Annotated in this window: 211 protein-coding genes, 3 tRNA genes, 1 other RNA gene, 3 pseudogenes and 1 riboswitch; of the genes and pseudogenes, 110 read left to right on the plus strand and 108 right to left on the minus strand. The window is 56.5% G+C overall.

The features are described from left to right. Window positions 1–28: 28 nt before the first annotated feature. Window positions 29–427 (plus strand): hypothetical protein, encoded by a 399-nt coding sequence (locus tag HV355_RS06985; RefSeq protein ID WP_182401408.1) that lies wholly within the window; start codon window positions 29–31, stop codon window positions 425–427. 61 nt (window positions 428–488) lie between these two features. Here HV355_RS06985 and HV355_RS06990 read toward each other — a convergent pair whose 3' ends face one another. The 3 genes from HV355_RS06990 to HV355_RS07000 form a co-directional block, all read right to left on the minus strand. Continuing rightward, a complete protein-coding gene (locus HV355_RS06990; RefSeq protein ID WP_148400619.1) occupies window positions 489–1103 on the minus strand; it encodes an outer membrane beta-barrel protein in 615 nt (204 codons plus the stop codon). Between the two features lie 100 nt (window positions 1104–1203). Continuing rightward, complete coding sequence (locus HV355_RS06995; RefSeq protein WP_089600329.1) at window positions 1204–1833, minus strand: winged helix-turn-helix transcriptional regulator; 630 nt, start codon at window positions 1831–1833, stop codon at window positions 1204–1206. Between the two features lie 63 nt (window positions 1834–1896). Beyond that, entirely contained in the window at window positions 1897–3072 is a 1176-nt protein-coding gene (locus HV355_RS07000) for an outer membrane protein transport protein (RefSeq protein WP_182401410.1), read from the minus strand. A 550-nt stretch (window positions 3073–3622) separates the two neighbouring features. Between HV355_RS07000 and HV355_RS07005 the strand changes: the two genes are divergently transcribed. The 8 genes from HV355_RS07005 (at window position 3623) to HV355_RS07040 (ending at window position 11915) form a co-directional block, all read left to right on the plus strand. Then, complete coding sequence (locus HV355_RS07005; RefSeq protein WP_042714551.1) at window positions 3623–4183, plus strand: fimbrial protein; 561 nt, start codon at window positions 3623–3625, stop codon at window positions 4181–4183. 38 nt (window positions 4184–4221) lie between these two features. Further along, window positions 4222–4929: a fimbria/pilus periplasmic chaperone gene (locus HV355_RS07010; protein ID WP_249420843.1), complete on the plus strand. Its 708-nt coding sequence runs from the start codon at window positions 4222–4224 to the stop codon at window positions 4927–4929. 32 nt (window positions 4930–4961) lie between these two features. After that, entirely contained in the window at window positions 4962–7466 is a 2505-nt protein-coding gene (locus HV355_RS07015) for a fimbria/pilus outer membrane usher protein (RefSeq protein ID WP_249420844.1), read from the plus strand. Window positions 7467–7490: 24 nt separating this feature from the next. Then, complete coding sequence (locus tag HV355_RS07020) at window positions 7491–8663, plus strand: fimbrial protein (protein WP_235028111.1); 1173 nt, start codon at window positions 7491–7493, stop codon at window positions 8661–8663. A 54-nt stretch (window positions 8664–8717) separates the two neighbouring features. Continuing rightward, the gene (locus HV355_RS07025) at window positions 8718–9905 is read left to right on the plus strand and encodes an HD domain-containing phosphohydrolase (protein ID WP_182401416.1); all 1188 of its coding nucleotides are present in this window, start codon (window positions 8718–8720) and stop codon (window positions 9903–9905) included. Between the two features lie 17 nt (window positions 9906–9922). Next, a complete protein-coding gene (locus tag HV355_RS07030; protein WP_182401418.1) occupies window positions 9923–10702 on the plus strand; it encodes a winged helix-turn-helix domain-containing protein in 780 nt (259 codons plus the stop codon). Next, window positions 10699–11178 (plus strand): hypothetical protein, encoded by a 480-nt coding sequence (locus HV355_RS07035; RefSeq protein WP_126815922.1) that lies wholly within the window; start codon window positions 10699–10701, stop codon window positions 11176–11178. Before HV355_RS07030 ends, HV355_RS07035 begins: the two co-directional genes overlap by 4 nt. A gap of 107 nt (window positions 11179–11285) precedes the next feature. After that, window positions 11286–11915 carry a Crp/Fnr family transcriptional regulator gene (locus HV355_RS07040; RefSeq protein ID WP_120158693.1) on the plus strand — a complete coding sequence of 210 codons (630 nt, stop codon included), beginning with the start codon at window positions 11286–11288 and terminating at the stop codon, window positions 11913–11915. On the opposite strand, the gene HV355_RS07045 is transcribed toward HV355_RS07040, so the two are convergent. Together HV355_RS07045 and actS are read right to left on the minus strand one after the other, a co-directional pair. Then, window positions 11882–11955 (minus strand) — tRNA-Gly (locus HV355_RS07045). The two genes, HV355_RS07040 and HV355_RS07045, sit on opposite strands and share 34 nt — an antisense overlap. An 80-nt stretch (window positions 11956–12035) precedes the next feature. Beyond that, a complete protein-coding gene (gene actS, locus HV355_RS07050; protein ID WP_182401420.1) occupies window positions 12036–12761 on the minus strand; it encodes an amidase activator ActS in 726 nt (241 codons plus the stop codon). A 160-nt stretch (window positions 12762–12921) separates the two neighbouring features. Here actS and idi point away from each other — a divergent pair, with 160 nt between their 5' ends. Beyond that, the gene (gene idi / locus HV355_RS07055; protein ID WP_182401422.1) at window positions 12922–13464 is read left to right on the plus strand and encodes an isopentenyl-diphosphate Delta-isomerase; all 543 of its coding nucleotides are present in this window, start codon (window positions 12922–12924) and stop codon (window positions 13462–13464) included. A gap of 38 nt (window positions 13465–13502) precedes the next feature. On the opposite strand, the gene lysS is transcribed toward idi, so the two are convergent. The 5 genes from lysS to xerD form a co-directional block, all read right to left on the minus strand. Beyond that, a complete protein-coding gene (gene lysS, locus HV355_RS07060; RefSeq protein ID WP_010435299.1) occupies window positions 13503–15020 on the minus strand; it encodes a lysine--tRNA ligase in 1518 nt (505 codons plus the stop codon). Window positions 15021–15029: 9 nt separating this feature from the next. Then, window positions 15030–16128, minus strand: a protein-coding gene (prfB, locus tag HV355_RS07065; protein ID WP_108416304.1) for a peptide chain release factor 2 whose coding sequence is annotated in 2 segments (ribosomal slippage) — window positions 15030–16052 and window positions 16054–16128 — 1098 coding nt in all. Because the reading frame shifts where the segments join, the coding sequence is not laid out codon by codon here. An 89-nt stretch (window positions 16129–16217) separates the two neighbouring features. Beyond that, window positions 16218–17951, minus strand: a complete 1734-nt coding sequence (gene recJ / locus HV355_RS07070) for a single-stranded-DNA-specific exonuclease RecJ (protein WP_148400611.1) — start codon at window positions 17949–17951, stop codon at window positions 16218–16220. Between the two features lie 5 nt (window positions 17952–17956). Further along, complete coding sequence (gene dsbC / locus HV355_RS07075; protein ID WP_010435313.1) at window positions 17957–18670, minus strand: bifunctional protein-disulfide isomerase/oxidoreductase DsbC; 714 nt, start codon at window positions 18668–18670, stop codon at window positions 17957–17959. 28 nt (window positions 18671–18698) lie between these two features. Next, window positions 18699–19595 carry a site-specific tyrosine recombinase XerD gene (gene xerD, locus HV355_RS07080; protein ID WP_182401424.1) on the minus strand — a complete coding sequence of 299 codons (897 nt, stop codon included), beginning with the start codon at window positions 19593–19595 and terminating at the stop codon, window positions 18699–18701. A gap of 101 nt (window positions 19596–19696) precedes the next feature. Between xerD and fldB the strand changes: the two genes are divergently transcribed. After that, on the plus strand, window positions 19697–20218 hold the full coding sequence (gene fldB, locus HV355_RS07085; protein ID WP_182401426.1) for a flavodoxin FldB: 522 nt from the start codon (window positions 19697–19699) through the stop codon (window positions 20216–20218). Window positions 20219–20225: 7 nt separating this feature from the next. On the opposite strand, the gene HV355_RS07090 is transcribed toward fldB, so the two are convergent. After that, window positions 20226–20636, minus strand: a complete 411-nt coding sequence (locus tag HV355_RS07090) for a protein YgfX (RefSeq protein ID WP_120158689.1) — start codon at window positions 20634–20636, stop codon at window positions 20226–20228. Further along, window positions 20617–20883 carry an FAD assembly factor SdhE gene (gene sdhE / locus HV355_RS07095; RefSeq protein WP_010435322.1) on the minus strand — a complete coding sequence of 89 codons (267 nt, stop codon included), beginning with the start codon at window positions 20881–20883 and terminating at the stop codon, window positions 20617–20619. The genes HV355_RS07090 and sdhE overlap by 20 nt, the downstream gene beginning before the upstream one ends. Before the next feature lie 294 nt (window positions 20884–21177). On the opposite strand from sdhE, the gene ygfZ reads away from it, so the two are divergent. Further along, window positions 21178–22158 carry a tRNA-modifying protein YgfZ gene (ygfZ, locus tag HV355_RS07100; protein WP_182401428.1) on the plus strand — a complete coding sequence of 327 codons (981 nt, stop codon included), beginning with the start codon at window positions 21178–21180 and terminating at the stop codon, window positions 22156–22158. Between the two features lie 84 nt (window positions 22159–22242). On the opposite strand, the gene HV355_RS07105 is transcribed toward ygfZ, so the two are convergent. Further along, the gene (locus HV355_RS07105) at window positions 22243–22902 is read right to left on the minus strand and encodes a hemolysin III family protein (RefSeq protein ID WP_182401430.1); all 660 of its coding nucleotides are present in this window, start codon (window positions 22900–22902) and stop codon (window positions 22243–22245) included. A gap of 265 nt (window positions 22903–23167) precedes the next feature. Between HV355_RS07105 and HV355_RS07110 the strand changes: the two genes are divergently transcribed. The 6 genes from HV355_RS07110 to HV355_RS07135 all read left to right on the plus strand — a co-directional run bounded on the left by HV355_RS07110 (window position 23168) and on the right by HV355_RS07135 (window position 29087). Continuing rightward, on the plus strand, window positions 23168–23899 hold the full coding sequence (locus HV355_RS07110) for a MurR/RpiR family transcriptional regulator (RefSeq protein ID WP_182401432.1): 732 nt from the start codon (window positions 23168–23170) through the stop codon (window positions 23897–23899). 117 nt (window positions 23900–24016) lie between these two features. Beyond that, complete coding sequence (gene bglA / locus HV355_RS07115) at window positions 24017–25450, plus strand: 6-phospho-beta-glucosidase BglA (protein ID WP_089600032.1); 1434 nt, start codon at window positions 24017–24019, stop codon at window positions 25448–25450. 125 nt (window positions 25451–25575) lie between these two features. After that, window positions 25576–25935, plus strand: coding sequence for a hypothetical protein (locus HV355_RS07120; protein ID WP_010435334.1), 360 nt, complete (start codon window positions 25576–25578; stop codon window positions 25933–25935). Between the two features lie 48 nt (window positions 25936–25983). Beyond that, a complete protein-coding gene (locus HV355_RS07125; protein WP_182401434.1) occupies window positions 25984–27993 on the plus strand; it encodes a protein-disulfide reductase DsbD domain-containing protein in 2010 nt (669 codons plus the stop codon). Between the two features lies 1 nt (window position 27994). Then, window positions 27995–28597, plus strand: a complete 603-nt coding sequence (locus HV355_RS07130; RefSeq protein ID WP_148400608.1) for a DsbA family protein — start codon at window positions 27995–27997, stop codon at window positions 28595–28597. Continuing rightward, the gene (locus HV355_RS07135; protein WP_182401436.1) at window positions 28587–29087 is read left to right on the plus strand and encodes a protein disulfide oxidoreductase; all 501 of its coding nucleotides are present in this window, start codon (window positions 28587–28589) and stop codon (window positions 29085–29087) included. The genes HV355_RS07130 and HV355_RS07135 overlap by 11 nt, the downstream gene beginning before the upstream one ends. 3 nt (window positions 29088–29090) lie before the next feature. Here the strand turns inward: HV355_RS07135 and HV355_RS07140 are convergent, their stop codons facing one another. The 8 genes from HV355_RS07140 to HV355_RS07175 form a co-directional block, all read right to left on the minus strand. Then, window positions 29091–29834 (minus strand): SDR family oxidoreductase, encoded by a 744-nt coding sequence (locus tag HV355_RS07140; RefSeq protein ID WP_182401438.1) that lies wholly within the window; start codon window positions 29832–29834, stop codon window positions 29091–29093. 70 nt (window positions 29835–29904) lie between these two features. After that, window positions 29905–32778: an aminomethyl-transferring glycine dehydrogenase gene (gene gcvP / locus HV355_RS07145; protein WP_126815914.1), complete on the minus strand. Its 2874-nt coding sequence runs from the start codon at window positions 32776–32778 to the stop codon at window positions 29905–29907. Window positions 32779–32902: 124 nt separating this feature from the next. Continuing rightward, window positions 32903–33292 (minus strand): glycine cleavage system protein GcvH, encoded by a 390-nt coding sequence (gene gcvH, locus HV355_RS07150; protein ID WP_008499718.1) that lies wholly within the window; start codon window positions 33290–33292, stop codon window positions 32903–32905. A 23-nt stretch (window positions 33293–33315) separates the two neighbouring features. Continuing rightward, complete coding sequence (gcvT, locus tag HV355_RS07155) at window positions 33316–34410, minus strand: glycine cleavage system aminomethyltransferase GcvT (RefSeq protein ID WP_182401440.1); 1095 nt, start codon at window positions 34408–34410, stop codon at window positions 33316–33318. A 397-nt stretch (window positions 34411–34807) separates the two neighbouring features. After that, entirely contained in the window at window positions 34808–36010 is a 1203-nt protein-coding gene (gene ubiI / locus HV355_RS07160) for an FAD-dependent 2-octaprenylphenol hydroxylase (RefSeq protein ID WP_174340153.1), read from the minus strand. A 12-nt stretch (window positions 36011–36022) separates the two neighbouring features. Continuing rightward, complete coding sequence (gene ubiH, locus HV355_RS07165; RefSeq protein WP_174340152.1) at window positions 36023–37201, minus strand: 2-octaprenyl-6-methoxyphenyl hydroxylase; 1179 nt, start codon at window positions 37199–37201, stop codon at window positions 36023–36025. Further along, window positions 37198–38511 carry a Xaa-Pro aminopeptidase gene (gene pepP, locus HV355_RS07170; protein ID WP_182401782.1) on the minus strand — a complete coding sequence of 438 codons (1314 nt, stop codon included), beginning with the start codon at window positions 38509–38511 and terminating at the stop codon, window positions 37198–37200. The genes ubiH and pepP overlap by 4 nt, the downstream gene beginning before the upstream one ends. Before the next feature lie 31 nt (window positions 38512–38542). Then, window positions 38543–39121 (minus strand): YecA family protein, encoded by a 579-nt coding sequence (locus tag HV355_RS07175; protein ID WP_010435353.1) that lies wholly within the window; start codon window positions 39119–39121, stop codon window positions 38543–38545. Between the two features lie 166 nt (window positions 39122–39287). On the opposite strand from HV355_RS07175, the gene zapA reads away from it, so the two are divergent. From zapA to HV355_RS07190, 3 genes are all read left to right on the plus strand, one after another. After that, the gene (zapA, locus tag HV355_RS07180; RefSeq protein WP_006811891.1) at window positions 39288–39617 is read left to right on the plus strand and encodes a cell division protein ZapA; all 330 of its coding nucleotides are present in this window, start codon (window positions 39288–39290) and stop codon (window positions 39615–39617) included. A 41-nt stretch (window positions 39618–39658) separates the two neighbouring features. After that, window positions 39659–39842: non-coding RNA, 6S RNA (gene ssrS / locus HV355_RS07185), on the plus strand. Window positions 39843–39866: 24 nt separating this feature from the next. Further along, on the plus strand, window positions 39867–40463 hold the full coding sequence (locus tag HV355_RS07190; RefSeq protein ID WP_182401442.1) for a 5-formyltetrahydrofolate cyclo-ligase: 597 nt from the start codon (window positions 39867–39869) through the stop codon (window positions 40461–40463). A gap of 96 nt (window positions 40464–40559) precedes the next feature. Here HV355_RS07190 and serA read toward each other — a convergent pair whose 3' ends face one another. Both serA and rpiA read right to left on the minus strand, forming a co-directional pair. Next, the gene (gene serA, locus HV355_RS07195) at window positions 40560–41792 is read right to left on the minus strand and encodes a phosphoglycerate dehydrogenase (RefSeq protein WP_010435363.1); all 1233 of its coding nucleotides are present in this window, start codon (window positions 41790–41792) and stop codon (window positions 40560–40562) included. A gap of 266 nt (window positions 41793–42058) precedes the next feature. Beyond that, window positions 42059–42718 (minus strand): ribose-5-phosphate isomerase RpiA, encoded by a 660-nt coding sequence (gene rpiA / locus HV355_RS07200; RefSeq protein WP_010435366.1) that lies wholly within the window; start codon window positions 42716–42718, stop codon window positions 42059–42061. A gap of 127 nt (window positions 42719–42845) precedes the next feature. Here rpiA and argP point away from each other — a divergent pair, with 127 nt between their 5' ends. Next, window positions 42846–43739: a DNA-binding transcriptional regulator ArgP gene (gene argP / locus HV355_RS07205; protein ID WP_006178395.1), complete on the plus strand. Its 894-nt coding sequence runs from the start codon at window positions 42846–42848 to the stop codon at window positions 43737–43739. Between the two features lie 41 nt (window positions 43740–43780). Here argP and HV355_RS07210 read toward each other — a convergent pair whose 3' ends face one another. The 7 genes from HV355_RS07210 to tkt form a co-directional block, all read right to left on the minus strand. Beyond that, window positions 43781–44512, minus strand: coding sequence for an oxidative stress defense protein (locus HV355_RS07210; protein WP_108416288.1), 732 nt, complete (start codon window positions 44510–44512; stop codon window positions 43781–43783). Window positions 44513–44605: 93 nt separating this feature from the next. Beyond that, window positions 44606–45241: an arginine exporter ArgO gene (gene argO, locus HV355_RS07215; protein WP_003860085.1), complete on the minus strand. Its 636-nt coding sequence runs from the start codon at window positions 45239–45241 to the stop codon at window positions 44606–44608. 145 nt (window positions 45242–45386) lie between these two features. Beyond that, window positions 45387–46241 carry a small-conductance mechanosensitive channel MscS gene (locus HV355_RS07220; protein ID WP_010435377.1) on the minus strand — a complete coding sequence of 285 codons (855 nt, stop codon included), beginning with the start codon at window positions 46239–46241 and terminating at the stop codon, window positions 45387–45389. 186 nt (window positions 46242–46427) lie between these two features. After that, window positions 46428–47507 carry a class II fructose-bisphosphate aldolase gene (gene fbaA, locus HV355_RS07225; protein WP_010435379.1) on the minus strand — a complete coding sequence of 360 codons (1080 nt, stop codon included), beginning with the start codon at window positions 47505–47507 and terminating at the stop codon, window positions 46428–46430. 92 nt (window positions 47508–47599) lie between these two features. After that, window positions 47600–48763 (minus strand): phosphoglycerate kinase, encoded by a 1164-nt coding sequence (gene pgk, locus HV355_RS07230; protein WP_010435381.1) that lies wholly within the window; start codon window positions 48761–48763, stop codon window positions 47600–47602. 49 nt (window positions 48764–48812) lie between these two features. After that, window positions 48813–49832 carry an erythrose-4-phosphate dehydrogenase gene (gene epd / locus HV355_RS07235; protein ID WP_010435383.1) on the minus strand — a complete coding sequence of 340 codons (1020 nt, stop codon included), beginning with the start codon at window positions 49830–49832 and terminating at the stop codon, window positions 48813–48815. Window positions 49833–50157: 325 nt separating this feature from the next. After that, entirely contained in the window at window positions 50158–52149 is a 1992-nt protein-coding gene (gene tkt / locus HV355_RS07240; RefSeq protein WP_010435385.1) for a transketolase, read from the minus strand. Between the two features lie 272 nt (window positions 52150–52421). On the opposite strand from tkt, the gene HV355_RS07245 reads away from it, so the two are divergent. Both HV355_RS07245 and HV355_RS07250 read left to right on the plus strand, forming a co-directional pair. After that, window positions 52422–53180 (plus strand): M48 family metallopeptidase, encoded by a 759-nt coding sequence (locus HV355_RS07245; protein WP_120158676.1) that lies wholly within the window; start codon window positions 52422–52424, stop codon window positions 53178–53180. A 210-nt stretch (window positions 53181–53390) separates the two neighbouring features. Next, on the plus strand, window positions 53391–54659 hold the full coding sequence (locus tag HV355_RS07250) for an OprD family outer membrane porin (RefSeq protein ID WP_126815908.1): 1269 nt from the start codon (window positions 53391–53393) through the stop codon (window positions 54657–54659). Between the two features lie 100 nt (window positions 54660–54759). Here HV355_RS07250 and HV355_RS07255 read toward each other — a convergent pair whose 3' ends face one another. From HV355_RS07255 to HV355_RS07320, 14 genes are all read right to left on the minus strand, one after another. Then, the gene (locus HV355_RS07255) at window positions 54760–56400 is read right to left on the minus strand and encodes a thiamine pyrophosphate-binding protein (RefSeq protein ID WP_182401444.1); all 1641 of its coding nucleotides are present in this window, start codon (window positions 56398–56400) and stop codon (window positions 54760–54762) included. Window positions 56401–56413: 13 nt separating this feature from the next. After that, window positions 56414–57883, minus strand: coding sequence for an aldehyde dehydrogenase (locus HV355_RS07260; RefSeq protein ID WP_182401446.1), 1470 nt, complete (start codon window positions 57881–57883; stop codon window positions 56414–56416). A 9-nt stretch (window positions 57884–57892) separates the two neighbouring features. Beyond that, entirely contained in the window at window positions 57893–58663 is a 771-nt protein-coding gene (locus tag HV355_RS07265) for an aspartate dehydrogenase (RefSeq protein ID WP_126815905.1), read from the minus strand. Between the two features lie 9 nt (window positions 58664–58672). Then, window positions 58673–59467 (minus strand): SDR family oxidoreductase, encoded by a 795-nt coding sequence (locus HV355_RS07270; protein WP_182401448.1) that lies wholly within the window; start codon window positions 59465–59467, stop codon window positions 58673–58675. Next, a complete protein-coding gene (locus HV355_RS07275) occupies window positions 59451–60221 on the minus strand; it encodes an alpha/beta hydrolase (protein ID WP_126815967.1) in 771 nt (256 codons plus the stop codon). Before HV355_RS07275 ends, HV355_RS07270 begins: the two co-directional genes overlap by 17 nt. Before the next feature lie 9 nt (window positions 60222–60230). After that, window positions 60231–60761 carry a cupin domain-containing protein gene (locus HV355_RS07280; protein WP_010435408.1) on the minus strand — a complete coding sequence of 177 codons (531 nt, stop codon included), beginning with the start codon at window positions 60759–60761 and terminating at the stop codon, window positions 60231–60233. 10 nt (window positions 60762–60771) lie between these two features. After that, on the minus strand, window positions 60772–62028 hold the full coding sequence (locus HV355_RS07285; protein WP_182401450.1) for an MFS transporter: 1257 nt from the start codon (window positions 62026–62028) through the stop codon (window positions 60772–60774). Between the two features lie 25 nt (window positions 62029–62053). Further along, window positions 62054–63241, minus strand: a complete 1188-nt coding sequence (locus HV355_RS07290; RefSeq protein WP_182401452.1) for an FAD-dependent oxidoreductase — start codon at window positions 63239–63241, stop codon at window positions 62054–62056. Then, a complete protein-coding gene (locus tag HV355_RS07295; RefSeq protein ID WP_182401454.1) occupies window positions 63238–64164 on the minus strand; it encodes a VOC family protein in 927 nt (308 codons plus the stop codon). The genes HV355_RS07290 and HV355_RS07295 overlap by 4 nt, the downstream gene beginning before the upstream one ends. A 78-nt stretch (window positions 64165–64242) precedes the next feature. Beyond that, the gene (locus HV355_RS07300) at window positions 64243–65031 is read right to left on the minus strand and encodes an IclR family transcriptional regulator (protein WP_010435418.1); all 789 of its coding nucleotides are present in this window, start codon (window positions 65029–65031) and stop codon (window positions 64243–64245) included. Between the two features lie 12 nt (window positions 65032–65043). Further along, the gene (locus HV355_RS07305) at window positions 65044–65793 is read right to left on the minus strand and encodes an SDR family oxidoreductase (RefSeq protein WP_182401456.1); all 750 of its coding nucleotides are present in this window, start codon (window positions 65791–65793) and stop codon (window positions 65044–65046) included. After that, the gene (locus HV355_RS07310; protein ID WP_182401458.1) at window positions 65793–66815 is read right to left on the minus strand and encodes an aromatic ring-hydroxylating dioxygenase subunit alpha; all 1023 of its coding nucleotides are present in this window, start codon (window positions 66813–66815) and stop codon (window positions 65793–65795) included. The genes HV355_RS07305 and HV355_RS07310 overlap by 1 nt, the downstream gene beginning before the upstream one ends. Before the next feature lie 10 nt (window positions 66816–66825). Continuing rightward, a complete protein-coding gene (locus tag HV355_RS07315) occupies window positions 66826–67134 on the minus strand; it encodes a recombinase-like helix-turn-helix domain-containing protein (protein WP_148400595.1) in 309 nt (102 codons plus the stop codon). Continuing rightward, entirely contained in the window at window positions 67131–67454 is a 324-nt protein-coding gene (locus HV355_RS07320; RefSeq protein WP_003860044.1) for a non-heme iron oxygenase ferredoxin subunit, read from the minus strand. The genes HV355_RS07315 and HV355_RS07320 overlap by 4 nt, the downstream gene beginning before the upstream one ends. A gap of 414 nt (window positions 67455–67868) precedes the next feature. On the opposite strand from HV355_RS07320, the gene HV355_RS07325 reads away from it, so the two are divergent. Beyond that, window positions 67869–69080, plus strand: coding sequence for an MFS transporter (locus HV355_RS07325; RefSeq protein ID WP_182401784.1), 1212 nt, complete (start codon window positions 67869–67871; stop codon window positions 69078–69080). 3 nt (window positions 69081–69083) lie between these two features. Here HV355_RS07325 and speB read toward each other — a convergent pair whose 3' ends face one another. The 4 genes and pseudogenes from speB to HV355_RS24375 form a co-directional block, all read right to left on the minus strand. Beyond that, window positions 69084–70004 (minus strand): agmatinase, encoded by a 921-nt coding sequence (gene speB / locus HV355_RS07330; RefSeq protein WP_008499737.1) that lies wholly within the window; start codon window positions 70002–70004, stop codon window positions 69084–69086. Window positions 70005–70290: 286 nt separating this feature from the next. Then, window positions 70291–72267: a biosynthetic arginine decarboxylase gene (gene speA / locus HV355_RS07335; RefSeq protein WP_120158664.1), complete on the minus strand. Its 1977-nt coding sequence runs from the start codon at window positions 72265–72267 to the stop codon at window positions 70291–70293. 8 nt (window positions 72268–72275) lie between these two features. After that, window positions 72276–72407 carry an acid stress response protein YqgB gene (gene yqgB, locus HV355_RS07340; protein ID WP_127312443.1) on the minus strand — a complete coding sequence of 44 codons (132 nt, stop codon included), beginning with the start codon at window positions 72405–72407 and terminating at the stop codon, window positions 72276–72278. A 94-nt stretch (window positions 72408–72501) separates the two neighbouring features. Further along, window positions 72502–72591, minus strand: a pseudogene (locus HV355_RS24375) (hypothetical protein); the annotation flags it as partial. Window positions 72592–73069: 478 nt separating this feature from the next. On the opposite strand from HV355_RS24375, the gene metK reads away from it, so the two are divergent. The 8 genes from metK (at window position 73070) to ruvX (ending at window position 80138) form a co-directional block, all read left to right on the plus strand. Next, window positions 73070–74224, plus strand: coding sequence for a methionine adenosyltransferase (gene metK, locus HV355_RS07355; protein WP_010435443.1), 1155 nt, complete (start codon window positions 73070–73072; stop codon window positions 74222–74224). Between the two features lie 357 nt (window positions 74225–74581). After that, the gene (gene galP / locus HV355_RS07360; protein WP_182401460.1) at window positions 74582–75979 is read left to right on the plus strand and encodes a galactose/proton symporter; all 1398 of its coding nucleotides are present in this window, start codon (window positions 74582–74584) and stop codon (window positions 75977–75979) included. A gap of 58 nt (window positions 75980–76037) precedes the next feature. Beyond that, window positions 76038–76535, plus strand: a complete 498-nt coding sequence (locus HV355_RS07365) for a SprT family zinc-dependent metalloprotease (protein WP_010435446.1) — start codon at window positions 76038–76040, stop codon at window positions 76533–76535. A gap of 94 nt (window positions 76536–76629) precedes the next feature. Continuing rightward, window positions 76630–77337 carry a deoxyribonuclease I gene (endA, locus tag HV355_RS07370; RefSeq protein WP_182401462.1) on the plus strand — a complete coding sequence of 236 codons (708 nt, stop codon included), beginning with the start codon at window positions 76630–76632 and terminating at the stop codon, window positions 77335–77337. A 51-nt stretch (window positions 77338–77388) separates the two neighbouring features. Beyond that, complete coding sequence (rsmE, locus tag HV355_RS07375; protein ID WP_010435451.1) at window positions 77389–78120, plus strand: 16S rRNA (uracil(1498)-N(3))-methyltransferase; 732 nt, start codon at window positions 77389–77391, stop codon at window positions 78118–78120. A gap of 19 nt (window positions 78121–78139) precedes the next feature. Further along, window positions 78140–79087, plus strand: coding sequence for a glutathione synthase (gene gshB, locus HV355_RS07380; protein WP_182401464.1), 948 nt, complete (start codon window positions 78140–78142; stop codon window positions 79085–79087). A gap of 74 nt (window positions 79088–79161) precedes the next feature. Then, window positions 79162–79722 (plus strand): YqgE/AlgH family protein, encoded by a 561-nt coding sequence (locus tag HV355_RS07385; protein WP_010435456.1) that lies wholly within the window; start codon window positions 79162–79164, stop codon window positions 79720–79722. Continuing rightward, on the plus strand, window positions 79722–80138 hold the full coding sequence (gene ruvX / locus HV355_RS07390; RefSeq protein ID WP_006811925.1) for a Holliday junction resolvase RuvX: 417 nt from the start codon (window positions 79722–79724) through the stop codon (window positions 80136–80138). The genes HV355_RS07385 and ruvX overlap by 1 nt, the downstream gene beginning before the upstream one ends. A 10-nt stretch (window positions 80139–80148) precedes the next feature. Here the strand turns inward: ruvX and HV355_RS07395 are convergent, their stop codons facing one another. After that, window positions 80149–81129 carry a type IV pilus twitching motility protein PilT gene (locus HV355_RS07395; RefSeq protein ID WP_182401474.1) on the minus strand — a complete coding sequence of 327 codons (981 nt, stop codon included), beginning with the start codon at window positions 81127–81129 and terminating at the stop codon, window positions 80149–80151. A gap of 17 nt (window positions 81130–81146) precedes the next feature. Here HV355_RS07395 and HV355_RS07400 point away from each other — a divergent pair, with 17 nt between their 5' ends. The 6 genes from HV355_RS07400 (at window position 81147) to HV355_RS07425 (ending at window position 84887) form a co-directional block, all read left to right on the plus strand. Beyond that, window positions 81147–81848 (plus strand): YggS family pyridoxal phosphate-dependent enzyme, encoded by a 702-nt coding sequence (locus HV355_RS07400; RefSeq protein WP_182401476.1) that lies wholly within the window; start codon window positions 81147–81149, stop codon window positions 81846–81848. 21 nt (window positions 81849–81869) lie between these two features. Beyond that, on the plus strand, window positions 81870–82436 hold the full coding sequence (locus HV355_RS07405; protein WP_010435467.1) for a YggT family protein: 567 nt from the start codon (window positions 81870–81872) through the stop codon (window positions 82434–82436). Beyond that, a complete protein-coding gene (yggU, locus tag HV355_RS07410; RefSeq protein WP_010435470.1) occupies window positions 82433–82729 on the plus strand; it encodes a DUF167 family protein YggU in 297 nt (98 codons plus the stop codon). The genes HV355_RS07405 and yggU overlap by 4 nt, the downstream gene beginning before the upstream one ends. Before the next feature lie 3 nt (window positions 82730–82732). Continuing rightward, entirely contained in the window at window positions 82733–83326 is a 594-nt protein-coding gene (locus HV355_RS07415; RefSeq protein WP_182401478.1) for an XTP/dITP diphosphatase, read from the plus strand. Then, complete coding sequence (gene hemW, locus HV355_RS07420) at window positions 83319–84461, plus strand: radical SAM family heme chaperone HemW (protein ID WP_182401480.1); 1143 nt, start codon at window positions 83319–83321, stop codon at window positions 84459–84461. The genes HV355_RS07415 and hemW overlap by 8 nt, the downstream gene beginning before the upstream one ends. Before the next feature lie 63 nt (window positions 84462–84524). Continuing rightward, window positions 84525–84887, plus strand: a complete 363-nt coding sequence (locus HV355_RS07425; RefSeq protein WP_182401482.1) for an endonuclease domain-containing protein — start codon at window positions 84525–84527, stop codon at window positions 84885–84887. A 65-nt stretch (window positions 84888–84952) separates the two neighbouring features. Here HV355_RS07425 and HV355_RS07430 read toward each other — a convergent pair whose 3' ends face one another. The 3 genes from HV355_RS07430 to trmB are packed head-to-tail and all read right to left on the minus strand — an operon-like array spanning window position 84953 to window position 86772. Further along, entirely contained in the window at window positions 84953–85669 is a 717-nt protein-coding gene (locus HV355_RS07430; RefSeq protein ID WP_126815894.1) for a DUF2884 domain-containing protein, read from the minus strand. 57 nt (window positions 85670–85726) lie between these two features. Next, window positions 85727–86053: a YggL family protein gene (locus HV355_RS07435; protein WP_010435485.1), complete on the minus strand. Its 327-nt coding sequence runs from the start codon at window positions 86051–86053 to the stop codon at window positions 85727–85729. Further along, the gene (trmB, locus tag HV355_RS07440; RefSeq protein WP_089599965.1) at window positions 86053–86772 is read right to left on the minus strand and encodes a tRNA (guanosine(46)-N7)-methyltransferase TrmB; all 720 of its coding nucleotides are present in this window, start codon (window positions 86770–86772) and stop codon (window positions 86053–86055) included. Before trmB ends, HV355_RS07435 begins: the two co-directional genes overlap by 1 nt. A 144-nt stretch (window positions 86773–86916) precedes the next feature. Between trmB and mutY the strand changes: the two genes are divergently transcribed. From mutY to HV355_RS07460, 4 genes are all read left to right on the plus strand, one after another. After that, complete coding sequence (mutY, locus tag HV355_RS07445; RefSeq protein ID WP_174340132.1) at window positions 86917–87969, plus strand: A/G-specific adenine glycosylase; 1053 nt, start codon at window positions 86917–86919, stop codon at window positions 87967–87969. Window positions 87970–87995: 26 nt separating this feature from the next. Continuing rightward, window positions 87996–88268, plus strand: coding sequence for an oxidative damage protection protein (locus HV355_RS07450; protein WP_023309138.1), 273 nt, complete (start codon window positions 87996–87998; stop codon window positions 88266–88268). A gap of 124 nt (window positions 88269–88392) precedes the next feature. Continuing rightward, entirely contained in the window at window positions 88393–89469 is a 1077-nt protein-coding gene (mltC, locus tag HV355_RS07455) for a membrane-bound lytic murein transglycosylase MltC (protein WP_108416264.1), read from the plus strand. Window positions 89470–89694: 225 nt separating this feature from the next. Further along, window positions 89695–90951: a nucleoside permease gene (locus HV355_RS07460; protein WP_120158656.1), complete on the plus strand. Its 1257-nt coding sequence runs from the start codon at window positions 89695–89697 to the stop codon at window positions 90949–90951. A gap of 79 nt (window positions 90952–91030) precedes the next feature. On the opposite strand, the gene citG is transcribed toward HV355_RS07460, so the two are convergent. Genes citG through HV355_RS07500 form a run of 8 tightly spaced genes read right to left on the minus strand, consistent with a single transcriptional unit; the run spans window position 91031 to window position 98339 of the window. After that, window positions 91031–91834: a triphosphoribosyl-dephospho-CoA synthase CitG gene (citG, locus tag HV355_RS07465; protein ID WP_182401484.1), complete on the minus strand. Its 804-nt coding sequence runs from the start codon at window positions 91832–91834 to the stop codon at window positions 91031–91033. Next, complete coding sequence (gene citX, locus HV355_RS07470; protein WP_182401486.1) at window positions 91812–92351, minus strand: citrate lyase holo-[acyl-carrier protein] synthase; 540 nt, start codon at window positions 92349–92351, stop codon at window positions 91812–91814. The genes citG and citX overlap by 23 nt, the downstream gene beginning before the upstream one ends. Before the next feature lie 2 nt (window positions 92352–92353). After that, the gene (citF, locus tag HV355_RS07475; protein WP_182401786.1) at window positions 92354–93871 is read right to left on the minus strand and encodes a citrate lyase subunit alpha; all 1518 of its coding nucleotides are present in this window, start codon (window positions 93869–93871) and stop codon (window positions 92354–92356) included. A 10-nt stretch (window positions 93872–93881) separates the two neighbouring features. Further along, window positions 93882–94757, minus strand: coding sequence for a citrate (pro-3S)-lyase subunit beta (citE, locus tag HV355_RS07480; RefSeq protein WP_032640621.1), 876 nt, complete (start codon window positions 94755–94757; stop codon window positions 93882–93884). Next, complete coding sequence (gene citD, locus HV355_RS07485) at window positions 94754–95047, minus strand: citrate lyase acyl carrier protein (protein ID WP_008499773.1); 294 nt, start codon at window positions 95045–95047, stop codon at window positions 94754–94756. Before citD ends, citE begins: the two co-directional genes overlap by 4 nt. Before the next feature lie 16 nt (window positions 95048–95063). After that, window positions 95064–96086 carry a [citrate (pro-3S)-lyase] ligase gene (citC, locus tag HV355_RS07490; protein ID WP_182401488.1) on the minus strand — a complete coding sequence of 341 codons (1023 nt, stop codon included), beginning with the start codon at window positions 96084–96086 and terminating at the stop codon, window positions 95064–95066. Between the two features lie 10 nt (window positions 96087–96096). Next, window positions 96097–96960 carry a fumarylacetoacetate hydrolase family protein gene (locus HV355_RS07495; RefSeq protein WP_182401490.1) on the minus strand — a complete coding sequence of 288 codons (864 nt, stop codon included), beginning with the start codon at window positions 96958–96960 and terminating at the stop codon, window positions 96097–96099. A gap of 17 nt (window positions 96961–96977) precedes the next feature. Next, complete coding sequence (locus tag HV355_RS07500) at window positions 96978–98339, minus strand: 2-hydroxycarboxylate transporter family protein (protein ID WP_108416257.1); 1362 nt, start codon at window positions 98337–98339, stop codon at window positions 96978–96980. 345 nt (window positions 98340–98684) lie between these two features. Here HV355_RS07500 and HV355_RS07505 point away from each other — a divergent pair, with 345 nt between their 5' ends. Both HV355_RS07505 and HV355_RS07510 read left to right on the plus strand, forming a co-directional pair. Continuing rightward, complete coding sequence (locus HV355_RS07505; protein WP_182401492.1) at window positions 98685–100322, plus strand: sensor histidine kinase; 1638 nt, start codon at window positions 98685–98687, stop codon at window positions 100320–100322. Continuing rightward, a complete protein-coding gene (locus HV355_RS07510; RefSeq protein WP_108416530.1) occupies window positions 100312–101004 on the plus strand; it encodes a response regulator in 693 nt (230 codons plus the stop codon). Before HV355_RS07505 ends, HV355_RS07510 begins: the two co-directional genes overlap by 11 nt. 56 nt (window positions 101005–101060) lie before the next feature. Here HV355_RS07510 and HV355_RS07515 read toward each other — a convergent pair whose 3' ends face one another. Next, window positions 101061–103196: an ornithine decarboxylase gene (locus tag HV355_RS07515; protein ID WP_182401494.1), complete on the minus strand. Its 2136-nt coding sequence runs from the start codon at window positions 103194–103196 to the stop codon at window positions 101061–101063. 181 nt (window positions 103197–103377) lie between these two features. On the opposite strand from HV355_RS07515, the gene HV355_RS07520 reads away from it, so the two are divergent. Together HV355_RS07520 and HV355_RS07525 are read left to right on the plus strand one after the other, a co-directional pair. Next, entirely contained in the window at window positions 103378–104091 is a 714-nt protein-coding gene (locus tag HV355_RS07520) for a DUF554 domain-containing protein (RefSeq protein WP_108416254.1), read from the plus strand. A gap of 95 nt (window positions 104092–104186) precedes the next feature. Further along, a tRNA-Phe gene (locus HV355_RS07525) sits at window positions 104187–104262 on the plus strand. A gap of 155 nt (window positions 104263–104417) precedes the next feature. Here the strand turns inward: HV355_RS07525 and HV355_RS07530 are convergent. From HV355_RS07530 to HV355_RS07545, 4 genes are all read right to left on the minus strand, one after another. Beyond that, window positions 104418–104909 (minus strand): GNAT family N-acetyltransferase, encoded by a 492-nt coding sequence (locus HV355_RS07530; RefSeq protein ID WP_182401496.1) that lies wholly within the window; start codon window positions 104907–104909, stop codon window positions 104418–104420. Beyond that, the gene (locus HV355_RS07535; protein ID WP_042713858.1) at window positions 104906–105199 is read right to left on the minus strand and encodes a DUF1778 domain-containing protein; all 294 of its coding nucleotides are present in this window, start codon (window positions 105197–105199) and stop codon (window positions 104906–104908) included. The genes HV355_RS07530 and HV355_RS07535 overlap by 4 nt, the downstream gene beginning before the upstream one ends. Window positions 105200–105300: 101 nt before the next feature. Continuing rightward, window positions 105301–107094 (minus strand): hybrid sensor histidine kinase/response regulator, encoded by a 1794-nt coding sequence (locus HV355_RS07540; RefSeq protein WP_182401498.1) that lies wholly within the window; start codon window positions 107092–107094, stop codon window positions 105301–105303. Continuing rightward, on the minus strand, window positions 107091–107723 hold the full coding sequence (locus HV355_RS07545) for a response regulator transcription factor (protein ID WP_120158645.1): 633 nt from the start codon (window positions 107721–107723) through the stop codon (window positions 107091–107093). Before HV355_RS07545 ends, HV355_RS07540 begins: the two co-directional genes overlap by 4 nt. Window positions 107724–107898: 175 nt before the next feature. Between HV355_RS07545 and HV355_RS07550 the strand changes: the two genes are divergently transcribed. Together HV355_RS07550 and HV355_RS07555 are read left to right on the plus strand one after the other, a co-directional pair. Beyond that, window positions 107899–108213, plus strand: coding sequence for a lipoprotein (locus HV355_RS07550; protein WP_010435531.1), 315 nt, complete (start codon window positions 107899–107901; stop codon window positions 108211–108213). 114 nt (window positions 108214–108327) lie between these two features. Next, on the plus strand, window positions 108328–111315 hold the full coding sequence (locus HV355_RS07555; RefSeq protein WP_182401500.1) for an autotransporter domain-containing protein: 2988 nt from the start codon (window positions 108328–108330) through the stop codon (window positions 111313–111315). A gap of 61 nt (window positions 111316–111376) precedes the next feature. On the opposite strand, the gene HV355_RS07560 is transcribed toward HV355_RS07555, so the two are convergent. Further along, window positions 111377–111904 (minus strand): helix-turn-helix domain-containing protein, encoded by a 528-nt coding sequence (locus tag HV355_RS07560; protein ID WP_010435537.1) that lies wholly within the window; start codon window positions 111902–111904, stop codon window positions 111377–111379. Between the two features lie 672 nt (window positions 111905–112576). Here HV355_RS07560 and pgaA point away from each other — a divergent pair. From pgaA to pgaD, 4 genes are read left to right on the plus strand one after another with little or no spacing between them, the layout of a single operon-like run. After that, entirely contained in the window at window positions 112577–115015 is a 2439-nt protein-coding gene (gene pgaA / locus HV355_RS07565) for a poly-beta-1,6 N-acetyl-D-glucosamine export porin PgaA (protein ID WP_182401502.1), read from the plus strand. An 8-nt stretch (window positions 115016–115023) separates the two neighbouring features. Next, window positions 115024–116961 (plus strand): poly-beta-1,6-N-acetyl-D-glucosamine N-deacetylase PgaB, encoded by a 1938-nt coding sequence (gene pgaB / locus HV355_RS07570; RefSeq protein ID WP_182401504.1) that lies wholly within the window; start codon window positions 115024–115026, stop codon window positions 116959–116961. Continuing rightward, window positions 116954–118285, plus strand: coding sequence for a poly-beta-1,6-N-acetyl-D-glucosamine synthase (gene pgaC, locus HV355_RS07575; protein WP_182401506.1), 1332 nt, complete (start codon window positions 116954–116956; stop codon window positions 118283–118285). The genes pgaB and pgaC overlap by 8 nt, the downstream gene beginning before the upstream one ends. Then, a complete protein-coding gene (pgaD, locus tag HV355_RS07580; protein WP_182401508.1) occupies window positions 118282–118713 on the plus strand; it encodes a poly-beta-1,6-N-acetyl-D-glucosamine biosynthesis protein PgaD in 432 nt (143 codons plus the stop codon). The genes pgaC and pgaD overlap by 4 nt, the downstream gene beginning before the upstream one ends. Before the next feature lie 52 nt (window positions 118714–118765). On the opposite strand, the gene gss is transcribed toward pgaD, so the two are convergent. Further along, window positions 118766–120628: a bifunctional glutathionylspermidine amidase/synthase gene (gss, locus tag HV355_RS07585; RefSeq protein ID WP_120158640.1), complete on the minus strand. Its 1863-nt coding sequence runs from the start codon at window positions 120626–120628 to the stop codon at window positions 118766–118768. Window positions 120629–120811: 183 nt separating this feature from the next. On the opposite strand from gss, the gene yghU reads away from it, so the two are divergent. From yghU to fucR, 3 genes are all read left to right on the plus strand, one after another. Further along, the gene (gene yghU, locus HV355_RS07590) at window positions 120812–121678 is read left to right on the plus strand and encodes a glutathione-dependent disulfide-bond oxidoreductase (RefSeq protein ID WP_010435563.1); all 867 of its coding nucleotides are present in this window, start codon (window positions 120812–120814) and stop codon (window positions 121676–121678) included. 160 nt (window positions 121679–121838) lie between these two features. Further along, window positions 121839–122171 carry a glycine zipper domain-containing protein gene (locus HV355_RS07595; protein WP_042717804.1) on the plus strand — a complete coding sequence of 111 codons (333 nt, stop codon included), beginning with the start codon at window positions 121839–121841 and terminating at the stop codon, window positions 122169–122171. Between the two features lie 133 nt (window positions 122172–122304). Next, window positions 122305–123021, plus strand: a complete 717-nt coding sequence (gene fucR, locus HV355_RS07600) for an L-fucose operon activator (protein ID WP_182401510.1) — start codon at window positions 122305–122307, stop codon at window positions 123019–123021. A 37-nt stretch (window positions 123022–123058) separates the two neighbouring features. On the opposite strand, the gene HV355_RS07605 is transcribed toward fucR, so the two are convergent. Then, window positions 123059–124603 (minus strand): methyl-accepting chemotaxis protein, encoded by a 1545-nt coding sequence (locus HV355_RS07605; RefSeq protein WP_182401512.1) that lies wholly within the window; start codon window positions 124601–124603, stop codon window positions 123059–123061. A gap of 230 nt (window positions 124604–124833) precedes the next feature. Here HV355_RS07605 and HV355_RS07610 point away from each other — a divergent pair, with 230 nt between their 5' ends. Beyond that, window positions 124834–125874, plus strand: a complete 1041-nt coding sequence (locus HV355_RS07610; protein ID WP_182401514.1) for an aldo/keto reductase — start codon at window positions 124834–124836, stop codon at window positions 125872–125874. A gap of 50 nt (window positions 125875–125924) precedes the next feature. On the opposite strand, the gene HV355_RS07615 is transcribed toward HV355_RS07610, so the two are convergent. Further along, a complete protein-coding gene (locus tag HV355_RS07615) occupies window positions 125925–126413 on the minus strand; it encodes a TIGR00645 family protein (RefSeq protein WP_010435582.1) in 489 nt (162 codons plus the stop codon). A gap of 81 nt (window positions 126414–126494) precedes the next feature. After that, on the minus strand, window positions 126495–126998 hold the full coding sequence (locus HV355_RS07620; protein WP_182401516.1) for an RNA helicase: 504 nt from the start codon (window positions 126996–126998) through the stop codon (window positions 126495–126497). A 104-nt stretch (window positions 126999–127102) separates the two neighbouring features. On the opposite strand from HV355_RS07620, the gene HV355_RS07625 reads away from it, so the two are divergent. Next, entirely contained in the window at window positions 127103–127507 is a 405-nt protein-coding gene (locus tag HV355_RS07625; protein ID WP_010435585.1) for a hypothetical protein, read from the plus strand. Beyond that, window positions 127488–127937: a cytoplasmic protein gene (locus HV355_RS07630; RefSeq protein ID WP_182401788.1), complete on the plus strand. Its 450-nt coding sequence runs from the start codon at window positions 127488–127490 to the stop codon at window positions 127935–127937. Before HV355_RS07625 ends, HV355_RS07630 begins: the two co-directional genes overlap by 20 nt. Window positions 127938–127990: 53 nt before the next feature. Here HV355_RS07630 and exbD read toward each other — a convergent pair whose 3' ends face one another. After that, entirely contained in the window at window positions 127991–128416 is a 426-nt protein-coding gene (gene exbD / locus HV355_RS07635) for a TonB system transport protein ExbD (protein ID WP_047062705.1), read from the minus strand. Between the two features lie 4 nt (window positions 128417–128420). Further along, on the minus strand, window positions 128421–129152 hold the full coding sequence (gene exbB, locus HV355_RS07640) for a tol-pal system-associated acyl-CoA thioesterase (RefSeq protein ID WP_100166417.1): 732 nt from the start codon (window positions 129150–129152) through the stop codon (window positions 128421–128423). Between the two features lie 252 nt (window positions 129153–129404). On the opposite strand from exbB, the gene metC reads away from it, so the two are divergent. Both metC and yghB read left to right on the plus strand, forming a co-directional pair. Next, the gene (gene metC / locus HV355_RS07645) at window positions 129405–130592 is read left to right on the plus strand and encodes a cystathionine beta-lyase (RefSeq protein WP_108416239.1); all 1188 of its coding nucleotides are present in this window, start codon (window positions 129405–129407) and stop codon (window positions 130590–130592) included. Between the two features lie 142 nt (window positions 130593–130734). Next, window positions 130735–131394: a DedA family general envelope maintenance protein YghB gene (gene yghB, locus HV355_RS07650; protein WP_089599576.1), complete on the plus strand. Its 660-nt coding sequence runs from the start codon at window positions 130735–130737 to the stop codon at window positions 131392–131394. A 48-nt stretch (window positions 131395–131442) separates the two neighbouring features. Here yghB and HV355_RS07655 read toward each other — a convergent pair whose 3' ends face one another. Then, complete coding sequence (locus HV355_RS07655; RefSeq protein ID WP_108416238.1) at window positions 131443–132342, minus strand: AraC family transcriptional regulator; 900 nt, start codon at window positions 132340–132342, stop codon at window positions 131443–131445. Window positions 132343–132537: 195 nt separating this feature from the next. Here HV355_RS07655 and yqhD point away from each other — a divergent pair, with 195 nt between their 5' ends. After that, complete coding sequence (yqhD, locus tag HV355_RS07660; protein ID WP_089599579.1) at window positions 132538–133701, plus strand: alcohol dehydrogenase; 1164 nt, start codon at window positions 132538–132540, stop codon at window positions 133699–133701. 105 nt (window positions 133702–133806) lie between these two features. After that, the gene (dkgA, locus tag HV355_RS07665; protein ID WP_010435600.1) at window positions 133807–134634 is read left to right on the plus strand and encodes a 2,5-didehydrogluconate reductase DkgA; all 828 of its coding nucleotides are present in this window, start codon (window positions 133807–133809) and stop codon (window positions 134632–134634) included. Between the two features lie 83 nt (window positions 134635–134717). Here the strand turns inward: dkgA and HV355_RS07670 are convergent, their stop codons facing one another. Then, the gene (locus HV355_RS07670) at window positions 134718–136889 is read right to left on the minus strand and encodes a YgiQ family radical SAM protein (RefSeq protein ID WP_182401518.1); all 2172 of its coding nucleotides are present in this window, start codon (window positions 136887–136889) and stop codon (window positions 134718–134720) included. A gap of 199 nt (window positions 136890–137088) precedes the next feature. Between HV355_RS07670 and HV355_RS07675 the strand changes: the two genes are divergently transcribed. Beyond that, on the plus strand, window positions 137089–138564 hold the full coding sequence (locus HV355_RS07675) for a TrkH family potassium uptake protein (RefSeq protein WP_174341529.1): 1476 nt from the start codon (window positions 137089–137091) through the stop codon (window positions 138562–138564). Window positions 138565–138594: 30 nt separating this feature from the next. On the opposite strand, the gene ftsP is transcribed toward HV355_RS07675, so the two are convergent. From ftsP to HV355_RS07695, 4 genes are all read right to left on the minus strand, one after another. After that, window positions 138595–140007: a cell division protein FtsP gene (ftsP, locus tag HV355_RS07680; RefSeq protein ID WP_182401520.1), complete on the minus strand. Its 1413-nt coding sequence runs from the start codon at window positions 140005–140007 to the stop codon at window positions 138595–138597. Window positions 140008–140066: 59 nt separating this feature from the next. Beyond that, the gene (gene plsC, locus HV355_RS07685) at window positions 140067–140804 is read right to left on the minus strand and encodes a 1-acylglycerol-3-phosphate O-acyltransferase (protein ID WP_010435607.1); all 738 of its coding nucleotides are present in this window, start codon (window positions 140802–140804) and stop codon (window positions 140067–140069) included. A gap of 164 nt (window positions 140805–140968) precedes the next feature. Next, entirely contained in the window at window positions 140969–143227 is a 2259-nt protein-coding gene (gene parC / locus HV355_RS07690) for a DNA topoisomerase IV subunit A (RefSeq protein WP_089599583.1), read from the minus strand. Window positions 143228–143345: 118 nt separating this feature from the next. Further along, window positions 143346–143747 (minus strand): NirD/YgiW/YdeI family stress tolerance protein, encoded by a 402-nt coding sequence (locus HV355_RS07695; protein ID WP_029485199.1) that lies wholly within the window; start codon window positions 143745–143747, stop codon window positions 143346–143348. Between the two features lie 139 nt (window positions 143748–143886). Here HV355_RS07695 and qseB point away from each other — a divergent pair, with 139 nt between their 5' ends. From qseB to lysM, 5 genes are all read left to right on the plus strand, one after another. Beyond that, on the plus strand, window positions 143887–144546 hold the full coding sequence (gene qseB / locus HV355_RS07700) for a quorum sensing response regulator transcription factor QseB (RefSeq protein WP_182401522.1): 660 nt from the start codon (window positions 143887–143889) through the stop codon (window positions 144544–144546). Next, window positions 144543–145880, plus strand: coding sequence for a quorum sensing histidine kinase QseC (qseC, locus tag HV355_RS07705; RefSeq protein WP_182401524.1), 1338 nt, complete (start codon window positions 144543–144545; stop codon window positions 145878–145880). The genes qseB and qseC overlap by 4 nt, the downstream gene beginning before the upstream one ends. A 104-nt stretch (window positions 145881–145984) precedes the next feature. Beyond that, on the plus strand, window positions 145985–146566 hold the full coding sequence (locus tag HV355_RS07710; protein WP_108416232.1) for an NAD(P)H-dependent oxidoreductase: 582 nt from the start codon (window positions 145985–145987) through the stop codon (window positions 146564–146566). Window positions 146567–146596: 30 nt separating this feature from the next. Beyond that, a complete protein-coding gene (locus tag HV355_RS07715; protein WP_108416231.1) occupies window positions 146597–146911 on the plus strand; it encodes a putative quinol monooxygenase in 315 nt (104 codons plus the stop codon). 99 nt (window positions 146912–147010) lie between these two features. After that, window positions 147011–147454: a peptidoglycan-binding protein LysM gene (gene lysM, locus HV355_RS07720; protein ID WP_108416230.1), complete on the plus strand. Its 444-nt coding sequence runs from the start codon at window positions 147011–147013 to the stop codon at window positions 147452–147454. A 32-nt stretch (window positions 147455–147486) separates the two neighbouring features. Here lysM and HV355_RS07725 read toward each other — a convergent pair whose 3' ends face one another. The 3 genes from HV355_RS07725 to HV355_RS07735 are packed head-to-tail and all read right to left on the minus strand — an operon-like array spanning window position 147487 to window position 151814. Continuing rightward, window positions 147487–148674 (minus strand): glycoside hydrolase family 88 protein, encoded by a 1188-nt coding sequence (locus HV355_RS07725; protein ID WP_182401525.1) that lies wholly within the window; start codon window positions 148672–148674, stop codon window positions 147487–147489. 27 nt (window positions 148675–148701) lie between these two features. Then, window positions 148702–149967 (minus strand): oligosaccharide MFS transporter, encoded by a 1266-nt coding sequence (locus tag HV355_RS07730; RefSeq protein ID WP_182401527.1) that lies wholly within the window; start codon window positions 149965–149967, stop codon window positions 148702–148704. A 32-nt stretch (window positions 149968–149999) separates the two neighbouring features. Then, window positions 150000–151814, minus strand: a complete 1815-nt coding sequence (locus HV355_RS07735; protein WP_182401529.1) for a DUF2264 domain-containing protein — start codon at window positions 151812–151814, stop codon at window positions 150000–150002. A 166-nt stretch (window positions 151815–151980) separates the two neighbouring features. On the opposite strand from HV355_RS07735, the gene HV355_RS07740 reads away from it, so the two are divergent. After that, window positions 151981–152820, plus strand: coding sequence for an AraC family transcriptional regulator (locus HV355_RS07740; RefSeq protein ID WP_182401531.1), 840 nt, complete (start codon window positions 151981–151983; stop codon window positions 152818–152820). Window positions 152821–152849: 29 nt separating this feature from the next. Here HV355_RS07740 and HV355_RS07745 read toward each other — a convergent pair whose 3' ends face one another. From HV355_RS07745 to HV355_RS07765, 5 genes are read right to left on the minus strand one after another with little or no spacing between them, the layout of a single operon-like run. After that, window positions 152850–153725, minus strand: coding sequence for a MurR/RpiR family transcriptional regulator (locus HV355_RS07745; RefSeq protein ID WP_182401533.1), 876 nt, complete (start codon window positions 153723–153725; stop codon window positions 152850–152852). Further along, window positions 153722–154672: an iron-siderophore ABC transporter substrate-binding protein gene (locus tag HV355_RS07750; protein WP_120158620.1), complete on the minus strand. Its 951-nt coding sequence runs from the start codon at window positions 154670–154672 to the stop codon at window positions 153722–153724. The genes HV355_RS07745 and HV355_RS07750 overlap by 4 nt, the downstream gene beginning before the upstream one ends. A gap of 10 nt (window positions 154673–154682) precedes the next feature. Next, window positions 154683–155723: an iron ABC transporter permease gene (locus HV355_RS07755; protein WP_120158619.1), complete on the minus strand. Its 1041-nt coding sequence runs from the start codon at window positions 155721–155723 to the stop codon at window positions 154683–154685. Next, entirely contained in the window at window positions 155720–156703 is a 984-nt protein-coding gene (locus HV355_RS07760; protein WP_120158618.1) for an iron ABC transporter permease, read from the minus strand. The genes HV355_RS07755 and HV355_RS07760 overlap by 4 nt, the downstream gene beginning before the upstream one ends. Next, on the minus strand, window positions 156700–157512 hold the full coding sequence (locus HV355_RS07765) for an ABC transporter ATP-binding protein (RefSeq protein ID WP_182401535.1): 813 nt from the start codon (window positions 157510–157512) through the stop codon (window positions 156700–156702). The genes HV355_RS07760 and HV355_RS07765 overlap by 4 nt, the downstream gene beginning before the upstream one ends. Before the next feature lie 383 nt (window positions 157513–157895). Between HV355_RS07765 and HV355_RS07770 the strand changes: the two genes are divergently transcribed. Then, a complete protein-coding gene (locus HV355_RS07770) occupies window positions 157896–160025 on the plus strand; it encodes a TonB-dependent siderophore receptor (RefSeq protein WP_182401537.1) in 2130 nt (709 codons plus the stop codon). A gap of 126 nt (window positions 160026–160151) precedes the next feature. Here the strand turns inward: HV355_RS07770 and parE are convergent, their stop codons facing one another. Genes parE through nudF form a run of 5 tightly spaced genes read right to left on the minus strand, consistent with a single transcriptional unit; the run spans window position 160152 to window position 164560 of the window. Further along, the gene (parE, locus tag HV355_RS07775) at window positions 160152–162044 is read right to left on the minus strand and encodes a DNA topoisomerase IV subunit B (RefSeq protein WP_029740698.1); all 1893 of its coding nucleotides are present in this window, start codon (window positions 162042–162044) and stop codon (window positions 160152–160154) included. A 28-nt stretch (window positions 162045–162072) separates the two neighbouring features. Continuing rightward, entirely contained in the window at window positions 162073–162654 is a 582-nt protein-coding gene (yqiA, locus tag HV355_RS07780) for an esterase YqiA (RefSeq protein ID WP_042714984.1), read from the minus strand. Next, window positions 162654–163481, minus strand: a complete 828-nt coding sequence (gene cpdA / locus HV355_RS07785) for a 3',5'-cyclic-AMP phosphodiesterase (RefSeq protein WP_042714985.1) — start codon at window positions 163479–163481, stop codon at window positions 162654–162656. The genes yqiA and cpdA overlap by 1 nt, the downstream gene beginning before the upstream one ends. Window positions 163482–163508: 27 nt before the next feature. Then, window positions 163509–163931, minus strand: a complete 423-nt coding sequence (locus HV355_RS07790) for a DUF1249 family protein (protein WP_003862516.1) — start codon at window positions 163929–163931, stop codon at window positions 163509–163511. Next, window positions 163928–164560, minus strand: a complete 633-nt coding sequence (gene nudF, locus HV355_RS07795; protein WP_126815540.1) for an ADP-ribose diphosphatase — start codon at window positions 164558–164560, stop codon at window positions 163928–163930. The genes HV355_RS07790 and nudF overlap by 4 nt, the downstream gene beginning before the upstream one ends. Before the next feature lie 203 nt (window positions 164561–164763). Here nudF and tolC point away from each other — a divergent pair, with 203 nt between their 5' ends. The 3 genes from tolC to HV355_RS07810 all read left to right on the plus strand — a co-directional run bounded on the left by tolC (window position 164764) and on the right by HV355_RS07810 (window position 168249). Beyond that, window positions 164764–166230, plus strand: coding sequence for an outer membrane channel protein TolC (gene tolC / locus HV355_RS07800; protein WP_182401539.1), 1467 nt, complete (start codon window positions 164764–164766; stop codon window positions 166228–166230). 190 nt (window positions 166231–166420) lie between these two features. Continuing rightward, complete coding sequence (locus HV355_RS07805) at window positions 166421–167086, plus strand: DUF1190 family protein (protein WP_108416218.1); 666 nt, start codon at window positions 166421–166423, stop codon at window positions 167084–167086. Window positions 167087–167088: 2 nt separating this feature from the next. Next, window positions 167089–168249: a glutathionylspermidine synthase family protein gene (locus HV355_RS07810; protein ID WP_182401541.1), complete on the plus strand. Its 1161-nt coding sequence runs from the start codon at window positions 167089–167091 to the stop codon at window positions 168247–168249. Window positions 168250–168331: 82 nt separating this feature from the next. Here HV355_RS07810 and ygiD read toward each other — a convergent pair whose 3' ends face one another. Beyond that, window positions 168332–169120: a 4,5-DOPA dioxygenase extradiol gene (gene ygiD, locus HV355_RS07815; RefSeq protein ID WP_148400556.1), complete on the minus strand. Its 789-nt coding sequence runs from the start codon at window positions 169118–169120 to the stop codon at window positions 168332–168334. A 131-nt stretch (window positions 169121–169251) separates the two neighbouring features. On the opposite strand from ygiD, the gene zupT reads away from it, so the two are divergent. The 5 genes from zupT (at window position 169252) to HV355_RS07840 (ending at window position 175191) form a co-directional block, all read left to right on the plus strand. Beyond that, a complete protein-coding gene (zupT, locus tag HV355_RS07820) occupies window positions 169252–170025 on the plus strand; it encodes a zinc transporter ZupT (protein WP_182401543.1) in 774 nt (257 codons plus the stop codon). Window positions 170026–170298: 273 nt separating this feature from the next. After that, the gene (locus HV355_RS07825) at window positions 170299–170859 is read left to right on the plus strand and encodes a fimbrial protein (protein ID WP_108416214.1); all 561 of its coding nucleotides are present in this window, start codon (window positions 170299–170301) and stop codon (window positions 170857–170859) included. A 119-nt stretch (window positions 170860–170978) separates the two neighbouring features. Further along, entirely contained in the window at window positions 170979–173372 is a 2394-nt protein-coding gene (locus HV355_RS07830; protein WP_182401545.1) for a fimbria/pilus outer membrane usher protein, read from the plus strand. 9 nt (window positions 173373–173381) lie between these two features. Next, window positions 173382–174143 (plus strand): molecular chaperone, encoded by a 762-nt coding sequence (locus HV355_RS07835; protein WP_182401790.1) that lies wholly within the window; start codon window positions 173382–173384, stop codon window positions 174141–174143. Continuing rightward, window positions 174127–175191, plus strand: a complete 1065-nt coding sequence (locus HV355_RS07840) for a type 1 fimbrial protein (protein WP_182401547.1) — start codon at window positions 174127–174129, stop codon at window positions 175189–175191. Before HV355_RS07835 ends, HV355_RS07840 begins: the two co-directional genes overlap by 17 nt. 44 nt (window positions 175192–175235) lie before the next feature. Here the strand turns inward: HV355_RS07840 and ribB are convergent, their stop codons facing one another. Then, window positions 175236–175889, minus strand: a complete 654-nt coding sequence (ribB, locus tag HV355_RS07845) for a 3,4-dihydroxy-2-butanone-4-phosphate synthase (protein WP_010435670.1) — start codon at window positions 175887–175889, stop codon at window positions 175236–175238. Between the two features lie 106 nt (window positions 175890–175995). Further along, window positions 175996–176146: riboswitch (FMN riboswitch) on the minus strand. Between the two features lie 121 nt (window positions 176147–176267). Here ribB and ubiK point away from each other — a divergent pair. Beyond that, a complete protein-coding gene (gene ubiK, locus HV355_RS07850) occupies window positions 176268–176564 on the plus strand; it encodes a ubiquinone biosynthesis accessory factor UbiK (protein ID WP_013098757.1) in 297 nt (98 codons plus the stop codon). 115 nt (window positions 176565–176679) lie between these two features. Here the strand turns inward: ubiK and hldE are convergent, their stop codons facing one another. Genes hldE through HV355_RS07865 form a run of 3 tightly spaced genes read right to left on the minus strand, consistent with a single transcriptional unit; the run spans window position 176680 to window position 182329 of the window. After that, window positions 176680–178110: a bifunctional D-glycero-beta-D-manno-heptose-7-phosphate kinase/D-glycero-beta-D-manno-heptose 1-phosphate adenylyltransferase HldE gene (gene hldE / locus HV355_RS07855; protein WP_182401549.1), complete on the minus strand. Its 1431-nt coding sequence runs from the start codon at window positions 178108–178110 to the stop codon at window positions 176680–176682. A 40-nt stretch (window positions 178111–178150) separates the two neighbouring features. Beyond that, a complete protein-coding gene (gene glnE, locus HV355_RS07860) occupies window positions 178151–181006 on the minus strand; it encodes a bifunctional [glutamate--ammonia ligase]-adenylyl-L-tyrosine phosphorylase/[glutamate--ammonia-ligase] adenylyltransferase (protein WP_182401551.1) in 2856 nt (951 codons plus the stop codon). A gap of 21 nt (window positions 181007–181027) precedes the next feature. Next, the gene (locus HV355_RS07865; RefSeq protein ID WP_182401553.1) at window positions 181028–182329 is read right to left on the minus strand and encodes an inorganic triphosphatase; all 1302 of its coding nucleotides are present in this window, start codon (window positions 182327–182329) and stop codon (window positions 181028–181030) included. Window positions 182330–182566: 237 nt separating this feature from the next. On the opposite strand from HV355_RS07865, the gene HV355_RS07870 reads away from it, so the two are divergent. Next, entirely contained in the window at window positions 182567–183187 is a 621-nt protein-coding gene (locus tag HV355_RS07870) for a TIGR04211 family SH3 domain-containing protein (protein ID WP_010435686.1), read from the plus strand. 60 nt (window positions 183188–183247) lie between these two features. Then, window positions 183248–184489, plus strand: a complete 1242-nt coding sequence (locus HV355_RS07875) for a multifunctional CCA addition/repair protein (protein ID WP_182401555.1) — start codon at window positions 183248–183250, stop codon at window positions 184487–184489. Window positions 184490–184502: 13 nt separating this feature from the next. On the opposite strand, the gene bacA is transcribed toward HV355_RS07875, so the two are convergent. Continuing rightward, the gene (gene bacA / locus HV355_RS07880) at window positions 184503–185324 is read right to left on the minus strand and encodes an undecaprenyl-diphosphate phosphatase (RefSeq protein WP_010435693.1); all 822 of its coding nucleotides are present in this window, start codon (window positions 185322–185324) and stop codon (window positions 184503–184505) included. Between the two features lie 106 nt (window positions 185325–185430). Further along, on the minus strand, window positions 185431–185799 hold the full coding sequence (folB, locus tag HV355_RS07885; protein WP_182401557.1) for a bifunctional dihydroneopterin aldolase/7,8-dihydroneopterin epimerase: 369 nt from the start codon (window positions 185797–185799) through the stop codon (window positions 185431–185433). Between the two features lie 107 nt (window positions 185800–185906). Here folB and plsY point away from each other — a divergent pair, with 107 nt between their 5' ends. The 10 genes from plsY to ureG all read left to right on the plus strand — a co-directional run bounded on the left by plsY (window position 185907) and on the right by ureG (window position 193750). Then, the gene (gene plsY / locus HV355_RS07890) at window positions 185907–186521 is read left to right on the plus strand and encodes a glycerol-3-phosphate 1-O-acyltransferase PlsY (protein WP_010435699.1); all 615 of its coding nucleotides are present in this window, start codon (window positions 185907–185909) and stop codon (window positions 186519–186521) included. 93 nt (window positions 186522–186614) lie between these two features. Next, the gene (locus HV355_RS07895; RefSeq protein WP_089599625.1) at window positions 186615–188081 is read left to right on the plus strand and encodes an MFS transporter; all 1467 of its coding nucleotides are present in this window, start codon (window positions 186615–186617) and stop codon (window positions 188079–188081) included. A gap of 189 nt (window positions 188082–188270) precedes the next feature. Next, entirely contained in the window at window positions 188271–189098 is an 828-nt protein-coding gene (locus tag HV355_RS07900) for an urease accessory protein UreD (RefSeq protein ID WP_182401559.1), read from the plus strand. Between the two features lie 10 nt (window positions 189099–189108). Beyond that, a complete protein-coding gene (locus tag HV355_RS07905; protein WP_006811999.1) occupies window positions 189109–189411 on the plus strand; it encodes an urease subunit gamma in 303 nt (100 codons plus the stop codon). A 10-nt stretch (window positions 189412–189421) separates the two neighbouring features. After that, window positions 189422–189736 (plus strand): urease subunit beta, encoded by a 315-nt coding sequence (locus tag HV355_RS07910; RefSeq protein ID WP_182401561.1) that lies wholly within the window; start codon window positions 189422–189424, stop codon window positions 189734–189736. Continuing rightward, window positions 189729–191432 carry an urease subunit alpha gene (gene ureC / locus HV355_RS07915; RefSeq protein ID WP_182401563.1) on the plus strand — a complete coding sequence of 568 codons (1704 nt, stop codon included), beginning with the start codon at window positions 189729–189731 and terminating at the stop codon, window positions 191430–191432. The genes HV355_RS07910 and ureC overlap by 8 nt, the downstream gene beginning before the upstream one ends. Before the next feature lie 9 nt (window positions 191433–191441). Beyond that, window positions 191442–191900: an urease accessory protein UreE gene (ureE, locus tag HV355_RS07920; protein WP_182401792.1), complete on the plus strand. Its 459-nt coding sequence runs from the start codon at window positions 191442–191444 to the stop codon at window positions 191898–191900. Window positions 191901–191909: 9 nt separating this feature from the next. Beyond that, the gene (locus HV355_RS07925) at window positions 191910–192449 is read left to right on the plus strand and encodes a HupE/UreJ family protein (RefSeq protein WP_063144822.1); all 540 of its coding nucleotides are present in this window, start codon (window positions 191910–191912) and stop codon (window positions 192447–192449) included. Further along, the gene (locus HV355_RS07930; RefSeq protein ID WP_182401565.1) at window positions 192449–193123 is read left to right on the plus strand and encodes an urease accessory protein UreF; all 675 of its coding nucleotides are present in this window, start codon (window positions 192449–192451) and stop codon (window positions 193121–193123) included. Before HV355_RS07925 ends, HV355_RS07930 begins: the two co-directional genes overlap by 1 nt. Before the next feature lie 9 nt (window positions 193124–193132). Continuing rightward, window positions 193133–193750 carry an urease accessory protein UreG gene (gene ureG / locus HV355_RS07935; RefSeq protein WP_014071813.1) on the plus strand — a complete coding sequence of 206 codons (618 nt, stop codon included), beginning with the start codon at window positions 193133–193135 and terminating at the stop codon, window positions 193748–193750. Window positions 193751–193822: 72 nt separating this feature from the next. Here the strand turns inward: ureG and tsaD are convergent, their stop codons facing one another. Beyond that, entirely contained in the window at window positions 193823–194836 is a 1014-nt protein-coding gene (tsaD, locus tag HV355_RS07940; RefSeq protein WP_032650276.1) for a tRNA (adenosine(37)-N6)-threonylcarbamoyltransferase complex transferase subunit TsaD, read from the minus strand. A gap of 236 nt (window positions 194837–195072) precedes the next feature. On the opposite strand from tsaD, the gene rpsU reads away from it, so the two are divergent. The 5 genes from rpsU (at window position 195073) to HV355_RS07965 (ending at window position 202484) form a co-directional block, all read left to right on the plus strand. Then, window positions 195073–195288 carry a 30S ribosomal protein S21 gene (gene rpsU / locus HV355_RS07945; protein WP_001144069.1) on the plus strand — a complete coding sequence of 72 codons (216 nt, stop codon included), beginning with the start codon at window positions 195073–195075 and terminating at the stop codon, window positions 195286–195288. A 115-nt stretch (window positions 195289–195403) separates the two neighbouring features. Continuing rightward, window positions 195404–197149 (plus strand): DNA primase, encoded by a 1746-nt coding sequence (gene dnaG / locus HV355_RS07950; protein WP_089599648.1) that lies wholly within the window; start codon window positions 195404–195406, stop codon window positions 197147–197149. 244 nt (window positions 197150–197393) lie between these two features. Further along, window positions 197394–199265, plus strand: a complete 1872-nt coding sequence (rpoD, locus tag HV355_RS07955; protein WP_260662717.1) for an RNA polymerase sigma factor RpoD — start codon at window positions 197394–197396, stop codon at window positions 199263–199265. 161 nt (window positions 199266–199426) lie between these two features. Beyond that, complete coding sequence (locus tag HV355_RS07960) at window positions 199427–200476, plus strand: YncE family protein (RefSeq protein ID WP_182401569.1); 1050 nt, start codon at window positions 199427–199429, stop codon at window positions 200474–200476. A gap of 10 nt (window positions 200477–200486) precedes the next feature. Continuing rightward, the gene (locus HV355_RS07965; RefSeq protein ID WP_182401571.1) at window positions 200487–202484 is read left to right on the plus strand and encodes a TonB-dependent receptor; all 1998 of its coding nucleotides are present in this window, start codon (window positions 200487–200489) and stop codon (window positions 202482–202484) included. Between the two features lie 30 nt (window positions 202485–202514). Here the strand turns inward: HV355_RS07965 and mug are convergent, their stop codons facing one another. Continuing rightward, window positions 202515–203021, minus strand: a complete 507-nt coding sequence (mug, locus tag HV355_RS07970) for a G/U mismatch-specific DNA glycosylase (protein WP_100166453.1) — start codon at window positions 203019–203021, stop codon at window positions 202515–202517. Window positions 203022–203145: 124 nt separating this feature from the next. On the opposite strand from mug, the gene HV355_RS07975 reads away from it, so the two are divergent. After that, a tRNA-Ile gene (locus tag HV355_RS07975) sits at window positions 203146–203221 on the plus strand. A gap of 171 nt (window positions 203222–203392) precedes the next feature. Here the strand turns inward: HV355_RS07975 and HV355_RS07980 are convergent. Continuing rightward, window positions 203393–204076 (minus strand): outer membrane beta-barrel protein, encoded by a 684-nt coding sequence (locus HV355_RS07980; RefSeq protein ID WP_182401573.1) that lies wholly within the window; start codon window positions 204074–204076, stop codon window positions 203393–203395. A 484-nt stretch (window positions 204077–204560) separates the two neighbouring features. On the opposite strand from HV355_RS07980, the pseudogene HV355_RS24460 reads away from it, so the two are divergent. Then, a pseudogene (locus tag HV355_RS24460) lies at window positions 204561–204659 on the plus strand (SymE family type I addiction module toxin); the annotation flags it as partial. A gap of 48 nt (window positions 204660–204707) precedes the next feature. After that, complete coding sequence (locus tag HV355_RS07985; protein ID WP_120158730.1) at window positions 204708–205154, plus strand: SymE family type I addiction module toxin; 447 nt, start codon at window positions 204708–204710, stop codon at window positions 205152–205154. A 40-nt stretch (window positions 205155–205194) separates the two neighbouring features. Here the strand turns inward: HV355_RS07985 and HV355_RS07990 are convergent, their stop codons facing one another. Genes HV355_RS07990 through HV355_RS08000 form a run of 3 tightly spaced genes read right to left on the minus strand, consistent with a single transcriptional unit; the run spans window position 205195 to window position 217274 of the window. After that, a complete protein-coding gene (locus tag HV355_RS07990; RefSeq protein WP_120158589.1) occupies window positions 205195–205467 on the minus strand; it encodes a colicin immunity domain-containing protein in 273 nt (90 codons plus the stop codon). After that, window positions 205464–215588: a hemagglutinin repeat-containing protein gene (locus HV355_RS07995; RefSeq protein WP_182401575.1), complete on the minus strand. Its 10125-nt coding sequence runs from the start codon at window positions 215586–215588 to the stop codon at window positions 205464–205466. The genes HV355_RS07990 and HV355_RS07995 overlap by 4 nt, the downstream gene beginning before the upstream one ends. A gap of 9 nt (window positions 215589–215597) precedes the next feature. Then, the gene (locus tag HV355_RS08000) at window positions 215598–217274 is read right to left on the minus strand and encodes a ShlB/FhaC/HecB family hemolysin secretion/activation protein (protein ID WP_182401577.1); all 1677 of its coding nucleotides are present in this window, start codon (window positions 217272–217274) and stop codon (window positions 215598–215600) included. Between the two features lie 260 nt (window positions 217275–217534). On the opposite strand from HV355_RS08000, the gene HV355_RS08005 reads away from it, so the two are divergent. Further along, complete coding sequence (locus HV355_RS08005) at window positions 217535–218704, plus strand: DNA repair ATPase (protein WP_010435825.1); 1170 nt, start codon at window positions 217535–217537, stop codon at window positions 218702–218704. Here the strand turns inward: HV355_RS08005 and HV355_RS08010 are convergent, their stop codons facing one another. Continuing rightward, complete coding sequence (locus HV355_RS08010) at window positions 218705–219469, minus strand: siderophore-interacting protein (protein ID WP_182401579.1); 765 nt, start codon at window positions 219467–219469, stop codon at window positions 218705–218707. It lies immediately after the preceding gene. Window positions 219470–219615: 146 nt separating this feature from the next. On the opposite strand from HV355_RS08010, the gene HV355_RS08015 reads away from it, so the two are divergent. Continuing rightward, entirely contained in the window at window positions 219616–220110 is a 495-nt protein-coding gene (locus HV355_RS08015) for a PadR family transcriptional regulator (RefSeq protein ID WP_010435828.1), read from the plus strand. Here HV355_RS08015 and HV355_RS08020 read toward each other — a convergent pair. Beyond that, window positions 220107–221666 (minus strand): methyl-accepting chemotaxis protein, encoded by a 1560-nt coding sequence (locus HV355_RS08020; protein WP_182401581.1) that lies wholly within the window; start codon window positions 221664–221666, stop codon window positions 220107–220109. The two genes, HV355_RS08015 and HV355_RS08020, sit on opposite strands and share 4 nt — an antisense overlap. Window positions 221667–221994: 328 nt before the next feature. Beyond that, the gene (locus tag HV355_RS08025; RefSeq protein WP_182401582.1) at window positions 221995–223515 is read right to left on the minus strand and encodes a PAS domain-containing methyl-accepting chemotaxis protein; all 1521 of its coding nucleotides are present in this window, start codon (window positions 223513–223515) and stop codon (window positions 221995–221997) included. 425 nt (window positions 223516–223940) lie between these two features. Between HV355_RS08025 and ygjG the strand changes: the two genes are divergently transcribed. Further along, entirely contained in the window at window positions 223941–225320 is a 1380-nt protein-coding gene (ygjG, locus tag HV355_RS08030; protein ID WP_042715413.1) for a putrescine aminotransferase, read from the plus strand. Between the two features lie 139 nt (window positions 225321–225459). On the opposite strand, the gene HV355_RS08035 is transcribed toward ygjG, so the two are convergent. After that, the gene (locus HV355_RS08035; protein WP_182401584.1) at window positions 225460–225765 is read right to left on the minus strand and encodes a tRNA-binding protein; all 306 of its coding nucleotides are present in this window, start codon (window positions 225763–225765) and stop codon (window positions 225460–225462) included. Window positions 225766–225972: 207 nt separating this feature from the next. Between HV355_RS08035 and ebgR the strand changes: the two are divergent. The 7 genes and pseudogenes from ebgR (at window position 225973) to HV355_RS24405 (ending at window position 228878) form a co-directional block, all read left to right on the plus strand. After that, a pseudogene (gene ebgR, locus HV355_RS08040) lies at window positions 225973–226949 on the plus strand (transcriptional regulator EbgR). 866 nt (window positions 226950–227815) lie between these two features. Then, the gene (locus tag HV355_RS24380; RefSeq protein ID WP_275943568.1) at window positions 227816–227944 is read left to right on the plus strand and encodes a hypothetical protein; all 129 of its coding nucleotides are present in this window, start codon (window positions 227816–227818) and stop codon (window positions 227942–227944) included. Continuing rightward, on the plus strand, window positions 227928–228161 hold the full coding sequence (locus HV355_RS24385) for a hypothetical protein (RefSeq protein ID WP_275943574.1): 234 nt from the start codon (window positions 227928–227930) through the stop codon (window positions 228159–228161). The genes HV355_RS24380 and HV355_RS24385 overlap by 17 nt, the downstream gene beginning before the upstream one ends. Next, window positions 228161–228316 (plus strand): glycoside hydrolase family 2 TIM barrel-domain containing protein, encoded by a 156-nt coding sequence (locus HV355_RS24390; protein WP_275943571.1) that lies wholly within the window; start codon window positions 228161–228163, stop codon window positions 228314–228316. Before HV355_RS24385 ends, HV355_RS24390 begins: the two co-directional genes overlap by 1 nt. Next, the gene (locus HV355_RS24395) at window positions 228276–228440 is read left to right on the plus strand and encodes a glycoside hydrolase family 2 TIM barrel-domain containing protein (protein ID WP_346010233.1); all 165 of its coding nucleotides are present in this window, start codon (window positions 228276–228278) and stop codon (window positions 228438–228440) included. The genes HV355_RS24390 and HV355_RS24395 overlap by 41 nt, the downstream gene beginning before the upstream one ends. 7 nt (window positions 228441–228447) lie before the next feature. After that, window positions 228448–228528: a glycoside hydrolase family 2 TIM barrel-domain containing protein gene (locus HV355_RS24400; protein ID WP_346010236.1), complete on the plus strand. Its 81-nt coding sequence runs from the start codon at window positions 228448–228450 to the stop codon at window positions 228526–228528. Between the two features lie 233 nt (window positions 228529–228761). Next, window positions 228762–228878, plus strand: coding sequence for a glycoside hydrolase family 2 TIM barrel-domain containing protein (locus tag HV355_RS24405; protein ID WP_346010237.1), 117 nt, complete (start codon window positions 228762–228764; stop codon window positions 228876–228878). Window positions 228879–229387 lie beyond the last annotated feature (509 nt).

The following is a 229387-nucleotide window of genomic DNA, read 5'->3' on the forward strand; positions in this document are numbered from 1 at the left end:
ACTCCATTTATTCACTCCAGGATAACCAATGAAGATAACGCCATTTTTTATCGTTATATTTAGCCTGAGCACCTTAACCGCCAGTTGCTCTGCTCCACCCGATAAAGTCGAACAGATTAACCATTTGCAGGTTCCTTTAATTTTACCTGGTGAGAAACCACCCGCTGTACCGACGTCACATATTGCGTCGCTCTACCAGGAGAATAAACACCAAATTGATTCATTAACACGCAACCTTAAATCACAGTATCTTCAGGATGCCTCGGCAAAAGATATTTTTAAAGAGGACAGTCCAGTCCAGCGCGTTTACGCCTCCCTCACGAAACTGGAGCAGTTAGATATGGTGAACCAGCAATACCTGAAGGATAAAAATGAAGCTGGTCTGAGAAATATCAATCTTGCCCTTAAACCCTTAATAACGGGTTAAACAATGAAAAGCCCGACTACAAGGTAGCCGGGCTTTTTTATCATCGAGAAGAACATAGAGGTTAATCGTGTTGACCAAAGCGATAGGTCAACCCCGCCGTAACGGAGCTAATATCGCTGCTAACGCCAATCTGGTTGGCATTACCCACGTTGCTGACCCACTGGTACTCCATACGGCCAGCCCAGTTTTTATTGAATGCGTATTCCGTACCGACTGCCGCAAGCGGGCGAACACCGGTCTCAAAACGATTGTGACCACTTACATCAGATTCAGCACGGTAGCCCATCGCACCCGCACGGCCATAGATATCCCAGTTGTTCGTCAGGGCATAGCTGGCTTTTAAAGACATCTGCAGGCCCTGGGCTTTCATTTGTCCACCCGCACTATGCTGGCCTTTTATCTGCATATTACCCAGATAATCATAACCGCCTTCAACCGCAAGCCATGGCGTAATTTGGTAACCCGTATAGATACCGCCACCAACATTATCGTGGTCAATATCGAAATGGTTAGAGCTGTTATTACTCTCGAGTGCTTTAGAGCCTGTATTGGTGTCAAAATAATGTGACCAGCCAAATTTCGCCCCGCTATACCAGGTGCCTGCATCTGCGGCGGCAAAAGCGGTAGTGGCGGTACATGCATTTACAAGAATTAAAGCTACCAATGTCTTTTTCATACGTATCCTGTTTGCTTCGTCAAAATTCATTTCGGTGAGCAAACAATAAACAAAAACGAGAATATCGTTAATTCGTTTTTAGTTTAATTTTAAACTGATATTAAAATGACTCTGGTAAATTTCTGATTTCAAGGAGATACCCACCTCTTTTGAACGAGATATATTCACCTTGCTTAAGGGCCGATAATACGTTGAGAATACTGCTGCGCGACAACAGCGTGCGGTCCTGAATATATTCGAGGATCGTCGTGCGCATTCGTGCTTCCTCAGGTAATAAGATCATCTCCTGAAGATGGTTGCGAATGACGGAATAAGTCCGTTGCTGCAGGACCTGGGCATCCCGATAAATTAAATAGGCTGTATGATAGGAGAGAAGTGCGGCCACCTCTTCCCATACCCCCTGCTCGCGGAACAGTTCCGCCGCACGTTCGGCATCCACCCGTAAAAGCGTCGACTCGGTTTCCACTCGCAGAATATGCCCCTGCGTCGGCTGGATCATTTCTGCAATACCGAAGAGATGGGGTTCGTATACCGTGACCAGCAGCAGGCCGTCGGACGCGCGCAGCAGGGACAATCCGCCCTCTAAAAAGAGATACATTTGCTGCCGACCTTTATGCTTCCACGTCACGCGCTTGCGCGGCACAACTTTCATTTTCTCCGCTATCGGCTCAAGGATCGCGGTCAGTCGTTCAATCGATTGTTCAGGACGAACAGGCGGTAAAATATGCATGGCACAACCTTATTACATCGGGTAACTGCCAGTATAGACCCTATAATTTAAGCAGTTACCAAATTAAAACTGATAGCTATAGTTTACGCTGGCAAACCAAAGATGGGGGGTATCATAGCTTCCCGCAAAGACAGCGGGTGATTTCACATGCGATGACTGCATGTGAAGATACTCGACGGCAACACCAATATTGCTGGCTGGCGTGATCTGATACTGCGCGCCTGTACCGAACCGCCATTCGTCGCCGGTCGGTAAGGTTATCGCCACATCACTCTGGCTCTGGTACGGCGAGCTATCAAAAGCGACACCGGCATTCAACCGCCACTGTTCCGTTGGGCGGTACTGCACGCCGAGCGCACCATGCCAGGTATCTTTCATGCGGCTGACGTTGTTAAGCGTCTGCCCGCTCACCGTGATTTGCGGCGCGCCGAACTGGCTCCAGTCCTGCCAGCCGAGATCGCCCATCACCGACCATTGCTGGTTAACATCATGCACAACGCTGAGCATAATTTGCTGCGGCGCACTCACCTGTGCCGTCACCGGCAGATCGTATTCGCCACTCGGCAAACGTGCTTTGCCGTCGATACTGTAGTGATAGTCCGTCCTGCTGTTCCATGTGATACCGGCTCGCGTCTGTTCGGTCAGCTGCATCAACAGCCCCAGGCGATAGCTCATCGCCCAGTCATGGTCATGCTGCCGGCGGTCATCGTCATTCACATTGCGGGTCAATGAAAAATAGCCGTAGTTAGCGTTGGCGGAAGCCCCGATTGAGAGGCGATCGTTAAGTTTGTACGCCACGGACGGGCTGAGCGTCATCGCCACCATGGTGCTCTTTTTGAACAGCCGGTCGCCCGTCCAGTTACCGTAATCGATCCCCAGACCATAATTGCCGTAAAGCCCAATACCGGCATAGAGATCGTCGGTCATTTCCTGGCTATAAAAGGCGCTGGCATTGGGAACGGTTTTCATCACATCGCCGGGGCTTCTCTGCGCATCGTTATTCAGCTGGTAGTCGATGGAGCCGTCCATCACCTGTAGCCCACCGGTGATCATACGATCGGGTAATCGCGTCATGCCTGCCGGGTTGGTCATTATTGTGGAGGCATCCTGCGCGCGGGCTGCCTGCCCTGCGCCAGCAAGTGCGGTATCTTCGGTGCCTGCTTCATAAAAATAGAGGGCGCTGGCGTGGGCGCAGGATGTTGCCAACAAGCCCGTGCACAGAAGGAGTCGTGTTTTCATCTGTCAGCCTGGTGAATAACGAATTTGCCGACAGGTATATCAACAGAAACAACAAGGGTAAAAAGAAAGGATGTTTAATTTTAAATATTCCCGCACGTCTGTAGCAGAAAGTGAGCATGTGAATTTAGATGCCATGTCCGCAATTCGCGTTTTTTTCTACCCACCTTACCCACGCGCGCACGGCAATAAATGTATATCCAATGTTAAATATATTAATATTAAGCACTAAATTATTTAACAGCATGTTCAATTATCCCTCCATCGCACGCGTAAATTCCGTCAAATGACGATTTTGACGATAATTTTAAATAGCCATTCCTCTCTCCCTGCCACTGCGCCAACGCAACCAAGCAGCATATAAATCTATACATAAACTTAAATCTGGATATTTAAGTTTAAAAAATTCATTTAAACGATATTTACGTTTACCAAAACAACCAGCGATGGTCTTATATTCCAACCAAAGGCAAGGGGTGCGGTACGTTGTTCTGCAACACATCGCTCAACCGCCTGGGAGACAAAAATGATGATGAAAACGGGAAATAAAAGCATGTTCAATAAAACAGTTATCGCAGTCGCTATGATGTTTTCGGGCGCGGCAATGGCAGCGGAAAGCACCGGCGTTGCGGGTGGCACAATCACCTTCAATGGTTCTGTATCCGATACAACCTGTGACGTGACCACCAACAATGGTTCCGATTTTACGGTGAACCTGGCGCCTATATCACTGACGGATATGGGTACCACTACTGGCGTTGTCAGTGCCAACAATAAAGACTTCACCATGAGTCTGAAAAATTGCACTGCCGCCGACACCGCAACCAAAACGCTGAAAATCACCTTCTCAAGCAGCAACCTGTCTGATGACGGTAAATACCTGAAGAACTACAGCGAAAGCGGCGCTGAAGGGGTCGGTATTACCCTGACCAAGGATGGCACCACCGCCGTTCCATTCGACACCGCGTTCAACACCGGTCTGACTTCTGATGATGTTTCCGGTACCGACGGCGTTACGCTGACCATGCACGCGAATTACTACAACTTCGGCGGTTCTGCCGTGACGACCGGTAAAGTCGTTACCGACGCAACTTACTCCTTTAGCTACGATTAATAGCCCAACCGGGGAGCAATCCCCGGTTTTTAATGACCATGAAAAAACATATTTTCTTTCTCTTCGTTGCGTTCGCTTCACACGTGGCTCAGGCCAGCGTGGTAATTAACCAGACGCGCGTGATTTATTCCAGCGAAGCAAAATTCGTTACCGTGCAATTAGTGAATGAGAGCGATAAAACTCACCTGGTACAGTCCTGGCTTGATCAAGGTGATGCTTCAGCCGCCCCGGAAAAGATTAAAGTTCCCTTTTCCGTCATGCCGCCGGTTGTCAAAATGGATGGCCACAGTGGTCAAACGCTGAAAATCGCCGCGACCAATACTTCCTCTCTGCCCTCAGACAGAGAAAGCGTATTTTGGTTAAACGTGCTGGATGTTCCGCCAACGCCGGAAGGCAGCAACGATAATTATCTCCAGGTGGCGATCCGCAATCGCATTAAGCTGTTTTATCGCCCCGCCTCGTTGCAGGAACTGGACAGTAAAATTGTCGAAAAGGTCACTATTTCCACCTCAGGAAGTCAAACCTGTCTCAAAAACAGTTCCCCTTACTATTTAACCATTCCACAGGTTGTGACCTGGCAGGGCGGAAAATTGAAGCAGAATCGAGACGATAATTTACTGAGCGATACCGTTTTTATTCCGCCTTACGGTTGCGCGCTGGTTTCCAACAAAATCCAGGCCGGTTCTCAGTATCGTATTACATGGCTTGATGATTACGGCGCCAAAAGATTCAGCACCCTTCACTGATTATTTTTATGGCTATGCCTGGTTCAATTCTGATGAAGAACAGATCCCTGTTTCGTAAAAGCCTGTTGGTTCACTCCGTCAGCCTCGCCTTATGTTCCTTTGGGGCGAGCGGTGAGACATTTAATAGCAGCCTGCTGGTCGGTAATTCAGCCGATATGGACTGGAGTAATTCAAAACTGGTCATGACACCGGGCGCATACGATCTCGACGTATATGTGAATAACGCCTGGCGCGGGAAATTCGACATGACGATTGCCAATGACGGTAAAGGGACGGTGCTTGTTCCGAAAGATGATGTGCCACTACTGGGTATTCGCGATCTCGACGATCTCGTCGCGAATAAATCAGACGGGCAAATCGACATCAGTACCCTGCTACACGGCGGAAAAAGCACGCTGGCGCCAGGAGAATTGCGTCTGGATTTAGAAGTACCCCAGGCCTTTGTGGTGACCGAAAAACAGAACTGGGTGGCCCCACAAAAATGGGACCAGGGGATTAATGGGGTATTTACCAACTACAACCTCAATTATTACAACTTTTATGGCCTGCGTGAAGGGTATACCAACAGCGATAATATCTATTTATCGCTAAACAGCGGTTTGAATATGTCTGGCTGGCATCTCCTCGATAACTCGACGTGGATGCGCTACAGCAATATGGGTAAAGGGTATTGGATTAACACCACACGCTATCTTGAAAAACCGATTGTCGGTATTGAGGCATTAATGCGCGTGGGGCGTACCTACAGCACGTCCGATTATTTTGACACGATTCGTTTTCGCGGCCTGACGCTGAATAAAAGCCGTCAAATGCTGCCGGACAGCGAACGCGTGTATATGCCGGTCATCAGCGGAATTGCCACCAGTTCGGCCGTGGTCAGCGTTTACCAGGATGGACACATTATCCATCAGATTACTGTCCCCGCCGGGCCCTTTGCGATCCGCGATTTAATGCCCACCGGCTCGCGTGGGGATCTCTCTGTTGAGGTAAAGAACAGCGGCGGAACGATAGAGCGCTTTGCGGTTCCCTTTTCGTCTATCCCGGACATGCTGCGTCCCGGCACCAGCGACTACCAGTTTAACGTCGGTGAGGTGGACATGCGCGGCATCAATGACCATAGCCAGTTTGCGCAGTTCAGCTACTCTCGCGGAATGAATAACTACGTAACCGCCACAGCCGGGAGTATCTGGAGCGCGGACTATTTCTCCTTTCTGCTCGGCGGTGCTCTTTCTGTTCCCTATGCAGGATCGCTATCAGCGTCGCTTGAACAAGCGCAGTATCGCTTGCCGGGCGATAATCGACGCAGGGGAGAAAAATACGCGCTCTCATGGAGTAAATCCTTCCCGACGCAAACTAACCTGACGCTGGCGTCGTATTACTATCGCACGCAGGATTACGCATCGTTTAACGATTATGTGTTGACGAAGTCCAATATTCAGGATTATGGCGGCACCGGCACGTCAACCATTAACAGCAAGCAGGCGTTTAGCGCCAACCTCAACCAGCCGCTGGGCGATGGGTTTGGTCGACTTTCCCTGACGGCGTACTGGCGCGATTACTGGCGCGGCCAAAAGACCAGCCGCCAGTATAATCTGACCTGGAGCAACGCGTTTAACAGCGTGAATTATGCGGTATCACTGCGCCGCTCTGAAGTCACTCAGTCGTACTACAACTATGAAACAGATTACGAAGGTGATGTTGTTACGTCGCTGCGCACCCGTGGGAAGACGGAAAATAATCTTTATTTCTCCGTCAATGTTCCGATGTCACTCTTCGGCAGTCCGGGAAGCGTTGCTTCGCATGCGACGGTTCAGCAGGGGAAATACGCTTCATCAGATATAAGCATGAGCGGCAGCGCCCAGGATGTCGATTACAGCCTTATGCTGGCGCATGACAGTGAGGGTAATTCCCGCTCCGCCGATCTCTATACCAACTGGAAAAACAGCGTCACCAGCCTGAACAGCGGGCTGACGCTTTCGCGCGAGTATCGTCAGGCCAGCCTCGGCGCAAGCGGCAATATTCTCGCGTGGCGTGGTGGCGTCATCACCTCACCGAATAATGGGCGAAACTTTGTCATTCTTGAGGCCCCTGGCATCGAAAACGCCGTGGTCAATGGGGATACCTCTACGCGCACGAATCGCAACGGTATTGCCCTTATCGCCAGCGCAACGCCTTACCGGCTGAATAACTTCCATCTGGAACAGGATGGTTCAAAAAGCAGCGACGTCGATTTACAGGGGAATTTACTTAATATTGCCCCTTACGAAGGCAGCATAACGTATCTGAAGTACAAGACCGATACGCGCAAAGTTTATACCTTCGACGTGCTTGACAGCGAGGGCAATCAACTCCCCTTCGGCGCATTGGTTTCAGATAGCCATCATCAGGAACTGGGTTACGTCGCCCAGGGGAGCCAAATCTTTGTGAAGTCTGACGCACAGCCAGAGGCAATTCGCATTAATACCAGTAAAGCCAAAATCAAAAAATCCTGTGTTATTACGCAGCCGACAGAGCATGCCGTCAATATCTGCCGGTAACCGACCACGAGTATGAAATCGATCATGAGCAAATCTTTATTTTTCATCTTTGCCGTATTCAGCCTGATAACGATCCCTGGATTTTCAGCCCAGGCGGCACCACAGGCCCGAGGCGTGACGGGGGATACCTGCCGTAATAGTGGCATTATATTTAAAAGCGTGGCGGAAGCGGATAAATCGCTTAATTTATCGTCTGCATTTATCACCTCGACGGTGGTTGAAAAGACATATACCACCAGCTGGTCGGGGAGTATGACCTGTACCTATGGCAACGTGGGTATTGGGGGAGTATTTCAGGATCACCTCTACTATTTCACTGGGTTTAATAACAACCCGGTGTATTTGAATTTTAACAGTGCTGATGGTGAAAGCAGTTACTGGATTAAGGTGACCTCTGAAATAACCGGCAGCAGTAAAGTCACGGTGAGCGGTATTGTGGGGATACACTCTCTCTCCTACCAAACGCAATATACCTTGCGAGCAGAGTTACTTTCCTCGGCGCCTGTTGGGGTGTCGACCTATACCAAAACCACCACCAGCGGTGCGCTGAGCGTCATTCCTGCCGTGATGAGTGGTACCGGCTCGGGATCCGACTCGCCCCTGCTCTCCTCTAAAACGTATGCGACCAGAGCATGGAATAACATGATGTCAGATACCGCGCGCAAAAGCTGGGATACCGATTATTTCCTCGCGTACGAGAAAATGACCATTCAATTCGAGCCGAAAGAAACCACCTGCAATATGACGCGTGACATGACCGTAAAACTTCCGCCTGCGCCGCTGAAAGAACTTAAAACGTACGGCAGAACCAATGGGGCGGATTTCACCATACCCATCAAATGCGGAAACCTTGCCGGCGTAAAAACATCTACGCGGAATATTAAGGCCTGGCTTTCCAGCAATGATGTGATCACTACGGACGGCAGTTCGCAAACGATGGTAAATGATGAAACAACCGCGGGCGGGGTCGGTATTGCTATTCGTAGTCGATCTTTTATGGGGGATTTCGAAGAGGTCAAACTCTCCAGCAGCACAAGCATGGGAAATGCCACTCAGATCCTTGATATTGTTAAGGACGATGACATTCAGGATACGCAATATATTCTTCTGCATGCTTACTACAGAGTGTATGACGCCTCCGCCTTATCGACCGGCACGGTGGTCGCGACCGCACAAATCATGTTCGGCTATGACTAATTCTCTCACATAAACAATGACATTCTTTTTTCAGACCTCTGCCAATTAAACGCCATGAAAATATCTGTTCAAACCGTGCTTAACTTATTACATAACATTATTCATCCGGTCTCTGCCGATCTGGTTAATCATTTACAACGCACGGCCATCATCACCTGGTATTTAAGCCAGCGCATTGGGCTGGATAAAACCGGGATCGGCAACGCTTTTCTGGCTGGCATGCTGCACGACATTGGTACGCTGAGTAAAGACCGCGAACACCTTTCTCCCGGCAGCGAGGGGTTTCTTGATGGGCATGAACAACTGGCGGGCTCAATGACGGCGGGGATCCGTTTCCTGCAACCCGTCACGCCGATCCTTGAAAACCATCATACCGCATGGTCTTCCTCGGGCTCGGACGATCTTCCTGTGGTACATCATTTGGTTAATATGGCGGATACCTTTGAGCTCTATTTACGCGGGATTGAAGGGGATTTTATTACCCAACGCGAAAGGGTCATTTCGGATTTCTTTGCCCAACCCATTCAGTGGCCCGCCCCTCTGGAGCAGGCGCTGCGCGAATCTGCACGTCAGGATGGCTTTTGGTTTCGCCTCGGCAATCCTTCGCTCCCTCAGGTCCTCAATGCCATAAGTCCGTTACATGACCACATGCTCGACCATCATGATTTTCTCGAGGTGTGTCAGCTCATCTCAAAAATCGTCGATAAGTACAGCAGCTTTACGCGCACCCACAGTGCCAGCGTAGCGCATGTTGCGGCCCGCCTGGCTGAACTCTACGGTTATGATGTCGATATGCAAGAAAAGATCTGTATTGCAGGCTATCTGCATGATATCGGCAAGCTTTTTACGCCGCTCCATATCCTGGAAAAGCATGGCAAGCTCGAATCCTTTGAATACGCCACGATGAAGCAGCACAGCTACAAAACGCTGGTGATGCTGCATCCTATCTCTGAACTGGGGGATATTATCCGTTGGGCCGCCAACCATCACGAGCGGCTGGATGGCAGTGGATATCCGTTCAGGTTAGGCGCCGCCTCACTTGATATTCCGTCTCGCATCCTTGCGGTGGCGGATGTGTTTACTGCCATGACGGAAAACCGTCCCTACAGACAAGGGATGGAGAGCGCTAAGGCTATGGCTATACTCCACGAAGAAGCAAGAAATTACAGACTGGACAGGGACATCGTAACATTGCTGGACCATAATATTGGCAGTGTAAAAGCGCTTGTCGCGATGTGTTAACGTCCAAAGAACAGCTAATGAAATATTTGATTGCCAGCAAAGTTATTTACGATACAGAGAGCGGGGAATTCACTCTTCCCGGGGCAGAACGCCTTGAGGCTCAAAAACTGACGAATACGGCCAACCGTATTCTGTCGCTGCTTATTGCTTCCCCGGGCACAGTGCTTGAGCGTCAATATCTGCTGGAACACGTTTGGGAATCCGCCGGGCATACCGGGTCTAGCTCTTCGCTCAACCAATATATTAGTATTTTACGCAAGACGTTAACCTCACTGACCGATATTGAAGAGTCGATCATCGTTGTCCCAAAAGTAGGGTTTTACTTTTCCGCCGATATTGACGTACAGCTTCTGGATGAGCCTTGTGCTGCAGCGCCCGGGGATGATAACGTTGCGGCCAAGAAGGAAATACCGTCTTTGCCGCTTAAATATAGCATCCCGGCGCTTCTTATTTTGGCGCTGATTGCGGCCAATTTATGGGTCTGGAGTCAGCCCAAAGCCAATGAACGCTATTCCAGAGTCAATGAGATAGGCAAGCTCGAAAAATGTACCCTCACCACCTATGAACATCTTTCTGCCGATGAACGGCAGCGGTTACATGAGGTATTGCTGTCGGCACAGCCGCAGCTTGCAGAAAAATGTGCAAACCATTTAGCACTGTTAACGGTAAACGTTCAGCCCAGCGTGTTTTATGGCAGCAGCGGACGCATTTTTTACTCTTTTTGTCCTTTAGATTCTGAAAACGAAACGCTAGCGTACTGTGAAAATCACTACGCCTTTAACTGGAAAATGAAATGAAGATTGCGCTAACGCTTTCTGCGACTGTCCTGATCCTGACAGGTGCGCTGATCTGGGGAATGGTTAACCGCACCTCAGCGTATATCGACGATCGGTGCTTTGCCAATTTTACCTATACCGATAACACAAATGAAAAGGCATTCAATTTCAAAGGAAACATATTCTTTGAATTTTCAAAGAACAAAACCGGACAATTTAATTTATCCGGTGACGTTTCCTATCAGGGACAAAACTACACGTTCTCGCGCTATGTAAAGTTTAACTATGTCAATATTAAAAATAATGCCTACAGAATAAAAGTCATTTCGCACGAAACCATGGCGCATGACAATGTCCCAGCAGCCATCTCGCCTCTTGCCATTAAGATATTATTTCTTACCGGCGAATATTCTATGTACCTGCACAAGCATGATAATAACTTTATTACGATTGGAAATTCACTTTCACCGTTGATGAATTGCGTTATACAGTCCTGACGTTTTGGTAAGAACCCGATTTTATGAAGAAGAATAATTGTGTCAGCTGTGCAAAATGTGGGTTTGCTGAGGTATGCCAGTCGTATCTTTTCGACCATCAGGAACCCATGTTTATTAAAGATTTCGCGCGTAAAAAACGTATTGCTAAAAATGAATTTATCTACCGGCACGGAACGACAGTAAAAGCATTGTATGCGCTCAGGCGTGGGGTGGCGAAGATTTATGATGCTCAGCAAACGCTTCAGGGAATTGTCTTCCCCGGTCAGGTTATCGGGGCAGAGGAGCTCTTTAGCGAGCATTATCAGTACAGCGTGCAGGCGGCCACCGAGGCAGAAATTTGTGAGTTACAAAATACCCATTTCTATCACCTGAGCCAGATAACCAGCAGCTTCACCCATTTTATCATTGCTATCCTCTCCCGATCCGCGAGGGAAAAACAGCAGTTTATCAGCGTCCTGGTGAATCATGACGGCGTGCAAAAAGTGCGTGGATTTATTCAACTTATGGTGGATATCAACAGGGAGTATGGCTTCGAGCATAACATTCTTGAACTGCCGCTCAGCAAAAAAGAGCTGGCGCAGCTGCTCGGCATTTCTCAATCAACCCTGTCTCGCGCATTCGATACGCTGGCGGCGCAGCGTAAACTGTCGATCAATAAAAAAGAGATTGTCGTGCTTGATGGACCGGATGATGAAGCAGGGACTGGAGCGGGCGAAGGGAATCGAACCCTCGTATAGAGCTTGGGAAGCTCTCGTTCTACCATTGAACTACGCCCGCTTTGAGGTGCGTAAGGCATTATAGACCTTACGCTTTTTCATACAAGTGTCAGTATCACCAAGTGGCGATTAAATAACCACTTAGCACTTCGGTTTGCTGCCCTGCGCCGGGAGATAGCGCTGCGGATCGATGGCCGTCGCCTTATAGCGGATCTGGAAATGCAGCTTCACCGAGTCCGTCCCGGTATTGCCCATGGTGGCTATCTTCTGCCCCGCCTTCACGTTTTGTCCGTTATTGACCAGCATCGTGTCGTTATGCGCATAAGCGGTGATGTAATCTTCGCCGTGCTTAATCATGATCAGATTCCCGTATCCACGCAGCTGGTTGCCGACGTAGACCACCTTCCCGGCGCCGGAGGCATAGACCGGCGTGCCGCGCGCAGCAGCAATATCAATGCCTTTGTTACCGCCCTCAGAAAGTGAATAAGGCACCACAACTTTACCGCTGGCGGGCCAAACCCAGCAGCGCTGCCCGACCGGTGGCCAGGAAGACTTCGGCACCTGGTACGACGGCGTCACTTTGGCCGTTTTACCTTTTGAAGAGGATTTTTTGGCTGAAGAGGAGCCGCCATTGACCTTCAGTTTCTGCCCCACCTCAATGGTATAGGGGGGAGAGATGTTATTCAGACGCGCGAGATCCTTTACGCTGGTTCCCGTTACACGTGAAATGCGATACAGGGTATCCCCGCGCTTAACGGTATAGACCGCACCGGAATAGCTGCCCATATCCGACGATTTGCTTCCCGAGCATCCCGCCAGAAGTAGCGTCAGCGTCAGGCAAAAAATGGCAGTGATGGGGTTTCTCATCAGGCTTCCTGCAAACAAAACAGATCCTCGGTCAGCGTAAATGGCGCACTATGATAGCAGCCAAAACGAACAGGGGTCATGCCCTTTTCCGCTCCTGGTGCCAAACCGTTCGTATAAGAATGCCGTATAATGATCCGGCTGATCTGGTACCGGAGCATCAATGAGTATTCAAGAACACGTTATTTTGGTAAATGACCAGGGAAAGGTGATTGGCACTCAGGAAAAATATGCCGCGCACACCTCGCATACCCCGTTGCATCTGGCCTTCTCTTCCTGGCTTTTTAATGCCCGCGGCGAATGTCTGATTACCCGACGCGCCTTAAGCAAAAAAGCCTGGCCCGGCGTCTGGACCAACTCGGTCTGCGGCCACCCTCAGTCAGGTGAAGAGATGGAACAGGCAATAATCCGCCGCTGCCACTTTGAAGTGGGCGCAGAACTGGCCGATATCACCGCCGTCGCCCCTGAGTTTCGCTATCGGGAAGCCGACCCGTCCGGGATCGTGGAAAATGAAATTTGCCCGGTATTCGCTGCCCGCATCACCAATGACGTGACGATAAACGAAAATGAAGTGATGGACTATCAGTGGGTTGAGCTGGACACATTATTCCGCGCGCTGGACGCGACGCCCTGGGCCTTTAGCCCGTGGATGATCATGGAAGCGACAACCGCCCGCGATAAACTCAAAGCCTTCGCGGCGCAATAAAAAAGCCCCTTTCGGGGCTTTTTTTACATCTTAACGCCTTATTTCACCGGGCGCATCGCCGGGAACAGGATCACGTCACGGATGGTATGGCTGTTGGTGAACAGCATCACCATACGGTCGATACCAATCCCCAGACCCGCCGTTGGTGGCAGGCCGTGCTCCAGCGCGGTCACGTAGTCTTCGTCGAAGAACATCGCTTCGTCGTCGCCTGCCGCTTTCGCATCTACCTGGTCCTGGAAACGCTGCGCCTGATCTTCTGCATCGTTCAACTCGCTGAAGCCGTTGCCGATTTCGCGGCCACCGATGAAGAATTCGAAGCGATCGGTGATTTCCGGGTTCACGTCATTACGACGCGCCAGCGGAGAGACTTCTGCCGGGTATTCGGTGATAAAGGTCGGCTGAATCAGGTGCGCTTCGGCCACTTCTTCGAAGATCTCGGTCACGATACGGCCCAGACCCCAGCTCTTCTCAACCTTGATACCGATGCTTTCCGCGATGGCTTTCGCTGAGTCGAAGTTATCCAGATCGGCCATCTCGGTTTCCGGACGGTATTTCTTGATCGCTTCGCGCATGGTCAGCTTGACGAACGGTTTGCCGAAGTCGAAGACTTCTTCACCGTAAGGTACTTCGGTGGTGCCCAGAATGTCCTGCGCCAGGGTACGGAACAGGGATTCGGTCAGCTCGATCAGATCTTTGTAATCTGCATACGCCATATAGAGTTCCATCATGGTGAACTCTGGGTTATGGCGCACGGAGATGCCTTCGTTACGGAAGTTACGGTTGATTTCGAACACGCGGTCGAAGCCACCGACCACCAGACGTTTCAGGTACAGTTCCGGCGCGATACGCAGGTACATGTCCAGATCCAGGGCGTTGTGATGGGTGATGAACGGACGCGCAGACGCACCGCCAGGGATCACCTGCATCATTGGGGTTTCTACTTCCATAAAATCGCGGTTGACCATGAACTGGCGGATACCGGCCATGATCTGAGAGCGAATTTTGAAGGTCTTGCGGGATTCATCGTTAGAGATGAGGTCCAGATAACGCTGACGGTAGCGCGCTTCCTGATCCTGCAGGCCGTGGAATTTGTCCGGCAGCGGGCGCAGGGCTTTGGTCAGCAGACGCAGCTCGGTGCAGTGGATAGAGAGTTCACCGGTCTTGGTTTTGAACAGCTTACCTTTCGCGCCCAGGATATCGCCCAGGTCCCACTTCTTGAACTGCTCGTTGTAGATGCCTTCCGGCAGGTCGTCACGGGAAACGTACAGCTGAATACGGCCGCCAACGTCCTGCAGCGTCACGAAGGACGCTTTACCCATGATACGACGGGTCATCATACGGCCAGCCACAGACACTTCGATGTTCAGCGCTTCCAGCTCTTCGTTCTCTTTACCGTCGAAGTCTGCGTGCAGTTGGTCTGAGGTGTGGTCACGACGAAAATCGTTCGGGAACGGCACGCCCTGCTCGCGCAGCGCTGCCAGCTTCTCGCGGCGGGTTTTCAGTTCGTTGTTAAGATCGACTACCGCGTCAGCGCCCTGTGCTTGTTGTTCAGACATGTTGGTTCCTCATAACCCTGCTTTCAAACTTGCTTCGATAAATTGATCCAGGCTGCCGTCCAGCACCGCCTGCGTGTTGCGGGTTTCAACCCCGGTACGCAGGTCTTTGATGCGGGAGTCATCAAGGACGTAAGAACGGATCTGGCTGCCCCAGCCGATGTCGGACTTGTTGTCTTCCATCGCCTGTTTCTCAGCATTTTTCTTCTGCATTTCCAGTTCATAAAGCTTCGCTTTCATCTGCTTCATGGCCTGGTCTTTGTTCTTATGCTGGGAACGGTCATTCTGGCACTGCGTTACCGTGTTGGTTGGAATGTGGGTAATACGCACCGCCGATTCCGTACGGTTAACGTGCTGACCACCCGCGCCGGATGCGCGGTAAACGTCGATTCGCAGATCGGCCGGGTTGATTTCGATATCGATATCGTCTTTCACTTCCGGGTAAACAAACGCGGAGCTGAAGGAGGTATGACGGCGTCCGCCAGAATCGAACGGGCTCTTACGTACCAGGCGATGAACGCCGGTTTCAGTACGCAGCCAGCCGTAGGCGTAATCACCAATAATCTTAATAGTGATGGATTTCAGACCCGCGACTTCACCTTCAGATTCTTCGATAATTTCGGTTTTGAAACCGCGCGCTTCTGCCCAACGCAAATACATACGCGCCAGCATGCTCGCCCAGTCCTGCGCTTCTGTACCGCCAGAACCGGCCTGAATATCGAGATAGCAGTCGGCGCTGTCGTATTCGCCGGAGAACATACGACGGAATTCGAGCTGTGCCAGCTTCTCTTCCAGAACGTCGAGTTCTGCCACGGCTTCGTTAAAGGTTTCTTCGTCGTCGGCTTCTACAGCCAGTTCCAACAGACCAGAGACATCTTCCAGCCCCTGAGACATTTGGTCCAGGGTATCGACAATCGCTTCGAGAGAGGAACGCTCTTTACCCAGCGCCTGCGCGCGTTCAGGTTCGTTCCAGACGTCCGGCTGTTCCAGCTCGGCGTTTACTTCTTCAAGACGCTCTTTCTTGGCATCATAGTCAAAGATACCCCCTAAGAACGTCAGAGCGCTCCGTGAGGTCCTGAATGCGGTTTTTTACCGGATTAATTTCAAACATGGTCTGTTTTCTTTTATGGGCTTGTCAAAATGCGGTGATAAGAGCGGGATTGTACCGAATCCACGCCCTTTTTTGTAGCTTTACTGACGCTAAATTGGCCAGATATTGTCGATGATGATCTGAAGGGAGCGGTTACCGCGAAACTCGTTGATATCAAGCTTATAGGCCAGCTCAACCTCCCGCACGCCGTTGTCCGGCCAAATGGAGGTGTCAACGTTGAAGGCGATGCCGTCCAGCAGCGGGCCGCCACCGGCTGGCTCGACCATCACTTTGAGGTGACGTTCGCCAACAATTCGCTGTTGCAGCAGACGGAAACGGCCATCGAACAGCGGTTCCGGGAACATCTGCCCCCACGGCCCCGCGTCACGCAGCATCTGGGCCACCTCCATGGTCATTTCAGCCGGTGAAAGTTCGCCGTCGGAGACCACTTCGCCCTGTAACAGTGCAGGGTCAATCCAGTCTGTCACCAGCTCGCCAAACAGCCGCTGAAACTCGTCGAACTTCGCCTCTTCCAGCGACAGGCCTGCCGCCATCGCGTGACCGCCAAACTTGATCATCAGACCCGGGTAAAGCGTATCCAGGCGCTCCAGCGCATCGCGCATGTGCAGCCCCTGAATTGAACGACCGGAGCCTTTCAGCGTGCCGTCGCCCGCAGGGGCAAACGCAATCACCGGACGGTGGAAGCGCTCTTTGATGCGCGACGCCAGGATACCGACCACGCCCTGATGCCACTCGGGATGGTACATCGCCAGGCCGCCCGGCAGCGTTTCGCCGCTGCGTTCCAGCTTTTCACACAGGGTCAGCGCTTCGGCCTGCATCCCCTGCTCGATCTCTTTACGGGTCTGGTTCAGGGCGTCCAGCTCGTTCGCCAGCACGCGCGCCTCGCCGATGTTGTCGCACAGCAGCAGCGCGACGCCGACGGACATATCGTCCAGCCTTCCGGCGGCGTTAAGACGCGGCCCGAGGGCAAAGCCGAGATCGCTTGCCGCCAGCTTGAGCGGATCGCGGTTTGAAATTTCCAGCAGCGCCTTAATCCCCGGACGGCACTTGCCCGCCCGGATGCGGCTTAAGCCCTGCCAGGTCAAAATACGGTTGTTGGTATCGAGAGGCACCACGTCCGCCACGGTACCCAGCGCCACCAGGTCGAGATATTCGGCCAGGTTCGGCACGGCAATCCCGCGCGACTCAAACCAGCCCTTATCACGCAGCAGCGTTCGCAGCGCCAGCATCAGATAAAACGCCACGCCGACACCGGCCAGGGATTTCGACGGGAAATCGCAGTCGCGCAGATTGGGGTTAATGATGGCTTCGGCGGCAGGCAGGGTTTCGCCCGGCAGGTGGTGATCGGTAACCAGCACCGGGATCCCCAGCGCATGCGCATGATCGACACCCGCATGGGAGGAGATCCCGTTATCCACGGTCAGGATCATCTGCGCACCGCGCGCGTGAGCCTGATCGACCACTTCCGGGCTAAGACCGTAACCGTCTTCAAAGCGGTTTGGCACCAGATAGGTGACGTTATCGCAGCCCAGCGCGCGCAGGCTGAGCACGCTCAGTGCGGTACTGGTTGCGCCGTCGGCATCGAAATCGCCCACCACCACAATCCGCGTCCCTTCCCGGAACGCGTTGTAGAGCATTTCAGTGGCCTTTTCGACGCCGCTTAGCTGCTGCCAGGGCAGCATACCTTTGACGCTACGCTCAAGATCGTCCGCCGTTCGCACACCGCGGCTGGCATAGAGCCGCTTCAGCAGCGGCGAAAGATCGTCAGGTAAATCAGCCGTGTCAGCCGCTTCGCGGCGGCGCAGTTTTATCGGAGCTTTCACGCGGATTATTTACCCGCAGTCTGTTTCTGGTGCGCGTCGAGGAACTCTTTCATCTCTTTTGGTCCCTGATAGCCCGGCACCACGTAGCCGTTGCTCAGCACGATGGCTGGGGTACCGGTCACGCCAAACTGCACGCCCAGCGCATAGTGATTTGCGATATCAATGTCGCAGGAAGCAGGCTTAACGCCTTTGCCGTTCATGGCATCATCAAAGGCCTTGTTGCGGTCTTTCGCACACCAGATAGCCTTCATGTCCTGCTCTGGCTGGCTCTGCACGCCGGCGCGCGGGAAGGCCAGGTAACGCACGGTAATACCCAGCGCGTTGTAGTCTTTCATCTCTTCATGCAGCTTGTGGCAGTAGCCGCAGGTGATATCGGTGAAGACGGTAATCACGTGTTTTTCCTGCGCCGCTTTATAAACGATCATCTCTTTTTCAAGCGCATTCAGGTTTTTCATCAGCAGCTGGTTGGTCACGTTGACCGGCTGCGCGCCGCTCACGTCATACATCGGCCCCTGAATGATGTGCTTTCCGTCTTCGGTCACGTACAGCACACCACTGTTGGTTAAGACGGTTTTCATTCCCGCAACGGGCGCGGGCTGAATGTCGCTGCTGGTGACGCCCAGTTTTGTCAGAGACTGTTTGATGGCGGCGTCGTCAGCATGAGCAAAACCGGTAAATGAGGCTGCCAGCAGGGTGAACAGCGCAAAAGACTTTTTCATATTTAATCCTGTAACAATTCGTCGGCACTCACGCGCGTGGGTGGTGCTGTTGGTGTAGCTGCCGCAGGCGTTCCGTCGCGACATGGGTATAAATCTGCGTCGTTGAGAGATCGCTGTGTCCCAACAGCATCTGCACTACGCGCAAATCAGCGCCGTGGTTTAGCAGATGCGTCGCAAAGGCATGACGCAAAACGTGCGGCGACAGCTTTTCACTGTCAATGCCTGCCAGTGTGGCGTAATGCTTGATGCGATGCCAGAAGGTTTGTCGCGTCATCTGCTGCGCACGCTGGCTGGGGAACAGCACATCGATAGAAACACCATTCAGAAGCCACGGTCTGCCGTGCTCCAGATACGTCTCCAGCCAGTACACCGCCTCTTCACCCAGCGGGACGAGCCGTTCTTTGTTCCCTTTACCTATCACGCGAACCACGCCCTGACGCAGGCTGATATCGCTCATCGTCAGGCCAACCAGTTCCGAAACGCGCAAACCGGTAGCATACAATAGTTCAAGCATCGCTTTATCGCGTAACTCCAGCGGCAGGTCAACAGCGGGTGATTGTAATAATCTCTCAACTTGCGCTTCGCTGAGATCTTTCGGCAGCCGCTGCGGAAGTTTAGGCGATGCCAGCAGCGCACTGGGATCGTCCGCCCGGATCTTCTCACGGTAGAGGTGCTGGAACAGACGACGCATTGCGCTAAGCAGGCGTGCGGAGCTGGTGGCCTTGTAGCCGCCGTCCATCCGCTCACCCAGCAGCGCCTGCAGGTCATCGCGTTGGACACTCTCAAGCGTCAGTTCCCGGTGTGCCAGCCATTCCACCAGCATGGTGAGATCGCGCCGATAGGCACTGAGCGTGTTTTCGGCCAGGTTTTTCTCCAGCCACAGCGCGTCGAGAAACTGTTCGATGAGTGCGAGAGCCTTTTCCACATCAACCTCTTTGATTCTGCAATCCGGGCATTATGCCTGATTGCCATCGGTTTCTGGTACACTACGCGCAAAGTCAGAGTAAGAATTGAGAACGTTACGCGATGAATATTGGTCTTTTCTATGGTTCCAGCACCTGCTATACCGAAATGGCAGCGGAAAAAATTCGCGACATCATCGGCCCGGAGCTGGTGACGTTGCATAACCTGAAAGATGACGCCGTCGCGCTGATGGAACAGTACGACGTGCTGATCCTCGGCATCCCGACCTGGGACTTTGGCGAGATACAGGAAGACTGGGAAGCCATCTGGGATCAGCTCGATTCGCTCAACCTCGAAGGCAAAATCATTGCGATGTACGGCATGGGCGACCAGCTTGGCTACGGCGAGTGGTTCCTGGATGCGCTCGGCATGCTGCACGATAAACTGGCACCGAAAGGCGCGACGTTTATCGGCTACTGGCCAACAGAAGGCTATGAGTTCACCAGCAAGAAACCGATTATCGCGGATGGCCAGCTGTTTGTCGGGCTTGCCCTGGATGAAACCAACCAGTACGACCTCAGCGACGAACGCCTGGAAAACTGGTGCGAACAGATACTGGGTGAAATGGCCGAGAAGTTCAGCTAACGCGAACTTAGCCCTGCGTCGGTTGTTGCAACATCATCCGGCGCAGATCTCGCCACTCCGCAGCATCCATACTGTCGGCAGCCAGCCACAGGTGCTGGCGACGACCACCTTCAGGCTGACGCAGTCTCAGCATCATGCCAACGCTAAGCATCCATGGTGTACCGACGATCTCCCACTCTTTCCCCTGCCAGCGCAGACGAGAATCCATCAGCAGTTTGATTTCACCCTGACGGGCGTTGATCCGGCGCTGGCTGCGCACGCTATCAAAAACCACAAACGACAGCAGCAATAACCACAGAGGCGTATAGCTTAGCGGCCACGGCATCAGTAAAACAAAGGCCGCAACCAGGCCGTGGAGCAGTAATGACATCCACTGCGAGCGCCATGAGACGCGAAGATCAGATTGCCACAGGACCACGTTCCCGATTCCGTGTTTGAATTAATTGCACCATCCGTTGCAACTCGGTGTCGGCGGGTTTGCCGTGATTCATCAGCCAGTTGAATAAATCCGGATCGTCAGACTCAAGAAGGCGAACAAACAGGCGCTTATCGTCATCGCTTAAGCTGTCATACTCATATTCAAAGAACGGCATGATGGAGATATCAAGTTCGCGCATGCCGCGACGGCACGCCCAGTGAATACGGGCCTTGTTGTTAATATCCATGTTCTGTTTCCTGCATTACGTTTGGCACAGTTGGTATCCCGTTAGGTATTCATTATTTCTTTCCGGGAACAGTTGCTAGTGTAACGTGTTTTTGGCCGTTTCTTTACTGGAATATTGCAATCGCCGAGCCGGATTCCAGAATAACCACTCTAAAGACAGTGAATTACATTATTTTGCGTGACGCTACGCATAACCGCACGATGGCACGAATGGCGTGCTGAAAGCGCTTGCAATGGCTGTAGTCTCTTTTACCATTAGGCATTATCAAAGCGTTAAGCAATTCAGGATATCACTATGGCATTTACTCCATTTACTCCTCGCCAGCCCGCCGCCTCTGCGCGTCTGCCGCTGACGCTGATGACTCTTGATGACTGGGCGCTGGCGACGCTTACCGGTGCCGACGCCGAAAAATACCTGCAGGGGCAGGTGACGGCAGACGTTGCGCAGCTGACTGAACACCAGCACCTGCTGGCAGCGCACTGCGATCCAAAAGGAAAAATGTGGAGCAATCTGCGCCTGTTCCGCCGCCAGGATGGGTTTGCCTTAATTGAACGCCGCAGCCTGCGTGATGCCCAACTGACCGAACTGAAAAAATATGCGGTGTTTTCCAAAGTCACCATCGCGCCGGACGACGAGCATGTATTGCTTGGTGTGGCAGGTTTCCAGGCGCGTGCAGCGCTCAAAAATCTCTTCAGCGAACTGCCGGATGCGGAAAAACAGGTGGTCAGCGAAGTTGAAACCTCTATTTTGTGGTTTGAGCATCCTGCCGAGCGTTTCCTGCTGGTGACGGATGTTGCCACCGCTGAGCGCGTGACCGACGCCCTGCGCGGTGAAGCGCAGTTGAATAACAGCCAACAGTGGCTGGCGCTGAACATTGAAGCGGGTTTGCCCGTCATTGACGCGGTAAACAGCGCACAGTTTATTCCGCAGGCGACAAACATCCAGGCGTTGGGTGGCATCAGCTTTAAGAAAGGCTGTTACACCGGTCAGGAGATGGTGGCACGTGCAAAATTCCGCGGTGCCAACAAACGCGCCCTGTGGACCCTGGCGGGCCGCGCCAGCCGGGTTCCGGAAGCAGGTGAAGATCTCGAATTGAAAATGGGTGAAAACTGGCGCCGTACCGGCACGGTACTCGCCGCCGTTCAGCTGGATGATGGTCGTCTGCTGGTGCAGGTCGTCATGAATAACGATATGGAAGCCGACAGCGTATTCCGCGTGCGCGACGATGCCAATACGTTGAGCATTGAACCGCTGCCGTATTCACTGGAAGAGTGATGCTGTATCGCCCGGTGGCGCTGCGCTTACCGGGCCTACTGATCCCGTAGGTCGGGTAAGGCGAAGCCGTCACCCGACAACAAACTACACCTGCCCCACATACAAATAAATCGCCAGGAAATGGCACACGCTGCCGCCCAGCACAAAGCCGTGCCAGATGGCGTGGTTATACGGAATGCGCTTGCAGACGTAGAAAATCACGCCCAGCGAGTAGACCACACCGCCCACCGCCAGAAGCGTTACGCCCCCAACCGCCAGCTTAATCGCCAGTTGATATACCACAATCAGCGACAGCCAGCCCATCGTCAGATAGGTCACCAGCGACAGCACCTTAAAACGGTGTGCAATGGTCAGCTTAAACAGGATCCCCAGCAGCGCCAGGCTCCAGATTACAATCATCAGGCCACGCGACAGCGGCGAGTTTAATCCCACCAGCAAAAACGGCGTGTAGGTGCCTGCAATAAGAAGATAGATAGCGCAGTGGTCAAATTTTTTGAGCCAGATCTTAGCCCGTTGATGGGGAATAGCGTGATACAGCGTTGAGGCCAGGAAGAGCAGGATCATACTCCCGCCATACAAGCTGTAGCTGGTAATAGCCATCGCGCTGGCGTTGGTGTCCACCGCCTGCACCAGCAGTAATACTAAACCGACAACCCCAAAAACCAGGCCTATGCCGTGGCTTATGCTGTTGGCTACTTCCTCAGCCAGCGAATATCCCTGTGCGATTAATGGTCTGCTTACCATACTTAACTCCGGGAAAACAAAAGATGATTATTCATCGCCTGACTATGCTAACTGAGAATGATTCCAGTGAACACCTGTTAGCTAAAATAAATCCACATTCAAGATTTATCCTTACAAATCAAAATAATGTAAAAATAATTCGCCGCACAAATGTAAATGATTTCATTAACACCTGAGTAATCAAGGAGATAAAACCGTCTCTCGCCCTTCATCGACATGGTATGATTATGAATAGTGTCCGACAGCGAGTTTAGCCATTGTGAGTATGTTCACCCATTCCGCTATTGCCAGTCTCAACAATCTTGAGATGATGGTCTACAACTACGTCATTAAGAACCGTGACAAAGTGATGTACATGACCATCCGCGAGCTGGCGGACGCGGCTGGCGTCTCCACCACCACTATCCTGCGCTTTTGCCGCAAGCTAAACTGCGACGGCTACTCTGAATTTCGCGTGCGCTTTAAGCTCTATTTAGAGCAAAATGAACCGCAGCAGGCCAATTTTGGTGCCAGTGAAATTATCAGCTTCTTTAAAAGCGTCAACAATGAAGAGTTTGATGCGTTATTAGATGACGCTGTAGATATTATTTTATCTTCAGAACGTATTATATTTGTCGGAGCGGGCACGTCCGGTTCACTGGCAAAATATGGCGCACGTTTTTTTTCAAATATCGGAAAATTCAGCAACCATATCGACGATCCTTATTTTCCCGTCACCAATGATATGGCAAAAAATGCGTTGGCTATCGTGCTCTCCGTCTCGGGTGAAACCGAGGAGATCCTGCGCTTTGCCAGCCAGTTTAGCCTGCACCATTGCAAGGTGCTCTCTATCACCAGTCACGAACACTCACGCCTGGCAAAGCTGGCGGACTTTAACCTCTCCTGGCATGTGCCTCAAACGCGTATTGCAGGCGTGTACGATATTACCACCCAAATTCCCGTCATCTATATTCTGGAATCGCTTGGGCGTAAGCTGGCGAAGAAATTAGCAGAATAAAACACCCTGTTTTTTTGATGTAACAAATCACATTGCGCACAAATTGTTATATCGTGACATTTAATTTCGCTTTGTTAGACTCGATTTCAATGAGTCCTGAATTGAGAAATAGCAAAGATGAAAAAACTGACCTTACCGAAAGATTTTTTATGGGGCGGCGCGGTTGCGGCTCACCAGGTTGAAGGCGGCTGGAATAAAGGCGGCAAAGGGCCAAGCATTTGCGACGTCCTGACCGGCGGTGCGCACGGCGTACCGCGTGAAATCACCCAAGAGGTGGTGCCGGGTAAATACTACCCAAACCACGACGCGGTAGATTTCCACGGCCACTACAAAGAAGACATCAAGCTGTTTGCCGAGATGGGCTTCAAGTGCTTCCGCACCTCCATCGCCTGGACGCGCATCTTCCCGAAAGGTGATGAAACGCAGCCAAACGAAGAAGGGCTAAAGTTCTACGACGACATGTTCGACGAGCTGCTGAAGTACAACATCGAGCCGGTCATCACCCTCTCCCACTTCGAAATGCCGCTGCACCTGGTGCAGGCGTACGGCGGCTGGACCAACCGCAAAGTGGTCGATTTCTTTGTGCGCTTCTCCGAAGTCGTGTTTGAGCGCTACAAAAATAAGGTCAAATACTGGATGACCTTCAACGAAATTAACAACCAGCGTAACTGGCGTGCGCCGCTGTTCGGCTACTGCTGCTCCGGCGTGGTCTATACCGAACACGACAATCCGGAAGAGACCATGTACCAGGTGCTGCACCACCAGTTCGTGGCCAGCGCGCTGGCGGTGAAAGCTGCCCGTCGCATCAACCCGGAGATGAAAGTCGGCTGCATGCTGGCGATGGTGGCCCTCTATCCGTTCTCCTGTAAACCAGAAGACGTGATGTTCGCCCAGGAATCCATGCGCGAGCGCTACGTCTTTACCGACGTCCAGCTGCGCGGCTATTACCCGTCCTACGTGCTGAACGAGTGGGAGCGCCGCGGTTTCTCCATCAAAATGGAGGCGGGGGACGAGCAGATCCTGCGTGATGGGACGTGCGACTACCTGGGCTTCAGCTATTACATGACCAACGCGGTCAAAGCGGAAGGCGGCACCGGCGATGCGATTTCCGGCTTCGAAGGCAGCGTGCCGAATCCGCACGTCAAAGCCTCCGACTGGGGCTGGCAGATTGACCCGGTGGGCCTGCGCTATGCGCTGTGCGAACTGTACGAGCGCTATCAGAAGCCGCTGTTTATCGTGGAGAACGGTTTCGGCGCCTACGACAAAGTGGAAGAAGACGGCAGCATCAACGATGACTACCGCATCGACTACCTGCGCGCCCACGTGGAAGAGATGATGAAGGCCGTGACGTACGACGGCGTGGATCTGATGGGCTACACCCCGTGGGGCTGCATCGACTGCGTCTCCTTCACCACCGGTCAGTACAGCAAGCGCTATGGCTTTATCTACGTGAACAAGCACGACGACGGCACCGGTGACATGTCCCGTTCCCGTAAGAAGAGCTTCGACTGGTATAAAACCGTAATTGCCAGCAACGGCGAAACGCTGTAATTCATCGCCCTCTCCTCGCACAGGAGAGGGCAAACCTATTATCTCCCAGACACTTCTTTACAGCTTAAGCGTTGCCAAAAAACCTGCGCCCTATAAGATAAGCCTCGTGAATATTTGAGGCAAAGATGATCAAACGACAACGCAACGCTATCCTGCTTGTTGCCCTGGCCTGTCTGGTGGTGCTGATATGCACCGCCCAGCGGATGGCCGGGATGCACGCGCTTGTCATGAACGTCACCGCCGTAAGCCAGCCTGTCCAGCAGGGGCAGGAGAGCATCGACGCACCGGTGACGCCCTGTGAACTCAGCGCGAAATCGCTGATGGCCGTTCCGCCAATACTGTTTGAAGGTGCTCTCTTTGCCGTCACCCTGCTTCTTGCGCTGCTGGCCGCTAATCCGCCACGCCGCGAGCGGCTGTGGCCTCCCCGCGTTATCTCCCCGCCCCGATTACGGGTACATCTAAGACTCTGCGTCTTCCGTGAATGAGCATTCGCCTGACACATCAGGTTAATTCATCATTTACGGAGAAAATTTATGTTTACTGTATTCAGGCGACTGCTGGTCTGCCTGCTTTGGCTATGGCTGCCCCTCAGCCAGGCCGCCGACAGCGGCTGGCTGCGTGCCGCCGATAATCAGCACGCCAGCGTCAGGCTGCGCGCGCAGCCTGACAATAATGGCGATACCCGCCTGCTGCTGGATGTCGCCCTTGAAAAAGGGTGGAAAACCTACTGGCGCTCGCCGGGAGAAGGGGGCGTTGCCCCTGCTATTCTCTGGCATCAACCGGTTGATGCCACCTGGCGCTGGCCTACGCCCGAGCGTTTCGACGTTGCTGGCATCACCACGCAGGGTTATCACGGCGACGTGAGTTTTCCCATTACGGTGCGTGGCGAGTCGCCAAAAACCCTGAGCGGCGTGCTGACGCTGTCTACCTGCAGCAACGTCTGTATTCTCACCGACTACCCGTTCTCACTGGATCTGACGACCAGCGCGGGCGGCGACTTTGATTACGATTACCGTCGGGCGATGGGCACGCTACCGCTCAGTAGCGGATTGACGTCAGCGATTAGCGCCAGCTACACCTCCGGCAAGCTGACCGTAACGGCACAACGTGACGCAGGCTGGCAGCAGCCCTCGCTGTTTATCGACAGCATGGACGATGTTGATTTCGGCAAGCCAACCTTTTCCGTGCGCAGCGGGTCGCTTGTCGCCACCATCCCGGTGACGGACAGCTGGGGCGACGCGGCTCCTGACATCAGCGGCAAAACGCTGTCAGTCGTTCTCGCGGATAACGGCCAGGCGCAGGCGTCCAGTCTGAATATCGGGAAAGGCACCCTCACGCCAGCGTTCTCGTTAGGCTGGGTCCTGCTGATGGCGCTGGCTGGCGGCCTGATCCTCAACGTCATGCCCTGCGTGCTGCCCGTTCTGGCCATGAAGCTCGGCACGCTGATGCAAACCGAACGTCAGGCGCGCGGCCAGATACGCAGGCAGTTTCTTGCCTCGGTAGGCGGGATCGTCATTTCGTTCCTTGCGCTGGCGCTCATGATGACGGTCCTGCGTTTAGGTAATCAGGCGCTCGGCTGGGGGATCCAGTTCCAGAACCCGTGGTTTATCGCTGCGATGGCGCTGGTGATGGTGCTGTTCAGTGCCAGCCTGCTGGGATTGTTTGAGATCCGCCTCCCCTCCTCTGCCAGCACCTTCCTCGCCACGCGCGGTGGCAACGGGCTCGCGGGCCATTTCTGGCAAGGCGCGTTTGCCACCCTACTGGCAACGCCCTGCACCGCGCCGTTCCTGGGTACTGCCGTGTCGGTTGCGCTGGCGGCACCGCTCCCGCTGCTGTGGGGCATCTTCTTTGCGATGGGTGTCGGCATGAGCCTTCCCTGGCTGCTGGTGGCGGCCTGGCCGGGGCTGGCACAGAGGCTGCCGCGTCCGGGGCGCTGGATGAACGTGGTGCGAGTGGTATTGGGAGTGATGATGCTCGGCTCGTCCCTGTGGCTGCTGAGCCTGCTGGTGGTGCATATCGGCACGCTGCCCGTCATCACGCTGGGTGTGACGCTGATCCTTATCCTGCTGCTGGTGACTGCCTGGCGCTACCGCTGGCAAACCGCGCTGCGTGCCGGTGCCTTTGCCCTGGTCGTTGCCGCCGCAGCGGCGTTCATTACCGCCCCCGGCGGGGAGAACGGCCGTCGCGATCGGGTGAACTGGCAGCCGCTGAGTGAAGAGGCGATTGCCCGCGCGCTGGCTGACAACAAGCGGGTGTTTGTTGACGTGACCGCCGACTGGTGCGTGACCTGTAAAGCCAATAAATACAACGTTCTGCTGCGCGACGACGTGCAGGATGCGCTTTCCGCACCGGATATTGTCACCCTGCGCGGAGACTGGAGCCGCCCTTCCGCCACCATTAGTCAGTTCTTAACCACGCGCGGCAGCGCCGCCGTGCCGTTTAACCAGATTTACGGACCGGGATTACCGCAGGGCCACGTGCTACCTGCGTTATTAAGCCGCGACGCGGTGCTTACCACCCTGTCCGATGCGAAAGGAAAATAACATGAGAGCCTTTATTGCTTTGCTTATGCTGTCTTTATCCACGTTCAGCGTCGCCGCGCCGTCGGATGACGCGTCCAGTGACCAACTGGCTAAACTGCTGTTCAACGACCCCAATAGCCCGCGTACCGGCGCGAAAGCGCCAAAGCTGATTATTGTCTCTTTCACTGACTACAACTGCCCTTACTGCAAGCAGTTCGACCCTATGCTGGAGAAAATCGTGCATGACAACCCGGACGTGCAGCTCATCGTTAAGCTGTTACCGTTCAAGGGCCAAAGCTCGGTGAATGCGGCAAAAGCGGCGCTTTCGGTTTGGCAGCAACAGCCTGATAAATTCTGGGCGCTGCACCAGCGGTTGATGATGAAAAAAGGGTATCACGACGATGCCAGCATCGCGGCGGCTCAGACAAAGACCGGGACGGACAGCATTAAGACGGAGGATAAAACCATGGACTCTCTGAAAATGAACCTCATCCTGTCGCAGGTGCTGAATATTCAGGGTACCCCGGCGACCATCATTGGCGACCAGATGGTCGCGGGAGCCATTCCTTATGAGGATCTGGAGGCGCTGGTGAAAGAACAGCTGACGCAAGCCCGTGGCCAGTAAGCTCCCGCGCCTGGTGCGCGAACTCGCAATGTGGCTGCTGATCGGCGTTGCCGTGAGCCTGGCGGTAGATTATTTCCGCCAGCCCGCGCTGCCGCAGAATTTCGCCTCAGCCGCGCTGCAAACGCTCGACGGTAAGCCCGTCGACCTTATCGCCATGAGTGAGGAACGTCCGCTGCTGGTGTACGTCTGGGCTACCTGGTGTGGCGTATGCCGCTACACCACGCCATCCGTATCGGCACTTACCGCAGAGGGCGGCAACGTGATGTCGGTTGCACTGCGCTCCGGTGATAACGCCACGCTGGAAAGATGGCTGGCGAAGAAGAAAATGACGCTGCCGACGGTCAACGACGCCAGCGGAAGCCTGTCTCGCCAGTGGGACGTGCAGGTTACGCCCACGCTGGTGGTGATCTCTCACGGAGAGGTGAAGTCGATCACCACCGGCTGGACCAGCAGCTGGGGCATGCGGCTGCGGCTGTGGCTGGCGTCGTAGTTGTTACTTTCCGCCCGCCAGCTCCAGGAAGCTGCCGGTCACGTAGGAGGCTTTGTCGCTCAGCAGCCAGGTAATGGCCTGAGCGACTTCCTCCGGCTGGCCGCCGCGCTGCATGGGCAGCATGGATTTCACCCGATCCACGCGCCCCGGCTCGCCGCCGGAGGCGTGGATATCGGTATAGATCAGCCCGGGGCGTACGCAGTTAACGCGAATGCCCTGTGCTGCCACCTCCAGCGATAATCCCGTCGTCAGCGAGTCCACCGCCCCTTTGGAGGCGGCGTAATCCACATATTCCCCCGGTGCGCCCAGACGGGAGGCTGCGGAAGAGACGTTCACTATCGCGCCACCTTTACCACCATGTTTGTGCGACATACGCTTTACCGCCTCGCGACAGCAGAGAAAATAACCAGTGACGTTGGTGGCCAGCACGCGGTTAATGCGCTCGGCTGAGAGGCTTTCGATGGTCGACTGCTCGAATAGAATACCCGCGTTGTTCACCAGCGCCGTCAGCGGCTCACCTTCACGATCGATACTGTCAAACATCGCCATAACCTGCGCTTCATCACTGATATCCGCGCGCACGGCAAACGCTTTACCGCCTGCCTCAACAATCTGATTAATGACCTCCGTCGCGGCCTTGATGTTATGGTGAAAATTCACCGCCACGGTGTAGCCTTCGTTTGCCAACTGCAGCGCAGTCGCTTTACCAATGCCCCGGCTCGCGCCGGTGACGAGTGCAATTGCCATTCACTTCTCCCAATAAAAAAGCCGGGTGGCGGCTTCGCCTTACCCGGCCTACGTTACTACATCAGCACGATTACTGGTATTCGCTCATCGGCACGCAGGAGCAGAACAGGTTACGGTCGCCGTACACGTCATCAAGACGCTTCACAGTCGGCCAGTATTTGTTTGCCACACCTGCCGGGAAGACCGCCAGCTCGCGGGAATAACCGTGGTTCCACTCTGCGACCATCTCGTGCTGGGTGTGCGGTGCGTTGACCAGCGGGTTATCTTCCAGCGTCCACTCACCGTCCTGCACGCGGTCGATCTCCATGCGGATCGCCAGCATCGCGTCGATAAAGCGGTCCAGCTCGGCTTTGCTTTCTGACTCCGTTGGCTCCACCATCAGCGTACCCGCCACCGGGAACGACATGGTTGGCGCATGGAAGCCGTAGTCGATCAGACGCTTGGCGATATCCAGTTCGCTAATGCCGGTCTGCTCTTTCAGCGGACGAATATCAAGGATGCACTCGTGCGCCACGCGACCGTCGCGGCCGGTATAGAGCACCGGGAAGGCAGACTTCAGGCGAGTCGCAATATAGTTGGCATTGAGGATCGCCACCTGGCTCGCCTGCTTCAGCCCTTCCGCGCCCATCATGCGGATATACATCCAGCTGATTGGCAGGATAGAGGCGCTGCCAAACGGTGCCGCTGAGACCGCGCCCTGACGGGTCAGCATGCCTTCAATCTGCACCACGCTGTGGCCCGGCACAAACGGCGCCAGGTGCGCTTTCACGCCGATTGGGCCCATGCCCGGGCCGCCACCGCCGTGCGGGATGCAGAAGGTTTTGTGCAGGTTCAGGTGCGACACGTCCGCGCCGATAAAGCCCGGAGAGGTAATGCCCACCTGAGCGTTCATGTTCGCGCCGTCGAGGTAAACCTGACCGCCGAACTGGTGCACCACTTCACACACTTCACGGATGGTCTCTTCGTACACGCCGTGGGTTGACGGGTAGGTCACCATGATGCAGGAGAGCTTGTTGCCTGCCTGCTCGGCTTTCGCACGCAGGTCGGCCAGATCGATGTTGCCGTTCTTATCGCACGCTACAACCACCACCTCCATGCCCGCCATCTGGGCAGAGGCCGGGTTGGTACCGTGCGCGGAGCTTGGGATAAGGCAGATATCGCGGTGACCTTCGTTGCGGCTTTCGTGATAGTGACGGATCGCCAGCAGGCCCGCGTACTCGCCCTGCGCGCCGGAGTTCGGCTGCATGCAGAGCGCGTCATAACCGGTCAGCTTCACCAGCCAGTCGGAAAGCTGGTTGATCATCATGTGATAACCTTCCGCCTGCTCTGGCGGGCAGAACGGGTGCAGCTCGGAGAATTCAGGCCAGGTGATAGGGATCATCTCTGCCGCGGCGTTCAGCTTCATGGTGCAAGATCCCAGCGGGATCATCGCCTGGTTCAGCGCCAGATCCTTGCGCTCCAGAGAGTGCATATAGCGCATCATCTCGGTTTCGCTGTGGTAGCGATTAAAGACCGGGTGCGTCAGGATCGCATCGTTACGCAGCATGCTTTCCTGAATGGAGCGGCTGTCGAGCGCCACGTCTTTGTCCAGCGTATCAACGTCCAGACCGTGCGCGTCACCCAGCAACACGCTGAACAGGTTCAGGATATCGTCACGGGTGGTGCTTTCATCCAGCGTAATGCCGACGGCGTTGTGAATGTCGCTGCGCAGGTTGATCTCTGCTGCATCCGCGCGCGCCAGCACGGCCGCTTTGTCCGCCACGTCCACGCACAGGGTGTCGAAGTAGTGAGCGTGGCGCAGCTTAAGGCCTTTCTGCTGCAGACCGCAGGCCAGAATATCGGCCAGGCGGTGAATGCGGCTGGCAATACGCTTCAGGCCAGCCGGGCCGTGGAACACGGCGTACAGGCTGGCGATGTTGGCCAGCAGCACCTGCGAGGTACAGATGTTGGAGTTCGCTTTTTCGCGGCGGATATGCTGCTCGCGAGTCTGCATCGCCATGCGCAGCGCGGTGTTACCGGCAGCATCTTTTGAGACGCCGATAATACGGCCTGGCATGGAGCGTTTGAATTCATCTTTCGCGCCGAAGAACGCCGCGTGCGGGCCGCCGTAGCCCATCGGCACGCCGAAGCGTTGCGCTGAACCGAAGACAATATCCGCACCCTGTTTGCCCGGCGCTGTCAGCAGCACCAGTGCCATAAAATCGGCGGCAACGCTGACAACCACTTTGCGGGATTTCAGCTCGGCAATCAGCGCGCCGTAGTCGTGAACTTCGCCGGTGGTGCCTACCTGCTGCAGCAGCACGCCGAAGACGTCCTGGTGATCCAGCACTTTGTCAGCGTCGTCGACAATCACGTCAAAGCCGAAGGTTTCCGCACGGGTGCGCACCACGTCCAGCGTTTGCGGATGCACGTCCGCCGCCACGAAGAAGCGGTTGGCATTTTTCAGCTTGCTGACGCGCTTAGCCATCGCCATTGCTTCGGCGGCGGCGGTCGCTTCATCCAGCAGCGAAGCGGAGGCGATATCCATACCGGTCAGGTCCAGCGTCACCTGCTGGAAGTTCAGCAGCGCTTCCAGACGGCCCTGAGACACTTCTGGCTGATACGGGGTGTAAGCGGTGTACCAGCCCGGGTTTTCCAGCATGTTGCGCAGGATAACCGGCGGCAACTGCACGTTGGTGTAGCCCATGCCAATGTAAGACTTATAGCGCTTGTTCAGGCCTGCGATAGCCTTCAGCTCCGCCAGCGCGGCGAATTCCGTGGTGGCTTCCCCCACCTGAGGCGGCGTGGCAAGCTGGATGTCTTTTGGCACAATCTGGCCGATCAGTGCGTTTAATGAATCCGCGCCAACTGTCTTCAGCATCTCCTGCTGTTGCTGAGCATCCGGCCCAATGTGACGTTCAATGAAGGCGCCACGGTTTTCAAGCTGGCTTAAAGTCTGTGTCATGAGCGATGGTTCCTGAAACGTGCAGTGAATTTAAGTTCCCTCTCCCTTTGGGAGAGGGTTAGGGTGAGGGGAAGATTGGCACCCTCACCCCTGTCCTCTCCCAAAGGGAGAGGGGGATTACTGATTACTCGTCTTCTAACAGGGCTTCGTATGCGGTCGCATCCAGCAGCGCGGCAACCTGAGATTCGTCGCTGGCTTTGATCTTGAAGATCCAGCCGCCTTCATACGGCTCGCTGTTCACCAGCTCTGGCGAATCGCTCAGCGCGTCGTTGACGGCAACGATTTCGCCGCTCACAGGGGCGTAGATGTCAGATGCCGCTTTTACGGACTCCGCTACGGCGCAGTCGTCGCCCGCGCTAACGGTCGTGCCCACGTCAGGCAGGTCAACAAACACCATGTCGCCCAGCAGCTCTTGCGCGTGCTCGGTGATCCCTACGGTGTAAGTGCCGTCCGCCTCTTTGCGCAGCCACTCGTGTTCTTTGCTGTATTTCAGTTCTGCTGGCACATTGCTCATTGAAGTTCTCCTGATAAAAATGATTAGGCGACCGGCTTACCGGCGCGAACAAAAATCGGTTTGGTTACGTTGACCGGCATTTCGCGGTTGCGGATTTGCACCACCGCCGTTTCGCCAATACCCGCCGGCACGCGTGCCAGTGCAATACTGTAGCCCAGCGTTGGGGAGAAGGTACCGCTGGTGATCACGCCTTCGCGATGATTGCCGTCGGCATCGGTGAAGCGCACCGGCAGTTCGCCGCGCAGCACGCCCTTCTCGGTCATCACCAGACCCACCAGCTGTTCAGTGCCCTTCTCGCGCTGCATCTCCAGCGCTTCACGGCCAATAAAGTCGCGGTCAGCCGGTTCCCATGCGATGGTCCAGCCCATGTTGGCGGCCAGCGGAGAGACGCCTTCGTCCATCTCCTGACCGTAGAGGTTCATCCCCGCTTCCAGACGCAGCGTATCGCGCGCGCCCAGACCCGCAGGCTTCACGCCCGCTTCCACCAGCGCGCGCCAGAAATCAGCGGCCTTCTCGTTTGGCATCGCAATTTCGTAGCCCGCTTCACCGGTGTAGCCGGTGGTGGCGATAAACAAATCACCCGCCTGCACGCCGAAGAACGGCTTCATGCCTTCGGTTGCTTTGCGCTGCTCGTCGGTAAACAGAGACGCGGCTTTCGCCTGCGCGTTCGGCCCCTGCACGGCGATCAGCGACAGATCGTCACGGACGGTGATATCGATGGCATAAGGTTCGGCGTGTTGGGTGATCCAGGAGAGGTCTTTTTCGCGGGTGGCGGAGTTTACAACGAGGCGGAAGAAATCTTCAGTGAAGTAATAGACGATAAGGTCATCAATCACGCCGCCCGAGGCATTCAGCATGCCGCTGTAGAGCGCTTTGCCCGGCGTCTTCAGTTTAGCGACGTCGTTTGCCAGCAGATAACGCAAGAACTCCCGGGTGCGGCTACCGCGCAGATCGACAATCGTCATGTGTGACACGTCGAACATACCGGCATCGGTGCGCACCGCGTGGTGCTCATCAATCTGCGAGCCGTAGTGCAGCGGCATCATCCAGCCGTGGAAGTCCACCATGCGGGCGCCGCATAACACGTGTTGTTCGTACAAAGGAGTCTGTTGAGCCATCTTGTCCTCGTTGAAAAATTCACCGTGAAACCCGGTATCGGCCTCGTTCCCGAATGCCGACGCAAACGTTCTCTTTTACCTGAACTTACCACCGAAACCGGCGGTTAACCATAAGGTAAAACGGGCCATCACATTAGCTTATGACCAAAAAACGCTGAAAAGCCTACAGAGTTATTCACTGGAAAAATGCGATTAACCCCGCACAAAATTAACAATGATCTAACAGGATTTAGCACATGGTGATATTTCGTGCGGAAAAACGGGCCGAATTTCCGCACCGGAAAAAACGCGACATTAGTTAATCTAATGCGAAAAATGAGGTGGAATTAGATTATTTCAAACGAGGGAATTTCCCCGGCGCAGAGGCCGGGAAAATAAAGTGTGACGGGGATCTAAGTTAGCGCAGCCAGTCAGGGAGATCGTTAAGACCCATCGCCTGACGGAGAAGTTGAGGTTTGACGCCAGGAAGCGTATCGGCCAGTTTAAGACCGATATCGCGCAGCAGTTTCTTCGCCGGATTTGCCCCGGCAAACAGCTCGCGGAAACCCTGCATGCCCGCCAACATCATCGCCGCACTGTGCTTGCGGCTGCGCTCGTAGCGACGCAGGTAGAGATGCTGGCCGATATCTTTCCCTTCGCGATGCAGGCGACGCAGTTCTTCTACCAGCTCCGCCGCGTCCATAAAGCCAAGATTAACGCCCTGCCCGGCCAGCGGATGAATGGTATGGGCCGCATCGCCCACCAGCGCCAGACGGTGCGCCGCAAACTGACGCGCGTAGCGGCCGGTTAACGGGAACACCTGACGCTCGCTTTCAAGCGTGCACAAGCCAAGGCGGTTATCAAACGCCATGCACAGCGCCTGGTTAAAGGCATCCGGCATCGCCTCCTGCATCAGTTGCGCTTTTTCCGGCACCAGTGACCAGACGATAGAGCACAGGTGCGGCTCGCTCAGCGGCAGGAACGCCAGAATGCCGTCGTTGTGGAAAATCTGCCGCGCCACGCCGCCATGCGGCTCTTCGGTGCGGATCGTTGCCACCATCGCATGATGGCGGTAATCCCAGAAGGTCAGCGGGATATCGGCTTTGTTGCGCAGCCAGGAGTTCGCACCGTCGGCACCGACCACCAGACGCGCGGTCAGCATGTCGCCGCTTTGTAAGGTGATAAACGCCTCGTTTTCACCCCATGCCACCTGCTGGATCTGCGCGGGCGCAACCAGCGTTACGTCGCTGCACTGCTGCGCTTTCTGCCACAGCGCGTGGTGGATCACCGCGTTTTCGATGATATGACCCAGATGGCTATAGCCCATGCTTTCATCGTCAAAAGCAATATGACCAAAGCTGTCTTTATCCCACACTTCCATGCCGTGATAGCAGCTGGCGCGCTGCGCCACAATATCTGCCCAGACGCCAAGGTGCGTCAGCAATTTCTCACTGGCGGCATTGATCGCCGAGACGCGGAGTTCCGGCGGAGCATCCTGCGCGACGGGCTGCGGCGCTTTCTGCTCCAGCACGGCCACGCGAAGGCCGCTGCCCTGTAAACCGCAGGCCAGCGCCAGCCCGACCATACCGCCGCCAACAATGGCGACATCAACATTTTGCACGGTGATAACTCCTTAACGCGCGACCCAACCCAGGGTCCGCTGCGCCAGCACGTCACGTGCCGGAATGAACAGTTCCATCGCCATCAGCCCGAGGTTGCGGCCTGCAACCAGCGGTGCCCAGCGATTGGCAAAGAGATGGACTAAACCATCGGTAACGCCGATTGTCGCCTCTTTATCGGCCTGGCGTCGCTTCTGGTAATGGCTTAGTACCGAATAAGCGCCACAATCTTTTTGCTCACCCCATGCCAGCGCCAGCGATTCCGCCAGGCTCATGACATCACGCAGCCCAAGGTTAAATCCTTGTCCGGCAATCGGATGTAATGTCTGCGCGGCGTTGCCGACCAGCGCCACGCGGTGAGAAACAGACTGCGATGCGGTGGTTAACGACAGCGGATAGACCGCACGTTTCCCCGCATGGGTAATACGCCCGAGTCGCCAGCCAAAGGCTTTCTGCAGCTCGGAACAAAAACGTTCGTCGGACCAGGCCTGAACCTCTTCAGCTTTATCCTGCGGATGACACCAGACAAGCGAACAGCGCCCATCCGACATCGGCAGCATCGCCAGCGGACCGTGCTGCGTGAAGCGCTCAAACGCCCGGCCGTTGTGTTCTGCTGCGGTCGCGACGTTCGCAATAACCGCGACCTGCCCGTAAGGCTGCTGCCGCCACTCTACGCCGCACTGCGTGCCGAGCGCCGAACGCGAGCCGTCCGCCGCCACCAGAAGCTGGCCGTCAAGAACGGACCCGTTTTCCAGCGTCACGCTGACCGCGTCTTCGCTGCGGCTAAAGCTGGCCACGCGTGCCGGACAGTGCAGCGTTACGCCTGGCGCATCCTGTAACAAACGGAACAGGCGCAGGCCAACATCATGCAGCTCTACAACCTGCCCAAGCGCTTCAATACGGTAATCCTGCGCATCCAGCGTCACAAACCCGGCATGGCCGCGATCGCTGACGTGCACGGTGTTAATCGCCGTGGCGCAGTCGGCAATCGCCTGCCAGATACCAATGCGTGAAAGCTGCTGACAGGTGCCCTGCGCCAGGGCAATGGCGCGCGAGTCAAAACCGGGGTGGTTCGTCGCCTGCGGGGCAACGGCTTCCACAAGATGGACCGGGAGCTGGCCTTTCGTCAGATGCGAAATTGCCAGCGCCAGCGTGGCACCGGTCATCCCGCCGCCCACGATGATCACGCTCATGCGCGTGCCGCTGCCATCAGCGCCTCAATATCATCGGCGTTCTTCACGACGGTTGCGGTCAGGTTTTCATTGCCGTTTTCGGTGATCACGATGTCGTCTTCGATGCGAATGCCGATCCCGCGGTATTGTTCCGGCACGTCAGCATCCGGCGCGATGTACAGCCCCGGCTCAACGGTTAACACCATGCCTGGCTCCAGCACGCGTGAACGTTCAGGACCGTATGCGCCCACGTCATGAACATCCAGACCCAGCCAGTGGCTCAGGCCGTGCATAAAGTACGAACGGTGAGCATTCTCGGTAATCAGCGTGTCGACGTCGCCCTTCAGAATGCCGAGTTTCACCAGACCCGTAATCATGATCCGCACCACTTCACCGGTGACATCCTGAATGGAGGTTCCCGGACAATATAACCTGAGCGCCGTTTCCAGGGATTCGAGCACGATGTCGTAAATTTCGCGCTGAGCAGGCGAGAATTTACCGTTCACCGGGAAGGTTCGGGTGATGTCGCCTGCGTAGCCCAGATACTCACACCCGGCGTCAATCAGCACCAGATCGCCGTCGCGCAGCGCGCTTTCGTTCTCGGTGTAGTGCAGAATGCAGCCGTTTTCCCCGCCGCCAACGATGGTGTTGTAGGACGGGAAGCGCGCGCCGTGGCGGTTAAATTCGTGGTGAATTTCGCCCTCAAGCTGGTATTCGAACATGCCGGGACGGCACTTTTCCATGGCGCGAGTGTGGGCCAGGGCGCTGATTTCGCCCGCGCGGCGCAGTACGTTTAGCTCTTCCTCAGACTTAAACAGGCGCATCTCATGCACGACCGGGCGCCAGTCTGTGAGCGTGGCGGGGGCTGACAGGTTCTGCCGCGAACCTTTACGCAGCTTATCCAGCGCGGTGAAGACAATCTCATCCGCATACGCATATTCGCCCTGGGCGTGATACAGCACGTCCAGACCGTTGAGCAGTTGGTAAAGCTGCTGGTTGATTTCGCTAAAGGCCAGCGCGCGGTCAACGCCCAGCTTCGCCGGGGCGGCTTCTTGCCCTAAGCGGCGGCCAAACCAGATTTCGGCCGTCAGATCGCGCACGCGGTTGAAAATCACGCTGTGGTTGTGGGTGTCATTGCTCTTGATCAGCACCAGTACCGCTTCCGGCTCGTTAAACCCGGTGAAGTACCAAAAATCGCTGTTCTGGCGATAGGGATATTCGCTGTCGGCACTGCGCGTCACTTCGGGCGCGGCAAAAATCAGGGCAGCGCTTCCCGGCTGCATGCTGGCTAACAGCGCCTGACGACGGCGCAAATACTCTTGATTCGAGATAACCATGACACCCTCCTGTGCGTTATTTTTCTTAATGTAAGGTTGGCTTGCGGACTTCCGGCGCGGTCGGCTGTGAACGCGTAAAGGTGTCGTGGCACAGCAGCGCCGCCACGCGCACGTATTCGATGATCTCTTCGAGGGACATTTCCAGCTCTTCCTGGTCTTCGTCCTCATCGTAGCCGAGCTGTGCAATATTACGCAGATCGTCGATCGCTTCACCCGCTTCGCCGGTCACTTTATCGAGCTTCGGCTGAGACACGCCCAGGCCCAGCAGATAATGGTTTACCCAACCCGCGAGCGCATCCGCGCGATCGAAGACGCTGACGTCGTCCCCATCAGGCAGAAAAAGCTGAAAAAGGAAGCCATCGTCTTCCAGCGAATCACTGGTCGTCGCGTGCATTTTACGCAGCGCTTCTGCCAGTTCGTGACCAAACGCCAGCCCTTCGTTCGTGAGGTCGTGGATCAGCGGCTGCCAGGAGCTGTCGCTGTTTCCACCGCACAGCATGCCACTGATCAGACCGTGCATTTCGGCAGGGGTTAAACCCACTCCCTGCTGGTTCAGTAACTGGTTTAAATCCTTGTAACCAGGCATTTCGTTCTGTATAGACATGCGCATTCGTCATCATTGGGGGATATTCATGATATGCTACCACTTTGGACCCTGGTGATACCAGAAAAGGGCTTGTATCTTCACATCAGGGTAGCTATAGTGTCGCCCCTTCGCAGCCCCCGGGGCAGTAAGCGAAGGCAGCGCAGTCAATCAGCAGGAAGGTGGCATGTCTGCACAACCCGTCGATCTCCAGATTTTTGGCCGTTCACTGCGAGTGAATTGTCCACCTGAACAAAGGGATGCTTTGAATCAGGCTGCGGACGATTTGAATCAGCGGTTGCAAGATCTAAAAGAACGCACTAGAGTCACAAATACTGAGCAGCTGGTTTTCATCGCCGCGTTGAACATCAGCTATGAACTGACTCAGGAAAAAGCGAAGACCCGCGACTACGCGGCAAGCATGGAGCAGCGCATTAAAATGCTCCAGCAGACCATAGAACAGGCATTGCTTGATCAAGGTCGCAATCCCGAAAGACCGGGACCAAAGTTTGAATAACACTTCTCAGTTGACTATGGTAGAGTAACTGTGAAGACAAAATTTCTCTGAGATGTTCGCAAGCGGGCCAGTCCCCTGAGCCGATATTTCATACCACAAGAATGTGGCGCTCCATGGTTGGTGAGCATGCTCGGTCCGTCCGAGAAGCCTTAAAACTATGACGACACATTCACCTTGAACCAAGGGTTCAAGGGTTACAGCCTGCGGCGGCATCTCGGAGATTCCCTCTCTTTTCTTCTACCGACTACCATGACTCAATTCCCCGAAGTTTCTGCTTCACGCCAGGATATCCGTCAGTTAATTCGTCAGCGCCGCCGTGCGTTAACCCCCGATCAGCAAGCGCATTTTGCCCAGCAGGCCGCCGCCCGTATGATGGCGTATCCCCCTGTCGTGATGGCGCACACCGTTGCGCTGTTTCTGTCATTTGACGGAGAGCTGGATACCCAGCCCCTGATAGAACAGCTCTGGCGCGCCGGGAAGAAGGTGTATCTGCCGGTGCTGCATCCGTTTAGCGACGGTAATCTGCTGTTTCTGCACTACCACCCGCACAGCGAGCTGGTGGTGAATCGCCTGAGAATCACCGAGCCGAAACTCGACGTCCGCGACGTGCTGCCACTCTCTGAGCTGGACGTGCTGATCGCGCCGCTGGTGGCGTTTGATGAGCAGGGCCAGCGTTTAGGGATGGGCGGCGGTTTTTACGACCGCACGCTGCAAAACTGGCAGCAGTACGGATTGCAGCCGGTGGGCTATGCGCATGATTGCCAGGGTGTGGAGGCATTGCCGGTGGAGAAATGGGATGTGCCGTTGCCGGCGGTGGTAACGCCCAGCAAAACCTGGACCTGGTAGAATAAAGCCGGGTGGCGCTTACGCTTACCCGGCCTACAAAACCTCAACGTAGGTCGGGTAAGGCGCAGCCGCCACCCGACACCACAAACCGCACAATTAGTACAGCAGACGCGCGCGAATCGTCCCCTGAATCGCCTTCATGCTCTGCAGCGCTTTCTCGGCCACATCGTCATCCGCTTCGATATCAATAACCACATAGCCCATCTGCGAGTTCGTTTGCAGATACTGCGCGGCAATGTTAACGCCCTGCTCGGCAAAGATCTGGTTGATGGCGGTCAGCACGCCTGGACGGTTTTCGTGGATGTGCAGCAGACGACGACCGCCGTGCAGCGGCAGAGACACTTCCGGGAAGTTCACGGCAGAGAGCGTAGACCCGTTGTCGGAGTATTTGCTCAGCTTACCTGCTACTTCCAGACCGATATTCTCCTGCGCTTCCTGAGTAGAACCGCCGATGTGTGGCGTCAGGATAACGTTGTCGAACTCGCACAGCGGAGAGGTGAACGGATCGCTGTTGGTGGCGGGCTCTGTCGGGAACACGTCGATGGCCGCGCCCGCCAGATGCTTACGCTTCAGCGCATCCGCCAGTGCCGGGATATCAACAACCGTGCCGCGCGCGGCGTTGATCAGCAGTGAGCCCGGTTTCATCAGCGCCAGCTCTTCCGCGCCCATCATGTTTTTGGTGGAGGCATTTTCCGGCACGTGCAGGCTTACCACGTCGCTCATGTTCAGCAGGTCAGACAGGTGTTGAACCTGGGTCGCATTGCCCAGCGGCAGCTTGCTTTCGATATCGTAGAAGAACACGTGCATACCCAGAGATTCCGCCAGAATACCGAGCTGCGTACCGATGTGACCGTAGCCGATAATCCCCAGTTTTTTACCACGCGCTTCGAAAGAGCCGGACGCCAGTTTGTTCCACACGCCGCGGTGCGCCTTGGCGTTCGCTTCAGGAATGCCGCGCAGCAGCAGCAGCAGTTCGCCAATCACCAGCTCCGCCACGGAACGGGTGTTGGAGAACGGGGCGTTAAACACGGGAATACCGCGTTTGGCGGCAGCATTCAGGTCAACCTGGTTGGTACCGATACAGAAGCAGCCGATAGCCACCAGCTTTTCCGCCGCGGCAATAACGTCTTCAGTCAGATGAGTACGGGATCGTAGGCCAATGAAGTGGGCATCACGGATGGACGCTTTCAGCTCTTCGGTATCGAGCGCGCCTTTGTGAAATTCGATGTTGGTGTAACCTGCCGCACGAAGGCTATCGATTGCTTTTTGATGCACGCCCTCGACCAGCAGGAATTTAATCTTGTCTTTCTCCAGTGATACCTTTGCCATTTACCCGACCCTGTTTTTGTCTGAACTGATGTTGTGCTGGATATGAATCCGCTGTAGCCAACATATCAAAAAAAACTATTGCAGCAATATGAACGTTTGCGTCGGCACTCTGAAGAAAAGTCATCCAGGGCAAAATGTCAGAGGAAAATGCTATGGAAATTTACAAACGTGGCAGGATCGGCAAAAGAGGTTCAAAAACGTGATACAAGTCACCGAATTTAGCTTTTCAAAAATTTTTTAGCGGGGGGAGGACTCCCCCCGTCAGATCATTTTACGATGGTTTTCACGCCGTCAGCCGTGCCGATCAGCGCCACATCCGCGCCACGGTTGGCAAATAACCCTACGGTCACTACGCCTGGGATAGCGTTGATGGCATTTTCCAGTGCTACTGCGTCGAGGATTTCCAGACCGTGAACGTCGAGGATCACGTTACCGTTATCGGTGACTACGCCCTGACGATATTCCGGACGACCGCCCAGCTTCACCAGCTGACGGGCAACCGCGCTACGGGCCATCGGAATCACTTCGACCGGCAGCGGGAAGTTCCCCAGGATGTCAACCTGCTTGGAGGCGTCCGCGATGCAGATGAATTTGTCCGCTACAGAAGCGATGATCTTTTCACGCGTCAGCGCCGCGCCGCCGCCCTTGATCATCTGCATATGGCCGTTGATCTCATCCGCGCCATCAACGTAAATGCCCAGACGATCCACTTCGTTGAGATCGAAAACGGTAATGCCGAGGCTTTTCAGCTTTTCCGTGGAAGCATCGGAGCTGGAAACCGCGCCCTCGATCTGCCCCTTCATCGTGCCCAGGGCATCGATAAAGTGTGCCGCCGTTGACCCCGTACCAACACCGACAATGGTACCCGGCTGTACGTACTGGAGAGCGGCCCATCCTACTGCTTTTTTCAGTTCATCCTGCGTCATGATCGTTTTGCCTGTGGTGTGAAAACTCAGGGCGCATTATAGAACACGTCGGATGGATTTCGTCTGCCACGAAGGGAAAATTGTGTCATAGTGCAGATTAAGCAAAATTAAGGAGTAAGCCAGAGCAATGAAACGTCCGGACTACAGAACACTACAGGCACTTGATGCGGTTATTCGTGAACGCGGTTTTGAGCGCGCGGCGCAGAAGTTGTGCATCACCCAGTCCGCCGTATCACAGCGTATCAAACAGCTTGAAAACATGTTCGGGCAACCCCTGCTTGTGCGTACCGTTCCGCCGCGTCCAACGGAGCAAGGGCAAAAGCTCCTCGCGCTGCTGCGTCAGGTTGAACTGCTGGAAGATGAGTGGCTGGGTGATGAACAAACGGGTTCCACGCCGCTGCTGCTGTCGCTGGCGGTGAACGCCGACAGTCTGGCAACCTGGCTGCTGCCTGCCCTTGCGCCAGTCCTGGCCGACTCCCCTATTCGACTGAATTTACAGGTAGAAGATGAAACCCGTACACAGGAGCGCCTGCGTCGCGGTGAAGTGGTTGGAGCAGTCAGTATCCAGCCTCAGGCACTGCCAAGCTGTCTTGTCGATCAGCTAGGTGCGCTGGACTACCTGTTTGTTGGCTCAAAAGCCTTTGCCGAGCGCTACTTCCCGAACGGCGTCACCCGCGCCGCGCTGCTAAAAGCCCCTGCCGTGGCGTTCGACCATCTGGATGATATGCACCAGGCGTTCCTGCAGCAAAACTTCGACCTCCCGCCGGGCAGCGTGCCGTGTCATATCGTGAACTCGTCCGAAGCCTTTGTGCAGCTTGCGCGTCAGGGCACCACCTGCTGCATGATCCCGCACCTGCAGATTGAGAGAGAGTTGAAAAGCGGTGAGCTGATTGACCTGACGCCGGGGCTGTATCAGCGCCGAATGCTCTACTGGCACCGTTTTGCGCCGGAAAGCCGCATGATGCGCAACGTCACCGACGCGCTGCTGGCGTTTGGGCACAAGGTGTTGAGACAGGATTAAAAATAAGCCGGGTGGCGGCTTCGCCTTACCCGGCCTACAGATTACTGAGCCGGTTTCGGCTGTGCTGCAACAGGCTCCAGCTGGAACACCACATCCACCTGATCGTCGAACTGAATGGTTGGCTGCTCATAGGTTTCCTGAGCAGAAACCGGAGCTGCATCAGCCTTCATCATGCGTACCATCGGGCTTGGCTGGTAGTTAGAGACGTGGTAACGCACGCTGTAAACCGGGCCGAGCTTGCTCTTAAAGCCAGAAGCCAGCTGCTCCGCCTGATGGATTGCATCATCAATCGCGGCTTTACGCGCTTCGTCCTTGTATTTCTCCGGTTGCGCAACGCCCAGCGAGACGGAACGAATTTCATTCAGCCCCGCTTTTAACGCGCCATCAAGCAGCGAGTTCAGCTTATCAAGCTGACGCACGGTCACTTCCACGGTACGTACGGCACGGTAGCCTTTGAGAATGCTTTTCCCGTTCTGGTAGTCGTAATCCGGTTGGGTACGCAGGTTAGCAGAACTGATATCCTTTTTACCTACGCCATTCTGCTCGAGGAAAGAGAGATATTGCGCAACACGATCGTCAGCCTGCTTTTTAGCGGAGGCGGCATCTTTCGCGGCCACGTTCACTTCAATTGCCAGGGTTGCAACATCCGGTACCGCGTCCACGCTTGCGGTGCCTGAAGTGACGATGTGCGGGCCATTTGGCAATTCATTTGCCTGCACCGACACCGCACCTAAACTCACTAATGCCGCCAGGGCCATCACTTTAAACTTCACTGTCATTCCTCCATGTTGCGAAGAGTGCCCCCACATCAGGGCGCATGCCAGCAAGCTTAGCGGGTCTTGTTCAGATGTCCATAAGACAAACGCTTAGTTGAACAATCCCTGTACATGATGAATGCCCTCTTTTGCCAGCTGGAAAGCAATAAACCACATCACCAGACCGACCAGCGTATTGATGATGCGCTGAGCTTTAGCGGTACGCAAACGCGGGGCCAGCCATGCCGCCAGAATGGCGAGGCCGAAGAACCAGAGGAAGGAGGCGCTGACCGTACCGAGCGCAAACCAGCGCTTCGGCTCAACGTCCAGTTGTCCACCCAGGCTACCCAACACCACGAAAGTATCCAGATAAACATGCGGATTGAGCCAGGTCACCGCCAGCATGGTGACGATAATTTTCCAGCGGCCCTGCTTCATCACTTCGGCGCTCGCCAGCTCAAGGTTGCTGCTCATCGCGGTTTTCAGGGCACCAAAACCGTACCAGAGCAGAAACGCCACGCCGCCCCAGGTGACCAGCGCCAGCAGCCACGGAGACTGCATCAGCAATGCGCTGCCGCCAAAAATCCCGGCACAGATCAGCAGTAAATCGCTTACTGCGCACAGCAGGGCAATCATCAGATGATACTGGCGGCGAATGCCCTGGTTCATCACAAACGCATTTTGCGGACCGAGAGGGAGGATCATGGCCGCACCTAGTGCAAGACCTTGAAAGTAATAGGATAACATGACGAAATTCTCACAGTTTTGTTCTGAAAACAGACTATACTGCGCGAATCACATTAGAGGAAATGGATAATATTAATTGGGTATTAGCATGGCTAATAAAATAAAAGCCCGGTGGCGCTAGCGCTTACCGGGCCTACGGGAGACGTTATTCGGCTTCTTTTACTTTTTTGACGTTTACGTCCATCTGCGGGTACGGGAAGCTGATGCCGTTGGCGTCAAACTCGCGCTTAATGCGCTCCAGCACGTCCCAGTAGACGTTTTGCAGATCGCTGCTCTTGCTCCAGATACGCACCACGAAGTTAATGGATGACGCGCCCAGTTCGTTCAGGCGAACCGTCTGCTCTTTATCTTTCAGAATGCGATCGTCTGAAGCAATGATGTTGCTAATCAGCGATTTTACCTGATCGATGTCGGAGTCATAGGCCACGCTGATAATCAGTTCGTTACGACGCACCGGTTCACGGGAGAAGTTAATGATGTTGCCCGCGATGATTTTCCCGTTCGGTACCACCACGATACGGCCATCGACGGTACGCAGGGTGGTTGAGAAAATCTGCACCTGCAGCACGGTTCCGGCAATGCCGCCAAGGTCAACGTATTCGCCGGAGCGGAACGGACGGAAGGTGACCAGCAGAACGCCTGCCGCCAGGTTTGAAAGCGATCCCTGCAGCGCCAGACCAATAGCCAGACCGGCGGCACCGAGAACGGCAATGACGGAGGCGGTCTGCACGCCCACACGGCCCAGCGCCGCAATCAGCGTAAAGGCGATGATGCCATAACGCACCAGTGCGGAGAGGAAATCAGCCACCGTGGCGTCAATGTGACGGGCCAGCATCACGCGGTTGACCGCGTTCGATACGATACGCGCCACGATCATCCCGACGATGATAATGGCAATCGCCGCGACGATGTTCACGGCATAGCTCAGCAGCAGTGCCTGGTTACGCACCAGCCAGTTACCGGCGTGATTGATGCTGTCTACAACATCGAGTTGTTCCATTTATTCTTCCTTTTGTTAAACCAAAACACAAAATCCATCCCCCATGGAGACAGGCAGGTCAGTAAAGGGTAAACAAAAAGCGCAAATATTGCCAAACAGATCACAAAAGCAGATGTTGCAGCATGTTGAAAACGCGAAAAAAAAGGCCCGCATTTGCGGGCCTTCTGATGCTGTTAGCAGCTCAAATTACAGAACGTCGATCGCGTTCAGTTCTTTGAATGCCTGCTCCAGACGGGTCACCATGGACGTCTGTGCAGCGCGCAGCCATACGCGTGGATCGTAGTATTTCTTGTTCGGCTGGTCTTCGCCTTTCGGGTTGCCCAGCTGACCCTGCAGGTAAGCTTCGTTGGTTTTGTAGTACTGCAGGATACCGTCCCATGTTGCCCACTGGGTGTCGGTATCGATGTTCATTTTCACTACGCCGTAGCTTACGGAATCTTTGATTTCCTGAGCAGAAGAACCGGAACCGCCGTGGAAGACGAAGTTCAGGCTGTTGTGCGGCAGGTTGTGTTTCTTGGAAACGTATTCCTGAGAATCACGCAGGATGGTTGGGGTCAGAACCACGTTACCTGGTTTGTAAACGCCGTGTACGTTACCGAAGGACGCTGCAATGGTGAAGCGTGGGCTGATTTTGCTCAGCTCGGTGTAAGCGTAATCAACGTCTTCTGGCTGGGTGTACAGTGCAGAAGCGTCCATGTGGCTGTTGTCCACGCCGTCTTCTTCGCCACCGGTGCAACCCAGTTCGATTTCCAGGGTCATGTCCATTTTGGACATACGCGCCAGGTATTTGGAGCAGATTTCGATGTTTTCGTGCAGTGACTCTTCAGACAGGTCGATCATGTGAGAAGAGAACAGTGGCTTACCGGTTGCCGCGAAGTGTTTTTCACCCGCGTCCAGCAGACCGTCGATCCACGGCAGCAGTTTCTTCGCGCAGTGGTCAGTATGCAGGATAACTGGAACACCGTAGTGTTCAGCCATCTGGTGTACGTGGTGCGCACCAGAGATAGCACCCAGGATTGCAGCACCCTGAGGAACATCAGTTTTCACGCCTTTACCTGCGATGAACGCTGCGCCACCGTTAGAGAACTGAACGATAACTGGAGCTTTAACTTTGGCTGCAGTTTCCAGTACGGCGTTGATGGAGTCGGTACCCACGCAGTTAACTGCTGGCAGAGCGAAGTTGTTTTCTTTAGCTACCTGGAACACTTTCTGTACGTCATCACCAGTGATAACGCCAGGTTTTACGAAATCAAAAATTTTAGACATGTTGCTTAGTCCTGTATCTTCGGCCGTTAGAAAAGGTGCGTGCTCTTATAAGCGCGCTGAAAATTGGGCAGGTTTCCCTGCCCTTGAATGGCTTACTTCTTAGCGCGCTCTTCGAGCATTGCTACTGCTGGCAGTACTTTGCCTTCCACGAATTCGAGGAATGCGCCGCCACCAGTGGAGATGTAGGAGATCTTGTCAGCGATACCGAACAGGTCGATTGCTGCCAGGGTGTCACCACCGCCTGCGATAGAGAACGCTTCGCTGTCTGCGATTGCGTTAGCAACGATCTCAGTACCTTTGCGGAAGTTCGGGAATTCGAACACGCCAACAGGACCGTTCCACAGGATAGTTTTTGCGTTTTTCAGGATTTCAGCCAGTTTCTGTGCAGAAACGTCGCCCAGGTCCAGGATCTGCTCTTCATCTTTGATGTCATTTACAGATTTCAGGGTCGCGGTTGCGGTTTCGGAGAACTCGGTCGCTACGCGAACGTCAGTTGGAACCGGGATGTCACAGGTGGTCAGCAGGCGTTTGGCTTCGTCAACCAGGTCTGCTTCGTACAGGGATTTACCCACGTTGTGGCCCTGAGCGGCAACGAAGGTGTTCGCGATACCACCGCCAACGATCAGCTGGTCAGCGATTTTAGACAGGGAATCCAGAACGGTCAGTTTGGTAGAAACTTTAGAACCACCAACGATAGCCACCATTGGACGAGCTGGTTCTTTCAGTGCTTTACCCAGCGCTTCCAGTTCGTCAGCCAGCAGAGGACCGGCACAGGCTACGTCCGCGAATTTACCGATACCGTGGGTTGACGCCTGCGCGCGGTGAGCCGTACCGAAGGCATCCATTACAAACACGTCGCACAGTGCAGCGTATTTTTTAGACAGTGCTTCGTCGTCTTTCTTTTCGCCTTTGTTGAAGCGAACGTTTTCCAGAACAACCAGTTCACCGGCAGCCACTTCAACGCCGTCCAGGTAATCTTTCACCAGGCGAACCGGGCTGGACAGTTTGTCTTTCAGGTAATTAACAACCGGCAGCAGAGAGAACTCTTCGTTGTACTCGCCTTCAGTTGGACGACCCAGGTGGGAAGTGACCATCACTTTAGCGCCCTGCTTCAGAGCCAGTTCGATGGTTGGCAGAGATGCACGGATACGCGCGTCGCTGGTCACTTTGCCATCTTTAACCGGTACGTTCAGATCGGCACGGATGAAAACGCGTTTACCAGCCAGATCCAGATCGGTCATCTTAATTACAGACATGGTGAATCCTCTCGTTGATTCTTAAAGTTTTGCAGACGCACGATGCGTCTTACCTGAAACCTTGAGCGGCCATTGCTAACGTGGTGTCGAGCATTCGGTTAGCAAAGCCCCATTCGTTATCACACCAGACCAGCGTCTTGATAAGGTGTGCCCCACTGACGCGCGTTTGTGTGCCATCGACGATAGCGCTGTGCGGGTCGTGGTTAAAATCTACTGAGACCAACGGTAATTCCGTATAGTCAACTATACCATGAAATGCACCCTGTGCCGCTTTTTGCAGCAACAGGTTGACTTCACAGGCTTTTACCGGTTTTTTCACCGTCACGCTGAGGTCGATTGCGGTCACGTTAATCGTCGGAACGCGCACGGCAATCGCTTCGAAACGGTCGTTAAACTGCGGGAAAATTCGGGTGATCCCTGCCGCCAGTTTCGTATCCACCGGGATGATTGACTGGCTCGCTGCGCGAGTGCGTCGTAAATCCGGATGGTAGGCGTCGATAACCTGCTGATCGTGCATGGCGGAGTGAATCGTGGTCACGGTGCCGGATTCAATACCATACGCATCGTCTAACAGTTTGATGACCGGAATAATGCAGTTGGTGGTGCAGGAGGCGTTGGAAACAATGCGGTGTTCGGCCTGCAGCTCATGCTGGTTAACGCCAAACACGACGGTCGCGTCGAGGTCGTTACTGCCGGGGTGAGAAAACAGGACTTTTTTTGCGCCTGCGGCCAGATGTGCTTCGCCATGTTCGCGGCTGCCGTAAACGCCGGTACAGTCAAGCACGATATCCACACCCAGTTCACGCCACGGTAGCCCGGCGATGCTGCTCTCATGCAGTACGCGGATGGCATCGTCGCCGACAAACAGCTGATCTCTTTCCTGGCGAACATCCCAGGCAAAGCGTCCGTGGCTGGTGTCATATTTCAACAAATGCGCCATGCCCGCAGCATCCGCCAGTTCGTTGATTGCTACCACGGTTATTTCCGCACGACGCCCGGATTCATATAAAGCACGAACCACGTTGCGCCCGATGCGACCGAAGCCATTAATCGCTACGCGTACGGTCATAGATCTCCTGCAAAGCTATCCCTGGGTTTGAGGTGGCTGAAAGAGTAATCCAGCGACGCCCGAAGGGGAATCCTTGCTGTCACAAACTGCGATTGATTGGTCAATTGTCGAACATTTAATCGACTGAAACGCTTCAGCAAGAATAAGCGAATTGGGGAATAAAAGGAATCTCTGTCCAGATGAATAAGCGGGCTATATGACTTGCATCACATTTTTGATGGAATAGTGCCGACAAAAAAGCCGGGTGACGCGCTAGCGCTTACCCGGCCTACTTTCGTGCCATTTGTAGGCCCGGTAAGCGCAGCGCCACCGGGCAAAACAGCAATTACAGCAGTTCTTTCGCCTTAGCGACAACGTTCTCAACGGTGAAGCCGAACTCTTCGAACAGCAGCTCTGCCGGAGCAGATTCACCGAAGGTGGTCATGCCGACGATAGCGCCGTTCAGGCCAACGTATTTGAACCAGTAGTCAGCGATACCCGCTTCCACTGCCACGCGAGCGGAAACCGCTTTAGGCAGCACGGATTCACGGTATGCAGCATCCTGCTTGTCGAACGCATCGGTAGACGGCATGGAAACCACGCGCGCTTTCACGCCTTCGGCAGTCAGTTTTTCCCAGGCTGCAACAGCCAGTTCAACTTCAGAACCGGTGGCGATGAAGATCAGCTCTGGCTGGCCCGCGCAATCTTTCAGCACGTAACCACCGCGAGCGATGTTCGCCAACTGCTCAGGCGTACGCTCCTGCTGTGCCAGGTTTTGACGGGAGAGGATCAGCGCGGTTGGACCGTCCTGACGCTCAACGCCGTATTTCCACGCCACTGCGGATTCAACCTGGTCACATGGACGCCATGTGCTCATGTTCGGCGTCACGCGCAGGGAAGCCACCTGCTCTACCGGCTGGTGAGTTGGACCATCTTCGCCCAGACCGATGGAGTCGTGGGTGTAGACCATCACCTGACGCTGTTTCATCAGCGCAGCCATACGCACGGCGTTACGTGCATATTCAACGAACATCAGGAAGGTAGAGGTGTACGGCAGGAAACCGCCGTGCAGGGAGATACCGTTGGCAATCGCAGTCATACCGAATTCACGTACACCGTAATGGATGTAGTTACCGGCAGTGTCTTCGTTGATCGCTTTAGAACCGGACCAGATAGTCAGGTTAGAAGGCGCCAGGTCAGCGGAGCCGCCCAGGAATTCAGGCAGCAGAGGACCGAACGCTTCAATCGCATTCTGAGACGCTTTACGGCTCGCGATTTTAGACGGGTTCGCCTGCAGCTTAGCAATGAATTCGTTCGCTTTCGCGTCGAAGTCAGACGGCATGTCACCTTTCATACGACGGGTGAATTCAGCCGCTTCCTGTGGGAACGCTTTCGCATAGGCAGCGAACTTCTCGTTCCAGGCCGCTTCTTTCGCCTGGCCCACTTCTTTTGCATCCCACTGAGCGTAGATCTCAGATGGGATTTCGAATGCAGGGTGTTTCCAGCCCAGAGCTTCACGGGTCAGTGCAATTTCCGCGTCACCCAGCGGTGCACCGTGGGAGTCGTGCGTACCCGCTTTGTTCGGCGAACCGAAGCCGATGATGGTTTTGCACATCAGCAGAGACGGTTTGTCCGTCACAGCGCGCGCTTCTTCTACTGCACGTTTAATCGAGTCAGCATCGTGGCCATCAACGCCACGCACAACGTGCCAGCCGTAGGCTTCGAAGCGTGCTGCGGTGTCATCAGTGAACCAGCCTTCAACGTGACCGTCGATGGAGATACCGTTGTCGTCATAGAACGCAACCAGTTTGCCCAGCTTCAGGGTACCTGCCAGGGAGCACACTTCGTGAGAAATGCCTTCCATCATGCAGCCGTCGCCCATGAACGCGTAGGTGAAGTGGTCAACGATGTCGTGACCAGGACGGTTGAACTGCGCCGCCAGCGTCTTCTCAGCAATCGCCATACCGACTGCGTTAGCAATACCCTGACCCAGCGGGCCGGTGGTGGTTTCTACGCCCGCGGTATAACCCACTTCCGGGTGACCTGGCGTTTTGGAGTGCAGCTGACGGAAGTTTTTCAGCTCTTCGATTGGCAGATCGTAGCCGGTGAGGTGCAGCAGGCTATAGATCAGCATAGAGCCGTGGCCGTTGGACAGCACGAAGCGGTCGCGGTCAGCCCATGACGGGTTCTGCGGGTTGTGGTTCAGGAAGTCACGCCACAGGACTTCGGCGATATCAGCCATACCCATAGGAGCCCCTGGGTGGCCAGATTTGGCTTTCTGTACTGCATCCATGCTCAGCGCACGAATAGCATTAGCAAGCTCTTTACGTGAGGACATTTTAACTCCAGATCGGACTGTTAAAGGCCATGCCCTTGACGACAGCGCGTTTTGGGCTACGCCGGAAAAAAGTGCCAACAATGTAACCCAAGCCGCAAGGCATGTACATGGAGCATTCTTTTGCTCGTTAAGAAATCTCTGGATCATGCTCGCATGTTGCGCAATCTCCTCGCCCGCCCCTGGTTATATTCCTTATACTTAGCCCGACACCGGCTTCGCTGACGGTGCACTTTTCGGATTTTATTCAGATTAACGAGTACGGAAGCAATCTCATGAAAATGCGTGCAATAGTGCTGGCCCTGGGTACGACGCTCCTGCTGAGCGGCTGTCAGAATATGGATTCTAACGGTCTGATGACCTCAGGCGCAGAAGCCTTTCAGGCCTATTCCCTGAGCGACGCGCAGGTAAAAGCGCTGAGCGATCAGGCGTGTAAAGATATGGACGGAAAAGCCACGCTTGCCCCGGCTAACAGTACCTACACGCAGCGTCTGAATAAGATTGCATCCGCGCTGGGCGACAACATCAACGGCCAGCCGGTGAACTACAAGGTTTACGTGGCGAAAGACGTAAACGCCTTCGCGATGGCGAACGGCTGTATTCGCGTCTATAGCGGGCTGATGGACATGATGACCGACAACGAAGTGGAAGCGGTTATCGGCCACGAAATGGGCCACGTTGCGCTCGGCCACGTGAAGAAAGGGATGCAGGTTGCCCTGGGTACCAATGCCGTTCGTGCGGCGGCGGCCTCAGCGGGCGGTATCGTTGGCAGCCTGTCGCAGTCACAGCTTGGCGACGTCGGTGAAAAGCTGGTTAACTCCCAGTTCTCCCAGCGTCAGGAGTCCGAAGCAGATGATTACTCCTACGATCTGTTGCGCAAACGCGGGATTAATCCATCAGGTTTAGCCACCAGCTTCGAAAAACTGGCCAAGCTGGAGGCGGGTCGCCAAAGCTCCATGTTTGACGATCACCCGGCCTCGGAAGAACGCGCACAACATATTCGCGACCGTATGGCCGCAGACGGAATTAAATAATTTTACCGGGAGGCATATTTGCCTCCCTTTTATTTCGCATCAATTGCCAATTTAAAAGCACGTATCGGTAACTCGCCAGAAAGCCCCGCCACATCTGCATTTAGCCCCTGAAACGTCTGGTCACATATTTATTGCAATCGTTAATATTTCCGGTAATTATCAACCACGCAATCATTCAAATTAATATATCCAGACAGAGACGTTCCCTCCGTGAAAAAAGAATTATCATTAGTTGCGTTAAGTTTATTCGCCGCATTACCTGCCGCAGCAAGCCAACAATCCGACAGCCAGGGTTTTATTGACGACAGCCATCTGGATCTGTTTTTACGTAATGCCTATATCAGCCGCGATTACCATCAGGGCCAGCAGGATAAAGCCGAATGGGGCCAGGGGATCATTGCCACCTTTGCATCCGGCTATACCGAAGGGCTGGTGGGCTTCGGCGTGGACGGTATCGCCCAGTATGGCGTGCGTCTGGACGGTGGCCGCGGCAAGAGCGGCGCGGGCGGCATCGACTTCTTTAAGCAGGAAGACGACGGCCGGGCAAAATCCGATCTGGCAAAGTTTGGCGCGACGGCCAAAATGCGCATCTCCAATACCGTGCTGAGCTACGGGAACCAGCGTCCTGAGCTGCCAATCATTACATCCGACAGCTCCCGCCTGCTGTTTGAAAGCTACACCGGCACCCTGTTGACCTCGAAAGAGATCGACGGTCTGGAAGTGAACGCCGGTTACTTCACCGACGAGCAGCGTAAAAGCGATGACCGCCACGACAGCGGGCTGAAGAGCCTGACCTTCGGCGGCGCAAGCTACCAGTTCAACGACCAGTTCAGCGGCGCGCTGTACGCCTCTCATAATGAAGAGGTGATGAATAAGCAGTATCTGGGCATGAACTTCAAACAGCCGTTCAGCACCGGACAGCAGCTGGTGCTTGATTTCAACGGCTACAATTCGCGACTGGATCAGCGCTACGCGGACAGCCTCGACACGGGCCGCAGCAACACCATCTGGAGCCTGGCGGCGAGCTACATCTGGGATATTCATACCTTCAAGGTGGCGTACCAGCAGAGCAGCGGCAGCACCGGCTACAACTACGGCGGCTATCGCGACCAGGGCGGCGTGGGGGACGGCGGCAACACCATCTGGCTGGCGAACTCCTACTGGTCTGATTTCAACGGTGAAGATGAGCGCTCATGGCAGGCCTCTTACGGTCTGGACTTCGGCGGCCTCGGCCTGCCGGGCCTGAGCTGGACCACCGCTTACGTGCGTGGCGACAACATTAAAACGTCTGAAACCAGCAACGGCAAAGAGCACGAGTGGTTTAACCAGATCCAGTACAAGGTACAGGATGGCCCGGCAAAAGACCTGACGCTGCGCCTGCGCTACTCCGTCCTGCGCGTCTCCAGCAACGCCAGCGAGTACAACGTGGGCGGGGATGAGATCCGCGCTTACGTGGAATACCCGTTTAACGTGTTCTGATTTACCCCCTCACCCCAACCCTCTCCCCAAAGGGGAGAGGGTGTATTCAATCCCCTCTCCCCTTTGGGGAGAGGGATAGGGTGAGGGGAAATCTCGCATATCAGTAAAGCGTCTTCTGCGGCGGCCCGGCAAACTTCAGGGCGCCAATCTGCCCCATCCGAACTTCCACTACCGACGGCCCCGGCATCGCCAGCGCCTCCGTCATCACCGCATCAAAATCCTCTGCCCGCTCAACGCTCCACGCCTGAAGGCCAATCGCCTGCGCCAGCAGGGTAAAGTCCGGCGTATGCAGTTCGTTATAGTACTGACGTCCGCCGAAATACTTGTCCTGAATACCGCGCATCACGCCGTAACCGCCGTCGTTCATGATCAGCAGCGTCACGTTGGCTTTTTCCTGCGCCAGCGTCGCCAGCTCGCCTAAATTCAGGCTCAGGCCGCCGTCGCCCACCAGCCCCACCACCTTACGCTGCGGGTTGGCGATTGCAGTGCCGATCGCCATCGGAAGCCCCATGCCAATCGCCCCGGCCAGAGAGTGAATGTTCATCAGAGGTCCGTTGGCGCGAAACAGACGGCTGCCCCACAGGCTGCCAGACACGGTGATATCGCGCACCAGCAGGCCATCTTTCGGCAGCGCTTTCTCGATGGCGTCGTTGAGCTTCGCGTAGGCGCCGCACTGCTCGCGCAACCCCTGTTCGGCTTGCTCAACCGCCTGCTGCACCTGCGCATCCCACTGCACGCTGCCCCACTCACGGCCCTGGGCCTTATCGGCCAGCGCGCTAAGCAACGCGGAACAGTCGGCTACCAGCGTGTTGTCCATCAGGTAGTTACGGCTTGCCGCCGCCGGGTCGATATCAATCTGCACGCGCGGATGCGGCAGCTCAACCGTCCAGGAACGGGTTTCGTTGCTGCGCAGGCGTGAACCGGCGACCAGCGTAAAATCGCACTGCGCGATAAGCCCCTCCACCGACGGCGAGTTGTGGAACGCCCGCAGGCTGGCGCGATGGCCGTCCGGCAGCACGCCGCGCGCGTGGGTGCTGGAGATCACCGTCACGCCCGCCTCCGCCAGCTTTTTCACCGCGTCAGCGCTTCCCAGCGCCCCGCCGCCCAGCCACAGCAGCGGCTGTTTTGCCAGCTTAAGCTGCGTCCACAGCGCGTCAACCGTCGTGGGATCGACGGCTGGAACCGAAGCCGGTTTCACCGGTTTCGTCACCAGCGACAGCGGAATTTTCGCACCCTGAATATCAATCGGGATTTCCACAGAGACCGGCCCGCACGGCGGCGTCTGCGCCTCCTGAATGGCTTTATGCAGAATGGCCATCGCCTGGTTAGCGTTGCTGATGCGGTACGCCCGCTTTGAGCTGGCCTTCAGGAAGGTCAACTGGTCGCGGGTTTCATGGATAAACCCGGTGTCGGCATCCAGCCAGGCTTTCTCTACCTGCCCGGTTAAATGCAGCAGCGGCGTGCAGGCGTTCATGGCTTCCACCAGCGCACCTACGGCGTTACCCGCGCCCGCGCCGGTGCTGGTCAGCGCCACGCCGAGGCCGGAAAAGCGCCCGTGGGCGTCGGCCATGGTGACGGATCCCGCCTCGCCGCGCGCGGGCACGAAGCGGATGTTGCCCCGCTGCCCCACCGCGTCAGCAATCGGCAGGTTGTGAATGGAGATGACGCCGTAGATGGCCTCAACCTGATACTGCTCCAGCGTTCTGGCGATGGCGTCGCCGACGGTTATCATTTCGCTCATTGCTCACCCTCTCTCAGTCGCACCAGTGGTTGACGCTGTTACCCGTCGCCAGATAAATGCTCTTCTGCTGCATCCAGGCTTTCAGCCCCTGAATACCCTTTTCGCGGCCCAGACCGCTCTCTTTAAAGCCCCCGAACGGGGTCGAAATCGCAAAGACCTTGTAGGTGTTGATCCACACCGTGCCCGCTTCGAGCTGCTCGCTCAGGCGCAGCGCGCGCCCGGTATCCCGCGTCCAGATCCCCGCCGCCAGGCCGTAAACCGAGTCGTTCGCCTCGCGGATAAGCGTGGCTTCATCGCGAAACGGCATCGCCACCAGCACCGGACCGAAGATCTCCTCCTGGCAGGCGCGGGCGCTGTTGCTCAGCCCCTCGATAATCGTGGGCTGGAAAAAGCTGCCGTTTGCAAGATGGGGATCGGCAGGGATCTCCCCGCCGCACAGCACACGGCCCCCCTCGCGCTTCGCCAGCTCAACGTACGCCTGCACGCTCTGACGATGCCCGTCGCCGATCAGCGGCCCCACGTGGACGCCGTCGGTAAACGGGTGCCCGACGCGCAGCCCGCGAGTTAACTTCAGCAGCCGCGCCATCAGCGGCGCGTAAATGCTCTCGTGAATGAACAGCCGCGATCCGGCAATACACGCCTGCCCCGCCGAGCTGAAAATGCCGTAGCAGATCCCGCGCGCGGCCTGCTCGAGGTCTGCATCTTCCAGCACGATGGTCGGGGATTTTCCCCCCAGCTCCAGCGAGGCCGGGATCAGCTTTTCCGCCGCCACGTGCGCCAGATGGCGGCCCGTGGTGGTGCCGCCGGTAAAGGAAATTTTCCGCACGCGAGGATGGCGCGCCAGCGCATCGCCAATCACCGAGCCTTTGCCCGGCAGCACGCTCAGCAGCCCGGCGGGCAGCCCGGCCTGTTCGAAAATCCGCGCCAGCTCCAGCGCCATCAGCGGCGTGGCTTCGGCGGGCTTGAGGATCACCGCGTTACCGGCAGCAATGGCCGGCGCGACCTTCTGCATCTCGCTGGCAATCGGCGAGTTCCACGGCGTAATGGCCGCCACCACGCCGAGCGGCTCATAGCGGCTCAGCGTCAGCAAATCAGGCTGACGCGGGGTCGGAAGCTCGCCTTCCAGCAGCTCGCAGGCGGCGGCAAAGTAGCGCGCCGTTCCCGCTGCGCTCATCACCAGCCCGCGCGCTTCCGCCAGCGGTTTGCCGTTATCGCGGCTCTGCATCTGCGCCAGTTCATCCACGCGAGATTCAATCAGATCGGCAACCTTATGCAGGATCTTCGCCCGGACGTGCGGCAGGCAGCCGCGCCACGCCGGATCGCGCCAGGCGCGCTCTCCGGCCTCAATCGCCTCCTGCAAATCGTCGAGACTTGCCGCGTTCAGCGTAGCGTTAATTGACCCGTCAGCCGGGAAGTGACTCTGCATCGGCCTGCCGCTGCCGTGTCGCCACTGGCCGCCGATAAAAATCTTCAGATCGTCCATCGTCACTCCTCAGCTCAGGGCCAGTTCACGGCAGGCGCGCACCGCGCTCAGTGCCGCCAGGGTGGAGGTTTTAGGATTAGAAGCCAGCGGCAGCCCGCTCAGCTCAAGATGGAACTCGCCGAACAATCCTTCCACGTGCAGCGTGTGGGTATTGCGTTTCGTTAACGGGTCGACCATCAGCTGCACGCGGGTCTCATCCATCCCCATACCGCCGAGCGCCACGGTTGCCGCCACGTTAGCGTTGGCCGGAAACAGACGCGCCGCCTCGCGGGCGCTGCCCTCGAAGAAGACCTTTGCTTCAGAAACAGAATTGAGATCGATGAGCTGTTCGGCGTAGCTGCCGCGCCAACTGGCCGGGCTTTTGCGCGACCGGTAGGTCACGCGTTCAAGCCCGCCCTCTTTCGCCGCCGCCAGCCCGTCGATACCGGCAACCGCACCGGAGAGCAGCGTCAGTTTGCCTCCCGCCGCAAGCAGCCGCTGCTCCAGCGCGCTGTCCGCCAGCGCACCGGTGGAGATCACCGCCAGATGCCAGCCGCGTCTTAAAATCGCTTCGCCATATTGCGCCACCGCCTGCTGGCTGGCGCACTCCAGCACCAGATCGGGCGTATGCGCGCACTCCATCGGGGAGGCCAGCGCCACCACATCCTCGCCAAGCTGCGCGCGGATCGCCGCATGGTGAGACTCGCGCGCCACGATCCAGCCGATAGTGACGCCCTTAGGCAGGCGTTCAATCACCGCCTGCGCCATGGCACCGAATCCAATTAACATTACCTTTTTCATGATGCGTCCTTACAGGTGGCGGCAGAAGCCGCCGGAAACGTCCAGCGCGGCACCGGTGGTAAACGAGGCCAGCGGCGAAGCGAGAAACAGCAGCGCCTGCGCGGGCTCCTGCGGCTTACCGAGGCGCGCCATCGGAATGCCGCGCTTGCGCGCGATATCCGCCGTCCACTCCGGCCAGCTCTGGCTTTTGTCCGCCCGGTTCTCAAAGCGGCGCTGCCACTGCCCGGACTCCACCATGCCGAGCAGAATGGAATTGACGCGGATGCCTTTGCCCACCAGCTCCTTTGAGAGCGTGAGCGTCATATTCAGCAGCGCGGCGCGGGCGGCGGAGGTGGCGATCATGTGCTCCTCCGGCTGCAGCGCCAGCAGGGAGTTCACGCAGGTGATAGAGGCGATGTCGGACTGCTCCAGCAGCGGCTGAAACGCCTGCACCGGGTAGATCACCCCGAACAGCTTCAGCTCGGCCTCGTGCAGCCACGCCTCACGCGGGGTGTCGTGGAAGTGCGCCACGTAGCCCTGCCCGGCGTTGTTGATCAGCATGTCCGCCCCGCCAAAGCGAGCCTGCACCGCGTCCGCGAAGGCCTGAATCTCGTCGGCGTTCAGCACGTCGCAGCGATAAGAGAAAATATCCCCGTTGGGGTATTCGTTGTGCAGCGCCGCGTGGGCGCTGGCGAGCCGGTCCTGATCGCGGCCGCAGAAGGCTACCCTTGCCCCCTCGCCCAGCAGCAGGCGCAGCGTTTCAAAGCCAATGCCGGACGAACCGCCGGTAACGACCGCCACGCGGCCGTCAATGTGTGCATTCATCGCGCACCTCTTCGTTAATGCGTAAAAGCTGTTGGTTAAAAAACGCGTCGTTGTCGAGATAGCTGGCGTGTCCGGCCTGCGGGATCGCGATAAACGGCATGCCGTAGCGCAGCGCCAGCCCCTGCACCAGCTCCGGCTGGGTGATGGCGTCCTGCTCGCCGCACCAGACTTCAAAATTGCCCGGGTAGCGCTTAAGCCAGCCGTGAATGTCGTCGTGCACCAGCATCCACGCGGCGGCAAGGTAGCCTTCCGGTCGCAGCGTGCGCATGCCCGCCGCCACGGTGGCGATATCTTCCGCGCGCGCGCCAGGGCGCAGCAATTTCGCGGCGCGGGTCTGGGCGAGGATCTCACCGCCCAATGCCATCTGCTGTTCGCGGCTGCGCCAGACCTGCTCGCGCTGCGCCGGCGCGGCATTGCCGTATCCCTGCGCGGTGTCGGCCAGCACCAGATGAATGACGCGCTCAGGGAACTTCGCCGCAAAGGCGCTGGCGACCAGTGCGCCGAGCGAATGGCCGACAAGCACCGCCTGCCAGACGCCCGCGCGGTCAAGCATCGCCGCCAGCGCGTCGGCGTAATCCCCCGCGTTTGCCCGCTCAACCGCCAGCATCGGGCTTTCGCCATAGCCGGGCATGTCCCACGCCAGCACGCGAAAGCCGTTCAGCGCCATCTGCTTGTGCCAAGAGGCCGCGCCGGAGCTGATACCGTGCAGCAGCATCAGCGGGATGCCGCTTCCCTGTTCACGAAAACCCGTCATCATGCCCCCTTAGTTCCGCTTCACTTTGGAAAGCGGATGATCGGCGGGGTAGGTCGGGATTTCCGGCTTGTTGGTCCCCAGCATGACGCACATCAGCGCCTCTTCTTCGCCGTGGTTAAACAGCCCGCGATAGATGCCCGGCGGAACGGAGATCAGGTCACGCTCGCGCAGCACGGTTTCGGTGTAGTTGTCGCCGTCCTGGATCATCAGCGTGATCTGCCCCTTGAGCATGAAGAACACCTCTTCCACGTCGTCGTGCAGGTGCAGCGGCCCTTCGCACTTCGACGGCAGCACCATGGTGGAGAAGGTAAAATGGTCCGCCTGCACGGTGTTGGTGTCGTTCGCCACGCCCGTTGCCCCGGTGCCGATATAGCGCATCTGCGCCCGGCGGTACTTCGGGTCAAAATCGGCCTGGAACTTCAGCGCATTCCAGTCGTACTTGCGGCCTTCGAAGCGCGCAATGCGCGACTCGACCCACTCTTCCATCGTCAGGTGGTCAGGTTTGATGCCTGTTGTGTTGGTTACGGTTGAATCAGTCATGACACTCTCCTCAGTAACGTCTCAGCAGCGGCAGTAACAGGACGCAGCCCACCGCCGCCATCACCGCCAGAAAAACCAGCCCGGAATCCATGCTGTGGGTGAAGGCGATTAACGCCCCCATCACCGCTGGCGACAGCGCGCCCGCAAAGTTTCCCAGCCCGTTGAAAATGCCGCCCGCCGTGGCGCTCACCCGCGGATGGGTGGCCTTCGCCAGCAGGGCGAAAATATTGGGTGCGCCGGTGCCCCACATAAAGGTGCTGAAGCTCATCGCCGCGATGATGGCCAGCGGGGTGTCGAGGTGCATCACCGCCGCCAGTCCTGCCGCCGCCCCCGCCATCGAGATAAAGCAGGCCGCCGCGCGCTTATCGACCCGGTCCGACAGCCACGCGCCAATGACCTCGCCCGCCAGCATGGCGATGAACGGCATCGACGACAGCCAGCCCGCGTGCTCCAGGTGAATGCCTTTGCCCTTAATCAGGTAGCCCGGCAGCCAGCCGTTGATGCCCCACAGGTAGGTCAGGAAAGCGATGTTAAAGATGCAGATGATCCAGAAGTGCGGGCTGACAAACAGCTCGCGGCGCGCAGCGCGGCGCTCGTCCTGAGACGCCTGCGAAGTACCGGGCTTCGTATCCAGACGGATCCCGCGCAGGCCGATGCGCACAAAGATCAGCACCGGCACGGTGAGCATCGCCATCACGAAGAAGGTGCTTTGCCAGCCGAAGGTGTTCAGCAGCCAGAGGGAAAGCGGGAAGCCAATCGCCGCGCCCACCGGCGTGCCCAGCAGCCAGAGCATGGTGGCGCGCGCCTGCAGATGCTGCGGGAAGTTGTGGCGCACGATGGCGAAGGCCAGCGGGAACAGCGGTCCTTCTGCCACGCCCAGCAAAATGCGCAGGACGATCATCAGCGTGTAATTATGGGTGAAGCCCATCGCCACCATCAGCACGCACCACACCGCCATCATTCCGGTGAGCAGGCGCAGCGGCGCAATTTTGTCGCCCAGCCCGCTTAAAAACACCGACGAAAAGCCGTAGCTGAGCAGAAAGGCGCTCATCAAAATGCCGAGGCGCGTGGTGTCGAAATCGATGCCCATCGCCTGCTGGAAATGGCCGTCGGAAAACAGCGCCGCGATGCTGATTTTGTCGAAGAACGCCAGCAGCACGCAGGCCAGCAGCGACAGCGGGATGGCCCAGCGCACCGCTTTTTCAGGCGTACGGGTTCCCTCACCGCTCACCTCAACGGGCGCGGTGTTGGTCTCTAATGTGGTCATGTCTCCCCCTACGGGTGCGGGTTAGCTATCGCAATGACATCAGTGAAAAAGCCGGGTCGCCGAGCGGTACATCCGATAAATCCCGCCCCGCTGCCATCCAGCGCTTCGCCAGCTTGACGGTACGCGCGTCGTTGAACGCCACCAGCTGCGTCAGCCGCCCGTTGTCGTCCAGCGAGAAGTACAGCGAATCTTCGCGCGCTACCGTTCTGCTGCCCGGCTGCGGAATGCCGAGGATCTGAATGTTGTGCTGGTATTGATCCGACCACAGCCACGGCGCGTCGTCGTAGCCCGGCGCATCGGGGTTGAGCATCGCTTTCGCCGTCGCCACCGCCTGGTTCTGGGCGAAGGCCCAGGACTGAATGCACAGGCCGTAGTGATGATGTTGCGCCACATCACCGGCGGCAAAGATGAACGGATCCGACGTTCGCCCCTGGACATCCACGACGATCCCGCGTTCAGTCTTCAGCCCCGCATCGCGGGCCAGCTCCAGATTGAGATCGACGCCGATCCCCACCACCACCGCATCAAAGGTTTCACGCTGGCCGTCGCAGTGGATAACCGGCAGGCCGTTATCGTCCTCCAGCTCCAGCGCGCCGCAGCCGGTACGGATATCCACGCCCTGCTCGCGGTGAAGGGCCTCTAAGCGCTGCGATACCTCGCCGCTCACCGAGCGCATGCAAAGCGCGGGCTGCTGCTCGAATAGGGTGACCGCCACGCCGCTTTTGCGTGCGGACGCGGCAATTTCCAGGCCGATCCAGCCGCCGCCGACAATCGCCAGGGTTTGGCTTTCCGCCAGCCGACCTTTCAGGCGCTGCGCGTCCTGCCAGTGGCGCAGGGTATAGACCTGCGGATGCGCCGCCCACGCCTCACCCGGCACGCGCGCCCGCCCTCCGGTGGCGATTAAAAGGATGTTGTAACTAAGACACTTGCCGTTGCTCAAACGCACCGTTTTCGCCTCGCGGTCGATCTGCTCTGCACGCAGCGGCCGGTGCCAGGTCAGGTTCAGCGCCTGCTGCGCCTCGTCGGTAAACAGCCTTGGGAGCGCCGCGTCCGGCTCCAGCAGAGAGGCTTTCGACAGCGGCGGACGCTCGTAGAAATCCCACTCTTCTTCCGCCACCACGCAAATCTCGCCGTCGAAGCCCTCGTCGCGCAGGGTTTTCGCCGCCCAGCCGCCCGCCTGGCCGCCGCCGATAATGACAATGCGCGACGTCATACCGCCTCCGGCTTTTTCTGCTGGCGGCGCGTGTCGTGGTCGATCCCGCCTTCCACCGCCCACTCGGTAAAGGAGACCAGCGAGTGCTCCAGCTCACGCGGCTGCCAGTTCTCGGTCAGGTAGTCGTCGTTGGTGTAATACTCGAACGCGCCGCCGGTCGGGCTGTTGACGTACCAGAAGTACGCCGACGACACCGGATGGCGGCCCGGCCCGATAAAGGTGCTCCAGTCATTTTTATTCATCGCGATACCGCCGCCGATCACCTCGTGGATGTCGCGCACGGTGAAGGCCACGTGGTTCAGCCCGCGCCTGCGGTTCGGCAGCTGCAGCAGGAACAGGTTGTGATGACCGCCGCGCGCGCCGCAGCGCAGGAACACGGCGCGGTTGATGTAGCGGTCAGAGACCTGGAAGCCGAGCACCTCACGGTAGAATTTTTCCACCGCCGCCAGCTCCTCCACGAAGAACACTACGTGCCCCACGTTGATGGGCTGGGCGCGATCGTAAACCGGGCTGGGCGTGTCGATACGGCGAACGTCGCCCCACTGGTTGATCGGCTCAACGTTCAGCTCCACGTCGGTCTGCTGGGTAACCTGCACGCGCAGCGTCATGCCGTTCGGATCGAGGCACTCCAGCGCGTCACCCACTTCGCGAAAGCCGGGCTGCTGCGCAAGCTTTGGGCGCAGCGCCTCTAGATCCTGCCGGGTAGCAACCGCCCAGGTCATGCGGCGCAGGGTGTTGCCCGCTTCAAACGCCGGCGGCAGGTCGGGGCTGTCAATCGGGTTAAGCTCCACGCGCGCGCCGCTCAGGGTGGTAAAACGCTGGCCGCTGGCATCGCCCGTCAGGCCAAAATCACGCATAAATTTGGCGCAGTGCGTCAGGTCTTCCACGCCAAATTCCAGCTTTTCAATTCCGGTTACACTCATCGTTCGTTGCCTCATCTGGCCCAAATTGGGCGTAAAACATGCCCGACGCGGTCAAGCGCCTGACGTTAACTCAATGATTTAACTGGCCTGTGACAGATACCCTAAGAAGCCAGAAATTTTATCCGCCGCGAGGCGAACCTCGTTTTGCAGGCGCTCGCGGTCGGTCTGCGGGATCTCCTCCGACGGCACCAGAATGCTGACCACCGCCGCCACGCGGCCGCTTCGGTCATACACCGGGTAGACGATGGAGGAGATGCCGTGGCGGAAGAAGGATTCGCCGATCACGTATCCGCGGGCTTTGTCCTGCTGCACCATCTGCCACAGGGCTTCGCGGTCGTGAAGCTGCCCCGGCGTGTTGCCCGGCAGGCGCTCGTGCGGGAACAGTTGTTCAAACTCGGCGCGGGAAATATCGGTCAGCAGCATGCGGCCGAGCGAGGTGCAGTGCACCGGCAGGCGGGTGCCAATGCTGACCTGATTGATGCGCGACCCGGCGGCGCTGACGCGGGCGATATAGATAATGTCGCGCCCGTCGCGGATCGCCAGATGGCTGCTGCACTGGCTCACGTCGCGCAGCTGCTCGATGACCGGCTGGCCAACCTGGGCCACGTCCAGCGAGGCGATGTACTCAAAGCCGAGACGCAGCACGTTCATGCCCAGCGAGAAGGTATTGGTGCGCGCGTTGCGCTCCAGAAAGCCCATGAACTCCAGCGTCTGTACCACGCGGTAGGCGGTGGCCTTCGGCATATCCACCAGCCGGTGCAGCTCGGCAAAGGTCAGTTCGCGATGCTGCTCGCCAAAGGCCAACAGCAGCTGTAAACCGCGCTCCAGCCCCGGCACCAGATACTTCACTTCCCGATCGTTTGCCATCATCGCCCTACCTCAATTAAAGACAAAACCGCCGTTGACCGGGATCAGCTGTCCGGTGATGAACCGCGACAGATCGCTTAACAACCAGACCACGCTGCCGGTGACATCCTCCGGCTGCTGCGCCCCCGTTAATGCGCGACCGTTTTCGTAAAGCTGATGCCGCTCGGCCGGAACATATTCGGTTGCCTCGACGCGGGTTAATCCCGGGGCGATGGCGTTGATTCGAATGCGTTTTTCACCCAGCTCGCGCGCCATCGAGCGGGTCATGGCAATCACCGCGCCCTTGCTGGCGACGTAGGCCATCAGGCGCGGCGCGCCCCACAGCGCGGTGTCGGACGCTACGTTCACAATGCCCGCCCCTTCGCGAAGCAGCGGCACGGCGGCGCGCGTCACCAGCCAGGTGCCTTTGACGTTCACGCTCATCACGCGGTCCCACAGGTCAGGATCGTAATCGAGCATGTTTTTGCCGCCCACGCCGGTCGCCATCGCCGCGTTGTTCACCAGGCCGTCAATCTGCCCCTGCTCGCCAATGGCGCTAAACGCCTGCTCAATGGAATGCGGATCGGCCAGATCGATAGCGTGCGATTCGATCGCATAGCCTTGTTCGCTCAGCCCGTGCGCACGTTCAGCCAGCTCGCCCTTGAGGATGTCGCACATCACCACCGCCGCACCCTGCTCCGCGCAGGCTTTGGCAAAGTGATAGCCCAGCCCGCGCGCGGCGCCGGTCACCACGATGCGCTTGCCGCTCAGCAGCCCGTTCATCAGGCGGCTCCCTGCTGTTCTTCGCGCATCGCCAGCTGCTCTTTCGCGGCCTTTTGCATCATGCGGCGCAGGCGGGAGAGGCCGACGTCGTGCTGGTACAGGTATTCATGGTCGCGGGCGTTTGGGGCCAGGCTTTCCAGCACCACGCGGTCCTGCTCCAGTACTTCCCAGTGCAGTTTTTCCAGACGGTTGCGGTACATGAAGCGCCACATATCGCGCTGCCAGCCCTGCACGCGGCGGATGCGCCAGAAGAAGACGCGGCAGTTGTCGTTATCTTCCGGCACCACCATGCCGACGATAAAGAAGTGGCCGCCCGGTCCGAAGCGCTTCTTGTAAGGAATAGAGAGGCGCATCCAGCAGGTGCCGCTGTTGCCGAGCTCAACCCAGTCGAAGTTGACGCCGCTCTGCCCTTTTTTCTCGAAAATAAAGCCGATTTTGGTCGGCTGGAGCACCATGTCGGCCTTGCGATCCCCTTCCGCCATTGAGTGCGAGGACGAATGCAGATAGGTGCCGTGCATCGGGTCCATCACGTTTTCCAGCGCGTACTGGTAGTTGCACTTCCACGCGGCGGTGCAGAGGAAGTTGCTGAAGTTCTCCGTATCGGCAAGTTCATCCGGGAAGGTCAGCGCGTCCGGCTGCTGGTCAGCGGTGACGCCAAACCACAGGAAGATGGCGCCGTGCGCCTCCTGCACGTTATAGCTGCGCACGCACTGCTGGCCGACCAGCGGGCATTTGTCCACGGCGGGCACATCCTTCACTTCGCCGTTGCCCGCCACTTCCACGCCGTGATACCAGCAGGCAATGCGGTCGCCGAGGTTCCAGCCCATCGACAGGCGCGCGCCGCGGTGCGGGCAGCGGTCTTCCAGTGCCTGCACCTGGCCGTCTTTATTACGCCAGACCACAATCTGCTCGCCCAGGCGGGTGATGCCCACAGGAGCAGACTGCACTTCCCAGCTTGCCAGTACCGGATACCAGAGGCCGCGCAGGCCTTTATCGAGATAGTTTTGTACGGTCGTCGTCATCGCGTTGTCCTCAGTAGCCGTTAACCTGTAAGAATGCCTGGAAGCTTGCCTCGCGCCACGGCTCACCCTGCTGGTCGTGCATGCGCACCGCGTTCAGCCCGTTCACCAGTTCCGGTAGAGTTTCAACGCCCTGTTCGAAGAGATCTTCCAGCGTGGCAATCAGTTTCACCTCCCAGCTTTCCGGCTCGCGGCTGCGGGTTTGCCAGATCAGGTTGGTGTAATCACCCGGCTTATGAATGGCACCATTGCCGCCCTCTGCAGGCGGGGTAAACTGGCGGCTTTCCGGCAGCGCCGGGTTATAGTTCAGGGTGTCGCTCATGCCACGGTCTCCTCGACGAAGGTAATCTGGATTTGGTTTTCAAAGACCCGAACCGGGTAGCGGTTGAGGTTGCGACCTCCGGGTCCGTGCAGGCACTGGCCAGTTTTGACGTCAAACACCGCCTCATGCAGCGGGCATTCCACTTTGCCGTCCTCCACAAATCCCTGGCTCAGCAGGGCATAAGCGTGCGGGCATACGTCTTCCAGCGCGTAATATTCACCGTCAATCAAATAAACGCCGATCTCTTTACCGTCGACGTTGCCGCTAAATGGGAAATCTTCCTGTACTTGTTCTGCGTCACATACGCCTATCCAGCTCATCACGATCCTCCAGGCTTTTGTTTCATATATGAAACTCTGTTTCTTATTTAATACGGTCAATATAAAAGCGATGAATGTTTCGTCAAGCGGCAATGTGACGATTTTGTTAATCAAACAGGTATTAATTAACTAAGTGTGCAAAGGATCACGAAAAAATGCAGAGATATGAAATTTTCATTATTGCGGCGTGATAAATACAATTTATTAATGCCCTCGATATTTCAATAAAAGATATTGACTTCTTTTCTTTTTGTTCCTTAAAAATAAAGTGGCGTCACATCTTTGGCGTTTCACCTGTGAAACAAAAATTTTATTTACCCTTAATAAACAATGAGTTTCACCAGTGAACCATTTTAGATCCGTGACAATCACTTTGATAAAAATATAACTAGATGAAAACGTAAGGCGGGCATGATGACGGCAAGATGGCAAGGTACAATTGCACTGTTATTACTGATTATTATTTCCTACGTCGACCGGGTTAATATCTCAGTAATGATTTTAAACCCGGAATTTGCCGAACATTTTCAGCTAAATGAAAACAGAATGTTACAAGGCATGCTCATGACCTGCTTCCTGCTGGGTTATGGTTTTTCGGCTTTATTATTAACGCCGGTTATCGAAAGCAAACTCCATTACCGTCAGGGATTATTAAGCAGCATTGCGATTTGGGCCGCGGTCTGCGCAATTTCTCCGCTGCTGGGTTCGCTAATGGGCATGCTTATCGCCCGCGTGATTTTGGGTGTTGCCGAAGGGCCGCTCTTTTCGCTGAAGACGCGCTTTATCAGCGATAACTTTAGCGCGGAAGAGATCGGCAAACCCAACGCCGTCACCGCGCTGGGCGTCTCGCTCGGGCTGGCCGTGGGCTTTCCGCTGGTCACCTGGCTGATGGCGCATCTGGGATGGGCCGGGTCGTTTTACGCGCTGGCGGTGATGAATCTGGTGTTGGGCGGCGGGCTCATCTGGCGTTTTCTGCCCGCGCCACACAGCCCGGTGAAGATAAAAAAACCGGGGTTTGTTCACACCTTCACGCTGGCCTGGCAGACGCCGCTGCTGGGCTGGATCCTGCTGGTTGAAATCGCCACGCTGAGCTATCTGTGGGGCAGCAGCGCGTGGCTGCCCGCATGGCTGCGTGACGAGCACCACTTCTCTCTGCACGCGACGGGCATGCTTGCGGCGATCCCCTTCCTGCTGAGCCTGGGGTCAAAGTTTCTGGGCGGCGTGCTGCTCGACAAAATGCGGCCGGAACAGGCGCCAGTACTGTTTGTGGTGGGCGGTACGTTGACGGCACTCTCCGTGGTCGCACTGATGCTCAGCCATCAACCCGCATGGCTGGCGCTGTTTATGCTGTCTGCCAACGTGTTCTGGGGACTTCAGGGGGCCGCCATTCCTGCGGTGATCCAACATCACGCCGCGCGGGACGCCGTGGGCAGCGCGTACGGCATTATTAATGGGATAGGCAATATCTGCGCGGCGTTTATTCCGCTGCTGATGGGGATGGTGATGAAATCGGTGGGGTCGGTCAGCTCTGGTTTTTCGGTGCTGGTCGTCTCGCAGGTGATTACCCTGATCGCCGGAGGAATGCTGCTGCTGCGCATGCGTCGCGCAGCAGCAGTGAGCGCGTAAGGCTTATTCGCCTTTTTTCGCCGCCTGGATGTAGAGCATTTCCAGCGCCAGGGTCGCCGCGGCCAGCGCGGTGATCTCGGACTGGTCATAGGCAGGCGCCACTTCTACCACGTCCATCCCGACGATGTTCAGATCCTTCAGGCCGCGCACCAGCTTGATCGCGCGGTCAGAGGTCAGGCCGCCGATAACCGGCGTACCGGTGCCCGGCGCAAACGCCGGATCCAGACAGTCGATATCGAAAGTCAGGTACACAGGCATATCGCCGACGATCTGCTTAACCTGCGCCAGAATGTCGTCCACTCCGCGATCGTTAACCTGGCCCGCGTCCAGCACGGTGAAGCCGTTGTCTTTGTCGAACTCGGTGCGGATACCGATCTGCACGGAGTGGTTCGGGTCGATCAGGCCTTCGTTCGGCGCGGTGAAGAACATGGTGCCGTGGTCGAACTCGCAGCCGTTCGCGTAGGTGTCGGTATGCGCATCGAAGTGCACCAGCGCCATTTTACCGAAGTGCTTCGCGTGGGCGCGCAGCAGCGGCAGGGTCACAAAGTGGTCGCCGCCGAAGGAGAGCATGCGCTTACCGGCAGCCAGCAGCTTCTCGGCGTGGGCCTGCAGCTTTTCGCTCATCTCACGCGCGTCACCGAAGGCGTACACCAGGTCACCGCAGTCCACCACGTTCAGGCGCTCGCGCATATCGAAGTTCCACGGGAAGCGGTTGTGCTCCCAGGCCAGGTTGGTAGAAACCTGACGGATCGCTGCCGGGCCGTGACGACCGCCCGCGCGACCGGACGTTGCCATGTCGAACGGTACGCCGGTGATCACCCAGTCAGCGTCACTGTCGTACGGCTGGAAGTTCATTGGAAGGCGTAAAAAACCAAACGCGTTAGATACCAGAGAGTTATCGTACTGATGACCTAAAGTGCTCATGTCCTGACCTCTTTTAAAGTCGATACATTAAAAACAGATGAAAAAAAATCCCCTCCGCGTCGTTAAACCCGACGAGGAAGGGATTGATTCGTAAATCGCTAATTGGGGCGAATTATCGCCGGTAATGCAGACGGGTTCAAGTGAGTATAGCATTCTGCCGGATGACGGCTCCGCCTTATCCGGCCTACATTCGTAGGCCCGGTAAGCACAGCGCCACCGGGCATCAGCGGCACAGCAGCCTGTTACCCTCACCCCACCCCTCTCCCACAGGGAGAGGGAGGTTTTCCTACTCGTCTTCCAGGTAGGTGTACCCGTACAGACCCGCTTCAAACTCTTCCAGGAACTGCTGCTGTAACGCATCGTCCAGACCGGTGTTTTTCACCTGGTCGCGGAACTGGGTGAGCAGTTTTTTCGGATCCAGCTGAACGTATTCGAGCATGTCCGCTACGGTGTCCCCTTCGTCAGACAGCTCGACTTCCACGTTGCCGTCAGGGAAGACGAACACGTCAACCGCTTCGGTATCACCGAACAGGTTGTGCATGTTGCCGAGGATCTCCTGATACGCGCCGACCATAAAGAAGCCCAGCATCGGCGGGTTCTCCGGGTCGTATTCCGGCATTGGCATCGTCGTTGCGATACCGTCGCCGTCAACGTAATGGTCGATAGCGCCGTCGGAATCACAGGTGATGTCCAGCAGCACCGCACGACGTTCCGGGGCGTGGTTCAGCCCTTCCAGCGGCAGAACCGGGAACAGCTGGTCGATACCCCAGGCATCCGGCATCGACTGGAACAGCGAGAAGTTGACGTACATTTTGTCCGCCATACGTTCCTGCAGCTCGTCGATAATCGGACGGTGCGCGCGGTTGCTCGGGTCGAGTTGCTTCTGCACTTCATGGCACATGTTCAGATAGAGCTGCTCCGCCCACGCGCGCTCCTGCAGGCTAAAGGTGCCGGAGGAATAGCCCACGTGAATATCGTGCAGGTCCATCTGGCTGTCGTGCAGCCATTCGCGCAGGGAACGGCGCGTGCCCGGCTCGTGCATCTCCTGCCAGGTTTCCCACATGCTTTGCAGGGAACGCGGAGCATCGTCTGCCGGAGGCGTCGCTTCGGTGATTTCGCTACGCTCAACGCCGATGATGTTAGAGACCAGCACCGTATGGTGCGCGGTAACCGCGCGGCCAGATTCGGTGATCACCGTCGGGTGCGGCAGGCCATTCTCTTCACAGGCATCGCCAATCGCCCAGATAATATTGTTGGCATATTCGTTCAGGCCGTAGTTCACGGAGCAGTCAGACTGCGAGCGGGTACCTTCGTAATCCACGCCCAGGCCACCGCCCACGTCGAAGCACTGAATATTCACGCCGAGCTTGTGCAGCTCAACGTAGAAGCGCGCCGATTCACGCACGCCGGTGGCGATGTCGCGGATGTTGGCCATCTGCGAGCCGAGGTGGAAGTGCAGCAGCTGAATGCTGTCGAGACGACCGCGCTCGCGTAGAATTTCCACCAGCTGCAGCACCTGGTTCGCCGCGAGGCCAAACTTGGATTTTTCACCGCCGGAGGACTGCCATTTACCGGAACCCTGCGACGCCAGACGCGCACGCACGCCGAGGCGTGGGATGACGTTCAGACGCTCAGCCTCTTCCAGCACGATAGCGATTTCAGTCATCTTCTCGATAACCAGATAGACCTTGTGGCCCATCTTCTCGCCAATCAGCGCCAGACGAATGTATTCGCGGTCTTTATAGCCGTTACAGACGATCACCGAACGGGTCATGCCCGCGTGCGCCAGAACGGCCATCAGTTCCGCTTTGGAGCCTGCTTCCAGACCCAGCGGCTCGCCGGAGTGGATCAGGGATTCAATCACGCGGCGGTGCTGGTTTACCTTGATCGGGTAAACCAGGAAATAGTCGCCTTTATAGCCGTAGGATTCACGCGCGCGCTTGAAGGCGGCGTTAATAGAACGCAGGCGATGTTGCAGGATCTGCGGGAAGCAGAACAGTGCAGGCAAACGCTGGCCCTGAGCTTCACGGGCTTTTACCAGTTTAGCGAGATCCACGCGCGCTTCAGGGACGTCCGGATCCGGGCAGACGCTGATGTGGCCCAGTTCGTTAACGTCGTAGTAGTTATTGCCCCACCAGGCAATATTGTAAGTGCGCAGCATCTTGCTGGCTTCCTCGGAGCTCATCGCAACCTCCTGCATAGAACGTAGTACACCCTGTTCGCCCGCTGACGAAGGCGAAAAAGAAGACATGTCGTCAGACATAGCGAACCTCAACTCTTTGTATTAAGTGTAAAACAGTTGACTACTATCGCAGCGTTATACGGCGATAACAACCCATAAACGGCTCCGTTTCCCAGCAGAGTATGCTGAAATCCAGACCGTGCGACCGGTTTCTTATTCATATCATTGTAAAACACGTATCCGAACTCTGTATGACAAGGTTCGGCGAAACCACGAGAAAACTCTTGTATTAACAAGAGCGCCCTTGTTCAGTTGTCACAGAGCGTAACCGGCCCTGGGATCCTGAGAAGCGCCGAGATGGGTATAACATCGGCAGGTTTGCAGACTAGAAATGCGGGTTGCGGGAATCAACTGCGCGCCAGAACGGCTGCGCTGAATTAGCGGAAAACGATGGTTCATTATCTCGTATCACCTCCACGGCCGCCTCTGCTGAAACGGACCACAAGCCAAAGCTAAATGTTCACTGCTTAACCCGGCTGGAAGTGGCGACACGATGAGGTCATCGAGCGCTTTTTTGTATGAGCCGCGTGCCGCGTTTTATACCGAGAAGGTGGGGAAAATGCAAAACAAAAATGCGTGGGTTGCCAGTGCCGTCAGGAAATATTTCCAGCTTTGTTTTCAACACAGTGAGAGGTAAGTCAAAAAAAACTGGAAATCGGGTGAAGAAGTGACCTAAAATGGACGTCCAGATGTTAATCCATCTATACTGATTAACACTCAGACTGCCAGTGTCAAAAACCTGCAGGCCTTGGTAGAATACTCTCCTTTGGCTATTCCACACAGCAGTTCGAGCTAACCAAATTCCTCTTAGGTGAAATAAAACATGGCAAAACACCTGTTTACGTCCGAGTCCGTATCAGAAGGACATCCTGATAAAATTGCTGACCAAATCTCCGATGCGGTGCTGGATGCGATCCTTGCCCAGGATCCTAAAGCGCGCGTAGCGTGTGAAACCTATGTCAAAACCGGCATGGTTCTGGTCGGCGGTGAGATCACCACCAGCGCATGGGTTGATATCGAAGAGATCACCCGTAACACGGTGCGTGAGATCGGCTATGTACATTCTGATATGGGCTTTGATGCCAACTCTTGCGCGGTACTGAGCGCCATTGGCAAACAGTCCCCGGACATCAACCAGGGCGTTGACCGCGCCGATCCACTGGAGCAGGGCGCAGGCGACCAGGGCCTGATGTTCGGCTACGCAACTAACGAAACCGACGTGCTGATGCCAGCACCGGTTACCTACGCACACCGTCTGGTGCAGCGTCAGGCTGAAGTGCGTAAAAACGGCACCCTACCATGGCTGCGTCCGGATGCGAAAAGCCAGGTTACCTTCCAGTATGACGACGGTAAAATCGTTGGCATTGATGCGGTAGTTCTTTCCACTCAGCATTCTGAAGATATCGATCAGAAATCGCTGCAGGAAGCCGTGATGGAAGAAATCATCAAGCCAGTTCTGCCAACCGAATGGCTGAGCTCTGCAACCAAATTCTTCATCAACCCAACCGGACGCTTTGTTATCGGCGGCCCAATGGGCGACTGCGGCCTGACCGGCCGTAAAATCATCGTGGATACCTACGGCGGCATGGCGCGTCACGGCGGCGGTGCATTCTCCGGTAAAGACCCGTCTAAAGTTGACCGTTCTGCCGCGTACGCTGCACGTTATGTTGCGAAAAACATCGTTGCTGCTGGCCTGGCTGACCGCTGTGAGATTCAGGTTTCCTACGCAATCGGCGTGGCTGAACCGACCTCCATCATGGTGGAAACTTTCGGTACTGAGAAAGTGCCTTCAGAACAGCTGACCCTGCTGGTGCGCGAGTTCTTCGACCTGCGTCCATACGGCCTGATTCAGATGCTGGATCTGCTGCACCCAATCTACAAAGAAACCGCGGCATACGGTCACTTTGGTCGCGAACATTTCCCATGGGAAAAAACCGACAAAGCCGCCCTGCTGCGTGAAGCTGCCGGTCTGAAGTAATCGACTGACAGTGTTATACAGGCCAGCCTTTGTGCTGGCCTTTTTTATGTCGGTGGCGGCTCAAAGCCACACCCTTTGAAACCGCTTACACCCTGCCGAATATATCCCGCTTTCAGAATAATCTCTTTGCATGATCGCCTTTCTTCTGCTGTTACATTTCATTTCAGTTAAGTCTGAAATTCAAACAAACGCGATGCGCGTCACCTCATTTACCTCTATATTTTCAAAGCTTTAATTATTTTTACGGTTGCACGTTAGTGTAACCGATTACACCAATGTGATTTGTCTCACATATTTTTACGGGTCACTCACCTACCCTTAACATCGACAAAACTGATAAATCAAATGGAGGGCATAATGCCTGACAATAATAAACAAGGGCGTACGTCCAACAAGGCGATGACATTCTTCGTCTGCTTCCTCGCCGCCCTGGCAGGATTACTTTTTGGCCTGGATATCGGCGTGATTGCCGGCGCACTTCCCTTCATCGCAGACGAGTTCCAGATTACCGCGCATACCCAGGAATGGGTTGTCAGCTCCATGATGTTTGGTGCGGCAGTCGGCGCCGTTGGCAGCGGCTGGCTCTCCTTCAAGCTCGGGCGCAAAAAGAGCCTGATGATCGGCGCGATCCTGTTCGTTGCCGGTTCACTCTTCTCTGCTGCTGCCCCTAACGTTGAAGTGCTCATTCTTTCCCGCGTCTTGCTGGGCCTGGCTGTCGGCGTCGCTTCCTATACCGCACCGCTGTATCTTTCCGAAATCGCGCCGGAGAAAATCCGCGGCAGCATGATTTCCATGTACCAGCTGATGATCACCATCGGTATTCTGGGTGCTTACCTTTCGGATACCGCGTTTAGCTACAGCGGCGCATGGCGCTGGATGCTCGGCGTGATCATCATACCGGCCATTCTGCTGCTGATTGGCGTCTTCTTCCTGCCGGACAGCCCGCGCTGGTTTGCCGCAAAACGCCGCTTCGTTGATGCTGAACGCGTGCTGCTCCGCCTGCGCGATACCAGCGCTGAGGCGAAAAACGAGCTGGAAGAGATCCGCGAAAGCCTGAAGGTGAAACAGTCCGGCTGGGCGCTGTTTAAAGAGAACAGCAACTTCCGCCGCGCGGTGTTCCTCGGCGTGCTTCTGCAGGTGATGCAGCAGTTCACCGGGATGAACGTCATCATGTACTACGCGCCAAAAATCTTTGAGCTGGCGGGTTATACCAACACCACCGAGCAGATGTGGGGCACCGTTATTGTCGGCCTGACCAACGTGCTGGCGACCTTTATCGCCATCGGACTGGTGGACCGCTGGGGGCGTAAGCCTACCCTGACGCTGGGCTTCCTGGTGATGGCCGTCGGCATGGGCGTGCTGGGCACCATGATGCATGTGGGCATTCACTCTCCAATCGCCCAGTACTTCGCGGTGGCAATGCTGCTGATGTTTATCGTCGGGTTTGCAATGAGCGCCGGTCCGCTGATTTGGGTGCTGTGCTCTGAGATCCAGCCGCTGAAAGGGCGTGATTTTGGTATCACCTGCTCCACCGCGACAAACTGGATTGCCAACATGATCGTCGGCGCAACGTTCCTGACCATGCTCAATACCCTGGGCAATGCCAACACCTTCTGGGTCTACGCCGGTCTGAACCTGTTCTTTATTGTTCTGACTATCTGGCTGGTTCCAGAAACCAAACACGTTTCACTGGAACATATTGAACGTAACCTGATGAAAGGTCGTCCGCTGCGCGAAATCGGCGCACACGACTAATTCTCTGGCGGGAGGTGCCCCTTGCACCTCCCCGCTTCGCGCTTTATGCTCTGCCCCTATGAAAGCTCCCCGTCTCCCCATCGCCATTCAGCAAGCCGTTATGCGCAGCCTGCGGGAAAAACTCGCCCAGGCCAACCTGAAGCTCGGCCGCAACTATCCTGAACCGAAGCTGGTTTATCAGCAGCGTGGAACCGCAGCAGGCACCGCCTGGCTGGAATCGTATGAGATCCGCCTGAACCCGGTGCTGATGATGGAAAACCAGCAGGCGTTTATTGAGGAAGTGGTGCCGCACGAGCTGGCGCATCTTCTGGTGTGGAAGCACTTTGGCCGCGTCGCGCCGCACGGGAAAGAGTGGAAGTGGATGATGGAAGCCGTGCTCGGCGTTCCGGCTCGCCGCACGCATCAGTTCGAACTGGAATCCGTGCGTCGCAATACATTTTCCTACCGCTGCCGATGCCAGCAGCACCAGCTCACCGTCCGCCGTCATAACCGCGTGGTGCGCGGCGAGGCAACCTACCGCTGCGTAAAATGCGGCGAACCGCTGGTCGCCGAATAATTATCTGAACTTTCAGGAACTTTCCTGATCTGACTGATTGCATACGGGAACAACATTCGTTACGTTGCGGGCTCGTTTTGACACGGAGTGTAAGATGTCCCGTAATGTTTCTCTCGCGGTTGCCCTTCTGGCGACGGCGCTCTCCGGCCATGCTCTGGCCGACGGTATCAACAGTTTCTCTCAGGCCAAAGCCGCTGGCGTGAAGGTGAACGCTGATGTTCCGGGTGATTTCTACTGTGGCTGTAAAATTAACTGGCAGGGTAAAAAAGGCGTCGTTGACCTCGAATCCTGCGGCTATAAGGTGCGTAAAAATGAAAACCGCGCCAGCCGCATTGAATGGGAACATGTGGTTCCGGCGTGGCAGTTTGGCCACCAGCGCCAGTGCTGGCAGGATGGCGGGCGTAAAAACTGTTCCAAAGATCCGGTTTATCGCCAGATGGAAAGCGATATGCACAACCTGCAGCCTGCGGTTGGCGAAGTGAACGGTGACCGCGGCAACTTTATGTACAGCCAGTGGAACGGTGGCGAAGGCCAGTACGGTCAGTGCGGCATGAAGGTGGATTTCAAAGAGAAAGTCGCCGAGCCCCCTGCCCGCGCGCGCGGCAGTATCGCCCGCACCTACTTCTATATGCGTGACCGTTACGACCTCAACCTCTCCCGCCAGCAGACGCAGCTGTTCAATGCCTGGAACAAGCAGTACCCGGTAACCGAGTGGGAATGCCAGCGCGACGAGCGTATCGCCAGAATTCAGGGGAATCACAACCCTTACGTCCAGCGGGCTTGCCAGGCGCAAAAGAGCTAACCTACACTACGGCAATTCGCTTATATCGCATGACACATGGAATTTCTGACTATGCGCATTCCCCGCATTTACCATCCTGAACTGATTACCGCAGGCCGCGAAATCGCCCTGTCTGATGATGCCGCCAACCACGTTGGCCGCGTGCTGCGCATGGGCGCAGGTCAGGCAATACAGCTGTTCGACGGCTCGAACCAGGTTTTCGACGCGGAAATTACGCGGTCTGATAAAAAAAGCGTGCACGTTAACGTGCTGCGTGGCGAAGTGGATGATCGGGAATCACCGCTGCACATCCATCTGGGCCAGGTGATGTCGCGCGGTGAGAAAATGGAGTTCACCATTCAGAAATCCATTGAACTGGGTGTAAGCCTCATTACGCCACTTTTTTCTGAGCGCTGTGGCGTTAAACTGGATGCGGAACGTCTGAACAAAAAGATCCAGCAGTGGCAGAAAATTGCCATTGCGGCGTGTGAACAGAGTGGCCGCAACCGTATTCCGGAGATCCGCCCGGCGATGGACCTGGAAGACTGGTGTGCAGAAGAGGACAGCGGGCTGAAGCTCAATCTTCATCCGCGCGCCAGCGCCAGCATCAATACGCTGCCATTGCCCGTCGAGCGCGTACGCCTGCTGATTGGCCCCGAAGGCGGCCTGTCGGCGGACGAAATTGCGATGACGGCACGTTACCAGTTTACTGATATTCTGTTGGGACCTCGCGTTCTGCGCACTGAGACAACGGCACTCACGGCCATTACCGCGCTACAGGTACGGTTTGGCGATCTGGGTTGAAGCATTAACGGAGAAGAACATGATCAAGCTCGGCATCGTGATGGACCCCATCGCAAACATTAACATCAAGAAAGATTCCAGCTTCGCCATGCTGCTGGAAGCGCAGCGTCGCGGCTATGAACTCCACTATATGGAGATGAACGATCTTTACCTGATCAACGGTGAAGCGCGCGCACGTACCCGCATCGTTAACGTCGAGCAGAACTACGACAAATGGTATGAGTTCGGCACCGAGCAGGACATTGCCCTGGCCGACCTCAACGTGATCCTGATGCGTAAAGATCCGCCGTTCGACACCGAATACATCTACAGCACATATATCCTTGAGCGTGCTGAAGAGAAAGGCACGCTGATCGTCAACAAGCCGCAAAGCCTGCGCGACTGCAACGAGAAGCTCTACACCGCGTGGTTCTCTGACCTGACGCCGGAAACGCTGGTGACCCGCAGCAAGGCGCAGCTGAAAGCGTTCTGGCAGAAGCACGGCGATATCATCATGAAACCGCTGGACGGCATGGGCGGCGCGTCGATTTTCCGCGTGAAAGAGGGCGACCCAAACATCGGCGTGATTGCCGAAACCCTCACCGAGCTGGGCACGCGTTACTGCATGGCGCAGAACTACATTCCGGCGATCAAAGACGGCGATAAGCGCGTGCTGGTCGTGGATGGCGAACCGGTACCTTACTGCCTGGCGCGTATTCCTCAGGGTGGCGAAACCCGCGGTAATCTGGCCGCTGGTGGCCGGGGTGAACCCCGTCCGCTGACCGAAAGCGACTGGGAAATTGCCCGCCGCGTCGGCCCGACGCTGAAGGCCAAAGGCCTGATCTTCGTTGGGCTGGATATCATCGGCGATCGCCTGACCGAAGTGAACGTCACCAGCCCGACCTGCATCCGTGAAATCGAAGCGGAGTTCCCGATCTCGATCACCGGAATGCTGATGGACACTATCGAAAAACGTTTACAGAAATAATCTGTGACAGCGCCCAGGTTTATCCCCATACTGGGCGCTGTCGCTTTTTAAACCAGGAAACAGTACCTCTGACAATGAATTTACAGCATCACTTTCTTATTGCCATGCCTGCTCTCCAGGATCCGATTTTCCGCCGCGCCGTGGTTTATATTTGCGAATACAACGAAGACGGTGCGATGGGGATTATCATCAACAAGCCGCTGGAAAACCTGCAGGTTGAAGGAATTCTGGACAAGCTGAAAATCACCGCTGAAGCGCGTCTCCCGGAGATCCGTCTCGATAAACCGGTGATGCTGGGTGGCCCGCTCGCGGAAGATCGTGGTTTTATCCTGCATACGCCGCCGGTCTTCTCTTCCAGTATTCGTATCTCCGACAACACCGTTGTCACGACCTCTCGCGACGTGCTTGAAACGTTGGGCACTGCCGAGCAGCCTTCCGAAGTGCTTGTTGCGCTGGGCTACTCCTCGTGGGAGAAAGGCCAGCTTGAACAAGAGATACTGGATAACGCGTGGCTGACCGCACCTGCCGATATGAACATCCTGTTTAAAACGCCTATCGCCGATCGCTGGCGTGACGCGGCGAAACTGATTGGCATCGATATTCTGACCATGCCAGGCGTAGCGGGGCACGCGTAATGAGCGGAACGCTTCTGGCCTTCGATTTTGGTACCAAAAGCATCGGCGTCGCCGTGGGTCAGCGCATCACAGGCACGGCGCGCCCGTTGACGGCACTCAAGGCCAACGACGGCACGCCGGACTGGAACCTCATCGAGCGCCTGCTCAAAGAGTGGCAGCCGGACGACGTGATTGTGGGCTTGCCGCTGAACATGGACGGCACCGAACAGCCGCTCACCGCGCGCGCGCGAAAGTTCGCCAACAAAATTCATGGCCGCTTTGGCGTGTCGGTAAAGCTCCACGATGAACGTCTGAGTACCGTCGAAGCGCGCGCAGGCCTGTTTGAGCACGGTGGTTTCCGGGCGCTGAATAAAGGCAGCGTCGACTCCGCCTCAGCCGTCATCATTCTCGAAAGCTATTTCGAACAAGGTTACTGAGCGCCGGGGCCTACAGCCGCCCCTGCGCCCGCCTTTCCGCCAGACTCTGCTCAAAGTTCTGCATCCCCGCCTGCTGACCCGTTTGTATGATGCCGGGTAGTTGCCACGTTTTCCCTTCGCGGATGAGATTCGCCGCCGCCGAGGTGTTCACCAGCAGTTCATAAAGCGCCACGCGCCCGCCCTGCACGTCCTGGAGCAGTTTTTGCGCCAGTACAGCGCGCAGGCTGCCTGCCAGCTGATTACGCACCGGATCTTTCTCCTGCGCCGGGAAGGTATCCACCAGCCGTTCAATCGCCTGCGAAGCGCCGCGTGTATGCAGCGTCGCCAGCACCAGGTGCCCGGTTTCGGCCGCCGTCAACGCAAGGCGGATGGTTTCGCTGTCACGCAGCTCTCCCAACAGAATAATGTCCGGATCTTCGCGCAGCGCACTGCGCAGCGCCTCGGCAAAGGAGAGACTGTGCTGACCCATCTCCCGCTGCTGTATCAGGCAGCGTTCACTCTGGTACATAAACTCCACCGGATCTTCGAGCGTCAGAATATGGCCGTCGGTGTGATGGTTGAGAAAATCCACCATCGCCGCGAGCGTCGTGGATTTTCCGCTACCGGTCGCACCCGTCACCAGAATCAACCCGCTGTCACTGGAGAGCAGTTCCGGGATAGCCCTCGGCACACCCAGAGCAGAAAGCTGCGGACACGCGAGCGGTAACAGGCGCAAGGCGATCGACACTCCCTTCATATGCGTAAACGCACTGCCGCGAAGACGCTGATTGCCTGTGAGCGTGACGGCAAAGTCTACCTGTCCGTTTGCCCACCACGCGCCCTGCTGTTCATCGTTGAGCCAGGTTTTTAATAGCGCCTCAACGTCGGGGGCTGGAAACGGGGCCGGTTCAAGTCGGCCTAATCTGCGCCAGCGCGGCGGTGAATCACTGCACAGGTGTAGATCGGAGACGTTATGCTTTACACTAAGGGCCACAATTTCTTCCACATCCATAGACTACTCCTCGGAAAATGAACGACATTGCGCATAACCTGGCACAGGTCCGGGACAAAATCTCAGCCGCTGCAACGCGTTGCGGTCGTGCTTCAGAAGAAATTACCCTGCTTGCAGTCAGCAAAACTAAGCCTGCGAGCGCCATCGCAGAAGCGATAGCGGCAGGCCACCGGGCGTTTGGCGAAAACTACGTGCAGGAAGGCGTGGATAAAATTCGCTCCTTCCAGGAGCAGGGGAATTCGGATCTGCAGTGGCACTTTATCGGCCCGCTGCAGTCGAACAAAAGCCGTCTGGTGGCAGAGCATTTCGACTGGTGCCATACCGTTGACCGACTGCGCATTGCTACCCGTCTGAACGACCAGCGGCCCGCAGAGATGCCCGCGCTTAACGTGCTGATTCAAATCAACATCAGTGATGAAAACAGCAAGTCCGGCATTGCGCTGAGCGAACTGGATGCGCTGGCAGAAGAAGTCGCCGCCCTGCCGCGTTTAACCCTGCGCGGGCTGATGGCAATTCCGGCACCTGAGTCAAGTTATGAAAGGCAGTTTGCCGTGGCACAGCAAATGGCTGTAGCATTTGAGGCGCTTAAAGCGCGCTATGAAACGGTAGACACGCTTTCACTGGGCATGTCGGATGATATGGAAGCCGCCATCGCGGCAGGCAGCACTATGGTGCGCATCGGCACGGCAATTTTCGGTGCGCGCGACTACTCAAAATAATAAGGAAACCTGAGGAACGCCATGAAGACGTTGACTTTCCTGCTCTCAACGGTGCTTGAGCTGTATACGATGGCGCTTTTACTGCGCGTCTGGATGCAGTGGGCCCGCTGTGATTTTTACAATCCGTTTTCCCAGTTTGTTGTGAAAATCACGCAACCTGTTGTCGGGCCGCTGCGCCGTATTATTCCGGCGATGGGTCCCATCGACAGTTCGTCTCTGCTGGTGGCGTTTATTTTGAGCGTTATCAAAGCGATCGTGCTGTTTATGGTCATCACCTTCCAGCCGATTATCTGGATTGCTGCGGTCCTGATTCTGGTCAAAACCGTCGGGTTGCTGATCTTCTGGGTGCTGCTGGTGATGGCGATAATGAGCTGGGTAAGCCAGGGCCGTAGTCCGGTTGAATATGCGCTGATCCAACTGGCCGAACCGCTGCTGCGCCCTATTCGCAACCTGCTGCCTTCGATGGGCGGTATTGATTTCTCGCCGATGATCCTGGTACTGCTGCTGTATGTGGTCAACATGGGTATCGCTGAGCTGTTACAGTCCACGGGCAACATGCTGCTGCCGGGGCTGTGGATGGCGCTATGAGTGCCGTAAGCACCTGCGCTGACGGGCTGGTTTTGCGGTTGTATATTCAGCCGAAAGCCAGCCGTGACAGTATTGTTGGGCTGCATGGCGACGAGTTGAAAGTCGCCATCACCGCCCCGCCGGTTGACGGCCAGGCGAATGCGCATCTGACCAAATATCTGGCAAAACAGTTTCGCGTCGCCAAAAGCCAGGTCATCATTGAAAAAGGTGAACTTGGGCGGCATAAACAGGTAAAAATCCTCAATCCGCAAGTAATCCCGACGGAAGTCGCGGCTCTGACAGAACAGGACTAAACCATGCAGAAAGTTGTTCTCGCGACCGGTAACGCCGGTAAAGTGCGCGAGCTGGCCTCGCTATTAAATGATTTTGGGCTGGACGTGGTCGCCCAGACCGAGCTTGGCGTCGAGTCCGCCGAAGAGACGGGCCTGACGTTTATCGAAAACGCGATCCTGAAAGCGCGCCACGCCGCGCAGGTCACCGGACTGCCCGCCATTGCCGATGACTCCGGCCTGGCCGTGGACTTTCTCGGCGGTGCGCCGGGGATTTACTCCGCACGCTATTCCGGCGTGGACGCCACCGACCAGCAGAATCTCGAAAAACTGCTTGTCACCCTGAAAGACGTACCGGACGAGCAGCGCACCGCGCAGTTCCACTGCGTACTGGTTTATATGCGTCACGCGGAAGACCCTACGCCTGTCGTCTGCCACGGCAGCTGGCCGGGCGTGATTACCCGTGAAGCGGCTGGCAACGGCGGCTTTGGCTACGACCCGATTTTCTTTGTCCCGACCGAGGGCAAAACCGCTGCGGAACTGACCCGCGAAGAGAAAAGCGCGATTTCCCACCGCGGACGCGCGCTGAAACTGTTACTGGAAGCACTGCGTAATGGCTAATTTGCCACCTCTGAGTCTGTATATTCACATCCCGTGGTGCGTGCAGAAATGTCCGTACTGCGATTTCAACTCGCACGCGCTGAAGGGCGAAGTGCCGCACGATGACTATGTTGCGCATCTGCTGGCCGACCTGGACGCCGATGTCGCTTACGCACAGGGACGTGAAGTTAAGACCATTTTCATTGGTGGCGGTACGCCGAGCCTGCTTTCAGGCCCGGCGATGCAGACGCTGCTGGACGGCGTGCGTGCGCGCCTGAACCTGGCGGCGGATGCAGAAATTACGATGGAAGCCAACCCCGGCACCGTTGAAGCCGACCGTTTTGTCGACTATCAGCGCGCGGGCGTGAACCGCATCTCCATCGGCGTGCAGAGTTTTAGCGAGCCGAAATTGAAACGTCTCGGGCGCATTCACGGCCCGGAAGAGGCGAAGCGCGCGGCGAACCTGGCGACCGGGCTTAATCTTCGCAGCTTTAACCTGGATTTGATGCACGGCCTGCCGGATCAGTCGCTGGAAGAAGCGCTGGACGACCTGCGCCAGGCGATCGAACTGAACCCGCCGCACCTGTCGTGGTATCAGCTCACCATCGAGCCAAACACGCTGTTCGGTTCCCGCCCGCCGGTGCTGCCGGATGACGACGCGCTGTGGGATATCTTCGAGCAGGGTCACCAACTGTTAACCGCTGCGGGCTACCAGCAGTATGAAACGTCCGCGTACGCGAAGCCGGGCTACCAGTGTCAGCACAATCTCAACTACTGGCGCTTTGGCGACTATCTGGGGATTGGCTGCGGCGCACACGGCAAGGTGACCTTCCCGGACGGGCGCATACTGCGCACCGCTAAGACCCGTCACCCGCGTGGATATATGGAAGGCCGCTATCTGGAGCGTCAGCACGACGTCGAGGCGGCGGATAAGCCGTTTGAGTTCTTCATGAACCGCTTCCGTCTGCTGGAAGCCGCGCCGCGCGCGGAGTTTGCGCTGTACACCGGGCTGCCGGAATCGGTGATTCGCCCGCAGATCGACGAGGCGCTGGCGCAGGGGTATCTGACCGAGTGTGATGCGTTCTGGCAGATCACCGAGCACGGCAAATTGTTCTTAAACTCCCTTCTTGAGCTGTTCCTCACCGAAGATTCCTGAAGGCTGATTCAGGATTTTGCATCCCGTTCTGCCGGCTGAGGGAAAGGCTGGCAGAGTGTGGGGATGGAAATTATTCGTTCATACGCAAAGCAGCTCAGACGCGAGCTGACAAAAGAAGAAAGGCGGCTTTGGTATCTACTGCGCAGCCGCCGTTTCGAAAATTATAAATTTCGCCGGCAGCATCCGGTAGGAAACTACATTCTGGATTTCGCCTGCTGCGCGGCTCGTCTGGCTGTTGAGCTGGATGGCGGGCAACATGATGAAAAACAGAAATATGATCGTCAAAGAACGTGCTGGCTTAACGAGAAAGGTTGGTATGTCATTCGATTCTGGAATAACGAACTCTGGGATAACGAAGAGGCGGTGTTAGAAAAGATCCTTGAAACACTGCAAATGCTGCACCCCTCACCCCGGCCCTCTCCCTGAGGGAGAGGGAGCAAACCATTCCCTCGCCCCTTTGGGGAGAGGGTTAGGGTGAGGGGTGAAATTAATTACTTCAGCGTCCCCACCAGCGCCTTCCGGCTATCTTCCAGCGACACCACGCGTTTACACACGTCTTTGCCGAACTGCTGGAAATCATCTTCCTGGTTTTTCCACTCGTTCTGAATCGAGGTCTGCAAGCCGCCAAGACTACCCAGCACGCCCTGCAGCGGGTTACCGCCGCCTTTCAGCACGGCTTTCGCCCCCATCTCGTTGATGCTGTCCTGCAGGATGCCGCCCATCGCCTGATTCACCAGCTGCTGCCCGTCAGCACGGACCTGATCAATCGCCTTGTAGTGGAACGTCAGACCATCGGTACGATTCTCGATAATCCGGTTCATCTGTTCTTTAAGCTGCTTGTCCAGCTTGGTCAGACGGGTGCGCATATTGCTGCTCTCACCCACCTCTTTGGTGATGATCTTATCCAGCGCCACGCGGCTTTTCTCAACGCGCGTCAGCGCGCCGTCGTTAATCCACGGCAGTGCGGTACGCAGTTCGGCCTGGTAATCCTTCGCCTGCTCGCGCTGCGCGGCAGTCAGGTTCTGCGGTTTGCCGTTAAACGTCACGTTACCATCCGGCGTAATCACCAGATTGCCGTTCTCGCCTTTGACCTGCACGGTTTGCGGGCTTAACACCACGTCGTCACGCGGGGTGACGCTACATTTATACTCCGCATGGGCGGTGGATCCGATTGCCAGTAAAGCAACCGCCAGCAACGTTTTGCGCATCTTTAACACTCCCTCAGACAAAATGGGCCAGCTAATGCTGGCCCTGTACTTGCTTTATTAGTCCCACCAAACGTCGAAAAGTTCGCTGATGCGGACATCTTCCAGTTTGTGGTCCTCAAGCCATTTGCGTACCAGCGCCTGATGTTCTTCGGTGCATTTACCGACTTCCTGGGTGCAGATCAGACCTTCCCACGCCAGATAGCCGCTACCGTCGAAGGCCAGCTTGTTTGGCTCGATCACATCATTGATGAACGCGTCAACGTCCTGATCGATCTGCTCCACGCTGGTGCCTTCCGGGAAACGCCAGGCAACAGAGAAGCCCACTTCCTGGAATTCTTCGATGTGCATCTTTTTACGCAGACGACGGCTACGATTCTTTGCCATTATTTCACCCTCTCGAACATTAAGTCCCATACACCGTGACCAAGACGATGGCCACGCTGTTCAAATTTTGTCACCGGACGTGAATCCGGGCGCGGTACATAGTCGTTGCTTTCAGACTGGTTTTTATAGCCGTCCAGCGAGGACATCACTTCCAGCATATGTTCCGCATAAGGTTCCCAGTCGGTCGCCATGTGGAAGACGCCGCCCAGTTTTAACTTACTTTTCAGCAGCTCGGCAAACGGTGCCTGAACGATACGGCGTTTATTATGACGTGCTTTGTGCCACGGGTCAGGGAAAAAGAGCTGAACCATGTTCAAAGAATTGTCAGGAATCATTTTGTGCAGCACTTCCACCGCGTCGTGACACATGACGCGCAGGTTCTCAACGCCCTCTTCGTGGGCCGTTGCCAGGCATGCACCGACGCCCGGCGAGTGCACTTCGATACCGAGGAAGTTCTGCTCCGGTCGCGCTTTCGCCATGGTCACCAGCGAGGTGCCCATACCAAAACCGATCTCCAGCGTCACAGGCGCTTCTCGGCCAAACAGGTCGGCGAAGTCGACAGGCTGTTCAGTGAACTCAACGCCCATCACCGGCCAGTAGTTGTCCAGCGCGTGTTGCTGCCCTTTTGTCAGGCGGCCCTGACGGCGGACAAAGCTGCGAATACGGCGCAGAGGGCGACCGTTTTCATCAAATTCCGGTGAAATGACGTCGTTTTTCATAAAAGAGTTGTCTGCTTGTGAGAGTGTTCGGGAAACGGGCATTATCCAAAGTTAAGGCTTCTATGCAAGCATGGGAAAGATCCGGTTTACAGCAGATTGACGCTGTGCTGCAATCTGCGTCCCTGATTATGTGAATCGATGACCATGCAAGCCTCTCAATTTTCAGCCCAGGTGCTGGACTGGTACGACAAATACGGGCGTAAAACCCTGCCCTGGCAAATTGAAAAAACGCCTTACAAAGTATGGCTCTCCGAGGTGATGTTGCAACAAACGCAGGTCGCCACGGTCATTCCTTACTTCGAGCGTTTTATGGCGCGCTTCCCGACGGTCACCGATCTGGCAAACGCGCCATTAGACGAAGTGCTGCACCTGTGGACAGGCCTGGGCTATTACGCCCGCGCGCGTAATCTTCACAAGGCCGCGCAGCAGGTCGCGACGCGCCATAACGGTAAATTCCCGGAAACCTTTGACGAGGTGGCCGATCTCCCCGGCGTCGGGCGCTCCACCGCAGGCGCTATTCTTTCCCTTTCATTAGGCAAGCATTTCCCGATCCTCGACGGCAACGTGAAGCGCGTGCTGGCACGCTGCTACGCCGTCGACGGCTGGCCGGGTAAGAAAGACGTAGAAAAACGCCTTTGGGAGATCAGCGAAGCGGTCACCCCGGCGAAAGGGGTGGAGCGTTTTAACCAGGCGATGATGGATCTGGGCGCGATGGTCTGCACGCGCTCAAAACCAAAATGCGAACTCTGCCCGGTGAATAATCTCTGCGTGGCGTATGCCAACCATTCGTGGGCGCAGTATCCCGGTAAGAAACCCAAACAGACGCTGCCGGAGCGCACCGGCTATATGCTGCTGATGCAACACGGCGATGAGGTGTTCCTTGCCCAGCGTCCGCCGAGCGGTCTGTGGGGCGGTCTATACTGCTTCCCACAGTTTGAAAATGAAGATTTGCTGCGTGAATGGCTTAAACAGCGCGGAATAGCCGCCGATAACCTGACGCAGCTGACCGCGTTTCGCCACACCTTCAGCCATTTCCATCTGGATATTGTGCCCATGTGGCTTCCCGTGTCCTCATTCACCTCGTGCATGGATGAAGGCACCGCTCTCTGGTATAACTTAGCGCAACCGCCTTCAGTCGGGCTGGCGGCTCCCGTGGAGCGCCTGTTACAACAATTACGTGCCGGTGCAATGGTTTAGCATCGGCAAGAAAAAGAGGAACGAGTATGGCCAGAACGATTTTTTGTACTTTCCTGCAGCGTGACGCTGAAGGCCAGGACTTCCAGCTTTATCCGGGCGACCTGGGTAAACGCATCTACAATGAAATCTCCAAAGAAGCCTGGGGACAGTGGCAGAAAAAGCAGACCATGCTGATCAACGAGAAAAAACTCAGCATGATGAACCCGGAACATCGCAAGCTGCTGGAGCAGGAGATGGTGAGCTTCCTGTTCGAAGGTAAAGACGTGCACATCGAAGGCTATACGCCACCGGAAAAATAATATTGAGCGGCTGTTGCCGGGTGGCGCTGCGCTTACCCGGCCTACAAAACCGTAGGCCCGTGCAAGCGTAGCGCCGCCGGGCAATAGCAACGACTAAGCAAACACAACACGCACTCCCGGAATGATGAAAAAACTTTTAGCGCTAGCTCTTGTTGCGCCGTTGCTTGTCTCTTGTTCTTCCAAAAAAGGCGATGATTACAACGAAGCCTGGGTTAAGGACACCAACGGTTTTGACATTTTGATGGGGCAGTTTGCCCACAACATCGAAAACATATGGGGATTTAACGAAGTTCTTATCGCCGGACCTAAGGACTACGTTAAGTACACCGACGCCTATCAGACCCGAAGCCACATCAACTTTGATGACGGTACGATCACGGTTGAAACCATCGCAGGCACTGACCCTGCTGCGCGTCTGCGTCAGGCGATTATCAAAACCCTGCTGATGGGTGACGATCCGGGCTCTATCGATCTCTACTCCGACGCAGACGACATTACCATTTCCAAAGAGCCGTTCCTGTACGGCCAGGTCGTCGATCAAACCGGTCAGCCGATCCGCTGGGAAGGCCGCGCCACGAACTTCGCGGATTATCTGCTGCAAACGCGCCTGAAAAGCCGCTCCAACGGCCTGAAGATCATCTACAGCATCACCATCAACCTGGTGCCGAACCACCTCGACAAGCGTGCGCATAAGTACATTGGGATGGTGCGTCAGGCGTCACGTAAGTACGGCGTGGATGAGTCGCTGATCCTGGCGATTATGCAGACCGAATCTTCATTCAACCCGTACGCGGTAAGCCGCTCCGACGCGCTGGGGCTGATGCAGGTTGTTCAGCACAGCGCCGGTAAAGACGTCTTCCGCTCGCAGGGTAAATCCGGCACGCCGAGCCGCAGCTATCTGTTCGACCCGCAGAGCAACATCGATACCGGCACCGCCTATCTGGCGATGCTGAATAATGTGTACCTGGGCGGAATTGATAACCCAACGTCGCGCCGCTATGCGGTGATCACCGCCTATAACGGCGGTGCGGGCAGCGTGCTGCGCGTCTTCTCCAGCGATAAGGTGCAGGCCGCGAACATCATCAACAGCATGGCGCCGGGGGATGTCTACTCAACCCTCACCACCCGCCACCCGTCTGCGGAATCCCGCCGCTATCTGTATAAGGTGAATACGGCGCAGAAGAATTATCGTCGTCGCTAAAAAACGCCCCCTCACCCTAACCCTCTCCCCAAAAGGGAGAGGGAACTTGAACACCCATACGAAAATGTTATTTGCATCACAATCCAAACTGCAAATTAATGTGGATTGCATTTTTTTGCGGGAGGTAACAAAACATATCGTTGCCAACTGATAGAATTGCATCAAATAACAACCCTGAATGTTCCCAAAACAACATATCTCCCGCTCACTTGTGAGGAAAGTAACATGAACCTTAAGCTGCAGCTTAAAATTTTGTCGTTTCTGCAGTTCTGCCTGTGGGGTAGCTGGCTGACCACACTCGGCTCCTATATGTTTGTGACGCTCAAGTTCGACGGTGCGTCTATCGGTGCCGTATACAGTTCGCTGGGTATCGCGGCTGTCTTCATGCCAACGCTGCTCGGTATCGTGGCGGATAAATGGTTAAGTGCGAAATGGCTATACATGCTTTGCCACCTGGTGGGTGCGGGGACGCTGTTTATGGCGGCCGAAGTGACCACGCCGGGGGCGATGTTCATGGTGATCCTGCTTAACTCGCTGGCCTATATGCCAACGCTTGGCCTGATCAACACCATCTCCTACCACCGCATCAAGTCTGCGGGCATGGATATCGTGACCGACTTCCCGCCAATCCGTATCTGGGGCACCATCGGCTTTATCATGGCGATGTGGGGCGTGAGCTTCGCGGGCTTTGAGCTGAGCCATATGCAGCTCTATATCGGTGCCGCGCTCTCCGTGGTACTGGCGCTGTTCACCCTGACGCTGCCGCACATTCCAGTTTCTAACCAGCAGAAAAACCAGAGCTGGAGCGCCATGCTCGGCCTGGACGCGTTCGCGCTGTTTAAAAACAGACGCATGGCGATCTTCTTTATCTTCTCAATGCTGCTGGGCGCAGAGCTGCAGATCACCAACATGTTCGGCAACACCTTCCTGCACAGCTTCGATAACAACCCGCTGTTTGCCGGAAGCTTTATCGTCGAGCACGCGTCGGTGATGATGTCCATCTCTCAGATCTCTGAGACGCTGTTCATCCTGACCATCCCGTTCTTCCTGAGCCGCTACGGCATCAAAAACGTCATGCTGATCAGTATCGCCGCGTGGATGCTGCGCTTCGGCCTGTTCGCCTACGGTGACCCAAGCGCGTTCGGTACCGTGCTGCTGGTGCTGTCGATGATCGTTTACGGCTGCGCCTTCGACTTCTTCAACATCTCCGGTTCCGTGTTTGTGGAAAAAGAGGTGAAGCCTGAAATCCGCGCCAGCGCGCAGGGTATGTTCCTGATGATGACCAACGGCTTCGGCTGTATTCTGGGCGGCGTGGTGAGCGGTAAAGTGGTTGAGATGTACACCACCAACGGCATCACCGACTGGCAGCCCGTGTGGCTGATCTTCGCGGCGTACTCGCTGGTGCTGTTCTTCGCGTTTATCGCGCTGTTCAAGTACAAGCACGTGCGTGAACCACACGGTGCGCAGCCAATAGCGCATTGATTGTTGTGCCCGGTGGCGCTGCGCTTACCGGGCCTACAAAACCAGACCGTAGGCCGGGTAAGGCGAAGCCGCCACCCGGCTATTTTATTGCAGACAGCACCCACCCCACCGACAGTAAATCCGCACTGCCGCCCGGGCTCAGATTGTGTTCAATCAATGCCTTATCCATCTTAAGCAACGCCTCACGATCCCAGCCGTTAGCCAGTAATTCCCGCGCGTAGCCCTGAACGTAGCGCAACCCTTCCATGCCGCCGCGCGACACGAGATTGCTGTCCTGATTAACCGCCATCAGGCGCAACAGCAGGCCGTGAAGCGACTGTCCGTTCCACGAATCCAAAGCCTTACGCACCGTCGCGAAGCCGCTCTCCGCCTCGCCGCGCGCGCCAGTTAAGCCGTACTGCTGAAACTGCCGCTCGCCCGCCGTCGCCTGCCCGCTGCGTGCGGCCAGCTCACGCGATACCAGCCCGCTGCAGATGTTACTCACCTCACAACAGAGGCTGTCTGCGGAGATGTTTTTCACACGCCCGGCAGCGAAGCACAGTAAACCCAGGGCAAAAATCCCGCCCTTGTGAGTGTTCACTCCGTTCGTCGCGGCGTACATCGCCTGCTCGCAGGCCATCCCCATCGGGCGGATAATCCTTAATTGTTCGGCAGCAGGTTTATCTGCATGCGTGCACCCCAGCTCGGCAAAGCGCGAAAACCACGGCGTGATCGCCGCAATGCTGCGGACGAACAGCGCGTGGTCCATATCGCGATGGGAACCGTTATTGAGCTTGTCCACCAGCCCCGGCTTGGGCGTCAGCTCCAGCTCCTGCCACAGCGCCGCTTCGGCAAGCGCGGGCACGTCAACCGGGCGCGGTTTAGTCGCGAGCAAACCAGTCATCGATCGTCTTCTCCACGCGGGAAACCACCGCCTCAACAGGATGCTTTCGCGTACGGGAACAGGCGTGAGCGGGCTCGTCGCAGATCAGACAGCGTCTGAGATTCGCCCCCAGCGACTGACGCCCGACGTGGCCGTGCTGAGGGCAGATCACGTCCAGATCCCACAGCCTGCCGAGCGGGTGCGTCTGCTCCAGATCCGCACAGTGCGCTTTGATTTCCGCCGCCGGATGGGCCACGCACCACAGGGCTTCCGGCCCGGTCGGTAGCCACAGCACCTGGCGGTCCAACACCTGCCAGCGGTTTTCCCACAGCAGCTGGTCGCACATTTGCAGCGCCACGCCCATGGTATTGCGATAGCGCAGGCTGTCTTTGATTTCCCCCGGCGTGACCAGCGTGAGGGAAATCACCGGTTGTTGATAGTGCGTGAGCATGTCGGCCTGGCGCGCCGCACGGCGATCTTTCGCCGCCAGCAGTTCGTCCAGGCTGACACCCGCCCGCACGGGTGTCGCTAAAATCATACTTACTCCTTCACCTGTCGTACGGTGTCGATCACGCTGCCGTCGCGGTAGCGGATCACCCCGACGATTTTGTCGGTAAATTCAATCGGTTTCGGTACGCCCGTCAGGGAAATCGCCCGCTCGTAAAGCGCGCTGATATCCACAACGTTGAGCCCGGCTTCCAGCAGCCGCTCGCGGATCTCCGGGCGCGCCGGATTGACCGCAATGCCGTGGTCGGTGACCAGCACGTCGATGCTCTCGCCCGGCGTGAGGCGCGTGGTCACCCGCTTCACGACCGTCGGAATACGGCTGCGCAGTAGCGGCGCGACCACAATGGTCAGGTTCGCCGCGGCGGCCACGTCGCAGTGCCCGCCGGACGCGCCGCGCATCACCCCATCGGAGCCGGTGATCACGTTGACGTTGAAATCGACGTCGATTTCCAGCGCGCTGAGGATCACCACGTCGAGCTGGTCGCAGCTTGCCGCCTTGCTGCCGGGGTTGGCGTAGACGTTAGTGGAGATCTCCACGTGGTTCGGGTTGCGCGCCAGCGAAGCCGCCGCCTGGCCGTCAAAGCACTGGGTGTCGAGCAGCTTTTCGATCAGCCCCTTCTCATGCAAATCCACCAGGCTGCCGGTGATGCCGCCAAGCGCAAAGCGCGCCTTCACGCCGCTGCGCTCCATCTTCTCTTCCATAAAGCGCGTACAGGCGGTCGCCGCCGCGCCGGAACCGGTCTGCATCGAGAAGCCTGGTTTGAAATAGCCAGAGTGTTCAATCACGTCCGCCGCATAGCGGGCGATCATCAGCTCGCGCGGGTTGCTGGTGACGCGCGCCGCGCCGACGCTGATTTTCGCCGGGTCGCCCACGCTCTCCACCTGCACGATGTAGTCCACCTGGTCCTGCACCAGGCTGGCGGGCATATTGGGGAACGGCACCAGTTCTTCCGTCAGCGACACCACCTTGCGGGCAAAGTGCGCGTCCACCATGGCGTAGCCCAGCGAGCCGCAGCAGGATTTACCGTGCGTGCCGTTGGCGTTGCCAAACTCATCGCTGCACGGCACGCCGAGAAACGCCACGTCGATATTCAGCTCGCCGTCCTGGAGCAGCTTCACGCGCCCGCCGTGGGAGTGAATTTGCACCGGCTCGTCCATCAGCCCGTGGGAGATGGCGTCCGCCAGACTGCCGCGCATCCCCGAGGTGTAAATCCGGGTGATAACGCCGCTTTCGATATGTTCGATCAGCGCGTCGTTGCAGGTCATCAGCGAGCTGGAGGCCAGCGTCAGGTTTTTGAAGCCCATCCGTGCCAGCAGCGCCACGACGGTGTTGATCACCCGGTCGCCTTCGCGAAACGCATGGTGGAAGGAGATGGTCATCCCGTCCTGCAGGCCGCTTCGCATCACCGCCTCTTCAATGGAGGCGCAGAGCTTGCGACTGTGCTTCGCGTCGCTGTCCGCCAGCCACGGCGTGGCGCTGTGGGCGGTATCGAAGGGTTTTAAGTCCCGCAGATGGGGAAAATTCACGTGAAGAAGTTCTGTCTGATTCATCATCTCATCCTTACCGACGCACGCCGGAGGCCGCCGCGCGCTCCAGCACCACCTGCGCGTGGTTAATAATCGGTGCATCCACCATTTTGCCGTTGAGCGACACCACGCCCAGGCCGTTACGCTCGCCCTCTTCTGCCGCCTCAATCACCCTTTTGGCGTGATCCACCTCTTCCTGAGTCGGGGCGTAGGCGTTGTGCAGCAGGTCAATCTGGCGCGGGTTAATCAGCGATTTGCCGTTGAAGCCCATCTTGCGGATCAGATCGACCTCGCGCAGGAATCCTGCCTCGTCGTTAACGTCTGACCACACCACGTCGAAGGCGTCGATGCCCGCCGCGCGGGCGGCGTGCAGCACGGCGCAGCGGGCGTAGAACAGCTCGGTGCCGTCGCCGCGCTCGGTCTGCATGTCCATCACGTAGTCAAAGGCGGCCAGCGCAATCCCGATGAGGCGCACAGAGCTGCGGGCAATCGCCACGGCGTTGATGACGCCAATGGCCGATTCAATCGCCGCCATCACGCGGGTGGAGCCGACCTCGCGGCCGCACTCGCGCTCGATACGCTCGAGGTGGCCTTCCAGCTCGTAGATATCGTCCGGGGTGTCGGTTTTTGGCAGGCGGATCACGTCCACGCCCGCCCGCACGGCGGCTTCCAGATCCAGCAGGCCAAACGGCGTGCTGAGCGGGTTAATGCGCACCACGGTTTCAATATCCTGATACATCGGGTGCTGCAGCGCGTGAAACACCAGCATGCGCGCGGTATCCTTCTCGCGCAGGGCAACGGCGTCCTCAAGATCAAACATGATGGAGTCAGGACGGTAGATAAAGGCGGTGGAGAGCATGGCGGCGTTGGCGCCCGGCAGGAACAGCATACTGCGGCGGAGTTTGCTCATTTCAGCGCCCCCCAGTTGATGGCCTGTTCATCGGCGGCACGCATCAGTGCGCTCTGCAGGCGGGCGCGGATCACACAGTCCAGCGCCCCTTTGTCTTCAATAATGATTAATCCCTGGTGCACGTTCATGGCGCGCAAAGTGTCGTTGACCACCTGGCGGATCTGCTCGCCAAACTGCTTAATCACTTCACTGTGGATGACAATCTCCAGCTCGCCGTGAGCGGGAGCGATTTTCACCATCAGGTCGCTGGACTCCTGCGTTCCGGCCAGCGCCTCCCTTACAATTTTCATGATAAATTCCTGGTAGTTAAGCGACTTCGGCACTCGCACGGTAATGCGTTTCGAGATGCGCGAAGGTGGAGTCCGGGACAATCTCCCGGATCCGGGAAAACTGCTGTGTCTTCAGTAAGCGGCGCACTTCCGACGCTGATATGGCGTTGCCGGTGGCCTTGATGCGCGGCATTTCCACCACCTCAATATGCGAGGCCAGCAGGTCGTGCAGCGTCTGGTTGTACTGGCGGGTGATATCGCAAAACGGCTCCGAGCCGATGAAGCGGTGCGTGATGCCGAGCGCCGGGGCAATGAAGTCCCGGAAGATCAGCACGTCGATCTCGCTCCACGCCTGCTGCACTTTACCGGTCTCCTTCAGGAAGTAGGCCGGGAAGGTGGCGCGAGAGATGATGTACTGCGAGCCTTCATGCACTACCACGTTCGGCAGATGCGCCACGCCCGCGCGCACCATCTCGAGGCGCGCGCTGAACGGGAAGAACGAGGCGTCTTCACGCACCACGAACAGATGCAGGGCATCGCACCGCGTCGCCGCCTGTTCCACCAGATGGCGGTGGCCGAGGGTGAACGGATTGGCGTTCATCACTATCGCGCCAATGTTCTCCCCGCCCTTGCGCTTCGCGCGCAGGGAACGGCAGTAGCGTTCAATCCCCTGCGGGGTGTTCTCCATCAGCACCGCGTTGTTTCCGCTCTGGGCAATCGGCCAGAAGCCGCTGCGGGCAAAGCGCTCCCGGTTGCACGGACGGGTGCAGAGGAAGAGGTGAAAATGGCCGCGCTCCAGCGCCGCATTTTCCACCTCTGCCAGCAGCCGCGCGCTGAGGTTCTCGCCGCGAAGCTGCTCGTTGACCGCCACGCATTTGATGACGTTGGCAGCAAGCCCTGCGCAACCCACCAGCTGCGAGCCGGACCAGGCTTCGACAAACAGCGTGATGTCGTTGTCCAGGCCAAGGCCGCTGTCTGCCAGCAGGTAACGGATCTGGCTTAAGCGTTCCGGATGCTTCGCCACGAGGGTGTGGCGAAAATCGATGGGTTGACTGTTCATGCCGCCTTACTCAGTGTGCCGCCGCAAGCCCAACGGCCGGCGCTTCCATAATCACGTTGCTCAGGTGACCGATATGCTCGATCTCCACCTCAATGCGATCGCCCTCCTTCATAAACAGCGGCGGGTTACGCTTTTTACCCACCCCGCCCGGGGATCCGGTGATGATCACGTCGCCCGGACTGAGGCGGGTAAAGGTGCTGATGTACTCGATCAGCTCCGCAACCTTGTGGATCATGCTGCTGGTGTTGTCTTCCTGCACCATGCGGCCGTTCAGCCAGGTGCGGATTGCCAGCTGATGCGGGTCCGGGATTTCGTCCGCTGTCGCCATCCACGGGCCAAACGCGCCGGTCTGACGCCAGTTTTTACCGGCGGTAAACCAGGTGTGCTGCCAGTCGCGGGCGGAGCCGTCCATGTAGCAGCTGTAGCCCGCCACGTGGCGCAGGGCGTCGTCGCGGCTGATGTTCTCCCCGCCTTTGCCGATGATCACCGCCAGCTCGCCTTCATAGTCAAATTCGCTGGAGTGGCGCGGCTTCAGCACCGGCTCGTTGTGGCCGGTCTGTGAATCCGGGAAGCGGACAAACAGCGTCGGGGCCGGGTTATGCTGGTCAAACTCCTTGCGCTTGTCGGCGTAGTTCATGCCCACGCAGAGGATTTTTTCCGGCTGCACGATCACCGGTAAGAAGGTGATGGCGCTCAGCGGCACGTCCACCACGTCGTTAATATAGCGGGTGGCCTGCGCCAGCCCGTTGCCCTGCAGCAGCGCCTTGAGGTCGCCGTAGCGGTCGCCGAGACGGCGGCCTAAATCAATCACGCCGTCGGCCTGGACGATGCCGTAGCTGCGTTTTCCCTGGTATAAAAAGCTTGCGAGTTTCATTGTTCTTTCCTGAAAACTTAAACGAGGAAGTTGCCCAGAATCAGCAGTGAGATGGAGACGTTAATCGCCCCGCCGATACGGGTAGCAATCTGGGCGAACGGCATCAGGCTCATGCGGTTGCCTGCGGTCAGGATCGCCACGTCGCCGGTACCGCCCTGCCCGCTCTGGCAGCAGGAGACGATGGCAACATCAATCGGGTGCATGCCAATCTTTTTGCCGACGAAGAAGCCGGTCGCCACCAGTGCGGAAACGGTGCTGACGATCACCAGCAGGTTGCTGACGGTGAACGCCGCCACCAGTTCATGCCACGGGGTGATGGCCACGCCGACGGCAAAGAGGATGGGGTAGGTCACAGAGGTCTGGAAGAATTTGTACACCACCTGCGAGCCTTCCAGCAGGCGCGGAGAGGCACCGTTGCAGAGCTTCACCAGCACCGCCATAAACAGCATGCCGACTGGGGCAGGCAGGCCAATCAGCTTGTGTCCCAGCATGCCCAGCATATAGAGCAGCACCGCCAGCAGCGCGCCGGAGGCGATAGTGGTGACGTCCGCTTTGCCGGAAAACGCAGGCTGAGAGACACTAGCATCGGCATTCGCGCGGTTCGGCATCAGCTGGCCTTCACCGGTCAGGTGCGGGTAACGTTTACCAAGCTGGTTCAGGCAACCGGAGATGATGATTGCCGTCAGGCCGCCGAGCATCACCATCGGCAGCACGCGGCCGAGCGCCACGCCCTGGTCCATGTGCAGCAGGGTGGCATAGCCGATGGAAAGCGGAATTGCCCCTTCCCCGACGCCGCCCGCCATAATCGGCAGAATGATAAAGAAGAAGATCTGGAACGGCTCAAGACCCAGCGCCAGACCAACGCCCATCCCCACCAGCATGCCGACGATTTCGCCGCATAGCATCGGGAAGAAGATGCGCAGGAAGCCCTGAATCAGCACCGTGCGGTTCATGCTCATGATGCTGCCGACGATAATGCAGCAGATATAGAGATAGAGAATGTTGGTGGATTTGTAGAACTTAGTGGTGGACTCGACCACCACGTCCGGCAGCAGGCCGTAATAGACCAGCGCGGAAGGGATAAAGGTAGCGCAGATCGCCGCCGCGCCGAGCTTGCCGACAATCGGCAGACGTTTGCCAAACTCGCCGCAGGCAAAGCCGAAGAAGGCCAGCGTGGCCACCATCACCACGATATCGCTCGGCAGTTTTCCGCCCAGGCAATCAATGGCAATCAGCGCGCCCGCCAGAACGAACAGCGGCAGAGGAATAATCCCGATTTTCCAGGTATCCATAATATGCCACCAGCGCTCTTTGAGCGAAGGTCGCTGAATTTCAATCGGGTCGTGGGTAACAGAGAAAGAATCGTCAGTTGTGCTCATAATAAGCCCCTTGGTTATTTTGTGCATTCAGCTTAGAGTCACAAAGGCTTACTTTATGTGAGGAATGGCATATTAAAAGCGAAGTTTTAATGGCAGCTATGGTTTTAATGGTTTCTTTTATTTAATGTGATTTACACCTTATTTATTTCCGTGGTTTTTATGGTTTCTTTTCTTAAATGAACAAATAAATAACATTTATTAATTTAGCCTTAAGACGCCTGGCGTATCGGATAAATCTTTTACAGGCGCTGCTGTGCAAGGGATCACAAGTTTTCTGCAAAGCAGGCGTCACCACGAGAAAAGATGATATATTAGCCTGCCTTGTTGATACCCGGCGTGATAGTTATGAAAGTGTCATTTCAGATCAAGCTGTTTATTTCGCTGGTCGCTTTTTTCTCGGTACTGTTTGCGCTACTGGGTGGATATTATTACGTCGACGTTGGAAGACAGCTTTATCAGGAAATGAGTGCACGTGCAAAAATACAGGCCGAAGAAATTGCGCTTATTCCTACTTTGCGAAAAGAAGTCGAACAGAAAGATATCAACGGCATCAGCGACTTTATGCAGAAAATAGCGGTCCACAGCGACGCCAGTTTTATTGTGATTGGCGATAATAAAGGGCTGCATCTGTTTCACTCGGTGTTTGCTGACCGGGTGGGAAAAACGCTGGTCGGCGGCGATAACGACGAGGTTCTGCAGGGTAAAAGCACGACCACTATCCGCAAGGGCGGCTTAGGTATTTCACTTCGCAGTAAAGCGCCGATTTTTAACGATGCGGGGCACGTCGTGGGGATTGTCTCGGTGGGCTATCTCACCAGCTATCTGGATACCATCACCGTCAATAAAGTGGTTAACATTCTGATTGCCGCCGTGCTGCTGCTGATCGCCCTGTTTATCTTCTCCTGGTTTTTCACCCGCAGTATAAAGAAGCAGATCTTCTCGCTGGAGCCACGCGAAATTGGCCTGCTGGTACGCCAGCAGAAGGCGATGATGGAATCCATCTATGAAGGGGTCATCGCTATCGATGACGATCTGCGCATCGAAGTGATCAACCAGGCGGCACGCAAGTTATTAGGCTTAAGCCAGCCCGCCCGCGAGCTGCGCGGACAACTGATTAGCCAGGTGATCGATCCTGTTCCGTTCTTCAATACGCATACCATGCTGGCGAAAGACACCCATGATGAAATCTGCCGCTTTAACGATCTTACGGTCATTGCCAGCCGGGTAAGGATCATGCTGGAAAATTCGCTGCAGGGCTGGGTGATCACCTTCCGCGATCGCAATGAGATCGACACGCTCAGCGCCCAGCTCAGCCAGGTTAAACGCTACGTTGATAACCTGCGCATCATGCGCCACGAGCAGCTCAATCGGATGACCACCCTTTCCGGCCTGCTGCACATGGGCCGCTATGAAGAGGCGATTGGCTATATTCAGGCGCAGTCAGAGCACGCGCAGGAGCTGCTGGACTTTATCTCGTCGCGCTTTAGCTCCCCGACGCTCTGCGGCCTGCTGTTAGGCAAGGCCGCGCGTGCGCGGGAGAAAGGCGTGGAGCTGAGTTTCGACCCCGCCTGCCGGATGGATAAACCTTTCCTGCCGCTGCTTGAATCGGAACTCATCTCGATTATCGGGAACCTGCTGGATAACGCGATTGAAGCGACGCAGCGCGCACCGCTTCCGCATGCGCCGGTTGAAGTGCTGATAAAACTGAGCGAGCAGGAACTCATCATCGAAGTCGCCGACCAGGGTATTGGCATCAAACCGGAGATCCGTGAACAAATATTTGAACGCGGCATTACCACCAAAACGCGCGGCGATCACGGTATTGGCCTGTATCTGATTGAAAGCTACGTCACGCAGGCGGGCGGCGCCATCGAAGTTGCGGATAACACGCCGCGCGGTGCCATTTTCTCACTGTTTATTCCCGCCACGGGAGCTGCCCGGCGTCCCGCACAAGAACTGGAAGATAATGATTATGCAACATGAACTTATCGACGTACTGATTGTTGAAGACGAGAACGAACTGGCGCAATTGCATGCGGAGCTGATCGGTAAACATCCGCGTTTGAGGCTGGTCGGGATTGCCTCTTCACTGGCTGACGCGCAGACGCAGCTTGAGAGCAAGCAGCCTCAGCTGATGTTGCTGGATAACTACCTGCCGGACGGCAAGGGCATCACGCTTATCAGCAACCCAATGCTGGCCCGCGCCAACTGCTCAGTGATTTTCATCACTGCCGCCAGTGACATGGACACCTGCAGCCAGGCCATCCGCAACGGCGCGTTTGACTACATCCTCAAACCGGTGTCCTGGAAGCGGCTCAGCCAGTCGCTGGAGCGCTTTGTGCAGTTTGCCGAGCAGCAGCGGGTCTGGAAGATTGTCGACCAGCAGAACGTGGATTCCCTCTATCAATTGCAGGCAAAAAATTACCGTCAGGACAACGGCAGCAAAGGCATTGAAGAGAATACGCTGGCGCTGGTACAAACACTTTTTAACGCCAAAGCAACGCACTGCTTTTCCGTGGATGAAGTGGTGAGCGAAACGGGTTTAAGTAAGACCACCACCCGGCGCTATCTGGAACACTGCGTGGAGGCGGGGTTTCTCAGCGTAGAGATGCTGTACGGGAAGATTGGGCATCCGAGGAGGATGTACCGCCGCGCAGAAGCCTGATGCAGTATTGTAGGCCCGGTAAGCTTGCGCCACCGGGCCTACGTTCGAGAGAGGGTCTACTTTAAAACATACCCATACAACCGCTTAATCCCGTCGGCATCCTTCTCGCTGTACACACCCTGCAGCTCCGGCGAGAAGCCCGGCAGCATATTGATGCCCTCCTCCAGCGCCAGAAAATAGCGCTGTACCGCCCCGCCCCAGACTTCACCCGGCACCACGCACAGCACCCCTGGCGGATACGGTAGCGCGCCCTCAGCGGCAATGCGTCCTCCGGCATCACGAATACGCACCAGCTCCACGTTCCCGCGAATGTACTCCTGGTTGGCATCCTGAGGGTTCACCACGACGTCGGGGAAGCTTTCCCTGCGGAACATCGCCTTTTGCAGATCTTTCACGTTAAAGCTGACGTAGAGATCGTGCATCTCCTGGCACAGCTGGCGGATCGTGTAATCACGGTAGCGCACGGGATATTTCTGGTAGATGGTCGGCAGAACGTCGGCCAGCGGCGTATCGTCTTCAATGTGCTGTTCAAACTGTCCCAGCATCGCCACCAGCTGCGCCAGCTTCTCGCTGCTTTCGGCAGGAGTCAGCAGGAACAGGATCGAGTTGAGATCGCACTTCTCCGGCACGATGCCGTTCTCACGCAGGTAGTGCGCCAGAATCGTCGCCGGGATACCAAACGCGGTGTAGTTACCGGTTTCCGCATCGATACCCGGCGTGGTCAGCAGCAGCTTGCACGGGTCAACAAAATACTGGTCACGGGCGTAGCCGTCAAAACCGTGCCAGTTCGCGCCTGGCTCAAAGCTGAAGAAGCGACGCTCGCTGGCGATGGTGTGTGTCGCATGATCCTGCCACGGACGCCCCGCCACCACCGGAGGGATAAAGGGTTTGATCATATGACAGTTGGCGATGATTGCCTTGCGCGCTTCAATGCCCAGCTCGACGCACTCCGCCCACAGCCTGCGTCCGCTTTCACCTTCGTGGATCTTGGCGTTCACGTCCAGCGCCGCGAACAGCGGATAAAACGGGCTGGTTGAAGCATGCAGCATAAAGGCATTGTTCAGCCGCTTGTGCGGGCAGAAACGTGCCTGACCGCGAATGTGGTTATCCTTTTTATGGATCTGCGACGTTTGTGAGAACCCGGCCTGCTGCTTATGCACCGACTGGGTCACGAAAATCCCCGGATCGTTCTCGTTCAGTTCCAGCAACAGCGGGGACGTTTCCGCCATCATCGGGATAAATTGTTCGTAACCTACCCAGGCAGAGTCAAAGAGGATGTAGTCGCAAAGGTGGCCGATCTTGTCGATCACCTGACGGGCGTTGTAGATCGTCCCGTCGTAGGTGCCCAGTTGAATGATGGCCAGACGGAACGGGCGAGGCGCATCGGCCTTGTCCGGGGCAACGTCACGGATCTGATTTCGCAGATACGCATCGTCGAAGCAGTGCTCGTCAATCCCGCCGATAAAACCAAATGGGTTACGTGCCGCTTCAAGGTAGACCGGCGTGGCCCCTGCCTGAATCAGCGCGCCGTGATGATTCGATTTATGGTTGTTACGGTCGAACAGCACCAGATCGCCGCGGGTCAGCAGCGCGTTGGTGACAACCTTATTTGCGGCTGACGTGCCGTTCAGCACGAAGTAGGTTTTATCGGCATTAAAGACTTTTGCCGCGAACTTTTGCGCGTGCTTGGCGGAACCTTCGTGGATCAGCAAATCACCCAGCTTTACGTCGGCGTTGCACATATCGGCGCGAAACACGTTCTCACCGAAGAAGTCATAAAACTGCCGCCCGGCGGGATGCTTTTTGAAAAACGCGCCGTGCTGATGCCCGGGGCAAGCAAAAGTGCTATTGCCCATCGCAACATACTGGCTCAGGGTGTCGAAGAAAGGCGGCAGCAGATCCTCTTCGTAACGGCAGGCGGCAGACTCCAGTTCCAGGAACTCCTGCGCTTTTCCTGCTATTACAGCAATGACACCTTCAGGAACATTCGTCGGCTCCTGCGAGAACATAAATACCGGAAGCTGAAAACCCGTACGTTTCAGCAGCGCAAGGATGCCGCTACAGCTTTCAGCGACCGTAATGACCACTGCCGCCACATCGGTAAAATCAGTGTTATCCAGCGTCACCATTTCCCGGTGAGTAGACACAGTAGAGACCAGCTCGCGGCTGACGGCAATTTTCATGGTTTTCATAGGCGCAGTTACCCTCACCGGGCGGTGAGACAGGGAGGAGAAAATTCGCGCAATAATGTCACCTTTTATTTTTAGGCGCAAGAAGGAATCAGTATGCACTTAGCCTTGCAAAGCTAAGCGTGATGCAGCGTTGTCGTGTCATAATCATGCAATACCAATGATTAAGTAACAGGAGTTAACGGTGGTAATTGGACCCTTTATCAACGCCGGTGCCGTATTGTTAGGCGGCGTACTCGGCGCAGTGTTAAGCCAGCGGTTGCCGGAACGTATTCGCACCTCGATGCCCTCCATATTTGGCCTGGCCTCGTTAGGCATCGGCATCCTTTTGGTGATCAAATGCGCCAACCTGCCCGTCATGGTGCTCGCGACCCTGCTCGGCGCGCTCATTGGTGAATTTTGCTACCTGGAAAAAGGCATCAATAATGCGGTAGGCAAAGCCAAAAACCTGATTGCCCGCCCGGGCAAGGCGAAACACGGCACCCATGAGTCGTTTATTCAAAACTATGTCGCGATAATTATTCTGTTTTGCGCCAGCGGCACCGGGATTTTCGGTTCGATGCAGGAGGGGATGACGGGTGACCCAAGCATATTGATTGCGAAGGCGTTTCTTGATTTCTTTACGGCCACTATTTTTGCCACCACGCTCGGCATTGCCGTTGCCGCGATTTGCGTGCCGATGCTGCTGATCCAGCTGGCGCTTGCCACCTGCGCCACGCTGATCCTGCCCCTGACGACACCTGCGATGATGGCGGACTTCACCGCGGTTGGCGGCCTGCTGCTGCTGGCGACAGGGTTGCGTATCTGCGGAATCAAGATGTTTGCCGTGGTGAACATGCTGCCCGCGTTGCTGCTCGCCATGCCGCTCTCCGCGCTCTGGACGCACTTTTTCGCTTAAGAGTGCGGCGAAATGGTGAGAGATTGCGCAGTCTGTAACGAAAACAACATTTTTCGTTGACGGCAGGGGACAGATCGGGTTTAATGCGCCCCGTTGCCCGGATAGCTCAGTCGGTAGAGCAGGGGATTGAAAATCCCCGTGTCCTTGGTTCGATTCCGAGTCCGGGCACCACTATTTAAAGAAACCAGCCTTAGGGCTGGTTTTTTGCTTTCTGGGGCAGGTCAATTGAAATTTCCCAGTATTTATCACCCCGATGCAGCATCCCTCTTCCGCGAGTATTTTTATCTAAGTACATTAGTTAAAGCGGAAGGATAGAAATATAATTGCTAAATACTCTCCACCAAATCCCCCAGCGTCACCATCAACATCATCGGGTCCATCGGTGATGGCTCAAACCCCACCCGCAGATAAAATTCCCGCGCTTCATCCGACAGGGCATGAACCAGCATTCCGCGGATGCCGATGGTCTCGGCCACCTGGATCACCCTCAGCCCGGCGTCGCGTACCAGCGCCCGACCAACGCCCTGCCCATGAAGAGACTGATCTACCGCCAGGCGTCCCAGCACTACAACAGGGATGGGATCGGGCATATTGCGACGAAAGCGGCCGGGTGCGGTATTCGTTGTGACCGCGCTGGACGCCAGCGAGTAATAAGCCAGTACGTTAGAATCGCTGCCACAACACACAAAGGTACGGGATGCACCACTGGCCTGATTCTTCATCGCCCGCTGCTTGAGCCAGTTATCCATCGAATCTACCCCACAGCAAAATGGAGTAAGAATATGCCCTGCGCGAAGGGGCTCTGGGGCAGAGATCATTTTTCCCGCTCCCACGGCGCAGGGGTCTGCATAGTTTTACGCAGTGCGGCATTAGGTGCTGGAGCCTGATCCAGACGAGCCAGAAATTCCTGATAAGCCTCTGGATCGGCCATTATGATGCGTTGTTCGATCAGTGCCTCTTCCGCAGCAGCGCGGGCTGCTTCCAGCACGAAGTCAGTGCGGTTTTTCCCTCTCGCTTTCGCCGCCCGATCGATAAGATCTCGCTCGGCAGGCCTGATGCGCAGGTTAAGGGTTTCGCGTTTCACCGCCATAGTGTTTGCAGCTGGCATGGTGTTGTCCTCCTCTGTTCAATGGATATTAAGTATACAACACGCGTAACGCAGATGTCATTACGACGATTAAAAAGGAACCGAACCGAAAGGACTTCAACTTATTTATATCCACGACATCCCGACCACTGCGTCAGCAGCGCATACAATTTAGCGGGCTCCAGAGGCTTACGCAGCACCAGGTATCCTTCCTGCTCTGCCTCCAGCAGAACCGGTGAATTAAATTCGCCGCTGACTATCGCGCCGCTCATATCCGGCAGACGTTCAAAAAGCGCTTTAAGAACGTCGAAGCCGCTTTCGCCGGATCGCAGGCGCTGGTCGCACAGCACAGCGAACGGCGTGAAGCCGTCGTCGATAATAGCGAACGCTTCTTCAGCGGAGGCCGCGCAGCGCACGTTGATTCCCCATACGCTCATCAGGCTCTCCCAGGCAGACGTCACCAGCGGGTCGTCATCGACGACCAGGCAGGAACCGTGCAGCGGTGCATAGCGTACCGGCGTGGCGGTGCTATCACAGGCGGGTGGAGTGTCCAGCGCGATGTCTTCGCCAGCATATTGAGTGAAGCGCATCCAGAAGCGTGAGCCTTTACCCTCAATGGATTGCATCCCGTACTTCACCTTCATCAGCTTGGCACAACGGGCCACTACGGCCAGTCCCAGCCCGTGTCCGGCGCTGTCTATCTTCCATGCCAGCTCAGGGCGATAGTAAGGTGAGAAGATTTTACCTTTCTCGTCATCGGCGATACCGACACCCGTATCCCACACCTCTACCATACACTCCTCACCGCGTGGTCGGATGGCGACCAGTACGCCCCCCTGTAGCGTGTAGCGAAGGGCGTTTTGAATCAGGTTAATCAGGGATTGTCGCACCAGCAGCGGATCGCCTGTCACGTAGATGCGGCGTTTGGGTCGACGGGTAGACAGCCGCAGGGCACGGCTGTTGGCCTCTTCGCGAAACAGCGTGATCACCGAGTCAAGCAGAGCACCGATATCCACTTTGGTCGGGGCAGAAAGGACATTCCCGGATTCAATTTTGCTGAGATCGAGCAGAGAGTTGAGCATTAAATGTACCGAACGAACGCTCTGCTGCAGGTCAAGGAGTTGCGGCGTCAGGCTATCGTCCCGGTTTCGGTGGAGAATGGCTTCGATGAGAAAACCCATGGCGTGCACGGGCTGGCGCAGATCGTGGCTGGCGGTTGTCAGAAACTGATTTTTATCCAGCAGTGCCTGCTCCGCGTCCTCTTTGGCCTGACGAAACTGTTCCGCCAGGCGCGAGCTTTTTTCCTCAAGAAGCGCTTGCTGTATAAAGAACGCGTGTGACGTTAATGCATGGCGGTAAATCGCGAAGCCGTAAAGCAGATTCAGCATGAGCACGATGAACATCAACTCATCCAGCCGCCAGATAATGCCGAGGTTCAGCACCCCCCAGGAGGCGAAGAAAAAGCGCGTAAAGGTGCTGATGACCGGCGTCAGATGTGTCGCATTGGCGGCGACGATAGCGGCGATGCTGATATTAAGGAGCAGGAAAAAGTCAAAGTTCTGCGTCTGCGGGGTAATTAAATAGAGTGATGAAATGCCCAGCCCGTGAATAAAGGCGATATTATTAATACGCGGAAGCCAGCGTCGCAGCACGTCCTTTTCAATATTGTCTTTCGCTTCGCGCTGATAGCGTCGATGCAATATTCGTATCGCCACTGCACATAGCAGATAAATGGTTATCCAGGTAATCGTTGGGCCAAGGTCATCCCCAAGCATATAAATCCAGATGGCGAAAGGGATCCCGACAAAGGGCACTGCGCTAAAGCTAAACACCAGCCGCAGAAAGGTGTTGTTTAGCAAACGGATCTGCGCCGGAGGAGAGATACCCTCGTTCTGTAAGCTCTGGAAAAACCTCATTCCGACGGTTCCTGCTTGCCATGCAGAAGCGTGATGGCCTCTACCCTGCTGTTAACACCTATCTTTTTCAATATATTGCTGATGTGTTCTTTGACCGTGGGCTCAGAAATTGAAAGCTGCGCGGCGATTCTTTTATTTGGCAGGCCACGCATAATCATATTTAACACATCTATTTGCCGCGGCGTTAAGTTAAATTTACTTAACTTATCATTATTCGACTGAACGGAAATTTCGCTTCCATCAGGGAACCAGGTCAAATTATTAGTGAGTGCGAAAACGGCCTGTGAGAACATTTCAGGCGGTTCGCTTTTCAATACAAAACCGTGCCCCCCGGCGGCATGAACTTTCCGCCAGAGATCATTATTGTCATCCCCGCTGACCACCAGGAGCCGTATCTGTGGGTAAAGGTGTTTCACTTCTTTGAGTAATTTCAATGCCGTTCCGGACGAGAGCCAAAAATCGATTACCAGCAAACGTGGCGGACCATTATCCCTAATTTGACGGTAGCAATCGTCTTCATTCGTCACCACATACGCCTGCTTAAATTGGCAATGTGTAATCAGATAATTGGCGATGCCGCTAGCTACCAATGGATGGTCATCAACGACCAACGCATAATTCTGTCCCAAAGGGTCCTCCTTTAACCTTCGCATATCTGAGAGTACAGATGAATTATTTTCTACCCACCCTACTTTAGGAGGGTTTTTTCGATTAGGAAAGGGAAATATATTATTCGCTGATTTGAGTAAATGAAAACATAAATACAATCAGTGAAATTAACTGATTGGATATCAAGGATAATTTATGAAAAAACCTCTCGTCTTTTTAACCGTTACGTTGATGCTAACCGGTTGTTCCACTCTGAAAACCGATCAGGCTATTCCACTCCTGCAGGCGGAGACCGCTAAAATGCTGGGGCTGGGCTCATCGGATGAAATAACCGTGACCAATGTTAATGGTGCCCAGCCGGACGCACTGGGTGGACAAAAGCTCTCTTATCGCGCCACGACGGAAAAAGGGCGTATTTTCGATTGCTCATCAATGATGATGCCGGGGATTTTAGGATCCGCACCGACACTTAGCGCGCCAACCTGTACCCCTGTCGTCACTCATAAATAATTAACTTCAAATCAAAAGGCGTACATAAATAACGCCTTTTATATTTTCTGACGTATCTGAGTTTTCATAAAAACGATTTTCCAGACATCACGCTAATGAGTACGGAGATAGCCCGTGAATAACTCTACATCGCATGCTTTAGCGGTTAAGACGCCGCTTTCCAGACTTTACCTCGCTCTATTTTCCGCGCCGCTGTTACTGCTTTCACCTGCCGATTTCGCACGTGCAGCCGATGCAATTTTTGATGGCGACGCGCGTATTACCGAAACGCTGGGTTACACCGGAGATGTTTACGTTGGACGTAATCAACGCGGAAACCTGCTGATCGATAATGGCAAAATCACCGCCTATAACATCAATATCGGTCGACTGTTCGACGGCCAAATTTATGAAAGCGTGGTCACGGTTCGTGGGCCAAACGCTGAGCTTAACGCGGTGAACGATCGGTACGTCCTGCGCGGTGACCTTAATCTTGGCCTCGGCACCCTGCGTGTCGAAGAGGGCGCGCTGGCGAGCGCGAAGGAGATCGTTGTCGGCACCACCCGCGGCTACGACAGCCACCTTATCGCCACGGGTGCCGGTTCTCGCGTGACCAGTAATTTTCTCAGCGTAGGCACCGATCTGGGGGCACGCTCCACGCTGGCGATTGAAGACGGCGCGGCGCTCAGCACTGCCTACGATGCGCGCATTGGCAATGGTACCGGGCCGGGTGAAACCGACACGCTGAGCCCGAAAGCCACCGTCACGGGGAGCGGCTCACAGTGGAATGTTGGCCGTACATTGACGCTTTATGGCGACCTGGACGTGCTGAACGGTGGAACGGTTAACGTTGGCGGCGCGCAGGTGGCGGGCGTCTCCGGGGCGGGTAAAACCGCCGAGCTGGTTATTGCGGGCAAAGACTCGCGCTTTACCAGCGGCAGCAGCGTGAGCGTGGGCGATTATGGCAATGGCGTGCTGTCTGTGATTGACGGCGGTTCATTTTCCGCTGGCAGCAATACGCTGATCGTGGGGACTTCGGGTTCCGGTTCGAACCGGGGTGCACTCATCATCGGCAGCCGCGGCAACATGGACACCGGCACGGGTTTAACTGAGCCAACGCTTGGCACCGCGGGCGGCGCGGGTACGCTCGATGCGAATACGGCAATCAGCCTGCGCGGCGGGCTGTTCGGCAGCTATGTCTACTTCAACCATACCGACGGAAATTACGTCTTCAGCAACACGATGAGCGGTGAAGGTGATGTGATCAATACCTCCGGGCAGACAACGCTTAACGGCGATCTTTCAGCCCTGCAGGCGAACGTGACCGCGCGCGGTGGCAAAGTCATTATTGCCAGCAATATCAACACCCAGCCAGAAGACGATATTTTTGATATTCAGACCCTTAGCGCCGAGAACGGCGGAACGCTGATCCTCAACGCGACGGCGGGATCCGACGTTAGCAACGGGCTGGGCTACAGTAGCGCCGCGTCAATCAAAGCCGGCGGCACGCTGGGAGGGAACGGCACGCTGGGCCAGACCGAGATCCTGTCCGGCGGGCATATCTCGCCCGGTGACGGCAATATCGGTACGTTGACGCTGAAACGCTATCTGAACTTTATCGGCGAATCCTTCTATGATGTTGATATCGCCGGAGATGGTCGCAGCGACCAGCTGCTGGTATCGGGCAAAACCACCATCAGCAATCAGGCTCAGGTACAGGTCACCGCGCTGGATCCGCAAACCAGCTACAAAACGGGTCAAAGCTATCGCATTTTAACCTCCGACGGGGGAATTGACGGTCAGTTCGCGGGGGCGATCTCCAAATCTGCCTTCCTGGACGTGGCGCTCAAGCAGGGCACCAACGCCGTTGATCTGACCATCGCCCAAAAAGAGACCGGCGGCGAGAATCCGGGAGGTGAAAACCCGGGAGGTGAAAACCCGGGAGGCGAAAACCCGGGCGGTGAGAATCCTGGCGGTGAAAACCCGGGCAGCGGCAAGCCGGGCATTTTCCAGACCGTGGCCAAAAGCAGCAACCAGTGGAATACCGCCGGTGCGCTCTCTACGCTGACGCAAAGCGGCCCGTCGCTGGCGCTGTACAACTCGCTGCTGGTGCTGAGCGCGCCGGAAGCGCGCGAGGCGTTCAACCAGCTGTCCGGTGAAGTTTATCCGTCAATGCAGTCCAACCTGATCGCGGGCAGCACGCAGGTGTTTAACGTATTAAACCAGCGTATGCAGCGCGCGTTTGATAACGACAGCCTGCCGATACCACCGTTAGCGATGTCGCTGGTGCAGCAGCCGGAGCCGCAAAATAACGGCGTCTGGGGTCAGACCTTCAGTTCATGGAGCCGAAACAACGGCGACGGTAACGTGGGCAAGCTGGACGGCAATACCACCGGCTTCCTGCTGGGGGCAGATCGCAAGCTGGCGGATCATAACGTGCGTGTCGGTGGCTACTTCGGCTACAGCCGCGGTGATTACGACGTCGATAGCCGTCGTTCCTCAACGGATACCGACAACTACCATCTTGGCCTGTATGCAGCGGGTCAACAGGATGCGTTCTCCCTGCGCGGCGCGCTGGGTTATACCTGGCACAAAATCGAAGGCGAGCGCACTGTTGATTTCAGCGGCTTCTCGGATCGTCTGAAGTCGGATTACGACGCCAACTCGCTGCTGGCGTTCACCGAAGCGGGCTACCGTTTCGGCCAGCCTGATATGAATATTGAGCCGTTCGTCAATTTATCGTACGTCCGACTGCATACCGACAGTTTCAGGGAAGACGGCGGTGCCGCCGCGCTGAGCGTACGTAACGAAACGATGAACACCTTCTATTCCACCCTCGGGGTGCGCGGTGTGACCGAGCTACCGAAGAACGTTAACCTCTACGGTTCATTGGGCTGGCAGCACGCCTATGGCGATAAGAACACCTCTTCGCGCATGGCGTTTGCGGGCAGCGACACGTTCATTACTCAGGGTCAGGCCGTGGATGAGGACGTGATGGTGGGTGATATCGGCGTGAGCGTACAGCTGTCGCGAGCGGCGACGCTGGATGTGGGTTATCAGGGGCAATATGGTGCGGATACCCGCGTCAACTCGGTTAACGCGAATCTGCGCTGGTCGTTCTGAATTATTGCTATTAAACGAACCCGCCCTTGTGGCGGGTTCTTGCTTTTGGGCACTCAGGAACTTAGGGATCGTTCCCACCTGCGTCCAGCAGTTTGTTTTTAAAGATAAACAAACACGCCTCGTTGAAGTTCTCCACTCCCAGGCGTTCCGAGAGCGTCGTTCGTTTGCGATAGAGGCTTTTCACCGACGTGTTCAGCTCCTCGGCAATGGCTTCCATCGACATCCCTGCCCTCAGCAACCGCAGCATGATCGCTTCGTGCGTGCCAGGCCGTAAATTCAGTAGCCACCTCGTGGTCAGGCGTCTGCCCTTCATATTAAGAATCAGATTAAACAGCGAGGCCATATCCGGCGCGGTGAGCGATGTGTTCATAAATAACTTCATACTGAGCAGATTCTCCTCGCGGTGTCGCATATCAAGCATAACGCAGCAGATTGTTTTTTTCGTTCTGGCCGGATGGCGTATCAGGTAATCATATAAACGGAGCGGAGCACGGCTATCAATCAACACAGAATATTCATCTGCACCGTTATCAAATATGTTTCTGTCAATCTTGTCGAGCAGGATAATATCCGGAAAAAAAATCCGCATCCCCCTCACAAGGTAGCGATCCTGAGTCACTAACACTATTGAAGTTGCCACTAACCATCCCTTTTAGATTAAAGCAAGAACGATCCTTCAGAAAGAAGGCCGCCTTCGTTTTATAGCGCTGTTATTTTAACGATAAATGTATTCTGGCTTTGGATATCCCTCAATACAGACATTGATGAGAAAGACTTCCTGTAGACTATCATTCAATGCCTGCCATTAATTATAAATAAAAAACAATCGCAGAAAAGTCACTTCTCTAAACATTAAGAATTTTTGTCATGAAACTTCCCAAATATGTACCAGAAAGTACTTTAATTGACACAGCAAAACCGCATAAAAAATATATAACAGGCTGTCACAATAAAAATAAAACAAATAACTTTCAATGAGTTACAAATAAACCATCAATTCAATAAAAACGTTAAAAACCGCTCGATACAGAATTATCTCAAAACGATAAACCCGCTTTTCAACATATTTATCAGGCAACATATCAGGTGTACATTAGCTTTCACCCAATCCCCTGAGATAAGGATCCATAATTACCTTTAGGTAAGTATCCCACGACATCACTGCATTTAGATTTAATGTTCTCATTTATGGCCTTTAACGCTGAGTTTAAAGGCGGCCGTGTTATGCAATGGATTCACGATAAACAAATGGCAAATAGATATGGAAAGATCGCTTCGCTTCAATACGTTATTCTTTTATCGCACCCCAACATTATTGTTCCTGTTATTCCTCTTTCCTGTTCTGGCTCAGGCGACTGAATCCGTTTATGAGCAACAGATTCAACAGGCGCGTAACGGTAATTACACGCCGTTTCTCGATTATCTTCAGCGTTATCAGCAGCAGCATGCCCTGACACCTGAACACGTTGCGGACTGGTTACAGGTGGCAGCCTGGGCGGGTCATGATGACGAGGTTATTCAGGTCTGGCAGCGTTACGGCATTTATATGCCGCTGCCTGCCCGCGGCGTTGCTGCCGTCGCGCAATCCAGGCGAAATCAAAAAGCGTGGCAGCCAGCCCTGGCGCTCTGGAAAGAGGCGCGTAGCCTTGCGCCGGATAACGACGATTATCGTATCGGCTATATAAAAACCCTGGCCGATGCCCGCATGGATACGCTTGCCCTGCAGGAAGCCCGACGGCTGGTGGCGGAAAATCCCTCTCAGGCGCATCTTCAGACGCTCTCCTATGTCTGGTTACGCCAGGGGAAAAGCTGGGATCGGCTTCTGGCAGACACGCGCGCGCTGAATATCGCACCGGAGAATAAAGCGCTCCTCAGCGAGCTGATCGACGCGCTAACGGATAGCCGGGTGAATACCCCCGCGCTCCAGCTTTCACAAAAGGTGGCGCTGTCCCCCGCGGAGCGTCGACGTCTTGAGCGCAATGCCGCCGCCGAACGGGTTCGCCTTGCCGATGTGCCTGGCAGAACAGAAAAGGAACGCCTGCAGCTTGCGCAATCCGCGCTGAATCGTTACGACACCCTGCTTGCTCGCTGGCAAAACGAGCCGCAGGCGGCGGAAGACGTCGTCCTTGCGCGTATCGACAGGCTTGGCGCGCTGTACGCCCATGCTGATTACCCAAAGGTGATAAGCGAATATCAGGATCTTACGGCAGCCCAGCATCCGGTGCCGGGCTGGGCAATTGGCTGGGTCATCTCCGCGTATCTGCAGGAGAAAAACGCGGCCGCCGCCTTCGCGCTTCTGCAACGCTATCCGCAATATGCTTCCGACCCAGAGGACGAGGAGCACGCGCTTTTTTACGCCTGGCTGGATACGGGCCAGTACCAGGCCGCCCGCCAGTACGTTGAGCGCCAGACCCGCGACGTCCCCTGGACCCGTTACGATTTCGGCTCCCCTACCCCTCAGCCGAACGACAGGTGGCTTACCGGGCAGTCGCTCCGTTTTAACTATTTGCTGGCGACGAATGCCCTGCCGGAAGCCGAAACGCTGGCGCACCGTCTGGCGGCAACGGCGCCGGGCAATCAGGGGCTACAGATTGACTACGCCACCCTGCTTCAGGCGCGGGGTCTGCCACGCGCGGCCGAGCAAAAGCTGAAAACGGCGGAGGCGCTGGAGCCGTCCAATACAGAGCTAGAGCAACAGCAGGCCTACGTCGCGATGGACCTGCAGGCGTGGCGACAGATGGATTTACTGGCCGACGACGTGCTGGCTCGCGCACCCGCCGACCGCAGCGCCAGGCGTCTCGACAGGCTCCGAACGGTCCACCACATGTCCGAACTGCGCCTCAACGCGGGCAAGGGCTTGCACTCAGATAACCCCGTCAGCGGGACACACGACCTGAACTGGGACGCCACGCTCTATGGCCCACCCGTAGCGGATAGCTGGCGGCTGTTTGCAGGTGCCCGCTACGCGCAGAGTCATTTCGATGAGGGCAAAGGTGCCAGCCGTCACCTTTTGGGCGGCGTCGAATGGCGGCCACGCGACTTGCAGCTCGAGGCCGAACTCTCCAGCAACCGCTATCACGGTGAAAACAAGCCGGGCGCTCGCCTCTCAACGACGTACTTTGCGACCGATCGCTGGCAGGTCAGCGGCAGCCTTGAGCGCCTGTCGCGCACTACGCCCCTTCGGGCGTTACGCAACGGAATTAGCGCCAACCGGGGTGAAGGCGGGGTGCGCTGGTACCAAAACGAGCGGCGCGAGTACCAGTTCAGCGCCGCCCTCAGCCGCTTCTCCGATCATAACCGTCGCCAGGAATACACCCTCACGGGTAAGGAGCGTCTCTGGCAGACCCCGTCCCTGACGCTGGATCTCGAACCGGGGATCGCCGCCAGTAAAAACAGCCTGCAGGACACGCTCTATTACAACCCGGCGCGGGATCTGTCCGTGACGGCTGCCCTGGCCGTTGACCATGAGATGTATCGCCATTACGACACCCTCTGGAGCCAGCAGTTCGTGGCGGGAGGCGGCAGCTACTGGCAGAAAAATCAGTCCGCTGGCGCCATCGCCCTGCTGGGTTACGGGCAACGCGTTCAGTGGAACAACGTTATTGATACCGGCGTGATGCTGAACTGGGATAAGCGCCCTTACGACGGCAAACGCGAGAGCAACCTCTCCGTCACGTTTGACGCGACTTTACGCTTTTAAGGATGAATATGCTGAACACACGTTTTTCCGTGAGCCTGATACTCCTCGGCTGGCTCTGCCTTAGCGCGAGCGTCTGCGCGCAGGCGATCTCGTTCATTGCGCCCAAAGCGCGGCCGCAGCTGGAGGCAAGTAAACCCTGGCCGAAGAACCAGTTTCTGGTCCTGGCCTATCACGACGTAGAAGATGATGCCGCCGACCAGCGCTACCTCTCCGTTCGCACCAGCGCGTTAAACGAGCAGATAAGCTGGCTTCTGCACAACGGCTATCACGCCATCAGCGTGCAGGACATTCTCGATGCGCATGACGGGAAAAAAACGCTGCCGCCAAAGGCCGTTCTGCTCAGCTTTGACGACGGTTACAGCAGCTTCTACACCCGCGTCTGGCCGCTGCTTCAGGCGTGGAACGTCCCTGCGCTGTGGGCGCCGGTGGGCAGCTGGGTCGATACGCCAGCGAATCAAAAGGTGAATTTTGGCGGCCTGATGACGCCCCGCGATCGCTTCGCAACGTGGGACATGGTGCGCGAGCTCAGCCAGTCACCGCTGATTGAGATCGGATCGCATACCTGGGCCTCGCATTACGGCATTCCGGCCAACCCGCAGGGCAGCCGGGAACCGGCGATCGCCAACCGCTTTTATGACAAAGCAACGGGCCGCTATGAAACCGACCAGCAGTTCAACCAGCGGATCGGCGATGACGTTCGCAAAGTGACTGAAAAAATCACGCAGGTGACGGGCAAAGCGCCGCGCGCCTGGGTCTGGCCCTACGGCGCCGCTAACGGGACGTCGCTCGCTATCGCCAGACAACAGGGTTATCAGTTGGCCTTTACCCTTGAGGACGGGCTGGGGAATGTGCAGGATCTGGGCAACATCCCCCGCCTGCTGATCGCCGGAAATCCCTCGCTCAAGGCGTTTGCCAGTACGGTCAGCCAGGTTCAGGAGCGCGATCCCGTGCGCGTCATGCACGTCGATCTCGACTACGTTTACGATCCCGACCCGGCCCAGCAGACCCAAAACATCAACAGGCTGATCCAGCGGGTCTATGACATGAAAATCAGCCATGTTTTCCTGCAGGCGTTTGCCGACCCGCAGGGCGACGGCAGGATCACGGCGCTCTATTTCCCGAACCGTCGTTTGCCGGTTCGGGCCGATCTCTTTAATTTTGTCGCCTGGCAGCTACAAACCCGCGCGGGGGTAAAAGTCTTCGCGTGGATGCCGGTGCTCTCGTTCGATCTCGATCCTTCCCTGCCGCGCATGCAGCGCCGGGATCGTCAAACCGGCCAGCTGCGCGAAGCCACCGAGCCCTATATCCGGCTCTCCCCGTGGGACCCGCAGGTGCGCCAGCAGGTCACGGACATCTATGAAGATCTGGCACGCTATGCCAGCTTCAACGGGATTTTGTTCCATGACGATGCGGTGCTGACGGACGTGGACGATGCCGGACAGGACACGACTCGCCAGAAGAGCCAGCGGCTTATCGGCTTTACCCGCACTCTGAGCCAGGCAGTGAAAAACATCCGCGGCCCGCAGATAAAAACTGCCCGCAACATGTTCGCCTTACCCATTCTGCAGCCCGAAAGCGAGGCGTGGTTTGCGCAGAATCTTGATGATTTTCTGGCGGAGTATGACTGGACGGTACCGATGGCCATGCCGCTGATGGAGTCCGTCCCGGCAGACGAGAGCGATGCCTGGCTGACGCGTCTGGTTAACGTGGTCGCCGCGCGCCCCGGCGCGCTCGATAAAACGATTTTTGAGCTGCAGGCCAGGGACTGGAACCAGAAGCCGCAGCGCGCCGTTGCCGATAGCCAGCTTGCGCAGTGGATGCACGTGCTCCAGCTGAACGGCGTCAAAAATTACGGTTACTACCCCGACGACTTCCTCAACAACCAACCTGATATCTCACGCATCAGGCCTGAATTTTCTTCGTACTGGTACCCTGACAATGACTGATCGCATTATCGCATTCTCTATTTTATGTCTGGTATTCGGGTTGCCGTTGGGCGTGGCCGCCCTCTTTACCGGCGAACTGATTCTGGATTTTGTGTTCTTCTGGCCGCTGTTCATGTCGGTACTCTGGATAACCGGCGGCCTCTATTTCTGGTATCAGCTTGAACGCCACTGGTCGTGGGATAAAAACACGCCTGCCCCGACGCTCGCCGGTGAGCCGCTCATCTCCATTCTTATCCCCTGCTTCAACGAGGGACGAAATGCGCGGGAGACCATCAGCGCTGCGCTGGAGCAGCGGTATGAAAATATCGAAGTTATCGCCATCAACGACGGCTCGTCTGACAACACCGCTGAGGTGCTGCAGGCGCTGGCGCAGGAACAGCCGCGCCTGCGGGTGATTAACCTCGCGGAGAACCAGGGGAAAGCGCTGGCGCTCAAAGCCGGGGCAGCGGCGGCGAGGGGCGATCTGCTGGTCTGCATTGACGGCGACGCCCTGCTCGATCGCGATACCGCGGCGTATCTGGTGGCCCCGCTGATTCAGTACCCCCACGTCGGCGCGGTGACCGGGAACCCGCGCATTCGCACGCGCTCCACGCTGATTGGCCGCATTCAGGTGGGGGAGTTCTCCTCCATCATTGGGCTCATTAAGCGGACACAGCGGATCTATGGCCGGGTCTTTACCGTCTCCGGTGTCATCGCCGCCTTTCGCCGACAGGCGCTGGCTGACGTCGGGTACTGGAGCCCGGACATGATCACCGAAGACATCGACATCAGCTGGAAGCTCCAGCTACGCCACTGGGATATCTTTTTTGAGCCGCGAGCGCTGTGCTGGATCCTGATGCCGGAGACGCTGAAGGGCCTGTGGAAGCAGCGTCTGCGCTGGGCCCAGGGCGGCGCGGAGGTGTTTCTGGTCAACCTTCGCAGGATTGTGCGCTGGGAGCATCACCGCATGTGGCCCCTGTTTATGGAGTACGCGCTGTCAACGCTGTGGGCCTTCGCGTACGCGATGACGGTGCTGCTGTTCATCATCAGCCAGGTCGCGCCCATTCCACCCAACCTGACCGTGGAGAGCCTTTTTCCACCGGAGTTTACCGGGCTGCTACTGGGGGTGATGTGCCTGCTGCAGTTTCTGGTCAGCCTGTACATCGAGCGGCGCTATGAACGAAGAGTGGCCAGCTCGCTTTTCTGGGTGATCTGGTTCCCGATGGTGTACTGGATGATTGGCCTGTTCACCACCCTCGTCGCATTTCCAAAAGTCATGCTTAAACGTCAGCGCGCCCGCGCGCGCTGGATCAGTCCTGACCGGGGAAAAGGAAGCCTTCAATGAACGAAAATACCTTAATTTTGACCGAGCATCGTCTCTTGCCACGTCTTTTCGATGCCGCGTTAACGCTGGTGGCGTGGGGAGGCTTTCTGTTTTTCCTGTATGCCCGGCTCTGGATGCAGCTCACGGATGAGAGCGACCACCGCTGGGGCGTCATTATTGCGTCCTTTAATACGGTGTTGATCTATTTACTGTTCGCCGCGCTCAACGGCTGGCTGCTGATTTTGTGGTATCAGTACAACCGCCGCCGCGCCCACGTGAGGCGGCGTCAGCCGGGCTATTTTCACCAGGAGGAGCTGGCCCGCAGCTTTAATGTCTCACCGCAGATCATCTCCGAGATGAGCCAGTACAACCTGCTGACGGTCTATCATGACCAGATTGGCCGCATCATCGATCTGAAGATCAACGGGCTGGAAGAGGAAGAACAGTAACGAAAAGCCCCCGCAGAATGCCCTGCGGGGGCTTTTTTACTGCGGGTAAGAGCTACTTATCTTTAACCACAATCAGCGGCTCGATATCACTCTCTTTCTTCACCACCAGCGAGTCATCGCCGCGCAGGCAGGTTCCGCCGTAGTTCCCGCCCACGGTGAAGGTGCAGACCTGAATGTACTTGCCGTCGACCTTCGGCAGGCACCACAGCTGCTGGTAGATGTTTTTACGATCGACAAACTTGCCGCTGGATTTATCCAGCAGTTCGTCCTGGGCGCTAATCAGGTCGATATTGCTGCCGCAGCGTCCGGCAATCGGCTTGACGGCATAGCCGGTCTGCTTCAGCAGATCGTTAACCTCAAAATCGGTGTCGAGCAGGTAACGGTGGTTCGGGAACAGCTGCCAAAGGACCGGGAGAATCGCTTTGTTGCCGGGAATGACGGTCCACAGCGGTTCAAAGACCAGCACCTCCGGGCGCAGCAGGACGTCAATCAGGCGCACCTCGCCTTCAGGATGTCCGGTGCGGATCGGCACGGCGGCGTATTCGGTTTCGCTGACCTCGCGGATCTGCTCTATCGCCGTTTCCCACGCCCAGGTTTTCCACACGCAGTTGACGTGGCGACCTTCGTCGTCAATCAGCTGTCCGGCGGCATCCCAGCTGAGCGCCCCCAGCCCGTGCAGGATTTTGGTTTCAAACCCGGCCTGCATCAGCGAACGCTGGATAAAGAGCGCGTGATAGTCCTCTTCGACATCATTGTCCTGCATGATGTGGACAAACGGCCGCGCGTGGCTGTGCTTCCATGCGCCGGTCAGCTCTTCCAGCAGCCCTTCCGCCGGGTTATGCCCGTTGCCGCGATAGCCGTTTTTGACCCACTCTTCGAGGATCAGCCCGCCTTCCGTGTGACAGGACGCGGAGTCCGCGTTGTACTCGTAAACCTTAATGCCGCGCTCATCCATGCAGAAATCCATACGACCGGTGATCATATGGTGGCGGCGCCACTGCCAGGAGAGGCGCAGGCGCGGCCAGAGGATTTTCGGGATGTCGAAAAGCGCCAGCAGGCTGTCGTCTTTCAGCACCTTGTCCGTCGCGTGCAGGTACATCAGGTGCAGTTCGTTGGTGGCCTTGATCAGCTCCTGCTCGGCGCTTTCGGTAATGGTAAAGTACTGGCAGGGATCTTTGTTGATCACATGGCCGTTGGCGCGGATATATGCCTGCTGCAGCGCGTCATTTTCGTTAAGCCATTTTCCGTCGAACTGACGTTTGTTTTTCAGCCGCGCGCCGCTGATTTTCAGCAGTTCGCCGTCGATTTCCGGCTGGGGAATGCTGTGTTCCGTGTCGTCGGTCTGGATCATCCAGCCGAGGATCTCCGTGTCGTTGAAGGTGTCATGGATGGTATAACACCCGTTCTCCACGCTCAGACGCAGCTCGCGCGTCCACTGCTGCCCGAGCGGCAGCGGGGAGTGAATCACGTTCTGCTCCGCAATACGCACCTTATCGTCGAGAAGCTGGGTGATCACCGCCACGTGGCCGGTTTCGTGAAACTCGCCGCCCTTTTGCCAGATCAGCAGCGCCCCGGCGCGCGGCGCGCGTTTCGAACCGTTGGCAAAGGCCTGAAGGGGCAGAATGTTATCGTTCACCACCTGGCGCAAAAAGCGCAGGGAGAAGATTTCCCACGCCATGCCGACGTCGGTAAACACAAAGCCATAGTTGAGGAACAGGAAACGGCGGGCAAACTCAACGCACTGCCACTTGTGGCCCATGTATTCGTTGCCGATATAGCTGCGAAAATCTGCGTCTTCCGGGTATTTTCGCGGGTCCAGACTGCCGTAATTTGAAGAGTAAATCGCCACGCCACCGGGCGCATAGCCTAACAATGTCCCGAATGGCGCATCACTGCTTAACTTTCCTTTACGCATGTATCCAACCTAAAACAGGCAGGCGGCAATTTTTTTAAGGGTTGTCGTCGTCTGCACGTTGTAATTAACCTGACAGAGGAACGTTTATCATACACCTCCCCTGACCATTGCGCTCACATCGTTAAACGGTCGGTTCATCTCCTGCTAAACTCCCTCAACACATCACTAAAAAGGCAGGCCAACATGTCAGACAACACGTATCAGCCACCAAAAGTATGGGAATGGAATAAGAACGGCGGTGGCGCGTTCGCCAATATTAACCGCCCGATCTCCGGCGCGACGCATGAGAAGGATTTGCCCGTAGGCTCTCACCCACTGCAGCTCTACTCTTTGGGAACACCGAACGGCCAGAAAGTGACGATCATGCTCGAAGAGCTGCTGGCGCTGGGCGTGACGGGCGCGGAGTACGACGCGTGGTTGATCCGCATCGGCGAGGGCGATCAGTTCTCCAGCGGGTTTGTCGACGTGAACCCGAACTCGAAAATCCCGGCGCTGCGTGACCACTCTACAAACCCACCCACGCGCGTATTTGAATCCGGCAATATCCTGCTTTACCTGGCAGAGAAATTCGGTCACTTCCTGCCGAAAGATCCGGCGGGACGCACCGAGACGCTGAACTGGCTGTTCTGGCTCCAGGGCGCGGCGCCGTTCCTCGGCGGCGGCTTTGGTCACTTCTACAACTACGCACCGGTGAAGATTGAGTACGCGATTGACCGCTTCACCATGGAAGCCAAGCGCCTGTTCGACGTGCTGGATAAACAGCTGGCGCGCGGTCGTTACGTGGCGGGCGAGGAGTACACCATCGCGGATATCGCCATCTGGCCATGGTTCGGCTGCGTGGCGCTGGGCAGCGTTTATAACGCCGCCGAATTCCTGGATGCAGAGAAGTACACTCACGTGCAGCGCTGGGCGAAAGACGTGGCGAATCGCCATGCCGTTAAGCGCGGACGCATCGTTAACCGCACCAGCGGCGAGCTGAACGAGCAGCTCCACGAACGCCACGCGGCGAGCGACTTCGAGACGAATACGGAAGATAAGCGTCAGGCCTGACGCTCTGCCGGGCGGGCCACCGCCCGGTAACAACGATCCTTGCCCGGGGCATGATTAGCTTAAAGGTTGAGCCGGTATTACTGGCACTATTCGCCCTCTTTTCTCACGCCTGGCTGTGAGAAGCGAAGTATCAACCAACAGCTATTACAAAGGATCTGTTATGAAATTCATCAAAACAGCGCTGGTTATCAGCACCCTCATTATTTCTACCTCGGGTATGGCGATGGACAAAACTGCCGCTGGCGCCGTTGCCGGTGCCGCAATTGGCGCAGCTACGGGCAAAGACCTGAAATCCACAGTAGGCGGCGCGGTCGTTGGTGCGGGTACGGGTGCCATGTTTAAAAACGGTGAAAAAGGCAAAGATGCGCGTAAGGGCGGTGCCGTGGGCGCAGTCGTTGGGGCGGGTACAGCAGCAGTGACGGGCAATAGCGTACTGAAAGGTGCAGCCGTTGGCGCAGGCGCTGGCGCGCTGATTGGTGAAGCCACGCACTGATAATTTACGCCGGGCGCTACGGTGCTTGCCCGGCGTTCTCGCGCTTTATATCCCCTCGTTTTTCAACGGCATATTTACAAGTCCCGATAAACTAGCAAGAATCATTTTTATTTCTATCAGAATGGGCTGACGCATGAAGCTGACCCGACAGCAGAACATTCTTGAACTGCTGGGCTGCTGCGACTGGCTAACCACTGACGCACTGGCAGAAAAACTCGCCGTCAGCAGGGAGACGATCCGTCGCGATCTGAATGCTCTTCAGCAGCAGGGTAAGATCCTGCGCCAGCACGGCCGCGCGCGGCTTATCCATCCGAACAGCCGCGACAGCGGAGAGCCGTTTGGCGCGCGCTTAAAAAGCCATTACGCCGATAAAGTCGATATCGCCCGTCACGCGCTGGACTGGATCAGCGAAGGGATGACCATCGCCCTCGATGCCAGTTCGACCTGCTTTCACCTGGCGCGCCAGCTCCCGGATATCGAACTCACCGTCTTTACCAATAGCCTGCCGATCTGTCATGAGATGGCAAAACGCGAGCGGATCACGCTTATCTGCTCCGGCGGCACGCTTGATCGCAAGTATCGCTGCTACGTCAATCCGGCGCTGCTTACACAGCTTAAAGGGCTGGAGATTGACCTGTTTATCTTCTCCTGCGAAGGCGTTGATGAGCAGGGCACGCTGTGGGATCCGGTGGAGCATAACGCGGTCTTTAAATCACTGCTGTTAAGCCGCGCAGGCCAGTCGCTGCTGCTGATTGATAAAAGCAAATTCCAGCGGTCAAGTGAGGTAAGGATAGGCCAACTGTCACAGGTGACGCAGGTGATTCAGCGGGATCGTCTTTCAGGGGGATAAGGGGTCAGGCCGCGACAGGCGACCCGACCCGATAAGGTTATGCGGTGAGGCGGAATTTTTGCACCGAGCGCTGAAGCTCTTCAGTCTGGCGCTCCAGGGCTGCGGCAGCGGCAGAGACCTGCTCCACCAGCGAGGCGTTCTGTTGGGTGACGCCATCCATCTGGGTGATAGCGATGCCCACCTGAGAAATGCCCTTGCTTTGCTCTTCTGAGGCAGACGCAATTTGCTTCATGATGGTCGTCACCTCGGTCACGTCGCGCAGAATCGCTTCCATCGTCGTGCCGGTGTCGTTCACCAGCTGCGCGCCCTGCTCGACGCGGGAAACGGAGTCCGCGATCAGCCCTTCAATCTCTTTTGCGGCATTGGCGCTGCGGCTGGCCAGATTACGCACTTCACCCGCAACCACGGCGAAGCCACGCCCCTGTTCCCCTGCGCGCGCTGCCTCAACCGCTGCGTTGAGCGCCAGAATATTGGTCTGGAACGCAATGCTGTTAATCACGGTGGTAATTTCCGCGATCTTCTTCGAACTGTCAGAAATACCGCTCATGGTGGTGACCACGTCTTCTACCAGCGAACCGCCACGGCTGGCGGTCGTCGAAGCCACGTCCGCCAGCTCGCTGGCCTGACGTGCGCTTTCGGCGTTCAGTTTTACCGTCGCCGTAAGCTGCTCCATACTCGCGGCGGTCTCTTCCAGCGCGGCGGCCTGCTCTTCCGTACGGGACGAAAGATCGTTGTTCCCGCTGGAGATCTCCGTCGCGCCGCGCCAGATATTTTCGCTGCCGGAGCGGATGGTGCTGACCGCTTCACGCAGGCTGTCCTGCATGGCGCTCAGTAAGGGAACCAGCTGTCCCACGCAGTTGCGGCCAAACGGCTCTATCGGCTGGCTGAGATCGCCCTGGGCAATCTGGCGGAACTGCTGGCGAATACGAGCCAACGGTTTCACCAGCATCGCCACCAGGTAACGGTCGGTGAAAAGCAGGATCAGCAGGCCAATAATCGTGGCGACGATAATCACCGTGCGGGTCATGCTGGTCAGGCCGTCCACCACCACGCGGGTGCTGTCGAGCGACTTCGCGGCGGCGTTGTTAAAGTTCTCCGCCGCGGCACCAAAAGCGCGGCTCAGCGGTGGCGTGACGTTGTTGGCCTGCTGACGATAGCCGTCCAGCGACTGCTTAGCCTGCTGCATCTGCGGGGTTACGCCCTGATCGAGCAGCGCCTGCCAGCTGCTAATGACCTGAGCAGAAACCTGTTCGTCCATGGGACCGGGGGAGATGGCCTTCATTTCGGTCAGCTTCTTACTCATGTTATCCAGCGCCTGTTGGGCAGAGGCCAGGTCCGGCGTGCCGCCTGCGGCTTTGACGTCCATTGCGCGGCTCAAACGGGTGACGAATCGGAAATACTGATCGTTACCCTGACTGAGTATCGTCATCTGTTTGACCAGCTGCCGATCCACTTCGTTACCATCAGAAACGCGAGACAGTGACCAGGTGCTGTATAGCCCAACCCCCGCCCACATTAAACAAAAGATCCCAAGAATCGTCAGCATGACGAAGCGGATCGTGAAATTACGGAGCATATTCATAAATCTTCCTTGCCGAGAGGGTGAGCTCGCCCAGAGGCGAGTACTACTCTCGTTATCGGCAGGGAGCGCGGAAATTATAACCTTTTGTGATTATTTTTAATTAGTGTGGCTTCACAGGTCACACAGCTGCCGTTAACCATTATGCCCACGCTTAGTGATGTAATGGGTGATGTGATAAGTTCAGAATGAAAACGCTGTTTCGAAAATTCATCGATAAGAAAGGAGACATCATGTCCTGGCACCCTTACACCGGCCGCTATGAGAATATGCAGTACCGCTACTGCGGGAAAAGTGGCCTGCGTCTGCCCGCGCTGTCACTGGGACTGTGGCATAGCTTCGGTCACGTCCAGCCGCTGGATGCCCAGCGGGCGCTGTTGCATAAAGCTTTCGACCTCGGCATCACCCATTTTGATCTCGCTAATAACTACGGGCCACCGGCGGGCAGCGCCGAGGAGAATTTTGGCCGCATCCTGCGCGAAGATTTTGCCGCGTATCGCGACGAGCTGATTATCTCCACCAAAGCGGGCTACGACATGTGGCCGGGGCCGTATGGTTCCGGCGGTTCACGTAAATATCTGCTCGCCAGTCTCGACCAAAGCCTGAAGCGTATGGGCGTGGAGTATGTGGATATTTTCTATTCCCACCGCGTGGATGAAAACACGCCAATGGAAGAGACGGCCTCAGCGCTGGCGCACGCCGTACAGAGCGGCAAAGCGCTGTATGTGGGCATCTCCTCCTACTCAACCGAGCGCACGCAGAAAATGGCCGAGCTGCTGCGCGAGTGGAAAATCCCGCTGCTGATCCACCAGCCGTCTTACAACTTGCTTAACCGCTGGGTCGACAAGACCGGTTTGCTGGATGCGCTTGAAGAAAACGGGACGGGCTGTATCGCCTTCACCCCACTGGCGCAGGGTCTGCTGACCGGGAAATACCTGAACGGAATTCCTGAAGGTTCACGCATGCAGCGCGAAGGCAAAAAGGTGCGCGGCCTGACGGAAAAAATGCTGACCGAAGCCAACCTGAACAGCCTGCGCCTGCTGAATGAAATGGCGCATGCGCGTGGGCAAACCATGGCGCAGATGGCGTTGAGCTGGCTGCTCAAAGATGAACGCGTGACGTCGGTGCTGATAGGTGCGAGCCGTCCGGAACAGCTGGAGGAGAACGTTCAGGCGCTGGAAAACCTGCGCTTTACGGAGGACGAACTCAAGCGGATTGACCAGCATGTGGCGGATGGGGAGTTGAATCTGTGGCAGGCGTCGTCGGATAAATAGTGCGGTCTGATGCCCTCTCCCACAGGGAGAGGGTTAGGGTGAGGGGGAAATTATTTCTTACTGATCTTATCCAGATACCCCATCACAAACGCAGACAGCACAAACGTCAGGTGGATAATCACATACCACATCAGTTTGTTATCCGGGACGTTCTTCGCGTCCATAAACACGCGTAACAGATGAATAGAGGAGATCGCCACAATCGACGCGGCCACTTTATTCTTCAGCGACGAGGCATCCATTTTGCCCAGCCAGTTGAGCTTCTCTTTGTGCTCGGCAATATCAAGCTGGGAAACGAAGTTCTCATAGCCAGAGAACATCACCATCACCAGCAGTCCGCCCACCAGCGTCATATCTACCAGCGACAGCAGCACCAGAATCAGGTCCGCTTCGGCGATGGAGAAGATGTCTGGCAAGACGTGAAAAATTTCCTGGAAGAACTTTATGCTCAGCGCGACCAGTGCCAGGGAAAGGCCAAAATAGACGGGTGCCAGTAGCCAGCGAGAGGCGTACATTGCGTTTTCAAAAAAGCGTTCCATAGAGTCCTGTCTGCAATCGAAACCAGCGGGCAGTATATCTCAACGACGCTTACTGTTTGCAACAACTAACCAACACCACGCCTACACCTCTTCCGGGTTAACCTCCGGCCGCGCGTACTCCGGCCAGACCAATACCACCAGCTCCGGGTAGGCTTCGAGACTGAACTCGCGAAAACACTGACGCAGGTTTAATACGTCTAAGTCGGAATACGAGACTTTCTCGCCATTAAGACAGCGCTTTTTGATATTGTCATAATATTTATAGACAGCGGAATTCAGGTCGCTGCAGCGACGCTGCGCTTCAAACAACCCCGGCGTGTCATTAATTTCTGACATTTTCATCCGCTTAATTGTCGCGTGCAAAAAGTCGATATATTCATGGTTCACCCGCCAGTACCAAACCGGTGTCACCGAGTTCATCAATACAGAGAAATGATCTTCTCCTTCCTCTTTTGTCATCAACTCAGGTTGCGGCGGTTCACTGGCGTCTTTCGTCACTTTCGTTTTATTGAACTCTTGCATCAATAAAAGCACACCAGCGGTCAGTAATAGTAATGTGATGACCGTAAAGAAAATGCTGTTCATGGGTAGGCTCCATTTTTTTTGATTTTAAAATTGCCTCATGTTATTGTCAACGAATCTCACGCCTTTACCAACCCCACCCTGTTGAAATTAAAGGAAATTAAAAAATGCTGCCCGACAGTCTCGTCCCGGCTAAGTACCACATTGCGCCTGTGGAACAGCAACCGACGAAAGAAGAAAAAGAGGCTAATTTTACTCAGGGAAAAAGAAAGCTCTCCGATTTCGAGTCTGACATATTAATTGGTGTTTCCCGAACGGGCAAATCCCGTAATATGGTATTGGAGGAGCACGACCGCCATATTAAAGACCGTTTATTTCGCGCTGTGAAAATTGAAGCCTTAGCGCACCTGCTGAATGACCTGCAAGCCGAAGGTGAAATAGATGCCCAGCAGCTCAGTCAAATAATGGCTGAAAAGACCAAAGAAATAAACGAAATGGGTAATGAAATTTGGCTTAATTTAATTACTCGAGAAAAAAATGCCCCAATTTTTTATGACTTCGGGGAAGATTAACGTGAAACCAGTTAATGATAATAATGTCTATTTGACTTTAGATGATAAAAAAAGCGATGAATTTATCTTAAAGCAAAATCTCGAAGCATTAAAAAAGAGTAAAAATGAAGAGATGACGCGTATTACCCAGGATCTGGTATCGATCCCGGCCGCGCTCGTGCGCCTGAAATGGCAGAACCGCCGCGAAATATACCCGTTACAGGTGAAAGAAGAGATCTACGGTGCCGTGATGAATGCCATCATCGAGCAGCGCCCGGAGCTGAAAGAGAAGCTTCTGGGACGTCTGGAGGCCAATTATCAGTATCTGCTGGCGAGAGAGACCGCGACGCTGCGCCTGACCCGTAAGCTGTCTGAGGGGGATTATCACACCTCAAACGTCACCCACGTCGCGCTTGACGAAGACGTGCACGCCGACCCCTTGCAGAAGTAAACGACAGGCTTGGCGTTTTGCAAAAAAAAGCTGACTTTCGTCAGCTCTTCGTTTTATTTCGCGGTCGCTTTTTCTTCGCCGACCAGACCAATCTTCAGGTACCCCGCCTGATGCAGCGTGTCCATCACCTTCATCATGGTTTCATAATCGACGGTCTTATCTGCACGGAAGAAGACGGTGGTATCTTTCTTGCCGCCGGTAAGCTGATCCAGCGCCGGAATGACTGACGCATCCGTTACCGGGTCGTTACCCAGGAACATGGATTTATCCGCTTTCACCGACAGATAGATAGGCTTTTCCGGGCGCGGCTGCGGCTGGCTGGACGAGGCCGGGAGATTCACCTTCACGTCGACCGTCGCCAGGGGTGCAGCCACCATAAAGATAATCAGCAGAACCAGCATGACGTCGATAAACGGCGTCACGTTGATCTCATGCATTTCACCGTTATCGTCCAGATTTTCGTTTAGACGCATTGCCATACGATCAACCTACGCGCAGTTTAGAGGCCGCATGCACCGGTTTAACGGAGCTGGCGTTGAGGTCCAGGTCACGGCTTTGCAGCAGCAGAACCTGTGCAGCAACGTCACCGAGCGTGGCTTTGTAGCTGCCAATCATACGCGCGAAGATGTTATAGATTACGACCGCAGGGATCGCGGCAACCAGACCAATGGCCGTTGCCAGCAGCGCTTCTGCGATGCCTGGTGCAACCACCGCCAGGTTAGTCGTTTGAGTCTGCGCGATGCCGATGAAGCTGTTCATGATGCCCCAGACGGTACCGAACAGGCCGACGAAAGGAGAAATCGCCCCGATGGTCGCCAGATAACCATTACCGCGGCCCATATGACGACCGACGGCGGCTACGCGGCGTTCCAGACGGAAGCCGGTACGTTCTTTAATGCCTTCGTTATCTTCACTGCCTGCGGAGAGTTCCAGCTCGTTCTGTGCTTCATTAACTAACATGCTGGTCAGGCTTTTCGCATGGAAGGATGAGGTCATATCAGAAGCCTGATCCAGAGAGCGGGCTTCGGCCAGCTGCTGCTGTTCGCGCTTAAGGCGGCGCTTCTGAGAAAGCAGCTCGGCGCTCTTGCTGAAGAAAATAGCCCAGGTGACAACGGACGCCAGAATCAGGCCGATCATCACAATCTTAACCACGATGTCAGCATGTTGATACATGCCCCAAACGGAGAGATCCGTCTGCATCAAATTATTACCCACTCTGTATCTCCAGGACGCAAATCACAAAATCTGAGCGTAATAATATCAAAACGTCGTCGAATTGATAGTAGTTCTCATTAGTATTTACATAGTGCCGTAATTTTCGCTCACATTCCTTGCGCTTACGCAGTAAAAATTTCTTATGCGTATTTTTCATAATATTTTCTGCTTATTCGATAAGCATCCGGGTGCACATTTTTACAATCGTGGTAGTCTGGACGTCCAGACGTATAAAAAACAGGGTTAGCGAACATGACAAAGAAGCATCTTGATACCACGCTGGTGCAGGCAGGACGCAGCAAGAAATACACCCAGGGATCGGTAAACAGCGTGATTCAACGCGCTTCCTCGCTGGTGTTTGATACGGTTGAGGAGAAAAAAATCGCCACGCGCAACCGCGCGAAAGGCGGCCTGTTTTATGGTCGTCGCGGCACGCTAACCCATTTTTCTCTACAGGAAGCCATGTGCGAGCTGGAAGGCGGCGTGGGCTGTGCACTGTTCCCCTGCGGCGCGGCGGCGGTTGCCAACACCATTCTGGCGTTTGTGGAACAGGGCGATCATATCCTGATGACCAACACCGCCTACGAGCCAAGCCAGGATTTCTGCACCAAAATCCTCAGTAAGCTCGGCGTGACCACCGGCTGGTTTGACCCGCTGATCGGGGAAGGCATTGCCGAACTTATTCAGCCAAACACGCGCATTGTGTTCCTGGAATCTCCCGGCTCAATCACCATGGAAGTGCACGACGTGCCTGCCATCGTGAAGGCCGTGCGCAGCAAAGCGCCGGATACGATTATCATGATCGACAACACCTGGGCGGCAGGCGTGCTGTTTAAGGCGCTGGAATTCGATATTGATATTTCGATTCAGGCGGCGACAAAATACCTGATTGGGCACTCGGACGGCATGATTGGCACGGCGGTCTCCAACGCGCGCTGCTGGGATCAGCTGCGTGAAAACGCCTATCTGATGGGGCAAATGGTGGACGCAGACACGGCCTACATGACCAGCCGGGGCATCCGCACGCTGGGGGTTCGTCTGCGTCAGCACCATGAAAGCAGCCTGAGAGTTGCCGAGTGGCTGGCGCAGCATCCGCAGGTGGAGCGCGTGAATCACCCTGCGCTGCCGGGCAGTAAAGGTCACGAATTCTGGCAACGTGACTTTACGGGCAGCAGCGGCCTGTTCTCCTTCGTGCTGAAAAAGCGGCTGAACAACGACGAGCTGGCAAGCTATCTGGATAATTTTACCCTCTTCAGCATGGCCTATTCCTGGGGCGGCTTTGAATCCCTGATCCTGCCTAACCAGCCGGAACAGATTGCGGCCCTGCGCCCCGGCGGCGAAGTGGACTTCAGCGGCACGCTGATTCGATTGCATATTGGTTTAGAAAATGTGGACGATTTAATTGCGGATTTGTCAGCAGGGTTTGAACGTATCGTGTAGAGTGCAGGCTGAAAATGTACTCCTGGACGTTTTTGTGAACACTGCAAGCAGAAAAGTCTGCATGAGTTGCGTCCGCGATCAACCCCAGCGGGCCAATTCGGGAGTACAATAGCGTTATATCTGCTGTTCCACAGGAAAGTCCATGGCTGTTATTCAAGATATTATTGCGGCGCTCTGGCAACACGATTTTGCCGCGCTGGCGGATCCGCACGTCGTGGGGATTGTTTACTTCGTGATGTTCGCGACGCTGTTTCTGGAAAATGGATTACTGCCCGCCTCGTTTCTCCCCGGTGACAGCCTGCTTCTGCTCGCAGGCGCGTTAATCGGCAAGGGAGTGATGGACTTCACGCCGACGATGGTGATCCTCACGTCAGCCGCCAGCCTGGGCTGCTGGCTGAGCTATTTACAGGGCCGCTGGCTTGGGAATACGCGCGTCGTAAAAGGCTGGCTGGCGCAGTTGCCGCATAAATATCATCAGCGCGCGACCTGCATGTTTGACCGGCATGGCCTGCTGGCGCTGCTCGCCGGGCGTTTCCTGGCATTTGTTCGCACGCTTCTGCCCACCATGGCGGGCATTTCCGGCCTGTCGAACCGCCGTTTCCAGTTCTTCAACTGGCTGAGCGCCCTGCTGTGGGTTGGTGTAGTCACCACACTCGGCTACGCGCTGAATATGATCCCGTTTGTGAAACAGCATGAAGACCAGGTGATGACCTTCCTGATGGTGCTGCCGATGTTCCTGCTGGTGGCAGGACTGGTAGGGACGATTGCGGTGGTGATTAAGAAGAAGTACTGCAGCGCATAATTTAACAAAGCCGGGTGGCGCTAACGCTTACCCGGCCTACGTTTCCCCTCAGGCGCCCTGCATGGTTCTTATACGTGACGCATCCTCTCCCGGCGTGACGCCGAAATAGCGCTTAAACTCCCGACTGAACTGCGACGCGCTTTCATAGCCGACGCGCATTGCCGCCGCGCTGGCCTTCATGCCGTCGTGGATCATCAGCATCCGCGCCTTGTGCAGCCGGTAGGTTTTGAGGTACTGCAGCGGCGAGGTGCTGGTCACCGATTTGAAGTTATGGTGAAACGCCGAGACGCTCATGTTCGCTTCCGCCGCCAGCTGGTCGACACTGAGGTTTTCCGTGTACTGGCTTTCGATACGCTTGAGCACGCGGCTGATCAGGCTGAAGTGGGTCTGTCGGCTCACCAGCGCCAGTAACGCACCGCCTCCCGGCCCCAGCAGCACATGGTAAATAATTTCACGGATAATCTGCTTGCCGAGAATACGCGCGTCCAGCGGCCTTTCCATCACGTCCAGCAGACGTTCGATGGCGCAGAGGATCTCCTCCGACAGCGTCGCTGAGTTAATCCCGCTTGCCGCCATTGAAGGCTGGAAAAACTCGTCTTCACCAATCTCCATCAGCAGCTCCTGCAACTGAAGAATATCGACGTTGACGCGAATACCGGCCAGTGGAACCGCCTCTGTCGCGAAGGTTTCACATTCGAAGGGTAAAGGTACTGTCAGAAGCAGGTATTCATTGGTGTCGTAGCGGAACACGCGCTCGTTGATATAGCCAATTTTATGGCCCGAGAAGAGAAAAACGATGCCCGGCTGGTACATCACCGGCGTGCGCGTCCCGGGCTGTGTGCCGTAGAGCAGGCGAATGTCCGGCAGCAGATCGCTGGCATGATTATCATTATCTATCAATCTCTTAATCTGTGCAGTGAGCTGATGGCAGATCGCTTCACGGTTCATATTACGTTACTCCGGGTACGGTTTCCGACGCTGACAGTGTGCGTCGTTTTTCGCGCTTTCTCCAGCGCTCTGTAGAAATGGGCAAGACATCGGCAGGAATGTGCATTGAGAGGATAGCCCCGGGCGGCCACAATGTGCAGCATCAGGTAGCCCTCTGCGCCACCACGGTTTTTCACCCACTAAAGGGAACGAGCAATGAACAACTTTAATCTTCACACCCCAACCCGCATTCTGTTTGGTAAAGACGCCATCGCCGACCTGCGCGCGCAAATCCCCGCTGACGCCCGCGTGCTGATCACCTACGGTGGCGGCAGCGTGAAAAAAACCGGCGTGCTGGATCAGGTTTACAGCGCCCTGGACGGTCTGGACGTGCGTGAGTTCGGCGGCATTGAGCCAAACCCGTCCTACGAAACGCTGATGAACGCGGTGAAAATCGCCCGCGAAGACAACATCACCTTCCTGCTGGCCGTCGGCGGCGGCTCCGTGCTGGACGGCACCAAGTTCATCGCGGCGGCAGCGCACTACGCTGACGGCATCGATCCGTGGCACATTCTGGAAACCCGCGGCAGCGACATTAAAAGCGCCATCCCGATGGGCTCCGTGCTGACCCTGCCAGCGACCGGTTCTGAATCCAACAAGGGCGCGGTGATCTCCCGTAAAACCACCGGTGACAAACAGGCCTTCATGAACGAACACGTTCAGCCTGTGTTTGCCATTCTGGACCCGGTGTATACCTACACCCTGCCTGCGCGTCAGGTGGCGAACGGCGTGGTCGATGCCTTTGTGCATACCGTTGAGCAGTACGTCACGTATCCGGTCGATGCCAAAATCCAGGATCGCTTCGCGGAAGGCATTCTGCTGACGCTCGTCGAAGACGGCCCGAAAGCGCTGAAAGAACCGGAAAACTACGACGTGCGTGCCAACGTGATGTGGGCGGCAACCCAGGCGCTGAACGGCCTGATCGGCGCTGGCGTGCCGCAGGACTGGGCGACCCACATGCTGGGCCACGAGCTGACGGCGATGCACGGTCTGGATCACGCCCAGACGCTGGCGGTCGTTCTGCCTGCCCTGTGGAATGAAAAACGCGACACCAAGCGTGCCAAGCTGCTGCAGTACGCCGAGCGCGTGTGGAACATCACCGAGGGTTCTGACGATGCGCGTATTGATGCCGCCATCGAAGCGACCCGCAGCTTCTTTGAAGGCCTGGGCGTCCCAACGCGTCTGTCTGGCTACGGTCTGGACGGCAGTTCCATCCCTGCCCTGCTGGCAAAACTTGAAGAGCACGGTATGACCCAGCTGGGCGAACACGGCGACATTACGCTGGACGTCAGCCGTCGCATTTACGAAGCGGCGCGCTAAGCGTTTTTGCCCTCCCGACTTTCGTTTTTTGACATTTCGTCCAGACTTAATGCACACCCCATCGTCGGAGTCCCCCTCCGACGATGCGCACCTGAAGGAGGAAAAATGGCAAACCAAACCGTAATCAAGCTGCAGGACGGCAACGTGATGCCCCAGTTGGGGCTAGGTGTATGGAAAGCCGGTAACGACGAGGTCGTCTCCGCCATTCATAAAGCCCTGGAAGTCGGCTATCGGTCGATTGATACCGCCGCCGCGTACAAAAACGAGGACGGCGTGGGGACCGCATTGGCCAGCGCTGGCGTCCCCCGCGATGAGTTATTTATCACGACTAAACTGTGGAACGACGATCAAAAGCGCCCTCGCGAAGCCCTGCAGGAGAGCCTGGAAAAGCTCCAGCTCGATTTCGTCGATCTCTGGCTGATGCACTGGCCGGTTCCGGCTATCGATCACTATGTTGATGCCTGGAAAGGGATGATTGACCTGCAAAAAGAGGGGCTGGTGAAAAGCATCGGCGTCTGTAACTTCCAGGTGCATCACCTGCAGCGTCTGATTGATGAAACCGGCGTTGCGCCTGTCATCAACCAGATTGAGCTGCACCCGCTGCTGCAACAGCGCCAGCTTCATGCCTGGAATGCCACGCATAAGATCCAGACCGAATCCTGGAGCCCGCTGGCGCAGGGCGGCGAAGGGGTATTCGATCAGAAAATTATCCGTGAGCTGGCGGATAAATACGGCAAAAGCCCGGCGCAAATCGTCATTCGCTGGCATCTGGATAATGGACTGGTGGTGATCCCGAAATCGGTCACGCCGTCGCGCATCGCCGAGAACTTCGACGTCTGGGATTTCCGGCTGGATAAAGATGAGCTGGGTGAGATTGCGAAGCTGGATAAAGGTAAACGTTTAGGCCCGGATCCGGATCAGTTTGGCGGTTAATCGCAGAAAAAAGCCGGGTGGCGGCTTCGCCTTACCCGGCCTACGTGTCGACATAAAAACCCCGGCTTGCCGGGGTTTTTTATTTACGCTTTGCGCTTCACGGGCTTCTTCACACTCGAATTACCGTTCGAACCCTGATGCACAATCGGCGTGTGCTTGGTCAGCGCCGGGCGCGTATTGCGGTTCTGGCGACGCGCTTCGCGCATCTCATCCAGCGTCGGGGCCGGTACCAGGCAGTCACGTCGCGAGCCGATCAGGTGTTTTTTACCCATCTCTTCCAGCGCCTGACGGATCAGCGGCCAGTTTTTCGGATCGTGGTAACGCAGCAGCGCTTTATGCAGACGACGCTGTTTATCCCCTTTCGGCACCACCACTTCTTCACTCTTGTAGCCAATCTTACTCAGCGGGTTCTTGCCGGTGTAATACATGGTCGTCGAGTTGGCGAGCGGTGACGGATAGAAGTTCTGCACCTGGTCCAGACGGAAGCGACGCTGCTTCAGCCACAGCGCCAGGTTGACCATGTCCTCATCGCGCGTGCCCGGGTGGGCGGAGATGAAGTACGGGATCAGATACTGCTCTTTACCCGCCTGCTTCGAATAGGTGTCGAACAGCTCTTTAAAGCGATCGTAGCTGCCCATGCCCGGCTTCATCATTTTCGACAGCGGGCCTTCTTCGGTATGCTCCGGGGCAATCTTCAGATAGCCGCCGACGTGGTGCGTCGCCAGCTCTTTGATGTAGCGAGGATCTTCCACGGCGATGTCGTAACGTACCCCGGAGGCGATCAGGATCTTCTTGATGCCTTTCAGGTCGCGCGCGCGGCGGTAGAGGTTGATCGTCGGCTCGTGGTTGGTGTCCATGTGCTCGCAAATGCTCGGATAGACGCAGGAGAGGCGACGACAGGTTTGCTCCGCGCGCGGCGACTTGCAGCGCAGCATGTACATGTTTGCGGTTGGGCCACCAAGATCGGAGATCACGCCGGTAAAGCCCGGCACCGAGTCGCGAATGGCTTCGATCTCATTGATGATCGAATCTTCAGAGCGGCTCTGGATAATACGGCCTTCGTGTTCGGTAATGGAGCAGAAGGAACAGCCGCCGAAGCAGCCACGCATGATGTTGATCGAGAAGCGGATCATCTCATACGCCGGGATACGGGCGTTGCCGTACGCCGGGTGCGGCACACGCTTGTACGGCAGCGCAAAGACGCTGTCCATCTCTTCGGTGGAGAGCGGGATCGCCGGCGGGTTGATCCAGATAAAGCGCTCGCCGTGCTTCTGCATCAACGCGCGGGCGCAGCCCGGGTTGGTTTCATGGTGCAGAATACGGGACGCGTGCGCGTAGAGCACCTTGTCGGCTTTCACCTTCTCATAGGACGGCAGCAGCACATAGGTCTTTTCCCACGGTTTCGGGCGCGGCGGCTGCACAACGATAGCCTTCGCTTCCGCTTTTTTCGGCTCAACCGGCTTGTTATCGGCACACGGCAGATCTTCGCCGTACGGGTGCGGGATCGGGTCGATTTTGCCCGGCATATCAATGATGCGGGAATCCACCCCGCTCCAGCCCGGCAGCGCCTCTTTCACCATGAGCGCGGTATTGCGCACGTCGCGGATGCTGCTCACCGGTTCACCCTGCGACAGACGGTGCGCCACTTCCACCAGCGGACGCTCGCCGTTACCGTAAATCAGCATGTCGGCTTTGGAATCCACCAGCACCGAGCGGCGAACGGTATCCGACCAGTAGTCGTAGTGCGCGGTGCGGCGCAGGCTCGCCTCGATGCCGCCAAGGATCACCGGGACGTCTTTCCAGGCTTCTTTACAGCGCTGGGTATAGACCAGGGTGGCGCGGTCCGGGCGTTTTCCCGCCACGTTATCCGGCGTGTAGGCGTCGTCATGGCGCAGCTTACGGTCGGCGGTGTAGCGGTTGATCATCGAGTCCATGTTGCCTGCGGTCACGCCGAAGAACAGGTTCGGTTTACCCAGACGCATAAAGTCGTCTTTGCTGTTCCAGTCAGGCTGGGAGATGATCCCCACGCGGAAGCCCTGCGCTTCGAGCATACGACCACAAATCGCCATACCAAAGCTCGGGTGGTCAACGTAGGCATCGCCCGTGACCAGAATGATGTCGCAGCTATCCCAGCCCAGTTGGTCCATCTCTTCCCGGGACATCGGCAGGAACGGCGCCGGTCCAAAGCAGGCCGCCCAGTACTGGGGCCAGGAGAAGAGGTCACGATCCGGCTGGATCAGGGAAATTGCGCTCATAATGCTTCCGAAGAAAAAATAGACAAAAGGAGCGGGATTATACGCTGTTCATCCGCCAGATTTGAAGAAAAGGATGCATGAAGCAGGCAGATATTCGTAGAAGTCGTTAAAATACGGCGCCCTGATAATTTTGAATCATAATATTCACTCTATTTTCCGGTGAGTTGCCCCGGAACGTGTTATTGCGCGGAGCTCTGTTGTGAAGCCCAACGATTCGTTACATGTATCCCAGCTGCGGGTTGTCCTTCACCTCTGCGGTTTTCTGGTTCTGCTGTACAGCCTTTCCATGCTGCCGCCGATGGTTATCGCCCTGCTGAATAAAGAGCGGACCTACTTTGCCTTTCTGACCACCTTTTTAACCTTTTTTAGCCTTGGCGGATTGGCATGGCGGGCTACCCGTCACGCGGGCATACAGCTGCGTACCCGCGACGGTTTTGTGATTATCGTGTTGTTCTGGCTGCTGTTTTCAGTCATTAGCGCCATGCCGCTCTGGATGGATGACGGGCTGCAGCTCTCCTTTGCCGACGCGCTCTTTGAAGGGGTATCCGGGATCACCACCACAGGGGCAACGGTGATCGGGGACGTCAGCGCCCTGCCCAAATCGTACCTTTATTACCGTGCTCAGCTGAATTTTATCGGCGGGTTAGGCGTCATCGTGCTGGCCGTCGCGGTCCTGCCGCTGCTGGGCATCGGCGGCATGAAGCTCTATCAGTCCGAAATGCCGGGGCCATTCAAGGAGGAGCGTCTGACTCCCCGCCTTGCCGATACCGCGCGCACCCTGTGGGTGACCTACTTCGCGCTGGGCGTGGCCTGCACCCTGGCCTACTGGCTGGCGGGGATGTCCTTTTTTGACGCCCTCTGTCACGGGCTTTCAACCGTGTCGTTGGGCGGATTCTCCACCCGCAGCGAGAGCATTGGGTTTTATGACAGTCATGCCATTGAGCTTGTCGCCGGAGCGTTTTCACTGCTCTCCGCGTTCAACTTCACCCTCTGGTACGTCGCCATTGTCAGACGCACCCTGAAACCGATTCGCCGCAGCCCTGAGGTTAAATTCTTTCTGAGCGCCGCCGCGGTAATTATCGTCATCACCGCCTGGCAGGTCTGGCACGCCGGGATGTACAACGCCACCGATAGCCTGGTGCACGCCTTCTTCCTTGCCAGTTCGATGATGACCGATAACGGCCTTTCGACAGCCGATTATGCCCAATGGCCCGCACACACCATTTTCCTGCTGTTGAGCGCCAGCTTTTTTGGCGGCTGCGTAGGCTCGACCTGCGGCGGGATCAAAGCCCTGCGTTTTCTCATTATGTTCAAACAGTCTATCCAGGAGATGAACCAGCTGGCGCATCCACGGGCGTTGCTGAGCGTCAAGGTGGGCAAAAGCGTGGTGAATGACCGCGTCGTGCGCTCGGTATGGAGCTTCTTTTTTCTCTACGTGATGATCACAGGCTTTTTTGTCTGGTCGCTCAATCTGATGGGCTACGACCTGTTTACGTCATTCGCAACGGTTGCCGCCTGCATCAACAACATGGGGCTGGGGTTTGGCGAGACGGCGTCAACGTTTGGCACGTTAACAGAAGGGGCAAAACTGCTGATGTGCGCGGCGATGATCTTAGGGCGTCTGGAAATTTACCCGGTGCTGATCCTGTTCTCGCGCTTTTTCTGGCGGGCATAAACCATTCCCGGCGAACCGGGAATGTTGGGGTTAAGGTGCCGGATTAATCAGCATCTGCCCCACAGATCCCCTGTTCATCATCTCCAGCGTCTGGCTATGGAACAGGAACGGGAAGTGCGGCCACGAAGGCTGACCATAGTAGACAAGCAGTTCGACCTGGCCGTCCACCCAGACGGTGTCTTTCCAGCCGCGATCTTCCGGGAACGGCATTGCGCCGTTGACGTTGCGGATCAGGAATGACACCCCTTCAATATGGAACGACTGCGGCATATCCGAACGGACCGTCCAGCGCTCCCAGGTGCCCTGCTGCGCGGTAATGTCGATACGGTTCACATCCCACAGCGCGCCGTTGATGCCCGGATCGTCGCCCAGGCTGATATCACGGCTGCGCACCGGCGAGCCGCTCATGATCTCCTGCGGCAGCAGGCGCATTGGCAGGCTATCGGTCACCAGCGGCAGCAGACCGGTTGGGCGCAGGGTTAATACCAGCGTAGAGACCAGAATGCTCGACGGCTCAAAGAACCCGCGAATGCGGTCAACAATGCTCGCCGCTTCACCACAGGTGACGGAGACTTCATCCCCGTTGGTCATATCCACCAGGATTTCACGACGTTCACCCGGCGAGAGCGCCAGCTGTTTAACGGAAACCGGCGCGGGTAAAAAACCCTGATCGCCTGAAATCACGTGCAGCGCGCGGCCGTCGCTCATCTGCAGCTGATAGCGGCGCGAGTTGGAGGCGTTCAGCAGACGCAGGCGCACCCAGCCGCGCGAGACTTCGACATACGGGCTTTGTGCGCCGTTGACCAGCAGCGTATCGCCGACGAAGCCGCCGCTGCCCGGCTCGCTGTATTCCGGCGTACCGAAGTTATCGAGGCGTTTATCCTGAATAATGACCGGGAAATCATCCACGCCGTAGTGATTCGGGATCGGCAGCGATTTACTCACCTCATCCTCAATCAGCCACATCCCGGCGAGGCCGTTGTAGACCTGCTGGGCGGTGCGGTTCGGCGTATTGGCGTGGTACCACAGCGTGGTCGCGCTCTGGCGGATAGGGAGGACGGGCGCCCAGTCGGCGTTTGGCGACATCATGCGTGCCGCGCCGCCGATCAGCGGCCCCGGCACCTGCAGCCCGCTGACGGTCATCGCGACATTTTCAGTCGTCCGGTTACTGTAAATCAGCTTAACGTCATCGCCGTTCCACACGCGAATGGTTGGGCCAAGGTAGCGCCCATTGATTCCCCATATCTGCGCGCGCGTTCCCTGAGTAAAGGACCAGTGGCTACGCTGTAGCGTGAGGAAAAGCGGCTGCCCGCGACGGGATTCAATCAACGGCGGAATAGGCAGCGGCTGTTGCTGCCCGGCGGCGCTGGCTGTCCGCGGTATCGCACCTGCACAAAGGGCGATCCCCGAAGCCTGAATAAACTGACGCCGACTGAATGACATATAAGCTCCATCTGAAACGACTAACAACGCGGGAATTCGTTTTCCCTTATAACGCCGGGTTAGATCTTACCGGCGGCTTCTCTCTCTGCGACTTCTTTGTCGAGCAACGCAATATGCTGAGCCATCAGCTCACGGCAATGGGCTGCCAGTTCGCGCACCTGATCTTTGCCATATTTACTGGTATCCACCGGCGGCAGCATTTCGACAATGACCAACCCGTTATTCAGGCGGTTAAGATTAATCTTATTAGAAGTATTAGAAACACACACGGGAATAATTGGAACACCTGCCGCAATTGCAGCATGAAACGCACCGGTCTTAAACGGCAGCAGGCCACGGCCGCGGCTGCGCGTCCCTTCCGGGAACATCCAGATTGAGATTTTGCGTTTCTTAAAGTGATTCACCACTTCCGCAATAGTGCCATGTGCTTTGGCTCGATTATTACGGTCAATCAACAAGTTACCCGTCAGCCAATAGAGCTGACCGAAAAACGGGATCCACAGCAGACTCTTTTTCCCCACCGTCACGGTTGGCGGCAGTACGATGTTTGCGGCGGTCACCATATCGTAGTTGTTCTGATGGTTAGCGATATAGATGGCATTGCCGAACTGCTCCGCGCCTTCCGGCAGGCGTTTTTCCACCTTCAGACCAAACAGCGGCGCAAGGCGGCCAAACATATGGCCAAAGGTGGCGACATGCTTAGGATTACGCGGACTGAACAGGCAATAGATGCAGCCGAAAACACAAACCAGAATGCAGTAGATAACGGTAAGAATGAGACGAACAATGTATAGCATAGCGACCTCTGAAGCCCTGACAGCTGACAATTATACTTCACCTGTGGCCAGGTAAGGACTTTATTACGAGCGCGTATTGTTAATCGCAACGCACGAATTAACAACGATTTTACGGGAAATTTTCGTGAAATGCCCCCTCCGGAATGGAGGGGGGAGGCGTTACGTTACTCTTCGCTGTCGCCCGCGGTGCTGCGCGCAGGAGAGTCAATCTCCACGCGGTCGATACGCTGCAGGCCACGCATCAGCGAGCCGCGACGACCGCGCTCGCCAACAACCTTCTGCAGCTCTTCCGGACGCAGTTTGATTTTACGCTTGCCGACGTGAATCGTCAGCGTGCTCTGCGGCGGCAGAATGAAGAGGTGCGCCAGGCCATCCTCGCCTTTCGCCGCTTCCGCTGACGGGATGTTGATGATCTTGTTGCCTTTACCTTTCGACAGCTCCGGCAGGTCGCTGACCGGGAACATCAGCATACGTCCGGCAGAGGTGATCGCCAGCAGCATGTCGCTCTCGTTCTCAATCACCAGCGGCGTCATCACGTGGGCGTTGTCCGGCAGGCTAATCAGCGCTTTACCGGCGCGATTACGCGACACGAGATCGTTAAAGGTACAGATAAAGCCGTAGCCCGCATCGGAGGCCATCAGCAGTTTTTGGTCATCCGCTTCCATCAGCATATGGTCAACCGTCGCGCCCGGCGGCAGCGTCAGCTTGCCGGTCAGCGGTTCACCCTGTCCGCGCGCGGAAGGCAGCGTAATCGGGTCGATGGCGTAGCTGCGACCGGTGGAATCGATAAACGCCACCGGCTGGTTGCTCTTGCCTTTCACTGCCGCTTTGAAGCTGTCGCCCGCTTTATAGCTCAGGCCTGGCGCGTCGATATCGTGGCCTTTGGCGCTACGCACCCAGCCACTCTGCGACAGCACAATGGTCACCGGTTCGGACGGCTGCATGTCGTGCTCGTTCATCGCCTTCGCTTCTTCGCGCTCGTGCAGCGGAGAACGACGGTCATCGCCAAAGGCTTCGGCATCCGCCTGCAGCTCTTTCTTCAGCAGGGTATTCATCTTGCGCTCGGACGCCAGAATCGCCTGCAGCTGATCGCGCTCTTTTTCCAGCTCGTTCTGCTCGCCGCGGATCTTCATCTCTTCCAGTTTGGCGAGATGACGCAGCTTCAGTTCGAGGATGGCTTCGGCCTGGGTTTCGCTGATGCCAAAGCGCGACATCAGCGCGGGCTTCGGCTCGTCCTCGGTACGGATGATCTCAATCACTTCGTCGATATTGAGGAACGCCACCAGCAAACCTTCGAGGATATGCAGGCGCTTAAGCACTTTTTCCAGACGGTGGTTCAGACGACGGCGCACCGTATCGCGGCGGAACGTCAGCCATTCGGTGAGGATCTCCAGCAGGTTTTTCACCGCCGGGCGACCGTCAAGGCCAATCATGTTCAGGTTGATGCGGTAGCTTTTTTCCAGATCGGTGGTGGCGAACAGGTGGTTCATCACCTGTTCCATGTCCACGCGGTTCGAGCGCGGGACGATCACCAGACGGGTCGGGTTTTCGTGATCCGATTCGTCGCGCAGGTCGTCCACCATCGGCAGTTTTTTATTGCGCATCTGGGAGGCGATCTGCTCCAGCACTTTGGCACCGGAGACCTGATGCGGCAGCGCGGTGATCACCACAGCGCCGTCTTCTTTATTCCACACCGCGCGCATGCGTACGGAGCCGCGACCGTTCTGGTAGATTTTGCGGATTTCCGCGCGCGAGGTGATGATCTCGGCTTCGGTCGGGTAATCCGGCCCCTGCACGATATCCAGCAGCTCGTCCAGCGAGGTTTTCGGCTGTTCAATCAGGGTGATGGCGGCTTTCGCCACTTCGCGCAGATTGTGCGGCGGAATGTCCGTCGCCATACCGACCGCGATACCGGTGGTGCCGTTCAGCAGGATGTTCGGCAGACGCGCAGGCAGCATTTTCGGCTCCTGCATCGTACCGTCGAAGTTTGGCACCCAGTCAACGGTTCCCTGACCCAGCTCGCCCAGCAGCACTTCGGCATATTTAGACAGGCGGGATTCGGTATAACGCATCGCCGCGAAGGATTTCGGATCGTCCGGCGCCCCCCAGTTCCCCTGCCCGTCCACCAGCGGGTAGCGGTAAGAGAACGGCTGCGCCATCAGCACCATCGCTTCATAACAGGCGCTGTCACCGTGCGGATGGTATTTACCCAGTACGTCACCGACGGTACGGGCGGATTTCTTGAACTTGGCGCTGGCGCTCAGGCCCAGTTCGGACATCGCATAGACGATGCGGCGCTGAACGGGCTTCAGGCCATCCCCGATAAACGGCAACGCCCTGTCCATGATGACGTACATGGAGTAGTTCAGGTAGGCGTTTTCCGTGAATTCATGTAGCGCGAGGCGCTCTGCCATATCGCTCATTACGTGTGATTCCTCAACTCAGAAACCGAAGGGTTTCAGGCAATATTGCCGCAGATACTACCTCATCTGACGAATTGAGTCACAAAGAAAAAGGGCCGCACAGGCGGCCCTTTTCGGGTTATTTGTTCAGCTTGATGACCTGCTTCACGTCGATTTCAAACTCGTTCCAGTCTTTATCGACTTTACCCTGGAGTTCGACCTTATCCTGCGGGCTGACGGTCACGCCGTTCCAGCGCTTGTGGTCAATCTCAACCACCACCGTGCCGGTTTCATCGCGGAAGGTGTAGCGGTCATCGGACAGGCGCTCGGTGATGTTCCCGCGCAGCTTCACCCAGGCATCGTCCTTCAGATCCTTCACTTTTGCCGCCGTCGTCAGGTTGGCGTTGTTATCCACAAAACCGCCCTGCTGGGTTTGCGTCTGGGTCGCGGTTGCGGACGGGCCATTAAATCCGCCCTGCGCGGCAAAAACAGGGGCAGTGGTCATCATCATGATGGCAGCAAGTGCAGCGAATTTTTTCATCTTAATCTCTCCCTTTAATGTGGTTTCGCAGTCCATTAAACAGGGTAATCCTTAACAACTTCTTAAGGGGGAAATTTATTTATTTTTACTGTACAGCATGTCGATTCAGAGGGTTTACTGACGGCATCAAGGAGGGAACATGCGCATTTTACTGGTAGAAGACGACAGGCTCATCGGCGACGGCATCAAAGCGGGCCTGGGCAAAATGGGGTTTAACGTGGACTGGTTTACCGACGGGAAAACCGGTCAGGCCGCGCTGTATAGCGCGCCCTATGATGCCGTAGTGCTGGATCTGACGCTGCCGGAGATCGACGGGCTGGAGATCCTGCGCGCCTGGCGCGAAAGCGGGCGCAGCGAGCCGGTACTGATTCTGACGGCGCGGGATGCGCTGAACCAGCGCGTCGAGGGGCTGCGCCTGGGCGCGGACGATTACCTTTGCAAGCCGTTTGCCCTGATCGAAGTGGCCGCGCGCCTTGAAGCGCTGGTGCGCCGCAGCCACGGCCAGACCCGCAGCGAGCTGCGTCACGGTAAGGTCACGCTCGACCCGACGAGCCTGGTCGCCACGCTGGACGGCGAAACGCTGACCCTCAAGCCAAAAGAGTTCGCCCTGCTGGAGCTGCTGATGCGCAATGCGGGCCGCGTGCTCCCCCGCACAGCAATTGAAGAAAAGCTCTATAGCTGGGATGACGACGTCTCCAGCAACGCCGTGGAAGTTCACGTCCATCATCTTCGCCGCAAGCTCGGCAGCGCGTTTATCCGCACCGTGCACGGCATCGGCTACACCCTGGGTGACGCATGAAACTGAGCCTGAAACTCCGCCTGACGCTGCTCTTCCTGCTGCTCTCCCTGACGGCCTGGTTTGCCGCCAGTCTTGTCGCATGGCAGCAAACGACGCATAAGCTCGACAAGCTCTTTGATACCCAGCAGATGCTGTTTGCCAAACGTCTGCTGACGATGGACCTGGACGAGATCCGCGCGCCGGAGCGCATGCGCGAGGTGCCCAAAAAAGCCAAACACGGGCATCTGGACGATGACGCGCTGGCCTTTGCCATTTTCAGCGCCGACGGCAGCATGATCCTCAACGACGGTGAAAACGGGCACGATATTCCGTATCACTACCGCCGCGACGGGTTTGCTGACGGGCGGCTTCAGGACGACAACGACGAATGGCGCTTCTTATGGCTGACGTCGCCAGACGGTAAATACCGCGTGGTGGTCGGCCAGGAGTGGGAGTACCGCCAGGACATGGCGCTGGACGTGGTGAGCTCGCAGCTTACGCCGTGGCTGGTGGCGCTGCCCGTCATGCTGCTGTTGCTGATCCTGCTGTTGAGCCGCGAGCTGAAGCCGCTGAAAAAGCTGGCGCAGACCCTGCGCTCCCGCACGCCGGATGCCACCGATAAACTCCCAACGGAGGGTGTCCCCACTGAGGTGCGTCCGCTGCTCGACGCCCTGAATCACCTGTTTATGCGCACGCAAGAGATGATGAACCGCGAGCGCCGATTTACCTCCGATGCCGCCCACGAGCTGCGCAGCCCGTTAGCCGCCCTGAAGGTGCAAACCGACGTGGCGCAGCTGTATCAGGACGATCCCGAGGCGCAGTCCAAAGCCCTTTCGCAGCTTCATGCGGGTATCGACCGCGCCTCCCGACTGGTGGATCAGCTCCTTACGCTGTCGCGCCTGGATTCGCTGGATAACCTGGACGGCGTCGAGCCGATTGTCATGGCCGATTTACTGCAGTCCGCGGTGATGGATATTTATCATCCGGCGCAGCAGGCGGGCATTGATGTGCGCCTGAATATCCATGCACCAGAGGTGAAACGCGCGGGTCAACAGCTGCTCCTGAGCCTGCTGGTACGTAACCTGCTGGATAATGCAGTACGTTACAGCCCGCGCGGTAGCGTGGTGGACGTGACGCTGGACGGTCACCGCTTCACCGTGCGTGACAACGGCCCCGGGATTTCCCCCGACGCGCTGGCACGTATTGGCGAGCGCTTTTATCGTCCACCGGGGCAAGATGCCACCGGAAGCGGGCTGGGGTTATCGATTGTTAAACGCATCGCCACCCTCCACGGTATGCGCGTCTCGCTGGCTAATGCGGCTGAAGGGGGCGTTGAGGTCAACGTCAGCTGGTAGGCATTATTGCGCTGTGTGCAAAAGACTTTGCACATTCTGCTTATTTTTCCGCTCCGTCCTCGCGCGTAGAATCCCCGACATACTCTCAACACCGAGGACAAATAATGAGCAACATTTTGATTATCAACGGCGCGAAAGAGTTCGCGCACTCTAAAGGCCAGCTGAATGACACCCTGACCGAGGTCGCGGACGGTTTCCTGCGCGACGCCGGGCATGATGTTAAGGTCGTGCGCGCGGACAGCGACTATGACGTGAAAGCCGAAGTGCAGAACTTCCTGTGGGCCGACGTGGTGATCTGGCAAATGCCGGGCTGGTGGATGGGCGCGCCGTGGACCGTGAAAAAATACATGGATGACGTGTTCACTGAAGGCCACGGTTCGCTGTATGCCAGCGACGGTCGTACCCGTTCAGACGCCGCCAAAAAATACGGTTCCGGCGGCCTGATTCAGGGCAAAAAATATATGCTCTCCCTGACCTGGAACGCCCCGATGGAAGCCTTCACCGAGAAAGATCAGTTCTTCGAAGGCGTGGGCGTAGACGGTGCGTATCTGCCGTTCCACAAGGCGAACCAGTTCCTGGGCATGGATCCGCTGCCGACGTTTATCGTTAACGACGTGATTAAAATGCCTGATGTCCCGAGCTATATCGCAGAATATCGCAAGCATCTCGCGGAAATTTTTGCTTAACTGGTAACCTGGAATTAGAAGGAGTTAACCATGCTTACCGTAATTGCTGAAATTCGTACTCGTCCAGGTCAACATCACCGTCAGGCGGTGCTGGATCAGTTCGCGAAGATTATCCCGACCGTACTTGAAGAAGAAGGCTGCCACGGCTATGCGCCGCTGGTGGATGCAGCCACTGATGCCAGCTTCCAGGCGACCGCGCCGGATTCAATCATGATGGTTGAACTGTGGGAAACCGTGGCGCACCTCGAGGCGCACCTGCAGACTCCGCACATGAAAGCGTGGAGCGAGGCGGTAAAAGGTGACGTGCTGGATACCCATATCCGTATTCTCGAACCCGCGCAGTAAGTCTTTCCCCCAACCTTCTCTTTCGGAGAGGGTTGGGTAGGTCACCCTTCCCTTCCCTGCTATGCTTATCCTGTTACTGTTTTCACTGGAGAAAAAGGAATGGGAATTTTTAATTTCGTTAAAGAAGCAGGTGAGAAACTGTGGGACAACCTCACAGAGTCGCATAAGGATGCAGGCGACAAAGTCAGCGAGCACCTCAAAAAGCTGAATATTCCTGGCGCGGATAAAGTCCAGGTCACCGTTACCGACGGCAAAGCCAGCGTGACGGGCGATGGGCTGACGCAAGAGCAGAAAGAGAAAATTCAGGTTGCCGTGGGGAACATCGCAGGGGTGAGCGAGGTGGAGAACAACATCACCGCCACCGATGCCGAAGATGAAGCGACCTACTACACGGTTAAATCAGGTGACACCCTGAGCGCCATCTCCAAAACGGTGTATGGCAATGCCAACCTGTACAACAAGATTTTCGAGGCGAACCGCCCGATGCTCTCCAGCCCGGATAAAATTTATCCAGGCCAGACGCTGCGCATCCCGAAAGCGTAACCGCAGAGTCGGGGGGACCTCCCCCGACTGTTTTACCAGTACGATTTCCAGCTTTGCGTAAAGCGCACCAGCGCCTCAACGTAGAAGTAATCCCCCCAGCTTGCGCACTCATCCACCCCTTTATTGCTCGCCAGGTGATACACCGAGTGCTTCAGCAGCCCGTTGCCCTTCTCCTCTTTGCCCATCAGATAGTGCTTCGTCAGGGACGACATGATCCCTTTCGCCCACTCCAGATAGCGCTCGCGATCCGGATCCGTAACCGGCAGATGCTTCACCAGTTCCAGCAGCCCGCATACCGCGATGGCCGCCGAGGACGAATCGCGCAGCGCGTCGGTGCCCACCAGCGCCAGATCCCAGTGGCAGACAGAATCCTCCGGCAGTCGGTTGAGGAAGTAGTTCGCCAGCCGCTTCGACAGGGCGATCATCGTCTCGTCACCGGTATAAACATAGCTCAGCAGGAAGCCGTAAATGCCCCACGCCTGCCCGCGCGACCAGCACGAGTCGTCGGCGTAGCCCTGCTGGGTATTACCGTAGCGCGGCGCGCCGGTGTTCACATCCATATAGTAGGTGTGGAACGTCGAGGCATCCTCACGGATGAGATACGTCGCCGCCTGCATGACGTGCGCTTTTGCAGCGTCGGCAAAGCGCGGATCGCCGGTTTGTTCCGTCGCCCAGTAGAGTAGCGGCAGGTTCATGTTGCAGTCGATGATCATCCGTCCGGCCTGTTCCGGATCGGCCAGATCGCCCCACGCCTGAATGATCTTCGCCTTCTCATGGAAGCGCTCCAGCAGGGCTTCCGCCGCCAGCAGGGAAAACCCGCGCGCCTCGCGGTTCCCGGTCAGCCGCCAGGCCGCCACGCAGGAGAGCGTGTACAGGAAGCCCAGATCGTGGGTGTTGGTGTCATTGCGTCCGGCGATGCGCAGGCCGAACGAGCGCACGTGCTTTTCCGCCATCGCGCGGAATTTCGCCTCGCCGCTCATCTCCCACGCCAGCCACAGCTGGCCGGTCCAGAAGCTGGTGGTCCACTCCACGTTATCGGTCAGCGGGTAAAAACCGTCCTTACAGGTTTCCGCCGGGAACTGCTCGCCGAATTCGGTTAAATGACGGCTAATCAGGCCGAGGACATGGCCGCGTGCCGAGCTGAGTTCATCGCTAAATGCGCGTGGGTCAACGGGCGCGGCAATCGCAGGCAGGCGCTCCTCTTTGATACGACTTAACATATTTCGGTTCCTTCTTTGACGGCGTAATTATCGGGTAGAGGTTTCTGCTACGTTCAGCGTGCGGGGCCCACGCCATTTGCTCTGACAGGCGGATAACGTGAAGGCAGAAATAAGGGTAAAGGTCAGCGCCGTGGCGCCCATGATGATATAGGTCTGTTCAAAGCCGATGCGATCATACAGATATCCCGCAGGCGAAGAGATGACCACGTTACCGACGTACAGCATTGCCTGATAGCCCAGTAAATACATGGTGGCGTTCACGCGCTTATCGAAATGTTCGGCGATGTATTTAAAGACGGAGACCAGCAGCAGGCAGATTTCCAGGCCGTACAGCGGCTTCAGCACGGAAATTAACAGGTGTGAATCGCACATGCCGGAAATAATCAGACGTGCTCCCACCACCAGACCGACAATTAACAGCCCGCGCTTGGCGCCAATAAAGTTGACGAACAGCGGGATCACCATATACATAACGAACTCCATGCCGGACTGTGCGGTGCCCAAATAGCCAAACACCGCGTTGCCCTGGTGGATATCGTCAAAGAAGGTGACGAAATAGCGCGAGAACTGCTGTTCGGCGATAAACATCATCCACGCCACGCCCGCCACGTACAGGCAGAAAGCCCAGAATTTACGGCTGCGCAGCAGAGCGTACACGTCCGAAGGGGCGATTTTCTCTTTGGTAAGCACCTCACCGGCGTGAACGGAGTTAGTGTTCACTTTCAGGCTGAGCAGGACAATCAGCATCACCACAGAGGTCACGCTGCCCATAATAAAGTTATACGCAGGCGAGAGGTTAAACAGCAGGCCGGAGAAGGACGACGCCACCGCCCAGCCGAGCGATCCCCACATACGGATCTGTCCGAACTCCATGCCGTTCAGGCGGCTGAAGCGGTCAGAATAGGATTCACACGCCGCCACGCCCGCATACCAGGCAAAGCTCAAATAGAGCGCGCCGATAATTATCCCCAACATGGTGTTGGAGATTAACAGCGGCTGATAGACGTAAATAAAGAACGGCGCCATCAGGGCCGACATGGCGACCACAAAATAGAGCAGGTATTTGCTCATGCCGATTTTATCGAGAATATAGCCGTAGATAGGTTTGAGAATAACGGAGAAAATACCGTTCACCGCGAATACGGTTCCGATCACCGCCCCGCTGAGATTCGCTTTTTGACCGAGCCAGATAGCCAGCAGACCAATACTGGCGGACCAGGTAAAGAAATAGAGAAAAATAAAGCTGCTGATTTTGTAATATTCGGTTCTGTTGGTTATCGATGTATTTTTCATACCATCCTCGCCGAGGTGTAGGGTCAGAATTTTTATAATGTGAACGACAGTTGACGTTCGCCTCCAGGTTCGCGGATCTCGACCTGGTTTTGAGTGATATTCAGGTGCGGGCTGGCCGCACTATTTTGCTTTTCGCTGGCAAAGACGGCGCAGCAGAGCCAGCTTTCGCCTTGAGGGATATCGGTTTTTAACAGCGGAATGGTGGCGCACGCCGGGAACATGATGCTGCTGTTCGGCGGCGTAACGATGCTGTCCGGCAGGCGCGTGATGGCGGGCGACAGATCGACAATCACGCTGCTGCCGTTCTCGGCTGCCAGATAACAGCCGCGCTCGCGGATCTGGTGTTCGGTTTTCATCACCGCAAACCCGCCCTCGGCCGTTTGCAGCGCGCGTGCGCTGTTGATGCGGTGCAGGCGCAGATGCCATTCCCCGAACGGCACTTGCCAGGTGTCGATATGCACGTCGTGCCAAGGCGACCAGCGCGAGTAGAGGTAATTTTCATCCACCCGCACCGCTTCGCATTCTCGGCGACCGCGGTAGTAATCGTCTCCGTCCGCCAGCAGCAGCATGGAATCACAGGCCGCATGCTTCAGGCCAAAGCGCCCGCGCTCAATGGTGAAACCAAAGCGGCTGGAGTAGGCAAATTTAGTGTATTTGGCGTCGGTATTGACGTAGTTATTCAGCTCAAGCTGTCCGGCGGTAAGCATGGTGACGTGCTGCGACTTTTCCGCATGGATAAGGATCTGCTGGGCATGCGGAATCACGTGCTTTTCAGCCAGCGCGGGCAGCGGCTCCTCATCGGCCAGCCAGAACGGATGCGTCTCCGGCAGCGCCAGAATGAGCCAGGTTTTCAGCGCCCAGTATGGCGAACCGGGCGAGTTGTAGTCCTCGCACATCGCGAGGTTCGGATAGGCAAAGCCGAGGGTCAAAATGCCGTCGCGATCGGTAATCGGCTGCTGCTGCCACCAGCGCAGATGGCGCAGAATAATGCCCTTCACGATGCCCGGCGTGAACACATCCAGCCCGGAAAAAGCCACCGCGCTCCAGAACGCGACCATCGCAAAACGGTAAGTCAGGCTGCGGCCAAACGGCACCGAGGCACCATCGGCAGCGGACCAGTAGATAAAGTCTTCCGCGAACAGACGCGAGCGTTCGCGCAGCACGTCCGCCCTCGCCTCGTCGCCGCTCAGGGCGGCGTAGATCAGCCCGTAGAAGTGGAAGGCCATTGAAATGTAATAATCTTTCGGACGCCCCGGACCGTCGGAATACCAGCCGTCGCCCAGATAGTACGCGTCCATCAGCGCAAAGCGATGGTCGATGGCGCGCTGATCATACGGCAGCCCGGCGCGCTTGAATCCAAGCTGGACCATGATGGCGAAGTAGTTCCAGTTGCTGTCCGGCATCTGCGCGTCGGTAATCTGGCTGAGCCAGGCGTGGAGGTTCATCACTTCGCGCTCGGTGAAGCGCTCGAGGAGTTTGTCACCCAGTAGAGACAGCCCCAGACCGTAGGCCGCCATCTCCACCAGACGCTGATCGTAGGGGCCGGTTTCACCCCAGTAGCCCGCGCTTTGCGGATCGGTGCCCAGTTTGATGGCGTCCAGGTATTTCTCACTCCACGACTCGCCCTCGCCGCCCGCCATCAGCGGAAACAGCCCCCACAGCGCGCGGGAAAGCCCTTCCATCTGCGCGATATCCGTCGCGTAATGCGCGCAGGTCTCGCCCAGCGAAAAACGTGAACTGCCCGGCGGAAACTGCTTATCCAGCGCGCCCAGCATCCCGTTTAAATACGCCACCACGTCCCGGCGTGAAGACAACGGATTTGATTTTTCTTTGTTTGCCGCCCACATAGGTTTGCCCTCGTAATCAACTGCGGCAAAGCATAGTGAATCCGCAAGGGGCAGAAATGTTAGCCGCGTCACAGGTGAGAACGATGAATAAACCTACAGTTAAGAAAATTTAAAAAGGTGGTTTATAAATAGCATCTGACGGGAAAAAGTTGAGTTCTATTGCACTATGCACGACACGCCAACGTCCGATCATCTGGAGCTGATTACCCTAAACGACACCGTGGTGTCGTTCAGCCGCCTGTTCGCCAATACCGTGCGTTACCACCACTGGCATCAGTGTCTGGAAATTCTCTATGTGGAAGAAGGGTTTGGCGTCGCGATTGTCGACAACCGGCATTACACCATGCGCCCCGGCCGGCTGTTTTTCTTCCCACCCTTTACCCTGCACAAGGTGATGGTGGACGCGCAGGCGGAGGCCATTTACCGGCGCACCATCATTCATCTCGATCATCACGCCGTGCTGAAAAACCTGCGTGATTTCCCGCAAACCCGGCAGCGGCTGGAGCGGCTTTCACGCCGCGGCGGTGAGGCGTGGGTCGCTGACCTGGCGCATTGCCATCACCATGTCGATCATCTGTTGGGCTGTTATCAGTCGCCCATGAACAGCGAGGCCATTGCCGGGCTGCTGATCGGCCTGTTTGCCATGCTGCCCGACGATCGCGACGGCACGCCGGGCAGCAGCCAGGGGATCGCAAGCCAGGTAATGTTCTGGCTGGATGAGCACTATCAGGAGAAGTTCCGCCTGGACGCGCTGGCCGCAGAGCTGGGCAAATCGCGCAGCTACGTGTCGCGAAAATTCCATGCGGAGACGGGCGAGAAGATCCACGACTACCTCAACACGTTACGGCTGCGTAAGGCCTGCGAGTGTTTACTTCACACGGATTCGAGCGTGCGAGACATCGCGGCGCAGACGGGGTTCTCCGACGTGACGTGGTTCATCAGCGCGTTTAAAAAAGGGATTGGCGAGACGCCGCTGCAGTACAGGAAGAACCATCGTTCGCTTTGACGCCCTCTCCCACAGGAAGAGGAGGAAAATCAACCACTCTTCTTCCCCGGCTTTAATCCACGATGTAACTCGTTGATGCGCTTCATCGACTTAATGGTGCGCTGCGGCTCGGTGGAGGCGACGGACAAAATAATCATTTCAAGGCACAGCAGCACCGTGCCGTGGAGCGGGATTTTGCCCTTCTCGCCGCCGCGCGGAACGTGGATCACCACGCTGGCCTCTTTACTGAATCGCGAGTCGGTCGCGTTAGTCAGCAAAATGGTGGGAATGCCCAGACGTTTCGCCTCGCGCAGCGTGGTCTGCCCTTCCCGGTGCGCGGATTTCTGCGCCATCATCATCAGCACATCGCCGCGCTGAAGCGCAATAAGCTGTTCGGCAAGCCCTATCCCGGTGCGGTTGAGCGGGATCGCGGGAAGTCCCATACGGCTGAACAACCTGGCAGTGTAATCGGCCAGAATACCGGATGCGCCAATGCCAAAAATAGCGACCTGCCTCGCCTGTGCCAGCAGCGACACGGCCTGCGCCATCGCATAGCGGTTGTGTGGTTCAGACAGCACCTCGCAGGTGTGCCGATGCCCCTCCAGCACGAAATCGATGCTCGTATTCACATCGCTGGTCAGCGTATTCACCGTGGAAGACATTTTCTCGCTGGAAGTCACCACCGGGCCGAACCACTGCTCGAGCGTCTGCTTCAGATCGCGCAATCCGGCAAAACCGAGCGCCTGGATAGCGCGAACGACAGTGGCATCTGAGGTGTTAAGCAGCGTCGCGATCTCCATCGCCGTCTGCTCCATGACCGCTTCACGATTTTCATTGATATAGCGCGCCACCAGCAGCAGCCGTGGCGTGAGCTGGTTCGCCCGCGAACGGAAGCGGTCACCGTACAAATCGACTTTGCGGATCACCGTGATGCCTCCGGCAGCGGACGTCCCGCAATCTGCGACTGCACCTGCGCGACCATCAGGCCTAACGAGGCGAACGAGTTCGAGATGGCCTCCTCGCGAGAGATGAGCACGTAATGCCCGGTACGGCAGGCGTTGAGGAACTGGCACCATCCTGGCATCACCGCGTCCATCGCCGCCAGCTCGTCCTGCGGCTTGCCGCCGGTATCGCCGCGCCAGGTGGCGAAGACGAAATCGGCATCCAGCTCCGGCAGGCGCTCGGCGCTGACGTCGATACGCCCACCGTCCGGGATGCTCTCAATCAGCGGTGGAAACGTGAATCCTGCGTCGCGCAGCACGCGTCCAAGCGAGTGGTAGCTGTGCATGGCGTTGATTTTTCCCTGATTGGCCTGAATCACCGACACGGTTAACGTGCGGGTGTCGATAGTCGCTTTCAGGGCCTTGATTTGCTCCTGATAGCGACGCTCCAGAACCTTCAGCCGCGCCTGCGTACCGGTGAGCTGCGCCAGCTTGCGGTAGATTTCGGGCGCACCGCCGTCGAGGTGATCGATGCTCACCGTCGGGGCAATTTTTTCCAGCTGTTCTACCGGCGTGTTACGGGTCGGCTCGGTGATGATCAGGTCCGGCTTCGCGGCGGCGATGGCTTCAATGTCGATATCCGCAGTGCCGATGAATTTGATATCGGAATTATCAAAATCGACGCCGGTTAACATGCCGCTGGAACGCAGAAAATGGCTGCCGTCCGGTCGGGTGCGGCCATGGCTGGCAACCGGGGGTACCCCAAGCTCAATCAGCGGGATGGTGATATCCAAATCGTGCAACGAGACGATCCGCTTCGGATGCACCGGCACCACCACGTTGCGGTTCAGATCGTCTGTAAACCTCTGCGTCGGTTCCTCCGCACTCGCCACAAACCCTACCAGCAACAGCATTGTCAAAAGTACGCGCATCACACTCCCTCTAAAATCGGTCCCGACGCTGCCAGAGCAGCAGCAGGAAAAACGGCCCGCCAATCAGTGAAATCACAATCCCCGCCGGCAGCTGTAGCGGCAAAAATGCCAGACGCCCGACGTTATCCGCCAGCAGCACCAGCAGCGCGCCCAGCACGGCGCTTCCCGTCAGCAATGCTGTTTGCCCACCGCGCAGCAGCAGGCGCGCCATATGCGGTGCAATCAGCCCCACGAAACCCATACTCCCCACACAGGAGACGCAGGCCGCGGTGAGCACGACCGGTGCAAGCACGCGCAACAAGGCAAGTCGTGAAGTGCGCACGCCAAGCCCGGTCGCGGTGTGGTTACCCAACAGCGCTACATCGGCGGCGCGTGCGGTAAAGAGCAGCAGCGCGAACGCGGGAAGCGTCCAGGCTGCCGCAATGCTGACCAGCATCCAGTTTGCCGCATGCAGGCTTCCCGCCAGCCACAGCATCGCGGTCTGCACGTCGCGCACGTCTGCGGTAGTCATAAAAACGCCCATTGCGGCGGCAAACGCCCATGACACGCCGATACCCGTCAGGATGAATCGCGGACGGGAAATATCGCGTGCCAGCGCCACCACCAGCAGCGCGGTCAGCAGCCCACCGGCCATGCCGACCAGCGGTCGCCAGTACAGGCTAAGCGCCGGGAACTGAAAAATCAGCAACAGCACCGCCGCGCTACAGCCCTCTTTCACGCCGATAAGCCCGGGGTCAGCAAGGCCATTGCGGGTGATGGACTGCATCGCCGCCCCCGCCATACCGAGCATCGCGCCGCACAGCACCGCCATCAGCAGGCGCGGCAGACGGATATCCATCACGATGTAATGCGTCTCTGCTTCCAGCGTCTGCGGATAAAACAGCGCACGCCCGATGGCAGAGGCAGGAATGGGCAGCGAGCCGTGGGTCAGACCAAAACTGAGCAGCAAGAAGGCAGCCAGCGATAAAAATGCCAGGCATGCCAGCGCTTTTGGACGAACCAGCGCCGAAAGGGGGCCGACGCGTAGCGCACGCAGTCCCGCCCGGCTCATTTGAACATCCTCGACGCCAGGAAGATAAAGACGGGCGCACCGACCAGCGCGGTCATGACGCCGGTTGCCAGCTCATACGGCGTAAACAGCGTGCGGGCGGCTACATCCGCCAGCAGGAGAACCAGCGCCCCACACAGGGCCGAAAGCGGCACCATTGCGCGGATGTCCACCGTCACCAGGCGGCGGATCAGCTGTGGTACCACAAGGCCGATAAAACCAATCGGTCCGGCGATGGAGACCGCCGCGCCGCAGAGCAGTGCAATCGCCAGCAGCGCGAACAGGCGCGTTTTCAGCAATGAGACGCCAAGCCCCTGCGCCATTCTGTCGCCCAGCGCCAGCATGTTGAGCGAGGGCGAGAGCCACAGCGCCAGCGCAAAGCCAGCGGCAGCAACCCCTGCAGCGCTCCCTATCGTCCCGGCGCTGAGCCCCGCTAAATCTCCCGCCAGCCAGGTGCGCATGGCGAGCAGCGTCTGTTCATCAAGGATTAATATCGCGGCAGTCACCGATGAGGCAAATGCCGACATCGCCACGCCGCACAGCGTGACTTTCATCGGCGTCAGCCCGGTGCGACCAGACGAGGAGAACGTCAGCACCAGCAGAAACAGCGCCGCGGCGCCAACGGCGGCAACGAGCGGGCGACCAAACGGCAGCGACAGCCCCAGCGCGCTGGTGATAACTACCGCCAGCGCCGCCCCTGCATTCAGCCCCAGAATATGCGGCTCGCCGAGCGGGTTACGGATCACCGACTGCAGTAGCACGCCCGCCACGCCGAGCGCGGCGCCAGTCACCATTGCGGCGCAGAGACGCAGCAGCCGGAGCCTGATAATCACGTTATGGTCGAAATTGCGCGGATCAAAATAGAAGAATGCATCCACTACCGTCCGGGGAGCGATAAAGCGCGCGCCGATGCCCAGATGTGCAATCGCGCCCATCGCCAGCAGCAATGTGAATACAAGGAATGCCAGAGAGGTGCGCATCATGGTTGTTCTGCGACCTTTCGAAACGGCATAAAGAACGGCTTTCCGGTCATTGGGTTAACGGACATATGTACGTCGACGTCAAACACCGTTTTGATCAGCGACGGCGTGCAGGTGTCGCCTTCATGTAATACACCCTCGACTTTGCCCTGGCGTAAAAAAACCAGCGAATCGCCGTAGTTCACCGCGAAGTTGAGATCGTGCAGCACCACCACCACGGTGCGCCCGTGCTGGCGGGTCAGGGTGTGCAGCAGCTCCAGGATCTCCACCTGATAGCGAAGGTCGAGATACGTCGTGGGCTCATCCAGCAGGATATACGGCGTTTGCTGCGCCAGCACCATGGCGATCCAGCAGCGTTGACGCTGACCGCCGGACAGGCTTTCAACCGGCAGATGAGCAAACTCTGCCGTTCCGGTCAGGCGTAATGCCTCCTCCACCGCCAGCTCATCTTCATCACTCCACTGACGCATAACGTTCTGCCAGGGAAAGCGCCCGCGCGAAACCAGTTCAAAAACGGTTAACCCCTCCGGCAACAGCGGAGACTGCGGCAAAATGCCAAGCTGACGGGCGACCGCTTTGGTCGGCTGTTCATGAATGGCTTTGCCATCCAGCACGACGCTGCCGCCAAGCGGCTGTAGCAGACGCGCGAGGGTGCTCAACAGCGTGGATTTGCCACAGCCGTTTGCCCCCACCAGAACGGTCATCTTCCGTTGCGGGATCGCGAGGGAGATATCATCAACGATGATTTTTTTGTGATAACCCGCAGAAAGATTCTCCAGAACCAGTCCCGGTTTTGTCGTGTTATGCGCCACGTGAATGCCAACGTAATGAAAAACCAATAAATAAAAATAAAACTCATTCTCTTTTGAGAAGTTTGCCGCTGCGCCATGTAGTAGTCAAGTGAATAAAAGCCCTGAATAAACCAGGGGTGATCGCAACAGATCACGCAAAGTCAAATCAATAAATACCAATCTATTTCAACAAGTTAAATGTCAATCACTTTGATTTTAACGGTACGGAAATCACTGTAGTCATTTTTTTACTTTTTCCATTTACTACTACAATCCCGCATGATTGAATGATTCTCAATTACAAGTTCGATGCCATTCAGGCTAACGAACAGACCGTAAGGGCAATGACTCACACATTTTTCCGCGAAGATTGTTTCGCCGGATATTCTGGGAAAACAGATGTAATGGCTAAGTTCACACCTTCATTCTCTGGGGTAAAAGGGCGCGTGCTCTTTTCTCTGTTGTTTATGGCACCTTTGGTACACGCAGCGGCAAACGACGGCGAGACCCTGACCGTTACCGCCGATCCGAATGCGGCCCTCGACGCCACCAGCGGCTATCAGCCCCTGAACACCTCCACCGCCACGCTGACCAACATGCCGATGCTGGACATCCCGCAGGTGGTCAATACCGTCAGCAATAACGTGCTGGAAGACCAAAACGCGACCACGCTCGACGAGGCGCTGTATAACGTCAGCAACGTGGTGCAGACCAACACCCTGGGCGGCACGCAGGATGCCTTTGTGCGCCGTGGTTTTGGCGCGAACCGTGACGGCTCGATCATGACCAACGGCCTGCGCACCGTGCTGCCGCGCAGCTTTAACGCCTCAACCGAACGCGTGGAGGTGCTGAAAGGCCCGGCCTCAACCCTGTACGGTATTCTTGACCCCGGCGGCCTGATTAACGTCGTCACCAAACGCCCGGAGAAAACCTTCGGCGGCTCGATTTCTGCCACCTCGACCAGCTTTGGCGGCGGTACCGGACAGTTTGACGTCACCGGCCCGATTGACGGCACGCGTCTGGCGTATCGCCTGACGGGGGAATATCAGGACGAAGACTACTGGCGCAATTTCGGCACCGAACGCAGCACCTTTATCGCCCCGTCGCTCACCTGGTTTGGCGATGACGCCACCGTGACCGTGCTCTATTCGCATCGCGACTATAAAACGCCGTTCGATCGCGGAACGATCTTCGATCTCAACACCAAAAAAGCTGTCGACGTCGATCGCAAAACCCGCTTCGACGAATCGTTTAACGTCACCGACGGGCAGTCCGATCTCGCGCAGATCAACGCGGAGTATCGCCTTAACAGCCAGTGGACTGCGAAGTTCGACTACAGCTACAGCCAGGATAAGTACAGCGATAACCAGGCGCGCGTGATGGCCTACGATTCAAAAACCGGCAACCTGACCCGCCGCGTGGATGCCACCCAAGGCTCAACCCAGCGGATGCATACGACGCGGGCGGATCTGCAGGGGAACGTGGATATCGCCGGTTTCTACAACGAAATCCTGACCGGCGTGTCGTATGAGAATTACGATCTGCTGCGCACGGATATGATGCGCTGTAAGAACGTCAAAGGTTTCAATATCTACAATCCGACGTATGGGAATCTCGACAAGTGCACCACCGTCTCGGCGTCCGACAGCGACCAGACCATTAAGCAGGAGAGCTACTCCGCCTACGCGCAGGACGCGCTGTACCTGACCGATAAATGGATCGCCGTCGCCGGACTGCGCTACCAGTATTACACCCAGTACGCGGGGAAAGGCCGTCCGTTTAACGTGAATACCGACAGCCGCGACGACCAGTGGACGCCGAAGCTGGGGCTGGTGTACAAGCTCACCCCGGCAGTCTCGCTATTTGCCAACTATTCCCAGACGTTTATGCCGCAGTCGTCCATTGCGAGCTACATCGGCGACCTGCCGCCGGAAACGTCTAATGCGTATGAAATCGGTGCTAAGTTTGACCTTTTCGACGGCATTACCGCCAATATTGCGCTGTTTGATATCCACAAGCGCAACGTGCTGTACACCGAAAGCGTGGGTGATGAAACCATCGCCAAAACCGCAGGCCGCGTGCGCTCGCAGGGCGTAGAAGTGGATCTTGCGGGGTCGCTGACTGAGAACACCAACATTATTGCCAGCTACGGCTATACCGACGCGAAGGTGCTGGAAGACCCGGACTATGCGGGCAAACCGCTGCCAAACGTGCCGCGCCATACCGGCTCCCTGTTCCTGACCTACGATATTCAGAATGCGTTTGCCGGGAATACGCTGACGCTGGGCGGCGGCGGGCACGGCGTAAGCCGTCGTTCCGCAACTAACGGTGCGGATTATTATCTCCCGGGCTATTTCGTGGCGGATGCGTTTGCGGCGTATAAGATGAAGCTGCAGTATCCGGTGACGCTGCAGGTGAACGTGAAAAACCTGTTTGATAAGACCTACTACACGTCGTCCATTGCGACCAACAACCTGGGCAACCAGATTGGCGATCCGCGCGAAGTGCAGTTTACGGTGAAGATGGAGTTTTGACGTCAGTGCGAGGCGTTCCCCTCACCCTAACCCTCTCCCCAGAGGGGCGAGGGGATCGATCGTAGGCCCGGTAAGCGCAGCGCCACCGGGCAAAAAAAAGCCCTGCATCGCAGGGCTTTTTCAGCATCAGGCCTCGATATCCGCCATATCGCCTTTCTCCTGCAGCCAGTTACGTCGGTCTTCCGAACGTTTCTTGGCAAGGAGCATATCCATCATGGCGTTGGTTTGCTGTTCGTCTTCGTCGCTGATCGTTAGCTGTACCAGACGGCGCGTGTTCGGATCCAACGTCGTTTCGCGAAGCTGCATCGGGTTCATCTCACCCAGCCCTTTAAAGCGCTGCACGTTCGGTTTGCCCTTCTTGCGCTTCAGCTGTTCCAGCACGCCCGCTTTTTCTTCTTCCGTCAGCGCGTAGTAAACCTCTTTACCGAGATCGATACGGTAGAGCGGCGGCAGCGCCACGTGAACGTGACCGTTTTTCACCAGCGTTTTGAAGTGCTTCACGAACAGCGCGCACAGCAGCGTGGCGATGTGCAGACCATCGGAGTCCGCATCCGCGAGGATACAGATTTTGCCGTAGCGCAGCTGGCTCAGATCGTCGCTGTCCGGATCGATGCCGATCGCCACCGAGATATCGTGAACTTCCTGCGAGGCCAGCACTTCATCAGAAGAGACCTCCCAGGTATTCAGGATCTTACCCTTGAGCGGCATGATCGCCTGATATTCACGATCGCGCGCCTGCTTGGCCGATCCGCCCGCCGAGTCCCCTTCCACGAGGAACAGCTCGGTACGGTTGAGATCCTGCGCGGTACAGTCCGCCAGCTTGCCCGGCAGCGCGGGGCCGCTGGTCAGCTTTTTACGCACCACTTTCTTCGCGGCACGCAGACGACGCTGAGCGCTGGAGATCGCCATTTCAGCCAGCATTTCTGCTGCCTGAACGTTCTGGTTCAGCCACAGGGTAAACGCATCTTTTACCACGCCGGAAACGAACGCCGCGCACTGACGTGACGACAGACGCTCTTTGGTCTGACCGGCAAACTGCGGATCCTGCATCTTCACGGAGAGCACGTAGGCGCAGCGATCCCAGATATCTTCCGCAGACAGCTTCACGCCGCGCGGCAGGATGTTGCGGTATTCGCAGAATTCGCGCATCGCGTCCAGCAGCCCCTGACGCAGGCCGTTGACGTGCGTACCGCCCAGCATGGTCGGGATCAGGTTAACGTAGCTTTCGGTCAGCAGCTCGCCGCCTTCCGGCAGCCACAGTAGCGCCCAGTCCACGGCTTCTGTATCGCCGCTAAAGTTACCGACAAACGGTTTTTCCGGCAGCGTTGGCAGGCCGTTTACCGCTTCGCACAGGTAGTCGTTCAGACCATCGGCGTAGCACCAGGTTTGCGCGGTATTGTTAACGTGGTCTGTAAAAGTGATTTCCACGCCCGGACACAGCACCGCTTTGGCTTTCAGCAGGTGCGTCAGGCGAGAAACAGAAAAACGCGGGCTGTCGAAGAAGCTTTCGTCAGGCCAGAAGTGGACGCTGGTGCCGGTGTTGCGTTTTCCGCACGTGCCGACAACCTGCAGATCCTGCACCTTATCGCCGTTTTCAAAGGCGATGTTATAGACCTGGCCGTCGCGACGAACGTTCACTTCCACGCGTTTGGACAGGGCGTTCACCACGGAAATGCCCACGCCGTGCAGGCCACCGGAGAACTGGTAGTTTTTGTTGGAGAACTTACCGCCCGCATGCAGACGGCAGAGGATCAGCTCAACGGCAGGCACGCCCTCTTCCGGGTGGATATCCACCGGCATGCCGCGCCCGTCGTCGATAACTTCCAGCGACTGATCGGCGTGCAGGATAACGTCAACGCGTTTGGCATGGCCTGCCAGCGCTTCGTCCACACTGTTATCAATAACTTCCTGGCCCAGGTGGTTTGGGCGCGTCGTATCGGTGTACATCCCCGGGCGGCGGCGAACCGGCTCAAGCCCGGTGAGTACCTCAATGGCATCAGCGTTATAGGTTTGCGTCATGATTTAAGCTAGCAATTCGCATTGATTGTCAGTGGCTGTGCAGTCCAAGAAAATCGACAATCTGGGTGAAATGATCCTCAAAGCCCGTGAAAGCATGGTTTCCGCCCTCTTCTATAGTCTGGCGGCAGGATGCGTAATACGCCACTGCCTGGCGGTAATCCAGCACTTCATCACCCGTCTGCTGCAGCAGCCAGATGAGATCCGGCGCTTCAAGCGGGTCGACCTGCATAACTTTGAGATCGTAAATATGGCGTGACTCTAGCACATATTGTTGGCCGGTGTAGGGGTTCTCGTTTTCGCCAAGAAAGTCCCTCAGTAGCTCAAATGGCCGTACCGCTGGGTTAACCACCACTGCGGGCAGCATAAAGCATTGCGACAGCCAGGTGGCGTAATATCCTCCCAGCGATGAACCGACCACGCCAAAGGATTCGCCACCGTGTTCGAGGACGATCGATTCCAGCATCTCCGCCGCTTCCGCCGGGTAGGGCGGCAGTTGCGGGACAATCATCTCAACGTGCGGATGATGCTCGCTCAGCCAGTGGCGAAACTGCGTCGCTTTCGCGGAGCGCGGCGAGCTGTTGAACCCGTGAAGATAGAGAAGCGTAGACATCAATAGCCTTCTGAAGCGGTATCGGGGCGGAATTTTGCGCCTGACAAACGGCACACTTCTGTCGTCAGGTTGCCATCGGCATGCAGTTCCAGCCAGCGCCAGCCTGGTGCGATGGTGTCCAGGGTGAAGTTGGCGCAATGCGGCTTAAATTGCACGCAAGTGGACGGCGTGGCGAGCATTCTGCGGCCATTCCAGTCGAGATCCTGTTCCTGATGAATGTGTCCGCACAGCAGATTTTTCACGCGAGGGAAGTTCACCAGCACGCTGTCCAGCGCCGCTGAGTTACGCAGGCTGTGTTGATCGAGCCAGCTGCAGCCCGCTGGCAGCGGATGATGATGAAGCAACAGCAGCGTATTGCGTGCCGGTTCGGCAGCCAGTTTGGTTTCGAGCCAGTCAAGCTGAAACTCGCTTAACTCACCGTGCGGGACGCCAAAGACCTGGCTGTCGAGCAGTAAAATTTGCCAGTGGTCCCCAGCAAAAACACACTTCGCCGGGGAGATACCCGACTCTAGGAGCGAACTGTACATGGCAGGCTGGAAATCATGGTTGCCGGGCAGCCATACGCAAGGCACGCTGAAGCTCGCGATGCCTTCAGCAAAATGCTGGTAGGCCGCGGAGGACTGATCCTGCGCCAGATCGCCCGTTGCGACAATCAGATCGCAGGCGCGATTTTCGGCGTGAATCGCGTTGAGTACAGCCTGATAGCTCTCCCAGGTATTCACGCCCAGCAGCGTTTCATGCTTTTCGGCAAAAAGGTGGGTATCGGTGATTTGTAATATCCTGACTGGCGCCCCACCAGCAACAGTCAGGTTCAACAGGCTTTCCAAATGGTGTCCTTAGGTAGGTTTATGACGCTAACAAACCGGAATCGCCATTGCTCCATGTGCTAAACAATATCTTAGCCAGTCGGCTAAAAACTGGTTAATTTGATGCTTTTCGTCGCGTTGATGCAACTTTTTATTCGGGTAATCATACCGCGCTTTGAAGCGAAAGATCTGCTGGCTCGAACACACTTCAGCGACCATCGCGTCGTGATAGAGGCGCACCGTCATCGACGGCAAGCTCCAGTAGCTAATGCTGGGGGCCGTTTGCTCAATCTCAACCAGCGTAGTGTAGCGCGTTGATTCTGTTATCGTTAACCGATACTGCGCGTTGCTCACCTGATAGCTTACCGTTTCGCCGGGTGCGTCGTTTCGCGGCAGCAGGCGGCGCAGCTGTGCGAAATTGGTTTCGCACAGGCGCATCATTTCTGGGAAGTCAGGCGTATAACGCTTCATTTTTTCCACTCGTTTCGTAATGTCTGATAATGCAGTTGCAGCCATTGCAGGGCGATGACAGACGCTGCGTTGTCGATTTTCCCCTCTTCTACCCACTGGTAAGCCTGTTCCCGGCTCACCACATGAACCCGAATATCTTCGTTTTCATCTGCCAGACCGTGGATCCCTTCCGCGGTCGTGGCGTCCACTTCGCCCACCATAATGGATAAGCGTTCACTTGTGCCACCCGGGCTTGCCAGATAGCTGAGCACGGGTTTTGTTCTCCCGACAACCAGACCCGCCTCTTCCAGCGCTTCGCGCCGGGCAACGTCCTCGACCGATTCGCCCTCTTCAATCATCCCGGCCACCATCTCCAGCAGCCACGGGCTTTCGCTGACGTCATAAGCGGCGATGCGGATCTGCTCAACCAGCACCACTTCATCGCGCACTGGGTCAAAGGGTAGCAAGACTGCAGCATGCCCGCGCTCAAAAATTTCGCGTTTGATTTCGCCGCTCATCTCGCCGTTAAACAGGCGATGCCTGAAACGGTAAAGTTCCATTGAAAAAAAACCGCTATAAAGCGTTTCTCGTGCAATAATTTCTACATCGTTTTTGGCGAATGTGACGGGCAACTTCTCTGTTTTTTGCATAAATCATGTCCTGGTAGCAATGGTGATGAAATGATGAATTTCAAGGCTGTTTGGCTGCCGTTTGTAAGGCTATATGATAGATTGGTGCAAATTACCGCCAGATGGCACGTAACGCCAACCTTTTGGTGTGGATGATTCTGTTAGAATCGGCAATTATTTTTAATTAGATCAGCGCTAATACTGCTTCACAACAAGGAATGCAAATGAAGAAATTGCTCCCCATCCTTATCGGCCTGAGCCTGACGGGCTTCAGTGCAATGAGCCAGGCGGAAAACCTGTTACAGGTCTACCAGCAGGCACGTCTGGGCAACCCTGATTTACGTAAATCAGCGGCCGATCGTGATGCTGCGTTTGAAAAGATTAACGAAGCGCGTAGCCCGCTGCTGCCGCAGTTAGGTTTAGGTGCAGATTACACCTACAGCAACGGTTTTCGCGACGCTAACGGCGTTAACTCCAATGCCACCAGCGCATCACTGCAGTTAACCCAGACGCTGTTTGACATGTCCAAATGGCGCGCCCTGACCCTGCAGGAAAAGAGCGCGGGTATTCAGGATGTGACGTATCAGACCGATCAGCAGACGCTGATCCTCAATACCGCCACCGCGTACTTCAACGTGCTGAGCGCGATTGACGCACTCTCCTATACCGAAGCGCAGAAACAGGCGGTTTACCGTCAGTTAGATCAAACGACCCAGCGTTTCAACGTGGGTCTGGTCGCGATTACTGACGTGCAGAACGCCCGCTCACAGTACGACACCGTGCTGGCTAACGAGGTGACTGCCCGTAACAACCTCGATAACGCGCTGGAATCCCTGCGTCAGGTCACCGGTAACTACTATCCAGAGCTGGCGTCCCTGAACGTGGACAGCTTTAAAACGGATAAACCGCAGGCCGTAAACGCCCTGCTGAAAGAGGCGGAAAACCGCAACCTGGCGTTATTGCAGGCGCGTCTGAGCCAGGACCTGGCCCGCGAACAAATCCGTCAGGCGCAGGACGGCCACCTGCCAACCCTGAGCCTGAGCGCGTCAACCGGTGTCTCTGATACCAGCTATAGCGGCTCTAAAACCAATACGTCCCAGTATGACGACAGCAATATGGGCCAGAACAAAGTGGGCCTGAGCTTCTCTCTGCCGCTGTACCAGGGCGGTCAGGTTAACTCGCAGGTGAAACAGGCGCAGTACAACTTTGTTGGCGCGAGCGAGCAGCTGGAAAGCGCCCACCGCAACGTGGTGCAGACCGTGCGTTCCTCCTTCAACAACGTGAACGCCTCGATCAGCAGCATCAACGCGTATAAACAGGCCGTTGTCTCTGCCCAGAGCTCTCTGGATGCGAACGAAGCGGGCTACTCCGTCGGTACCCGTACCATCGTTGACGTTCTGGACGCGACCACCACGCTGTACAACGCGAAACAGCAGCTCTCCAGCGCGCGTTACCAGTACCTGATTAACCAGCTGAATATCAAGCAGGCGCTGGGTACGCTTAACGAGCAGGATCTGCAGATGCTGAACAGCACGCTGGGCAAACCAGTGTCGACTTCACCGGAAAGCGTTGCACCGGAGAACCCGCAGCAGGTTGCCGCGGTGGATAACTACAACGCTGAAGGCAGCGCGCCTGCTGCACAACCAGCGGCAGCACGTACCAACACCGGCAGCAATCCGTTCCGTAACTAAGAGTGTCATCAGGCCCACTGCGGCCTGATGCCCTCACCCCGGCCCTCTCCCACAGGGAGAGGGAGCATCTGAATCACACTCGAACGTAAGCCAACGTAAAGATCCCCCTCATTCCGCCCCTCTTCGCTTCATTTTCAACCACTCATCCTCTATCCTGAGCGTTATTACCACTGGGTCCTGGAAGACAAACATGAAACGGACAAAAACGATGAATCACGCGTCGTTCCGCAAAAGCTGGAACGCACGTCATCTCACCCCTGTTGCTTTGGCGGTCACCGCCGTCTTTATGCTGGCAGGCTGTGAGCAAAGCGACGAAACGGTCTCGATGTATCAAAACGCGGACGACTGCTCGGCCGCAACCGGTAAAGCCGCGGAATGTACGACGGCTTATAACAGCGCGCTGAAAGAAGCGGAACGTACCGCACCGAAATATGCTTCGCGCGAAGACTGCGTGGCGGAATTCGGCGAAGGCCAGTGCCAGCAGGCGCCTGCTCAGGCAGGCATGGCACCGGAAAACCAGGCGCAGGCGCAGTCCAGCGGCAGCTTCTGGATGCCGCTGATGGCGGGCTACATGATGGGCCGCATGATGAGCGGCGGCGCGGGCTACCAGCAGCAGCCGCTGTTTAGTTCCAAAAACCCAAACAGCCCGGCATACGGTAAATACACCGACGCCACCGGTAAAAACTACGGTGCAGCAACGCCTGGCCGTACCACGACCGTGCCTAAAACAGCGATGGCACCTAAGCCAGCGACCACCAGCACCATCACCCGTGGCGGCTTCGGTGAGTCTGTGGCAAAACAGACCACCATGCAGCGTAGCGCGACCGGTACCTCTACTCGCTCAATGGGCGGCTGATCATGGAACGAGTCAGTATCACCGAGCGCCCGGACTGGCGTGAAAAAGCCACCGAGTACGGTTTTAACTTCCACACCATGTACGGCGAGCCGTACTGGTGTGAAGACGCCTATTACAAGCTCACGCTGGCCCAGGTGGAAAAACTGGAAGAGGTGACCGCCGACCTGCACCAGATGTGCCTGAAGGTTGTGGAAAAGGTCATCGACAGCGACGAGCTGATGGCAAAGTTCCGCATTCCGAAGCACACCTGGGGCTTTGTGCGCCAGTCGTGGAAAACGAATCAACCTTCCCTTTACTCTCGCCTGGATCTGGCGTGGGACGGCAAAGGTGAACCGAAGCTTCTGGAAAACAACGCCGATACGCCAACCTCTCTGTATGAAGCAGCGTTCTTCCAGTGGATCTGGCTGGAAGACCAGGCCAATGCTGGAAACCTGCCGGAAGGCAGCGACCAGTTTAACAGCCTGCAGGAAAAGCTGATTGAGCGTTTCGCCGAACTGCGCGAACAGCACGGCTTCAATCTGCTGCACCTCGCCTGCTGCCGCGATACGGAAGAAGACCGTGGAACGGTGCAGTATCTGCAGGATTGCGCAGCAGAAGCGGAAGTGGCGACAGAGTTCCTCTATATCGAAGATATTGGTCTGGGGGAGAAAGGTCAGTTTACCGACACGCAGGACCAGATCATCAGCAACCTGTTCAAGCTCTACCCGTGGGAGTACATGCTGCGCGAGATGTTCTCCACCAAGCTGGAAGACGCTGGCGTGCGCTGGCTGGAGCCGGCCTGGAAGAGCATTATCTCCAACAAAGCCCTGCTGCCGATGCTGTGGGAGATGTTCCCGAACCATCCGAACCTGCTGGCGGCGTACTTTGCGGAAGACGATCACCCGCAAATGGAAAAATACGTCGTTAAGCCGATCTTCTCCCGCGAGGGGGCAAACGTCTCCATCATCGAAAACGGCAAAACGCTGGAAGCGGTTGAAGGACCTTACGGCGAAGAAGGGATGATCGTCCAGGAGTTCTGGCAACTGCCGAAGTTTGGCGACAGCTATACCCTGATTGGCAGTTGGCTCATCAACGATCAGCCAGCCGGGATTGGCATTCGCGAAGATCGCGCGCTGATCACCCAGGATCTGTCGCGGTTTTATCCGCATATTTTTATTGAGTAAGACTTGCCCGGTGGCGCTACGCTTACCGGGCCTACGCGCGACATGTAGGCCGGGTAAGGCGAAGCCGCCACCCGGCATGTTTTTACCCAATCTGCACCGACAGCATACTTAAACTCCCCATCTCAATCCCGTCGACCGGGATCGTAATCGGCTCCTGGCCATCCCATGCGCCTAATACATAAAGCAGCGGCAGGAAGTGTTCCGCCGTAGGGTTAGAGAGCGAACCGCCTTCGTGATCCAGATAGTTCACCAGCGGATGCGCCTCACTCGGACCTTGCCACGTCAGGTTTGCTTTGACGTAGTCGTTAAACGAGGTTGCCCACGGGTACGGCGTGTTCTCACCGTGCCAGCGCGCCGTACGTAGGTTATGCACCACGTTACCACTCGCCACCAGCATGATGCCTTCATCACGCAGGGTTGCCAGCTTGCGGCCCATCTCCAGATGCCAGGCGGCAGGTTTGGTGCTGTCGATGCTCAACTGCACCATTGGGATATCGGCATCCGGATACATCTTAATCAGCACGCCCCAGGAGCCGTGGTCAAAACCCCAGGCTTCTTTATCCAGCGTGACCGGAACGGGAGCCAGTAAATCAACCAGCTGTTGCGCCAGTTCAGGCGAACCCGGCGCAGGATAATGCGTGTCGTACAGCGCCTGCGGGAAGCCGCCGAAATCATGGATGGTCTTTGGTGCTTCCATCGCGGTGACGCCCGTACCACGGGTAAACCAGTGTGCAGATACCACCACAATCGCCTTCGGACGCGGCAACGTCTCGCCCAGATGACGCCAGGCGCGGGTATAGACGTTATCTTCCAGAACGTTCATTGGGCTACCGTGGCCTAAAAACAGTGCTGGCATACGTGAAGAAGTCATGGTGATATCCTTAGAGATATTGGCAATTTGATGGTGCTACATTACGCGCGATCGCGTGCAGATAAACGCAGATAAGCATGAAGATCATCATCAGGAAATTTGAATATCAGGTACAGCGTAAGGAGGGATGAATGTCAGTACCTTTAATTCTGACAATACTGGCGGGGGCAGCCACCTTTATTGGCGCGATCCTCGGCGTGCTCGGACAAAAACCATCTAATCGCGTGCTGGCCTTCTCACTGGGCTTTGCCGCCGGGATTATGCTGCTCATCTCGTTAATGGAGATGCTCCCTGCGGCACTGGGTACCAGGGGCATGTCGCCCATTCTGGGCTACGGCATGTTTGTACTGGGCCTGCTGGGCTACTTTGCCCTCGACCGCATGCTGCCTCATGCACATCCGCAGGATTTAATGCAGAAAAACGTTATCCCCCTGCCACGCAATATCAAGCGTACCGCCATTCTGCTGACGCTCGGCATCAGCCTGCATAACTTCCCGGAGGGGGTCGCCACCTACGTGACGGCCAGCAGCAATCTGGAGATGGGCTTTGGCATCGCCCTGGCGGTGGCCTTACACAATATCCCTGAAGGACTGGCCGTTGCCGGACCGGTTTATGCCGCCACGGGCTCAAAACGCACCGCGGTGTTCTGGGCGGGTATTTCCGGGATGGCCGAAATCCTCGGCGGGGTGCTGGCGTGGCTGATCCTCGGCAGCCTGGTGTCTCCGGTCGTGATGGCAGCCATTATGGCGGCGGTCGCGGGGATTATGGTCGCCCTCTCTGTGGATGAACTGATGCCGCTGGCAAAAGAGATCGATCCGAATAACAACCCCAGCTATGGCGTACTGTGCGGGATGTCGGTGATGGGCCTGAGCCTGGTGTTGCTGCAAACAGCAGGTATTGGTTGAGCGTTTTGCCTCCGTTAAATGCGGAGGCATTATTTCCTTATTTTGTCGAAGACAATCTACATTATTTTTATTCTCTTTAATTATTTCGAATATCTCCGGGTAAAACAGTAACTATATGCACCGCTTACAATAACCAGTAATTATAATTTAATATTTCCTTAAAATGAGTTTTAGCCAATTTAATCGCCCCCTCACCTCTTTAGCCCGTATACTTTGCGAGTATTCTGAAATTTAATATTCAGTTTATGAATTCATTTGAAAAAGGATATTTTCATGCATATGGGTAAAAAAGTACTGTTAGCGGTTGCAATGGCTGCCATTGTCTCGGGTTCTGCATTTGCTGACGATCAGGGTTCTGGCAAAATCAAATTCAAAGGTGTAGTTATTGATGCGCCTTGCAACATTGCACCAGATAGCGTTGATAAAGAAGTGGATCTCGGTGAAGTGACCACAGCAGTTATCAATGCCAACAAGAAATCTACCGCTGTTCCGGTTGATATCAATCTGGAAAACTGCCAGCTTGACGATCCGGCCGACGAGACTGACACTCCAATTACCAAAGTCGATGTCACCTTCACCAGCGCAGCAACAGACGCAACTGACACCAGCCTGATGAGCAACACCTATGCAAGCGGTGCTCAGAACGTTGGCGTTCGTCTGCTGGATAACGCCGAAGCCAACATTACGCTGGGTGCAGCTAATGAAGTTGCCCTGCTGGCAGGTTCAACGACTCAGACTCTTCACTTCAAAGCATTAATGGAAGTGCTTGCAGGCAAAACCGCTACGGCGGGTCAGGTTGAAGCAACTGCCAACTATGTTCTGATGTACAAATAATAACATCACGTCACGGTATAAACCGGCTGGCATTTAATGCAGCCGGCAATCTATATTTTTTGAGTAACAGGGCGATGACATATAAATTACAATGGATAATTATTATTACGTCCCTGTTAATGACGAAACTTGGCTCCGCTACCGAATTCAACATCAATGCCATTGATAAAGATCAGCGTGGCAGCGTTGATTTATCCCTTTTTAAAGATCAAATATCCGTCACGCCAGGCAACTATTTCGTTAGCGTTTCAATTAATGATATTCCGCTGGCGAACGGCTGGGAGCTTCGTTGGCGGGAGATAAAAAATAGCATACAAGTCTGTATTCCACCCGAGCTGGCCGATACGTTTGCACTTCAAGACTCCATCCGTAGCGCATTGCCTGAAAAAGACGGGTGCGTCGACTTTACGTCCAAACCGGATATTAAATTTACCTTTGAGCAAGCCAGCCAAACATTAAAAGTCACTATCCCCCAGGCGTGGCTACAGTACCGCGCTGCCGACTGGATGCCGCCCTCAACCTGGGAAAACGGCGTGCCCGGCGTGCTGCTGGATTACAACATTTTTGCCAGCCATTATCAGCCAAATGATGGCAGCAGTACCGACAATGCGAACACTTACGGAACGGTGGGTGCCAATATGGGTGCCTGGCGGCTGCGCAGCGATTATCAGTACACGCAAACCCATACTGACACGGGTTCAGAAAATGATGGTCGCTTTTCACGTGTCTATATGTTCCGCCCTCTCCCGTCGCTCGGCGCCAAACTTACGCTAGGGGAAACAGATTTCCAGTCCGCTATTTTTGATGCTTTCACCTATACCGGTGCATCCCTGATTAGCGATGAGCGCATGCTGCCGTGGTCGCTACGGGGTTACGCGCCACAAATTACCGGGATAGCGCAAACCAACGCCACGGTCACCGTCAGCCTTGCCGATCGCGTGATTTACCAGAGCAAGGTCCCGCCCGGTCCCTTTGTAATTCAGGATCTTAACCAGTCTGTACAGGGCACGCTGGATGTCAAAGTAACGGAAGAAGACGGGCGCGTCAGCACCTTCCAGGTCTCTGCAGAATCGGTCCCGTTTTTAACCCGCAAAGGTCAGGTTCGCTACAAGCTGGCGACCGGGAAAGCGCGCAAAGACGCTTCGCATGACGTTGAAGATAACGCGTTTCTGAGCGGTGAATTCTCCTGGGGGATGCTGTCACAAACCTCCCTCTATGGCGGTACGCTCGCCGATGGCGACCATTACCGTTCCGTCGCTGCCGGCATCGGACAAAACATGGAGTACCTGGGAGCCCTCTCTTTTGACGTCACGCAAGCGACCAGCCAGTTACCCAATCAGAATAGCCAGACGGGCTACAGCTACCGCTTTAACTACAGTAAGCGTTTCGATACCACAGGCAGTCAGCTTACCCTCGCCAGCTATCGCTACTCAGACCCTCAGTTCCTGAGCTACGCCCGTTTTCTGGACTATGACAATAACGACCGGCAGTCCGAAAAACAGACGCTCAGCGTGACGGCCAGCCAGTACATTTCGGCGTTATCACTCAACCTCTATGTAAACATGCTGCGTCAAACCTGGTGGAACGACTCGCCTTCCACAACGGGCAGCGTGACCGCTGGCTACAACTTTGACCTGGGTCGCTGGAAAAACCTGGGCGTCACCCTGTCGTGGAGTAAAACGCATTATGAAGATGAAGACGACAATACGCAGTTCTATCTCTCATTGAGCGTTCCGCTCGATCCCGATCATCGACTGAATTACGACCTGCGCAACAGCGACAACCTGAGCCAGAACGTGTCGTGGTATGACACATCAGACCGCAATAATACCTGGGGTGTTTCCGCAGGCACCGAGAGCGAGAAGTCAGATGCTGGTGCGCAGGTGGGCGGCAACTATCAACATTATTCCCCTTATGGCGATCTGAATCTTTCCGGGAGCTATAAGGCTAATGAATACAATTCCCTGAGCGCCAGCTGGAACGGCTCGTTTACTGCAACGGCGAAAGGTGCCGCCCTGCACCGCCGCAGCTACGGTAATGAACCGCGCGTGATGGTCAGCACCGACGGCGTAGGCAACATCCCGCTGAACATGTCGCGGGATGAAACAAACCGGTTTGGCATTGGCGTTTTACCGTCCATCTCCAGCTATTCGCCCTCCAGCGTGCAGGTCAATATGAACAACCTGCCCGATGGCGTGGACGTGGACACCCGCGTCGTCACCTCAACCTGGACAGAAGGCGCGATTGGATTCCGTCAGATTGCCACGCGTGCAGGCAACGATATTGCAGGCATCTTACGCACCGCATCCGGCACGCCGCCGCTGGGTGCGGTTGTTCGCCTGCAGGAAAACGACCGGCAGATTGCCATGGTCGCCGATGACGGCCACGTCTGGCTCGGTGCCGTAGAGCCAGAACAACAGTTCCGCGTAACGTGGGGAGACAATCAGCAGTGTCGCTTCGCGTTACCTTCACACCTTGAAAACAGTATGCAGTTGATACTGCCATGTCAGTAAGAAACCATGATGAAATTAACCCTACTCAAAAGCCTGTGCCTGATGCTGGCCGGCGCAGCATTCACCACCCACGCGGCCGTAAACCTCGACCGCACGCGCATTGTCTTCCCGGAAAGCGACAAAGCCAGCAGCCTGAAGGTTGAAAACCAGAGCAAGGCGTTGCCTTATCTGGCGCTCTCCTGGATTGAAGATGAAAAAGGCCGGAAAGAAGACACGCATTTCATGGCGCTCCCTCCCATTCAACGCCTTGAAGCGGGCTCCGCGTCGCAGATCAGGATCGTTAAGCAAGCAGCCACCAGCCAGTTGCCGAAAGACAGAGAATCCCTGTTTTATTTCAACCTGCGCGAAGTGCCGCCGAAAAGCAGCAGCGCCAGCGAGGAACGCAGCGTCATGCAGGTCGCGATGCAGAGCAGGATCAAACTGTTCTGGCGTCCAAAAGCAATTACCAAAAAGCCCGGTGAGCTGGCGGAAATGCGCATGGAAATTTCAGCCAATGCCAAAGGGCTGACCGTGCATAACCCCACGCCGTATTACATCACCCTCGCGTGGCTCAGCAAGAATGCAAAGACCATGCTCCCGGGCTTTGACAGCCTGATGATTGCGCCTTTCGCGACAGCAACCACGTCTACGGGTGACTATCACGGTAATTATTACAGCATCGGTTACATCGACGACTACGGTGCGCTGAAAAAGGTCGACGTGCAGTGTGCGGAAACGGCACAGTGCACGCTCAGCGAAAGGAAGATCGAAAAAGATGCAAAATCTCGCTAAGGTATTGTTCATATTGCTGCTCTCAGTGCTGCCTTTAAAAGAAGCGCTGGCGCTTGACTGCTACCTGGGCGGTTCCGGCGGCCCCGTTGAAGAGGTCAAAACGATCTCGCCGTTTGCTATTCCCAGTAATGCGCAGGTGGGTGAAAAAATCTGGGAGTCAGATGACATCAAAATCCCGGTGACGTGCGATCACAACGTCACGAGCAGTTTTCAACCTGAAGACGTTTTTGGCTGGGTGAACCCATATCCTTCTGCTACCGATCCCTATTATGAACTTGGGGTAACCTATGAAGGGATAGACTACGATGCAACAGGCCAGCCCAACGGCGTCGATACCCGACAGTGTCTGGACAACCAAAACATCACAATTTATACCCCTGACCAGATCCGACAAATGGGATGGGAAAATCGCATCTGTTCCGGTAACCCGGACGATATCCACACTTCACGCACTTTTGTCGCTCGCCTGCGTTTATACGTCAAAATCAAAGCGATGCCGCCCCACGGCTACGTCAGCTCTCTGGGGGATTACATCGTCGTGCAGTTTGACGGAAAAGGTGGGGTTAACCAGATGGTGGACGCGAAAAACCTCAAATATCATATTAACGGTCTGCAAAATATTACCGTTCTGGACTGCGGGGCGACGTTCAGTATTTACCCTGAGAACCAGGAGATTGATTTCGGCACTTTTAGCGCGCGCGACATTGTGAATCAGCAGACGCGCACTCGCACATTTTCGGTACGAACAACCAAAGTGCAGGATGCGCAATGTTCAGATGGGTTCAAAATGGATTCGTCGTTCTATACCACAGAGTCACTCAGCACCGACGATACGGCGTTATTGATAGGGAACGGCTTAAAGCTGCGGATCCTTAACGAAACGCAGCAGGCCTACACCTTCAACCACTATGAAGAGTATGCTGATTTTACGGGCAGCACGTTGCAATATGAGCAAACCTACACGGCAGAGCTATCGCCCGTAGAGGGTCAAGCCATTCAGTCCGGCCCGTTCGAAACGGTAGTGCTGTTCAAAATTAACTATCACTAGACACAAAAAAGCCGGGTTTCCCCGGCTTTTTCACATCAGCCATTTCAGCTGGCTTTGCGCTCGTGCGCCTGGCGATACTCAACCAGATCTTCGATCGTTACCACCGGCATGTTGTGCAGACGCGCAAAGGTGATGCACTCCGGCGCGCGCGCCATGGTGCCGTCATCGTTGGTCAGTTCACACAGCACGCCTGCAGGTTTGAAGCCTGCCAGCGTTACCAGGTCGATCGTCGCTTCGGTGTGACCGCCGCGGGTCAGCACGCCGCCCGCCTGTGCGCGCAGTGGGAAGACGTGGCCTGGACGATGCAGGTCGGACGGCTTAGCACCATCGGCAATCGCTGCACGTACGGTGGTCAGACGGTCAGCCGCAGAGACACCGGTGGTCACGCCATGCGCCGCTTCAATGGTCACGGTAAAACCGGTACCAAAGGCGCTGGTGTTGTTTTCGACCATCATCGGCAGCTCGAGTTGCTTACGACGATCTTCGGTAATACACAGGCATACGATGCCGCTGCCGTGACGGATGGTCAGCGCCATCTGTTCAACGGTCATGTTTTCGGCGGCGAAAATCATGTCGCCTTCGTTTTCACGATTTTCATCGTCAAGCACCATCACACCGCGGCCTTCGCGCAGTGCATCCAGTGCATGTTCAACACGTTGAGTTGAAGTGCCAAAAGAGGAAAGTAGCGTCTGATTCATGGTAAAAAAACCTCATTAACATTATGGTTACCAGAATCAGGGCAGTCTTAGGAGCGCCGTATAAGCGGCAAAAAGATAACGTGAGCGGGCCCATGCCCGACTGGATCGTTACTCTCTCCCATCCGGACTCTAACCGTCGGCCCCGGAATTACACCGGATCTGCTGACCTTTGAGTTTTCACCCAAAGCGCTCGCGGGCTTTCAGCGTTAAGCTGATTTACCGCCGGTGGGGAATTTCGCCCCGCCCTGAGAATAAGCGAGATAACTATAACGCTATTGATTAACCTGGGCAATGCATAAGCTTCAAACAAATCTGCTTTATCCTGGAGCATGACGCGCTACAATGTTCATCAACACCGTTTTATCAAGGGAAGCCACTATGATTGACCCGAAGAAAATTGAGCAAATTGCGCGTCAGGTTCACGAGTCCATGCCAAAAGGCATTCGTGAATTTGGTGATGACGTTGAGAAGAAAATCCGCCAGACGCTGCAGGCGCAGTTGGTTCGCCTTGATTTAGTGAGCCGTGAAGAGTTCGACGTGCAGACCCAGGTTCTGCTGCGCACCCGCGAAAAGCTGGCGCTGCTGGAACAGCGTTTGACCGAGCTGGAAAACCGCAATACCCCGGAAGAAGTGAAGCCGGCACCGGCGATTCCGCCGGTGGATGACCAGGCGTAAGTGCGGCCTGTTGTGCCCGGTGGCGGCTACGCCTTACCGGGCCTACATGAATGCGTAGGTCGGGTAAGACACAGCCGCCACCCGACATAAAAAAACGGGCCAAATGGCCCGTTTTTTACTGACTGTCTTTCTGGATCTTCTTAATGATGTTGGTGGTTGAGCACCCGTCCTCAAAGTTGAGCACCATCACTTCACCGCCGTTGGCCCAGACCTCTTCGCTCCCCGCGATTTGCTCCGGTTTGTAGTCCCCACCTTTCACCAGCAGATCTGGCAGAATACCTGCAATCAGGCGCTGCGGCGTGTCTTCTTCAAACGACACCACCCAGTCCACGGCTTCCAGCGCGCCGAGCACGATCATACGCTGCTCCAGCGGGTTCACCGGACGCGTTTCACCCTTCAGGCGTTTCGTCGACGCATCGCTGTTGACCGCCACAATCAGGCGATCGCCCAGCTTGCGTGCATTCGCCAGATACGAAACGTGGCCCGCGTGCAGGATGTCGAACACGCCGTTGGTCATCACCACTTTTTCACCACGCTTACGCGCCGCGGCAACGGCCACCTTCAGCTCATCTTCGCTCATGACGCCAAAACCGGTATCGGCACGACCGCGCACGGCGTTTTCCAGCTCGATAGGCGAAACGGTAGACGTCCCGAGCTTACCGACCACCACACCCGCCGCGGCGTTGGCAAAGTAGCACGCCTCTTCCAGGGAGTTTCCTGCCGCCAGCGTCGCCGCCAGGACACCAATCACCGTATCACCGGCACCGGTCACATCGTACACTTCCTGCGCCTGGGTTGGCATATGCAGCGGCGCTTTGCCCGGCTGCAGCAGCGTCATCCCCTGCTCGGAGCGGGTCACCAGCAGCGCGGACAGTTCGAAATCAGCAATGATCTTCATGCCGCGCTCAACCAGCTCTTCCTCGGTTTTGCACTTGCCCGCTACCGCCTCAAACTCGGAGAGGTTTGGCGTCAGCAGCGTCGCACCGCGATAGCGCTCAAAATCGGTCCCTTTCGGGTCGATCAGCACCGGGACGTTGGCTTTACGCGCCAGCTGAATCATCGTCTGCACGCTTGCCAGCGCACCTTTCGCATAGTCGGACAGCACCAGCGCGCCGATATTGCCCAGCGCCTGATTGATACGCTCGTGCAGCGGCTCAGGATCGACGCCCTCAAAACCTTCTTCAAAGTCGAGGCGGATCAACTGCTGGTTACGCGACAGCACGCGCAGTTTCGTGATCGTCGGGTGGGTCGGAACAGAAACGAAATCGCACTTCACGTTCACGTCCGCCAGCGACTTGCTCAGCGCGCGCGCCGCATCGTCGATGCCGGTCAGGCCCACCAGACGCGACTGCGCGCCCAAAGAGGCAATGTTCATCGCCACGTTTGCCGCGCCGCCGGGACGCTCTTCAATGGTGTCGACCTTAACCACCGGTACCGGTGCTTCCGGAGATATGCGGCTGGTCGGGCCGTACCAGTAGCGATCCAGCATCACATCCCCAACAACCATTACCCCAGCACGTTCAAACTCTGGCAGTGTTACTTTCATTCCTGACTCCAGAAAGATTCACAATTTGCGCGCGATAATATCACACTTGATTTGTTACGCACGGTTCCACCAGCCACTTCTGCCAGCTGGCCGTTACCTGAGCGCGTTCAGCGATGAAACAATCCAGCGCCACATGCCCAGGCTGCTCCTGCAAGGCCAGGTGATGCAGCTCGTCGCGCAGCGTGGTGTAGGCGCGGGTTAAAGCCTGCGCCTCCTGCTCGTCCATAATGTCGTTTTGCGCCAATAGTTCCAGAATGCGCACGTTATCCGACCAGCGCGTCAGCTTCGGCTTGTCGTGGGCGTGCAGCAGCACCAGATACTGGGTAATAAACTCAATATCGGTAATCCCGCCCTCGTCGGCTTTGATATCAAAGCGATCGCGATGCTTATTGCCTAAGTGCGCACGCATTTTCTCGCGCATTTCGCGCACTTCGGTCTGCAACGTACTGCCGTCACGCGGAGTGGTCATGACCTCCTTGCGGATGACGTCAAACTGCGTTTTTAACTGCGGATCGCCATACACCACGCGTGCACGCACCAGCGCCTGATGCTCCCACGTCCAGGCTTCATTCTTCTGGTAATCCGCGAAGGAGTCCGTCGAGGTGACCAGCATGCCCGCCGCGCCTGACGGACGCAGACGGGCATCCACTTCATACAAAATGCCCGACGAGGTGCGGGTGCTGAACAGGTGCATGATGCGCTGCGCCAGACGCAGGTAGAACTGGCGCCCGTCAATTTCACGCTCGCCGTCGGTCATCACGTCAACCGGGCAATCGTGCAGGAAAATAAGATCGAGATCAGAACTGTATCCCAGCTCCCAGCCGCCAAGCTTGCCGTAGCCCACCACCGCGAAGCCGCGACCCTCACGGTCGGCCAGGTGTTTCGGCTGGCCGTAGCGCGCCACCATCTGCATCCACGCCTGATGCACCACCGCGTCGATTATCGCTTCCGCAAGCCAGGTTAAGTGATCGCTCACTTTCATCACCGGCAGCGTTCCGGCGATATCCGCCGCCGCCACGCGCAGCATCTGCGCCTGCTTAAACTGGCGCAGCGCCTCAAGCTGTTGCTCTTCATCTTCTTCCGGCACGCGCAGCAGATACTGACGCAGCTCGTCGCGGTAGGCATCCGTCGCCGTGGGCTGATACAGCGTGTTCGGGTCGAGCAGCTCGTCCAGCAGCAGCGGGTAACGTGCCAGCTTGTTCGCCACCATCGGCGACGCGGCACAGAGGGAAATCAGATGCTTGAGCGCCCCCGGAAACTCGCTCAGGAGCTCCAGATAGGTGGTACGCGTGATAATCCCGCTCAGCAGCGGCATCATGCGCGACAGCGGCACCGGCGCGTCCGCCCGCGAGCAGACCTCGCTCAGCAGGTGCGGCATCAGGTGATCCAGCACCTGACGGCCTCGTGGGCCAATGGCGCGTTTGTTCAGCTCAAGACGGAAATCAGCGATTAGCGCCACCACGCGATGACGGGCATCGTCACTCAGGTGCGCCAGCACGGGGGTCGTATCATCTTCCTGAAGCGCGTCCTGCCACAGCTCGCGCCAGTGCTCGGAAAGCGCATCGTCCTGCGACTCACTTTCGTCATCGCCAATCAGGTCGTTAAAGATGCGGCGCACGCCCGCCATATGGGCATCCAGCCGCTCGGTTAACGCAGCCCAGTCATTCACGCGCATGCCCCAGGCCAGACGCGCCCGGTTCAGGTCGTCGCCCGGCAGAGTCTGGGTCTGTTCGTCGTTGATGCTTTGCAACAGATTTTCCAGACGGCGCAGGAACAGATAGGCCTCGCGCAGGGTTTGCGCGTCGCCTTCCGGCAGCAGGTGCAGCTGCTCGATGGCGCTCAGCGTCGGCAACAGCGAGCGGGACTGCAGCGATGGCTCGCGCCCGCCGCGAATAAGCTGGAAGACCTGCACGATAAATTCAATTTCGCGAATGCCGCCCGCGCCGAGCTTGATGTTGTCCTTCAGACCGCGACGGCGCACCTCACGGGCGATCATCCCTTTCATATTACGCAGGGACTGGATCACGCTGAAGTCGATATAGCGACGGAACACGAACGGGCGCAGCATGGCGCGCAGCTCGTTGGCGTAAGCGTCGTCGCTGTCGCCCATGATCCGCGCTTTGACCATCGCGTAGCGCTCCCAGTCGCGCCCCTGCTCCTGGTAGTAATCTTCCAGCGCGGCAAAGCTCAGCACCAGCGGGCCGCTGTCGCCAAACGGACGCAGGCGCATGTCCACGCGGTAGACAAAACCGTCCTGCGTGGGCTGGTCCAGCGCCTTAATCAGACGCTGGCCGAGGCGGGTAAAGAACTGGGCGTTGTCCAGCTCGCGTCGGCCGCCGCGCGTGGAGCCGTTCTCGGGCCAGGCAAAAATCAGGTCGATGTCGGAGGAGAAGTTCAGCTCACAGCCGCCGAGCTTGCCCATTCCCAGAATCAACAGCGGCTGAGGAACCCCTTCCTCGCTGCACGGCGTGCCCCACTCTTTACAGCAGGCGGCGTAGAGCCAGTCGCGCGCGGCGACAATCAGCGTTTGCGCCAACTCGCTTAGCTGCTGCAAGGTGCTCTCTTCGCTTACCCGCTCCAGCGACTGCGCCCAGGCAATGCGTACCATGACCCGACGGCGGAACTGGCGAAGGACGCGCATCAGCGTCGCTTCATCCGCTACGTCTTCGAGTGCGGTTTGCAGCCAGCCAGCATAATGCCGCCACTCGTCCGCCTGTGGCGGTGCGTTCTCAAGCTCTGCCAGCCAGTCCGGGTTGGCGGCGATACTTTCCTGCACAAAATCACTGAAGGCGAGCACGCTCTTTGCCTGCTCGCTTAACGATGAGGCCGGTAATGACTCGGGCAGACGTTCGCAAACGGTCTGCCACTGCTGCTGTAATTGCGAAGAAAGCGGCATTATTGGGGTTCCTTGCCAGAGTTAACGTTTTCCGCTGTGCAGCCAGAACGGCTCCTGCGAAATGGCCTCGTTACGGAAATGCTCAATCTCAATATGCTGGCGGGTTTCAATGGCGTGTTTCAGCCCCTGCCAGTTCTCCAGCCAGGCCTGCGCCTTCACGCCGTCATAGGCTCCAGACAGAAGCACCATGCTGTCGATATTGCGCGAAAGACGGGGAAGCTGATCGCCATACTGATCGCCCAGCGGGTAGGCAAACGTGGTCTTCAGTTCGGCGGCATGGCGGGAAAGATGAATATCCGCGAAACGTTTGAAGTTTTCCGCGATTTTGGTTTGCGCTTTTGCATCAAGGAAAGTACGCCAGCCTCGCGTCACCAGAAACTCGGTCAGCGCCAGTTTTGCCGTGGCGGTTTGCGGGCTGTAGATTGCCGTTTGCGCGGATACGTCCGAGAGCATCAGCGCTTCGGTTTGCGTCAGCAGATCGCGTAAGTGAGCACTCGCTTTGCGAGGAACGATACCGCCGAACAACGCAAGAGTATGACGCACCAGGGCAATAGCCGCCAACACGTGGGATTTCGCGTTTTTCACATTACGCACCCACAGCTCTTCGTGGTACTGCCACTGGGAAAGCGCCAGCTCCAGCGCGGCTTCCAGACCCTGTTCAACGCTGGCTTTCGGCGCAACGTGCAAAATGGTCGTCTCTTTCAGCACGCGCGGCGCATTTCCGGCGGCCAGATGGTAGCCCCGCGCGGCTTTACTCAGGCTTCCTTGACGTAATCCGGACTGGTTCACCAGCCTGCGTGCCAGCTTCAGCACGTCGTTGGCGTCGCCTTCCAGCAGTTCAAGCTCCAGTTCGCAAATCGGCTCCTGGATCTCCCCCGCCTTCACCTCGCCCAGATCGAGGGCGATTTCAATGCGGCTTTTGCCTTCCGTCACCAGCCATTTTTCGCGCCAGAAATCGGTGCTGAACAGCGGCTGTACTTCTGCGGATAAGGTTGCCGGGAGAGTGCCTTCCGGCCAGACCTCAGCCGGAAAACGTTCAAGCTCAAGTTCTGGCTTACTGATGTCGATATTGTATTCCGGACGCTGGTGCAAACCGCCCACCACGCGACCGGCAATTTTCATCGTCATCTCGTAGCGCCCGCTCGCGCCACGGATGCGCAGGCCCATATCGTGACGACGCAGCCAGTTATCCGGCGTTTCGTAATAGATATTAAGCAGTTGTACCGGTTCATGGTGTTCGCCTGAAAGCGTGTGCAGATGCTGACGAAGTGCGTCAACGCTGTCTTTTTCGACGATAAACTTTAATTCGATTTCTTGTGCCATAGCCTTGTACTTTTGCCTGCGTCACAGACGCGTCGATGAAGGCGAACTTCCTCGCCATTTGTTTGTCAGTACATAGTATTTTGCGCCAAATTACCACGCAATGAGCAATTTGACGGGCGTAAAAGTTTGAAGAGGTGGAAATCACGACACAGATGATTCCGATTGATGACGAATCCTTTGCGTAGAGACACTGATACCACTACTATCGTTCCACTATTTATGAAAATAACGACTGATATGCTTAAATTACGCCTGATTGGACTTACTTTACTCGCTTTTAGCGCCGCAACCGCGGTCCACGCTGAAGAGAAGCGTTACGTTTCTGATGAACTGAACACCTGGGTACGCAGTGGCCCTGGGGACAATTATCGCCTCGTGGGCACGGTAAATGCCGGCGAGGAAGTAGTTCTGTTACAAACCAATGCAGACACCAACTACGGTCAGGTACGCGACAGCTCCGGTCGCACCTCCTGGATCCCGCTGAAAGAGCTGAGCAACGTGCCAAGCCTGCGCACCCGCGTGCCGGATCTGGAAAACCAGGTGAAAACCCTGACCGATAAGCTGACCAACATCGATAACACCTGGAACCAGCGCACGGCAGAAATGCAGCAGAAAGTGGCCCAGAGCGATGGTGTGATCAACGGTTTGAAGGAAGAGAACCAGAAGCTGAAAAACGAGCTGATTGTCGCGCAGAAGAAAGTGAATGCCGCCAACCTGCAGCTTGATGATAAACAGCGCACCATCATCATGCAGTGGTTCATGTATGGCGGCGGCGTGCTGGGCGTCGGTCTGGTGCTGGGTCTGGTGCTGCCAATGCTGATCCCAAGCCGTAAGCGCAAAGACCGCTGGATGAACTAACTCGTCTTCTCTGCCACACTTACGTATTATCTTGCGAAAAGAGAAAACGGGAGCGTTGGTGTGAAGAGTTATCTGGTCGGTGGTGCGGTACGTGATGCGTTGTTAGGTCTGCCGGTCAAAGATAAAGACTGGGTGGTGGTGGGTGCCACCCCCGAAGAGATGCTCGACGCGGGCTACCAGCAGGTAGGCCGCGATTTTCCCGTTTTTCTTCATCCTCAAAGCCGTGAAGAGTACGCCCTGGCGCGTACCGAACGAAAATCCGGCTCTGGCTATACCGGTTTTACCTGCTATGCCGCCCCGGATGTGACGCTGGAGCAGGATCTGCTGCGCCGCGATCTCACCATCAATGCCCTTGCGCAGGACGAGCACGGCCAGATCATTGATGCCTACGGCGGTCAGGACGATCTGCGCGACCGTCTTTTACGTCACGTTTCCCCGGCTTTTTCTGAAGATCCGCTCCGCGTGCTGCGCGTAGCGCGTTTCGCCGCGCGTTATGCGCATCTCAGTTTCCGTATCGCTGATGAAACCATGGCGCTGATGACCGCGATGACCGAAGCGGGCGAACTGGAACACCTGACGCCAGAACGCGTCTGGAAAGAGACGGAAAACGCCCTCACGACCCGCAACCCGCAGGTCTTTTTCCAGGTGCTGCGCGACTGTGGCGCGCTGAAAGTGCTGTTCCCGGAAATCGACGTGCTGTTCGGCGTCCCCGCCCCGGCGAAATGGCACCCGGAAATTGATACAGGTATTCATACCCTGATGACGCTCAGCATGGCCGCCATGCTCAGCCCGGACGTGGATGTGCGTTTTTCCACTCTGTGCCACGATCTCGGCAAAGGGTTAACGCCGAAGGCGTTCTGGCCGCGCCATCACGGACACGGTCCGGCAGGCGTGAAGCTGGTCGACGGCATTTGCCAGCGGCTGCGCGTGCCAAATGAGATCCGCGACCTGGCAAAACTGGTGGCAGAGTTCCACGATCTCATCCATACCTTCCCGATCCTGAAACCGGCCACCATCGTTAAGCTGTTCGATAATATCGACGCCTGGCGTAAACCCCAGCGCGTGGAGCAGATCGCCCTGACCAGCGAAGCCGACGTGCGCGGTCGCACCGGGTTTGAGGCCTGCGATTACCCACAAGGCCGTTTGCTGCGTGAAGCCTGGGAAGTCGCGAAAGCCGTACCCACGAAAGATGTTGTTGAAGCAGGATTCAAAGGACCGGAAATTCGGGAAGAGTTGACGAAACGCAGGACAGAAGCCGTTGCGGCATGGAAGGAAAAGCGTTGCCCTCAGCCAAAAGACTGAGGGCCGTTGGTCATCAGAAGAAGACCACGTACACCGCAGCCGCGACGATAAAGCGGTAGATCGCGAACGGAATGAACGAGATACGCTTGATCAGCTGCAGGAAGGTTTTGATGGCGATCAGCGCCACGATGAAGGCGGTGATGAAGCCCACGGCGAACATCGGAATGTCGCCAGCCGTCAGGAAGTGATAGCTCTTATAGACGTCGAGTACGGTGGCACCCATCATCATCGGCACCGCCAGCAGGAATGAAAATTCCGACGCGGCATAACGGCTCACACCCATCAGCATGCCACCAGAAATGGTCGCCCCTGAACGCGAGAAGCCCGGCCACAGTGCCAGACACTGGAAGCAACCAATGATAAACGCCTGACGGTAGGTCATATCATCCAGACCTTCCGCACGCGGGGTTTTCGGTTTCAGCACTTCTGCTGCAATCAGCAGGAAACCGCCGACCACCAGCGCATACATCACGTTAATCGGGTTAAACAGCGATTTGATGGTGTCGTGGAATACCAGCCCCAGCACGACCGCAGGGACCATGCCGAGCAGAATGTGAATCAGCGTCAGACGGCCCTTGCCTTCCCCTTCACGCTGCGGCAAACGTCCAAAGTGAATGCCGATCAGGCCAAACAGACGACGCCAGAACATCACCACAACCGCCAGAATAGAACCCAGCTGAATCACCACTTCGAACGTCTTTGCGGTATCGCCCTCAAAGCCCAGCAGGTGGCCGACGATAATCATATGGCCCGTACTGGAAACCGGCAAAAACTCCGTCAATCCTTCGACCACACCCAGTATTGCCGCCACCAGCAGCGAGTGCATATCGCTCATCTATAAACCCCTAAAAAGATATAAAAAAACGGTGTCCCACGTGGACAACCGTGAAAGATACAGCTTTATGACCGGTATAACCTAAAATGGTTTAGCGATTATGACGTTAAATCTTTGCTTTCAGATTATTGCCACGCTCGATAATCACGCCTACGTTGGCAGCGCGCGCTACCGCCCCCGGTTTGCTTAACTTGATGCGTACCCATGGCGAGTTAAATTTGGTCAGCAGTAGCTCCGCCACCTCTTCCGCCACGCGTTCCACCAGCGCAAAACACTGCCCTTCCACGTGCCCCACGACCGCGTCACTGATGTCGGCATAGCTCAGACAGTCCTTCACGTCGTCGCTTTTTGCCGACGCGCGGTTATCCCAGCCCATTTCGATATCGAACACCAGCTTCTGCTCGATGGTCTGTTCCCAGTCGTAAACACCAATAGTGGTGATTACCGAAAGTTGCTCTATAAATACAATATCCATCACGACCTGCCTGCTTTTTGGCTAAACCGGATACCACTTCCGGCGAATTATGCGTATTATCCACAGATGCTGAGAATACAGATACATTTTCAAAACGGAACAGCGTTATGAGTGCAATCGCGCCTGGAATGATTATCCTCGCCTACCTTTGCGGCTCAATCTCCAGCGCCATTCTGGTCTGCCGCATCGCCGGGTTGCCTGACCCACGCGAAAGTGGTTCCGGGAATCCGGGGGCGACCAATGTACTACGAATTGGCGGCAAGGGAGCAGCCGTAGCGGTTTTGATTTTTGATGTTCTGAAAGGGATGCTACCCGTCTGGGGCGCGTATGCGCTGGGCGTCACGCCGTTCTGGCTCGGTCTTATCGCCATCGCCGCCTGCGTCGGCCATATCTGGCCCGTTTTCTTTGGTTTTAAAGGCGGAAAAGGCGTTGCGACGGCCTTCGGTGCGATTGCACCTATCGGCTGGGATCTCACCGGGGTAATGGCCGGGACCTGGCTGCTCACCATTCTTCTGAGCGGCTACTCGTCGCTGGGCGCGATCGTCAGCGCGCTGATTGCCCCGTTCTACGTCTGGTGGTTCAAACCCCAGTTCACCTTCCCAGTGTCGATGCTCTCCTGTCTGATCCTGCTGCGCCATCACGACAATATTCAGCGCCTGTGGCGTCGTCAGGAAACCAAGATCTGGACAAAGCTCAAGCGTAAGAAGAAAGACGCTAAATAAAGCGTTCGTTATGCCTTATAACCAAATGTGATTTTGGTCACCTTCTGCCTGTGGTAACTGTTAGAGACACAACACAACCACACAAAAAGAAAAATGGCAGAAATCACAGATACAACTCCCCTTTCAACGGCAGGAAGCACCCCGGATGGCGACATCAAGTGGGTGCGCAGCGCATCGGACGTTTCACGTCTGGTTAACGACGGCTCTCAGGGCCGGGCCAACGCCCGTATCGTGGTCGGTATCGCGCTGGGCGGTATTTTTCTCGACGCGTACGATCTCGGCGCATTGGCGTTTGGCATCAAAGACATTACCCGCGAATTCAATTTAACCCCTGCTGGCACCGGCATGGTGGCGTCGGCCATTACCTTCGGTGCCATCGTCGGGGCGCTGCTCGGCGGCTATCTCACGGATAAAATCGGGCGCTACCGCGTGTTTATGGCCGATATGGTCTTCTTCGTCGTCGCCGCTATCGCCTGTGCGCTGGCTCCGAACGAATATGTGCTGGCGGGCGCGCGCTTTGTGATGGGGCTCGGCGTGGGGATCGACCTTCCCGTGGCGATGGCGTTTCTCAGCGAGTTCGCCAGACTGAAAGGTCCGGGAAACAAAGCTTCCAGCGTCGCGATGTGGTGCCCTACCTGGTATGCGGCCATCAGCGTCTCCTACCTGCTGGTGCTCTTCTTCTACGCCGTGCTGCCGGAAAGCCACAGCGACTGGCTCTGGCGCCTGATCCTCGGCTTTGGCGCGGTGCCCGCGCTGGTAATTATCGCCATTCGCAGCCGTTACATGAGCGAGTCTCCGGTCTGGGCGGCGAATCAGGGTAACCTGAAAGAGGCGGCATCCATTTTGCGGCAGTCGTACAACATCAACGCCCACGTGCCGCAGGATGCCCTTGACCAGCCCGCACCTGTGGTTAACAAGGCAAAATGGTCGAACTACCTCAACCTGTTCCGGGGCATCTATCTGCGGCGTACCACCCTCGCCACGCTGCTGTCGGTGGTCTCCTCGTTTGCCTATAACGCCGTGGCCTTTGGCCTGCCGGTGATTATTTCAAGCTTCTTCGTGCAGTCGATGCTCACCACCATTTTGATCTCGCTGGTGCTTAACCTGCTGTTTGCGTTTGTTGGCGGATTACTGGCGGTGCGCTATGTTCCACGCTTCGGCGCGTGGCGGATGTCGCTCGCGGGCTATGCCTGCCAGCTTGTGGCGCTGCTCGGGCTGGCGCTGATAGGCCGACCGGAAGGTGCTTCTGAAGGGGTGCTTGCTGTTTCGATGCTGGCGCTATTCCTGTTCGGTCAGGGCTTTGGCCCGGGTGCGCATACCATGACGTTTGCCTCCTTGAGCTACCCGACCTCGCTGCGCGGCGTGGGCGTGGGTCTCAACCAGACGCTGATGCGCAGCAGCTCGACGCTGTCGCTATTCCTGTTCCCGCTGCTGGTTGCTTCGCTGGATACTGCCGTGTTCTGGGTGATTGCGCTGGCACCGTTTATCGGCCTGGCGTCGCTGCTGGCGATCCGCTGGGAGCCGTCCGGGTATGATGTGGATGCAGAGGATTATCGCTAGCCTTTCCTGCCGGGTGGCGCTGCGCTTACCCGGCCTACACTGCGCATTATCTTGTAGGCCCGTGCAAGCGTAGCGCCGCCGGGCGAAAATCACATGAGCCGTTTTTTATCCATAAGCGACTCATATGACAGCCTTCATTTCTGCCAGGGCATACTGAAACGACCCCGATGATGAGCAGATGGATGCAGCATGTTAGCAGCTCAGGTCACTGATAATTCATACAAAGGCTGGCAGGCATCGCTTGCCCTGCAGTTTTGTCACACCCCTGAGAAAACCCTCCTGCACTCCGCTCATCACGTCGGGCCGCTTACCGTCCAGCGTCCGTTTTACCCCGAAGGGGAAACCTGCCACCTTTATCTGCTTCACCCGCCCGGCGGGATTGTGGGCGGCGATACGCTGGACATTTCCGTTCAGCTGGCCCCCAAAAGCCATGTGCTTATCACCATGCCCGGTGCCAGCAAGTTCTATCGCAGCAGCGGCCCGCAGGCTCGTCTGAGCCAGCATTTTTATCTCAATGAAGATTCCATCCTGGAGTGGCTGCCGCAGGACACGATTATTTTTCCCGGCGCGAATGCCGCGCTGCGCTCCGTTTTTCACCTGAAGGCCTCCAGCACGCTGCTGGCGTGGGAGCTGTACTGCCTGGGCCGCCCGGTGATCGGTGAGACCTTCAGCCACGGCACGCTGGAGAGCCGTCTTGAGGTGTGGGTAGATGACGAGCCCCGCCTGATTGAGCGCCTGCATCTTAGCGACGGCGATCTCACGCCCGTCGCCGGACATCCGTGGATCGGCACGCTGCTGTTCTATCCGGCTGCCGACGATCACCTCGACGCGGTGCGCGAGCGGCTCGCGCCACTGGAAAATTATGCCGGGGCAACGCTCACCGATGGCCTGCTGTCGGTGCGTTTTCTCTCCCACGACAACCTGATTTGCCAGCGGGTGATGCGCGATATCTGGCAGTCGCTTCGCCCGCTCCTCACCACCAAAACCGCCTGTTCGCCGCGTATCTGGCAGACATAAGAGAAACGTTATGGAACTGACCCCCAGAGAGAAAGACAAGCTGTTGCTGTTTACCGCCGCGCTGGTTGCCGAACGCCGCCTTGCGCGCGGGGTAAAGCTCAACTACCCGGAATCAGTCGCGCTGATCAGCGCCTTCATTATGGAAGGCGCGCGCGATGGCGAAACCGTCGCCTCGCTGATGGAGGCGGGCCGCCACGTCCTGAGGCGCGACCAGGTAATGGAGGGCGTCCCGGAGATGATCCCGGATATTCAGGTCGAAGCCACCTTCCCGGACGGTTCCAAGCTCGTCACCGTCCACAATCCAATCGTCTAAGGAGCGCGCGATGATCCCAGGCGAATATCAGATCAAACCGGGCAATATCAGCTTTAACGTCGGGCGAGAAACCCAAAGCGTGGTTGTCGAAAACCACGGCGACAGGCCGATCCAGGTCGGATCGCACTACCACTTTTACGAGGTCAATCCGGCGCTGAAGTTCGATCGGGTAGCCACCAGGGGCTACCGGCTGAACATCCCGGCGGGCACCGCCGTGCGCTTCGAGCCCGGCCAGAAGCGGGAAGTGACGCTGGTGCAGATCGCGGGTGCACAGCGGATTTTCGGTTTTCGCAGTGCCGTGATGGGAGAGGTGAAACATGGCTGAGATTTCACGTCGGGCGTATGCCGATATGTTCGGCCCCACTACCGGGGATAAAGTGCGGCTGGCCGACAGCGAGCTGTGGATCGAAGTCGAAGACGATCTCACGACCTATGGCGAAGAAGTCAAATTCGGCGGCGGGAAGGTGATCCGCGACGGCATGGGCCAGGGGCAGATGACCGCTGACGGCTGCGTGGATCTGGTTCTCACCAACGCGCTGATCGTCGATCACTGGGGGATCGTGAAAGCCGATATCGGCGTCAAGGACGGGCGGATCTTCGCCGTGGGCAAAGCCGGGAACCCGGACATTCAGCCCGGCGTGACGATCCCGATTGGTGCGGCAACGGAAGTGATCGCCGCCGAGGGGAAGATCGTCACCGCTGGCGGGATCGACACCCACATCCACTGGATCTGCCCGCAGCAGGCGGAAGAGGCGCTGGTTTCCGGCGTCACCACCATGATCGGCGGCGGCACCGGACCGGCGGCGGGCACCAACGCCACCACCTGCACGCCCGGGCCGTGGTATATCGCCCGCATGCTGCAGGCTGCCGATACCCTGCCGGTGAATATCGGCCTGCTCGGCAAAGGTAACGGCTCCAACCCGGATGCCCTGCGCGAGCAGATTGCCGCCGGTGCTATCGGGCTGAAAATTCACGAAGACTGGGGCGCAACGCCTGCAGCGATCAACTGCTCGCTGGAGGTCGCTGACGAGATGGATATTCAGGTGGCGCTGCACAGCGACACGCTGAACGAGTCCGGTTTTGTCGAAGACACGCTGGCCGCCATCGCCGGGCGCACCATCCACACCTTCCACACCGAAGGGGCGGGCGGCGGCCATGCGCCGGATATCATCACCGCCTGCGCGCACCCGAATATTCTGCCTTCCTCCACCAATCCGACGCTGCCCTACACGGTCAATACCATCGACGAGCATCTCGACATGCTGATGGTCTGCCACCACCTTGACCCGGATATCGCCGAGGACGTGGCGTTTGCCGAATCCCGCATTCGTCGTGAAACCATCGCCGCTGAAGACGTGCTGCACGACATCGGCGCATTCTCGCTCACCTCGTCAGATTCGCAGGCCATGGGCCGCGTCGGAGAAGTAATTATCCGCACCTGGCAGGTGGCGCACCGCATGAAAGTCCAGCGCGGCGCGCTGCCGGAAGAGACCGGCGAGAACGATAACTTCCGCGTGAAGCGCTACGTCGCCAAATACACCATTAACCCGGCGCTCACTCACGGCATCGCCCACGAAGTCGGTTCGATTGAGGCGGGCAAGCTGGCGGATCTGGTGGTCTGGTCCCCGGCGTTCTTTGGCGTCAAACCCGCCACCATCGTCAAGGGCGGGATGATCGCCTGCGCGCCGATGGGTGATATCAACGCCTCGATCCCGACGCCGCAGCCGGTGCATTACCGCCCGATGTTTGGCTCGCTGGGTGCCGCGCGCCACGCCACCCGGCTGACGTTTATCTCGCAGGCCGCCAGTGCGAACGGCATCCCGCAGCAGCTCAACCTGCAGAGCGCCACGGCGGTAGTGAAAGGCTGCCGGACGGTGAAAAAGGCGGACATGATCCACAACGGCCTGCAGCCGAATATCACCGTCGACTCACAAACCTACGAGGTGCGCGTCGACGGTGAACTGATAACCAGCGAACCGGCTGACGTTCTGCCGATGGCGCAACGCTATTTCCTGTTTTGAGGAGTGATGATGATCTATTTAACCCAACGCCTGGACCATGCCCACCCCGTCACCGCCAGCGTCACGCTGCCGATTGACGTACGGGTGAAAAGCCGCGCCCGCGTATCGCTGAACGACGGCCGCGAAGCCGGGCTGATGCTGCCGCGCGGCCTGCTGCTGCGCGGGGGCGACCTGCTGACTACCGACGACGGCAGCGAGGTTGTCGAGGTGTTCGCCGCCCCGGAGTCGGTTTCCGTGGTGCGCTGCGCCGATCCGTTCCTGCTCGCCCGCGCCTGCTACCACCTGGGCAACCGCCACGTGCCGCTGCAGATCATGCCCGGCGAGCTGCGCTATCACCACGACCACGTTCTCGACGACATGCTGCGCCAGTTCGGGCTGGAAGTGGCCTACGCCAGCCTGCCGTTTGAACCGGAAGCGGGCGCTTACACCAGCGATGCCCACAGCCACTCTCACGCTCATTCACATTAAGGATTAATCATGCGTAAGTATTTACCTCTGCTGCTTCTGGCCTTTTCCGTTCCCGCGCTCGCGCATCCCGGCCACGGTGCCGACAGCTTTCAGGCCGGTTTTCTCCACCCGCTGACCGGGCTCGATCATCTGCTGATGCTGACCGGTGCGGGCGTGCTCTCGGCGCTGAGCGGTCGCAAACTCCTGCTGCCGTTTGCCACCCTCGGGATGATGCTTGTCGGTGCGATTGCGGGCAGCCTGCTCGGCGGCTTCAGCGGCATGGAGATGCTGATTATCGCCTCGCTGGCGGTATCCGGCGTGATGATGTTTAAAACTGAAAACCGCCTGCTGCTGGCGGTGCCTGCCCTGGCGATGTTCCACGGCTGGGCGCACGGCGTGGAGATGTCCGGCCACAGCTTCTGGCTCTTCACCAGCGGCTTTATGCTGGCCAGCGCCACGGTGCTGTGCGCCAGCTTTGCCGCGGGGCTGCTGCTGCGTCGTCACGACGGCCTGCGTAAGACCTTCGGCGGCGGGCTGATCGTCTCCGCCCTGCTGGCGTTGATGAGCTGATGGAGCACGCCCGCCAGCGGCTGCGCCTGATGCAGCTCTCCAGCAGTAGCCTGCCGGTCGGATCGTTTACCTGGTCGCAGGGGCTGGAGTGGGCCGTTGAGGCGGGCTGGGTCACGGACGCCGACGCCTTTAAACGCTGGCAAATCCAGCAGATGGAGCAGAGTTTTTTCTGCGTCGATCTGCCGCTGTTTATCCGTCTTTATCAGGCCTGTGAGCAACGCGATCTTACACATGCAAAACGCTGGACGGCATACCTTCTCGCCTGCCGGGAAACGCGCGAGCTGCGCGAAGAAGAGCGCAACCGAGGGGCGGCCTTTACGCGACTGATTAAGAGCTGGGAGCCGGATTGTCCGCCCGAATGGCTACCGCTGTTTATGCAGAGCCAGCTCTGCGGCATGGCCTGGCTCGGCGTGCGCTGGGGTATTGGCGCGCGCGAGCTGGCGCTGAGCCTCGGCTACAGCTGGATGGAGAGCGCGGTGATGGCGGGCGTCAAGCTGGTGCCGTTTGGGCAACAGGCCGCGCAGCAGCTGATTATCGAACTGAGCGACGACTACGCCGCTGGTTTTGAACAGGCATTTTTACGTCGCGACGACGCGCTGGGAGCAGCAACGCCGCTGTCCGCCATCGCCTCCGCGCGCCACGAAACCCAATATTCACGACTATTCCGTTCCTGAGGAGTCAATATGGCTGATTACAAACATCCCCTGCGCGTGGGCGTGGGCGGCCCGGTAGGGTCGGGCAAAACCGCGCTGCTGGAAGCGCTCTGCAAGGCGATGCGCGATACCTACCATCTCGCGGTGGTGACCAACGATATCTACACCAAAGAGGATCAGCGCATCCTGACCGAGGCGGGCGCGCTGGAGCCGGAGCGCATCGTGGGCGTGGAAACGGGCGGCTGCCCGCATACCGCCATCCGCGAAGATGCCTCAATGAACCTGGCGGCGGTGGAAGCGTTAAGCGAGAAGTTTGGCAATCTGGATCTGATCTTCGTTGAAAGCGGCGGCGACAACCTGAGCGCGACCTTCAGCCCAGAGCTGGCGGACCTCACCATCTACGTCATCGACGTGGCCGAAGGGGAAAAAATCCCGCGCAAGGGCGGGCCGGGGATCACCAAATCCGATTTTCTGGTGATCAACAAAACCGACCTCGCGCCGTACGTGGGGGCGTCGCTGGAGGTGATGGAGCGCGACACCAACCGCATGCGCGGCGAGCGTCCGTGGACGTTTACCAACCTGAAGGCGGGTGACGGGCTGGCGACGATCATTGCGTTTCTGGAAGAGAAAGGGATGCTGAGGGTGTAGTGCGGTTTATTGCACGTTGGCACACGTGGGTGTTGTAGGCCCGGTAAGCGCAGCGCCACCGGGCAAAAAAACTCACGCCTCCGGCAGTTCCGCCAGCGGCCAGCGCGGACGCACGGACACGCTCAGGTCGGACGTCGCACCCGCATTCAGGCGCACCATTCCGGCGTAAGCAATCATCGCGCCGTTATCGGTACAGAATTCCGGACGGGCGTAAAACACTTCTCCGCGACGCTTTTGCATCATCTCGGCGAGCTTCGCGCGCAGCGTGCGGTTAGCGCTCACGCCACCGGCCATCACCAGACGCTTAAAGCCGGTCTGATCCAGTGCGCGCTTGCACTTGATCATCAGCGTATCCACTACCGCATCTTCAAACGCGCGGGCGATATCGGCGCGGGTCTGCTCGCTGTCATCGTTATTACGGATCGTATTCGCCGCGAAGGTTTTCAGCCCGGAGAAGCTGAAGTCCAGCCCCGGACGGTCGGTCATCGGACGCGGGAAGACAAAGCGCCCTTCCGTTCCCTGAGACGCCATTTTCGAGAGCATCGGGCCGCCAGGGTAATCCAGCCCCAGAAGCTTGGCGGTTTTGTCGAAGGCTTCACCGGCGGCATCGTCGATCGACTCACCCAGCAGCTCGTACTTGCCAATGCCCGTTACGCTAATCAGCTGCGTATGACCGCCGGAAACCAGCAGCGCCACAAACGGGAATTCAGGCGGATTCTCTTCCAGCATCGGCGCCAGAAGGTGCCCTTCCATATGGTGAACCGGAATGGCCGGAACATCCCACGCGAACGCCAGTGAACGACCCACCGTCGCGCCAACCAGCAGCGCGCCGACCAGGCCCGGGCCTGCGGTATACGCCACTGCATCAATCTCTTTTGCCGTTAATCCCGCTTCTTTCAGCGCCGCCTGAATCAGGGGAACCGTTTTACGCACGTGGTCACGAGAGGCCAGTTCAGGTACGACGCCGCCGTAGTCAGCGTGCAATTTCACCTGACTATACAGCTGGTTGGCCAGAAGCCCTTTTTCGTCGTCGTAAATGGCGATGCCGGTTTCATCGCAGGATGTTTCAATACCCAGTACACGCATGACTTGTTTTACCTCGTTTCAATACCGCGCAGTGTAGAGCCTGGGCGGGTTGATGTAAAACTTTGTTCGCCCCAGGAAGAAGGCTCGTGTATACTCCTCACCCTTATTAAAGTCCCTTTCAAAATCGCATCGGTGCTTTACAAAGCAGCAGCATTTGCAGTAAAATTCCGCACCATTTTGAAATAAGCTGGCGTTGATGCCAGCGGCAAACCGAATTTATTAAAGGTGAGAGTTACATGCCGGTAATTAAAGTACGTGAAAACGAGCCGTTCGACGTAGCACTGCGTCGCTTCAAACGTTCATGCGAGAAAGCAGGTGTTCTGGCTGAAGTTCGTCGTCGTGAGTTTTATGAAAAACCAACGACCGAACGTAAGCGCGCTAAAGCTTCCGCTGTGAAACGTCACGCGAAGAAACTGGCTCGCGAAAACGCACGCCGTACTCGTCTGTACTAATTGGTTGAGGGCCTCAGCCCTCAATTGACAGACAGAGTAATAGTCGTAAGGCCGTGCTTCCGGAAGGAATGCGCGGCTTGTTTTCGTTTATAAGTCGCTTAAAATTTTGGGGCATATGGCCGGAAGAATCCCACGCGTTTTCATCAATGACCTGCTTGCCAGAACCGACATCGTCGATCTCATCGACGCGCGGGTAAAGCTAAAAAAGCAGGGCAAGAACTACCATGCGTGCTGTCCGTTCCATAACGAAAAAACCCCCTCCTTCACCGTAAACGGTGAAAAGCAGTTCTACCATTGCTTCGGCTGTGGCGCACACGGTAATGCCGTCGATTTTTTGATGAACTACGACAAGCTCGAGTTCGTTGAAACCGTCGAAGAGCTGGCGGCGATGCATAACCTTGAAGTGCCGTATGAAGCAGGCAGTGGGCCAAGTCAGATCGAGCGCCATCAACGGCAAACGCTGTATCAACTGATGGATGGCCTGAATTCGTTTTACCAACAGTCTCTTAAGCACTCTGCGGCTGAGCCTGCGCGTCAGTATCTGAACAAGCGCGGACTGAGCGACGATGTCATTGCGCGTTTCGCTATTGGTTACGCCCCGCCCGGCTGGGACAACGTGTTAAAGCGTTTTGGCGGCAATAGCGAAGATCGTAAGTCTCTCATCGATGCAGGCATGCTGGTCACCAACGACCAGGGACGAAGTTACGACCGCTTCCGTGAACGGGTGATGTTCCCGATCCGCGACAAGCGAGGCCGGGTAATTGGTTTTGGTGGTCGCGTGCTGGGTGATGCCCTGCCGAAGTACCTCAACTCCCCGGAAACCGATATTTTCCATAAGGGCCGCCAGCTGTACGGTCTTTATGAGGCGCAGCAGGATAATGCGGAACCTCCGCGTCTGCTGGTCGTCGAAGGCTATATGGACGTCGTGGCGCTGGCGCAGTACGACATCAACTACGCGGTTGCGTCGTTAGGTACGTCCACGACTGCCGATCATATTCAGCTGCTGTTCAGGGTGACCAACAACGTCATCTGCTGTTACGACGGTGACCGCGCAGGACGTGACGCCGCCTGGCGAGCGCTGGAAACCGCGCTACCTTATATGACCGATGGGCGTCAGCTACGCTTTATGTTTCTGCCCGACGGTGAAGACCCGGATACGCTGGTGCGTAAAGAGGGTAAAGCGGCGTTTGAAGCGCGGATGGAGCAGGCTCAGCCGCTCTCCACGTTTTTGTTTAACAGCCTGATGCCGCAGGTCGATTTGAGTACCCCTGACGGGCGCGCGCAGCTCAGTACGCTAGCGCTGCCGTTAATCAGCCAGGTGCCCGGCGAAACGCTGCGCATCTATCTGCGTCAGGAGCTAGGCAACAAGCTCGGCATTCTGGACGATAGCCAGCTTGAACGTTTAATGCCTAAACAGGCTGAAAACGGTGCGGTTCGCGCCGCGCCTCAGCTAAAACGCACAACCATGCGTATACTGATAGGGTTACTGGTGCAAAACCCCGAGCTTGCTCCGCAAGTGCCGTCGCTGGCGGGTTTGAACCACGAAAAATTGCCCGGACTTGGCTTATTTTCAGAACTGGTCAACACTTGTTTGTCTCAGCCAGGTCTGACCACCGGACAACTTTTAGAACATTATCGCGGCACAAAAGAGGCCGCTACCCTTGAAAAATTGTCGATGTGGGACGATATAGCAGATAAGGACATTGCAGAAAAAACGTTCACCGACTCGCTCAACCATATGTTTGATTCGATGCTTGAGTTGCGCCAGGAAGAGTTGATAGCTCGCGAGCGCACACACGGCTTAAGCAGCGAAGAACGCCGGGAGCTCTGGATGATTAACCAGGAACTGGCGAAGAAATAAGTGAAAGACAATATCATTCGCGTTGTATCAAGGCAGCAAGTGAACGAACTCCTGGGAGTGTACATAAGTACATGACCAGGATGAGGGAACGCAGCTAACGCAGAGACAACGTGAAGGATGAAGTATTTAACGGCTTAAGTGCCGAATATCGATCGGGAAGCCCCCGGCAGCCGCACTGAGAGGCAGCGGCAAAAATATAAGTACGCCCTCGCTTTAAAGGTTGGCAGACCCATCGCCGACACCAATCAAACGAAATAAGTGTGGATACCGTCTTATGGAGCAAAACCCGCAGTCACAGCTGAAACTTCTTGTCCAACGCGGTAAGGAGCAAGGCTATCTGACCTATGCCGAGGTCAATGACCATCTGCCGGAAGATATCGTCGATTCAGATCAAATCGAAGACATCATCCAAATGATCAATGACATGGGTATTCAGGTGATGGAAGAAGCACCGGATGCCGATGATCTGTTGCTGGCTGAAACCTCCAACAACACTGACGAAGATGCGGAAGAAGCTGCTGCACAGGTACTGTCCAGCGTGGAATCTGAAATCGGGCGTACCACTGACCCGGTCCGCATGTACATGCGCGAAATGGGTACCGTTGAACTGTTGACCCGCGAAGGCGAAATTGACATCGCTAAACGCATCGAAGACGGGATCAACCAGGTTCAGTGTTCTGTTGCTGAATACCCGGAAGCCATCACCTATCTGCTGGAACAGTACGATCGCGTTGAAGCTGAAGAAGCTCGCCTGTCCGATCTGATCACCGGCTTTGTCGATCCGAACGCTGAAGAAGATATGGCGCCTACCGCCACTCACGTCGGTTCAGAACTGTCTCAGGAAGAGATGGATGACGACGAAGACGAAGATGAGGAAGAAGAAGACGACAGCGACGACGACAACAGCATCGACCCTGAGCTGGCACGTGAGAAGTTCGGTGAGCTGCGTACCCAGTACGAAGTCACGCGTGACACCATCAAAGCGAAAGGCCGCAGTCATGCCGCCGCTCAGGAAGAGATCCTGAAGCTGTCTGAAGTGTTCAAACAGTTCCGCCTGGTGCCAAAACAGTTCGATTACCTGGTGAACAGCATGCGCGTCATGATGGATCGCGTACGTACCCAGGAACGTATCATCATGAAGCTGTGCGTTGAACAGTGCAAAATGCCGAAGAAGAACTTCATAACCCTCTTCACCGGCAACGAAACCAGCGAGACCTGGTTCAACGCGGCTATCGCGATGAACAAACCGTGGTCAGAAAAACTGCATGATGTGAAAGACGATGTGCAGCGCGGCCTGATGAAACTTCAGCAGATCGAAGAAGAAACTGGCCTGACCATTGAGCAGGTAAAAGACATTAACCGTCGTATGTCCATCGGCGAAGCGAAAGCCCGCCGTGCGAAGAAAGAGATGGTTGAAGCGAACTTGCGTCTGGTTATCTCTATCGCCAAGAAATACACCAACCGTGGTCTGCAGTTCCTGGATCTGATTCAGGAAGGCAACATCGGTCTGATGAAAGCGGTAGATAAGTTTGAATACCGTCGTGGTTACAAGTTCTCTACCTATGCGACATGGTGGATCCGTCAGGCGATCACCCGCTCTATCGCAGACCAGGCGCGCACCATCCGTATTCCGGTGCATATGATTGAGACCATCAACAAGCTCAACCGTATCTCCCGCCAGATGCTGCAAGAGATGGGCCGCGAGCCGACGCCGGAAGAGCTGGCTGAACGCATGCTGATGCCGGAAGACAAGATCCGTAAAGTGCTGAAGATCGCCAAAGAGCCAATCTCCATGGAAACACCAATCGGTGATGATGAAGATTCGCATCTGGGTGATTTCATCGAGGATACCACCCTCGAGCTGCCGCTGGACTCTGCCACCACCGAGAGCCTGCGTGCTGCCACGCACGACGTTCTGGCTGGCCTGACCGCCCGTGAAGCAAAAGTACTGCGTATGCGTTTCGGTATCGATATGAATACCGACCACACGCTGGAAGAAGTGGGTAAACAGTTCGACGTTACCCGCGAACGTATCCGTCAGATCGAGGCGAAGGCGCTGCGTAAGCTGCGTCATCCAAGCCGCTCTGAAGTGCTGCGTAGCTTCCTGGACGACTAATCTGTCCTGACAGCAAAAACTCCCTGCGGGGAGTTTTTTTTGGGGATTTTCTACCGAGAGTACAAAAATTAGTAGGGGTGACTGCTTACATATGCAATTGTAAATGATATTTATTTTCATTATCATTTTTCTTTTCGTAAACTACTGTAAAGAAAAATTACATGAATTTCAAAACATTAAAAAATCAATCCCTCTGTGCGCTCGCGATTTCCCTGGCACTTCACGCGGGTTCTGTTTTGGCAAAGGATTTCACGGAAGATCAGTTTATCTCTCAGCCGCTGGGTCACGGCGTTTACGAACTGGCTTATGACGCTGGACAAAAGGCAGTCTACGCGGCCTCTGCCCCCTCTTTCGAGAAAGACAAAACCGCCGGTGAAGTGTTCCAGCTTGCGGTCGATTCACTAAACGTTAATGAGCGCATTACTACCCAGCGCCGCCCGTTTGCGGTTTCACTGGATGATGCCAGTCATATCCTGTGGTTAGGCAACGCGCTTGATGGCTCAGTGACACTGCTCGATACCCGCACCAACAAAGAAGTGAAAACCCTCCAGCTTGCGGATGCTGAGAATAAAGCACACGTCCGCGAAGTGGTTCTTGATAAGAAACACCACCGCCTGTATGTCTCCGGCATCGGCAGCGAAGGCAAAGGCGTGCTGTGGGTCGTCGACACGCAAAAACAGACGTTGCTGCTGACCCACAAACAGATGGATCCGGTCGGTTTTGCGGTCGATGAAGCAGGCGATAAAGTTTACGCTGTAACCGGCAAAGGCGAGCTAATTACCCTGGATGGCAAAACCTCTCAGGTTCTCTCCCGCGTAAAGGTTGACCCCGCTGAACCTAAACACTACTTCCTGAACATCGCGTTGAACACCACCAAAGGCGTTGGTTTTATTGCGGATACCAACACCCGTGACGTGCTGGTTGTCCAGCTCGACTCCGGCAAAATTGTTCATCGCGTTCCAACACCGAACTCTATTGCCGCGGTCTACAACCCTGCGCGCGATGAAGTGTATGTTACCCATCGCAATGCCCGTCAGATAAGCGTTATCGATGCCAACACCTACAGCCTGAAACACACCGTCACAACGGCGGCGATGCCAAACAGCATGGTGCTTTCCCCTGACAACAAAACGCTGTTCGTCAGCGTGAAACAGGATGAAAAGGCCAACAAGGCTGACTATGTGCTCAAACTCGATTTAACCCCATTCTGAGGAGTGCGATGTGATGAACCAGACACGAACGGCGCTGGCGATGTCGCTCGCCCTCGCCACCCTTCCTGCGGCGGTTTTCGCCGAGGAAACTACCCCGGCAGATGAAGATCAGCTTGTCGTCACCGCCACCGGTTTCGCGCAGGAACGCCGCGAAGCACCGGCCACCATCTCTGTCGTCGGTGAAAAAGAGCTTAACACCCGGTCGAATCAGAACGTCACCGAGGCGCTTCGTGAGATGCCCGGCGTATTAGTGGGCAACGGTAACGGAAGCCTGGCCACGGGTGATGTGCAGATGCGCGGCATGGACTCGACCTATACCTCTTATATGGTGAACGGCATCAAACAGGGCACCCGCGAATCCCGCCCTTACGGGCACCACATCGGCACCGAAGCGGCCTTTTTACCTCCGCTTGCCGCTATCGAGCGCATTGAGGTGATCCGTGGGCCGATGTCCTCCCTGTATGGCTCTGACTCCATTGGCGGCGTGGTGAACGTCATCACCAAAAAAGGCTACAACCTGGATGCATGGACCGGCGTACTGGAAGATAACTACTTCCTGCAGGAGAAGAGCGAGTACGGCAACACCAACCAGACCAACGCTTTCCTGATGGGGCCGATTATTCCCGGCAAACTCGGGGTGAGCGTGGCGGCGGATTATCTGGACCGTCGCGATGACGACAGCCAGAACGATGAGCGCTTTGTGAAGCACCAGGCCGGGAATCTGGACGCGACCATCAACATGTCGCCGACCGATACCCAACTGTGGGATTTAAATGTCGTTAAAGGGCATCAGGAAAAATCACACAACGATAAAGCCTGGGAATGGGATTTTGACCGCGATGCTGCGTCGCTTTCTCAGCACGCCTGGTACGGCGACGATTTGCTGGAAGCGAAGAACTTCGTCAGCTACGAGAACGCCAAAACCGAATATCGCGTTCCGGGGATGAGTTCGCAGTTCATCAAACAGCGTAACTACGAGGCCAACAGCGCGAACACCTTCACGCTTGGCGATCACAAGCTGACGCTGGGGATTAACTTCACCCGCAACGAGCTGAACGACACCTTCGGTATTGCAGACAAGGAAGTACCGGGCGTCACGCCAGTCAGCAAAATCACGCGTAACGGCTGGGCGGTCTTCGCCGAGGACGCCTGGATGATGGTGCCGGACTTCACCCTCACCACCTCAGCACGTCTCGATCACGACAGCTATTTTGGCTACCACGTGACGCCAAAACTCTACGGTAACTGGACGATTGATGAAAGCTGGGCGCTGAAAGGTGGCGTCTCTGCGGGCTATAAAAAACCGGATCTGCGCCAGAACAACGAAGGCTTCACCAGCGTTTACGGTTCGTATCCTTATTCCTATATTGGCATCGGTAACAACGACCTTAAGCCCGAGCAGAGCGTCAACACCGAACTGGGCGTTTACTGGCAAGAGGACGCGCTGGCGCTGGATGCCACCGTGTTCTTCACCAAATTTAAAGACAAGATCAGCGACTACACCATCTGTACCGCAACGGCTACGCAGAAGTGTGTGTACAACGGCTATGAAGCGGAAGAGGTCTCCCAGTACTTCAACGTCAGCGACGCGGAAATCTATGGTCTGGAGCTGAACGGTGACTGGCAGGTCACGCCCGGGCTGAAGGCTAACGCGAACTACACCTATACGCACAGCGAGCAAAAGAGCGGTCAGTACAAGGGTGAAGCGCTGAACGAATTCCCGAGCAGCATGGCCAACCTCTCCCTGACGTGGAACGCGCTTAACGATCTTGAGCTGTGGACCAAAGCCAGCTGGCGCAGCAACACGCCGAACACCGGGAAATCGACATCCACAGAGGCCTATGCGCTGGTTGATTTAGGCGCACGCTACCATCTCAACAAGCGCATCACGCTGATGGCGGGGGTTTACAACCTGTTCGACGTGAACCCGATCTACAAAACGTCCTATAACCAGTCTTCCCTGCTGGAAGGACGCCGCTACAACATGGGCGCACGCTTCGAGTTCTGACAGTGGTGCCGGAGCCTCTGGCTCCGGCAGCTACAGCCCGCGCACCATCAGCGCCTCATCCAGTTCGCGATAGGCTTCAACCAGCTTATCCAGCGTTGCCCTGTTTAACCCGCTTGGGTTTGGCAGCACCCACACCTGCGTTACGCCGATGCTAATGCTCTGTTTACCCCACTGCGCCCCTCGCTGGCTGAATGCCTGCTCGTAAGCCTGCTTGCCGAGGATAGCCAGCGCAGCGGGCTGATAATCCTCTATTTTCTTGACCAGTTCCCGCCCGCCGCTGCGTAGTTCATGCAGATTGACCTCGGTTGCCTGCACCGTAGGACGTTCGACCAGCATGGTGATCCCACAGCGCGTATCCAGCAGGTGTTGCTCCTCTTCTGGCTTGAGTAGCCTGTCGGTAAAACCTGCCTGATAGATCACCTTCCAGAAGCGATTTCCCGGATGAGCGAAGTGAAAACCGGTGTGCGCCGAGGATTTCCCCGGGTTGATACCGCAAAATACTACCCGCAGGCCAGGGGCCAGAATGTCGTTAATCATCTTTACTCCCACTGATACATCGTTATGGAAGTATAAAGGATTGATTATGCATTGTTTATAAAAACAGCAGGCAGGAGTGAATGGCTGGATTGCTGCGGGGAGTTACTTTATAATTCACCGCCACGGCCCCTTAGCTCAGTGGTTAGAGCAGGCGACTCATAATCGCTTGGTCGCTGGTTCAAGTCCAGCAGGGGCCACCAAATTTTAGCTGTAGAATCATATAATTAAGCCACTCAGACGAGTGGCTTTTTTGTTTATCAATTTTGGCGTGGCGATAAGAAAACATGGTGACGCCAACAAAGCACAAAAAAGCCAACCCCGCATCAACGCGGCGTTGGCCCTGTTTTTAAAGCGGTGACAATTACAACAGGTTAAAAGACATAGCGCATGCCAAAGGTAAATTCATTAGAAACAATGTGCGCTTTCATCTGTTCGTCTTTTAAGCCACGCGCGTTAGTGAAGTTGTTATATCCGCTTTCGATCTTGCCCATATCGATATAGCGGTAGCCCAGATCGACATACAGACGATCTACCGGCGTGTAGCTTACGCCCGCCCCTAACGCGTAGGTCAGGTTGCTTTGTGTCGTAGAGGCGTATTCACGTCCGGCGTTGCCCTGCCAGCCGCCAACTTTGATCTTACTCACGCCGAGCCCTGCGGTACCGTAAACGGACACGCCGTAGCCCAGCTCATAATCGCGATACACGTTGAGCATCAGGCGCTCGGTTTCAGTCTGCAGGTGGTTATAGCTGTTGGCGAACGTGCTGGAACCGCTGGTGTATTCAGTTTTCTGCTTAAAGGTGTACTCACCTTCGGTGCGCCAGCCGTTACCAAACTGATAGCCCGCAGCAATCGCCGCTCCGCCAAAATGCTCTTTTTCTTTACCGCCGGTAAACTGCCCGACACCCGGGCGAGCGCTGGTATCCATCTCTTTCGCTCGCTGTTCAATTTGAAGGTATTTTGCCGAACCGTAATACCCTTCTTCGGTATTTGCCGCCAGAACGGTCATCGGGATTGCTGCGATCGGCAGGGCAACTAAAATCGCTTTCATATTCATCTTCACTCCGTTGGAAATTATTACTGCACGTCGAACCGACGTCCGCCAGTGTCAGGAAATAACAGTCAGTGAGACGAATCATAAACAGGCCAGTAAGGGCAAACTATTAGGATGATTACGCGTTTTACCAGGTAATTTTACGTAGGGATTTGTCTGGATTTTTGCTCTATTCATCGCCATTTCAATCAGTTACCGGCTTAGGTTAACGATGATTAGGGAGCACTGCCAGGATAGATGGACAGTACGAAAAGGGTGTTATTGATATTTATCGAGTAAGGCGACGGTAGACAATTAAATTTCCTGAAGCTGCCTCTAATTCTCCATAATTAACTTTTTATCATCTACTGAATTTTATTTAGTCCGCGATCTGATACGCAAAAATGATATCTGCCGTTCGCACGGGAACCGGACTGATGCTGCCCCTGTTCATACACGTGAGGAAACGCAGGAAGACAGTTCAGCCTGTTGCGAACTTTATTCACAGGTGGACTGTCGATACCTTCCCCTTAGCGGAAAGTGGCTCGCAAATGCAGGTTTTATCAACGGGTTGCCTGTCAAAATCCGGGTAATGAAGGATTGTATTGTTATTACGCCACAACATACACGGAAGTTATGGGGATGCCTTGAAGGTATGAGTGTGGTGAATGTTAATAAAAAGAAAGTGTCGCAGTGGTTGAAGACGTTTCCGGCAGCGCTGAATGATTTGTGTGATGTGCCGGTGATTAAACAAGATAATTTACACTTAAAAGATAAAATCCCGGTTTTTCATCCCCGCGCAGAAACACCTGAGGACAGTTCTGCCTGTTGTGAGCTTTATTCACGGGTGGACTGTCGATACCTTCCCCTTAGCGGCAAGTGGCTCGCAAATGCAGGCTTTATCAACGGGATGCCTGTCAAAATCCGGGTGATGAAAGATTGTATTGTTATTACGCCGCAACATACGCGTGAGTTATGGGGATGCCTGGAAGGTATGAGCGTGGTGAATATAAATAAAAAGAAAGTGGCGCAGTGGTTGAAGACGTTTCCGGGAGCGCTGAATGATTTGGGAGATGTGCCGGTGATCAAACGGGATAAATAACAGTCAAGAGGAAATCCCGGCTCAGTGGCCGGGATCCTTTTTACTTATTAGTATAAATATCCATGAGCTTATTTATTTCCTTTCGTAGCTGCTCATCATCAAATTCATATTCTTCACGATCATTATCAGGGTTATACATATCTGCCACACAAAAAACACTGGATAATAATTCACTTAGGTTATCTTCATCCTTTCCAAGTAGGTTATTATCACGCTCAGCTTTCCATTTCATCATATAGCTGTCAGCAAAACTGCCAGCGGACATATCCTTATCAAGAAAACTATCAATATATTCTTTAAGTGCCTGACTCATCTTAACCCACCGTTATTTATGAAGTTTTCATACTGTTTTGTTTGAGGATCAAGTTTCCATCCGCTAACAAAGTTACCCGATTTATCAACCACAACCACATTATTAGTTTGTGGATTGAAGAACACTTTTGATTCTGGAACTAATAAATACGTCCCATGTTCATAAGTCGTTTTATCATCCAGGTGTGACTTGATGGCAGTCTGATATTGAGCAATGGTATCACCATTTTTCTTAGTAGTTATCACACCAAAATCAGAAGCATGTTTAAACTTCTTATCTAACTGTTTAGTACTGAACGCGATACTATCAGAAATGATTGCAGTTCCAGCATTTGGTAATTTCTTGCCCGGCAACATCATACCAGCCAGCAACCCACCTGTAGCCTCCAGCGCAGCCTGATTTCCGCCAGCCGCCTCTTTAACCGTATCCGCAACCGCTGACCAGGTTTCACTCTGCATCAGGGTGCTAATACTGTCCGCCACCGCCTGATTCTTCCCGGCCAGGTCGCTCATCGCCTTGCTGCAATAGCTGTCACCTGCAGCACACGACGCCAGCGCCATTGCCGCATCAGCAGCATAGTCCGCTGAACCCAAAGCCGCATCGCCGGTATCAGCAAGAGCATTGATAATGCCATTTGCGATGGAGGAGGCAGTACCTTCACCCAGCTTCTCCCTGACCTGATTTTTCAGGGATTCAGCAGCCTGTTTCGCTGCTTCTCTGGCCTGGTCCCCGGCCAGTGAATTTGACTCAGCCGAGTTTTTCCCGCCCTGCGCACCCGCCATCGCCGACGCCGTGCTGTCTCCGGCCAGTCCACCCGCCATTCCCGCCGCTACCGTCGCCAGCGTGCTGACCGTCTGCTTCTGCTCCTCGCTCAGGTCGCTGACCGCTTTACCCGGATACAGCATACCCGCTATCGCCTTCGCCGCAAGCTCACCGGTCGCCGCCCCTGCAGCACCCGCTGCGGCACTGTTCCCCTGCAGCGCCGCAACCGCACCGCCCAGGATAGCATGCGCCACCACCGCAGCCTCATCGCTCAGTCCGGAACCATGTCCGATATAGTTTGCCAGCTCCGGTGCCGAGGCCCCCGCCAGTACTGCCGTCAGGTCGCTACCTGCCAGCCCCTGAAGCGCCGCCGTCGCCGCCTGAATACCCCGCTGAAGGTCGCTGCCCGTGACGTATTTTGCCGTTGTGGTTTTATACGCATCGGTCCCGCGCAGGGCATTCTGATATGCGGCTTTAGCCTCGTCGCTGGCATCCGCCCCCGGCTCGGTTATCCCTTTATCTGCAAGCTCTTTTCTGCCTGCATTCAGCCCGTTTATCTCCCCCTGCGTATTCGCAATATCCGCCGCCTGCGAGCCAATCTCACCAATCAGTTGCACTTCCTGCAGGCGCTGCTGCTCCTTCTCCTTGTCAAATATCGGGCTGATGCTGCCGTTCGCGTGCTCTGCATCGCGGCTCAGGTTCGCCACATCCTGCTTCTGGCTCTCCTTGTCGCGGATGATGAGGCTGCCCTCGCTCACCGCCGCCTGCGTCGTGCCTTCCGCGTGACCGCTGTTACCGCCCCCGGCCAGCAGGGCATTCGCCATATTCCCGGCAAACTGTTCGCCGATGCTGCCGCCGGTGCTGATACCCGCGCCCTGGTGTTCGGTCTTAAAGTCCGCCTTGTTATTGATATCGCTGAAGCCCAGCGTGCCCGTATCAAGTCTGTTTTTATCCGCCGTCGCCGTCGAGGCAATCACCCCGCCGTCGAGCTGCGTATGCTTGCCCACCGTCACGTCAAACCCGCCGCTGCCTGCAAACAGCCCGCTCTGCTCCTGCACCGAGTCGTAGTCGCTGGTCATTTTATCGCGACTGACGTTGATGCTGCCCGAAGCCGTGCCGGCACCAAAGTTGTACCCCACGCCGCCGCTGACGCTGTTCTGCTTGCTGTTGTAGTGGTCGCTGTCCTGCGTGCTGGCTATCGTCAGTTCACGCCCGATATCCGCTACCACGGCCTCGCCGCTCACCTGCGCCCCGGCAATCGTCGCGTCGCGCCCGGTGTTGATGGTCACGCGGTTACCCGCATCCACCGTGGTCTCATTCTGCCAGGTGCCGTTGCCCTTCTCATGCCCTTTGCTGCTGTTGGCGTTCGCCGAGATGCTGATGCCCGCCCCACCGGAGCCGACACCCACCCCGACGCCAAGGCTGCCGCCGCTGCTGCTGTTTTTACCCGTTGTCTGCTGCGTGTCCTGCGAGGCAATCAGGTTAACGTCGCGCGCCGCGTCAAGCGTCACGTCCTTCCCGGCCTTAATCTGGCTCCCCGCCACGGTGATGTCGCTTCCGGTGGCTTTTATCGTGACGTTATTGCCCGCGCTCAGGGTGCTGCCCGTCGTCGTTTCACTCTGCATATGGGATGAGGATTTTGACGACTGTGCCCCCACCGACGCGCTGACGCCGATGGTGTTGTTATTGAGTTTGTCCGAGCTGCCCTTCGCCTGGTCCAGCGCCACTGCCTGACCCGCCTGCACGCCGGAAAGCGCCGCCTGCGTGCCCTGAAGTGCGGCAAGGCGCGAGTCGCTGCTCTGCTTCGCGCTCTGCGCCGTGGTGACCGCGCTATTCACCGCGCTCCCCGCCGCCCCCGACAGCGCCACCGTCATCCCGCTGCTCTTCTGCTCAAACCTCTCATCGCGGGTGCGTTTGTCATGCCCCGGCTCAATCACCACACTGTCGCCGGTAAGATGGATATCCTTCTGCGCGATGATATCCGCCCCGCCGATATGTGCCTGTTTGCCCGCCGTGATGCTGACGCTGCCGCCCGTCGAGCCGACCGTGCTGAAGCTTTCACTCTGCGTCGTGCCCTGCTCCCGCAGGTCGTGGGTGGTTTTGCTGCTGCCGATGGTGAAGCCGATACCGCCCGTGCCCATCAGACCGGACTTTTTGGTCTCCTTAAAGCGCCATGAGGTGTCCGTGTTGGTGGCCGCCACGATGTCCACGTTGTTGCCCGCCGACAGCGCCACGTCTCCGTCACCCGCCACCGCCGAGCCTGACACCCGCAGGTTGTTCCCCGCCGACACCGTCACGTTGTCGCCGCTCAGCAGTGAGCCCTTCTCCCGCGTCGCGCTGTCTTCCTCGATGGTGTGGGTGGTCTTCTTGCTGAGGAACCCTTTTTTGGTCTTCGTCTCTTCCTTGTAGTGATAATCGCTTTCCGTCGCCGTGGTCAGGTTCACGTCGCGACCTGCCGCCACGCCGATATCACCCTGCGCTGTCACCTCTGCAGCCTGTGCGGTCACGTCCCGCCCGGCAAGAATGACCGTGTTGCCGCCGCTGGCGATTGCCGTGCCCTGCTGGCGTACGGACTCATCGATAACGGTTTTCTTACCGCCCTGGCTGCTGCTGCGCGTGGTGGTGGCTTCCGCCAGCAGGTTCACGTCGCGTCCGGCCTGAATCCCCACATCACCCTCTGCGGCCATCGCCGCCGCGCGGGCATTCACGTCGTTACCCGCCTGCAGGGTGAGGTCGCCGCCTGCGGTCAAAGTGCTGCCCTGATGCGTGACGGACGCCGTCTCTGTTGTCGTGCGGTTGCGCCCGGAACGTCCCTCGCTCGTCGCCATCTCGTTGGCGGTGATGATGATATCGCTCCCTGCCGCCATGCCCAGGCTACCGCCCGCCGACACGTTTGCGCCCGTCACGTTGATATCCTGTCCGGCGCGCATCACCAGCCCGTCTGTCGCGGTGATGGACGCCGTCGTGCCCACATCCGTACCGCCAACATGCACGTTCCCCGCATCAACATTCCACTTCTGGGTACGGGTGACATTGTTGATACTGCCGGTAAGGCTCTCAAGCCCGACGGTTTTACCGCTGATGGTGGAGCCGATGTTGTTGATATTCCCCAGCGCGCTCAGGTTCAGCCCGCCGCCCGCGCTGATGAGCCCGGCGTTGAGGTTGCTGATGCTGTTGCTGCTGTCGATGGACAGGGCATTCTGCGCCGTGATGGTGCTGCCGCTGTTGGTGACGTTGCCGCCCGCCAGCTGCACGTTATTACCGCCGATCACGCTGCCGCTGTGAACGGTGACATCCTTCGGTGACAGATAAACTTTCGGGACCATCACCGTCTGGCCGTTAATGGTCGTCGCTTCCCACCACAGCAGGCTGTGGTCAAGCGCGGCAACCTGCGCGGCCGTCAGCGCCACGCCGAATTTCAGGCCCAGCGCCTGCTGCTGCGTGGCGGCGCTGTCCATCAGATAGCGCATCTGGTCGAGATCGGAACCGATGCCGTTGATATACCGGCTGCCGGTCTGGTTCAGAATGGCATTGCTGACGTAACGGGTATCGAATGCCGCGTCGCCGAGGAAACGGTAATCGCGATCCGGGTTCAACCCCAGACGGTCGAGGAAATACGCCGAGCCAAGGAACGGGTTCCGATCGGTGTAGGCACTGTTGGTCTCACGCGGTGCATCACCAGGCTTGATGCCGAGCATGCCATAGAGTCCATCAAACAGGCTGTTGTCCACCTTCCCGAGGCCATCAAGCTTAGGGTTCACCGTTATCAGATACGGGCTATCGGGGTCGGTAGATGGCACGAAGTAACCGTTATCACCGGACGGCAGCGGATAGTTACCGCTGCTGCCGTTCTGGTCGGAAAGGGATGAACCGCCGGCGATGTCTTTCAGGGCGTCGGTGAGATTATCCAGAAGATCGGGGGCACTCATGTTTGTGCTGCTACCTGGAGTCAATGACTCACTGTTCAACCCCTCACCGATAGCTTCAGGCGTAAGTGTATTCAGCGTTGGGGCATGAATAGTGTTATTGAATCCCCCCGCGTTTGCAGTGACGTTGGTATTGCTGATGTCACTCTTAAAGTTCGCACTGACGTTACCGCCAGCACTGATAACCGAGCGGTATACTCCGCCATCGGCCACAAATTCTGTCGTCCGTTCACCGAGGAGATAAGGCACCCAGCCATACCAGCCATAGTCCTCATCAAACCAGCCCCAACTTCCGTCTGCATAGTGCGTCAGAGGTTGCCATTTGCTGTCGTTGCAGTCCTGATAAAACCACTCACAACGATATTCAGCCTGAACGTAGGTAACGCGACGTCCACCTTCGGCAGAGAGGTTATTCAGCGTCCCTCCCGTAAGAACGGCGTTACGTCCCGCAAGAATATGGCTAGCACGGTTATCCAGCGTACCTGCATTGATAATGATGTCGCGTCCGGCAGCCATTCGGGCGGAACTGCCGGTGGCCGATACGGACACAACGGACTCACTCAGCAGGAATTGCCGGATATCTTCCCCTGTGAGGCGGTAATCAACCCTGTCACTGCACTGTCCACTGCCATTTGCACCACTTCCGGCGCAACGCTCATACCTGTCAAAAACAACCTTACTGCCATCGTTTTTCCAGTCTTCAAGCAAGAGAACAAAATCCGAAGGTCTGCCGTTGAGGTCATAACTGATGTAGTGTTCATCTGCGGCAGGAATGGCATCAGGGTATTCCCGTTCTGACTGGCTGACAGTCAGCCCATCGGCTTCATTGAGCAAATGGCGGGTATTCACGGTGATATCGCCGCGTGTGGTCTCAATCGTACCGGAGCGGTTAATCACTTCTTCATTTGCCTCACCGACTGCATTCCTCTGCATCCAGAGGCTGTTATCAGCAAGAATGTCGCCGTAAATATTGAGAATACGCGCAGCAAACAGGGAGAGATTATTGCCCGCATAAATCAGCGCTGTATTAAGCAGCGTACCTGCTGCCGTCATCGTCAGGCTGCCCGCGGTACCGTTGAAGCCGTTGATGGTGATATTTTCCCGCGAGGTAAGCTGCACGTCTCCGCCTGCCTGAAGCGAGCCGGACGCATTCAGCAGCAGGCTCTGCGCGCTGAACGTGCTGCTGCCGTTACCGGTGGTGAGCGTACCGCTGTTGGTGAATGCTCCGCCCGCGCTGAGGGCGATGGCATTGCCCTGGATCACGCCGCTGTTGGTGATGGCGTTTTGCGAGGAGACCGACAGCGTTTTACCTGCGGCCAGCGTACCGTTGTTCACGAGCGCATTGACCAGCTTCAGCGTCGCGTCGCCCAGGGAAACCACCTGACCATGACCGCTGAAGTTGGCGACATCGAGCAGCAGGTTGCCCCCGCTGTAGAGTTTACCGCTGACGGTATCGGTGAGAGCGTCACCCGCTACCGTCAGCGAGGCAGTACCCAGCACCGTGCCGCTGTTGGTGATGTTCCGGTATTTCACCCCCAAATCCGCACCCTGAAGCGTGCCGCGGTTATCGAGCGAGCTGCCACGCAGCTCAGCGCTGCCCGTCGCCAGGACATTTCCGCCATTCACGGCGTTCACCACATCCAGCAGCAGCGTGACGGCCTGAACCAGCCCGCCGCTACCGTTTGCCAGCTCTGGCGTGACCAGCGTGAGCTTTCCACCGGAGAGAATTTTGCCATCATTCTGTAAACGGGTGGTGGCGTTCACCGTGGATTCACCGCCGCCCTGCACCGTTCCCTGATTATTCAGCGTGGCGGACGACGCCTTCAGCGCGTTCTGGCTCAACAAAACACCACCAGCGGTATTGTTCAGCACCCCGGAAACATCCAGCGTCAGCGCTTCACCCTGAAGCCGTCCGCTGTTGATCAGTTGCCCGGCAGCGATAGCGGTCGTTTTACCCTGAATCTGTCCGGCGTTCGTCGCATTACCGGCATTCATCGACAGGACGCCAGCCGTGAGTAATTTCCCGCCTGCCTGGTTGGTCAGCGTCTGGTTCAGCGCGACGGAAAGCGCATCAACCCCGGTGATTTCACCGCTGTTTGTCAGCGTATTCGCCTTCAGCGTCAGATCCTTGGCTATCCACTGCCCGCTGTTTGCAAGCGTCAGTGCTGAGAGCGCCAGTTCTCCGTTTGAGGTGATTTTGCTGCCCGTCGTACTGATAAGATTGCTGACGATCTGCGCATCCAGTACATCTGCCGCCTGGATCGCACCGCCGTTCGTAAGCGCCTGCGCATGAATAAGTACCCGTTTACCCTGCCATTGCCCGGCGTTACTGAGGTCACCGGCCGTCACCGTCAACTCACCCGCCGTCAGCAGCGATCCCGATGCTTCATTCACCAGCGAGAGGAGCGGTGCAGCCATCTCCAGACGAGCAGCCAGCGTCAGCGCAGCGATCCCGGTGAGCGTGCCGCTGTTAGTGATACGGTCCTGATGCGCGGTGACAAGGTTCGCCTGAACCGCTCCGCTGTTGCGCAGCGTATTCCCCGAGAGCGAGAGCGTGCCAGCCGATAACAGATTGCCGTTGTTAACGGTATTGCCCGCATTCAGCGTGGTGTCGCTCTGGCTCATCAGTTCACCGGTATTGCTGAATGTCCCGGTGGCGGAGACGTCAAAGTAGCCGGTCGCCAGCGAGCTTCCGCTGTTATTCCAGTCGCGGCCGCGGAGACTGACATTCTGCCCCTGCAGCTGGCCTGCGGTGGTTAGCGTGGTGCCTGAAAAGGTGAGATTCCCACCCGTAAGCGTGCGCGAGCCTGCCGCTAAATCCAGCACTCCGGCGGTCACGGATAACGCGGTATCCCCCTGCAAGAGACCGCGACTGTCGAGGCGCTCGGCATTCAGCGTCAGCGTGTTCCCCACGATACTGCCCGTGCTGGACACCGATTGTGCCGTGATGCGGTTTGCCCCCTGCGCCAGCAGCAGGCCTCCCGCGCTGTTATTCAGCGTATCGTAATCAACAAGGAGTGACGCGCCACTCAGCTCACCGCTGTTGGACAGGCGCGAACCGGAAAGGGACAGCCCGGCATCGCTGGTGATAATGCCGCTGTTTTTCACGTCAGAAACTGAAAGGGTGAGTGCCGCCGGGCTGTACAGCACGCCGCTGCTGCGGTTATCCAGCAGACGGGTAACCAGTGACAGCGTCTGCTCCGCGTGGATCAAACCACTGTTAATGACTGCAGGGCTGCTGATGGCGAGCGAAGACGCCGTCAGCGTCCCCCCGTTATTGAGATTCGTGGTTTCAATCTTCACGGCTGACGCTGAAGATTTTCCCCCGTGACTGAGAGCGTCAGTGGCTGTCAGGATAAGCCCATCTTTCGCAGCCTGCGTCCCATCAAGCTGCGCATTCTGTACGTCCACGCTGACGCTGTTACCCTGCGTCTGTGCCGTTGCCGTGGTCGTCAGGCTTTGACCCCGAATGCTCACGGAGCCGCCCGCGCTGGTTTCGCCTGCAAGAGCGGTAGCCGTATTGTTCAGCGCCAGATCGCCATCGCTGTGGGTCACTGACTTTTCGGTGGTGATGAACGCGTCTGCTGAGCCAGCAAGCCCTCTGGCACCGGAAAGCGTGCCGCTGTTTGTCACCTGTGCTGCCTTCAGCGTCAGCGTGTCATCGCTAATGAGCGCGCCGCTGTTATCCAGCTTACCGCTCGCGATAACGGTCGTTTTACCTTTCGCGCCGGTGTCACCAGACAGCGTGGCGTTGCGCGCGTTGATACCCAGCGTGGAGGCGCTTCTCAGGGTGCCGGAACTGGTGATGTCGGTCCCTGAAACGTTCAGGCTGTTGCCCTGAACGGTGCCGGTATTGCTGAATGTCCCGGTCTTCAACGAGGCATCCGTTCCCGCGGACAGCGTCCCGCTGTTGATCAGGTTCCCCGTGTTAAGGGCAAGAGATTTTCCGGCAATGGTAGTGCCTTTCAGCAGGGTGTTCCCTGACGTGGAGAGCGCGATATTCCCGCTGGCACTGGTTCTGCTGCTGCTCTCCTGAGTCAGCGCCTGACCGCTGAGCGAGATATCTGAGGCGCTGACGTTTCCGCGCTGCGTCAGCTCACCGCCTTTCACCGACAGTTGCTGACCCGCAACGACAGAGCCGTTAAGCGCGGCACGCTGCGACGCCTCCAGCGAAATATGGCGTGATGCGGTCAGCTGCGTCCCGGTTTCCAGCGTTTTCGCGTTAACCGTGGCATCCTGCCCGGCGATGTTTTTCCCCTTAAGCGCCGCGTTTTCTGCAACGTTCACGGCAAGGTTACGACCGGCACCGGCCTGGGCATCCGCACTCTGGGTGAGGGCGTTTGCCGTCAACGTGGTGTCGGTTCCCGCAGTGAACGCGCCGCCGTTTTGCGTGAGGGTACCGTTGGTCGCTAACTGAAGATTGTTCCCGGCGGCGATATGGGCCTGGTCGAGCGTCAGGACGCTCTGCCCGGAGACAGTGAGGTTACCCCCTGCTTTATGGTCGCCGGTTAAAGTCACCTCTTTCGCAGAAACGCGGGTGCTGCCGCTGGCAAGCGTGTTTTTCAGCACCACTTTCCCCGCGCTGCTGAGCGTAATATCGCCCTGACGCGCGTTGAGATCCCCCAGGTTTACCCCCAGCCCTGTTTCGCTGGACACCAGACGAATACGGTTGGCGTACATCCCGCCCAGCGCACCCGTGTCTACCGCCACCTTCGGCGCGTCACCTTCCCCTTTCAACGTGCTGACGCTGCCGTCCGCCGCGACGCGGTTCGCCCCGGCGACCACACGTACCTCTTTCGCATGCAGTTGGGCATTGATCTCGGTCGCGCGGGAAATAATCGATACGGCATCGCTCTGGCTGCCATCCAGCCCGGCGCCCTCAATGGTGACCGCACCTTTCGTCACATCAAGCGATTGCAGCTTACCGCTGGCGTCGAGCACCGGTTTCCCCGTGGTGAGTGTCGCATTCGGCGTGTTGATAAACCCGCAGCCGTTACAGGTGATACCGTAGGGGTTCGCCACAATAACGTTGGCCGCCTTGCCCGCCACTTCGGTGTAGCCCTGTAAATATGAGCGGTTCGCGCCAGTGACTTCGTTGATGATCCCTTTGGCTTCCTGCCCGGCTTTCAGATTGGGGTTGTTTTGGATAATCCCGCCAAGCTGGGTCTGGTTCAGCTGTCCCGTGGCGTTATTCAGGATCAGCCCTTCTTTGCCGACGTTGTAATCGTGGTATTTATTATGGGAAATACCGGACTGATTCGGCGTGGCAATGTTCACGACCGGAACACCGTTGGCCGCCTTATCCATCTGCGTATTTCCGGACGGGGCGATCGTGGCGGCTACCGCAGGCAGCAGCGGCTGGGTTGCCAGCAATACGCTCAGTAACGCGCTAAGCGCACGCTGTGAAAAACGAACCTGATCCTTTTCCATCATCCCTGTCCCTTAAAAAGCCACTGAAAAACGGTAATAGATCACGAGGTGATCCGGTGCCAGCCAGTCCGGATAGTCCACCGGTGTGCCGACGGTAAACTGGCTGGAGTACCCGCGATTCGTCGCGGTAAGCCCCAACGCGGTTCCCCACAGCGTGCCGGAGGCGTAACGATCCTGGCCGTCCTTCTTCAGCCAGCCGCCGTCAATTGCGGCAAGTACGCCAACATCGCCGACCCACGGCAGCGTAAAGAGCGACCAGTTCAGCTCGTTTCGCCAGTAGCCGCCGTTATCCCCGGAGATGTACTGCTCCTTAAAGCCCCGAACGGACGTTTCGCCGCCCAGCGTCAGACGCTCGCTGCCGTACAACCTGTCCGGCGACCACTGAAAATAGACGCTGGTGAGCCACCAGAGTTTGTCCGCCACGGGACGCTGAAAGCTGCCGTTCAGGCTCCATTTGCGGAATTCGGCTTTTGGCACATCACCCTGCTTGTCGTTATCGTCTTCCGCACCCAACCACGGCACGCCCTGCGTAAAGGTTGGGTTCAGGGTCGCCACGCCCGAGGCGATTTTTTGCGTGTGGTTAATGCCCAATGAAACACTGGAAAGTTTGCGGCTGCTGGTGGCCAGCAAAACATCATCGAGATAGTTCCGGTTGATGCGGTGAGTGATGCCCGCCGACACGCCGGTTTTGATATCGCCATTGCGGAACAATACCCAGGAGCCCGTCAGACGGTGCGTTTCGGTATCCCCCGTCGACCGCCAGAAGTAACCAGTGTTATCAATAGTGCTGAGGTAGTTGCTCCAGCTGTAGCTGTAGTCCAGCAGTGCGTAGCCATAAGGAATGCTGACGCCTGCTGCAAAATTTTGAGCATCCTTGCTGTTGGAAAAATCACTGCTGCGCCCGCCGCTGATAAACCACTTATCCGCCAGACCCAGCAGGTTATTTCCGTACAACGCGCCAGTAAGTTGCCCGGTCCCGGTGCTCTTTTGTCCGCTGTTATCAAAACTGACGGAGCCGCTAAGGGGGAACTCTGGCGTGGCGGTCAGATTAACCACCGAGTAGCCCTGCCTGTCGCCGGGCAAAATTTCAATCTCAACGGGCCGCTGACGTACCCGGTTGAGCTGTTCCATGCCCTGTTCGATATCGCGCAGATTAAGGATCTTCCCCTCAAGCCCGGGGAAGGTCATTTTCAATGTGCGGTCCGGTACACCTTCGAGGCGAATGTGCTGAAGCTTTCCTTCCAGCACGGCAAGATGGAGTACGCCGCCGGAGAGATCCTGCTCGGTTAAAAACGCGCGGCTGGTGATATAACCCCGGCTGATGTACCAGTCGGAAACGGTGTTAGTCAGGGCATTTAAGCCAGCAATATCAAGGCACTGATTCAGCCACGGCGCAACCAGCCGTTCTTTAGCTAACGGAGACAGAAGGTTGGCACCCGTCAGTTCGATGCGCGAGATAGCAAAACAGGGGCCTTGTGGAGTCGCGGTACTGTCGGGCTGAACGGGACGCGGTACCACCACGCTGCGCTCCAGCGATTCACGCTGACGCTGGCTCTCATCCAGCAGCTGCTGCTGTTGCTGCTGGATGGTATTACGGTCAGTCGGTGACAACGGGGCGGCGAGTGCGATCCCTGTCGCCAGTAACAGGATGGCCGCCAACAGCGCGCATGCTGATGTTTTCCCTAACACTCTTTACTCTCCGCTTAAAGTCCGTTTTCAAACTTGACTGTTAAAAAACGAGCAACTTATTTCAAAAAGTAAATAGTGTAAATATCAACAAAGAGAATAAGGATATTTCTGGCGCATTTTCAGATTTTGTAGGGGTATATCTGAAGCAAGATTAAAGAAATCCCCTGTCGCGCCGATCATCATCCGTGTGTATTATTTCCTGTAGCTTTTACAACAACTAACCTTAACTCAAATACTTAAGCGCCAAAGCGAAAGGCATCATGAGCACACCGATCAAACGGCTAGAAATCATAAAAAATGCCATCGAACTGGAAGATGACGACATCATCCAGAGCCAGCTGACGCGGCTCAAAAATGAAGCGTTTGACGAGGAGCTACAGGCAATCGTCGTGGCGCTTGAGAATAAGAACTACACCGCAGCCATCAGGGCCATCACCGCGTGGCTGCAGGGCCAGCGCGCCGTGACCCCGTGGCGTGACCCGCAGGTGGCCGCCAGCAAGCTGGAGCTGAAGGCGCTGGAAGAGCGTCTGCGCGATCTGATTGACCGCCGCAACGCCCGCGTGCAGCAGCTTGATGAGTTCAACGATCTCTATTTCTCCCGTCTCGGGCCGCTGATGCAGCAGATCCTCGCCCTGCGTAAAACGCTGGCGGAGCTAAACCTGCGTCGTCAGCAGGCGGAGGCGCGTCGTCGTGAAGAAGATTATCGCCGCTGTCAGCGCTATATGGCGCAGGCCGTGGAGGTGCTGGCAACGCTCACCCAGCGCTGGCGCGATCTCCCGGCCGATTCCGTACAGGCTGCCGAGGCGCGTAAACAGCTGCAGCAGCAAAGCAACCTGATTGCCAATCTTCTGGCCGAAGCGCTGGAACTGGAGAGCGGCTTAACGCGTGAAGAAGAGCCCGCGCGCCAGGCGCGCGATGAGGCTAACGAAGAGTACGAGAAGTATCGCGAGCAGCATCACGATGCCGAAGTGCGTCTACGCAAAGGGAAAGATCTCTCGGAAGAGGATCGGAACGAGCTGAAACGCCTGTGGCGTCAGGCGAGCAAGCTGTGCCACCCGGATCTGGTGGCAGACGATCTGAAAGAAGAAGCTAACACCATGATGGTGCAGCTCAACCAGGCCAAACAGCGCGGGGATGTGAAAGCGATCCGTTCACTGGTGGCACGCCTGCAGCAGGGCTTTGAGCCAATGATGGCGAGCGACAGGCTGAACGATCTGGAGCGTATCCGCAAAAAAATGGCGCAGGTTCGCGAGCAAATCGACACCTTAGTGAACGAGCTGGCGGAGCTGGAGAAAGAAGAATCCTGGCTGCTGGTGTCGTCGCTGAACAATATGGAAGCCTACTTTGCCCAGCAGGAGAAGGCGCTGCATGAGGTCCGCGCCTCGCTCGAACATCAGGTGAGCGAAGCGCAGCTGGAGTCCGCAGCCTGACTATTTAGCGTGCCAGTATGCGCTGGCACGCACCAGCTGTTGGTCAATCGCATCGGTTTCAAACTGGCGGCTCAGGTTTTTCACCACCTTCCCTTCCCCGGTCAGCCAGATAAAGTAATCCTCTTCGGGCACGGCCAGCGTCGCCAGACGATCGGCCACCGCCTGCGGGTTGTGGCCCACAATCCAGGTGATGTTGAATTCACTCAGGTGCGCCAGATAGTCCTTATAAGATCCGTCCCCCACGGTCACGACCGCATGAACGTCCGGGCGTACCGGCAGTTTTGCGATGCCTTCTAAACGGCGGCGCAGCGCGGGCATCCCGGATTCATCGCACACGTACAGCTGCCAGGCGTAATCTTCCGGCACCACCAGCGATCCGCGCGGCCCACCGAGAGTGAGTTTGTCGCCAGGTTTGGCCGCTACCGCCCAGCTGCTGGCAACGCCGCCATCATGAACGAAGAAATCCAGCACCAGCTCATTTTTCTCCTCATCGAACAGGGGCGTATAGTCACGCGCCTGCGGGCGCACGCCGTCGCCCCACTCGATGCCTTCATCGGTGACAACGGGCGGAACAAAGGTCGCGCCCGGCGCAGGGAAAAAGACCTTGGTATGGTCGTCGAAACCGCGGGAGCTAAAGCCCTCCAGCCCCTCGCCGCCGAGCACAACACGCTGGAAACCAGCGCTGACGCGCTCGACGCGGAGCACGTTCAGCTCGCGAAAGCGCAGATCATTGCGGACACGTTGAGGGTAACGGGTTGATGTCATTTTTATGCCCTTCTCAGGTGAATACGATATATCGAAATTGATTTTTAATGATAATGATTGCTATTAACCAGGAATGCAAGATCTTTTAGATTGCATCTGAATATATCTAAGATATAGTTTAGATATATCAAATAAAGAGAGTCACTATGCGACACGAACATGAAGGCGGTGGACGCCGACCGCGCTTTTTCGGCCACGGCGATCTACGGCTGGTGATCCTGGATATTCTGACCCGCAATGCCAGTCACGGTTATGAGCTGATCAAAGAGATCGAGAACCTGACGCAGGGGAACTACACGCCGAGCCCGGGCGTGATCTACCCAACCCTGGATTATCTGCAGGATCAGACGTTTATCACCATTACGGAAGAAGAGAGCGGTCGTAAGAAGATTGCGATAACCGCTGAAGGGCAAAACTGGCTGGATGAAAACCGGGAACAGCTGGAACAGATCCAGGTGCGCATCAAAGCGCGCAGCGTCGGCTTCCAGCTGCGCAAAAACCCGCAGATGAAGCGGGCGCTGGAAAACTTCAAAGCGGTGCTGGACCTGAAGGTAAATCAGGGAGAGCTCAGCGACGCGCAGCTCAAGCAGATCGTCGGGGTGATCGACCGCGCGGCGCTGGAGATCTCCCAGCTGGATTAAGCGAGCGCGCGTTCACTCACGCGGAACACTTTTACCAGCTCTTTCAGGTGCATCGCCTGCTCATTCAGCGATGCCGCCGCCGCAACGGACTCCTCCACCAGCGCGGAGTTCTGCTGGGTGGTGGCGTCAATCAGGCCAATCGCACTGTTGATCTGCGAGATGCCTTCCGTCTGCTCATGGCTGGCCTGGCGGATCTCACGCAGAATCACGTCCATCTCCTCCACGTTGCCGACCATCCCGTTGATCAGCCCGCTGGCTTTTTCGACCAGGTTCATCCCGTCCTGGGTCTGGCTGGTGGAGCTTTCAATCAGCTGGCGGATTTCACTCGCCGAAGAGGCGCTTTTCTGCGCCAGCTGGCGCACTTCGCCCGCGACCACCGCAAAGCCACGGCCGTGCTCTCCCGCACGTGCCGCCTCGACCGCTGCGTTAAGCGCCAGAATATTGGTCTGGAAGGCAATGGCGTCGATCAGGTCGATAATGTCGGACATCCGGTTGGATGTTTCGTTAATCAGGCGCATTTTGCTGGTCACCTGTTTCATCATCTCACCGTTGTTTTTCACCACCGTGGCGGCATCGGCAGAGAGGGTGGTCGCTTCCCCGGTGTGCGACGCGGTGTTTTTCACCGTCGCGGTGATCTGCTCCATCGAGGCTGCCGTCTGCTCGACGGAACTGGCCTGCTCTTCGGTGCGCGCGGCCAGATCCTGGTTGCCTGCGACAATCTGTGCGGCGGCGCTGGAGATGTTTTCCGAGCCGGTTTGCACCTGCTGCACAATCTCCAGCAGACGGGTTTTCATCTCCATCAGCGCATGCAGCAACAGGCCGGTTTCGTCTTTACCGTGAGACGTAATGCTGCCGGTCAGATCGCCATCGGCAATGGCTTCTGCAAAGCTCACCGCCTCGCCCAGCGGACGGGTAATGGAGCGAACGATAAACCAGCCGATCAGGCTGCCCGCCGCCACGCTGAAGAGCGTGATCAGGAGCAGCAGCATGCGGTTGGTTCGGAAATCACCGTCCACCTGCGCGCCCGCGCTCTGCATCTCGTTGTTTTGGATGGCGATCAGCGCCTGCACCTTCGCTTTGTAAGCCTGCTGCACGGTGAGGGTGTTGGTCATCATCTCCTGGATAGCGCCCGCACGGTTGTTGTTCTGTACCGCCTGCAAAATGCGGTAGCGCGAGTCCAGATACTGCTGGCGCACGCTGCGGATATCCGCCAGCACCTGCTGAGACTTCTGATCCTGCAACGCGTTGTTCAGCTCGCCCAGGATCACCGTAATGTGCTCGCTGATCTCTTTCAGACGCTGCTGAGATTGCCCCGTGTAGGTGCCCTGCTCGTCCAGCAGCATAAGCTGCTGCGTGCTTATAAATTCCTGGAAGTTGTCGATTAGCTGGTTGGCTTTTACCGTGGTTGGATAATCGTGGGTAATGATAGTCTGCATCCCGTTGTTCGCCCGATTCAGGCTCAGCAATGAGACACTCGCACTGACGATCATCAGAACAATAAAGAACCCAAACGCCAGAAATAATTTCGTGCCGATCTTTACGTCATGTAAGAACATATTTACTCCATCGATGTGATTATTTCTCAGACGATCACCGTTATCGGTAACGAACGCGCTAACTTTATGACTTTGATCGTTTTTTTATTTCACAACCATCACAATGGATAGGTACAGTCTATTAATTTTGGCGCATCGATCGTTGCGTAACCACCAGAGAGGGCATTTCTGAAATAGCATCGGGGAAAACTGACTTAGGCAGGCATAAATAACTGAGCGGATTTTTTTAGTTATTTAATATTACATTAACAATAAACATTAAAAATAATCACATAAAAAAGCCGTTTATACCTGATGGTATAAACGGCTTTTCTGGAACATTACTGGCTCAATGGAGCACGGTCACGGCATCTTTGAGACGTCCCGCACGGTGCTTCACCATGGCGGAGATCTGCGCGCTCTCCTCTACCAGGTCCGCATTTTTCTGCGTGATACTGTCCAGTTCGGCAACGGCCCGGGTTAACTCGGACAGCCCGGTAGCCTGTTCAGACGTGGCGTGGCTAATCTGGGCAATAAGCTGCGTGACGTTTTTCACCTGTTCAACAATGTCATCCATTGTGCGGCCTGCCGCGTGAACCTGATCGGAGCCGGACTGTACCTTGCTGGCGCTGGCGTCAATCAGCTTACGGATATCGTTGGCCGCACTGGCGCTGCGGCTGGCGAGATGACGAACCTCACCGGCCACGACCGCAAAGCCTTTGCCCTGTTCGCCCGCTCGTGCCGCTTCCACTGCCGCGTTCAGCGCCAGAATATTGGTCTGGAAAGCGATGTCATTGATAAGCGAAGTGATTGAGCCGATCCGCTGGGTGCTGTCAGCAATATCATCCATGGTTTTCACCACCGTCTGCATCGCATTTCCGCCTTTGGTCGCCGCGTTGCTGGCCGCCACGGAGAGCTTATCGACTTCGGCAGCGGTTTCAGAGTTGCTTTGTACCGAGGCGGCCATCTGATTCATCGTCGCCACGGTCTGCTGCACATTGGTGACGGTCTGACGCGTGCGGTCGTTGAGATCGTCATTCCCCTGCGCCAGCTTATCGCTGCCATCGCGCACGCTCACCACCTGGCTTGAAACATCATTGATTAACCAGCGACACATCAGCCCCAGCTGTCCGATCGCGCGCAGCGTCAGCCCCAGCTCGTCGCTGCGGTTCAGGTGCTGCACGCTGTTACGCTCACCGGTCGCGACCTTCAGTGCCTGACGCGTGACATTTTCCACCGGTCGGACAATCTGCTGCTCGAACAGCATCGTCCCGACGACCATTACGACGGCAGCAGCCACGAGCGATGGCCACCCCGCAGAAGTCAACGCCAGCGTGGCAGCCATCACCGCAAACAGCGCCGCCATGACGCTACGAACCCGCCAGCGCAGCGGCATAGCCGGTAACTTCCCGAGCCAGCCTTTGCGCACCACCAGCCCTTTATGGATACGTTTTTTACAACGGCCTTCATTGAGCACCTTATATAAAGGCTCCACGGTCGCAATCTCTTCAGCCGTCGCTTTTGTGCGAATCGACATATAGCCGGTCATTTTACCGTGGCGCACCATCGGCACGGCGTTCGCTCGCACCCAGTAGTGGTCGCCGTTTTTGCGGCGGTTTTTGACAATCCCGCTCCACGGTTCCCCCTGTTGCAGCGTGTACCACATGTCGGCGAAGGCCGCTTTCGGCATGTCGGGGTGACGCACCATATTGTGCGGCTGTCCCATCAGTTCCTGGAGCGTATAGCCACTAACCTGCACAAAGGTGTCGTTGGCATGGGTCATGTAGCTCTGGAGATCGGTGGTCGACATAAGCGTGGTGTCACTATCCAGAGGGAATTCATTCTGGGTGACAAAGGATGGAGAGGACATGGCGGGCATTCCTTGCAGGTTATTCGAGTGTTAATTTTGTGGTTTATTGTTTTTTCGGCGGTTACAAATTTATCTTTAGTTGTTAAATCCGATCGAGATCGCAAATTTCGGCTAAACCGCACTTTCTGTACGCTTTTCTAATCGATTGATTTAAAATACTTTCGTAGAGAAATTACCTGCAAAGTATGATCTATTAACGCCCACTTAAGTGGCATCTTTCGCACCACTCCGGTGCAATTGACCCCATCCATCGTGCTCTCCCCTCCCGCCTTCATCCCATCAGGCTGGTATCGGCATGATTAAATATTGCGCAACATTATTTTAACCTGGTGTTTATCCCGATTTTCGTTAAGTCCGCTGAAGTGGCGTAATCCCTGCAATACTTAACGCAGTATCATGTGATACGCGATCCCCGGGAGCACATTTTGAACAGGTTACCTTCCAGCGCCTCGGCTCTTGCCTGTACCGCGCACGCACTGAATCTCATTGAGAAGCGAACGCTCGATCATGAGGAGATGAAACAACTTAACCGAGAGGTCATCGATTACTTTAAAGAGCATGTGAATCCTGGTTTTCTTGAGTATCGCAAATCTGTTACCGCCGGCGGGGATTACGGAGCCGTAGAGTGGCAAGCGGGAAGTCTGAACACGCTTGTCGACACCCAGGGACAGGAATTTATCGATTGCCTGGGGGGTTTTGGTATTTTCAACGTGGGGCACCGTAATCCAGTTGTGGTTTCCGCCGTACAGAATCAACTTGCGAAACAACCTCTCCATAGCCAGGAACTGCTCGACCCGCTTCGCGCCATGCTCGCGAAAACGCTGGCGGCCTTAACGCCCGGCAAACTGAAGTACAGCTTCTTTAGCAACAGCGGCACGGAGTCGGTCGAAGCGGCGATTAAACTCGCCAAAGCGTACCAGTCGCCGCGCGGGAAATTCACCTTTATCGCCACCAGCGGCGCGTTCCACGGGAAATCCCTGGGAGCACTGTCGGCGACCGCCAAATCCACCTTCCGCAAACCGTTTATGCCGCTGCTGCCGGGCTTCCGCCACGTGCCGTTCGGTGACATTAACGCCATGCGCACCGTGCTGAGTGAATGCCGTAAAACCGGCGACGATGTGGCAGCGGTGATCCTGGAGCCTATCCAGGGTGAAGGCGGCGTGATCTTGCCTCCGCAGGGCTATCTGCCCGCCGTGCGTCAGCTGTGCGATGAGTTTGGCGCGCTGCTGATCCTCGACGAAGTGCAAACCGGCATGGGGCGCACCGGCAAGATGTTTGCCTGCGAGCATGAAAACGTTCAGCCGGACATCCTGTGCCTGGCGAAGGCGCTCGGCGGCGGCGTGATGCCAATAGGCGCGACGGTAGCAACGGAAGAGGTGTTCTCGGTGCTGTTCGACAACCCGTTCCTGCATACCACCACCTTTGGCGGCAACCCGCTGGCCTGTGCGGCGGCGCTGGCGACCATCAACGTGCTGCTGGAGCAAAACCTGCCCGCGCAGGCGGAGCAGAAAGGCGACATGCTGCTGGACGGCTTCCGCCAGTTGGGCCGGGAATACCCGGACCTTGTGCAGGAGGCGCGCGGTAAAGGGATGCTTATGGCAATCGAGTTTGTCGACAACGAAATCGGCTACAGCTTCGCGAGCGAGATGTTCCGCCAGCGGGTGCTGGTGGCCGGGACGCTCAACAACTCGAAAACCATCCGCATTGAGCCACCGCTGACGCTGACGATTGAGCAGTGTGAGCAGGTGCTGAAAGCGGCGCGCAAAGCGCTGGCAGCGCTGCGCGTAAGCGTGGAAGAGGCGTAATCAACGCCGGGTGGCGCTACGCTTACCCGGCCTACCAAATACTGTATATGGTCGGAGAAAAGCGCCTAGCCTGCCATCCGGCAATTATCAACTTAAACAATCCGCACACAATCTTCGCTGGCATAAGGCGTTCTTGGCGTCAAGCAGCGCACGCTTTCGCTGCCAATCGCGTCTCAGCGCACAGCAACATGCATTCTGGACGTTTCCCCGCGCATTTTGGCCTTCTTTGCAGATTACACAGCACCACCACCGTTTTCCCCCCATCAGCTCCCTCTTCGCTGTAATAAGGCACCGGGCTGGTCACGGTTTGCAGCGTACGCTCTCCCACATCCAATTCCTGCACGATATACAGCTTACCATCAGCGTTGCCATGGCGCTTTGCCTGTGCGATTTTTCCAACACGTATTTCCATTCGGGCAAAATCCATAAATGCGACGGTATCCATTGTGTTCTCCTTTGGTAAAATTTTACTAAATAATAATAGCAAAATATTTTTCCGGGAATGGTTCTCAAAAGTGGGAAATGACGTAGTCATCACACTCTGAAAGCCCAGTTTTACGCATGTCAATTAAACGTACTTTTTTTACTGAAAACAGATGAATAGATAAGCACTTCATTTACAATGCGCAGGTAACTCAGGGAAAAGGCAAACATGGCAACTAAAGACATCGCAATCGAAGCTGGCGTGTCCCCCGCGACAGTGTCCCGGGTTTAAACGATGACCCCACGCTGAATGTAAAAGAAGAGACCAAGCACGGCATTCTGGAGACGGAAAAACTGGAGTACAAAACCAGCAGTGCTCGTAAAAACCAGACCAGCGCGCTCGGCCCAGCATATTCTGGCGCTCTACAGCTACCAGCAGGATTTAAAATCAACGATCCTTACTATCTCGCGATCCGTCACGGAATAGAAACCCAGTGTGAGAAGCTGGGGATCGAACGACCAACTGCTATGAAAGCACAGTGGGGCTGCCGGAGAGCAAAAACATACCGGCATTCTTATTGTCGGCAAGCCTTCTCCGGTTTTGCGTAATGCGGCAACAGCGCTTACTGACAACATCTGCTTTATCGATTTCCATGAACCCGGCAGCGAATGCAGACGCCGTCGATACCTCGATCTGGCCCGCATCAGTAAAGAGCATCGACTACTTCATCGCCGGCGTCACTCGCATTGGCTTCATCGGCGGTGAGTCGAACCCGGCAAGGCAGATATCCGTGAAGCCGCGTTTGTCGAATACGGTCGTCTGTAGCAGGTCGTTTCTGAACAGGACATCTATCGCGGCGGTTTCTCCAGTTCATCAGGGTATGAACTGGCCAAAAATGCTGGCGAAAGCCGACTATCCCGGTGCCCTGTTTGTGGCTTCTCAGACTCGATCGCTATTGGCGCTTCTGCGCCATTCACGAGCGTGGCCTGAACATTCCGCAGGACATTTCGCTGATTAGCGTTAATGATATCCCGACAGCGCTTCACCTTTCCTCCGCTTTCCACCGTTCTCAAAAATCCCATTCAGAAATGATGGGCAGTCAGGGCGTCAACCTGCTGTTTGAGAAAAGCCTTCGCGACGGGCGTGCGCTTCCCTCTGCTGGTTTTTGTTCCCAGCAAGCTGAAACGCGCGGCACCACCCGCTAAAAATCCCCAGTAAACACGCCCGGTTTCTTCTGATGCCGGGCGCGCATTGTCATGCATTATTTTCTGCGCCCCCATGATTTCGTGATCCAGTTAAAAGTAAATCACCTCACCGCTATATTTTTAGTAAAACTTTTACTAAATCCATCATCATTACACTTTACTCACCATTACAATGAATGGTTCCGATTTTTCTCCACCGGGAGGCCTTATGAATCGCTGGGAAAACATTCAGCTCACCCACGAAAATCGACTGGCGCCACGCGCATATTTTTTCTATGACTCCGTTGCGCAGGCTCGCTCGTTTTGCCCGCGAAACCAGCAGCCTCTTTCAGTTGCTAAGCGGTCAGTGGAATTTTCAGTTCTTTGAGCCATCGCTGCAGGTGCCGGAAATCTTTACGTCGCAGTTTATGAATGACTGGGCAGCATTCACCGTCCCGGGCATGTGGCAGATGGAAGGACACGGCAAACTGCAGTATACCGAGGAAGGTTTTCCTTCCCGATTGATTCCCCTACGTTCCGGACCAATAACCCCACCGGAGCCTACCAGCGCATTTTCTCCCTCAGCGAAGGCTGGCAGGGCAAACAAACGCTGATTAAATTTTGATGGCGTAGAAACCTACTTCTCGAAGTTTACGTGAATGGTCAGTACGTTGGTTTCAGCAAAGGCAGCCGCCTGACGGCTGAATTTGATATCAGCGTGGTAAAGACCGGTGACAACCCTGCTGTGCGTTCGCGTAATGCAATGGGCTGATTCCACTACGTTGAAGACCAGGACATGTGGTGGTCGGCGGAATTTTCCGCGACGTCTATCTGGTAGGCAAACATGGGCGACCCATATTCAGGATTTACCGTTCGCACCGAGTTCGATGATGAGCTATCGCGACCCCTCACCTGCGACATTGCGCTGGAAAACCCTGGCTGCCACGCCAGCGATGGCGTCGCTCGAATACACCTTGTTTGACGGTGAGCAGGCGCTGCATGAGCGGCGTGATTAACAATCTGGCAGTGGATCAAGACACCGCCCGCACCGCTTTTAATTTCAAGGTTAGCGCGCCGCAGCAGTGGTCATGGAATCGCCGTATCTTTTATCATCTGGTGATGACGCTGAAAAGATGCCAACGGCAATCTCCCGAGGTCGTGCCACAGCGGGTCGGATTCCGCGATATCAAAGTTCGCGACGGTCTGTTTTTTACATCAATAACCGCTACGTGATGCTGCATGGCGTTAACCGTCACGATAACGATCATCTTAAAAGCGCGCGCGGTTGGCATGGATCCGCGTTGAAAAGATCTGCTGTTACAATGAAGCAGCACAACATCAATTCCCGTGCGTACCGCCATTACCCGAACGATCCAGCGCTTCTATGAATTGTGCGATATCTACGGTCTGTTCGTGATGGCCGAAACCGACGTTGAATCTCACGGCTTCGCCAATATCGGCGATATCAGCCGGATAACCGACGATCCGCTGTGGGGAAAACGTCTACGTTGAGCGCATCGTGCGCCACATCCATGCACAAAAAAACCACCCGTCGATCGTCATCTGGTCGCTCGGCAACGCAATCCGGATACGGCTGTAACATCCGCGCCATGTATCACGCCGCCGCTGGATGACGCGTCGATCCATTAACGAAGATCGTGACGCCGAAGTGGTGGATATCATCTCCACCATGTACCCGTGTGTGCCGCTGATGAATGAGTTTGGCGAATATCCACATCCTAAGCCGCGCATCATCTGCGAATGCTCACGCCATGGGCAACGGTCCCGGCGGGCTGACGGAAATATCAGAACGTCTTTTATCAGCATGACTGCATTCAGGGACACTATGTCTGGGAGTGGTGCGATCACGGGATTCAGGCCAAAGATGACGACGACGGCAACGCCAGGTACAAATATGGCGGCGACTACGGCACTATCCGACAATTATAACTTCGCCTTGATGGCCTGATTTATTCCGATCGCCAAACCGGGGCCGGGTCTGCGGAATACAAGCAGGTGATGCGCCAGTAAAAGTACGCGCACAGGGATCTTGGCTTCGCGGCGAGCTACGGGTAGAAAACAAACTTGTGGTTTACCACGCTTGACGCGACACCTTGCATATTGAGGTTCGCGCCGAGGAGATACGCTTTCGCTCAGCAGATAAAACTGCGCGACGTCCCTCCTAACAGCGATACCCTGGTGCACGCACACTGCCGGGCTGGATGCGCGCGAAGCGTTCCTCAACGTCATCGTGAAAGATTCCGTACGGCATACAGCGAAGCCGGGCACCACATCGCGACTTATCAGTTCCCCGTTGAAGGCCAGAACGGCGGCTGCCGTACCGTTTAGCCAGCAAAACGCGCTATTCCTCTGACGCTGGAAGACAGTCGCCAGAGCACCATACGCGGTTATAACTTCCTTCTGACCTTCTCAAAAACTGAACGGTAAGCCCCATTAGC

The organism is Enterobacter sp. RHBSTW-01064 (genome assembly GCF_014103035.1).
Classification (GTDB): domain Bacteria; phylum Pseudomonadota; class Gammaproteobacteria; order Enterobacterales; family Enterobacteriaceae; genus Enterobacter; species Enterobacter mori.

What these genes read in the sequence shown, in the direction of transcription:
- tkt (WP_010435385.1), bottom strand. Translation starts at nt 52,149, where the DNA reads ATGTCCTCACGTAAAGAGCTTGCTAATGCTATTCGTGCGCTGAGCATG.
- rsmE (WP_010435451.1), top strand. Translation starts at nt 77,389, where the DNA reads ATGCGCATTCCCCGCATTTACCATCCTGAACTGATTACCGCAGGCCGC.
- HV355_RS07010 (WP_249420843.1), top strand. Translation starts at nt 4,222, where the DNA reads ATGAAAAAACATATTTTCTTTCTCTTCGTTGCGTTCGCTTCACACGTG.
- HV355_RS07175 (WP_010435353.1), bottom strand. Translation starts at nt 39,121, where the DNA reads ATGTCTATACAGAACGAAATGCCTGGTTACAAGGATTTAAACCAGTTA.
- ureE (WP_182401792.1), top strand. Translation starts at nt 191,442, where the DNA reads ATGATCTATTTAACCCAACGCCTGGACCATGCCCACCCCGTCACCGCC.
- HV355_RS07450 (WP_023309138.1), top strand. Translation starts at nt 87,996, where the DNA reads ATGGCCAGAACGATTTTTTGTACTTTCCTGCAGCGTGACGCTGAAGGC.
- HV355_RS07515 (WP_182401494.1), bottom strand. Translation starts at nt 103,196, where the DNA reads ATGAAAACCATGAAAATTGCCGTCAGCCGCGAGCTGGTCTCTACTGTG.
- gshB (WP_182401464.1), top strand. Translation starts at nt 78,140, where the DNA reads ATGATCAAGCTCGGCATCGTGATGGACCCCATCGCAAACATTAACATC.
- hemW (WP_182401480.1), top strand. Translation starts at nt 83,319, where the DNA reads ATGGCTAATTTGCCACCTCTGAGTCTGTATATTCACATCCCGTGGTGC.
- yghU (WP_010435563.1), top strand. Translation starts at nt 120,812, where the DNA reads ATGTCAGACAACACGTATCAGCCACCAAAAGTATGGGAATGGAATAAG.
- HV355_RS07000 (WP_182401410.1), bottom strand. Translation starts at nt 3,072, where the DNA reads ATGAAAACACGACTCCTTCTGTGCACGGGCTTGTTGGCAACATCCTGC.
- HV355_RS07905 (WP_006811999.1), top strand. Translation starts at nt 189,109, where the DNA reads ATGGAACTGACCCCCAGAGAGAAAGACAAGCTGTTGCTGTTTACCGCC.
- speA (WP_120158664.1), bottom strand. Translation starts at nt 72,267, where the DNA reads ATGTCTGACGACATGTCTTCTTTTTCGCCTTCGTCAGCGGGCGAACAG.
- HV355_RS07870 (WP_010435686.1), top strand. Translation starts at nt 182,567, where the DNA reads ATGCTTAAATTACGCCTGATTGGACTTACTTTACTCGCTTTTAGCGCC.
- bacA (WP_010435693.1), bottom strand. Translation starts at nt 185,324, where the DNA reads ATGAGCGATATGCACTCGCTGCTGGTGGCGGCAATACTGGGTGTGGTC.
- HV355_RS07540 (WP_182401498.1), bottom strand. Translation starts at nt 107,094, where the DNA reads ATGAGGTTTTTCCAGAGCTTACAGAACGAGGGTATCTCTCCTCCGGCG.
- fbaA (WP_010435379.1), bottom strand. Translation starts at nt 47,507, where the DNA reads ATGTCTAAAATTTTTGATTTCGTAAAACCTGGCGTTATCACTGGTGAT.
- HV355_RS07110 (WP_182401432.1), top strand. Translation starts at nt 23,168, where the DNA reads ATGTTCACCCATTCCGCTATTGCCAGTCTCAACAATCTTGAGATGATG.
- gcvH (WP_008499718.1), bottom strand. Translation starts at nt 33,292, where the DNA reads ATGAGCAATGTGCCAGCAGAACTGAAATACAGCAAAGAACACGAGTGG.
- HV355_RS07625 (WP_010435585.1), top strand. Translation starts at nt 127,103, where the DNA reads ATGCTGCCCGACAGTCTCGTCCCGGCTAAGTACCACATTGCGCCTGTG.
- epd (WP_010435383.1), bottom strand. Translation starts at nt 49,832, where the DNA reads ATGACCGTACGCGTAGCGATTAATGGCTTCGGTCGCATCGGGCGCAAC.
- argO (WP_003860085.1), bottom strand. Translation starts at nt 45,241, where the DNA reads ATGTTATCCTATTACTTTCAAGGTCTTGCACTAGGTGCGGCCATGATC.
- HV355_RS07285 (WP_182401450.1), bottom strand. Translation starts at nt 62,028, where the DNA reads ATGACCACATTAGAGACCAACACCGCGCCCGTTGAGGTGAGCGGTGAG.
- HV355_RS07655 (WP_108416238.1), bottom strand. Translation starts at nt 132,342, where the DNA reads ATGAACCGTGAAGCGATCTGCCATCAGCTCACTGCACAGATTAAGAGA.
- HV355_RS07460 (WP_120158656.1), top strand. Translation starts at nt 89,695, where the DNA reads ATGAACCTTAAGCTGCAGCTTAAAATTTTGTCGTTTCTGCAGTTCTGC.
- HV355_RS08005 (WP_010435825.1), top strand. Translation starts at nt 217,535, where the DNA reads ATGAGCACACCGATCAAACGGCTAGAAATCATAAAAAATGCCATCGAA.
- HV355_RS07730 (WP_182401527.1), bottom strand. Translation starts at nt 149,967, where the DNA reads ATGAAAAATACATCGATAACCAACAGAACCGAATATTACAAAATCAGC.
- parE (WP_029740698.1), bottom strand. Translation starts at nt 162,044, where the DNA reads ATGACGCAAACCTATAACGCTGATGCCATTGAGGTACTCACCGGGCTT.
- ureG (WP_014071813.1), top strand. Translation starts at nt 193,133, where the DNA reads ATGGCTGATTACAAACATCCCCTGCGCGTGGGCGTGGGCGGCCCGGTA.
- mutY (WP_174340132.1), top strand. Translation starts at nt 86,917, where the DNA reads ATGCAAGCCTCTCAATTTTCAGCCCAGGTGCTGGACTGGTACGACAAA.
- HV355_RS07385 (WP_010435456.1), top strand. Translation starts at nt 79,162, where the DNA reads ATGAATTTACAGCATCACTTTCTTATTGCCATGCCTGCTCTCCAGGAT.
- HV355_RS07830 (WP_182401545.1), top strand. Translation starts at nt 170,979, where the DNA reads ATGACGAAACTTGGCTCCGCTACCGAATTCAACATCAATGCCATTGAT.
- HV355_RS07805 (WP_108416218.1), top strand. Translation starts at nt 166,421, where the DNA reads ATGAAACGGACAAAAACGATGAATCACGCGTCGTTCCGCAAAAGCTGG.
- HV355_RS07035 (WP_126815922.1), top strand. Translation starts at nt 10,699, where the DNA reads ATGAAGATTGCGCTAACGCTTTCTGCGACTGTCCTGATCCTGACAGGT.
- lysS (WP_010435299.1), bottom strand. Translation starts at nt 15,020, where the DNA reads ATGTCTGAACAACAAGCACAGGGCGCTGACGCGGTAGTCGATCTTAAC.
- HV355_RS06990 (WP_148400619.1), bottom strand. Translation starts at nt 1,103, where the DNA reads ATGAAAAAGACATTGGTAGCTTTAATTCTTGTAAATGCATGTACCGCC.
- HV355_RS07020 (WP_235028111.1), top strand. Translation starts at nt 7,491, where the DNA reads ATGAGCAAATCTTTATTTTTCATCTTTGCCGTATTCAGCCTGATAACG.
- ruvX (WP_006811925.1), top strand. Translation starts at nt 79,722, where the DNA reads ATGAGCGGAACGCTTCTGGCCTTCGATTTTGGTACCAAAAGCATCGGC.
- trmB (WP_089599965.1), bottom strand. Translation starts at nt 86,772, where the DNA reads ATGAAAAACGACGTCATTTCACCGGAATTTGATGAAAACGGTCGCCCT.
- HV355_RS07025 (WP_182401416.1), top strand. Translation starts at nt 8,718, where the DNA reads ATGAAAATATCTGTTCAAACCGTGCTTAACTTATTACATAACATTATT.
- HV355_RS07430 (WP_126815894.1), bottom strand. Translation starts at nt 85,669, where the DNA reads ATGCGCAAAACGTTGCTGGCGGTTGCTTTACTGGCAATCGGATCCACC.
- pgaC (WP_182401506.1), top strand. Translation starts at nt 116,954, where the DNA reads ATGACTGATCGCATTATCGCATTCTCTATTTTATGTCTGGTATTCGGG.
- HV355_RS07930 (WP_182401565.1), top strand. Translation starts at nt 192,449, where the DNA reads ATGGAGCACGCCCGCCAGCGGCTGCGCCTGATGCAGCTCTCCAGCAGT.
- yghB (WP_089599576.1), top strand. Translation starts at nt 130,735, where the DNA reads ATGGCTGTTATTCAAGATATTATTGCGGCGCTCTGGCAACACGATTTT.
- ubiH (WP_174340152.1), bottom strand. Translation starts at nt 37,201, where the DNA reads ATGAGCGTGATCATCGTGGGCGGCGGGATGACCGGTGCCACGCTGGCG.
- HV355_RS07320 (WP_003860044.1), bottom strand. Translation starts at nt 67,454, where the DNA reads ATGAGCTGGATAGGCGTATGTGACGCAGAACAAGTACAGGAAGATTTC.
- mltC (WP_108416264.1), top strand. Translation starts at nt 88,393, where the DNA reads ATGAAAAAACTTTTAGCGCTAGCTCTTGTTGCGCCGTTGCTTGTCTCT.
- HV355_RS07245 (WP_120158676.1), top strand. Translation starts at nt 52,422, where the DNA reads ATGAAAATGCGTGCAATAGTGCTGGCCCTGGGTACGACGCTCCTGCTG.
- HV355_RS07505 (WP_182401492.1), top strand. Translation starts at nt 98,685, where the DNA reads ATGAAAGTGTCATTTCAGATCAAGCTGTTTATTTCGCTGGTCGCTTTT.
- citE (WP_032640621.1), bottom strand. Translation starts at nt 94,757, where the DNA reads ATGAGCAAACTCCGCCGCAGTATGCTGTTCCTGCCGGGCGCCAACGCC.
- HV355_RS07810 (WP_182401541.1), top strand. Translation starts at nt 167,089, where the DNA reads ATGGAACGAGTCAGTATCACCGAGCGCCCGGACTGGCGTGAAAAAGCC.
- HV355_RS07605 (WP_182401512.1), bottom strand. Translation starts at nt 124,603, where the DNA reads ATGAATATGCTCCGTAATTTCACGATCCGCTTCGTCATGCTGACGATT.
- HV355_RS07560 (WP_010435537.1), bottom strand. Translation starts at nt 111,904, where the DNA reads ATGCGGATTTTTTTTCCGGATATTATCCTGCTCGACAAGATTGACAGA.
- HV355_RS07510 (WP_108416530.1), top strand. Translation starts at nt 100,312, where the DNA reads ATGCAACATGAACTTATCGACGTACTGATTGTTGAAGACGAGAACGAA.
- HV355_RS07530 (WP_182401496.1), bottom strand. Translation starts at nt 104,909, where the DNA reads ATGATCTCTGCCCCAGAGCCCCTTCGCGCAGGGCATATTCTTACTCCA.
- pgaB (WP_182401504.1), top strand. Translation starts at nt 115,024, where the DNA reads ATGCTGAACACACGTTTTTCCGTGAGCCTGATACTCCTCGGCTGGCTC.
- lysM (WP_108416230.1), top strand. Translation starts at nt 147,011, where the DNA reads ATGGGAATTTTTAATTTCGTTAAAGAAGCAGGTGAGAAACTGTGGGAC.
- argP (WP_006178395.1), top strand. Translation starts at nt 42,846, where the DNA reads ATGAAACGTCCGGACTACAGAACACTACAGGCACTTGATGCGGTTATT.
- HV355_RS07295 (WP_182401454.1), bottom strand. Translation starts at nt 64,164, where the DNA reads ATGAGTGTAACCGGAATTGAAAAGCTGGAATTTGGCGTGGAAGACCTG.
- HV355_RS07610 (WP_182401514.1), top strand. Translation starts at nt 124,834, where the DNA reads ATGTCCTGGCACCCTTACACCGGCCGCTATGAGAATATGCAGTACCGC.
- idi (WP_182401422.1), top strand. Translation starts at nt 12,922, where the DNA reads ATGAGTATTCAAGAACACGTTATTTTGGTAAATGACCAGGGAAAGGTG.
- ygfZ (WP_182401428.1), top strand. Translation starts at nt 21,178, where the DNA reads ATGGCATTTACTCCATTTACTCCTCGCCAGCCCGCCGCCTCTGCGCGT.
- tolC (WP_182401539.1), top strand. Translation starts at nt 164,764, where the DNA reads ATGAAGAAATTGCTCCCCATCCTTATCGGCCTGAGCCTGACGGGCTTC.
- HV355_RS07725 (WP_182401525.1), bottom strand. Translation starts at nt 148,674, where the DNA reads ATGTTAAGTCGTATCAAAGAGGAGCGCCTGCCTGCGATTGCCGCGCCC.
- citX (WP_182401486.1), bottom strand. Translation starts at nt 92,351, where the DNA reads ATGATTTTAGCGACACCCGTGCGGGCGGGTGTCAGCCTGGACGAACTG.
- sdhE (WP_010435322.1), bottom strand. Translation starts at nt 20,883, where the DNA reads ATGGATATTAACAACAAGGCCCGTATTCACTGGGCGTGCCGTCGCGGC.
- HV355_RS07865 (WP_182401553.1), bottom strand. Translation starts at nt 182,329, where the DNA reads ATGGCACAAGAAATCGAATTAAAGTTTATCGTCGAAAAAGACAGCGTT.
- folB (WP_182401557.1), bottom strand. Translation starts at nt 185,799, where the DNA reads ATGGATATTGTATTTATAGAGCAACTTTCGGTAATCACCACTATTGGT.
- serA (WP_010435363.1), bottom strand. Translation starts at nt 41,792, where the DNA reads ATGGCAAAGGTATCACTGGAGAAAGACAAGATTAAATTCCTGCTGGTC.
- gss (WP_120158640.1), bottom strand. Translation starts at nt 120,628, where the DNA reads ATGCGTAAAGGAAAGTTAAGCAGTGATGCGCCATTCGGGACATTGTTA.
- HV355_RS07130 (WP_148400608.1), top strand. Translation starts at nt 27,995, where the DNA reads ATGAGAGCCTTTATTGCTTTGCTTATGCTGTCTTTATCCACGTTCAGC.
- HV355_RS06995 (WP_089600329.1), bottom strand. Translation starts at nt 1,833, where the DNA reads ATGCATATTTTACCGCCTGTTCGTCCTGAACAATCGATTGAACGACTG.
- HV355_RS07710 (WP_108416232.1), top strand. Translation starts at nt 145,985, where the DNA reads ATGAGCAACATTTTGATTATCAACGGCGCGAAAGAGTTCGCGCACTCT.
- HV355_RS07275 (WP_126815967.1), bottom strand. Translation starts at nt 60,221, where the DNA reads ATGACGGGTTTTCGTGAACAGGGAAGCGGCATCCCGCTGATGCTGCTG.
- HV355_RS07280 (WP_010435408.1), bottom strand. Translation starts at nt 60,761, where the DNA reads ATGACTGATTCAACCGTAACCAACACAACAGGCATCAAACCTGACCAC.
- fldB (WP_182401426.1), top strand. Translation starts at nt 19,697, where the DNA reads ATGAATATTGGTCTTTTCTATGGTTCCAGCACCTGCTATACCGAAATG.
- HV355_RS07105 (WP_182401430.1), bottom strand. Translation starts at nt 22,902, where the DNA reads ATGGTAAGCAGACCATTAATCGCACAGGGATATTCGCTGGCTGAGGAA.
- HV355_RS07695 (WP_029485199.1), bottom strand. Translation starts at nt 143,747, where the DNA reads ATGAAAAAATTCGCTGCACTTGCTGCCATCATGATGATGACCACTGCC.
- HV355_RS08020 (WP_182401581.1), bottom strand. Translation starts at nt 221,666, where the DNA reads ATGTTCTTACATGACGTAAAGATCGGCACGAAATTATTTCTGGCGTTT.
- fucR (WP_182401510.1), top strand. Translation starts at nt 122,305, where the DNA reads ATGAAGCTGACCCGACAGCAGAACATTCTTGAACTGCTGGGCTGCTGC.
- citD (WP_008499773.1), bottom strand. Translation starts at nt 95,047, where the DNA reads ATGAAAATTGTAAGGGAGGCGCTGGCCGGAACGCAGGAGTCCAGCGAC.
- actS (WP_182401420.1), bottom strand. Translation starts at nt 12,761, where the DNA reads ATGAGAAACCCCATCACTGCCATTTTTTGCCTGACGCTGACGCTACTT.
- yqgB (WP_127312443.1), bottom strand. Translation starts at nt 72,407, where the DNA reads ATGAATAAGAAACCGGTCGCACGGTCTGGATTTCAGCATACTCTGCTG.
- HV355_RS07255 (WP_182401444.1), bottom strand. Translation starts at nt 56,400, where the DNA reads ATGAGCGAAATGATAACCGTCGGCGACGCCATCGCCAGAACGCTGGAG.
- ygiD (WP_148400556.1), bottom strand. Translation starts at nt 169,120, where the DNA reads ATGACTTCTTCACGTATGCCAGCACTGTTTTTAGGCCACGGTAGCCCA.
- HV355_RS07925 (WP_063144822.1), top strand. Translation starts at nt 191,910, where the DNA reads ATGCGTAAGTATTTACCTCTGCTGCTTCTGGCCTTTTCCGTTCCCGCG.
- HV355_RS06985 (WP_182401408.1), top strand. Translation starts at nt 29, where the DNA reads ATGAAGATAACGCCATTTTTTATCGTTATATTTAGCCTGAGCACCTTA.
- pgaA (WP_182401502.1), top strand. Translation starts at nt 112,577, where the DNA reads ATGGAAAGATCGCTTCGCTTCAATACGTTATTCTTTTATCGCACCCCA.
- ureC (WP_182401563.1), top strand. Translation starts at nt 189,729, where the DNA reads ATGGCTGAGATTTCACGTCGGGCGTATGCCGATATGTTCGGCCCCACT.
- HV355_RS07265 (WP_126815905.1), bottom strand. Translation starts at nt 58,663, where the DNA reads ATGAAAAAGGTAATGTTAATTGGATTCGGTGCCATGGCGCAGGCGGTG.
- HV355_RS07005 (WP_042714551.1), top strand. Translation starts at nt 3,623, where the DNA reads ATGTTCAATAAAACAGTTATCGCAGTCGCTATGATGTTTTCGGGCGCG.
- zapA (WP_006811891.1), top strand. Translation starts at nt 39,288, where the DNA reads ATGTCTGCACAACCCGTCGATCTCCAGATTTTTGGCCGTTCACTGCGA.
- HV355_RS08025 (WP_182401582.1), bottom strand. Translation starts at nt 223,515, where the DNA reads ATGTCCTCTCCATCCTTTGTCACCCAGAATGAATTCCCTCTGGATAGT.
- metC (WP_108416239.1), top strand. Translation starts at nt 129,405, where the DNA reads ATGACAAAGAAGCATCTTGATACCACGCTGGTGCAGGCAGGACGCAGC.
- plsY (WP_010435699.1), top strand. Translation starts at nt 185,907, where the DNA reads ATGAGTGCAATCGCGCCTGGAATGATTATCCTCGCCTACCTTTGCGGC.
- HV355_RS07495 (WP_182401490.1), bottom strand. Translation starts at nt 96,960, where the DNA reads ATGAAACTCGCAAGCTTTTTATACCAGGGAAAACGCAGCTACGGCATC.
- HV355_RS07415 (WP_182401478.1), top strand. Translation starts at nt 82,733, where the DNA reads ATGCAGAAAGTTGTTCTCGCGACCGGTAACGCCGGTAAAGTGCGCGAG.
- HV355_RS07030 (WP_182401418.1), top strand. Translation starts at nt 9,923, where the DNA reads ATGAAATATTTGATTGCCAGCAAAGTTATTTACGATACAGAGAGCGGG.
- pgaD (WP_182401508.1), top strand. Translation starts at nt 118,282, where the DNA reads ATGAACGAAAATACCTTAATTTTGACCGAGCATCGTCTCTTGCCACGT.
- HV355_RS07740 (WP_182401531.1), top strand. Translation starts at nt 151,981, where the DNA reads ATGCACGACACGCCAACGTCCGATCATCTGGAGCTGATTACCCTAAAC.
- HV355_RS07125 (WP_182401434.1), top strand. Translation starts at nt 25,984, where the DNA reads ATGTTTACTGTATTCAGGCGACTGCTGGTCTGCCTGCTTTGGCTATGG.
- dnaG (WP_089599648.1), top strand. Translation starts at nt 195,404, where the DNA reads ATGGCCGGAAGAATCCCACGCGTTTTCATCAATGACCTGCTTGCCAGA.
- HV355_RS07365 (WP_010435446.1), top strand. Translation starts at nt 76,038, where the DNA reads ATGAAAGCTCCCCGTCTCCCCATCGCCATTCAGCAAGCCGTTATGCGC.
- HV355_RS07715 (WP_108416231.1), top strand. Translation starts at nt 146,597, where the DNA reads ATGCTTACCGTAATTGCTGAAATTCGTACTCGTCCAGGTCAACATCAC.
- ubiK (WP_013098757.1), top strand. Translation starts at nt 176,268, where the DNA reads ATGATTGACCCGAAGAAAATTGAGCAAATTGCGCGTCAGGTTCACGAG.
- HV355_RS07910 (WP_182401561.1), top strand. Translation starts at nt 189,422, where the DNA reads ATGATCCCAGGCGAATATCAGATCAAACCGGGCAATATCAGCTTTAAC.
- HV355_RS07550 (WP_010435531.1), top strand. Translation starts at nt 107,899, where the DNA reads ATGAAAAAACCTCTCGTCTTTTTAACCGTTACGTTGATGCTAACCGGT.
- metK (WP_010435443.1), top strand. Translation starts at nt 73,070, where the DNA reads ATGGCAAAACACCTGTTTACGTCCGAGTCCGTATCAGAAGGACATCCT.
- exbD (WP_047062705.1), bottom strand. Translation starts at nt 128,416, where the DNA reads ATGGCAATGCGTCTAAACGAAAATCTGGACGATAACGGTGAAATGCAT.
- HV355_RS07220 (WP_010435377.1), bottom strand. Translation starts at nt 46,241, where the DNA reads ATGGAACAACTCGATGTTGTAGACAGCATCAATCACGCCGGTAACTGG.
- HV355_RS07995 (WP_182401575.1), bottom strand. Translation starts at nt 215,588, where the DNA reads ATGATGGAAAAGGATCAGGTTCGTTTTTCACAGCGTGCGCTTAGCGCG.
- nudF (WP_126815540.1), bottom strand. Translation starts at nt 164,560, where the DNA reads ATGCAAAAAACAGAGAAGTTGCCCGTCACATTCGCCAAAAACGATGTA.
- HV355_RS07040 (WP_120158693.1), top strand. Translation starts at nt 11,286, where the DNA reads ATGTTTATTAAAGATTTCGCGCGTAAAAAACGTATTGCTAAAAATGAA.
- HV355_RS24380 (WP_275943568.1), top strand. Translation starts at nt 227,816, where the DNA reads ATGATGAGCTATCGCGACCCCTCACCTGCGACATTGCGCTGGAAAACC.
- rpiA (WP_010435366.1), bottom strand. Translation starts at nt 42,718, where the DNA reads ATGACGCAGGATGAACTGAAAAAAGCAGTAGGATGGGCCGCTCTCCAG.
- dsbC (WP_010435313.1), bottom strand. Translation starts at nt 18,670, where the DNA reads ATGAAAAAGTCTTTTGCGCTGTTCACCCTGCTGGCAGCCTCATTTACC.
- HV355_RS07500 (WP_108416257.1), bottom strand. Translation starts at nt 98,339, where the DNA reads ATGAGCACAACTGACGATTCTTTCTCTGTTACCCACGACCCGATTGAA.
- qseB (WP_182401522.1), top strand. Translation starts at nt 143,887, where the DNA reads ATGCGCATTTTACTGGTAGAAGACGACAGGCTCATCGGCGACGGCATC.
- HV355_RS07310 (WP_182401458.1), bottom strand. Translation starts at nt 66,815, where the DNA reads ATGACGACGACCGTACAAAACTATCTCGATAAAGGCCTGCGCGGCCTC.
- HV355_RS07425 (WP_182401482.1), top strand. Translation starts at nt 84,525, where the DNA reads ATGGAAATTATTCGTTCATACGCAAAGCAGCTCAGACGCGAGCTGACA.
- HV355_RS07435 (WP_010435485.1), bottom strand. Translation starts at nt 86,053, where the DNA reads ATGGCAAAGAATCGTAGCCGTCGTCTGCGTAAAAAGATGCACATCGAA.
- HV355_RS07305 (WP_182401456.1), bottom strand. Translation starts at nt 65,793, where the DNA reads ATGAACGGGCTGCTGAGCGGCAAGCGCATCGTGGTGACCGGCGCCGCG.
- HV355_RS07290 (WP_182401452.1), bottom strand. Translation starts at nt 63,241, where the DNA reads ATGACGTCGCGCATTGTCATTATCGGCGGCGGCCAGGCGGGCGGCTGG.
- citC (WP_182401488.1), bottom strand. Translation starts at nt 96,086, where the DNA reads ATGAACAGTCAACCCATCGATTTTCGCCACACCCTCGTGGCGAAGCAT.
- bglA (WP_089600032.1), top strand. Translation starts at nt 24,017, where the DNA reads ATGAAAAAACTGACCTTACCGAAAGATTTTTTATGGGGCGGCGCGGTT.
- HV355_RS07190 (WP_182401442.1), top strand. Translation starts at nt 39,867, where the DNA reads ATGACTCAATTCCCCGAAGTTTCTGCTTCACGCCAGGATATCCGTCAG.
- plsC (WP_010435607.1), bottom strand. Translation starts at nt 140,804, where the DNA reads ATGCTATACATTGTTCGTCTCATTCTTACCGTTATCTACTGCATTCTG.
- HV355_RS08010 (WP_182401579.1), bottom strand. Translation starts at nt 219,469, where the DNA reads ATGACATCAACCCGTTACCCTCAACGTGTCCGCAATGATCTGCGCTTT.
- HV355_RS07760 (WP_120158618.1), bottom strand. Translation starts at nt 156,703, where the DNA reads ATGATGCGCACCTCTCTGGCATTCCTTGTATTCACATTGCTGCTGGCG.
- speB (WP_008499737.1), bottom strand. Translation starts at nt 70,004, where the DNA reads ATGAGCACTTTAGGTCATCAGTACGATAACTCTCTGGTATCTAACGCG.
- endA (WP_182401462.1), top strand. Translation starts at nt 76,630, where the DNA reads ATGTCCCGTAATGTTTCTCTCGCGGTTGCCCTTCTGGCGACGGCGCTC.
- HV355_RS07270 (WP_182401448.1), bottom strand. Translation starts at nt 59,467, where the DNA reads ATGAATGCACACATTGACGGCCGCGTGGCGGTCGTTACCGGCGGTTCG.
- pgk (WP_010435381.1), bottom strand. Translation starts at nt 48,763, where the DNA reads ATGTCTGTAATTAAGATGACCGATCTGGATCTGGCTGGTAAACGCGTT.
- HV355_RS08035 (WP_182401584.1), bottom strand. Translation starts at nt 225,765, where the DNA reads ATGGATACCGTCGCATTTATGGATTTTGCCCGAATGGAAATACGTGTT.
- HV355_RS07315 (WP_148400595.1), bottom strand. Translation starts at nt 67,134, where the DNA reads ATGAGCGACACCCTGAACTATAACCCGGCGCTGCCGGAAAGCCGCCAG.
- HV355_RS07790 (WP_003862516.1), bottom strand. Translation starts at nt 163,931, where the DNA reads ATGAAGCGTTATACGCCTGACTTCCCAGAAATGATGCGCCTGTGCGAA.
- HV355_RS07670 (WP_182401518.1), bottom strand. Translation starts at nt 136,889, where the DNA reads ATGAGCGCAATTTCCCTGATCCAGCCGGATCGTGACCTCTTCTCCTGG.
- HV355_RS07630 (WP_182401788.1), top strand. Translation starts at nt 127,488, where the DNA reads ATGACTTCGGGGAAGATTAACGTGAAACCAGTTAATGATAATAATGTC.
- citG (WP_182401484.1), bottom strand. Translation starts at nt 91,834, where the DNA reads ATGACTGGTTTGCTCGCGACTAAACCGCGCCCGGTTGACGTGCCCGCG.
- ftsP (WP_182401520.1), bottom strand. Translation starts at nt 140,007, where the DNA reads ATGTCATTCAGTCGGCGTCAGTTTATTCAGGCTTCGGGGATCGCCCTT.
- HV355_RS07140 (WP_182401438.1), bottom strand. Translation starts at nt 29,834, where the DNA reads ATGGCAATTGCACTCGTCACCGGCGCGAGCCGGGGCATTGGTAAAGCG.
- zupT (WP_182401543.1), top strand. Translation starts at nt 169,252, where the DNA reads ATGTCAGTACCTTTAATTCTGACAATACTGGCGGGGGCAGCCACCTTT.
- HV355_RS07770 (WP_182401537.1), top strand. Translation starts at nt 157,896, where the DNA reads ATGGCTAAGTTCACACCTTCATTCTCTGGGGTAAAAGGGCGCGTGCTC.
- HV355_RS07980 (WP_182401573.1), bottom strand. Translation starts at nt 204,076, where the DNA reads ATGAATATGAAAGCGATTTTAGTTGCCCTGCCGATCGCAGCAATCCCG.
- HV355_RS07990 (WP_120158589.1), bottom strand. Translation starts at nt 205,467, where the DNA reads ATGAGTCAGGCACTTAAAGAATATATTGATAGTTTTCTTGATAAGGAT.
- HV355_RS07535 (WP_042713858.1), bottom strand. Translation starts at nt 105,199, where the DNA reads ATGCCAGCTGCAAACACTATGGCGGTGAAACGCGAAACCCTTAACCTG.
- tsaD (WP_032650276.1), bottom strand. Translation starts at nt 194,836, where the DNA reads ATGCGTGTACTGGGTATTGAAACATCCTGCGATGAAACCGGCATCGCC.
- HV355_RS07735 (WP_182401529.1), bottom strand. Translation starts at nt 151,814, where the DNA reads ATGTGGGCGGCAAACAAAGAAAAATCAAATCCGTTGTCTTCACGCCGG.
- galP (WP_182401460.1), top strand. Translation starts at nt 74,582, where the DNA reads ATGCCTGACAATAATAAACAAGGGCGTACGTCCAACAAGGCGATGACA.
- HV355_RS07835 (WP_182401790.1), top strand. Translation starts at nt 173,382, where the DNA reads ATGAAATTAACCCTACTCAAAAGCCTGTGCCTGATGCTGGCCGGCGCA.
- mug (WP_100166453.1), bottom strand. Translation starts at nt 203,021, where the DNA reads ATGATTAACGACATTCTGGCCCCTGGCCTGCGGGTAGTATTTTGCGGT.
- HV355_RS07985 (WP_120158730.1), top strand. Translation starts at nt 204,708, where the DNA reads ATGAGTGTGGTGAATGTTAATAAAAAGAAAGTGTCGCAGTGGTTGAAG.
- yggU (WP_010435470.1), top strand. Translation starts at nt 82,433, where the DNA reads ATGAGTGCCGTAAGCACCTGCGCTGACGGGCTGGTTTTGCGGTTGTAT.
- citF (WP_182401786.1), bottom strand. Translation starts at nt 93,871, where the DNA reads ATGAATCAGACAGAACTTCTTCACGTGAATTTTCCCCATCTGCGGGAC.
- HV355_RS07900 (WP_182401559.1), top strand. Translation starts at nt 188,271, where the DNA reads ATGTTAGCAGCTCAGGTCACTGATAATTCATACAAAGGCTGGCAGGCA.
- yqiA (WP_042714984.1), bottom strand. Translation starts at nt 162,654, where the DNA reads ATGTCTACGCTTCTCTATCTTCACGGGTTCAACAGCTCGCCGCGCTCC.
- HV355_RS24385 (WP_275943574.1), top strand. Translation starts at nt 227,928, where the DNA reads ATGAGCGGCGTGATTAACAATCTGGCAGTGGATCAAGACACCGCCCGC.
- gcvP (WP_126815914.1), bottom strand. Translation starts at nt 32,778, where the DNA reads ATGACACAGACTTTAAGCCAGCTTGAAAACCGTGGCGCCTTCATTGAA.
- rpsU (WP_001144069.1), top strand. Translation starts at nt 195,073, where the DNA reads ATGCCGGTAATTAAAGTACGTGAAAACGAGCCGTTCGACGTAGCACTG.
- HV355_RS07595 (WP_042717804.1), top strand. Translation starts at nt 121,839, where the DNA reads ATGAAATTCATCAAAACAGCGCTGGTTATCAGCACCCTCATTATTTCT.
- HV355_RS07120 (WP_010435334.1), top strand. Translation starts at nt 25,576, where the DNA reads ATGATCAAACGACAACGCAACGCTATCCTGCTTGTTGCCCTGGCCTGT.
- HV355_RS07895 (WP_089599625.1), top strand. Translation starts at nt 186,615, where the DNA reads ATGGCAGAAATCACAGATACAACTCCCCTTTCAACGGCAGGAAGCACC.
- yqhD (WP_089599579.1), top strand. Translation starts at nt 132,538, where the DNA reads ATGAACAACTTTAATCTTCACACCCCAACCCGCATTCTGTTTGGTAAA.
- hldE (WP_182401549.1), bottom strand. Translation starts at nt 178,110, where the DNA reads ATGAAAGTAACACTGCCAGAGTTTGAACGTGCTGGGGTAATGGTTGTT.
- HV355_RS07750 (WP_120158620.1), bottom strand. Translation starts at nt 154,672, where the DNA reads ATGCGCGTACTTTTGACAATGCTGTTGCTGGTAGGGTTTGTGGCGAGT.
- HV355_RS07620 (WP_182401516.1), bottom strand. Translation starts at nt 126,998, where the DNA reads ATGAACAGCATTTTCTTTACGGTCATCACATTACTATTACTGACCGCT.
- HV355_RS07395 (WP_182401474.1), bottom strand. Translation starts at nt 81,129, where the DNA reads ATGGATGTGGAAGAAATTGTGGCCCTTAGTGTAAAGCATAACGTCTCC.
- HV355_RS07405 (WP_010435467.1), top strand. Translation starts at nt 81,870, where the DNA reads ATGAAGACGTTGACTTTCCTGCTCTCAACGGTGCTTGAGCTGTATACG.
- HV355_RS08015 (WP_010435828.1), top strand. Translation starts at nt 219,616, where the DNA reads ATGCGACACGAACATGAAGGCGGTGGACGCCGACCGCGCTTTTTCGGC.
- HV355_RS24390 (WP_275943571.1), top strand. Translation starts at nt 228,161, where the DNA reads ATGCTGCATGGCGTTAACCGTCACGATAACGATCATCTTAAAAGCGCG.
- glnE (WP_182401551.1), bottom strand. Translation starts at nt 181,006, where the DNA reads ATGCCGCTTTCTTCGCAATTACAGCAGCAGTGGCAGACCGTTTGCGAA.
- HV355_RS07960 (WP_182401569.1), top strand. Translation starts at nt 199,427, where the DNA reads ATGAATTTCAAAACATTAAAAAATCAATCCCTCTGTGCGCTCGCGATT.
- HV355_RS07400 (WP_182401476.1), top strand. Translation starts at nt 81,147, where the DNA reads ATGAACGACATTGCGCATAACCTGGCACAGGTCCGGGACAAAATCTCA.
- qseC (WP_182401524.1), top strand. Translation starts at nt 144,543, where the DNA reads ATGAAACTGAGCCTGAAACTCCGCCTGACGCTGCTCTTCCTGCTGCTC.
- HV355_RS07825 (WP_108416214.1), top strand. Translation starts at nt 170,299, where the DNA reads ATGCATATGGGTAAAAAAGTACTGTTAGCGGTTGCAATGGCTGCCATT.
- HV355_RS07840 (WP_182401547.1), top strand. Translation starts at nt 174,127, where the DNA reads ATGCAAAATCTCGCTAAGGTATTGTTCATATTGCTGCTCTCAGTGCTG.
- parC (WP_089599583.1), bottom strand. Translation starts at nt 143,227, where the DNA reads ATGAGCGATATGGCAGAGCGCCTCGCGCTACATGAATTCACGGAAAAC.
- HV355_RS07615 (WP_010435582.1), bottom strand. Translation starts at nt 126,413, where the DNA reads ATGGAACGCTTTTTTGAAAACGCAATGTACGCCTCTCGCTGGCTACTG.
- HV355_RS07755 (WP_120158619.1), bottom strand. Translation starts at nt 155,723, where the DNA reads ATGAGCCGGGCGGGACTGCGTGCGCTACGCGTCGGCCCCCTTTCGGCG.
- HV355_RS07300 (WP_010435418.1), bottom strand. Translation starts at nt 65,031, where the DNA reads ATGGCAAACGATCGGGAAGTGAAGTATCTGGTGCCGGGGCTGGAGCGC.
- dkgA (WP_010435600.1), top strand. Translation starts at nt 133,807, where the DNA reads ATGGCAAACCAAACCGTAATCAAGCTGCAGGACGGCAACGTGATGCCC.
- HV355_RS07260 (WP_182401446.1), bottom strand. Translation starts at nt 57,883, where the DNA reads ATGGACGATCTGAAGATTTTTATCGGCGGCCAGTGGCGACACGGCAGC.
- gcvT (WP_182401440.1), bottom strand. Translation starts at nt 34,410, where the DNA reads ATGGCTCAACAGACTCCTTTGTACGAACAACACGTGTTATGCGGCGCC.
- HV355_RS07325 (WP_182401784.1), top strand. Translation starts at nt 67,869, where the DNA reads ATGACGGCAAGATGGCAAGGTACAATTGCACTGTTATTACTGATTATT.
- HV355_RS07015 (WP_249420844.1), top strand. Translation starts at nt 4,962, where the DNA reads ATGAAGAACAGATCCCTGTTTCGTAAAAGCCTGTTGGTTCACTCCGTC.
- ribB (WP_010435670.1), bottom strand. Translation starts at nt 175,889, where the DNA reads ATGAATCAGACGCTACTTTCCTCTTTTGGCACTTCAACTCAACGTGTT.